The sequence below is a fragment of the Pandoraea commovens genome (genome assembly GCF_024704525.1).
GTDB classification, from domain to species: domain Bacteria; phylum Pseudomonadota; class Gammaproteobacteria; order Burkholderiales; family Burkholderiaceae; genus Pandoraea; species Pandoraea commovens.
In genome coordinates this window covers 4,311,901-4,540,977 of sequence record NZ_CP102780.1, presented here as the reverse complement: position 1 = coordinate 4,540,977, position 229,077 = coordinate 4,311,901, and the positions used below count along the sequence as shown (strand labels likewise).

At 63.3% G+C, this 229,077-nt stretch carries 202 protein-coding genes, 6 tRNA genes, 3 rRNA genes and 1 pseudogene (2 of these 212 cut by a window edge); 112 read left to right on the top strand and 100 right to left on the bottom strand.

The features are described 5' to 3' along the window. The 4 genes in view from NTU39_RS20440 to NTU39_RS20425 are tightly spaced (at most 28 nt apart) and all read left to right on the top strand, a layout consistent with a single transcriptional unit that may run on beyond the window. Positions 1–339, top strand: the 3' portion of a protein-coding gene (locus tag NTU39_RS20440) for an acetyl-CoA acetyltransferase (protein WP_150664274.1). The gene continues 828 nt to the left of window position 1, outside the view; 339 of the gene's 1,167 nt are visible here — the last part of the coding sequence; its start codon lies off the left edge, out of view; its stop codon occupies positions 337–339. A 28-nt stretch (positions 340–367) separates the two neighbouring features. Next, complete coding sequence (locus tag NTU39_RS20435) at positions 368–1,945, top strand: acyl-CoA synthetase (RefSeq protein WP_257958431.1); 1,578 nt, start codon at positions 368–370, stop codon at positions 1,943–1,945. After that, positions 1,942–2,478 (top strand): PPC domain-containing DNA-binding protein, encoded by a 537-nt coding sequence (locus tag NTU39_RS20430; RefSeq protein WP_246184549.1) that lies wholly within the window; start codon positions 1,942–1,944, stop codon positions 2,476–2,478. The genes NTU39_RS20435 and NTU39_RS20430 overlap by 4 nt, the downstream gene beginning before the upstream one ends. Next, the gene (locus NTU39_RS20425; protein ID WP_150664272.1) at positions 2,475–2,888 is read left to right on the top strand and encodes a PPC domain-containing DNA-binding protein; all 414 of its coding nucleotides are present in this window, start codon (positions 2,475–2,477) and stop codon (positions 2,886–2,888) included. Before NTU39_RS20430 ends, NTU39_RS20425 begins: the two co-directional genes overlap by 4 nt. An 86-nt stretch (positions 2,889–2,974) precedes the next feature. Here NTU39_RS20425 and alaC read toward each other — a convergent pair whose 3' ends face one another. Further along, positions 2,975–4,192 (bottom strand): alanine transaminase, encoded by a 1,218-nt coding sequence (gene alaC, locus NTU39_RS20420; protein WP_150664271.1) that lies wholly within the window; start codon positions 4,190–4,192, stop codon positions 2,975–2,977. A 255-nt stretch (positions 4,193–4,447) separates the two neighbouring features. Here alaC and NTU39_RS20415 point away from each other — a divergent pair, with 255 nt between their 5' ends. Next, entirely contained in the window at positions 4,448–4,777 is a 330-nt protein-coding gene (locus NTU39_RS20415) for a DMT family transporter (RefSeq protein WP_046293992.1), read from the top strand. A gap of 35 nt (positions 4,778–4,812) precedes the next feature. Here NTU39_RS20415 and rocD read toward each other — a convergent pair whose 3' ends face one another. Beyond that, complete coding sequence (gene rocD / locus NTU39_RS20410; protein ID WP_150664269.1) at positions 4,813–6,018, bottom strand: ornithine--oxo-acid transaminase; 1,206 nt, start codon at positions 6,016–6,018, stop codon at positions 4,813–4,815. 195 nt (positions 6,019–6,213) lie between these two features. On the opposite strand from rocD, the gene NTU39_RS20405 reads away from it, so the two are divergent. Continuing rightward, positions 6,214–6,290 (top strand) — tRNA-Arg (locus NTU39_RS20405). Positions 6,291–6,306: 16 nt separating this feature from the next. Here the strand turns inward: NTU39_RS20405 and NTU39_RS20400 are convergent. Beyond that, a complete protein-coding gene (locus NTU39_RS20400; RefSeq protein WP_150664268.1) occupies positions 6,307–7,320 on the bottom strand; it encodes a LysR family transcriptional regulator in 1,014 nt (337 codons plus the stop codon). Between the two features lie 122 nt (positions 7,321–7,442). Between NTU39_RS20400 and NTU39_RS20395 the strand changes: the two genes are divergently transcribed. Further along, positions 7,443–8,432, top strand: a complete 990-nt coding sequence (locus tag NTU39_RS20395) for an MBL fold metallo-hydrolase (RefSeq protein WP_150664267.1) — start codon at positions 7,443–7,445, stop codon at positions 8,430–8,432. 69 nt (positions 8,433–8,501) lie between these two features. Here the strand turns inward: NTU39_RS20395 and NTU39_RS20390 are convergent, their stop codons facing one another. Beyond that, positions 8,502–8,894: a GFA family protein gene (locus tag NTU39_RS20390; protein ID WP_373275325.1), complete on the bottom strand. Its 393-nt coding sequence runs from the start codon at positions 8,892–8,894 to the stop codon at positions 8,502–8,504. A 151-nt stretch (positions 8,895–9,045) separates the two neighbouring features. Here NTU39_RS20390 and NTU39_RS20385 point away from each other — a divergent pair, with 151 nt between their 5' ends. Beyond that, a complete protein-coding gene (locus NTU39_RS20385) occupies positions 9,046–9,504 on the top strand; it encodes a YaiI/YqxD family protein (protein ID WP_257958430.1) in 459 nt (152 codons plus the stop codon). Positions 9,505–9,510: 6 nt separating this feature from the next. On the opposite strand, the gene NTU39_RS20380 is transcribed toward NTU39_RS20385, so the two are convergent. Beyond that, positions 9,511–9,786, bottom strand: coding sequence for an ankyrin repeat domain-containing protein (locus NTU39_RS20380; RefSeq protein WP_257958429.1), 276 nt, complete (start codon positions 9,784–9,786; stop codon positions 9,511–9,513). After that, positions 9,783–10,655 carry a LysR family transcriptional regulator gene (locus NTU39_RS20375; protein ID WP_174984620.1) on the bottom strand — a complete coding sequence of 291 codons (873 nt, stop codon included), beginning with the start codon at positions 10,653–10,655 and terminating at the stop codon, positions 9,783–9,785. The genes NTU39_RS20380 and NTU39_RS20375 overlap by 4 nt, the downstream gene beginning before the upstream one ends. 318 nt (positions 10,656–10,973) lie before the next feature. Here NTU39_RS20375 and NTU39_RS20370 point away from each other — a divergent pair, with 318 nt between their 5' ends. The 3 genes from NTU39_RS20370 to NTU39_RS20360 are packed head-to-tail and all read left to right on the top strand — an operon-like array spanning position 10,974 to position 16,866. Then, positions 10,974–12,251, top strand: a complete 1,278-nt coding sequence (locus NTU39_RS20370; protein WP_150664263.1) for an efflux RND transporter periplasmic adaptor subunit — start codon at positions 10,974–10,976, stop codon at positions 12,249–12,251. Positions 12,252–12,256: 5 nt separating this feature from the next. Then, entirely contained in the window at positions 12,257–15,409 is a 3,153-nt protein-coding gene (locus NTU39_RS20365) for a multidrug efflux RND transporter permease subunit (protein ID WP_150664262.1), read from the top strand. Positions 15,410–15,426: 17 nt separating this feature from the next. Beyond that, on the top strand, positions 15,427–16,866 hold the full coding sequence (locus NTU39_RS20360; RefSeq protein ID WP_246184548.1) for an efflux transporter outer membrane subunit: 1,440 nt from the start codon (positions 15,427–15,429) through the stop codon (positions 16,864–16,866). Positions 16,867–16,986: 120 nt separating this feature from the next. On the opposite strand, the gene NTU39_RS20355 is transcribed toward NTU39_RS20360, so the two are convergent. Continuing rightward, positions 16,987–17,586 (bottom strand): nitroreductase family protein, encoded by a 600-nt coding sequence (locus NTU39_RS20355; protein ID WP_150664260.1) that lies wholly within the window; start codon positions 17,584–17,586, stop codon positions 16,987–16,989. Positions 17,587–17,788: 202 nt separating this feature from the next. Here NTU39_RS20355 and NTU39_RS20350 point away from each other — a divergent pair, with 202 nt between their 5' ends. Then, positions 17,789–18,742: a LysR family transcriptional regulator gene (locus NTU39_RS20350; RefSeq protein WP_150664259.1), complete on the top strand. Its 954-nt coding sequence runs from the start codon at positions 17,789–17,791 to the stop codon at positions 18,740–18,742. Here NTU39_RS20350 and NTU39_RS20345 read toward each other — a convergent pair. Beyond that, the gene (locus NTU39_RS20345; protein ID WP_257958428.1) at positions 18,642–19,817 is read right to left on the bottom strand and encodes an MFS transporter; all 1,176 of its coding nucleotides are present in this window, start codon (positions 19,815–19,817) and stop codon (positions 18,642–18,644) included. The genes NTU39_RS20350 and NTU39_RS20345 overlap by 101 nt on opposite strands. Positions 19,818–19,992: 175 nt before the next feature. Here NTU39_RS20345 and NTU39_RS20340 point away from each other — a divergent pair, with 175 nt between their 5' ends. The 3 genes from NTU39_RS20340 (at position 19,993) to NTU39_RS20330 (ending at position 22,358) form a co-directional block, all read left to right on the top strand. Beyond that, the gene (locus tag NTU39_RS20340; protein ID WP_150664257.1) at positions 19,993–20,886 is read left to right on the top strand and encodes a LysR family transcriptional regulator; all 894 of its coding nucleotides are present in this window, start codon (positions 19,993–19,995) and stop codon (positions 20,884–20,886) included. A gap of 148 nt (positions 20,887–21,034) precedes the next feature. Further along, entirely contained in the window at positions 21,035–21,802 is a 768-nt protein-coding gene (locus NTU39_RS20335) for an autoinducer binding domain-containing protein (protein ID WP_150664256.1), read from the top strand. A gap of 292 nt (positions 21,803–22,094) precedes the next feature. Next, positions 22,095–22,358, top strand: a complete 264-nt coding sequence (locus tag NTU39_RS20330) for a DUF4148 domain-containing protein (protein WP_039400593.1) — start codon at positions 22,095–22,097, stop codon at positions 22,356–22,358. Between the two features lie 300 nt (positions 22,359–22,658). Here the strand turns inward: NTU39_RS20330 and NTU39_RS20325 are convergent, their stop codons facing one another. Genes NTU39_RS20325 through NTU39_RS20305 form a run of 5 tightly spaced genes read right to left on the bottom strand, consistent with a single transcriptional unit; the run spans position 22,659 to position 27,860 of the window. After that, positions 22,659–24,155, bottom strand: coding sequence for an efflux transporter outer membrane subunit (locus tag NTU39_RS20325; RefSeq protein WP_257958427.1), 1,497 nt, complete (start codon positions 24,153–24,155; stop codon positions 22,659–22,661). Between the two features lie 17 nt (positions 24,156–24,172). Further along, complete coding sequence (locus NTU39_RS20320) at positions 24,173–25,150, bottom strand: efflux RND transporter periplasmic adaptor subunit (RefSeq protein WP_150664254.1); 978 nt, start codon at positions 25,148–25,150, stop codon at positions 24,173–24,175. Then, on the bottom strand, positions 25,147–25,356 hold the full coding sequence (locus NTU39_RS20315) for a DUF1656 domain-containing protein (RefSeq protein ID WP_039400588.1): 210 nt from the start codon (positions 25,354–25,356) through the stop codon (positions 25,147–25,149). Before NTU39_RS20315 ends, NTU39_RS20320 begins: the two co-directional genes overlap by 4 nt. Next, on the bottom strand, positions 25,353–27,371 hold the full coding sequence (locus tag NTU39_RS20310) for an FUSC family protein (RefSeq protein WP_257958425.1): 2,019 nt from the start codon (positions 27,369–27,371) through the stop codon (positions 25,353–25,355). Before NTU39_RS20310 ends, NTU39_RS20315 begins: the two co-directional genes overlap by 4 nt. A gap of 15 nt (positions 27,372–27,386) precedes the next feature. Then, a complete protein-coding gene (locus tag NTU39_RS20305; protein WP_150662332.1) occupies positions 27,387–27,860 on the bottom strand; it encodes a MarR family winged helix-turn-helix transcriptional regulator in 474 nt (157 codons plus the stop codon). A gap of 210 nt (positions 27,861–28,070) precedes the next feature. On the opposite strand from NTU39_RS20305, the gene NTU39_RS20300 reads away from it, so the two are divergent. The 8 genes from NTU39_RS20300 to NTU39_RS20265 all read left to right on the top strand — a co-directional run bounded on the left by NTU39_RS20300 (position 28,071) and on the right by NTU39_RS20265 (position 39,264). Then, positions 28,071–29,240 (top strand): acyl-CoA dehydrogenase family protein, encoded by a 1,170-nt coding sequence (locus NTU39_RS20300; protein WP_150664252.1) that lies wholly within the window; start codon positions 28,071–28,073, stop codon positions 29,238–29,240. Continuing rightward, positions 29,241–30,644, top strand: coding sequence for an MFS transporter (locus NTU39_RS20295; RefSeq protein WP_257958422.1), 1,404 nt, complete (start codon positions 29,241–29,243; stop codon positions 30,642–30,644). It abuts the gene before it with no gap. 355 nt (positions 30,645–30,999) lie between these two features. Further along, positions 31,000–33,477 (top strand): nitrite reductase large subunit NirB, encoded by a 2,478-nt coding sequence (gene nirB, locus NTU39_RS20290; protein ID WP_150664251.1) that lies wholly within the window; start codon positions 31,000–31,002, stop codon positions 33,475–33,477. 9 nt (positions 33,478–33,486) lie between these two features. Next, positions 33,487–33,852 carry a nitrite reductase small subunit NirD gene (nirD, locus tag NTU39_RS20285; RefSeq protein ID WP_150664250.1) on the top strand — a complete coding sequence of 122 codons (366 nt, stop codon included), beginning with the start codon at positions 33,487–33,489 and terminating at the stop codon, positions 33,850–33,852. 66 nt (positions 33,853–33,918) lie between these two features. Then, positions 33,919–36,618 (top strand): nitrate reductase, encoded by a 2,700-nt coding sequence (locus NTU39_RS20280; RefSeq protein ID WP_257958421.1) that lies wholly within the window; start codon positions 33,919–33,921, stop codon positions 36,616–36,618. 65 nt (positions 36,619–36,683) lie between these two features. Further along, positions 36,684–37,451, top strand: a complete 768-nt coding sequence (gene cobA, locus NTU39_RS20275) for a uroporphyrinogen-III C-methyltransferase (RefSeq protein ID WP_257958420.1) — start codon at positions 36,684–36,686, stop codon at positions 37,449–37,451. Between the two features lie 28 nt (positions 37,452–37,479). Continuing rightward, complete coding sequence (locus NTU39_RS20270) at positions 37,480–38,055, top strand: ANTAR domain-containing response regulator (protein WP_039404017.1); 576 nt, start codon at positions 37,480–37,482, stop codon at positions 38,053–38,055. A gap of 9 nt (positions 38,056–38,064) precedes the next feature. Further along, positions 38,065–39,264: a CmpA/NrtA family ABC transporter substrate-binding protein gene (locus tag NTU39_RS20265; protein WP_257958419.1), complete on the top strand. Its 1,200-nt coding sequence runs from the start codon at positions 38,065–38,067 to the stop codon at positions 39,262–39,264. A gap of 12 nt (positions 39,265–39,276) precedes the next feature. Here the strand turns inward: NTU39_RS20265 and NTU39_RS20260 are convergent, their stop codons facing one another. After that, positions 39,277–39,537: a hypothetical protein gene (locus NTU39_RS20260; protein WP_150664246.1), complete on the bottom strand. Its 261-nt coding sequence runs from the start codon at positions 39,535–39,537 to the stop codon at positions 39,277–39,279. Between the two features lie 277 nt (positions 39,538–39,814). Continuing rightward, complete coding sequence (locus NTU39_RS20255; protein ID WP_150576401.1) at positions 39,815–40,156, bottom strand: zinc ribbon domain-containing protein YjdM; 342 nt, start codon at positions 40,154–40,156, stop codon at positions 39,815–39,817. 631 nt (positions 40,157–40,787) lie between these two features. Here NTU39_RS20255 and NTU39_RS20250 point away from each other — a divergent pair. Then, a complete protein-coding gene (locus NTU39_RS20250; protein ID WP_150664239.1) occupies positions 40,788–41,195 on the top strand; it encodes a hypothetical protein in 408 nt (135 codons plus the stop codon). 107 nt (positions 41,196–41,302) lie between these two features. Here NTU39_RS20250 and NTU39_RS20245 read toward each other — a convergent pair whose 3' ends face one another. The 3 genes from NTU39_RS20245 to NTU39_RS20235 are packed head-to-tail and all read right to left on the bottom strand — an operon-like array spanning position 41,303 to position 42,988. After that, a complete protein-coding gene (locus tag NTU39_RS20245; RefSeq protein WP_150664238.1) occupies positions 41,303–41,821 on the bottom strand; it encodes a phage tail protein in 519 nt (172 codons plus the stop codon). 12 nt (positions 41,822–41,833) lie between these two features. Continuing rightward, entirely contained in the window at positions 41,834–42,367 is a 534-nt protein-coding gene (locus tag NTU39_RS20240) for a phage tail protein (protein WP_150664237.1), read from the bottom strand. Between the two features lie 9 nt (positions 42,368–42,376). After that, a complete protein-coding gene (locus NTU39_RS20235; RefSeq protein WP_257958418.1) occupies positions 42,377–42,988 on the bottom strand; it encodes a phage tail protein in 612 nt (203 codons plus the stop codon). 352 nt (positions 42,989–43,340) lie between these two features. Here NTU39_RS20235 and NTU39_RS20230 point away from each other — a divergent pair, with 352 nt between their 5' ends. Next, positions 43,341–48,743: an IPT/TIG domain-containing protein gene (locus NTU39_RS20230; protein WP_257958415.1), complete on the top strand. Its 5,403-nt coding sequence runs from the start codon at positions 43,341–43,343 to the stop codon at positions 48,741–48,743. A 63-nt stretch (positions 48,744–48,806) separates the two neighbouring features. Here the strand turns inward: NTU39_RS20230 and NTU39_RS20225 are convergent, their stop codons facing one another. Then, positions 48,807–49,307, bottom strand: coding sequence for a PaaI family thioesterase (locus NTU39_RS20225; protein ID WP_246184546.1), 501 nt, complete (start codon positions 49,305–49,307; stop codon positions 48,807–48,809). A 79-nt stretch (positions 49,308–49,386) separates the two neighbouring features. Between NTU39_RS20225 and NTU39_RS20220 the strand changes: the two genes are divergently transcribed. Both NTU39_RS20220 and NTU39_RS20215 read left to right on the top strand, forming a co-directional pair. Next, the gene (locus NTU39_RS20220) at positions 49,387–50,772 is read left to right on the top strand and encodes an aminotransferase-like domain-containing protein (RefSeq protein WP_257958414.1); all 1,386 of its coding nucleotides are present in this window, start codon (positions 49,387–49,389) and stop codon (positions 50,770–50,772) included. Positions 50,773–50,912: 140 nt separating this feature from the next. After that, positions 50,913–51,881, top strand: a complete 969-nt coding sequence (locus NTU39_RS20215; RefSeq protein ID WP_150664233.1) for a bifunctional helix-turn-helix transcriptional regulator/GNAT family N-acetyltransferase — start codon at positions 50,913–50,915, stop codon at positions 51,879–51,881. A gap of 45 nt (positions 51,882–51,926) precedes the next feature. Here NTU39_RS20215 and NTU39_RS20210 read toward each other — a convergent pair whose 3' ends face one another. From NTU39_RS20210 to NTU39_RS20200, 3 genes are all read right to left on the bottom strand, one after another. Continuing rightward, positions 51,927–52,739, bottom strand: coding sequence for a class I SAM-dependent methyltransferase (locus NTU39_RS20210; protein WP_257958412.1), 813 nt, complete (start codon positions 52,737–52,739; stop codon positions 51,927–51,929). A 169-nt stretch (positions 52,740–52,908) separates the two neighbouring features. After that, positions 52,909–52,985 (bottom strand) — tRNA-Met (locus tag NTU39_RS20205). A 125-nt stretch (positions 52,986–53,110) separates the two neighbouring features. Next, complete coding sequence (locus tag NTU39_RS20200) at positions 53,111–53,839, bottom strand: transporter (RefSeq protein ID WP_150664231.1); 729 nt, start codon at positions 53,837–53,839, stop codon at positions 53,111–53,113. 365 nt (positions 53,840–54,204) lie between these two features. On the opposite strand from NTU39_RS20200, the gene NTU39_RS20195 reads away from it, so the two are divergent. After that, complete coding sequence (locus NTU39_RS20195) at positions 54,205–54,663, top strand: metal-dependent hydrolase (protein ID WP_150664230.1); 459 nt, start codon at positions 54,205–54,207, stop codon at positions 54,661–54,663. Between the two features lie 90 nt (positions 54,664–54,753). On the opposite strand, the gene NTU39_RS20190 is transcribed toward NTU39_RS20195, so the two are convergent. Further along, positions 54,754–55,764 (bottom strand): serine/threonine protein kinase, encoded by a 1,011-nt coding sequence (locus NTU39_RS20190; protein ID WP_257958411.1) that lies wholly within the window; start codon positions 55,762–55,764, stop codon positions 54,754–54,756. Positions 55,765–56,365: 601 nt separating this feature from the next. Here NTU39_RS20190 and NTU39_RS20185 point away from each other — a divergent pair. The 5 genes from NTU39_RS20185 (at position 56,366) to rrf (ending at position 61,588) form a co-directional block, all read left to right on the top strand. After that, positions 56,366–57,898, top strand: a 16S ribosomal RNA gene (locus NTU39_RS20185). A gap of 64 nt (positions 57,899–57,962) precedes the next feature. Then, a tRNA-Ile gene (locus NTU39_RS20180) sits at positions 57,963–58,039 on the top strand. Positions 58,040–58,091: 52 nt separating this feature from the next. Next, a tRNA-Ala gene (locus tag NTU39_RS20175) sits at positions 58,092–58,167 on the top strand. 298 nt (positions 58,168–58,465) lie between these two features. Further along, positions 58,466–61,343: ribosomal RNA gene (locus NTU39_RS20170) — 23S ribosomal RNA — on the top strand. 132 nt (positions 61,344–61,475) lie between these two features. Next, positions 61,476–61,588 (top strand): 5S ribosomal RNA (gene rrf / locus NTU39_RS20165). Together the 16S, 23S and 5S rRNA genes with 2 tRNA genes alongside form the textbook arrangement of a ribosomal RNA operon. Before the next feature lie 187 nt (positions 61,589–61,775). Here the strand turns inward: rrf and aac(6') are convergent. The 12 genes and pseudogenes from aac(6') to NTU39_RS20100 form a co-directional block, all read right to left on the bottom strand. Then, the gene (gene aac(6'), locus NTU39_RS20160) at positions 61,776–62,243 is read right to left on the bottom strand and encodes an aminoglycoside 6'-N-acetyltransferase (protein WP_257958409.1); all 468 of its coding nucleotides are present in this window, start codon (positions 62,241–62,243) and stop codon (positions 61,776–61,778) included. Between the two features lie 130 nt (positions 62,244–62,373). Then, on the bottom strand, positions 62,374–62,973 hold the full coding sequence (locus tag NTU39_RS20155) for a peroxidase-related enzyme (RefSeq protein WP_257958408.1): 600 nt from the start codon (positions 62,971–62,973) through the stop codon (positions 62,374–62,376). After that, positions 62,970–64,966, bottom strand: a pseudogene (locus NTU39_RS20145) (acyl-CoA thioester hydrolase/BAAT C-terminal domain-containing protein). Before NTU39_RS20145 ends, NTU39_RS20155 begins: the two are co-directional and overlap by 4 nt. 14 nt (positions 64,967–64,980) lie before the next feature. Further along, entirely contained in the window at positions 64,981–66,558 is a 1,578-nt protein-coding gene (locus NTU39_RS20140; RefSeq protein WP_257958406.1) for an ABC transporter substrate-binding protein, read from the bottom strand. A gap of 69 nt (positions 66,559–66,627) precedes the next feature. Further along, a complete protein-coding gene (locus tag NTU39_RS20135) occupies positions 66,628–67,626 on the bottom strand; it encodes an ABC transporter ATP-binding protein (protein ID WP_257960114.1) in 999 nt (332 codons plus the stop codon). A 68-nt stretch (positions 67,627–67,694) separates the two neighbouring features. Next, on the bottom strand, positions 67,695–68,705 hold the full coding sequence (locus NTU39_RS20130; protein WP_246184703.1) for an ABC transporter ATP-binding protein: 1,011 nt from the start codon (positions 68,703–68,705) through the stop codon (positions 67,695–67,697). Between the two features lie 8 nt (positions 68,706–68,713). Next, entirely contained in the window at positions 68,714–69,658 is a 945-nt protein-coding gene (locus NTU39_RS20125; RefSeq protein WP_150665893.1) for an ABC transporter permease, read from the bottom strand. Beyond that, positions 69,658–70,632 (bottom strand): ABC transporter permease, encoded by a 975-nt coding sequence (locus NTU39_RS20120; RefSeq protein WP_039396445.1) that lies wholly within the window; start codon positions 70,630–70,632, stop codon positions 69,658–69,660. The genes NTU39_RS20125 and NTU39_RS20120 overlap by 1 nt, the downstream gene beginning before the upstream one ends. Continuing rightward, positions 70,629–72,137, bottom strand: coding sequence for a flavin-containing monooxygenase (locus tag NTU39_RS20115; RefSeq protein WP_257958404.1), 1,509 nt, complete (start codon positions 72,135–72,137; stop codon positions 70,629–70,631). Before NTU39_RS20115 ends, NTU39_RS20120 begins: the two co-directional genes overlap by 4 nt. Further along, positions 72,134–73,114: a LysR family transcriptional regulator gene (locus NTU39_RS20110; RefSeq protein WP_257958402.1), complete on the bottom strand. Its 981-nt coding sequence runs from the start codon at positions 73,112–73,114 to the stop codon at positions 72,134–72,136. Before NTU39_RS20110 ends, NTU39_RS20115 begins: the two co-directional genes overlap by 4 nt. Positions 73,115–73,496: 382 nt before the next feature. Then, positions 73,497–75,122, bottom strand: coding sequence for an exonuclease domain-containing protein (locus NTU39_RS20105; RefSeq protein ID WP_257958401.1), 1,626 nt, complete (start codon positions 75,120–75,122; stop codon positions 73,497–73,499). A 37-nt stretch (positions 75,123–75,159) separates the two neighbouring features. Beyond that, positions 75,160–75,639 (bottom strand): DUF2471 family protein, encoded by a 480-nt coding sequence (locus tag NTU39_RS20100; protein WP_257958400.1) that lies wholly within the window; start codon positions 75,637–75,639, stop codon positions 75,160–75,162. Between the two features lie 169 nt (positions 75,640–75,808). Between NTU39_RS20100 and NTU39_RS20095 the strand changes: the two genes are divergently transcribed. Continuing rightward, positions 75,809–76,513, top strand: coding sequence for a glutathione S-transferase C-terminal domain-containing protein (locus NTU39_RS20095; RefSeq protein WP_257958399.1), 705 nt, complete (start codon positions 75,809–75,811; stop codon positions 76,511–76,513). Between the two features lie 46 nt (positions 76,514–76,559). On the opposite strand, the gene NTU39_RS20090 is transcribed toward NTU39_RS20095, so the two are convergent. After that, positions 76,560–77,738, bottom strand: coding sequence for a GGDEF domain-containing protein (locus NTU39_RS20090; RefSeq protein WP_150665898.1), 1,179 nt, complete (start codon positions 77,736–77,738; stop codon positions 76,560–76,562). A 134-nt stretch (positions 77,739–77,872) separates the two neighbouring features. On the opposite strand from NTU39_RS20090, the gene NTU39_RS20085 reads away from it, so the two are divergent. Beyond that, positions 77,873–78,451 carry a DUF4019 domain-containing protein gene (locus NTU39_RS20085; protein WP_257958398.1) on the top strand — a complete coding sequence of 193 codons (579 nt, stop codon included), beginning with the start codon at positions 77,873–77,875 and terminating at the stop codon, positions 78,449–78,451. Positions 78,452–78,472: 21 nt separating this feature from the next. Here the strand turns inward: NTU39_RS20085 and NTU39_RS20080 are convergent, their stop codons facing one another. Further along, on the bottom strand, positions 78,473–79,111 hold the full coding sequence (locus NTU39_RS20080) for a GntR family transcriptional regulator (protein WP_150665900.1): 639 nt from the start codon (positions 79,109–79,111) through the stop codon (positions 78,473–78,475). Positions 79,112–79,923: 812 nt separating this feature from the next. Between NTU39_RS20080 and NTU39_RS20075 the strand changes: the two genes are divergently transcribed. Next, a complete protein-coding gene (locus NTU39_RS20075; RefSeq protein ID WP_150665901.1) occupies positions 79,924–81,009 on the top strand; it encodes an alpha/beta fold hydrolase in 1,086 nt (361 codons plus the stop codon). A gap of 24 nt (positions 81,010–81,033) precedes the next feature. Here NTU39_RS20075 and NTU39_RS20070 read toward each other — a convergent pair whose 3' ends face one another. After that, positions 81,034–81,615, bottom strand: coding sequence for a GNAT family N-acetyltransferase (locus tag NTU39_RS20070; protein WP_150665902.1), 582 nt, complete (start codon positions 81,613–81,615; stop codon positions 81,034–81,036). Further along, complete coding sequence (locus tag NTU39_RS20065) at positions 81,615–82,205, bottom strand: helix-turn-helix domain-containing protein (protein WP_257958397.1); 591 nt, start codon at positions 82,203–82,205, stop codon at positions 81,615–81,617. The genes NTU39_RS20070 and NTU39_RS20065 overlap by 1 nt, the downstream gene beginning before the upstream one ends. 83 nt (positions 82,206–82,288) lie before the next feature. Between NTU39_RS20065 and NTU39_RS20060 the strand changes: the two genes are divergently transcribed. From NTU39_RS20060 to NTU39_RS20035, 6 genes are all read left to right on the top strand, one after another. Beyond that, positions 82,289–82,807, top strand: coding sequence for a GNAT family N-acetyltransferase (locus tag NTU39_RS20060; RefSeq protein ID WP_257958396.1), 519 nt, complete (start codon positions 82,289–82,291; stop codon positions 82,805–82,807). Positions 82,808–83,370: 563 nt separating this feature from the next. Next, positions 83,371–86,325: a xanthine dehydrogenase family protein molybdopterin-binding subunit gene (locus tag NTU39_RS20055; protein WP_257960113.1), complete on the top strand. Its 2,955-nt coding sequence runs from the start codon at positions 83,371–83,373 to the stop codon at positions 86,323–86,325. Further along, the gene (locus tag NTU39_RS20050; protein WP_257958395.1) at positions 86,322–87,023 is read left to right on the top strand and encodes a (2Fe-2S)-binding protein; all 702 of its coding nucleotides are present in this window, start codon (positions 86,322–86,324) and stop codon (positions 87,021–87,023) included. Before NTU39_RS20055 ends, NTU39_RS20050 begins: the two co-directional genes overlap by 4 nt. A 160-nt stretch (positions 87,024–87,183) precedes the next feature. Next, positions 87,184–88,413 (top strand): c-type cytochrome, encoded by a 1,230-nt coding sequence (locus tag NTU39_RS20045; RefSeq protein ID WP_257960112.1) that lies wholly within the window; start codon positions 87,184–87,186, stop codon positions 88,411–88,413. A gap of 91 nt (positions 88,414–88,504) precedes the next feature. After that, a complete protein-coding gene (locus NTU39_RS20040) occupies positions 88,505–89,188 on the top strand; it encodes a helix-turn-helix transcriptional regulator (RefSeq protein ID WP_257958394.1) in 684 nt (227 codons plus the stop codon). 228 nt (positions 89,189–89,416) lie between these two features. Continuing rightward, positions 89,417–89,791 carry a VOC family protein gene (locus NTU39_RS20035; protein WP_039402439.1) on the top strand — a complete coding sequence of 125 codons (375 nt, stop codon included), beginning with the start codon at positions 89,417–89,419 and terminating at the stop codon, positions 89,789–89,791. Positions 89,792–89,899: 108 nt separating this feature from the next. Here the strand turns inward: NTU39_RS20035 and msrA (NTU39_RS20030) are convergent, their stop codons facing one another. The 3 genes from msrA (NTU39_RS20030) to msrB form a co-directional block, all read right to left on the bottom strand. Continuing rightward, positions 89,900–90,658 (bottom strand): peptide-methionine (S)-S-oxide reductase MsrA, encoded by a 759-nt coding sequence (gene msrA, locus NTU39_RS20030; protein WP_150665907.1) that lies wholly within the window; start codon positions 90,656–90,658, stop codon positions 89,900–89,902. Positions 90,659–90,703: 45 nt separating this feature from the next. After that, positions 90,704–92,551: a cytochrome c biogenesis protein DipZ gene (locus NTU39_RS20025; protein WP_257958393.1), complete on the bottom strand. Its 1,848-nt coding sequence runs from the start codon at positions 92,549–92,551 to the stop codon at positions 90,704–90,706. Between the two features lie 76 nt (positions 92,552–92,627). Then, positions 92,628–93,236 carry a peptide-methionine (R)-S-oxide reductase MsrB gene (gene msrB / locus NTU39_RS20020; RefSeq protein WP_217426184.1) on the bottom strand — a complete coding sequence of 203 codons (609 nt, stop codon included), beginning with the start codon at positions 93,234–93,236 and terminating at the stop codon, positions 92,628–92,630. Between the two features lie 245 nt (positions 93,237–93,481). Between msrB and NTU39_RS20015 the strand changes: the two genes are divergently transcribed. Together NTU39_RS20015 and NTU39_RS20010 are read left to right on the top strand one after the other, a co-directional pair. Continuing rightward, entirely contained in the window at positions 93,482–94,237 is a 756-nt protein-coding gene (locus tag NTU39_RS20015) for a response regulator transcription factor (protein WP_150665909.1), read from the top strand. Further along, complete coding sequence (locus NTU39_RS20010; protein WP_257958391.1) at positions 94,234–95,742, top strand: sensor histidine kinase; 1,509 nt, start codon at positions 94,234–94,236, stop codon at positions 95,740–95,742. The genes NTU39_RS20015 and NTU39_RS20010 overlap by 4 nt, the downstream gene beginning before the upstream one ends. Here NTU39_RS20010 and NTU39_RS20005 read toward each other — a convergent pair. The 11 genes from NTU39_RS20005 to NTU39_RS19955 all read right to left on the bottom strand — a co-directional run bounded on the left by NTU39_RS20005 (position 95,726) and on the right by NTU39_RS19955 (position 109,683). Beyond that, on the bottom strand, positions 95,726–96,877 hold the full coding sequence (locus tag NTU39_RS20005; RefSeq protein ID WP_257958389.1) for a hypothetical protein: 1,152 nt from the start codon (positions 96,875–96,877) through the stop codon (positions 95,726–95,728). The two genes, NTU39_RS20010 and NTU39_RS20005, sit on opposite strands and share 17 nt — an antisense overlap. A 157-nt stretch (positions 96,878–97,034) precedes the next feature. After that, the gene (locus NTU39_RS20000) at positions 97,035–98,414 is read right to left on the bottom strand and encodes a DASS family sodium-coupled anion symporter (RefSeq protein WP_257958388.1); all 1,380 of its coding nucleotides are present in this window, start codon (positions 98,412–98,414) and stop codon (positions 97,035–97,037) included. Between the two features lie 253 nt (positions 98,415–98,667). Further along, positions 98,668–100,038: an APC family permease gene (locus NTU39_RS19995; protein ID WP_150665913.1), complete on the bottom strand. Its 1,371-nt coding sequence runs from the start codon at positions 100,036–100,038 to the stop codon at positions 98,668–98,670. A 195-nt stretch (positions 100,039–100,233) separates the two neighbouring features. After that, entirely contained in the window at positions 100,234–101,706 is a 1,473-nt protein-coding gene (locus NTU39_RS19990; protein ID WP_150665914.1) for an NAD-dependent succinate-semialdehyde dehydrogenase, read from the bottom strand. 101 nt (positions 101,707–101,807) lie between these two features. Beyond that, positions 101,808–103,187, bottom strand: coding sequence for an aspartate aminotransferase family protein (locus NTU39_RS19985; RefSeq protein WP_257958387.1), 1,380 nt, complete (start codon positions 103,185–103,187; stop codon positions 101,808–101,810). A gap of 252 nt (positions 103,188–103,439) precedes the next feature. Then, positions 103,440–104,825, bottom strand: coding sequence for an aspartate aminotransferase family protein (locus NTU39_RS19980; RefSeq protein WP_257958386.1), 1,386 nt, complete (start codon positions 104,823–104,825; stop codon positions 103,440–103,442). Between the two features lie 95 nt (positions 104,826–104,920). After that, on the bottom strand, positions 104,921–106,396 hold the full coding sequence (locus NTU39_RS19975) for an NAD-dependent succinate-semialdehyde dehydrogenase (RefSeq protein ID WP_257958384.1): 1,476 nt from the start codon (positions 106,394–106,396) through the stop codon (positions 104,921–104,923). A gap of 155 nt (positions 106,397–106,551) precedes the next feature. Beyond that, positions 106,552–107,031 carry an Lrp/AsnC family transcriptional regulator gene (locus NTU39_RS19970; RefSeq protein WP_257958383.1) on the bottom strand — a complete coding sequence of 160 codons (480 nt, stop codon included), beginning with the start codon at positions 107,029–107,031 and terminating at the stop codon, positions 106,552–106,554. A gap of 56 nt (positions 107,032–107,087) precedes the next feature. Beyond that, the gene (gene doeB, locus NTU39_RS19965; protein WP_150665919.1) at positions 107,088–108,131 is read right to left on the bottom strand and encodes a N(2)-acetyl-L-2,4-diaminobutanoate deacetylase DoeB; all 1,044 of its coding nucleotides are present in this window, start codon (positions 108,129–108,131) and stop codon (positions 107,088–107,090) included. Between the two features lie 2 nt (positions 108,132–108,133). Beyond that, on the bottom strand, positions 108,134–109,078 hold the full coding sequence (locus NTU39_RS19960) for a 2-hydroxyacid dehydrogenase (RefSeq protein ID WP_257958381.1): 945 nt from the start codon (positions 109,076–109,078) through the stop codon (positions 108,134–108,136). Positions 109,079–109,089: 11 nt separating this feature from the next. Then, entirely contained in the window at positions 109,090–109,683 is a 594-nt protein-coding gene (locus NTU39_RS19955) for an amino acid synthesis family protein (RefSeq protein WP_150665921.1), read from the bottom strand. 221 nt (positions 109,684–109,904) lie between these two features. Here NTU39_RS19955 and NTU39_RS19950 point away from each other — a divergent pair, with 221 nt between their 5' ends. The 10 genes from NTU39_RS19950 (at position 109,905) to NTU39_RS19905 (ending at position 120,619) form a co-directional block, all read left to right on the top strand. After that, positions 109,905–111,788, top strand: a complete 1,884-nt coding sequence (locus NTU39_RS19950) for a helix-turn-helix domain-containing protein (RefSeq protein ID WP_150665922.1) — start codon at positions 109,905–109,907, stop codon at positions 111,786–111,788. Between the two features lie 119 nt (positions 111,789–111,907). Beyond that, on the top strand, positions 111,908–112,954 hold the full coding sequence (locus NTU39_RS19945; protein WP_308340599.1) for a flavin reductase: 1,047 nt from the start codon (positions 111,908–111,910) through the stop codon (positions 112,952–112,954). 15 nt (positions 112,955–112,969) lie between these two features. Beyond that, the gene (locus NTU39_RS19940; RefSeq protein ID WP_150665924.1) at positions 112,970–114,481 is read left to right on the top strand and encodes an aldehyde dehydrogenase; all 1,512 of its coding nucleotides are present in this window, start codon (positions 112,970–112,972) and stop codon (positions 114,479–114,481) included. Between the two features lie 36 nt (positions 114,482–114,517). After that, positions 114,518–115,660, top strand: coding sequence for an LLM class flavin-dependent oxidoreductase (locus NTU39_RS19935; protein ID WP_150610865.1), 1,143 nt, complete (start codon positions 114,518–114,520; stop codon positions 115,658–115,660). A gap of 18 nt (positions 115,661–115,678) precedes the next feature. Beyond that, on the top strand, positions 115,679–116,590 hold the full coding sequence (locus tag NTU39_RS19930) for an alpha/beta fold hydrolase (RefSeq protein ID WP_257958380.1): 912 nt from the start codon (positions 115,679–115,681) through the stop codon (positions 116,588–116,590). Beyond that, positions 116,587–116,964, top strand: a complete 378-nt coding sequence (locus tag NTU39_RS19925) for an NIPSNAP family protein (RefSeq protein ID WP_257958379.1) — start codon at positions 116,587–116,589, stop codon at positions 116,962–116,964. Before NTU39_RS19930 ends, NTU39_RS19925 begins: the two co-directional genes overlap by 4 nt. Beyond that, positions 116,957–118,003: a quaternary amine ABC transporter ATP-binding protein gene (locus NTU39_RS19920; RefSeq protein ID WP_150665927.1), complete on the top strand. Its 1,047-nt coding sequence runs from the start codon at positions 116,957–116,959 to the stop codon at positions 118,001–118,003. Before NTU39_RS19925 ends, NTU39_RS19920 begins: the two co-directional genes overlap by 8 nt. Continuing rightward, the gene (locus NTU39_RS19915; RefSeq protein WP_150665928.1) at positions 117,996–118,952 is read left to right on the top strand and encodes an ABC transporter permease; all 957 of its coding nucleotides are present in this window, start codon (positions 117,996–117,998) and stop codon (positions 118,950–118,952) included. Before NTU39_RS19920 ends, NTU39_RS19915 begins: the two co-directional genes overlap by 8 nt. A gap of 171 nt (positions 118,953–119,123) precedes the next feature. Beyond that, positions 119,124–120,146: a glycine betaine/L-proline ABC transporter substrate-binding protein ProX gene (gene proX / locus NTU39_RS19910; protein WP_257958378.1), complete on the top strand. Its 1,023-nt coding sequence runs from the start codon at positions 119,124–119,126 to the stop codon at positions 120,144–120,146. An 89-nt stretch (positions 120,147–120,235) separates the two neighbouring features. After that, a complete protein-coding gene (locus NTU39_RS19905) occupies positions 120,236–120,619 on the top strand; it encodes a carboxymuconolactone decarboxylase family protein (RefSeq protein WP_150665930.1) in 384 nt (127 codons plus the stop codon). Positions 120,620–120,760: 141 nt separating this feature from the next. On the opposite strand, the gene NTU39_RS19900 is transcribed toward NTU39_RS19905, so the two are convergent. Further along, a complete protein-coding gene (locus tag NTU39_RS19900; RefSeq protein ID WP_257958377.1) occupies positions 120,761–121,183 on the bottom strand; it encodes a VOC family protein in 423 nt (140 codons plus the stop codon). Between the two features lie 229 nt (positions 121,184–121,412). Between NTU39_RS19900 and NTU39_RS19895 the strand changes: the two genes are divergently transcribed. From NTU39_RS19895 to groL, 3 genes are all read left to right on the top strand, one after another. Continuing rightward, entirely contained in the window at positions 121,413–121,571 is a 159-nt protein-coding gene (locus tag NTU39_RS19895; protein ID WP_257958376.1) for a hypothetical protein, read from the top strand. Positions 121,572–121,831: 260 nt separating this feature from the next. Beyond that, a complete protein-coding gene (locus tag NTU39_RS19890; protein WP_039396568.1) occupies positions 121,832–122,122 on the top strand; it encodes a co-chaperone GroES in 291 nt (96 codons plus the stop codon). A gap of 49 nt (positions 122,123–122,171) precedes the next feature. After that, on the top strand, positions 122,172–123,818 hold the full coding sequence (gene groL, locus NTU39_RS19885) for a chaperonin GroEL (protein ID WP_150577223.1): 1,647 nt from the start codon (positions 122,172–122,174) through the stop codon (positions 123,816–123,818). Positions 123,819–123,984: 166 nt separating this feature from the next. On the opposite strand, the gene NTU39_RS19880 is transcribed toward groL, so the two are convergent. After that, complete coding sequence (locus tag NTU39_RS19880; protein ID WP_150665932.1) at positions 123,985–124,917, bottom strand: LysR substrate-binding domain-containing protein; 933 nt, start codon at positions 124,915–124,917, stop codon at positions 123,985–123,987. A 102-nt stretch (positions 124,918–125,019) separates the two neighbouring features. Between NTU39_RS19880 and NTU39_RS19875 the strand changes: the two genes are divergently transcribed. Both NTU39_RS19875 and NTU39_RS19870 read left to right on the top strand, forming a co-directional pair. Next, positions 125,020–126,231: an MFS transporter gene (locus NTU39_RS19875; protein WP_150665933.1), complete on the top strand. Its 1,212-nt coding sequence runs from the start codon at positions 125,020–125,022 to the stop codon at positions 126,229–126,231. 112 nt (positions 126,232–126,343) lie between these two features. After that, positions 126,344–127,566 (top strand): IS3 family transposase gene (locus tag NTU39_RS19870; RefSeq protein WP_257958372.1). Its coding sequence is split into 2 segments (ribosomal slippage): positions 126,344–126,709 and positions 126,712–127,566, totalling 1,221 coding nucleotides; the frame shifts between segments, so codons are not numbered across the junction. Positions 127,567–127,636: 70 nt separating this feature from the next. On the opposite strand, the gene NTU39_RS19865 is transcribed toward NTU39_RS19870, so the two are convergent. Next, entirely contained in the window at positions 127,637–128,188 is a 552-nt protein-coding gene (locus tag NTU39_RS19865; RefSeq protein WP_257958371.1) for a MarR family winged helix-turn-helix transcriptional regulator, read from the bottom strand. Positions 128,189–128,267: 79 nt separating this feature from the next. Between NTU39_RS19865 and NTU39_RS19860 the strand changes: the two genes are divergently transcribed. Then, the gene (locus NTU39_RS19860; RefSeq protein WP_257958370.1) at positions 128,268–129,146 is read left to right on the top strand and encodes an EamA family transporter; all 879 of its coding nucleotides are present in this window, start codon (positions 128,268–128,270) and stop codon (positions 129,144–129,146) included. Between the two features lie 65 nt (positions 129,147–129,211). Here NTU39_RS19860 and moaC read toward each other — a convergent pair whose 3' ends face one another. After that, positions 129,212–129,691 carry a cyclic pyranopterin monophosphate synthase MoaC gene (moaC, locus tag NTU39_RS19855; RefSeq protein WP_150665936.1) on the bottom strand — a complete coding sequence of 160 codons (480 nt, stop codon included), beginning with the start codon at positions 129,689–129,691 and terminating at the stop codon, positions 129,212–129,214. A 174-nt stretch (positions 129,692–129,865) separates the two neighbouring features. Between moaC and NTU39_RS19850 the strand changes: the two genes are divergently transcribed. After that, on the top strand, positions 129,866–131,458 hold the full coding sequence (locus tag NTU39_RS19850; RefSeq protein ID WP_246184705.1) for a M48 family metalloprotease: 1,593 nt from the start codon (positions 129,866–129,868) through the stop codon (positions 131,456–131,458). Between the two features lie 50 nt (positions 131,459–131,508). Here NTU39_RS19850 and NTU39_RS19845 read toward each other — a convergent pair whose 3' ends face one another. The 5 genes from NTU39_RS19845 to NTU39_RS19825 all read right to left on the bottom strand — a co-directional run bounded on the left by NTU39_RS19845 (position 131,509) and on the right by NTU39_RS19825 (position 135,054). Beyond that, the gene (locus tag NTU39_RS19845; RefSeq protein WP_257958369.1) at positions 131,509–132,150 is read right to left on the bottom strand and encodes a DUF2946 family protein; all 642 of its coding nucleotides are present in this window, start codon (positions 132,148–132,150) and stop codon (positions 131,509–131,511) included. Positions 132,151–132,193: 43 nt separating this feature from the next. Beyond that, complete coding sequence (locus tag NTU39_RS19840; protein ID WP_257958368.1) at positions 132,194–133,225, bottom strand: YheT family hydrolase; 1,032 nt, start codon at positions 133,223–133,225, stop codon at positions 132,194–132,196. 16 nt (positions 133,226–133,241) lie between these two features. Further along, on the bottom strand, positions 133,242–133,697 hold the full coding sequence (locus tag NTU39_RS19835; RefSeq protein WP_046292789.1) for a nuclear transport factor 2 family protein: 456 nt from the start codon (positions 133,695–133,697) through the stop codon (positions 133,242–133,244). Between the two features lie 57 nt (positions 133,698–133,754). Further along, on the bottom strand, positions 133,755–134,780 hold the full coding sequence (waaF, locus tag NTU39_RS19830; RefSeq protein ID WP_046292788.1) for a lipopolysaccharide heptosyltransferase II: 1,026 nt from the start codon (positions 134,778–134,780) through the stop codon (positions 133,755–133,757). 79 nt (positions 134,781–134,859) lie between these two features. Then, complete coding sequence (locus tag NTU39_RS19825) at positions 134,860–135,054, bottom strand: zinc-finger domain-containing protein (protein ID WP_039396595.1); 195 nt, start codon at positions 135,052–135,054, stop codon at positions 134,860–134,862. 454 nt (positions 135,055–135,508) lie between these two features. On the opposite strand from NTU39_RS19825, the gene NTU39_RS19820 reads away from it, so the two are divergent. The 5 genes from NTU39_RS19820 to fba all read left to right on the top strand — a co-directional run bounded on the left by NTU39_RS19820 (position 135,509) and on the right by fba (position 140,880). Further along, the gene (locus tag NTU39_RS19820) at positions 135,509–136,360 is read left to right on the top strand and encodes an AzlC family ABC transporter permease (protein ID WP_246184717.1); all 852 of its coding nucleotides are present in this window, start codon (positions 135,509–135,511) and stop codon (positions 136,358–136,360) included. After that, the gene (locus tag NTU39_RS19815) at positions 136,360–136,683 is read left to right on the top strand and encodes an AzlD domain-containing protein (RefSeq protein ID WP_046292787.1); all 324 of its coding nucleotides are present in this window, start codon (positions 136,360–136,362) and stop codon (positions 136,681–136,683) included. Before NTU39_RS19820 ends, NTU39_RS19815 begins: the two co-directional genes overlap by 1 nt. 86 nt (positions 136,684–136,769) lie before the next feature. Then, positions 136,770–137,975 (top strand): phosphoglycerate kinase, encoded by a 1,206-nt coding sequence (locus tag NTU39_RS19810; protein ID WP_257958366.1) that lies wholly within the window; start codon positions 136,770–136,772, stop codon positions 137,973–137,975. Between the two features lie 274 nt (positions 137,976–138,249). Further along, entirely contained in the window at positions 138,250–139,683 is a 1,434-nt protein-coding gene (pyk, locus tag NTU39_RS19805) for a pyruvate kinase (RefSeq protein ID WP_150665940.1), read from the top strand. Positions 139,684–139,815: 132 nt separating this feature from the next. Beyond that, on the top strand, positions 139,816–140,880 hold the full coding sequence (gene fba, locus NTU39_RS19800) for a class II fructose-bisphosphate aldolase (RefSeq protein WP_039396607.1): 1,065 nt from the start codon (positions 139,816–139,818) through the stop codon (positions 140,878–140,880). Between the two features lie 94 nt (positions 140,881–140,974). Here fba and NTU39_RS19795 read toward each other — a convergent pair whose 3' ends face one another. Beyond that, positions 140,975–141,577, bottom strand: a complete 603-nt coding sequence (locus NTU39_RS19795; protein WP_257958365.1) for a hypothetical protein — start codon at positions 141,575–141,577, stop codon at positions 140,975–140,977. A gap of 453 nt (positions 141,578–142,030) precedes the next feature. On the opposite strand from NTU39_RS19795, the gene NTU39_RS19790 reads away from it, so the two are divergent. From NTU39_RS19790 to NTU39_RS19770, 5 genes are all read left to right on the top strand, one after another. Continuing rightward, a complete protein-coding gene (locus tag NTU39_RS19790) occupies positions 142,031–143,491 on the top strand; it encodes a hypothetical protein (protein WP_257958364.1) in 1,461 nt (486 codons plus the stop codon). A gap of 157 nt (positions 143,492–143,648) precedes the next feature. Beyond that, positions 143,649–144,539, top strand: a complete 891-nt coding sequence (locus tag NTU39_RS19785; protein ID WP_039402467.1) for a phosphoribosylaminoimidazolesuccinocarboxamide synthase — start codon at positions 143,649–143,651, stop codon at positions 144,537–144,539. A 16-nt stretch (positions 144,540–144,555) separates the two neighbouring features. After that, a complete protein-coding gene (purE, locus tag NTU39_RS19780) occupies positions 144,556–145,062 on the top strand; it encodes a 5-(carboxyamino)imidazole ribonucleotide mutase (protein ID WP_257958363.1) in 507 nt (168 codons plus the stop codon). A 40-nt stretch (positions 145,063–145,102) separates the two neighbouring features. Continuing rightward, on the top strand, positions 145,103–146,296 hold the full coding sequence (locus NTU39_RS19775) for a 5-(carboxyamino)imidazole ribonucleotide synthase (protein WP_150665943.1): 1,194 nt from the start codon (positions 145,103–145,105) through the stop codon (positions 146,294–146,296). A gap of 93 nt (positions 146,297–146,389) precedes the next feature. Next, positions 146,390–147,412, top strand: coding sequence for an L-threonylcarbamoyladenylate synthase (locus tag NTU39_RS19770; RefSeq protein ID WP_150666119.1), 1,023 nt, complete (start codon positions 146,390–146,392; stop codon positions 147,410–147,412). A 15-nt stretch (positions 147,413–147,427) separates the two neighbouring features. Here NTU39_RS19770 and NTU39_RS19765 read toward each other — a convergent pair whose 3' ends face one another. Continuing rightward, on the bottom strand, positions 147,428–148,294 hold the full coding sequence (locus NTU39_RS19765; RefSeq protein ID WP_150665944.1) for a sterol desaturase family protein: 867 nt from the start codon (positions 148,292–148,294) through the stop codon (positions 147,428–147,430). A 262-nt stretch (positions 148,295–148,556) separates the two neighbouring features. Beyond that, positions 148,557–150,077 carry a D-alanyl-D-alanine carboxypeptidase/D-alanyl-D-alanine endopeptidase gene (gene dacB / locus NTU39_RS19760; RefSeq protein ID WP_150665945.1) on the bottom strand — a complete coding sequence of 507 codons (1,521 nt, stop codon included), beginning with the start codon at positions 150,075–150,077 and terminating at the stop codon, positions 148,557–148,559. A gap of 361 nt (positions 150,078–150,438) precedes the next feature. Here dacB and NTU39_RS19755 point away from each other — a divergent pair, with 361 nt between their 5' ends. Further along, on the top strand, positions 150,439–151,143 hold the full coding sequence (locus NTU39_RS19755) for a response regulator (protein WP_257958362.1): 705 nt from the start codon (positions 150,439–150,441) through the stop codon (positions 151,141–151,143). Then, positions 151,143–152,552, top strand: a complete 1,410-nt coding sequence (locus tag NTU39_RS19750) for an ATP-binding protein (RefSeq protein WP_150665947.1) — start codon at positions 151,143–151,145, stop codon at positions 152,550–152,552. Before NTU39_RS19755 ends, NTU39_RS19750 begins: the two co-directional genes overlap by 1 nt. Positions 152,553–152,639: 87 nt before the next feature. Here NTU39_RS19750 and NTU39_RS19745 read toward each other — a convergent pair whose 3' ends face one another. Further along, positions 152,640–153,083, bottom strand: a complete 444-nt coding sequence (locus NTU39_RS19745) for a hypothetical protein (RefSeq protein WP_257958361.1) — start codon at positions 153,081–153,083, stop codon at positions 152,640–152,642. A gap of 321 nt (positions 153,084–153,404) precedes the next feature. Here NTU39_RS19745 and NTU39_RS19740 point away from each other — a divergent pair, with 321 nt between their 5' ends. Both NTU39_RS19740 and NTU39_RS19735 read left to right on the top strand, forming a co-directional pair. Further along, the gene (locus NTU39_RS19740; protein ID WP_150665949.1) at positions 153,405–154,946 is read left to right on the top strand and encodes a DegQ family serine endoprotease; all 1,542 of its coding nucleotides are present in this window, start codon (positions 153,405–153,407) and stop codon (positions 154,944–154,946) included. A 129-nt stretch (positions 154,947–155,075) separates the two neighbouring features. Beyond that, complete coding sequence (locus tag NTU39_RS19735; RefSeq protein ID WP_150662261.1) at positions 155,076–155,525, top strand: carboxypeptidase-like regulatory domain-containing protein; 450 nt, start codon at positions 155,076–155,078, stop codon at positions 155,523–155,525. Between the two features lie 178 nt (positions 155,526–155,703). Here NTU39_RS19735 and NTU39_RS19730 read toward each other — a convergent pair whose 3' ends face one another. Next, complete coding sequence (locus NTU39_RS19730; RefSeq protein ID WP_150665950.1) at positions 155,704–156,738, bottom strand: XdhC family protein; 1,035 nt, start codon at positions 156,736–156,738, stop codon at positions 155,704–155,706. Between the two features lie 368 nt (positions 156,739–157,106). Here NTU39_RS19730 and NTU39_RS19725 point away from each other — a divergent pair, with 368 nt between their 5' ends. The 5 genes from NTU39_RS19725 to NTU39_RS19705 all read left to right on the top strand — a co-directional run bounded on the left by NTU39_RS19725 (position 157,107) and on the right by NTU39_RS19705 (position 160,282). After that, positions 157,107–157,724 carry an SRPBCC family protein gene (locus NTU39_RS19725; protein WP_257958360.1) on the top strand — a complete coding sequence of 206 codons (618 nt, stop codon included), beginning with the start codon at positions 157,107–157,109 and terminating at the stop codon, positions 157,722–157,724. Then, on the top strand, positions 157,714–158,232 hold the full coding sequence (locus tag NTU39_RS19720) for a winged helix-turn-helix domain-containing protein (RefSeq protein ID WP_308340598.1): 519 nt from the start codon (positions 157,714–157,716) through the stop codon (positions 158,230–158,232). The genes NTU39_RS19725 and NTU39_RS19720 overlap by 11 nt, the downstream gene beginning before the upstream one ends. 163 nt (positions 158,233–158,395) lie before the next feature. Beyond that, entirely contained in the window at positions 158,396–159,022 is a 627-nt protein-coding gene (locus NTU39_RS19715; RefSeq protein WP_150666120.1) for a cytochrome b/b6 domain-containing protein, read from the top strand. A 48-nt stretch (positions 159,023–159,070) separates the two neighbouring features. Continuing rightward, positions 159,071–159,889, top strand: a complete 819-nt coding sequence (locus NTU39_RS19710) for a molybdopterin-dependent oxidoreductase (RefSeq protein WP_257958359.1) — start codon at positions 159,071–159,073, stop codon at positions 159,887–159,889. A 108-nt stretch (positions 159,890–159,997) separates the two neighbouring features. Continuing rightward, positions 159,998–160,282, top strand: a complete 285-nt coding sequence (locus NTU39_RS19705) for a pentapeptide MXKDX repeat protein (protein WP_257958358.1) — start codon at positions 159,998–160,000, stop codon at positions 160,280–160,282. Positions 160,283–160,381: 99 nt separating this feature from the next. Here NTU39_RS19705 and modC read toward each other — a convergent pair whose 3' ends face one another. The 4 genes from modC to NTU39_RS19685 all read right to left on the bottom strand — a co-directional run bounded on the left by modC (position 160,382) and on the right by NTU39_RS19685 (position 164,014). Beyond that, entirely contained in the window at positions 160,382–161,488 is a 1,107-nt protein-coding gene (gene modC / locus NTU39_RS19700; RefSeq protein WP_257958357.1) for a molybdenum ABC transporter ATP-binding protein, read from the bottom strand. Then, positions 161,478–162,176: a molybdate ABC transporter permease subunit gene (modB, locus tag NTU39_RS19695; protein ID WP_039396645.1), complete on the bottom strand. Its 699-nt coding sequence runs from the start codon at positions 162,174–162,176 to the stop codon at positions 161,478–161,480. Before modB ends, modC begins: the two co-directional genes overlap by 11 nt. Positions 162,177–162,182: 6 nt before the next feature. Next, positions 162,183–163,004: a molybdate ABC transporter substrate-binding protein gene (gene modA / locus NTU39_RS19690; RefSeq protein WP_246184706.1), complete on the bottom strand. Its 822-nt coding sequence runs from the start codon at positions 163,002–163,004 to the stop codon at positions 162,183–162,185. A 353-nt stretch (positions 163,005–163,357) separates the two neighbouring features. Beyond that, on the bottom strand, positions 163,358–164,014 hold the full coding sequence (locus tag NTU39_RS19685; protein WP_150665955.1) for a TetR family transcriptional regulator: 657 nt from the start codon (positions 164,012–164,014) through the stop codon (positions 163,358–163,360). 489 nt (positions 164,015–164,503) lie between these two features. On the opposite strand from NTU39_RS19685, the gene NTU39_RS19680 reads away from it, so the two are divergent. The 8 genes from NTU39_RS19680 (at position 164,504) to NTU39_RS19645 (ending at position 173,717) form a co-directional block, all read left to right on the top strand. After that, positions 164,504–165,745, top strand: coding sequence for an efflux RND transporter periplasmic adaptor subunit (locus NTU39_RS19680; RefSeq protein WP_150665956.1), 1,242 nt, complete (start codon positions 164,504–164,506; stop codon positions 165,743–165,745). A gap of 15 nt (positions 165,746–165,760) precedes the next feature. After that, positions 165,761–168,940 (top strand): efflux RND transporter permease subunit, encoded by a 3,180-nt coding sequence (locus NTU39_RS19675; protein ID WP_150665957.1) that lies wholly within the window; start codon positions 165,761–165,763, stop codon positions 168,938–168,940. 3 nt (positions 168,941–168,943) lie between these two features. Further along, positions 168,944–170,425: an AdeC/AdeK/OprM family multidrug efflux complex outer membrane factor gene (gene adeC, locus NTU39_RS19670; protein ID WP_150577190.1), complete on the top strand. Its 1,482-nt coding sequence runs from the start codon at positions 168,944–168,946 to the stop codon at positions 170,423–170,425. 288 nt (positions 170,426–170,713) lie between these two features. Then, positions 170,714–170,971 carry an acyl-CoA-binding protein gene (locus NTU39_RS19665; protein ID WP_150665958.1) on the top strand — a complete coding sequence of 86 codons (258 nt, stop codon included), beginning with the start codon at positions 170,714–170,716 and terminating at the stop codon, positions 170,969–170,971. A 233-nt stretch (positions 170,972–171,204) separates the two neighbouring features. Next, positions 171,205–171,561: a hypothetical protein gene (locus NTU39_RS19660; protein WP_257958354.1), complete on the top strand. Its 357-nt coding sequence runs from the start codon at positions 171,205–171,207 to the stop codon at positions 171,559–171,561. An 11-nt stretch (positions 171,562–171,572) separates the two neighbouring features. Then, on the top strand, positions 171,573–172,535 hold the full coding sequence (locus tag NTU39_RS19655; RefSeq protein ID WP_174984999.1) for a PilW family protein: 963 nt from the start codon (positions 171,573–171,575) through the stop codon (positions 172,533–172,535). Continuing rightward, on the top strand, positions 172,514–173,155 hold the full coding sequence (locus NTU39_RS19650; protein ID WP_257958353.1) for a pilus assembly PilX family protein: 642 nt from the start codon (positions 172,514–172,516) through the stop codon (positions 173,153–173,155). Before NTU39_RS19655 ends, NTU39_RS19650 begins: the two co-directional genes overlap by 22 nt. A gap of 64 nt (positions 173,156–173,219) precedes the next feature. Continuing rightward, positions 173,220–173,717 carry a GspH/FimT family pseudopilin gene (locus tag NTU39_RS19645; protein WP_217426186.1) on the top strand — a complete coding sequence of 166 codons (498 nt, stop codon included), beginning with the start codon at positions 173,220–173,222 and terminating at the stop codon, positions 173,715–173,717. 34 nt (positions 173,718–173,751) lie between these two features. On the opposite strand, the gene NTU39_RS19640 is transcribed toward NTU39_RS19645, so the two are convergent. The 3 genes from NTU39_RS19640 to NTU39_RS19630 form a co-directional block, all read right to left on the bottom strand. After that, positions 173,752–174,288, bottom strand: a complete 537-nt coding sequence (locus tag NTU39_RS19640; RefSeq protein ID WP_174985002.1) for a DUF3318 domain-containing protein — start codon at positions 174,286–174,288, stop codon at positions 173,752–173,754. A 13-nt stretch (positions 174,289–174,301) separates the two neighbouring features. Continuing rightward, positions 174,302–174,685 carry a phage holin family protein gene (locus NTU39_RS19635; protein WP_046292761.1) on the bottom strand — a complete coding sequence of 128 codons (384 nt, stop codon included), beginning with the start codon at positions 174,683–174,685 and terminating at the stop codon, positions 174,302–174,304. Positions 174,686–174,802: 117 nt separating this feature from the next. Beyond that, entirely contained in the window at positions 174,803–175,111 is a 309-nt protein-coding gene (locus tag NTU39_RS19630; RefSeq protein WP_150665963.1) for an ElaB/YgaM/YqjD family protein, read from the bottom strand. 215 nt (positions 175,112–175,326) lie between these two features. On the opposite strand from NTU39_RS19630, the gene NTU39_RS19625 reads away from it, so the two are divergent. Then, positions 175,327–175,965 carry a peroxiredoxin gene (locus NTU39_RS19625; RefSeq protein ID WP_150577184.1) on the top strand — a complete coding sequence of 213 codons (639 nt, stop codon included), beginning with the start codon at positions 175,327–175,329 and terminating at the stop codon, positions 175,963–175,965. Positions 175,966–176,205: 240 nt separating this feature from the next. Here the strand turns inward: NTU39_RS19625 and NTU39_RS19620 are convergent, their stop codons facing one another. Continuing rightward, the gene (locus tag NTU39_RS19620; RefSeq protein ID WP_150665964.1) at positions 176,206–177,399 is read right to left on the bottom strand and encodes an acyl-CoA dehydrogenase; all 1,194 of its coding nucleotides are present in this window, start codon (positions 177,397–177,399) and stop codon (positions 176,206–176,208) included. A gap of 193 nt (positions 177,400–177,592) precedes the next feature. On the opposite strand from NTU39_RS19620, the gene NTU39_RS19615 reads away from it, so the two are divergent. After that, positions 177,593–178,441, top strand: a complete 849-nt coding sequence (locus NTU39_RS19615) for an IclR family transcriptional regulator (protein WP_224796617.1) — start codon at positions 177,593–177,595, stop codon at positions 178,439–178,441. Positions 178,442–179,187: 746 nt separating this feature from the next. Here the strand turns inward: NTU39_RS19615 and kynA are convergent. The 5 genes from kynA to NTU39_RS19590 all read right to left on the bottom strand — a co-directional run bounded on the left by kynA (position 179,188) and on the right by NTU39_RS19590 (position 183,451). Continuing rightward, entirely contained in the window at positions 179,188–180,168 is a 981-nt protein-coding gene (gene kynA, locus NTU39_RS19610; protein WP_257958351.1) for a tryptophan 2,3-dioxygenase, read from the bottom strand. A gap of 16 nt (positions 180,169–180,184) precedes the next feature. Next, positions 180,185–181,438, bottom strand: coding sequence for a kynureninase (gene kynU / locus NTU39_RS19605; RefSeq protein WP_150665965.1), 1,254 nt, complete (start codon positions 181,436–181,438; stop codon positions 180,185–180,187). Positions 181,439–181,505: 67 nt separating this feature from the next. Beyond that, on the bottom strand, positions 181,506–182,201 hold the full coding sequence (kynB, locus tag NTU39_RS19600; RefSeq protein WP_257958350.1) for an arylformamidase: 696 nt from the start codon (positions 182,199–182,201) through the stop codon (positions 181,506–181,508). Between the two features lie 252 nt (positions 182,202–182,453). Continuing rightward, positions 182,454–182,924 (bottom strand): MarR family winged helix-turn-helix transcriptional regulator, encoded by a 471-nt coding sequence (locus NTU39_RS19595; protein ID WP_150665967.1) that lies wholly within the window; start codon positions 182,922–182,924, stop codon positions 182,454–182,456. 8 nt (positions 182,925–182,932) lie between these two features. Then, positions 182,933–183,451 (bottom strand): flavin reductase family protein, encoded by a 519-nt coding sequence (locus tag NTU39_RS19590; RefSeq protein WP_257958349.1) that lies wholly within the window; start codon positions 183,449–183,451, stop codon positions 182,933–182,935. Between the two features lie 145 nt (positions 183,452–183,596). Here NTU39_RS19590 and NTU39_RS19585 point away from each other — a divergent pair, with 145 nt between their 5' ends. From NTU39_RS19585 to msrA (NTU39_RS19540), 10 genes are all read left to right on the top strand, one after another. Beyond that, positions 183,597–184,646 carry a 2,5-dihydroxypyridine 5,6-dioxygenase NicX family protein gene (locus NTU39_RS19585; RefSeq protein WP_257958348.1) on the top strand — a complete coding sequence of 350 codons (1,050 nt, stop codon included), beginning with the start codon at positions 183,597–183,599 and terminating at the stop codon, positions 184,644–184,646. Further along, the gene (locus NTU39_RS19580) at positions 184,643–185,470 is read left to right on the top strand and encodes an alpha/beta fold hydrolase (protein WP_257958346.1); all 828 of its coding nucleotides are present in this window, start codon (positions 184,643–184,645) and stop codon (positions 185,468–185,470) included. Before NTU39_RS19585 ends, NTU39_RS19580 begins: the two co-directional genes overlap by 4 nt. 21 nt (positions 185,471–185,491) lie before the next feature. Further along, a complete protein-coding gene (locus NTU39_RS19575) occupies positions 185,492–186,736 on the top strand; it encodes an acyl-CoA dehydrogenase family protein (RefSeq protein WP_150665971.1) in 1,245 nt (414 codons plus the stop codon). 113 nt (positions 186,737–186,849) lie between these two features. Then, positions 186,850–188,400: a class I adenylate-forming enzyme family protein gene (locus NTU39_RS19570; protein WP_257958345.1), complete on the top strand. Its 1,551-nt coding sequence runs from the start codon at positions 186,850–186,852 to the stop codon at positions 188,398–188,400. A gap of 245 nt (positions 188,401–188,645) precedes the next feature. Continuing rightward, positions 188,646–189,392: an IclR family transcriptional regulator gene (locus tag NTU39_RS19565; RefSeq protein WP_039396700.1), complete on the top strand. Its 747-nt coding sequence runs from the start codon at positions 188,646–188,648 to the stop codon at positions 189,390–189,392. Positions 189,393–189,431: 39 nt separating this feature from the next. Continuing rightward, positions 189,432–190,169 carry a transporter substrate-binding domain-containing protein gene (locus NTU39_RS19560; RefSeq protein ID WP_150665973.1) on the top strand — a complete coding sequence of 246 codons (738 nt, stop codon included), beginning with the start codon at positions 189,432–189,434 and terminating at the stop codon, positions 190,167–190,169. Positions 190,170–190,306: 137 nt separating this feature from the next. Next, a complete protein-coding gene (locus tag NTU39_RS19555) occupies positions 190,307–190,975 on the top strand; it encodes an amino acid ABC transporter permease (protein WP_039396703.1) in 669 nt (222 codons plus the stop codon). Beyond that, the gene (locus NTU39_RS19550; protein WP_039396706.1) at positions 190,972–191,754 is read left to right on the top strand and encodes an amino acid ABC transporter ATP-binding protein; all 783 of its coding nucleotides are present in this window, start codon (positions 190,972–190,974) and stop codon (positions 191,752–191,754) included. Before NTU39_RS19555 ends, NTU39_RS19550 begins: the two co-directional genes overlap by 4 nt. Before the next feature lie 96 nt (positions 191,755–191,850). Beyond that, positions 191,851–192,807 carry a formimidoylglutamase gene (gene hutG / locus NTU39_RS19545; protein ID WP_150665975.1) on the top strand — a complete coding sequence of 319 codons (957 nt, stop codon included), beginning with the start codon at positions 191,851–191,853 and terminating at the stop codon, positions 192,805–192,807. Between the two features lie 271 nt (positions 192,808–193,078). Continuing rightward, positions 193,079–193,651, top strand: coding sequence for a peptide-methionine (S)-S-oxide reductase MsrA (gene msrA / locus NTU39_RS19540; protein WP_150665976.1), 573 nt, complete (start codon positions 193,079–193,081; stop codon positions 193,649–193,651). Positions 193,652–193,674: 23 nt separating this feature from the next. On the opposite strand, the gene NTU39_RS19535 is transcribed toward msrA (NTU39_RS19540), so the two are convergent. The 3 genes from NTU39_RS19535 to NTU39_RS19525 form a co-directional block, all read right to left on the bottom strand. Beyond that, on the bottom strand, positions 193,675–194,727 hold the full coding sequence (locus NTU39_RS19535) for a hypothetical protein (RefSeq protein ID WP_257958343.1): 1,053 nt from the start codon (positions 194,725–194,727) through the stop codon (positions 193,675–193,677). 83 nt (positions 194,728–194,810) lie between these two features. Further along, complete coding sequence (locus NTU39_RS19530) at positions 194,811–195,728, bottom strand: hypothetical protein (RefSeq protein ID WP_257958341.1); 918 nt, start codon at positions 195,726–195,728, stop codon at positions 194,811–194,813. Between the two features lie 129 nt (positions 195,729–195,857). Continuing rightward, positions 195,858–196,208: a hypothetical protein gene (locus NTU39_RS19525; protein WP_150665979.1), complete on the bottom strand. Its 351-nt coding sequence runs from the start codon at positions 196,206–196,208 to the stop codon at positions 195,858–195,860. A 485-nt stretch (positions 196,209–196,693) separates the two neighbouring features. On the opposite strand from NTU39_RS19525, the gene NTU39_RS19520 reads away from it, so the two are divergent. Further along, positions 196,694–198,232, top strand: coding sequence for an MFS transporter (locus tag NTU39_RS19520; RefSeq protein ID WP_150666124.1), 1,539 nt, complete (start codon positions 196,694–196,696; stop codon positions 198,230–198,232). A gap of 190 nt (positions 198,233–198,422) precedes the next feature. Further along, a complete protein-coding gene (gene fabV, locus NTU39_RS19515; protein ID WP_257958340.1) occupies positions 198,423–199,616 on the top strand; it encodes an enoyl-ACP reductase FabV in 1,194 nt (397 codons plus the stop codon). Positions 199,617–199,683: 67 nt separating this feature from the next. Here fabV and NTU39_RS19510 read toward each other — a convergent pair whose 3' ends face one another. From NTU39_RS19510 to NTU39_RS19495, 4 genes are all read right to left on the bottom strand, one after another. Beyond that, on the bottom strand, positions 199,684–200,838 hold the full coding sequence (locus NTU39_RS19510; protein WP_257958339.1) for a DUF72 domain-containing protein: 1,155 nt from the start codon (positions 200,836–200,838) through the stop codon (positions 199,684–199,686). Next, on the bottom strand, positions 200,835–202,055 hold the full coding sequence (locus tag NTU39_RS19505; RefSeq protein WP_150665982.1) for a class I SAM-dependent methyltransferase: 1,221 nt from the start codon (positions 202,053–202,055) through the stop codon (positions 200,835–200,837). Before NTU39_RS19505 ends, NTU39_RS19510 begins: the two co-directional genes overlap by 4 nt. A gap of 115 nt (positions 202,056–202,170) precedes the next feature. Next, a complete protein-coding gene (gene pdxH, locus NTU39_RS19500) occupies positions 202,171–202,818 on the bottom strand; it encodes a pyridoxamine 5'-phosphate oxidase (protein WP_150665983.1) in 648 nt (215 codons plus the stop codon). A gap of 297 nt (positions 202,819–203,115) precedes the next feature. Beyond that, a complete protein-coding gene (locus NTU39_RS19495) occupies positions 203,116–205,224 on the bottom strand; it encodes an AsmA family protein (protein ID WP_257958338.1) in 2,109 nt (702 codons plus the stop codon). On the opposite strand from NTU39_RS19495, the gene tcdA reads away from it, so the two are divergent. Next, on the top strand, positions 205,223–206,059 hold the full coding sequence (tcdA, locus tag NTU39_RS19490) for a tRNA cyclic N6-threonylcarbamoyladenosine(37) synthase TcdA (RefSeq protein ID WP_150665984.1): 837 nt from the start codon (positions 205,223–205,225) through the stop codon (positions 206,057–206,059). The two genes, NTU39_RS19495 and tcdA, sit on opposite strands and share 2 nt — an antisense overlap. A gap of 255 nt (positions 206,060–206,314) precedes the next feature. On the opposite strand, the gene NTU39_RS19485 is transcribed toward tcdA, so the two are convergent. Continuing rightward, the gene (locus NTU39_RS19485) at positions 206,315–207,967 is read right to left on the bottom strand and encodes an AMP-binding protein (protein WP_150665985.1); all 1,653 of its coding nucleotides are present in this window, start codon (positions 207,965–207,967) and stop codon (positions 206,315–206,317) included. 409 nt (positions 207,968–208,376) lie between these two features. Here NTU39_RS19485 and NTU39_RS19480 point away from each other — a divergent pair. Both NTU39_RS19480 and NTU39_RS19475 read left to right on the top strand, forming a co-directional pair. Then, a tRNA-Arg gene (locus NTU39_RS19480) sits at positions 208,377–208,453 on the top strand. 148 nt (positions 208,454–208,601) lie between these two features. Next, positions 208,602–208,678, top strand: a tRNA-Arg gene (locus tag NTU39_RS19475). 123 nt (positions 208,679–208,801) lie between these two features. On the opposite strand, the gene NTU39_RS19470 is transcribed toward NTU39_RS19475, so the two are convergent. From NTU39_RS19470 to NTU39_RS19460, 3 genes are read right to left on the bottom strand one after another with little or no spacing between them, the layout of a single operon-like run. Continuing rightward, entirely contained in the window at positions 208,802–210,250 is a 1,449-nt protein-coding gene (locus NTU39_RS19470) for an efflux transporter outer membrane subunit (RefSeq protein WP_257958337.1), read from the bottom strand. Positions 210,251–210,256: 6 nt separating this feature from the next. Continuing rightward, a complete protein-coding gene (locus NTU39_RS19465; protein WP_257958334.1) occupies positions 210,257–211,843 on the bottom strand; it encodes a DHA2 family efflux MFS transporter permease subunit in 1,587 nt (528 codons plus the stop codon). Then, positions 211,836–213,116 (bottom strand): HlyD family secretion protein, encoded by a 1,281-nt coding sequence (locus tag NTU39_RS19460; protein ID WP_373275324.1) that lies wholly within the window; start codon positions 213,114–213,116, stop codon positions 211,836–211,838. The genes NTU39_RS19465 and NTU39_RS19460 overlap by 8 nt, the downstream gene beginning before the upstream one ends. A 102-nt stretch (positions 213,117–213,218) precedes the next feature. Between NTU39_RS19460 and NTU39_RS19455 the strand changes: the two genes are divergently transcribed. Further along, positions 213,219–213,980, top strand: coding sequence for a CerR family C-terminal domain-containing protein (locus NTU39_RS19455; protein WP_257958332.1), 762 nt, complete (start codon positions 213,219–213,221; stop codon positions 213,978–213,980). Positions 213,981–214,091: 111 nt separating this feature from the next. Here the strand turns inward: NTU39_RS19455 and NTU39_RS19450 are convergent, their stop codons facing one another. Both NTU39_RS19450 and NTU39_RS19445 read right to left on the bottom strand, forming a co-directional pair. Then, the gene (locus NTU39_RS19450) at positions 214,092–215,573 is read right to left on the bottom strand and encodes an amino acid permease (RefSeq protein WP_257958331.1); all 1,482 of its coding nucleotides are present in this window, start codon (positions 215,571–215,573) and stop codon (positions 214,092–214,094) included. Between the two features lie 95 nt (positions 215,574–215,668). After that, on the bottom strand, positions 215,669–216,763 hold the full coding sequence (locus NTU39_RS19445) for a porin (RefSeq protein ID WP_150665989.1): 1,095 nt from the start codon (positions 216,761–216,763) through the stop codon (positions 215,669–215,671). 268 nt (positions 216,764–217,031) lie between these two features. On the opposite strand from NTU39_RS19445, the gene NTU39_RS19440 reads away from it, so the two are divergent. The 3 genes from NTU39_RS19440 to NTU39_RS19430 all read left to right on the top strand — a co-directional run bounded on the left by NTU39_RS19440 (position 217,032) and on the right by NTU39_RS19430 (position 219,137). Further along, positions 217,032–217,505 (top strand): Lrp/AsnC family transcriptional regulator, encoded by a 474-nt coding sequence (locus tag NTU39_RS19440; protein ID WP_039396747.1) that lies wholly within the window; start codon positions 217,032–217,034, stop codon positions 217,503–217,505. 65 nt (positions 217,506–217,570) lie between these two features. After that, positions 217,571–218,758, top strand: coding sequence for an alpha-hydroxy acid oxidase (locus tag NTU39_RS19435; protein ID WP_150665990.1), 1,188 nt, complete (start codon positions 217,571–217,573; stop codon positions 218,756–218,758). Positions 218,759–218,906: 148 nt separating this feature from the next. Further along, complete coding sequence (locus NTU39_RS19430; RefSeq protein WP_246184710.1) at positions 218,907–219,137, top strand: type II toxin-antitoxin system HicB family antitoxin; 231 nt, start codon at positions 218,907–218,909, stop codon at positions 219,135–219,137. A gap of 41 nt (positions 219,138–219,178) precedes the next feature. On the opposite strand, the gene NTU39_RS19425 is transcribed toward NTU39_RS19430, so the two are convergent. Next, positions 219,179–219,607: a hypothetical protein gene (locus NTU39_RS19425; protein WP_039396756.1), complete on the bottom strand. Its 429-nt coding sequence runs from the start codon at positions 219,605–219,607 to the stop codon at positions 219,179–219,181. A gap of 119 nt (positions 219,608–219,726) precedes the next feature. Continuing rightward, positions 219,727–220,698 carry a LysR family transcriptional regulator gene (locus NTU39_RS19420; RefSeq protein WP_150665991.1) on the bottom strand — a complete coding sequence of 324 codons (972 nt, stop codon included), beginning with the start codon at positions 220,696–220,698 and terminating at the stop codon, positions 219,727–219,729. A 314-nt stretch (positions 220,699–221,012) separates the two neighbouring features. On the opposite strand from NTU39_RS19420, the gene NTU39_RS19415 reads away from it, so the two are divergent. The 3 genes from NTU39_RS19415 (at position 221,013) to NTU39_RS19405 (ending at position 224,888) form a co-directional block, all read left to right on the top strand. Next, complete coding sequence (locus tag NTU39_RS19415) at positions 221,013–222,326, top strand: MFS transporter (RefSeq protein ID WP_150665992.1); 1,314 nt, start codon at positions 221,013–221,015, stop codon at positions 222,324–222,326. A gap of 78 nt (positions 222,327–222,404) precedes the next feature. Further along, positions 222,405–223,199, top strand: coding sequence for a substrate-binding domain-containing protein (locus NTU39_RS19410; protein WP_150665993.1), 795 nt, complete (start codon positions 222,405–222,407; stop codon positions 223,197–223,199). 228 nt (positions 223,200–223,427) lie between these two features. Continuing rightward, positions 223,428–224,888 carry an amidase gene (locus tag NTU39_RS19405; protein ID WP_150665994.1) on the top strand — a complete coding sequence of 487 codons (1,461 nt, stop codon included), beginning with the start codon at positions 223,428–223,430 and terminating at the stop codon, positions 224,886–224,888. A 46-nt stretch (positions 224,889–224,934) separates the two neighbouring features. On the opposite strand, the gene NTU39_RS19400 is transcribed toward NTU39_RS19405, so the two are convergent. The 5 genes from NTU39_RS19400 to NTU39_RS19380 form a co-directional block, all read right to left on the bottom strand. Further along, complete coding sequence (locus NTU39_RS19400) at positions 224,935–225,177, bottom strand: DUF3820 family protein (RefSeq protein WP_150665995.1); 243 nt, start codon at positions 225,175–225,177, stop codon at positions 224,935–224,937. 15 nt (positions 225,178–225,192) lie between these two features. Then, positions 225,193–225,834, bottom strand: coding sequence for a LysE family translocator (locus NTU39_RS19395; protein WP_150665996.1), 642 nt, complete (start codon positions 225,832–225,834; stop codon positions 225,193–225,195). A gap of 208 nt (positions 225,835–226,042) precedes the next feature. Continuing rightward, a complete protein-coding gene (locus NTU39_RS19390; protein ID WP_257958330.1) occupies positions 226,043–227,011 on the bottom strand; it encodes an ABC transporter substrate-binding protein in 969 nt (322 codons plus the stop codon). Between the two features lie 59 nt (positions 227,012–227,070). Further along, positions 227,071–228,327, bottom strand: coding sequence for a c-type cytochrome (locus NTU39_RS19385; RefSeq protein ID WP_257958329.1), 1,257 nt, complete (start codon positions 228,325–228,327; stop codon positions 227,071–227,073). A gap of 72 nt (positions 228,328–228,399) precedes the next feature. Next, a protein-coding gene (locus tag NTU39_RS19380; protein ID WP_257958328.1) for an ABC transporter ATP-binding protein crosses the window boundary here: on the bottom strand, positions 228,400–229,077 show its 3' portion. The gene runs 198 nt beyond the window's last position; only the last 678 of its 876 coding nucleotides appear in the window; the start codon falls outside the window, past its right edge; the stop codon is at positions 228,400–228,402.

Sequence of the window (229,077 nt, the reverse complement as noted above, 5' to 3'; positions counted from 1 at the left end):
CTCAAGGATCTGTCGCTGGTCGAGACGCACGACTGCTTCACCATCGCCGAGCTCATCGAATACGAAGCGATGGGGCTGGCCAAGCCGGGGCAGGGCGCGAGTGTCCTCGCCGAAGGGTTGACGGAAAAGAACGGGCTGCTGCCGGTGAATCCGTCGGGCGGTCTGAAAGCGAAGGGGCATCCCGTGGGGGCTACCGGCGTCTCGATGCACGTCATGGCGGCCATGCAACTGACGGGTACGGCGGGCGACATGCAGATTCCCGATGCGAAGCTGGCGGGCGTCTTCAACATGGGCGGCGCGGCCGTGGCGAACTACGTGAGCATTCTCGAAGCGCGCTAAGCGTGCCGGGCCATCAAGGAGACGAGAAATGCTCAAGAAGGTTATGAACCTCGGCCGGCTGTTGGCCGACGTCGCACGCCGGCACCCGGACGAAGCCGGTCTGATCGTCGGCGACAACGTAGCGACGTGGGGCGAGATCGACGCCCGCGTGAACGCTGCCGTCGACGCGCTGCGCAAGCTCGGCGTGAAGAAGGGCGACAAGTTGCTCGTGCATTCGCGTAACAACTTGCCGATTTTCGAGAGCGCGTGGATTGCGTTTCGCCTCGGGGCCGTGTGGGTGCCGACGAACTTCCGCATCACCGCCCCCGAAGCGGCGTATCTGGGGCAGTCGAGCGGCGCTTGCGTGATGATTTACGACGCGGGTTTCGAAGGCCACGTCGATGCGGTACGGGCGGCGTCGCCCGCATTGCGACACGTCATCGCCCTCGGTGCGCCGCGTGCGGGCGAGCTGCATTACGAGACGCTCATTGCCGAACACATGGGCGCAGACGGGTACGAGGAGGAGGTGGAGTACGAAGATCCCTTGTGGTTCTTCTACACCTCGGGCACAACCGGCCATCCGAAGGCGGGCGTACTCTCGCATGGGCAGATGGCGTTCGTCGTCACCAACCATCTGGCCGATCTGATGCCCGGCATCACGTATCGCAGCCGCTCGATGGTCGTCGCCCCGCTCTCGCATGGCGCGGGCATTCATGCCATCGTCAACACGGCGCGCGGTGCGGCCAGCGTGTTGCTGCCGGGCGAGAAGATGGACGCGGAACAGGTCTGGCAGGCAATCGAGCGCCATCGGGTCGACAACATGTTCACGGTGCCGACCATCGTCAAGATGCTGGTGGAAGATCCGGCGGTGGACCGCTACGACCATAGCTCGCTGCGTTTCGTGATCTACGCGGGCGCGCCGATGTACCGCGCCGATCAGAAGTACGCGTTGCAGAAGCTGGGCCGCGTGCTGGTGCAGTACTACGGACTGGGCGAGGTGACGGGCAACATCACGGTGCTGCCGCCGTGGCTGCATAGCGATGACGACGATGCGCCCGATGCACGCGTCGGCACGTGCGGGGTGCCGCGCACCGGTATGGAGGTGGCGATTCTGGACGAGCAGGGGCAGCGTCAGCCGGCGTTCGCGTCGGGCGAAATCTGCGTGCGCGGTCCGGCCGTCTTCATGGGGTATCACAACAATCCGGACGCCAACGCCAAGGCGTTCAAGGACGACTGGTTCCACACCGGCGACCTGGGTCATGTGGATGCGCAGGGGTTCCTGTACATCACGGGCCGGGCCTCGGACATGTACATCTCGGGTGGCTCGAACGTCTACCCGCGCGAGATCGAGGAAGCGCTGCTCACGCATCCGTGCGTGTCGGAGTGCGCGGTGCTTGGCGTGCCCGACCCCAAGTGGGGCGAGAGCGGGCTCGCGGTGGTGGTCGCCCGGGAAGGCATGGCCGCTCAGGCCGATGAACTGCTCGGACATCTCGAAGCGCGTATTGCCCGCTACAAGTGGCCGCGTCGCTTCGTGTTCTGGAGTGCCATGCCCAAATCGGGCTACGGCAAGATCGTGAAGAAGCAAATCAAGACGATGCTCGAAGAGCAAGGAGACTATCGACTATGAAACCTGCGCTTTCACGGGTCTATCGACATGCTGGCGCCCCCACGTTACCCCGTGTGGAAGACTGCGTGTTGAGCGGGCAGCACGAACTGCGCGTGACGATCCGGACTGGTGCCAATCTCGGCGAGGCTTTGCGCGCGGCGTTATCCCGCTATGCGTACGGCGGCGGCGTCGGGCGTTTCTGTGCGGGGACCGCGCGAGGTCTGCGGTACCACATGATCGAGAACACGACGGATGCGGATCGTCCCTTCGGCTATGGTCAGCCGGTCGACGAGATGCGCGAAGTCGATCTGATCGGCGGCGCGATTACCGTGGGCCGAACGGCCGACGGCGCGACGCTGATGCACTGCCATGCGGGCTTTTCCGATCCGTCGGGCGAGTTGCATGGCGGGCATCTGATTCTCGATCACACGTGGGCCGGAGACGAGCCGGTGGTGATTCGTCTTTGTCTCTTTGCGCACGGCGGTTACGTGACGGGGGACGACGAGGAGACGCGGTTTCATCTGTTGCGTCCGGTGGCGGGAGAACTGTCATGAGTGTCGCGCTGGATGTTCCCGTCGCCATCGAGAATGGCACGTTGGGCAGGTTGGTGGTGGCACGTCTGAAGCCGAATCAGGATCTGACGGAAAGCATCGAAGCGCTGTGCGCCGAGCATTCGATTGCGCGCGCGATTGTGCGTGGTGCGGTCGGGAGTCTGATCGATGCGAGGCTGGCGTTTCGCGCTGGCGACGGCTGGCGCGAGCAGGTGGTGAACGGCCCAGGGGTGGAGATCCTCAATGTATTCGGCGAGGTGGATGCGCGTCCTGGGGCAGCGAGTGCCATGCCGATGCTGCACGGCATGGTGGCGGACACCGAAGGCCGCATGTTTGCGGGACGCTTCGTGCGCGGCGGCAATCTCTCGTTTATCACCATCGAGGTGACGTTGCAGGAGTGGTTGCCAGCCTGAGCGTGTAAGCGGTGGCAGAAAGCGAAAAGGGGGACGCATCCGATGCGTCCCCCTTTTTTCGTCGTACTCGACGGCTACCGTTATCGTTATGCGGTGACCGGCTGCACCAGCCCGTCTTCACGGAACATGTGCTTGATGCCGCGCACGGCCTGACGGATGCGCGACTCGTTTTCGATCAGCGCGAAGCGCACGTATTCGTCGCCATACTCGCCGAAGCCGATGCCCGGCGAGACCGACACCTTCGCCTGCGCGAGCAGCTTCTTGGCGAATTCGAGCGAACCGAGCGCACGGTACGGTTCGGGAATGCGTGCCCAGATGTACATCGACGCTTTCGGCAGATCGACCGCCCAGCCTGCTTCCGTCAGTCCTTTGTAGAGCACGTCGCGGCGGCGCTGGTACTGCTCTCGAATTTCCTCGACGCACGTCTGATCGCCTTCGAGTGCGGCGATGGCTGCGACCTGAACCGGCGTGAACGTGCCGTAGTCGTGATAGCTCTTGATGCGCGCGAGTGCCGCGACCAGTTCCGCGTTACCGACCATGAAGCCGATACGCCACCCGGCCATGTTGTAGCTCTTGGACAGCGTGAAGAATTCGACGGCGACGTCCTGCGCGCCGGGTACCTGCATGATGGACGGCGCTTTGTAGCCGTCATACACGATGTCGGCATAGGCCAGATCGTGCACCACGAGAATGTCGTGTTTGCGCGCGAGATCGACAACGCGCTCAAAGAATTCCAGCTCGACGCATTGCGCCGTAGGATTCGACGGGAAGCCGAGGATCACCATCTTGGGCTTCGGATGACTTTCGCGAATGCCGCGTTCAAGTTCGGTGAAGAAGTCGATACCGGGCGTCATCGGCACGGAGCGGATGTTCGCACCGGCGATCACTGCGCCGTAGATGTGAATCGGGTAGGACGGATTCGGCACGAGCACCGTGTCGCCCTGATCCAGCGTGGCGAGCATCAGGTGGGCGAGGCCTTCCTTCGAACCGATGGTGACGATGGCTTCGCGCTCGGGGTCGAGTTCGACGTCGTAGCGGTCCTTGTACCAGCGCGTAATGGCGCGACGCAGGCGCGGAATGCCGCGCGAGGTCGAGTAGCCGTGGGTATCGGGACGTTGTGCGACTTCGACGAGCTTATTGACGATATGCGGCGGCGTGGCCCCATCGGGGTTACCCATCGACAGATCGATGATGTCCTCGCCACGACGGCGCGCGGCCATCTTCAGTTCGGCGGTGATGTTGAAAACGTACGGGGGAAGACGATTGATGCGCGCAAAGCTGCGCGAGCCCTGAGAGCTGGACATGTTGAACCCTGGAACGTAAGCGCCCGGAACCGTCCGAGCGACGCCGGTGTGCTGGCCACACCGTGACGGCGACTGTAGCGCGGCGTCGGGCGCTTTGGCAAGACATTCTTGCAAGCGAATTTTGCAATGGGGGGGACGCGCCTTCGGCCACAGTGTGTTGCACAGGAGGACGCGCGACGTGAGCGGCGCTGAGCAAGTCCGTCGGTTAAGATGACCGGCCTTGAACCGGGCAGCGCGAAAGCGAAAGGAGTGTCGATGGCGTATGTGTACCTGTTGGTGGCAATCGTGGCGGAAGTGATTGCGACGTCGGCATTGAAGGCATCCGACGGATTCTCACGCGTCGGTCCGGTGGCGCTGGTCGTCGTCGGGTATGGCATTGCGTTTTACATGCTGTCGCTCACGCTGCGCACGATCCCGGTGGGCATCGCGTATGCAATGTGGTCGGGACTGGGTATCGTGCTCATCTCGATTGCGTCACGCGTGCTCTTCGGTCAGAAGCTCGACGCACCGGCATTGCTCGGTATGGCGCTCATCATCGCCGGGGTACTGGTAATGAATCTCTGGTCGAAGTCGTCGGCGCATTGAGGTCATTGATGCCATTGATGTCATTGAGACGTGGCTCAGCGATCCCCTTCGGCTTCGGCCAGCACCGCCTTGAGCGCGCCGATACAACTGTCGATTTCCGCACGTTCGATGACGAGTGGCGGCGCGAGACGCAGCACTGTCGAGCGAGTTTCCTTGGCGAGTACGCGCCGTCTTAGCATCCGCATCGAGAGGTCGTGCGCGTCGGCCCGAGCGGGATCGATTTCGATGCCAGCCCACAGGCCGCGTCCGCGCACTTCCCGAATCAGCGGCGAATGAATCGCGTGCAGGCGCGATAGCAGGTATTCGCCCATCTCCGCACTTCTGCCCGGTAGGTCTTCGTCGGCCATGACGTCGAGCGCTTCGAGCGCGACGGTGGCTGCAAGCGCGTTGCCACCGAACGTCGAGCCGTGGCTGCCCGGCTCGAACAGGTCGATGACGTCGCGTCGCGCGACGAAAGCGGACACGGGCAGCAAGCCGCCGCCAAGCGCTTTGCCGAGCATGATGCCGTCCGGCACGATGCCTTCGTGCTGATAGGCAAACCATCGGCCGGTGCGTCCCAGACCCGATTGAATTTCGTCGAGCAGCATGAGGACGTTCTGCTCGGTGCACAGTTGACGCAGTCCGCGAAGAAAGCCGTCGGGCGGCACGACGATGCCGCCTTCGCCCTGAATGGTTTCGAACAGGACGGCGCAGGTGTTGGGGGTGATGGCGGCGCGCACGGCGTCGATGTCGCCATACGGCACGCGGATGAAGCCGGGTGCGAACGGCCCGAAGTCGGCGCGATAGGCGGGTTCCGACGAGAAGCCGACGATGGTGGTGGTGCGCCCGTGGAAATTACCGTCGGCGACGATGATTTCGGCGCGCTCGGCGGGAATTCGCTTGACGCTGTAGCCCCAGCGACGCGCCGCCTTGATGGCGGTTTCGACGGCTTCCGCGCCGGTGTTCATGGGCAGGGCGCCGCCGAGCGTGGTGAGATCGCAGAGGCGTTCGAGAAAAGCGCCGAGGCGGTCGGTGTAGAAAGCGCGGGAGACGACGGCGAGGCGCTGCGCCTGTGCGGTGAGCGCGGCGACGAGACGCGGATGCGCGTGCCCGTGACTGACGGCGGAATAGGCGCTCATCATGTCGAGATAGCGATTGCCCTCGACGTCCCAGACCCAGACGCCCTTGGCATGCGAGAGCACGACGGGCAGGGGTGAGTAGTTGTGCGCACCAAAGCGTTGTTCGCGTTCGATCTCGTTCATGAGCGCGTTCCTCCACACCTGAAGTCTAGATGCGAACGAGATGGCACGCAAAGGGGACAACTCCCGAAGCGCCGCGCATGAAACTGGCCTGTACGTGCGCTATAATCGCCGATTACTCGGATGTGGCGCACGTTTCACGTGCACTCAGCCCCCCGAGTCTCTCCGGCAGCGATACTCGATCGCCGCCATCACGCACTGCCCATAGCTCAGTTGGATAGAGCATCGGCCTTCTAAGCCGACGGTCGGGGGTTCGAATCCCTCTGGGCAGGCCAGCAAATTTGACGTGCTTCAACTTGGCCGACGTCTGGCCTGTCGTGTATTCCCGGTACTGTCGTGGTCTGACGAGTCGGCCTTCGCGCGTATTGTGGCGATGTCGGCCCCCACGTGCCGTACAGCGCTTACAAACGCGTCCAGCGCTGGCGTTTGATTTGTCTCCGCGCGCGTCACAAGACCCACGGCTGGCATGGGCCATTCGCCCGGTGCGTTCAGGATGGCGATGACGCCGAGCCGCTGATATTGGACGGCAATCGGCCGGGGAAGAAACGCGAGCCAATCGGTGTCCTGCAGCATTTGCAGATTCGCAAGCACCGAGACACATTCCACCCTGGGTATCGGGACCGTCGTCAGATGGTCGGCGAAGAATTGCCGGATTGACGTCCGCAATGGTGCATCGCCGCCCGGGAATATCCAGTCGGCGGATGCAAGCATCGCCGGTGTGATCTTTTTACGCCGGGCCAGAGGATGGTGATGACGAGCGACGATACAAACGCTCTCCTCGAACAGCGCTTCCCGACAAAAATGGGTCGCTGCAGTCCCTTCGCCTAGTCGACAGACAACGCAGTCGAGCTTGCCCTGAGCCAATCCGCCGAGCATCCAGTCGATCGACCCTTCATGAAACTCCGCCACTACGCCGGGCGCATTCTTCGATAAGTGCGTCAGCACTTTGCTCAGAAAATCGGGAATCGCGACCGGCATGATGCCCACGCGAACTTTTCCGAGGGCACCGTTGGAGATCAGTTCAAGATCGCTGCCGAGCTTTTGCATCTCAGTCAACATGATCCGCGCACGATCGATAACGATCTGGGTCGCAGCGGTGGGCCTGAGTCCTCGTGGATGACGATCAAATAATCGTGTGCCGAACAGCGTCTCCAACTCGCGAAGCGATTTGCTCGCGGCAGGCTGCGTCATGTGAAGACGCGTGGCCGCACGGTGAATGCTGAGCGTATCCGCCAGTGCGACAAGCAATGCCAGATGTCGTGCCCTCAGGCGGGCGAGAAGATGTCGTTCTATGACTGGTGGCATGGAATACCCTGATATCGCGAAGTTATCAGTCCCCAAAAAGAAAGCATTACTGACGCGCGGAAGGGTCGTGCAATTCTACATGCGCAAATAGTTCGATAAATCAAACCAATCGGAGACCCCGTATGCAGAAGATGCTACGAAAATGTGGCGTGATCCTGGCGCTGCTGAGCGCAATAGGGAGTACCTCGGCGAGTGCTGAAACGATGCGCGTCACGCTTCTCGGCACCGGCACACCGATACTGAACATCAATCGCTTCGGGATCAGCGTGCTTGTGGAGGCGGGTACACAAAAGCTGCTGTTCGATGCCGGCCGGGGCGTAGCGATGCGCCTGCATCAGCGGCAGGTTCCATTGCGTGACATCTCCGCCGTCTTCATCAGTCTGTTGAACTCAGACCATATCACCGGGCTGCCCGACCTTTATGCCACCGCGCCGCTTCCGACCGATGACGGACGTCTCAAAACGCCGATGACCCTGTTTGGACCCGATGGCATCGACAACGTGGCGCGTGGCATCGAGCTGATGTTCAAGGACCAGAACCGGATGCGAATGCTGGAAGGCGAGGTGGTCGAGCCGGCGACGCATATCCACGCAAAGCGAGTCGAGCCTGGGATCGTCTATGAAAAGGATGGGGTGAAGGTCTCGGCCTTCCTGATCGAGCACGGTCATGTCAAACCGGATTTCGGTTACCGCATCGAATACGGCGGACACGCCGTTGTCATTACCGACGACACGACTTACTCCGAAAACCTTGTCGCACATTCGAAGCATGCCGACCTCATGGTTCAGAGCGTCGCCATTGGCAGTCGCGCACTCGAACGGGCCGCACCGGACTACGTCAATCACTTTTACGGATATCTCGCCAGCCCGGAGAGTGCGGGTCGCATTCTTTCGGAAGCCCAACCTAAGCTGGCGGTGTTTGCCCACATTTCACTTTACAGCCGTCCGGACATTCCGCGTGCCACCGTGGATGAGTTGCGTGAGCGCGTTCAGGCGGCCTATCGCGGGAATTTCGTCATTGGAGAGGACTTGATGACCTTTGATATCAATGACCACGGCGTCACACAAGCCCCGTATTCGCCAGAAGTCAGACAACAGGAGCCGCGGACCTGAGCGTGGGGCATGGCCGTGTTGGCTCAGGGGCCGAATGTCCGCGCTGCACGTTGTCGTCGTCGGGAGACCTTACGCCGCGGCGTAAGTCGGGCCGTCCCAGCCGTCGAGGTACTTCGGTAAGTCGTCGACGACATCCACCACGCGCTCCCGGTAAAACAGGTGCATTGTCGGCGCGAGTGCGGCGTCGAGCTTTCCGCCGGTCGCGCGGGCGGTGAGGGCGTTGGGCACCACGCGCATGCCCAGGCGATTGGTGCCGAAGACGACTTCGCCGCAGACGTCGCAGAACGTCTTCGTCATCTGCTTTTCCGGATGTTTGAACGTGCGTCCGGCCCGCTCGCCAACGCTGACCGCCTCAGACGCCCACGCCGTCGCGGAAAAGACCGACGTGCCGTAAAAGTCCCGGCATGACGAACAGTGGCAGTTCGCCCGCGCGGCGGGACTGCCATGCAAATCCAGGGACATACTTCCGCATAAACACGTGACATTCAGTGACATGAGTCTCTCGCTAAGCGTGCCGTTGGTCGGCGTCGCGCCAGAGTCTAGCATTGGCCATCACTGGGGACGGTCTCGCCTTGCCGTATCATGGCGGCCTCTCTCCCGGAAAAGTCCTGAAATGCAAGTCCTCGTCGACGCCGACGCCTGCCCCGCAGTCATCAAGGACATCCTGTTCCGCGCGGCCAAGCGTGAAGAAATGATGGTGACGCTGGTGGCGAACCAGTTTCTGCGCACGCCACCGTCGCCGTTCGTCAAATCGATCCAGGTGCCACCGGGGTTCGATGTGGCGGACGCGCGTATCGTTGAGATGGTCGAAGCCGGGGATCTGGTGATTACCGCCGATATTCCGCTCGCGGCGGCGGTCATCGAGAAGGGCGGGCGTGCGCTCGACCCGCGTGGGAGCTGGTTCACGCCGGAGAACATCAAAGAGCGCCTGTCCGTGCGCGACATGATGGACCAGTTGCGCTCCGCCGGGATCGAGACCGGCGGTCCCGCCCCGTTCAGTCCGCGCGACGGCAAGGCGTTTGCCGGTGAGCTGGACCGCTTTCTGGCACGTCAGCGTCAGTCACCTCGTTAGGCGTCGTCAGTCCTCTGCGCGAGGCATGCGCGCCTTCAACGCCACCAACATCTCCACGATATCGCTCGGCAGCTTCCGTTCGCGGGCGATGTCCACACAATCCCGGCCACGGTCGTCGGCAATCGCAGGGTCCGCACCTGCATCGATCAGCAGACGCAGCGTGGCGAGCCGTTGCAGTCGTGCGGCGTAGAACATCGGTGTCTCGCCGTGGGCGCGCAGATTGAGCAACGAGTGGCAATCCGCGATTCCGTAAGCCGTTGCTTGCCTGTCACGCAAACTCACGCTTGTGGCGCACTCGCACGCAGCAATTCGGCAAAACGTGCTTCGCACCAGCGCATGACATCGTTGGGTTCGCGACCGAACCGCCAGAGCATGCGTACCGGTAACTGAGGAAGACCGAGATCGTCGCAGCGAAGTTCATGAAGATCTTCGTATTCCGCAATATCGATCGGCAGCACCGCCCAGCCCAGCTTGTCCACAACCATGCTGGCGATGACGTAGGAGCTGTCCGCCCGCCAGATCGACGGACTCAGTTGCAACGGCGTAATGTCGTCCATTTGCAACAGAATCTGACGATATTTCGCGAGATCCCCGCGCGTGACCTGATCGCGATAGGCCAGCGGATGGTCGCCTGCCACGAACACGCCCTGCACGGCCGAGCCGATGTACTTGTGGCCGAGCGCCGACGAAATCGCGCCACGGTCGACGTGAAAGCCAATATCCGCGCGCTGCTTCTCCACGTACTCGGCGACTTCCGTCGAGGTGCCGTTGAGCAGCGTCAGTTCGAGGTAGGCGAACTGATAGGCGAGGTCGCGCACCAGTTCGCTGACGGCCTGATACGGCAACGCCTCGTCCAGCGCCAGCGACAACTGGGGCTGTTCGCCGAACGCCAGCGCGTTCGCCCGATGGTTCAGCCCCTCGGCCTGCCGCAGCAACTCCTTGGCTTCGAGCAGCATCACCTCGCCCTGATCGGTGAGGCGGGCGTTTCGGCGGCTGCGGTCGAATAGCTCAAATCCCAAATCCGCTTCGAGCAACGAAATCGCCGTGCTCACCGCCGACTGGGCTTTCCCCATACGACGGGCGGCAGCGGATATCGAGCCGTCCTCCGCTGCCGCCACAAAGTAGCGCAATTGTTCAATTGTCCAGTTCATCCATTCATTTTATAGATAGGTTCCAACTTTTTCTAACAACAATTTCGCGGGAGAATCGCGCAGCTCCAATATGAAACGCCAGATTGAAACGCCAACATAGGCTTGGCGGCAGACGACCGGATCTCCCGGTCCGGTGGTCTTGGGCATAGACCTCCTTCGCGCAACGCGTACCTGCCGCCCATGGTGTCTCCGGAGCGATGCGGGGCCCCCGGTCCTCCCCCATCGCTGGCTCACTTGCAGCCAGCCCGTCGCTCGACGCCGCGCACCGAACGCGGTTGCGACACCCTTGACCGGATGTCGTAAATCCAACGTGCTTACATGTCATCGAAAATCGATAACCGAACTCTCCGTACCCGTTTCGGAGTCCTGACGGGTGTTTCCGCCACTCTGATCGCCAGCGTGTTGCTTCTCGCCGCATGCTCTGGCCGTGACAAAAAGGAAGAAGCCGACGCCACACCGGAGGCCGTCGTGCGCACGGTCGAGCGTCGCGCCGAGCCGCTCACGACCGAGCAACCGGGCCGTCTCGAAGCGTTCCGCAGTGCCGACGTGCGCGCCCGTGCGGGCGGCGTCGTCATGGAACGTAAATATCAGGAAGGCCAGAAGGTCGCCAAGGGCGACGTGCTGTTCCGCATCGACCCGCAGCCGCTGTCCGCTGCGCTCGACGCCGCACGCGGTGCGCTCGCCAAGGCGCAAGCCGAACACGATTCCGCCAAAGACAAGATCGAGCGCTATCGTGGTCTCCTTGAGGAGCGTGCCATCAGCGCCCGTGAAGACGCCGAGTCCCGTGCCGCCGAAGCGCGTACGCGTGCCGAAGTGCTGGCCGCCCGCGCCGAAGTACGCAAAGCGGAACTCAACCTCGGCTATACGAGCGTCGTCTCGCCTATCGCGGGACGCGTGCGTCGTGCGGAAGTCACCGAAGGCGCGCTGGTCGGCCTCGACTCGCCCACACTGCTCACGCGGGTGGAACAGATCGATCCGATCTACGTGAACTTCTCGCAACCCGCCGCACAGGTCTACGCGATGACGCGCGACCTGCGGGCAGGCAAGCTGGAGCACGGCAACGAGGCGGCCGCTCCGCAGGTGCACGTCACGCTGCCGGATGGGCGCGAGTACACCTTGCCCGGCAAACTGCTCTTCACGGATCTGGCCGTCGACCCCGGCACGGACACTATCGCCATGCGCGCCTTGTTGCCGAACCCGGACGGCGTGCTGCTGCCCGGTGCGTTTGTACAAGTGCGCATGCAGGGCGCGGTGAACCCGAACGTGGTGCGTGTGCCGCGCGAAGCGCTCACGCGCACGACGGCGGGCGCCATCGTCCGTGTGGTCGGCGCCGACGGCAAAGTGCACGACCGCAAGGTCCATGCCGATGCCATCGAAGGTCATGACTGGCTGGTGACGGACGGTCTCAAGGGCGGCGAGCAGGTCATCGTTCAGAACCTGACGCAGTTCTCCGACGGCATGAAGGTCAAGACCAAGGTCGCAGGCAATGACACTAAAGATGCCAAGGACGTGAAGAACGCTGGCGAAGACACCGCCAAGTCCACCGACGCCAAGCCTCAGGGCAACGGCAGTCCGGCCTCCAATGCGGAGACGTAATCCAAATGGCTCGTTTCTTTATCGATCGCCCGGTTTTTGCCTGGGTGATCTCTCTGATGATTACGCTCGTCGGCCTGCTGGCCATTCGGGCGCTACCCGTCGCGCAGTACCCTGACATCGCTCCGCCGATGGTCAGCGTATACAGCAGCTACCCGGGCGCTTCGGCGAAGGTCGTCGAAGACTCGGTCACGGCCATCATCGAACGTCAGATGAACGGTGCGCCGGGGCTGATGTACACGTCGGCCACGAGCGGTAACGGTGAGTCGTCGGTCAACCTCACGTTCCGTCAGGGCACTAGTCTCGATCTGGCCGCCGTGGAAGTGCAGAACCGGCTGAAGACGGTTGAGTCACGCTTGCCGGAAGTCGTGCGCCGCTACGGCGTGAAGGTCGAACGTGCGGCCGACAACATCCACATGGTGGTGACACTGTCGTCGCGCAATCCGGCCATCGGCGAGTTCGATCTGGGTGAGTTGGCGGCGTCGCAGGTCGTCAACCAGCTCAAGCGCGTGCCTGGCGTCGGTCAGGTGCAGTTCTGGGGGACGGAGAAGGCCATTCGCATCTGGCCCGACCCGGCCAGACTCGTCGCGCTCGATCTCACCGCCTCGGACATCGTGTCCAAGGTGCGCGCCTACAACGCGCGTGTGACGGTCGGCGATCTCGGCGCTGGCTCGACGCCGACGTCCGCACCGATCAACGCTAACGTCGTCTCCGACACCACCTATTCGACGCCGGAGCAGTTCGCCAGCATTCCGTTGCGCGTGCGCGCCGACGGTTCGGCCATCCGGCTGGGTGACGTCGCGCGCGTGGAACTGGGTGCGTCGGACTACAACTATTCGTCGCGCGTCGACGGGCTTCCGGCCACCGCGATGGGTATCAAGCTCGCGGCAGGCTCGAACGCCGTCGAAGTGATGAAGGCCGTGCGCGCTGTGATGGACGAACAGGCAAAGCTGTTCCCGGCAGGCGTCGAATACCAGATGCCCTACGAGACGGCGTCGTTCGTGAAGGTGTCGATCCAGAAGGTCGTGAAGACGCTGCTCGAAGCCATCGTGCTCGTGTTCATCGTGATGTACCTGTTCATGCAGAACCTGCGTGCGACGCTGATCCCGACGCTCGTCGTGCCGGTGGCGTTGCTGGGTACGTTCGGTGTATTGCTGGGCCTCGGATACTCCGTCAACACACTCACGATGTTCGGCATGGTGCTGGCCATCGGCATTCTGGTGGACGATGCCATCGTCGTGGTGGAGAACACCGAGCGGATCATGGTCGAGGAGGGGTTATCCCCGTACGCGGCGACGGTCAAGGCGATGAAGCAGATCAGCGGCGCCATCATCGGCATTACGGTGGTGCTGGTGATGGTGTTCATTCCGATGGCGTTCTTCTCGGGCGCGGTGGGCAACATCTACCGGCAGTTCGCGGTCACGCTCGCGGTGTCGATCAGCTTCTCGGCATTCCTCGCACTCTCGTTGACACCGGCGCTGTGCGCAACGTTGCTGCGCCCGGTGGCGCACGACCACCACGAGAAGCGCGGCTTCTTCGGCTGGTTCAACCGTACCTTCGCGATGGGCACCGAGCGCTACACGCGCCGGGTCGACAAGACGCTGCGCCATCCGTGGCGCTCGATGCTGGTGTACGGCGCGATTCTGATCGCGGTGCCGCTGGCGTTCATGCGTCTGCCGTCGGCCTTCGTGCCTGAGGAAGACACCGGCAGCTTCATGGTGATGGCCTCCGAGCCGCAAGGCGCAACGTTGCCCGAGGCGATGACGGCACTCAAGCGCATCGAGAGCTATCTGATGCAGAACGAGCCGGTCAAGCACGTGTTCGTGTTGGGTGGCTGGAACGAATTCGGCGCGGGCCCCGGCGGCGGCATGTTGTACGTCACGCTCAAGGACTGGCACGAGCGCACGTCGAAGCATGACGGCGTGAACGCCATCGTCGAGCGCGTGAACGCGAAGTTCACCGGCCAGCCGGATCGCATGATGATCGCGATGAACAGCCCGGCGCTGCCGGAACTCGGTTCGTCGAACGGCTTCAATCTGCGCTTGCAGGATCGTGCAGGTGTCGGCACGGAAGTGTTTACCGCCGCGCGCGACGAGTTGCTGCAAAAGGCGGCCAAGGATCCCGTGCTCAAGAACGTGATCTTTGCCGGGCAGGGCGAGGTGCCGCAGATCGACATCGCGATCGACCGTCGCAAGATGGAAGCGCTCAAGGTCAACATGGACGACGTGAACACCACGCTCGCCACCATGTTCGGCTCGGAGTATGTCGGCGACTTCATGCTGGGTGCCGAGAATCGTCGCGTCGTCGTGCAGTCGGACGGGCGTCAGCGCGTGTCGCCGGAGGATATCGGCAATCTGCGCGTGCGAAATGCCAGTGGCGAGATGGTGCCGTTATCGTCGTTCGTCACGCTCAAGTGGAAGCTCGGCTCGCCGCAGTTAAAGCGCTATAACGGCTATCCGTCGTTCACGCTTCAGGGCGAATCGGCGCCGGGCAAGAGCAGCGGCGAAGCCATGGCGCGCATGGAGCAACTGATGTCGGAGATGCCTGCGGGCATCGGGCACGAGTGGAGCGGTCAGTCGCTTGAAGAGCGGGCGTCGGGCGCGCAGGCACCGATCCTGTTCGCGCTGTCGGTGCTCGTGGTGTTCCTCGCGCTCGCGGCGCTCTACGAGAGCTGGGCGATTCCGGCGGCGGTCATCATGGTGGTGCCGCTCGGCGTGATCGGCGCACTCGGTGCCGTGAGTCTGATGGGCATGCCCAACGACATCTATTTCAAGGTGGGCCTGATCGCGACCATCGGTCTGTCGGCGAAGAACGCCATTCTGATTGTGGAAGTGGCCAACGATCTCGCGAAGCAGGGCATGACATGGTTCGATGCGGCAGTGGAAGCCGCGCGACTGCGCTTGCGTCCGATCGTGATGACGTCGCTGGCGTTCGGCTTCGGCGTGGTGCCGCTGGCGATTGCGACCGGCCCGGCGTCGGGGGCGCAGCGCGCGATCGGTGTGGCCGTGCTGGGCGGGATCGTGACGGCCACGGTGCTGGCGATCTTCCTGGTGCCGTTGTTTTTCCTGCTGGTGGGCCGCTTCGTGCGCCGCTCGCATCCGGGTAAGGATGCGCCGCACGACGCGAATGATGCCGCACCGGCCGTAGAGGGGAAGGTATGACGATGTTTCGACCCCGCATGCGCGGGATAACTGTGGCGGGCGTGTGCTTGTTCGCGCTGCTGGCCGGATGCACGATGGCGCCGACTTATGAGCGTCCGGCTGCGCCGATGCCGACGACGTACGAAGCGCCGACAGGCAGCGGTGTGCATCTCGCACTCGCTGATCCCCTCTCCGCCGACGCCGATTGGGCCGAGGTCTTCACGGACGCGGACTTGCAGACGCTGATTCGCCGTGCGCTCGCACAGAATCGCGACTTGCGGCTGGCGTCGCTGCGCGTGCAGGAGGCGCGCGCGTTGTACGGCATCGAGTCGGCCAATCTGCTGCCGAGCGTTCAGGCAGGCGGGGCGTTCTCCCGTCAGCGATACTCCGGCTCGGCCGGGCAACCCGATGGCGCAAGCAATATGCCGGGCGGTTATGTCGCCAACGACGTGCGCGCGACGGTGGGCGTAAGTGCGTTCGAGCTGGACTTCTTCGGGCGCGTGCGCAGTCTGCGCGACGCCGCGCTTCAGGAGTATCTGTCGAGCGAGGAAGCACAACGCGCGGCGCAAGTGAGTCTGGTGGCGGAAGTGGCAACGTCCTATATCGGTCTGGTCGCCGCGAACGAGCAGATCGCTTACGCCCGCGATGTGCTGGCGGCGCGTGAGGACGGCATTCGCGTCATTCGTCTGCGCGCCGAGCGCGGACTGGTCGACGACCTCGACCTGAACACGGAGACGACGCAGGTCGAAGTGGCGCGGGCGGCGCTCGCTGAACGTGAACGTCAGCGCAGCGAGATCGTGCACGCGTTGCAGGTGCTCACTGGCGACGTCGGCGCGAAGCCTGCGGCGGCATCGTCGCTCGACGGTGCTTTCGTGGTGCCGGTCGCAGCGGGCTTGCCGTCGTCGCTGCTGATGCGGCGTCCCGACATTCGTCAGGCCGAAGCGAAGCTGCGCGGAGCTAATGCGAATATCGGTGCGGCGCGTGCAGCGTTCTTCCCGTCGGTCAGACTGACGACCGACATCGGTACCGCCAGCGCCAGCTTCTCCGATCTGTTCGGCGCAGGCACCGGCGTGTGGTCCTTCATGCCGCAGATCACCGTGCCGATCTTCAGCGGCGGGCGCAACATTCAGGGCCTCAATCTGGCGAACGTCCGCAAAGAGATGGCGGTTGTCTCGTACGAGCGCACGATCCAGACAGCGTTCGCGGAAGTCGACGATGCGCTCACAGCGCAGCAACTGCTCTCGCGTCAATATCAGGCACAAAAGCGTGTGTCCGATGGCGAACGCGAGCGGCTGCGGCTGGCCAAACGTCGTTATGTGAACGGCGTGGCGAGCTATCTCGAATTGCTCGACGCCCAGCGAAGCGAATTCCACGCGGCGCAGCAACTGATCGACGTGAAGCAACGGGTGCTCGTTAATCACGTGGCGCTGTATCGTGCGCTGGGTGGCGGATGGAAGCCGGAGAGTGATGCCTCGTGACGCGACCGTAACGTGATCGGCTAGGTTGCCGTCAAACAAAAACCCCGCCGGGTCTAGCGATCCGGCGGGGTTTTTTCATGCGTAGCCGTCAGCCACGTGGCGACGACAGGCGCAGGCGCGTTAGAACGCGAAGCGGCCTTCCGAAGCGATCTTCGCGATCGGCTCGCGCGGGCTCGGCACTTCGCGAGCGCGCAGGCCTTCGGGCAGTGCGTTCACGTCGCCGCCCGGACGGCCGATGGCGATGGCTGCTTCGATCTTGTACTTCGGCGACAGATCGAGTTCGTTGCGGATCTTGTCGTGTTCGATACCTGCCAGACCGTGCGTCGCCCAGCCCGAGAGCGAGGCTTGCAGTGCGAGGTAGCCCCACGCCGCACCGGCGTCGAAGCTGTGGGTCGGGGCCGGGACTTCCTTGTCGCTGCCCGGGGGCGTGAGCGTCGACTTCGAGATCACGAGGACGATGGCGGCGGCGTTCTTGGCCCACGTCTGGTTGAACTCATTGAGGAAGCCGACGAACTGGTCCCAATGCGGCGTGCCACGGCGGGCGAAGACAAAGCGCCACGGTTGCGCGTTGTAGGCCGACGGTGCCCAGCGGGCGGCTTCGAAGAACGACAACAGGGTGGCTTCGGGAATCGTTTCGTCCTTGAACGCACGGGGCGACCAGCGGGCCACGAATTGCGGGTCGATAGGATGATCGGCTTGGCGGGTGGTGATATCGGTCATGCGAATAGTCTCGTCGGCTAAAGTGCAATCAGTGCGGTCAGATACCTCTGATCGGGCCGCTAGGATACCCTGCGCGACGGGCGATCCCAACGAATATCGCCGCACGTGCATATGACTTGCGGTTATCTCGGCGGGCACGCCTTTGTCCTCGCCGTGGCTTCATCGTCTGTGCGACCGCCGTCCCGCGATATCATCGCCCTCCATGAACACCTTAAAGAACATGCGGATCTTCGTGCGCGTGGCCGACGTCGCGAGCTTTGCCGGTGCGGCGCGCGCGCTCGACATGACCACGCCTCAAGTGTCCAAGGCCATCTCCGAACTCGAAGCGCACCTGCGCACGCGGCTGCTGCATCGCACGACACGCAAGCTTGCCCTGACGGACGCAGGCAAGCGCTACCTTGAGCGTTGCCGCGACATCATCGCACTGGTCGATGTCTCGGAGGCCGAAGCCGGGGCCGCGAGCGCCGCACCCAGCGGAACGCTGCGTCTGCACGCGCCAGCCAGCTTCGGACAGGTGTTCGTGGTGCCCGCGCTGGCGCGCTTCCTTGAGCGGTATCCGGACGTCGAGGCTGACTTGCTGCTGTCGTCGCGCGTGCCCGATCTGCTGGAAGAGAACATCGACGTGTCGCTGCGGCTCGCCACGGCGCAGTTGCCCGATTCGGGGCTGGTGTCGGCGCGGATTTGCCGGATGGCGTCGGTGCTGTGCGCAGCCCCGCAGTATCTTGCCGCGCATGGTGCACCGCGCTCGCTGGACGAACTGGCGCAGCACACGCAGGTCCGCCTGAACGCACCGCATTACTCCGTCGATCACTGGCTTTTCGAAGGCCCGGACGGCGCGGTGAAGCTGCCGGTGCCCTCAGGGCGGCTGCGCGTGAACACGGCCGACTCGCTGGCGGCGGCACTCATCAGCGGCTGTGGCGTGGGGCCGGTGCCGTTGCTCTCGGCACTCTCGGCGCTGCGCAGCGGTTCGCTGGTGCGAGTGCTGCCCGATTACGAGTTGCAGGGGACGAATGTCTACGCGGTCTACGCGTCGCGGCTGTACCTCGACGCGAAGGTCAAGACATGGATCGAGTTTCTTCGGACATTTGTGGAGCAGGCGCTGTCTGCCCCAGACGCCGCAGCGATAGCGCAGCCACTGCGATCAGCAGGCCGATGACCAGCGACACCCAGAGGATGGCTGCGTCGCCCCAGTGTGCGCGAGCCACCGAGTAGCCCCAGGGGGCGACGGCCGAGACCGCGAACGCGGGGGTGAGCAAGGTGCCGAGCGCCCGCGCGTAGGCTTCGTGCGAGAACAGTTCGAGCGGGAGGCTGGCACGTAGCAGCGTCGCCAGTCCATTCAGTGCGCCATAGAAGAAGATGAAGACCCCGGCGGCAATGACGGACGACATCCCCGCCAATCCGAGCCCGAAGCACAGTGGCAGCCCGCAGCCGACCACCACGTTGAGATTCACCGCGCTCGACTGACGCGGCTGAAGCCACTCCAGTGTTCGTGCACACACCTGCCCCAGCCCCCAGAGCGCGGCGAGCCCGACCGGTAGCCCTTGCACGCTCAACAGCGACGTCAGGTGGGCCGCCAGCCCCGACGACAGGATCGAGACCAGCGCCATGATCGCGCCGTAGAGCAGGGCGGGCCGCCACGGCAACGGGGCGCGTGTCTTGCTGCTGGCGTCGGCGGCTGTTGCGCGCGGCGGCGTTGGCGGCAGGCTGCGCAGCAACGCCCACGCCAGCAGGCCGAACGCGCCATACACGAGCACCCCTGGTCGCCATCCCCATGTGTCTCCGAGCCAGTTGCCTACCGGCCAGAAGACGGTCGTGGCGAGGCCGCCGATCAGGGTGATCTGCGTCATCGGTCGGCGAGCGGTGGGCCCGTAGAGGGCGGCAAGCGTGGCGAAGGCGGCGTCGTACAACGACAGACGCATGCCCACGCCGAGCAGGCACCACGCGGCGTAGAACTGCGCGAGCGTGGTGCTCGTGGCCAGTGTGGCGCATCCGGCGGCGCAAATCAGGGTGCCGAGGCACATCACGCGGCGTCCCCCCATGCGTTCGAGCCAGCGGCCTGAAAGTGGCGACACGGCGGCCATCACCAGCATGGCGAGCGACGGACCGGCGAAGACCCAGGTCTGCGCCCAGCCGGTGTCGCGTGCGATGCGCCACGCAAAGGCGCCGGGCAGATAGAAGCTCACGCCCCAGTTGATGAGTTGTGCGAGGCCGAGCCGGAGAACGAGAGGCATGACGATATGGGGGCAAAAGGCCGGATTCAGGCCGGATTCAGGCGTCGTCGCGAAACGTCGACGAGGCTTTGGCGCGTTAGGACGCCCGGACCGACGCCACACTCTGCATGGTGCGCCTGCCGCATCTCTTGGTAAAGTCTTGGCATCTTATCCGGTTCATAAGGAAAACTTTGAGATGCGACGCCTGAATCTGGATCAGTTGCATACCTTCGCCGAAGTCGTTGACGCTGGCAGTTTCTCGGCGGCAGCGGTGCGTCTCGACCTGTCGCAACCGGCCGTCAGCCTTCAGGTGCGTCAACTGGAGCAACGCCTGAACGTGCGGCTCATAGAGCGGGTGGGTAAGCGGCTCAAGCCGACGTCGGCCGGGCTGACGTTGCTCGAACATGCGCGCCGCATCGATGCCGCCGTCGAAGAGGCGATGCAGGCGTTGTCGAGCCACGCGCGGGGTGTGGCCGGGGAAGTCGCTATCGGGACGGGGGCGACGGCCTGCATTCACCTGCTGCCGCCCATGCTGCGCGCGATGCGCAAGCGGCATCCGCAACTGGACATCCGGGTGAGCACGGGCAATACCGACGACGTTGTTGCAGCCGTCACGGAAAACCGGCTCGATATCGGCCTCGTGACGTTGCCCGCTGCGGGGCGCAGCCTGCACGTCACGCCGGTTTTGCGCGACGAGTTCGTCGCCATAGCACCGGCGAACGACAACACGTGGGGCGACGAAGTCACACCGCACACGTTGGCCGCCGCGCCTATGGTCGCATTCGAATCCGGCAGCAGCACCCGTCTGCTAATCGACGACTGGTTTCTGCAAGCCGGGTTGCGCATGCGTCCGGTCATGGCGCTGGGCAGCATCGAAGCCATCAAAGAGATGGTGGCGGCAGGACTCGGCTACAGCATCGTGCCGAAAATGTCGGTGAATGCCGTTCATCATCGACGCGGATTGCGTATATCGACACTCACACCGGAACTAACGAGAACGTTGGCGATTGTCGTCAGGCAGGATAAACCGCTCACGCCGGGATTGCGAAAAGTCCTGTCGGCATTGGAAGGGCTGGGCAGCGTGTTGTGAAATTCAATGAGAAAATGATTCGCACTCCACGTGAAAAAGTGTCGTTGTTTTATTGGGCAAAATTACTCCCCGCAAAACACAAGGCTCGGACTACAATGCGCGAATAACGGCATCCAAACCGGCAATTATTGAGAACGTGTAACTCGCAATGCATCACAACCTTTATCGATATGAGGGGCTGCTGGGAGCCCGCTCGGTCGAGGCGCTGGACGCCGAGTTTCAGAAGCTGACGCAAACGCTGGAATACGACGCGCTGTTTTATGCTCCGTTGTTGCCGCGTCGCGAGCGAGAAGCCGCCGCATTCCAGATGGAAGATCAGATCATTTCTGCGCAGGGCATGCCGAGCCGTCACATCTTCACGACGTTTCCGCCTGCCTGGATCGAGCGCTATCAGAGCGCGGGATATGCTGAAGTCGATCCTGTGCTGGTGGCGGCGAATCTGTCGCCACTGCCGATTCTCTGGCGCACGTTTCTCATGCAAAAGCGGCCGCATCCGATTTTTGCCGACGCGAGAGCGCATGGTCTGGCCAGCGGCGTATCGATCCCTATCTATGGCGCTGCGGGCGAGCGGGCGATCTTCAGCGCGGCGACTGCGAAATCGCCGGAAGAGTCGGCCGAACTCGAAGCGCGCATGGTCGGTGAAATCTATCTGACGGCGCTGTATTTCCATCAGGCGATTCAGCAACTCGACATGCAGTGGGTCGCCAGTCGTTGCACCGGCAAGCTCAGCCCGCGCGAGATCGAAAGTCTGTTGTGGGCGGCGCGCGGGAAGACTGCTTGGGAAATCGGATTGATTCTGAAGATCTCCGAGCACACCGTCACGTTTCACATCAATAACGCCAAGCGCAAACTTGGCGCGGTCAACCGGCATCAGGCGATTGCCGCCGCGATCAGCACCGGTCTGATTTCTCCCTGAAGTTATCCATTTCCAAACGAGTTCGTGAGCGCCAACTCCGGGCGTTCACGAAGCCGCTTTGCCTTGTGATTTCACATCTGTCGCCTTTGCCCATTGCGCGACATATTCCCGCCATTTTCGAGACATTCCTCCCCTAAATTCAGCGGATTTCACACCTTTTCCGAAACGGTGTGTTGTCGCTTTGAGGCTAGTTCAATTCCTAGGGAAAACTATAATTTACTCATGGCGAAAACTGATCGGTTAGCGGTTTTCGTCACTTTGAACGACATACGAACGATAAAAGGAGTTTTCCATGAAAAAGAACCTGCTGAGCGCCATTGCGCTGGTCAGCCTGACCGTAGCCGCTGGCTCGGCTTTCGCTGCCGATCAATCGACCGGTGTGACCCGTGAACATGTGCGCGCCGAACTGCAAGCCGCACGCGAACTCGGCCTGTCGCCGGTGACGGAATTCAACTTCCCGTACACCTTCGAGCAATCGGTTCAGTTGCAAAAGCGCACCGCCGAAATCGAAGCGGCGCAACACAGCGCTGCCCCGCAAGCCCCGGCAGTCAACTGAAGTCTCGATGTGTGGAAGAGGGACAGTCAGTCCCGAGATGTACTGAAGTGCTAAAGTTGCACCCGATTCGCCGACGGCCCGCCTGATTCGTTTGATCGCATCGACCGTTCGAGCATTACGCGTCCCGCCCGCGCCGCGCGAATCTTCCTCACGACGCCCTAGCGCGTCACTTGCCACAGCCCCGCCAGAGGACCTCGGTCCCGACGGGGCTTGTGTGTTTCTGGAGGCCCGGCAGCGTATCCGAGGTCATATCGTGCATATCGTGGGACAGGCGCCAGCGACTTCGTTTCAACGCGTGGATCAAAGCGTAGATGCGTCGGACGAATGAGATTCGGCCATGGCGGCCTTGTCCTTTGCGACGCTCGATTGCCATCCGCCGCCCAGCGCCAGGAACAGATTGACCTGATCCATGGCGACCTGCGTTTCGGACGCAGCGAGCGCTGCTTCGGCGCTCGCGTGCGTGCGCTCGGCGTCAAGGCTCGTGAGGTACGGCGCACGGCCCGCCTGATAGAGCTTGTGGTTCTGTTGCGCAGCGGCACGGGATTTGTCGCGCGCGTCGCGCAGCGCATCGTCGCGCTGCAATTCGCGGGTGTACGCCGAGAGCGAAGTCCGCGTTTCCTGAATCGCCTTGAGCACCACACCGTCGAAGTGCGCGAGCGCAGCGTTCGCGCCAGCCTCCATGCCCTTGATGTGCGAGCGCACGCCGTTGGTCGGCAGCGACCACGAGATCATCGGACCGACGGTCCATTGTTCGGTGCGTCCCTGACCGAAGTGTTCCAGCACGCCGTTCGCGCCAATCGATGCGCCGAAGCGAATCGTCGGATAAAGGTCCGCCGTCGCTACGCCGATCTTCGCCGTGGCCGATGCCAGTTCGCGCTCTGCCTGACGCACGTCCGGGCGGCGTTTAAGCAGCGCCGTGCCGTCGCCGACGGGCAGCGCCTGCGTGAGTTGCGGAATCCGACGGCATTGCGTGAGGCTCGCGTCGAGCGTGCCCGGCACCTTGCCGAGCATCACCGCCAGCCGGTCGTTGGCGGCTTCGTTCTGCGCCAGATAATGCGGGAGCCCGGCGCGCAACGTGTCGGCTTGCGCCTGCGCGCGCAGCAGATCGGTCGGCTGATCGCGTCCGGCGTCGACCAGCTTGCGAGTGATCGCGACGCTGCGTTCCTGCAACTTCAGTTGCTCGTTGGCAATGTCGTACTCGTGATTGGCCGCGCAGCTTTGCACGTACGCGCGAACGGTCTCGGCCGCCACGCTCACGCGAGCGACATCGAGCGCAGCCTGGCTCGCTTCGGCGGCGGCGAGTGCGGCTTCGTCCGCACGGGCGAGCTTGCCGAAGAAGTCGATCTGATAGGAGATGCCGAGCGTGGCGACGGCAATGTTCACCACCGGCAGCTTCTCTTCCTTGAGCAGACTTTCGCCCGAAATCTGTGCGCGGGCCGCTTCGGCCTGCACACCGCCCTGCGGCAGATTCTCGGACTCCACTTCGTGATACAGCGCAACGGCGCGCTGCACATTGGCCAGCGCCACGCGCACGTTCGTATTGGCGGCGAGCGCTTCTTTCACGAGTGCGTCGAGCTTCGGATCGTCGTACAGCTGCCACCAGTCATCCGGCACCGCTTCGATCGAGACGTCGCCCGGCTTCGAGACGTTCGCGAGTGCGCCGTTTGCCTCGGACGAACGCATGACGGAGTTCTCCGGCAGGTGATAGTCCGGCCCGACGGTCGTACATCCCGCGACGAGCGCGGCGGCAACTGCCACTGCGCTCAGCAGCAGGAGACGGGGCCGCGATACTTTCATGGCGGTCTTCGTCGCGCTCACTTGCGCACTCCCGCCGGTGCGTCGCTTCGCGTGACGGCGGCCATTGCCGTCGGTGCTGCATCGTCAGGCTGCGCTGCGTGTTCTGCGTGTTTCGGCTGCGCTTTGTCCTGACCTTCGACCACGGTCACCGTGGCGGTACGACCGGCGACGAGACGCATGTCGGCGGGCACGTCGTCGAGCGCGATACGCACCGGAATGCGTTGCGCGAGACGGACCCAGTTGAAGGTGGGGTTGATGTTCGGCAGCATCGACGCGCCGCTGGTGCGGTCGCGATCCTCGATACCGGCGACGATGCTCTGCACATGCCCGTGCAACACGTGACGCTCGCCCATCAGGCGAATTTCCACCTTGTCGCCGATATGGATGCCGCGCATCTTGGTTTCTTCGAAATAGCCTTCGACGTGCAGCGAGCCAGCGTCGACCATTGAGAGGACCGGACGGCCCGTCGTCACGTAGTCGCCCACGCGCGGCAGACGGTCGTTCAGGTAGCCATCGGCAGGCGCAACCACGCGGGTGCGTTCCAGGTTGAGCTTCGCAAGACGCACCGCGGCGTCGGCTTGCGCCACGGCCGCTTCACCGGATTCGACCTTGGCCTGACCGGCTTCGACGACTTCCTTGGCCACCACTTCCGTCAACTGATGATTACGTGCGTTCTCGCGACGTGCCTGCGCGAGCGTGGCGCGCTGTGCGGCGGCGGTCGCCTCGGCTTGCTGCAACGCGAGCGTGTAGCGATCACGGTCGATCACGAACAGCAGATCGCCACGGTGCACCGGCTGGTTGTCTTTGACCTCGACGTCGGTAATCAGACCGGAGACGTCGGGGGCGACCTGCACGATGTCGGCGCGAATACGACCATCGCGCGTCCACGGGGCGACCGTGTAGTAGTCCCAGAGGTGCAGCAGCACGTAGACCGCCACGCAGGAGACCGCGAGCGTCAGAACGACGGGACCGAGAGAGCGAAGTTTCAGTTTCATGGTTGGCAGGCGTGCGCGATGGCGACGATGCCGCCCAGCGCGATGATGTACACAGCAAGGTTGAATAAGGAGCGGTGCCAGACGAGTTTGTAAAAACCGATGCGCGCCAGCACGAAGCGCAGCGCTCCCGTCAGCACGAACGCCACGACCATCAGGGCCAGCAGCGTCGGCACGAATACACCGTAGATGTCGATCTCGCCGCTCATTGGGCACTCCGGGTCAAGGCTGTGGAGGTGGGGGACGCAGGCGGGAAGAGTGCGACGTGGATGTCCATGAGCGAGGCGCGCGCGCTGCGCGAGGCCTGATCGCTATGGGCCACCAGCGAGCGCACGGCGCCGAGCAGTTTGTCTCGCAGCGTGGCGTCGGGCTGGCTCACCTGTGCGTCGAGTCGCGACTGGTAGAAGCGCGCCACGTCGGACAGCGCGGCCTCGACGGCATTGCGTTGCGATGGATTCAGATTCGGCAATTCGCGTTGTAGAGCGAGCGCGGAGAGTTCGACGCGCACTTCGGTAAAACCGTCGCTCGACGTTTCGCTTTCGCTCGCCGCCAGACGCGGCACCAGTTGGCCGAGCCGGTCGAGCAGCCGTGCCCGCAGGCGGTTGTGTTCGCTCACCGAGCGGCCCATCGCATTCTTTGCGATGTCGCGCCAGCTCGAATGAATCAGTCGACGCATGGCGACGCGCGTGCCGAACGGGCGCGTCTGCAAGGTCCACAACAGTGCGAACAGAACCCCGGCCAGACCGGCGATGTTGTTGTTTAGAAAGCTTTGGAAGTCGGCGTTGTATCCGCCCTGAATCCCCACGAAAGTCGCCGTGTTCACCGCCACGAGCATGGCCACCATCGTGAAGCGCGGCTGTGGGATCAGTGTGCCGAGCAGCACGAACGGCACGGCAAAGAGCGCCACGAGCAGACCGAAGTCATGGGCGTTCGTCAGGATGAAGAACACGTACACGGCGGCGAACACCACGCACACGGCCGTCGCCCAGAAGAACGAGCGGATGAACGGTGCGGGCTCGTCCATCGCCGCGAAGAAGCAGCAGGCCACCGCGCCGAGCGACACGCCAGCCGCGCCGTCGTTCCAGCCCGTGTAGATCCACGCCATGCCCATCAGGAACGTGCAGAGTGCCGCCGAGATCGTCGAGAACAGCAGCAGGCCGTGGTCGTAGTGACGTGCACCGCCCAGTTCCCAGTGCGGGAAGGCGGGCGTCCATTCGGGGGCGCCTTCATGCTGTCCGAAGCGGCGTTGCAGCGAGGCGCAGTCCTGCCACAACTGCACGAGCGAGCGAAGACGGTCTTCCGTCGCGGACACGAGCGCGCCATACCAGTCCGATGCTTCACCGGCCGATTGTGGCGGCTTGAGCAGATGGGCGGGCGCGGGTGACGGTGCACCCCGGCGTAGCCACGCGACGATTTCGGCCATCTTGGCTTCGAGCGCTTCGGGCGCCCCGTTCGGATGCAAACGTAACGTCTGCACCAGTGACGCCACGGTCGAGAGTACCGGCATCATCATCGTCATGCGTCCGCGCAGTTCCTGTGCGTCGCGCACGCGCTCCGATGTATCGGCGTCATACGACAGTTGGCTGATCAGCTGATCGAGCGCCAGAATGTCGGCCGCCATGCGGTGACGGCTCATGTGGCGCGTAGCTTTACCTTCGGGGTCGGCCGACAGCATGTCGGTGGTCCAGCGCGCGGCGTCGGTGAGCCAGCGGGCCGAGCGGTCGTGCAGCACCTTCGCCACGCTCGTAGGCAGAATCACCGCGCCCACGACGCTGGCGCAGACGATGCCGAGAATGATCTCTTCCGAGCGCGCGATGGCAATGTCGAAAATGCCCGACGGAGTGTTCACGGCGGGCAGGGCGATGAGCGGCAGCGTGTACGACGCCAGCAAGAACACGTAACTGCGAGGCGAGCGATGCAGTAACGAGATATAGAGCAGCGTGCCGGTCCACAGACCGACGGCGGCCATCAGTAATTCGGGGGTGTTGACGAGCGCGGGCACGAACGCAATGGACGCCGCAGCACCCAGCAGCGTGCCGAGCACGCGGTACAGCGCCTTGGAGCGGGTTGCGCCCGTCAGCGGATGCGAGACGATGTAGACAGTGGCCATCGCCCAGTAGGGACGCGGCAGGCCGAGCGCGAGCGCGATGTAGAGCGCCAGCATCGAGGCGACGAACGCCTTGATCGAGAAAATCCAGTCGCGGGAGGAAGGCCAGGTAAGCACGGTCGACGTCTTTGACTACTTCTTGGGGAGTTCCATCGCGAGGATGGACCCGTCCGGGTCCGCCGCGCGGTTGAGCGTTTCGAACACGCGCAGCACGGCATCGAAATCTTCCCGGGGGATATTCGCGAACACCTTGGCACGCAACTGGCTGAGTTCGACTTCGAGCTTTTCGGCGAGCGTTTCACCCGCTTCGGTGAGCCGCAGCGCATTGGCGCGACGGTCGCTGGCGTCCACTTCGCGCACGACCAGACCGGCCGCGCACAACTGATCGAGCAGGCGCACGAGCGACGCGCCTTCGAGCCCGACGTACTCGGCCAGCTCGACCTGACGCACACCCTGGCCAAGACGGCGGATGAACAGCAGGGGGCCGGCGCTCGCCGCGGAGATGCCGTATTCGACAATCGCGCCCTGCGATAACTGGCGCCATTGTTTGCCCGCCAGCAGCAGATGGCTGGTGAAGACAAAGCGGAGCGATTCTAGGGAGGTCATGGCGAAAGATTATATGTTAACTAATAATTAGGATGCTAGCTAATAGGCTGTTGCGAAATCCGTGGGAATCGTGGGAAGCCTCGGGCAGCATCCTTGGCAGAGGCTGACGTGGCGTGCCTTTCGGCGATGTCGGCGGGTAAGATAGCGGCATCCGGCGCGCAGGCTTCACGCCCGTCGCCAAGTGTTACGACATATTTCAAGGGACGCCCAATGACATCCAAGGGACTGGATAGCGAATCGTTCGAGCTGCTGCTCGCTGCGGTCCAACGCTTCATCCGCGAGCGGCTTGTGCCCGCCGAGAACGACGTCGAGGAGCACGACGAAGTGCCCGCCGTCATCGTCGAAGAGATGAAAGAGATGGGACTGTTCGGCCTGTCGATTCCCGAGGAGTTCGGCGGGATCGGTCTGTCGATGGTGCAGGAAGTGCGCGTGGCCTATGAGTTCGGGCAGACGTCGCTGGCGTTCCGTTCGGTGTTCGGCACGAACGTCGGCATCGGCTCGCAGGGCATTCTGATGGACGGCACCGACGCGCAGAAGCGCGATCTGTTGCCGCGCGTGGCGAGTGGCGAACTGATCATGTCGTTCGCGCTGACCGAGCCGGACGTGGGATCGGACGCGGCTGCGCTCAAGACCCGCGCGGTGCGCGACGGCGACGTCTATGTGCTCGACGGCGTGAAGCGTTTCATCACCAACGCGCCGCGCGCCGGGGCGTTTACGCTGATGGCGCGTACCGGCGGCGAGGGCGCAGGCGGCATTTCGGCGTTCATCGTCCCCGCTGACACCCCGGGCCTGTCGCTGGGCAAGGCAGACAAGAAGATGGGGCAGCGCGGCACGAAGACCTGCGACGTCGTGCTGCAAGGCGCGCGCGTCCCGGCGGCGAACATCATCGGCGGCGAAGCCGGTAAGGGTTTCAAGACGGCCATGAAGGTACTCGACCGGGGGCGTCTGCACGTGGCGGCGCTCGCCTGCGGCATGGCGCAGCGCATTCTCGACGAGTCCGTGGCCTATGCCCGCGAGCGCAAGCAGTTCGGCGAGCGCATCGGCGACTTCCAGTTAGTGCAGGCGATGCTCGCCGACAGTCAGGCCGAACTCTACGCCGGGTGGTCGATGGTGCAGGACTGCGCCGCGCGATACGACGCGAAGCCCGTGGGCAAGCGCGACGCCGACGTCAGCACGCGGGCCTCGTGCGCCAAGCTGTTCTGCACGGAAATGGTCGGACGCGTGGCGGATCGCGGCGTGCAGGTCCACGGCGGGGCGGGCTACATCAATGAATACAAGGTCGAGCGCTTCTATCGCGACGTGCGTCTGCTGCGTCTGTACGAGGGCACCACGCAGATTCAGCAGCTCATCATTGGCCGCGCGTTGATGCAGAGGGACTGAGTGAGCCGACGCGCGCTGCCCTTTCTGGTGGCGTCGACGTTCTTCATGGAGAACCTCGATGCCACCATCATCACCACGTCGCTACCCGCCATGGCGACGGACTTCGGCGTCGCGCCGTCGCAACTGTCCATCGGTCTGTCGGCTTATCTCGTTGCACTCGCTGCGTTCATTCCGGCGAGCGGGTGGCTGGCGGACCGGCTCGGGCCGCGCCGCGTGTTCCCCGCCGCCATCGCGCTTTTCACGCTGGCGTCCGTGCTGTGCGCGATGAGCACAAGCCTCGGCATGTTCACCGCCTGCCGGGTGCTTCAGGGGCTGGCCGGGGCAATGATGGTGCCTGTCGGGAGACTCGTCGTGCTGCGCAATACCCCCAAGCCGGAACTGGTGCGTGCCATTGCAACGATCACATGGCCGGGCCTCGCCGCCCCCGTCCTCGGTCCCGCGCTTGGGGGCTTCATCTCGTCGACGTGGAGTTGGCACTGGATCTTTCTGATCAACGTGCCGCTGGGCCTCGCGGCATTCGCGGGCGCGTTGTGGTTGGTCGGCCCCTCGCCGGGCGAGCGCAAGCCGTTCGATCTGCCGGGCTTCGTGATGAGCGGCGTCGGTGCCAGCTTGCTGATGTTCGGCGTCGAGCTGGCAAGCCGCACGCCTGCCGACTGGCCGATGGTGATCGGTTGCCTCGCCATCGGATTGCTCTCGATGGGCTGGTCGATCCGGCACTTCCTGCACACGCCGCACCCGCTCATCAATCTGGCGGCCATGCGCGTACAGACGTTTGCCGTGACGGTGTGGGGCGGTTCGCTTTTTCGCATGACGATCGGCAGCGCGCCGTTTCTGCTGCCGCTCATGTTCCAACTGGCGTTCGGTCTGAGCGCGGTGACGTCCGGCCTGCTGATGCTCGCACTCTTCGCGGGCAATCTCGGCATCAAGCCCGCAACGACACCGATCCTTAAGCGCTTCGGCTTCCGTCGTGTGCTGCTCGGCAACGGTGTGCTTGTCGTGATCGGCTTTCTGATGTGCGCCGCGCTGTCGTCGACGACCCCGTTCTGGATCGTCGCGCTCGTGCTGCTGTTCGGGGGCATCTGCCGGTCGATGCAGTTCACCACGCTTGCCACGATGGCATTCGCCGACGTGCCACCTGCCGACATGAGCGGCGCTGCGACGCTGTCTTCCGCGCTTCAGCAGATGATGACGGGCATGGGCATCGCGCTTGGTGCGCTCATCCTCAAGTTCACGGAAGTGGCGGGTGTCGCACCGTTCAGCACCGCGAGTTTCCGTTGGACGTTCGTCGTCATGGCGGTGATTGCGTTACTCGCACTGATCGACGGCATGCGCCTGCCGCACGACGCTGGCGCGCAAGTCAGCGGACACAAATCGTCAGGTGCCAAACCGAAGGAAGCCAGTTGACGCACCGCGTGCAGGCATCAAGTTGGTGCGCGCGGGGCTGCGGCCCAGCGTCATGCACTGGTGCGGTGCAACAGATTTAACGTTTTTTAGCGCCACTTTCGGGCGTTTCCCATAGACAACTTCTGATCTTCTCCTTGCCCGGTAACGCTCGGCGGGCGATATCCCACGTGCTGGCACGCTTGTTGCGTTAGCGTTAGTGCCAGCGGCAAAGGCGTCGCCGGCAAAGAATTCAGGTGCGACGTCAGGCGGGACAGCCTGCGACGTACCCACAGGACAACGGCGTCCCTCTGTGCTTCGGCACGGATGGACGCCGTTTTGTTTTTCGGGCGCTGCAGGCGCTACAGGAGAAGACAGCATGCGCAAACCTCGTCTGGTCGTCATCGGCAACGGCATGGCCGGCATCCGCACGCTCGAAGAGCTGCTTGAGATTGCACCGAACCAATACGACATCACCGTGTTCGGCGCCGAGCCGCATCCGAACTACAACCGTATCCTGCTCTCGCCGGTGCTCGCTGGCGAACAGGCGTTCAAGGACATCGTGCTCAATCCGCTCGACTGGTATGCGGAGAAGGGCATCACGTTGCATCTGGGCCGCGAAGTCACGCAGATCGACCGTCGGAGCCGTGTGGTGCGCTGTGCCGACGGCACCGAAGCGCCTTACGACCGTCTGCTCATCGCGACCGGCTCCAGCCCGTTCATTCTGCCGGTGCCGGGCAAGGATCTCGATGGTGTGATCAGCTATCGCGACATCCGCGACACCGAAATCATGATCGAGACGGCCAAGGTGAAGCGTCACGCGGTCGTGATCGGCGGTGGACTGCTCGGTCTGGAGGCGGCCAACGGCCTGAAACTGCGCGGCATGGACGTCACGGTCGTGCATCTGGCCGACACGCTGCTCGAGCGTCAGTTGGACAGCACGGCGGGCAAGCTGCTGCAACAGTCGCTCGAAGCGCGCGGCCTCGCGTTCCGTCTGTCGCATCAGACGTCCGAGATTCTCGGCGACGACAACCGCTGCGTGCGCGCCGTGAAGTTCAGCAACGGCGACGAAATCGCGGCGGATCTCGTGGTGATGGCCGCAGGCATCCGCCCGAATACCACGCTGGCGGAAGCGGCCGGTTTGCACTGCGCACGCGGCATCGTGGTGTCGGACACGCTGCAAACCTACGATCCGCGCATCTACGCCGTGGGCGAATGCGTGAGCCATCGCGGCGTGGCGTACGGTCTCGTCGCGCCGTTGTTCGAGCAGGCCAAGGTCTGCGCGAATCACCTCGCGTTGATGGGCATCGGCAGCTATCGCGGCTCGGTGCTCTCCACGAAGCTCAAGGTCACGGGCATCGATCTGTTCTCGGCGGGCGACTTTCTGGGCGGCGAGGGCACGGAGGAAATCGTGCTGTCGGACCCGGCGAGCGGCGTCTACAAGAAGCTCGTGATTCGCGACGACAAGCTCGTCGGCGCCTGTCTGTATGGCGACACGGCGGACGGCGCGTGGTACTTCAAGCTGCTGCGCGAAGGGCGCACGCTGGGCGAGTTGCGCGAGCGCATCATGTTTGGCGAGTCGAGCGTGGGCGACGTCGGCACGCAAGGGCAGAACCGCGCGTCGGCCATGGCCGATACCGACGAGGTCTGCGGTTGCAACGGCGTTTGCAAGGGCACCATTGTTAAGGCCATCACCGAGAAGGGCCTGTTCACGCTCGACGAAGTGAAGAAGCACACCAAGGCCGCCAGTTCCTGCGGCTCGTGCGCAGGGCTGTGCGAACAGATTCTGATGAGCACGCTCGGTTCGACCTACGACGCCGCGCCGAAGGAGAAGGCCGTGTGCGGCTGCACCGACCTGTCGCACGCAGATGTGCGTCGTGCGGTGCGCGAGCATCGCCTGACCACGCACCGCGCCGCCTTCGACTTCCTCGAATGGCGCACGCCCAACGGCTGCGCAACGTGCCGTCCGGCGCTGAACTACTACATGCTCAGCACGTGGCCGAAGGAAGCGGTGGACGATCCGCAAAGCCGCTTCGTCAACGAACGCGTGCACGCCAACATCCAGAAGGACAACACGTTCTCCGTCATCCCGCAGATGAAGGGCGGTGTGACGAATGCGAGCGAACTGCGCCGCATTGCAGATGTGGCCGACAAGTATCAGATTCCGATGGTCAAGGTCACGGGCGGTCAGCGCATCGACTTGCTCGGCGTGAAGAAGGACGATCTGGTGAACGTGTGGCGCGATCTGGGTATGCCGTCGGGTCACGCTTACGGCAAGTCGATCCGCACGGTGAAGACGTGTGTGGGCAGCGAGTTCTGCCGCTTCGGCACGCAGAACAGCACGCAGATGGGCATCGATCTGGAGACGATGCTCGCGAACATGTGGTCGCCGCACAAGGTGAAGCTGGCCGTGTCGGGCTGCCCGCGCAACTGCGCCGAAGCCGGGATCAAGGACGTGGGCGTGATTGCCGTCGACTCGGGCTGGGAGCTGTATGTGGGCGGCAACGGCGGCATCAAGACGGAAGTGGCGCAGTTCCTCGTGAAGGTGAAGACGGCCGAGGAGGTCAAGGAGTACACCGGCGCGTTCCTTCAGTTGTATCGTGAGGAAGCCTACTACCTCGACCGAACGGTGCATTACCTCGATCGCGTGGGCCTCGATTACGTGAAGCAGCGCGTGGTGGCGGACGCCGCCAATCGTCGTGCCCTGTATGAGCGTCTGTTGTTCTCGCTCGACGGACTGCCCGACCCGTGGCAGGCGCGTATCAACGGCGCGCAAGCCAACGAGTACCGGCCGCTCACGGCGACGGCGCAGAGCGCAACGCCTGCCGACGTCGCGACCGAAACCACGACTGCCTGAGGAGATCCCATGACGACGTCATCCCAACCGATCTGGCTGCATGTCTGCGACGTAAATGCGATCCCGCGTCTGGGCACGCGTGTGCTGAACCACGCAAGCGGCAACATCGCACTGTTTCGCACCGAGAGCGACAACGTCTTCGCGCTGCGCGACAAGTGTCCGCACAAGGGCGGCGCGTTGTCGCTGGGCATCGTGCACGGCGAGAAGGTGACGTGTCCGCTGCACGCCTGGAACATCGATCTGACGACGGGCGAAGCCTGCGCACCGGACGTCGGTTGCGCACAGCGCTTCCCGGTGCGGATCGACGCGGGCGAGGTGTATCTGTCGATTGACGAGACGGTGAGCACTTCCGCGACCGAGACGGTAGCGGCCTGACGGTTGCCGCTTTTTCATCGGTTTGCGCAACACCCACGACACATACAAACAAGCGCCGGAGTCCCCATGACAACCCTCACGCAAACCACCTGCTGCTACTGCGGCGTCGGTTGCGGCATGCTCGTCGAGAGCGACGGCGAGCGCATCGTCGGTGTGCAGGGCGATCCGAACCACCCGGCGAACTACGGACGACTGTGCAGCAAAGGCATGACGCTGCCGCTGACAGCGCAGTCGCTCGCCGGACGCGTGCTGATGCCCGAGATGCGCGCCACGCGCGATGCCGAGCGCGTCCCCGCAACGTGGGACGCCGCGCTGGAAACGGTGGCGTCGCGCTTTGCCGACGTCATTCGCCGTCACGGACCGGACTCGGTGGCGTTCTACGTTTCGGGGCAGTTGCTGACCGAGGACTATTACGTCTTCAACAAGCTCGCGAAAGGGCTGGTGCGCACCAACAACATCGACACGAACTCGCGACTGTGCATGTCGAGCGCCGTGAGCGCGTACAAGATGGCGCTCGGTGCCGACGGCCCGCCCACGTGCTACGACGATCTCGAAGCCGCCCGCACTGTGATCTTCGCGGGCAGCAACATGGCGTATGCGCATCCGGTGCTGTTCCGGCGTCTGGAAGCGGCGAAGGCCGCCGATCCGTCGATTCGCTGGATCGTGGTCGATCCGCGCCGCACCGATACGGCGGCGATGGCGGACCTGCATCTGGCAATCGTGCCGGGTACGGATGTCGCCCTGTTTCACGGCATGCTGCACCACCTCATTTGGGAAGGGCGCATCGACCGTCGCTATATCGATGCGCACACGGAAGGGTTCGACGCCCTCAAGCAAGTGCTGCGCGCCTATCCACCGAAGCTCGTCGCGGATATCTGCGGCATCGAAGAGTCGGCGTTGCGTCAGGCGGCGGACTGGTTCGGGGAAAGCCCGGCGGCGCTCTCGCTGTATTGCATGGGACTGAATCAGTCGAGCCACGGCACGGAGAAGAACCTTGCGCTCATCCATCTGCATCTGGCAACGGGGCAGATCGGACGCGCCGGTGCCGGGCCGTTCTCGCTGACCGGTCAGCCCAACGCCATGGGCGGACGCGAAGTCGGCGGACTGGCCACCATGCTCGCCGCGCATCGCGATATCGGCAATGCGGCCCATCGGGCCGAAGTCGAACAGCTCTGGGGCGTGCAGGGACTCTCCGACACGCCGGGCCTGCCCGCTGTGGAGATGTTCGATGCGGTGCGCGACGGACGTATCAAAGCAATCTGGATCGCCTGTACGAACCCTGTGCATTCGATGCCGGACAGCGCACGCGTGCGCGAAGCGCTGGCAACGGCGGAGTTCGTCGTCGTGCAGGAAGCTTTTCATCAGACGGATACGGTGCCCTACGCGGATGTACTGCTGCCCGCCGCGAGTTGGGGCGAGAAGGCCGGTACCGTCACGAATTCCGAGCGCCGGATTTCGCGTGTGCGCGCGGCGATCCCCGCACCCGGCGATGCGCGCGCTGACTGGTGGATTGCGAGCGAAGTGGCGCGACGTCTCGCACCGAAGCTCGACGCGTCGCCCGAGCCGTTCGCGTTTTCGTCCATCGAGACGATCTTCAACGAACATCGCACGCTCACGCTCGGCCGCGATCTCGACATCGGCGGCATCGATTACGCCTTGCTGGAGCGTGACGGTCCGCAGCAGTGGCCGTATCCGGCGGGCGCAGCGCGCGGTGCGGCCCGGCGCTATGAGAACGGCGTGTTCGCGACCGGCGACGGCCGTGCGCGCTTTCACGCGTTCGAGTATCGGCCGGTGGCTGAGCCGATCAATGCACGGCATCCGCTGCGTCTGATTACGGGACGGTTGCGCGATCAGTGGCACGGCATGAGCCGCACAGGGCGCGTGGGGCAGTTGTTCGAGCATGCCCCTGAACCGGCGCTGACGATGCATCCTGCGGATGCGGCGCGTCGCAGCTTGCGGGCGGGCGACTTCGTGCGCCTGTCGAGCCGTCGCGGTGAACGGGTGCTGATCCTGACGGTGAGCGATGACGTGGCGTCGGGCACGGTGTTCGTCCCGATGCATTGGAGCGGTCAGTTTCTCGGTGGCGGTGGCGTGAACGACACCACGATCGGTACCGTCGACAAATACTCGAAGCAACCGGAATTGAAGCATGCAGCGGTGCGCGTCGAACCCGTGACGTTGCCGTGGCGCGTGGCGGCGGTGCGTCGTGGCGATGCGCTGCAATTGCACGCGACCGTGCAGCCGTTGCTCGCGGAGCGACGGTTCGCGACGGTGCGGCTGGAGGGCGACGACCGGCTGGTGGTGACGGCTGCCGACGCTGAACCGGATGCCGATTGGCTGGAGCGTCTGCATACGGCGTTGGCCCTGCCGCGAGACGAATCGCTGCTGGAGTATCGCGACGCGCGCCGTGCAATGACCAAGCGCGTTGCTTGGTGCAACACGCTCATCGACGGTGTGCTGGTCGCGGGCAGCGAGGCGGATATTGCGGGATCGACGACGTTGCTCGCACGCGTGAAAGGGGCGTCGCCGTGGACGCGCGCACGTCACGCGGTGTTCGTCGCCGATAGCGGGCCAGCGGTGCCGCGGGATCGCACCGTATGTCAGTGCAAGTCGGTGACGGCGTCGAGCATCGACGCAGCGATTGCCGCCGGGGCCGATGTCGCGCAACTGAAGGCGAAGCTTGGCTGCGGGACGGTTTGCGGTTCGTGCGTGCCGGAGTTGCAGCGCATGTGTGCGGCGTCAGCGGTGACGACGAATGCAGCTTAAGTGTCGTGAGCGACGAGCCTCCATGCACGACATCGAGGATGTAAAGGAATCAAGGGAGAACGATCATGAAGAACGGCAAAGTCACTCTGCTCAGCGCCGGACCTGGCGCGCTCGATCTGCTGACGTTGCGCGCGGCACGCGTGCTCGGCGAGGCGGACGTGTTGCTCGTGGACGATCTGGCCAATCCCGAGATCGCCACGCTCGCACCGCGGGCGCGCGTGATTGCCGTGGGCAAGCGCGGCGGTTGCCGCTCGACGCCGCAGGCGTTCATCGAACGGATGATGTGCCGCTTCGCGAAGCGCGGCGCGCATGTGGTGCGGGTCAAGGGCGGCGACGCGCTGATGTTCGGTCGCGCGGGCGAGGAAATGACGGCGTTGCGGCGTGCGGGCGTGCCGGTCGAGATCGTCAACGGCATCTCGTCGGCGTTCGCGGCGGCGGCCGGTCTGGGCATATCGCTCACGCACCGCGATCATTGCGCGGGCGTGACCTTCGTCACCGCGCACCGGCAGGACGGCAGTGCCCCGAACTGGTCGGCGCTCGCCGCGACGGGCACCACGCTGGCGATTTACATGGGACTGCATCGGGTGGAGGAGTTGAGCGCGACGTTGCTGGCGCATCTCGATGCAGACACACCGGCGGGCGCGGTGCAGTGGGCGGGCACACCGCAGGAGCGCCGCATGGTGACGACGCTGGGGCGACTGGCGGCCGACGTGCGCGCGCAAGGATTCGCCAGTCCGTCCATTCTGCTCGTCGGCGGAGCCGTGGGTGAGGCGTCGGTAGCGATGGGCGAGATGGGCGTAGTCGCTGAGGAAGTTGTCGCTCGTGCCGCCTGACGTTCCCGTCACCAAGAGCGAGCACGGCATGCTGCGCGTGCTGCTCGTGACCGACACCGACAAGCCGATTGGCGAGTTGCGGGCGGCGCTCGCGCGTCTGGGATGCGAGATGCTGGCCGAGGTCGCCAAGCCGCAGGCGTTGCCGCGCGTGGTGGAGAGCGAGCGGCCGGACGTGGTCATCATCGATACCGAGTCGCCGTCGCGCGACACGCTGGAGCAGTTGGCGGTCATGAATGCGGCCGCACCGCGTCCGGTGCTGATGTTTTCCGCCGACGGCAATCAGTCGCTCATTCGTGCGGCCGTCGACGCCGGGGTGACGGCGTATTCCGTCGAAGGGCTGGCAGCGGACCGTCTCGCACCGATTCTCGAAGTCGCGCTCGCGCGCTTCGCCCATGAGGAGAAGTTGCGCGCGCGACTGGCCAAGGCGGAAAGCGAACTGGCCGACCGCAAACTGATCGACCGCGCGAAGCGGCTGCTCATGGACCGGCGGCGGATTTCCGAGCAGGAGGCCTACGCCATCCTGCGCAAACGGGCGATGGATCAGGGCGAGAAGCTCGTCGAAGTGGCGCGCCAGCTCGTCTCGATTGCCGAATTACTGGGATAGACACTGCACATGTCGACGTCATCATGGTTGGCTTCCGATGGGCCATCGCCGGACCGGCAAGATCGAATTTCGGACGATGTGCCGGAGAAGCGTCATTTGCGTGTGGGGTTCGTCGCGCTGTCGGATGCTGCGCCGTTGGTCGTGGCAAAGCGTCTGGAGCTAGGGCACGAGCATGGACTTACGCTGGAACTGAGCCGGGAAGCGTCCTGGGCGGCGATCCGTGACAAGCTGCTCACCGGTGAGCTGGACGCGGCACATTCGCTTTACGGGCTGGTCTACGGCGTGCAGCTGGGCATTGGTGGGCCGCGCGAGGATATGGCCGTGCTCATGGTGCTTAACCGCAACGGACAGGCAGTGACGGTGACCCCGTCGCTAGCGGACGCGCTGGCTGAGACGGGCGATCTGCGTGAGGCATTGGTGTCGCTCGGCCACAAGCCGGTATTCGCACAGACGTTCCCGACAGGCACGCACGCGATGTTCATGAATTACTGGTTCGCTGCGCAGGGCATCGATCCGTTGCGCGACATTACCAGCATGGTGATTCCGCCCGCGCATATGGTCGCGGCGATGGAAGAGGGCGGGCTGGACGGTTTCTGCTGCGGCGAGCCGTGGCACGCGGTGGCGCAGGCGCGCGGGTTGGGCCGGACGGTCGCGGTGTCGAGCGATATCTGGCCGAATCACCCGGAAAAAGTGCTCGCCTGCCGACGGGACTTCGTCGCCCGTTATCCGAAGACGGCGCAAGCGCTGGTGCGCACGCTGCTGAGCGCGTGCCGGTGGCTGGACATGCCGGGGCACCGGGCGGAAGCGGCGGGCTGGCTGGCGGAGCCGGCGTGGGTGGGGGCGCCGCGCGATCTGATCGCGGCGCGCTTGCTGGGGGATTTCGGACGCTTGTCCGGTCGGCACGCGTTATTGCCGGTGAGCTTCTTTGACGGTGGCGTGGTGAATTACCCGCATCCGTCGGACGGGATGTGGTTCGTCTCGCAGTACCGTCGTTGGGGGATGGTGGGGGACGATGCGGTCATTCATGCCGCGCAAACGGCGGCGAAAGTGAATCAGACGGACCTGTTCGCGGCGGCGGCGCGCGCGGAGGCGGTGCCGGTGGTGTCGGAGGCTAGCGGCGAAGTGTTGTGCGATGGTCGCCGGTGGGATGCGGCGAGTGCTGCCGATCTGACGGCTTACATCGATGGATTCGCCATTCGGGCGCGCTGAGCGGTCGGCGTCTTACTGTGCGAAGACGTCGCAATCGACGCCGCCACGCGCAAGGCAGGCGCGCACGGCGCGTTCGCGGTGACGGTGATGCATGTTCAGGTGATAGACGAGTGCGAGCAGGACGACTTGTCGCGACACGTTGGCGAACACGGGTTCGAGCCCGGCTGCGCGGGCCAGTTCACGGCGCAGGACGGGGTGCAGACAGGCGAGGGCGAGGATCGCGAAAGATCCGGGCACTGCGAGAAACGCCGCTAAAGCAATCTTCTTTTTCATGGCCGTCGTGTGTGGTGAGGGCGTTGTGAGGACGCACCTGCTGGAGACGGTTGGGTTCTTAACGGAAACCGGCGCACCGATGTGCGCCGGTTTTTCCATTTTGGCGGGCGTCTCCTCCCGTCTCACTGCATCACAGCATGTGTGACAGTGTAGGGAGCCGCCTCATTTCGATAAACGCGCGAAAATGAAAGCCTCTCTTGCGTAAAGTGAGGGGAATCATGTCAGGGAAATACTGCGTCGAAGGGGCAAAGCGGTGCTGGCCCTGCGACGCGAGGCTTTACACCTTCTTCACGAACTCCGTTTTCAGGCTCATTGCACCGAAGCCATCGATTTTGCAGTCGATGTCGTGATCGCCGTCGACGAGGCGGATGTTCTTCACTTTGGTGCCGATCTTGATCGTGCCGCCGCCGCCTTTGAGCTTCAGGTCTTTGATGACTGTGACGGTGTCGCCGTTTTGCAGAATTGCGCCGGTGGCATCGCGATAGACGCGCTCCGTCGGCTCCGCCGCAGCTTCGGCCTGTGCAGACCATTCGTTGCCGCATTCCGGGCAGATGCACATCCCGCCGTCTTCATACGTGAATTCGGAGTTGCATTTCGGGCACGGGGGCAGAGCGCTCATTAGATATTTCCCTGAAGTAATGCGAAGGCAATAAGAGCGCGAGAGTATAACGGTGTCGGCCGGGGGATTCCTTGCGTTGGCTCAAGGGCGGGGGTGATCCTGAAGCGCGCGTACAAGTCCCATCGGCTAAAGAATGCCGATGGTAAGACGTTAAATGGCCTGTGTTCACTCTTTCCCACCAGATGTCATGCCTTCGACTTTGATGATCCATTCCACTAAGCCGGAGCGTCGCGTGAAGCCCGGTTTCAACTGGGCCGCGCTGCTTTTTGGATCTCTGTGGGCACTTTCGGAAGGGCTCGTGCGCCGAGGTGGGCGTTTGGTTGCCGTTGACTGCCTTGTTGGAGTTCTCTGGTCCATCGGATATCCGGCGACGATGTTGGCCGGGAGTGCCGTGTTTATCGTGAAGAACGTAGTTGTCGCTCGGTCCGGTGGGGCGTGGCTGCAACAACATCTCGCAGATCAGGGTTATCGCGCGATCTCGTAGCCTGTGCCGTTTTTTGGGGGGGCGCACACAGGCGTTGAAATCCCTAATGGCTCCCGGGCGTCACACCGGCGATACTGGTTTGGCCGATAATGGGCGCCACGCCCGCCATTCCCTGTCGTACGCCCCCTTAATTGCGCTGTCCCCGTCATGGCCGCCGAGATTCAGATTCCCATTCGTACGGAGTGCCCGCCCGGTGCCTGCACCTGCGAGCGGGAAACGCTCTTGCAGGGTGCGGGAAGCATCCCGCCCATTCTGAAGCTCACGCAAACCGAGGAAAAGAAGCTGATCGCTCGCATCGAGGCGATTTCCAGCTACAGCGATCTGAATCGCATGATCGGATTGATGCATGCTCAGCTCGGCATTCAGTTGCGCATCACGCCAAGCCCGAACGAGGTCAAAACCCTTCGCGGCATCATCATTCAATTGGACGCGCAACCCGGCTTGTGTCGGAAAACCCGCGCCAACATTCCTGCGGCCATTCGACGCTGCCTCGACGCCCGCCCCGAAATCGCCTTCGCTATTCTCGACTCGCACGATTTGCTTGGCGGGATTTGATGCCGCATCGATAAAAAAGCCCGTCGCTAACTGCCGACGGGCTTTCAATGGCGCACCGATATCTCTTATCTGTGGGGCGCTGGTTATTTGACCATTGTCGTCCGACCTCACGGACGCGGCGGGTATTCTCCACGCTCCAATGCGATGCAAAAATTCATCGGCAGGAACGGTTGCATATTGTTGTGTGCCGCGCCTGCGCCAACGGCACTCATCGTCTTTGGCGACAGCGACACGAGCGATGACGCAGAATCCTCCACGAAGGCGTTCGCGCCCGCCGAGATGAATCGGGCAGGCAACTTGTCGTCGCCGGTCACATTGCCCGGGCGCGTGTTGTTCGTATAAGCGGTGTGCGTATGCGACGGCATGTTCTCGTCAGTCAGCGTGACCGTCGTCGCGCCTTGAATCTTGCCCAAGTCACCCGCCGCATTCATCCCCTGCGCCACATATCCCCGGAGATCGGGAACGGCGAACGTGAGCCTGCCGTCACCACCGAAGCGATTGCCGATCACCGCGAACAACACCGGATAGGAACGTATTTGGAACAGCGAGCCGTCGCAAAATGCCCAGTAGGCAGGCGGGTAGTTGCACCCGAAGATGCGAATTTCACCAATGTAGTATTCGTCCATTTTTTGCTCTGGTCAGCCCTGCGACGGATAGATCCCGTCCACGGCGATGATGTAGTTCAGCGTCGCCGTGGGCATGAGGTTGTTGTGAGGCGTCGGTTCTGCGGTGCCCGACGGCTTGATGGCCTTCGGCGACAACGCGGCCTTGCCGCCCGGATTGCGCGCACCCGTGTCGTAGAAGTTGGCTGCGGTTTTGGCCAGCATGACGCCTTCGCCCGGCGTCGGCGTGGTGGCATCGCCGGTCGTCGCATAGACGTCATGCACGTGGCCCGGCACCTCGGTCGACTTGAGCGTGACCGTGGCGCTCCCGAGCTTTTGCCCCAGCACGCGATTGCTCAGCCCCAATCCCTGCCCCATGCCGATCGGCACCTGATTGCGCAGATCCGGCAACGCGAACCGGCTAACGCCGTCGCCGCCGTAGGTCGTTCCGATCAACGAGAACAAGACTTCAAAATCCGAAATGTTGACGAGCGTCCCATCGCAGATCATCCAGCCAACCGGGGCGTAGCTGCCCGCGAACAAGCGGATTTCTCCATAGTAAGGTGTCATGTCGAACTCCTAGCCGCGCGATGGGTAAATGCCGTTGATGCAGATCATGTAGCTCATGACCAGCGACGGTTGCATGTTGTTGTGGCCGACCGCGTCGGACGTTGTGCTACAGGCTTCAGGCGATTCCTTGACGAGCGTTTGCTCCGTCGGCGCGCCATACAACGCAGCGCCGTCAACCGTTTTTACATCGGCGACCACAGCGCTTTTCGCAAACAGCCGGTTCTTGTCGGTGCTGGCGATAGGCTGGGTTCCGCTGTCCGTCGCGGCCTGAAACGAATGGGTGTGAACGGGCGTTTGCGCCTGCGTTAGCGTGACGGTCTCTTCGCCACCGGGAACGCCTTGTGTGTAAGTCCCCGGCAGACGGTGCATTGCGACGCGCCCGCGCAAATCCGGCAGCTTGAAGGTGTTTCTGCCATCTCCCCCGTATTGAATCCCCAGGACCGAAAACAGCGCCTGATTGATATTGACGTTCATCAGTTGTCCTGCACATGGCGCCCAATCGCGCGGCGACATACCGAACGCAAACAACCTAATTTCCCCGAGATAAGCTTCCACTGGTTCTTCCTCGTTATGTGGCAGTGCCACGATTTTTTGATGAGTTGTTGGCGCGAATTGTGCCATCGAGATCCGGTGATTTAAATTGTTTTGGCAGTGCTATTTTTTAGTTTCATTATTTGAAACGGTCGTTTTAATTTTTCTCATGTGCCGAAAAATGAAGGGTGAAAGCGTCGGTGAAAACCCTTGATTCGCTGGCGCTGCGTTTGAATTTTGTAAGTACTCCTTGACACGCATTTTCATGTTTTTTACCCTTCCCACGCGTTCGCACGGTGTCGTGAGGTGTCGGTAACGATTAATAAAAAGTACCGAAATGTGTGATAAAGCGCTTTGGCGTTTTATTTGGCGATATCGAAGCGATTGGTAAAAATAACAATGTGACCCCTGGGCCTGTGCAGGTCAGGGGTTCGGGGAAAACATGTCTTCCAGCATTCGCTTGCGCCGCGCTGAGCCCGGCGCTCGTCCCGGGTTATCCACGCTTTGGCTTTTCTGGCTGAAGGTTTTGCTGGCGATTGTCGCGAGCGTCGGGGCGTCGTCTGCGATTGCTGCGCCGTGTACGTTCAACTGGAACGCGGCACCGGCGGGACAGTCCGTCTATACGATTACAACGGCCGACCCTAATTTGGGCGCTTGCGACCCTACGCGAGAAGGTCTTTACAGCACAGCGGGTGGTGACACGACGGCACTCGTGGCCGCAGACGGGTCAACCCTTCAGGCGGATCTTACTGTTGCGACAGCGGATTACCCGTTGATATTCACGCCGAGCCCGGCGACAACGAACACGAGCTGGACGTTCACGATGTATCAGGTGACCGGCGCAGCGAGCCCGGTCACGATCAATATCACGCGTCAACTCGGTGTCCCGCTACCTAGCAGCACCTCTCCCTCCAGCGGGCCGACGGGAGGGGGCAATACAGTTGTCATCACCGGGACGAACTTTGTCCAGGGGACTCAGGTTTTCTTCGACGTCAATGCGGCCACGAGTGTGACGGTGAACAGTCAGACTCAAATCACAGCCGTCGCACCAAGTCACGCCGCAGGCCCGGTCAGCGTGGGGGTGGCAAACAATGGCGGGTCGTCGGCAGGGAGCAATTTGTACACGTACGTCCCGCCACCGGCGGTGACAGGGGTTTCTCCGACGCAGGGTTCGACGGCCGGCGGCACGAGCGTGACGATCACCGGTACGAACCTCGCCGATGTCACAAGCGTTAGCTTCGGAGGATCGGCGGGCAGCATCACATCGAAAACGGCCACACAGATCGTCGCAACAGCGCCTGCGGCGAGTGCAGGTACCGTCGATATCACGGTGACCTCACCGGGCGGCACGAGTGCGATCAGTGGCGCCGATCAGTTCACTTACGTCAACGTGCCGACGGTGTCCAATGTCTCACCGAGTTCGGGGCCAATAGGTGGCGGCACGACGGTAGCGATTTCCGGCAGCAACTTTGTCGCTGGAAGCACAACGGTGAAATTCGGCGCGACGACGGCTTCGGGCGTGAGCGTCTCCAGCGCTTCGTCGCTGACGGCCATCGCACCGGCCGGTGCTGCGGGCACGGTCGACATCACCGTGACGACCGCTGCCGGGACCAGTGCTACGGCCGCGAGCGACCAGTACACCTATGTCGCCCCGCCCTCGCTCTCAGCCACTTCACCTTCGACAGGTCCAACGGCAGGGGGGACGTCCGTCACCATCACAGGCACCAATTTCACTTCGGGATCGACGGTGACCATCGGCGGGACAGCGGCCAGCTCAGTTACGTTCAATAGCGCGACGTCACTGACCGTGACCACACCTGCGCACGCGGCAGGCGCAGCGGACATCGTCGTGACAACGGCGGGAGGGTCCGTGACGCAGGTCGGCGGGTTCACGTTCATATCGCCCCCGGCAGTGTCGTCCGTCTCGCCCACGGAAGGGCCGACCGCCGGGAACACGGCGGTGACCCTCTCCGGGACGAACTTCACGGGCGCGTCGCAGGTGACGTTCGGTGGGACTTCGGCAAGTTTTGTCGTCGTCAACGCCACACAGATCAGCGCAACGGCACCGCCGCACTCCGTCGGCACCGTCGACATCCGCGTGACGACGCCCGGCGGCACGAGCGCTACCGGCCCCGGCGATCAATACACCTACACCGCAGTGCCGACGGTCACGTCGATTTCGCCGACGTCGGGCAGCGGCAGCGGGGGTACGAGCGTGACGATCACCGGTACCGGTTTCACCCCGTCGTCCACCGTGAAGTTCGGCACGACCAATGCCACGAACGTCTCTTACAACAGCAGCACGACGCTGACCGCCAATGCACCTGCGGGTACCGGCACGGTCGACGTGACCGTCTCGACGTCGGGGGGCACGAGCGCGACCAGCGCCAATGACAGGTTCACGTATATTGCTGCGCCGACGGTCACAGGTCTGTCGACGAACATCGGGTCGACTGCGGGCGGCACGTCCGTGACGGTGACGGGCACCGGGTTCACCGGGGCGACGGCCGTGAAGTTCGGCGCAACGACGGCGGGATTCTCCGTGAGCAGCGACACGTCGATCACGACCACGTCACCCGCCGGATCGGCCGGGGTGGTGGACGTCACCGTCACCGGTCCCGGGGGGACGAGCACCACAGGGGCGGTCGACCGCTTCACGTACATTGCGCCGCCGAGCGCTGCGTCGATATCGCTTAGCAACGTGCCGTTCAACAGTTCAGCCGTGCCCATTCCGGTCGATCTCTCGAATCACATCACGTCGGTGGCTGTTAGCACAGGGGCCGCCCACGGCACGGCCGCGGCGACGGGTACGACGCTGACTTACACACCGACGCCCGGTTACTCCGGAACGGATACGTTCACCTACACCATGACGAACGTGGCCGGGACATCGACCCCCGGGACCGTCACAGTCACGGTGCTGCCGTCGACATTTGCGTACACGCCATCGGCACCTGCTGCCGGTACGGTCGGCGTGGCTTACAGCACCACGTCGCTGGCGTCGGCATCGGGGGGATCGGGGACGTATAGCTATGTCGTGGTTTCAGGCGCTTTGCCGACCGGTCTGACGCTGAGTTCCAACGGTACGCTTTCCGGTACACCCGGCGCGACAGGCACCTTTAGCTTCTCGATCAAGGCGACCGACACCGTCACGACGACCAACCCGCCGGTCACCAGCAGCTTGCTGACCATGACGATCGGCGTACCGACGATCACGTTCACGCCGGTGGTCCTGGCGGATGCGACCGCCGCCGTCCCTTACTCGCAGACGGTTCAGGCAACTGGCGGCGCGATGCCTTATACGTATGTGATGACCGGGACATTGCCTACGGGCCTGAGTTTTAACCCGACCACGGGCACGATCAGCGGAACACCGACGCAGACATCGGCCGGCACTTCCGTGACGCTCTCGGCAACGGACGCCAACCATTTCTCGGCTTCGATCGGATACAGCTTGCGCGTGCTGGGGCCGAATCTGAACATCACAACCAGTTCGCTGGCCGTCGGGACGCTGGGCGTGGCTTATACCCAAGGCATCTCCGTTTCGGGCGCGAACGCGGGCTACACGGTGACGGCGACCGGGCTGCCGAACGGCTTGCAGCTCACGCAATCCGGCGGCAATTACTCCATCACGGGGACGCCAACCGCAGCGGGGGCATTCTCCGTCACGATCCGGCTCGATGACTCGACCACAGGCACCGGCGCACCGTTCTCCAGAACTGTCACGCTGCCCCTGAACGTCAACACGGGATCGATGACGCTGACGCCGAGCGCGCTACCCACGCCCATCGCCGGTCAGGCGTACACCCAGACGTTCACGGCGACGGGCGGTGTTGCACCTTATCGCTACACGGTCACCACCGGTGCGTTGCCCGCAGGGCTCACGCTCGACCCGGTCAGTGGCGTGTTGTCCGGCACGGCGACGTCGACCGGCACCAGCACGTTCACCGTCACGGTGAAGGATTCGAGTACCGGGCCGGGCACGCCGTTAAGCGCGCTGCAAAGCTACAACGTCAACATCACGGGCCAGGTCGCATCGGCCCCGGCCGTGCAGACGCAGACGCTCTCCAGCGCACCTGTTTCGTTCCGCGCGACGGCCAATGCCGTGGGTGGGCCGTTCACGCGCATTGCGATTGCGACGCCGCCTGCCAGCGGCACGGCTGTGGTCAACGGTGAGGACATCGTCTATACGCCGACGCCGAGCACCAACGGCGACGTGACGTTTGCCTACACGCTGACCAACGCGATCGGTACGTCCGCCCCGATTCCGGTGACGGTGACCGTGCGTGCCGTACCGGTGACGGCCGGACCGCAAGAGACGTCCGTCGCCGCTAACGGCACGGCGGACTTCGATATCACCACGGGTGCCACAGGCGGACCGTTCACTGGCGCGAATGTTGTGTCGATCTCGCCTGCGAATGCCGGGACGGCAACGATCGTCAGCACATCGGCAGCACCCGCCGCAGCGGGTGTCGCGCGTGCCGCCGTCGCCACGGGTAATAAGTACACGCTGCGCTTCGTACCGGCGGCGGCGTTCGCGGGTGTCGCCGTGATCACGTACACGGTGTCGAACGCCAACGCGACGTCGGCCCCGGGCACGGCGAAGGTGACGGTCGCGCCGCGTAAAGACCCGACGACCGACCCCGATGTGACCGGCCTCATCGGCGCACAGGTCGAGGCCGCTCGTCGTTTCGCCACGACGCAGATCGGCAACTACAACCAGCGTCTTGAAATGCTGCACGGTAAGGGACGTGCGCCGTCGAGCAATGGGTTGAACGTGGTATTACCGTCGGCGGATCGGGGTAACAGTCGTGACCCGGCGCGCTGCCAGGACGTCGTCGGCATTACGGATCGCGACGCCTGCCTGCGTGGAGAAGTGAGCCCGACGGCGATGAACAAGGCGAAGAGCCTCGACGTGCGCGACAAGTCGGACAAGACTGCGGGCACGAGCGGCACGAGCGGCATTGCCACGGGCGACGGTCCCGACCTGCCCGGCGAAGGCGAGAATGGCGACCAACGCTTCGCCTACTGGACGGCCGGTACGGTGGACTTCGGTTTCGCCAATACCGCCGCCCAGCGCTCTGGCTTCAAGTTCACGACCGGTGGTGTGACGATGGGCGCGGACTATCGCTTCTCCGACCAGTTCTCGCTGGGGGCAGGCGTCGGTTACGGACACGACTCGACCGACATCGGCAGTTCCGGCACGCGCAGTACGGGCGACAGCTACAGCGGTGCGTTGTACGCGAGCTATCGTCCGATTCCGGTGCTCTTCGTCGATGCCGTCGCAGGTTACGGCACGCTGAGCTTCGATTCGCGCCGCTGGGTCATCGACGCGAACGACTTCGCGCGCGGCAAGCGCAACGGGCAACAGTTCTTCGGCTCTTTGTCGGCGGGTTACGAGTACCGGACCGACGACTGGCTGTTCTCGCCGTACGGACGTCTGACGGCATCGCGCTCCACGCTCGATCAGTACAGCGAAACCGGTGCGGGGCTGAACGCGCTCACGTACTTCAAGCAGAACGTGAACACGCTCTCCGGCACACTGGGCGTGCGCGCAGGTTTCGCGAAAGCGACACGCATCGGGACGTTCTCGCCCTACATTCGCGTGGAGTTGCAGCACGACTTCAACGGTCAGAGTCTGGCGGGGCTGGCGTATGCGGATATCGCGTCGAGCGGGCCGGTGTACTTCGTGCCGGGCAGTCCGTACGGCAGCGACCGTGTGCAAGTCGGCGCGGGAACGAAACTGCGCACCGGTACGCTCATCTTCGGGCTGGATTACAGCGTAACGACGGGGATGGGCGGCTTGCAGCAAGGTTTCCGGTTGACGTTCACGGCACCGTTCTGACGGTCGTCGTCATTGGTTGAACAGGCCCGCCGGTCTCGTGATCGGCGGGCTTTTTACTTTTTGTCACCGCCCCTTCGCATGCTCGCCGCGCAGGGTCATGACGGCGCTGTCCACGCGTGCGACGACCTTGCCGTCCTCACGCAGGATGTCGCACTGATAGTGCGAGACGGTGCGCCCGCGATGCGTCGCCCACGCGCGTGCCAGCAGACATGCGTCCCACACCGGGCGCAAGAACGTCGCCTTCAGATCGATGCTCGTGAACGTCTCGCCTTCGCCCATGAGCGTCGAGTGCGCGGTGCCGATGGCCGCGTCTGCCAGCTCGCACAGCAGGCCGCCGTGTACGGTGCCTTGCTGGTTGCCGTGGATCTCAGGGTGAGTATTGAGTTCGATGACGGCGAGCGCCTCGCCGACTTCCACGATTCGAAAGCCGAGGAATTGCGAGATCGCCGTCGGGTAGCGCATGTGGAGGGATTCGTCTGCGTTGAGTGTGCCGTCAAGCATCCGCTGCAAGTAGGTCAGCACCGGGTATTGCGCGTCTTGGGGCATGTCGGTCGTCTGGGGCATGGCGGTCTCGTTTGACGTTTGCGATCTGCAGTGTCGCCGCCTAGAATCGGACAATCAAGAAATTGTCCTACGTACAGTCATGACCGATTCCCCCGTCTCCTCGCTTGTCCAACGCCTGTCGGACGATATCCGCAGCGGTGTGCTGTCGCCGGGTTCGGCACTGCCGACGCATCGAAAACTTGCGTCGCAGTACGGCATTGCAATTGCGTCCGCGACCAAGGTCTACGCGAAGCTGCGAGATCTGGGGCTGGTCGTCGGCGAGGTGGGGCGGGGGACGTTCGTGCGAGATCGTCCGATGCAACGCGAGTGGGACGTCGACGACGAGGCGCGGTTGAGTTCCAGCGCCGTGGATCTGTCGTTCAACCATCCGTCATGGCCGGATCAGAGCGAGTTGCTGCGCGCGACATTGCGTGAGCTGGCGACGGCTGGCGATCTCAGTGCGCTGATGCATCAGCAGCCGCCCGGCGGTCGGCAACATGAACGCGAGGCGGTGGCGGCGTATCTGCGTCGTGCGCGAGGGATCGACGTGACGGGGGAGTGCGTCTTTCTCGTCGGTGGCGCGCAACAAGGCCTCGACGTCGTGGTGCGAACGGCGTTGCGCCCGGGCGATGCTGTGGCCGTCGACGCGTTGACGTATCCGGGATTCAAGATGACGGCGTCGCTGGCAGGGCTGGCGTTGAAGCCCGTCGCGGCGGGGCATAGCGAGCATAGCGAGCGTAGTGTGCCAAGCGCGCGAAGCGGGCATGTGGTCCCCGATCTCGACGCGCTGGAAGCGGTGTGCCGTCGCCATGCCGTGCGGGCCATCTATACGATGCCGACGTTGCACAACCCGTTGGGTTGGGTGTTGAGCACGGCACAGCGTCGGCGATTGGTCGAGATTGCGCGACGTTACGATTGCCTGATCATTGAAGATGCGACTTATGCGTATCTCGTTGATAACGCGGGACCGTCCATCGTCACGCTCGCGCCCGAGCGTACGTTTTACGTGTCGAGTCTCTCGAAGAGCGTGGCGACGGGCTTGCGCTTCGGGTATGTCGTTGCGCCAGAGACGTATGCAGCGCAGGTCAAACGTGTGGTGCGGGCGTCGTACTGGAGTCTGTCGAGTGTGGTTACGGCCATCGCGACACGCTGGCTCGCGAGTGGTGACGTCGAGCGTCTGGAGGGACGTCAGCGCACGCAGGCGAAGTGGCGTCAGACGGTTGCCCGTGAGGCGTTGCGCGGCATGGAGGTGGTCGCGAATCCGTCGTCTTTGTTTCTCTGGCTGCCGCTGCCCGAAGGGTTGCGTATGGATCGGGTGGCGTCCGCGCTGGCTGCGCGCGGTATCGCTGTATCGAAGGCGCAGGCTTACGCGACCACGCGGCACGCGCCTCATGCCCTTCGGCTGGGATTGAGTTCAATGAGCGAGGCGCAGGTCGCACCTGTGCTCGCCGAGGTGCGTGAGGTCATTGAGCAGATGCCGTTTTGATGGGATTCGCCGGTTCTCCGGCATCGCAGGAATCGACGACCTTGCACAAGTTGCGAATCGCAACTATATTGGTTGCGTGACGCAACTTCTATGCGTCTCCGTCACGTCTGACGTCATTCGCCACTTGTGTGAGATGCCCTATGGACCTCGTCGATCTGCCCGGTAAGCCCCGCGAAGCGGAGATTCTTGAACTCCGCGATTTCTCTCGGAAACTGGTGCGTGAGCTTGGGTTCATGCGAACCACACTGGCCGACAGTGACCTCGCGCCTTCGGCCGTCCACGCCATCATCGAAATCGGCGCGACGCCCGGCATCAGCGCCAAGGACCTTGGCAATATTCTGCGCCTCGACAAATCGAACACGAGTCGGCAAGTGGCGAAGCTGGAGGCCAGCGGCCTCGTGCGGCGCGCGACAGCCAACGACGACGCGCGAACCTCCGAGCTCTCGCTGACCGAGGCCGGGCAGAAGCTGCGGCGCAAGATCGACCGCTTCGCGACGGATCAGGTGTCAAGTGCGTTGCGACGCATCGTGCCCGCAGATCAGGAGGCGCTGGTCCGCTCACTCGCGTTATATGCGGATGCGCTTGCCCAGGACAATTCGGCAAAACGGGTGGACGAGGCTGGGATCGATGCGCAGATTGCGGAGGGATATCAGCCCGGATGCATCGGCGATATCGCGAGCCTGCACGCTCGCTACTACGCAGAGCACTGGGGCTTCGGCGCTTACTTCGAGAAGAAAGTGGCGACGGGGCTGGCGGAGTTTGCCGGGGCGTTGCCTGCGGAGGGCAAGGCGCTATGGTTGTACGTCGAGAACGGACGCACGCTGGCCTCGCTCGCCATCGATGGAAATCTGGAGACGGGGGTCGCGCATTTGCGTTGGTTCATCGTGGACGACGTGCTGCGTGGCTCGGGGGTTGGACGGCGTCTCATGTCGGCGGCCATGGCGTATGTCGACGCGCGTTTCAATGAAACCTATCTGTGGACGTTCAAAGGGCTCGACGCGGCTCGTCATCTGTACGAATCGTTCGGTTTTCGTCTCGCCGAGGAAGCGGAAGGCGAGCAATGGGGAAGCCGCGTTGTAGAGCAACGGTTTGTTCGGCTGCGCGATTGATGGGCGCACGCGTGGGGCATGAGGCGTGCTCATACCTCATGCGGGCTATCCCGTCGCCACGATGACGTGCGCCTGAATCTTCCCACTGACGCGTCCGGCGCCATGACGCGCGGCAATGACCTTCGTTGCGAGGTCGGTCGCCATCGGAAGAGCCGAGGCATTTCGGGCTTCTATTTCGTTACGGAGCGGCGTGCCGTGGCAGTAGGCGGTGGCGGCGTCGCGGGCGGAAGCCGCGTGGCTGGTCTTGGCGTGCGTCTCGATCGAGATGTCAGTGAATCCGGCGCGTGTCAGATCGTCACGGATACGGTTGACGTCGTAATAGCCGTGCGGAGTACGCACGAGAAAACGCGGCGGGTCGTCGGAAAAAAGTGTGGCGAGTGCGTCGGTGACTTCGTTGGCGAAATCATTTTCCTCGATGCGATCCCAGACGCTGAAGACAAAACGCCCGCCCGGCTTTAGCACCCGTCGGGCTTGCGCATATCCCTGCGTGCGGTCGGGGAAAAACATCGCACCGAACTGGCAGACGACGACATCGAACGAGGCGGGATCGAACGGCAGGGCGAGCGCGTCGGCCTGACGCCATTCGAGCCGGTTATCGACAGGTTGCCGATTTGCGGCGTAGTCGAGCATCGGGCGGTTCAAATCGGTGACGATGTAGTGTGCATGGGCGTCGAGCTTCGGCGCGAGGGCGCGTGTCACTGCGCCGCTGCCCGCCGCCGTCTCAAGGACGGTTGCGGGATGTGACGCTGCGACAAGCGTGGCCGTGTCTGTCGCGTAGGCGTGGAAGATCAGTGGCACCATCAACGTGTCGTAGCACTGTGCGATGGTGCCGGAGAATCGCTTGTCATGGTCGGGCATGATGCGCTCCGCATGAAAACGTTGGCGATGGTGCCGTTTTCATTTTAGGCGGGCGACACGCGAATGGTAGGTTCGATCACCGATCGGGAGAGTCGTCGGCGGACGCCTGAAAATCGACGTCAGAATGACAACAGCTCGTTGATCTTGTGATCAACGAGCTTTTCGTATTTGGTTGCGGGGACAGGATTTGAACCTGTGACCTTCGGGTTATGAGCCCGACGAGCTGCCAGACTGCTCCACCCCGCGTCTGAGAAGAAGAATAATACGGGTATTCTGTGCATTGTGTCAAGCATTTGTGACATTAAATTTAAGGCGCTCCCGAATTTCATGCGCGAGGTGTGCGTTTTTTAAGCATCCCGCGCATTCGCCGCTCACCACCGAATCGTGACGCCCGCCTGTACGGAATGGCTCAGGGATGCGGGGTTCAGGCCGCGCTTGTAGCCAACGTCCAGATCGAGATCCTTCGTCGGGCTGTAGACGACGCCGACCAGTGCGTAGGCCGGTTTGGTCGATGTCGTGCTATCGGGATTGGTGGCCAGTCCGATGTCGCCGACGAGTCGGACCTCCTCCGTCACGCTGAAGAGCACGGCCGTCGACGCATTCCACAAGCTCGTGCGATTGCCCAGGCCGTTGTTGTTCCACGTGTAGCCGACGTTCGCGAGGAACGTCCAGCGATCGAGGTTGTACTGCATCAACAGATTCGCCCCGGTCGTCGCGCGGCCGTTGCCCAGGCCGCGGTCCTGACTGGCCGTCGGGAGTGTGATGAAAGGCTTGAAGCCGAGACTCCACTGTTCCCCTTCGAGGAAGCGCCATTTGGCTTGCAACTGGAGATCGGTGAAGCCGCTGGTCCAACCGTCGCCGTCGGGGTGCGTGCGCTGATAGGGGGCTTGAATGGCGACGTCGAGATTTGGCAGGACACCGTAGGTCAGCGTGTTGGTCCACTGCTGTTGACGCGAGGTCGGCTGCGTCAGCCATTCGCTGTTGAGTTCGAGCTGCCAGTTGCCCGTGTCTTGCGTACCGGTGTCGTCCGTGACGAGCGGGTTCGTCGCGTGTGCGGCCAGCGGCGCGAGTGTCGCGGCGAGGATCAGAAACTTCTTCATCGAAAACTCCGGCGGGGACCTGTTCTCTGTGTGCGGCGTCGTCTTGCTGTGAATCTGCGGCGGATTTGCGGTGAATCCGTCTGTCGATTTGCCGGACGCGCAATCGATTGTGTAATCGGTCGGCGGGATCGTACGGGCCGCATATGACACCGTCAATCGGATTGCAGTGAAAAAACGGCGAACGTGTCGTATTTGCCGATGTTTCCGGTTTGGGATGGCGAAGGCCTTGCGTGTTGGTTTTCGGTGTGGTGACGAACGGCGCAATCGTGAAAGTCACAGGCCGTGCGCGGTGGTAGACTTCGGCCCCTTTTCAGGCGCGGAATCGCATGCGATTTCGCGGGCCGTTACCTGTTCACTCGCCCTTTATGCAAGCCAGAAGTCATCTCATTTTCGGTGTCGCTGCCACGTGGCTGATGCATCGCACCGGTTGGGCTGCCAGCGTTCATGCGTGGCCGCTTACGCTCGTCGGCGCGTTGCTGCCCGACATCGATCATCCAAAGAGTATGTTGGGGCGTCGCATTGCCCCGGTGTCACTGGTGATCTCCGGGGTGTTCGGACATCGCGGCATGACGCACTCGCTTTTGCTGCCCGCGCTCGCCATCGCTGCATGTATTTATGGGTGGGGGCATGTGCCGCCGTGGATGCTCGCGTTATGTGCGGGATATCTCTCGCATCTGCTGGCCGACTGGTTGACGCCCTCCGGTGTGCCGCTCTGTTGGCCGCTTCGAACGCGCTTTCGGTCGCCACTCTATGTGACGACGGGGTCGAGTGCGGAGTGGTGCGTCGTGGCGGCGCTGGCGTTCGCGATGTGGCGGTGGTGGTAGTGCGCCCGGCGGCACGCGTTCGACGACGTCGTACGTCGGGCGTGGGTGCCGGGCGGCGTAGGTTGAGTGGTTCGACTCACCGAGCGACGGTTAGCGCCAGGTCAGCGGCGGTTCATCCATCAATGCGACTTGTTCGCGAAGCTCGAGGATTCGGTCCTGCCAATAACGTTGCGTGTTGAACCACGGAAATGCTGCGGGAAACGCGGGGTCGTCCCAGCGTCGGGCGAGCCAGGCGCTGTAGTGCAGCAGGCGCAACGTTCGCAAGGCTTCCGTCAGATGCAGTTCGCGGGGATTGAAGTCGGCGAAGTCTTCGTAGCCAGAGAGGACTTCGTCCAACTGACCGGTCATCTCCGCGCGCGTGCCGGAGAGCAGCATCCAGAGGTCCTGCATCGCCGGGGCCATGCAGGTGTCGTCGAAGTCGACGAAGTGCGGGCCCGTATCCGTCCACAGGACATTGCCGCCGTGGCAGTCGCCGTGCACCCGTAGCAGTTTGACGTCTCCCGCTCGCTCATAAGCGCGGGCGACGCTATCGAGCGCCAGGTCTACGATGGTGCGCCAGGCGTCGCGCAAGTCGGACGGGATGAAGTCGTTCGTCCACAAATAGTCGACGGGGGCGCGGCCGTAGGTGTCGATGTCCAGCGTGAGGCGGTGTTGGTACGGCTGCGTTGCGCCTTGGGCGTGGATGCGTCCGAGAAAGCGGCCGAGCCAGTTGAGCGTGTCAGGATCCTGAAGCTCAGGGGCGCGGCCGCCGCGTCGCGGAAAGAGGGCGAAGCGGAAACCGTCGAAGTGGTGCAGGGTCGCGCCGTGAATCTCAAGCGGGGCGACGACCGGGATTTCTTGATGCGCGAGCGTCAGGGTGAAGGCGTGCTCTTCGAGGATGGCGTCGTCGGTCCAGCGCTGCGGACGGTAGAACTTCGCGATCAGCGGCGGACCGTCTTCCATTCCCACCTGGTAGACGCGGTTCTCGTAGCTGTTGAGGGCGAGCAGACGCCCATCGCTATAACTCCCAAGTTGTTCCACGGCGGTAATGACCGTGTCGGGGAGCAGAGCGGCGAACGGGTGCTGGGGCGCGTCGGCGCCATGGGGGAGATCGGTGTTCATGCGCGCTATTGTGCCCAAAGGTGAGGGCGCGCGTGAGGGGGTGTCGAGTCGTCCCTATATATAGAGCGATGACGTATGCGATGCGCGACAGGCCGAGGAAAACGCGCCTTCGTAAAAATAGTTTCACAAAGGACTTGCGCTCGTTCGTGAACGTCATTAATATTCCGTCTCTCGCAACGACAGCGACGCAGCGAAAGCAGCGACGAGGTTGAAGCGACGGGCTGGAAAGCCCGGTGGTTAGTGGTTTTGGAGCTTGTGAGTCGCTACGGCGACGAACGAAGAAAGCGAAAAAAACTGTTGACGACGACGAGAAGCTGCGACATAATCTCACTTCTCTGCTGCTGATGCAGCGACGCAGAAAACGAAGCGACGGCGCGGTAATTAAGCGACGAAGTTAAGTCAGATGCGATTGATCTTTAAAAATTAAACAACCGATAAGTGTGGGCACTCGATGAATGGTGCGTCTGCTTCGGCAGATAAGCTTTAAATTTATTGAGGCTCACATAGTAATAGGTAAGTTAAGTAATTAACTTGTCAGCATACTTTGAGAGCGACCGGTTCTAGTGATTTATCACGAAAAACCGAAAACAGTAACAGGTTTAAACTGAAGAGTTTGATCCTGGCTCAGATTGAACGCTGGCGGCATGCCTTACACATGCAAGTCGAACGGCAGCACGGGTGCTTGCACCTGGTGGCGAGTGGCGAACGGGTGAGTAATATATCGGAACGTACCTTGTAGTGGGGGATAGCTCGGCGAAAGCCGGATTAATACCGCATACGCTCTGAGGAGGAAAGCGGGGGACCTTCGGGCCTCGCGCTACAAGAGCGGCCGATATCAGATTAGCTAGTTGGTGGGGTAAAAGCTTACCAAGGCGACGATCTGTAGCTGGTCTGAGAGGACGACCAGCCACACTGGGACTGAGACACGGCCCAGACTCCTACGGGAGGCAGCAGTGGGGAATTTTGGACAATGGGCGAAAGCCTGATCCAGCAATGCCGCGTGTGTGAAGAAGGCCTTCGGGTTGTAAAGCACTTTTGTCCGGAAAGAAATCCTCTGGGTTAATACCTCGGGGGGATGACGGTACCGGAAGAATAAGCACCGGCTAACTACGTGCCAGCAGCCGCGGTAATACGTAGGGTGCAAGCGTTAATCGGAATTACTGGGCGTAAAGCGTGCGCAGGCGGTTTTGTAAGACGGATGTGAAATCCCCGGGCTCAACCTGGGAACTGCATTCGTGACTGCAAGGCTAGAGTATGGCAGAGGGGGGTAGAATTCCACGTGTAGCAGTGAAATGCGTAGAGATGTGGAGGAATACCGATGGCGAAGGCAGCCCCCTGGGCCAATACTGACGCTCATGCACGAAAGCGTGGGGAGCAAACAGGATTAGATACCCTGGTAGTCCACGCCCTAAACGATGTCAACTAGTTGTTGGGGATTCATTTCCTTAGTAACGTAGCTAACGCGTGAAGTTGACCGCCTGGGGAGTACGGTCGCAAGATTAAAACTCAAAGGAATTGACGGGGACCCGCACAAGCGGTGGATGATGTGGATTAATTCGATGCAACGCGAAAAACCTTACCTACCCTTGACATGTACGGAAGTCTGCTGAGAGGCGGATGTGCTCGAAAGAGAACCGTAACACAGGTGCTGCATGGCTGTCGTCAGCTCGTGTCGTGAGATGTTGGGTTAAGTCCCGCAACGAGCGCAACCCTTGTCCTTAGTTGCTACGCAAGAGCACTCTAAGGAGACTGCCGGTGACAAACCGGAGGAAGGTGGGGATGACGTCAAGTCCTCATGGCCCTTATGGGTAGGGCTTCACACGTCATACAATGGTCGGTACAGAGGGCTGCCAAACCGCGAGGTGGAGCTAACCCCAGAAAACCGATCGTAGTCCGGATCGCAGTCTGCAACTCGACTGCGTGAAGCTGGAATCGCTAGTAATCGCGGATCAGCATGTCGCGGTGAATACGTTCCCGGGTCTTGTACACACCGCCCGTCACACCATGGGAGTGGGTTTTGCCAGAAGTAGGTAGCCTAACCGTAAGGAGGGCGCTTACCACGGCAGGATTCATGACTGGGGTGAAGTCGTAACAAGGTAGCCGTAGGGGAACCTGCGGCTGGATCACCTCCTTTCTAGAGCATGCACTGGAAGTTGAGTGTTCACGCTTATCGGTTGTTGACTGCGTAGATCTAAGTCGGGTCTATAGCTCAGTTGGTTAGAGCACCGTCTTGATAAGGCGGGGGTCGATGGTTCGAGTCCATCTAGACCCACCAAGCTTTTTAACCACTGTTCGATAGACTCAAGTGGTGGTAAGTCGGCTTGATTGGGGGATTAGCTCAGCTGGGAGAGCACCTGCTTTGCAAGCAGGGGGTCGTCGGTTCGATCCCGTCATCCTCCACCAAAAACCTTAGATCACATCGATGTCAGTCAAAAGCGCTTTACGTCTGTAGTAAATCCCCTGTGATGAATTACAAGCAAAGTGAATGCTTTTGAATGACAGCAATGTCATGCAGTTTATGTTCTTTAACAATTTGGAAGAAGAAGTAGTACAACGGAAGCGCGTTAGAGATGGCGCGTGGAAATTGTACGGGTTGTGATTGTATCAACCAGTATTTAAGTGATCGAAAGATGACTTGGAATACGGCACAACGCTAATACTCAACCTATGAAGAATGTGTCGAAAGACGCACTCGTTATAGGGTCAAGCGAATAAGTGCATGTGGTGGATGCCTTGGCGATTACAGGCGATGAAGGACGCGATAGCCTGCGAAAAGTTGTGGGGAGCTGGCAAATAAGCATTGATCCACAAATGTCCGAATGGGGAAACCCGGCCTTTTAGGTCATCCTAGACTGAATACATAGGTCTAGCGAAGCGAACGCGGCGAACTGAAACATCTAAGTAGCTGCAGGAAAAGAAATCAACCGAGATTCCCAAAGTAGTGGCGAGCGAAATGGGACCAGCCTTCAAGATTTAGCACCGGTGTTATCAAAACGGAATGGAAAGTCCGGCCATAGTGGGTGATAGCCCCGTATGAGAAAACCCTGGTGTGGAACTAAGCTTGAGAAAAGTAGGGCGGGACACGTGAAATCCTGTCTGAAGATGGGGGGACCATCCTCCAAGGCTAAATACTCGTAATCGACCGATAGTGAACCAGTACCGTGAGGGAAAGGCGAAAAGAACCCCGGGAGGGGAGTGAAATAGATCCTGAAACCGCATGCATACAAACAGTCGGAGCCTCGTAAGGGGTGACGGCGTACCTTTTGTATAATGGGTCAGCGACTTACATTCAGTGGCAAGCTTAACCGAATAGGGAAGGCGTAGCGAAAGCGAGTCCGAATAGGGCGTTCAGTCGCTGGGTGTAGACCCGAAACCAAGTGATCTATCCATGGCCAGGTTGAAGGTGCGGTAACACGTACTGGAGGACCGAACCCACTAACGTTGAAAAGTTAGGGGATGAGCTGTGGATAGGGGTGAAAGGCTAAACAAACTTGGAAATAGCTGGTTCTCTCCGAAAACTATTTAGGTAGTGCCTCGTGTATCACCTTCGGGGGTAGAGCACTGTCATGGTTGAGGGGTCCATTGCGGATTACCTCGCCATAGCAAACTCCGAATACCGAAGAGTGCAATCACGGGAGACAGACATCGGGTGCTAACGTCCGGTGTCAAGAGGGAAACAACCCAGACCGCCAGCTAAGGTCCCTAAATATTGCTAAGTGGGAAACGAAGTGGGAAGGCTAAAACAGTCAGGAGGTTGGCTTAGAAGCAGCCACCCTTTAAAGAAAGCGTAATAGCTCACTGATCGAGTCGTCCTGCGCGGAAGATGTAACGGGGCTAAGCAATATACCGAAGCTGCGGATGCGAGCTTGCTCGCATGGTAGGAGAGCGTTCTGTAAGCCTGTGAAGGTGTCTTGTAAAGGATGCTGGAGGTATCAGAAGTGCGAATGCTGACATGAGTAGCGATAAAGGGGGTGAAAGGCCCCCTCGCCGTAAGCCCAAGGTTTCCTACGCAACGTTCATCGGCGTAGGGTGAGTCGGCCCCTAAGGCGAGGCAGAGATGCGTAGCTGATGGGAAGCAGGTTAATATTCCTGCACCGTCGTATGATGCGATGGGGGGACGGATCGCGGAAGGTTGTCCGGGTGTTGGAAGTCCCGGTCCCTGCAGTGGAGAAGGCGCTTAGGCAAATCCGGGCGCGTAATTCAAGGCTGTGGGGCGAGCGAACTTGTTCGCGAAGCAATTGGAAGTGGTTCCAAGAAAAGCCTCTAAGCTTCAGTCATACGAGACCGTACCGCAAACCGACACAGGTGGGCGAGATGAGTATTCTAAGGCGCTTGAGAGAACTCGGGAGAAGGAACTCGGCAAATTGGTACCGTAACTTCGGGATAAGGTACGCCCTTGTAGCTTAACTGGCCTGCGCCAGAAGGGTGAAGGGGTTGCAATAAACTGGTGGCTGCGACTGTTTAATAAAAACACAGCACTCTGCAAACACGAAAGTGGACGTATAGGGTGTGACGCCTGCCCGGTGCCGGAAGATTAAATGATGGGGTGCAAGCTCTTGATTGAAGTCCCGGTAAACGGCGGCCGTAACTATAACGGTCCTAAGGTAGCGAAATTCCTTGTCGGGTAAGTTCCGACCTGCACGAATGGCGTAACGATGGCCACACTGTCTCCTCCCGAGACTCAGCGAAGTTGAAGTGTTTGTGATGATGCAATCTACCCGCGGCTAGACGGAAAGACCCCATGAACCTTTACTGTAGCTTTGCATTGGACTTTGAACCGGTCTGTGTAGGATAGGTGGGAGGCTTTGAAGCAGGAACGCTAGTTTCTGTGGAGCCGTCCTTGAAATACCACCCTGGCTTGTTTGAGGTTCTAACCTAGGTCCGTAATCCGGATCGGGGACAGTGCATGGTAGGCAGTTTGACTGGGGCGGTCTCCTCCCAAAGTGTAACGGAGGAGTACGAAGGTACGCTAGGTACGGTCGGAAATCGTGCTGATAGTGCAATGGCAAAAGCGTGCTTAACTGCGAGACTGACAAGTCGAGCAGGTGCGAAAGCAGGTCATAGTGATCCGGTGGTTCTGTATGGAAGGGCCATCGCTCAACGGATAAAAGGTACTCTGGGGATAACAGGCTGATACCGCCCAAGAGTTCATATCGACGGCGGTGTTTGGCACCTCGATGTCGGCTCATCTCATCCTGGGGCTGTAGCCGGTCCCAAGGGTATGGCTGTTCGCCATTTAAAGAGGTACGTGAGCTGGGTTTAAAACGTCGTGAGACAGTTTGGTCCCTATCTGCCGTGGGCGTTGGAAGTTTGAAGGGGGCTGCTCCTAGTACGAGAGGACCGGAGTGGACGAACCTCTGGTGTACCGGTTGTCACGCCAGTGGCATCGCCGGGTAGCTATGTTCGGAAGAGATAACCGCTGAAAGCATCTAAGCGGGAAACTCGCCTTAAGATGAGACTTCCCTAGGAACTCGATTCCTTTGAAGGGTCGTTCAAGACCAGGACGTTGATAGGTCAGGTGTGGAAGCGCAGTAATGCGTTAAGCTAACTGATACTAATTGCCCGTAAGGCTTGATCCTATAACCAGTGTGTTTTTCCTGGTGTGAGTATCGCAATGTGCCGATACAACTCACAACCCACAATAGTTGTTGTACTACGCTTCTTCCGAATTGGTTTTGTTGACCTCAGGTCAGCAGAACATACAAGTTAAGCCTGATGACCATAGCGAGTTGGAACCACCCCTTCCCATCCCGAACAGGACCGTGAAACGACTCCACGCCGATGATAGTGCGGATACCCGTGTGAAAGTAGGTAATCGTCAGGCTCCCCTTAAAAACCCCTTGCTACAAACGTAGCAAGGGGTTTTTGCTTTGCGTTGACGTATTTCATTGGCTGCTCGTGCGCCGAATTCGACGGGGCGTCCACCTAAACCGCGCTGAGATAGTCGCGCAAGAGGACGAGGATAGCGGCCTATTCTCTATTAATAATCGACGCAGTTCCCCGTAAGTCGGTCAATTGGGTTGGCAACGTTTCTTGTAGACCACGACCCGTTCCATTTCTGTGAACCCGAGTGCTTGGTGGATCGTATGGGCGTCGGTATTGTTGATGTCCGCATCGGACGCGAACTCCGCACATCCGTGTGACAGGCCCCATTGCTCGGTCGATGCGCACAAGACTCTTGCCACATCCTTACGGCGTGCAGAAGGAACGACATAGATACCCTCAAGGAAAACGACAGGGGATGTGTCGCAACCATTGACGTAGTCGTGCCGTATCGATGCCTCGGCGAATCCGACGGCGTCTCCCGCCGCTGATTCGGCGATGAGCACTAGATGTCGTTCCGGCTGCGACAAAATGCCCTTCGTTTCCTGCTCATGCTCCTCAGCAGTCGCTTGAGGCCATAGCTTTTCCCTCAGCGAACGCCAAGACGTCACGTCTTCCGAGGCGATCCTTTTGATGATGAACTGTGTGCGTGCCATCGCTTAAGTACCCGTTGATACAAACGACTAAGCGTACACCCACGAGCGACACCCTTTCGCCCAAAACAAAACGGGCTACCCATTGGGCAGCGCGTTTTTTATTTCGACGAAGAACTAACGTACCAGCGTCTTAAACCGCCGCTCCCGTCTCCGGGAACACCGGTTCGCCCAAATTCAGCATCAGACGGTTGGCCCACGCGAAGATGGCGATGGAGTGGATCAGGTCGAGAATCTCGGCATCGGTCAGGCCGACGTCGCGCAATGCCTGCAATTGGGCCGGACGTACATCGCCAGGCGTCTCTGTCAGCGCGATCGAGAACTGCGCAATCGCCTTTTCGCGATCCGTCGTCCCCGCAGTGCGCGGTTCGTCGAACACTTCACGGATGACGTCGTTACGTTTCGCCAACTGCTCGAATCGCTGTGCATGCACCGATGCGCAATAGACGCATCCATTGATACGCGAGACGACCGTCGTTGACAGCTCGCGCTCAGCGCGCGGCATACCGCCCGGCGCGTACATGATGGCGTTAAACGCCGCAGAACGTTGACGAAGGATCTCGGGTTGATGCACGAGGAAGAGGTAATAATCCGACGTCTTAGCCTTCGGATGACTCTCTTCCAGCACGGCTACCTGCTCTGGCGTCGCCTTATCGAGTTCGACCACGTCGAGCCATGCGTCCCAGTCCAGCGACTCGTTGGTAAATCCATGCGAACGGATGATCTCGCTCATGCCGTCACCTCCTGCGGAGCCAGTTGTTTGAGTGCTTGCAGTCCTGCAACCAGACGCGTCTGATACGACAGGAACGCAATCAGCTGCGCCAGCGCAACGACGGCCGGTGTCGTCAATCCCGCCGCCGGCAGCTTGTGAAGGGCTTCCTTATCCCCCGCTACCGGGTTCTCGATCAGCGTACGTGTGAACGTCAGAATCGCACGCAGACGTGCTTCCGCCACATCATCCGGCGATCCCGACTCTGCGGCCTTCAACTGCGCCGCATCGACATCATGCTTGCTCAACTCGGCGCGATAGTGTGCCGCGAGCGCAGGCGAGGGCGTCAAGCGGCTCGCGTACAGTCCGACGAGCAAGCGCTCCACGAGCGAGATGCCTTCGAGCGCCGGATCGAACAGCCCGTCGTAGCTACCCTGCGTGGCGACGGCCACCTTGTCGCGCGCATGACGCAGCGTATGCGTAGCCGTCCCCTGTGTCAGACCCGCGACGCGGTCGACGAGATCGTTAGCGATGTCGTATTGAGTGTTGACGGTCATGATTGTCCTTGTGAATGAGCGCGCTCGGCCACAGCCTGCGCGAGGAACGCTTGCACCGCGGCCCACGAACGCTCGTCGGCGATCGCATTGGCGTCCGGCTCGCCACCGCCGGTGCTGATCTTGCCTGAGACGGGATGGGCGTACACGAGCTGCGTGGTCGGTACGAACGGGAACACGATGGCGTGCCCCGCCCGGTCGAAATCGAGATGCTTGACGACATGCGGATGCGCATGCGCTGCGAGCCGCTCCGTCACCATCCGCGAATAGAGACTCGACGGCCACGAGCCATCGTCCTCTGCCGACAGCAACATCACCGGTCCGAGAATCTTCTCGACGGGGATGCGCGCCCGCTCGACGGCATCCGCATCGTCAAGCGCGGTCAGCATGGCCCTGGCGTGACGATGGGGTGGCGGGCCTTCGTCGAAGGGCGCCCACGACGCCGTCCGGTTGTTTTCCCAGATGTGCGGCAACGGCTTGCCGTCGAGCAGCCAGGTCGGACCTTCGCGACCGATGGCCGGATCGCAAGCGTTCTGCGCACTGTGGATCAGTGCGCTCGGCACATAACCGATAACAGCCGAAACCGCTTCGGGGAACGTCGCACCGAGCAATAGCACCAGCTCGCCACCCCGCGATTGCCCCGAGAGGGCGACGAAGTCATGGGCCGGGCGCACCGTCCGGCGCAACCAGTCCATACCCTGCTTGAAGTATTCGAGCGGCGTATTGGAGATGTAGTCGGGCAGCCCCGGTCCCTTGAAGTAACCGAGGGCGAATGCCGCATAACCATGCGACGCATACAACGCAGCGCGCGGCTCGTTGATCCCGCCACCGGACCCGTTGAGGATCATGACGGCAGGATGCGGCCCATCACCCGGCGGCAGATACAGCGTGCCGACGAGTCCGTCCTCGCGCACATCGCGTCGCGTCACGCCTTCGGCGGCGAGCCGTTGCGTGAACGATACCGACGAGTGCCGTGAGGTTTGCGCCTGCGCGGATTGTGCGTCGGCAGTGGAGGCAGCCGATGCCGGGGGAGATCCGTCCGCATGTTGCGCTGCCTCGCCCGAGGCCGACGTCGCGTGCGTAGAGCCCATCGACGCCGCGCCATCGACGTCGACTTCCTGCGCAACCACCGTCGTCACCAGCGGTGCGATGACAGGTTGCGGAAAGACGTCGCGACTCTTGCCGTCTTCCGGCACTTGCGACCAGACTAGGCCCATCGCGGACACGCCCTGATAGCTGCCGCTGACGGGGGCATTGCGCGATACGTCGACCGTGCCGTCGGCATCGGCCACGAACGTTGCCTGCGCATGCCACACCACGCCGCCCGCCCGCGCGGTGCGGGCGGTAAGCGTGACCTGAGCGCCGGGCGTCGCGCCGCGCACCACCAGGTGACGCGGCACGTCGATCAGCGCGTCAGCGGGCGTCGCCGTCAGCATGAGAGATGAGGTCATCGATGACGTCATAACGCGTCGACGCCTTACTTCGCGGCCTTGGTCACTTGCATCGCGACGGTGCGATCGCTCGTGAACGGCGTGACCTTCAGGCCCTTACGGGCAGCCCAGATGTTCTGGTAGTGGTACAGCGGGATCGTGCCGACGTCGTCCGTCTCGACCTTCACCGACTGACGCAGGATCGCTTCACGCTTGCCTTCGTCGAACTCGGCCGTCGAGGCGTCGAGCGCCTTGTCGATGGCCGGATTGCTGTAGTGACCCCAGTTCGAAGCGCCCAGACCCTTCTTTGCGTCGACCGTCGCCAGCACGTTCACGAGCGCGTAGCTCGCTTCGCCCGTGCCGTTACCCCATGCCAGCATCGTCATGGCGTACTCGTTCTTGTTCGCACGGCTCGAATACACGGCCCAGGGCACCACTTCCACTTGCGTCTTCACGCCGATACGCGTCCAGAACTGCGCCACGGCCTGCGCCGTCTCCGGCCCTTGCGGGTAGCGGTCGTTCGGCACGTGCATGGTCAGCTTGAATCCCTCCGGGAAACCCGCTTCGGCCAGCAGCTTCTTGGCTTGCGCGGCATCGAACGGAATGTCCTTCACGTCCGGGTTGTAGCCGAAGGTGTCCTTCGGCATCCACTGGTTGGCCACGCTGGCCGTGCCTTGCATGATGCGCGAGACGATCGCTTCGCGGCTGATGGCGAGCGACAGCGCGCGACGCACACGCACATCGAGCAACGGGTTCTTCGCGAGCGGCTTGCCAGCGTTATCGGTGATGTACTGGTTGGTACCTTCACGGAACGACGGTTGCAGCAGCATTACGCGCAGACCCGGATACGGGTACACCGTCACGTTCGGCGCTTTCTTCAGGCGCGGAATGTCCGACGCCGAGACCTTGTCTATCACGTCGACGTCACCGGCCAGCAGTGCGGCAGTACGTGCCGCACCATTGTTGATGTAGCGATAGTCGACCTTCTCCCACTCCGACTTACCGGCCCAGTAGTTGTCGTTGCGCACCATCTCCACGCGGTCGCCCGGCGTGTACGAGACGTATTTGAACGGGCCGGCGCCGACCATGGCGCGTCCTGCGTTGTAGTCGTCGGTGTTCGACTTCTCGCCCACGTGCTTGCTGACGATGTGCACCGACGCGAGATTGAGCGGCAGGTCCGGGTTCGGGATCTTGGTCTTGACGACCAGCGTGAGCGGGTCCGGTGCGCTCATCGTGTCGATGGTGCGCAGGTAGCCCGCGAAGGTCGCCACGCTGCCCGGCACGTTACGGGCGCGTTGGTACGAGTAGATGACGTCGGCGGCCGTGAACGGCTGACCGTCGTGCCACTTCACGTTCGGACGCAGCTTGAACTCCCACGTCTTCGAGTCGAGCGCTTTCCACGACACGGCGAGGCCCGGCTGGAGCTTGTTCCACTTGTTCTCGACGAGCAGATCCCAGAAATGCAGATCCACCGAGCGGTCACCCGCGTGGTTGTTCAACTGCGGGTCGAGCGACGAGAGCGGGTCGGCAAAGGCGATACGCAGCGTCGAATTGCTTTGCGCGGAGGCCGCTGCGCTCGTCACGAGCAGGGCAGCCGCCAGAGAGGACAACAAGAAGCGTTTCATTATCAATCGATCCTGGTCGTTGGTGATTCGTTAAAGAGAGCTTTCGGTGATCTGTCGGTGATCTGCGGGTCAGTTGTCGTTCAGATGACACGCACTGACGTGATTGATGGCCACCCCGCGCAGCGTCGGCACTTCCGTGCGGCAACGCGGCATGGCGTGCGGACATCGCGGATGAAAGTGACAGCCGCTCGGCGGCGCAATCGGGCTCGGGATTTCGCCGCGAATCGCGGAGAACGTCTTGTGGCGCACATCGATGCGCGGAATCTCGGCGAGCAGCGCCTGCGTGTACGGATGGTTCGGGCGGCGGAAGACTTCTTCGACCGGCGCGCTCTCGACGATGCGTCCGAGGTACATGATCACCACGCGATCCGAGAGATGCTCAACCACGCCGAGGTCATGGCTGATGAACACGTACGTAAGACGCAGTTGCTCGCGCAGGTCCATGAACAGATTCAGAATCTGCGCCTGAATCGAGACGTCGAGCGCGGCGACTGCTTCGTCGCACACGAGCAGATCGGGATTCACCGCCAACGCACGGGCGATGCCGATACGCTGACGCTGTCCGCCGCTGAACTGGTGTGGATAACGATGACGCAGCGCAGGATCGAGACCGGCGCGTTGCAGCTGCGCGCTCACGTAATCGTCGAACCCGGCGCGATCCGTCAGCCCATGCACGAGCGCGCCTTCGCCGACGATGCGGTCGATGCGCAGTCGCGGGTTCAGGCTCGCGTACGGATCCTGAAAGATCATCTGAATCTTCAGACGCGCATCGCGTTGCTCGTCCGCCGACAATGCTTCGGCGGGCCGTCCGTGAATCTTCACTTCGCCCGAAGACGGCTTGAGCAAGCCCGCGAGCATGCGTCCGAGCGTGGATTTGCCGCAGCCCGACTCGCCCACGAGGCCGACCACTTCACCGGGCTTGACGATGAGATCGACGTTATCGACCGCACGCACGACGGCAGGCGGATGCGCGAGACCGGCGCGCTCCAGCAGGCGTCCGGCAGGGCCGACGTGACGCTCACCGAAACGCTTGCTTACTCCGCGCAGCGCCACGATAGGCGCAGGCAGGGTGGCGCTGGGACTGACCGATTTGCCGAAACCGGCGGTGGCCGGCTGACTTTGCGGCAGCGGCGTGTTCATACCATCTCCTTTTGCAGCGCAGCGCCCGGGTGGAAGCAACGCACGAGGCGACCCGGCGACGTCTGCGTCATCTCGGGACGCTCGCCACAGACCGCCGTGGCGTAGGCGCAGCGCGACGCGAAGGCGCATCCCGCTGGCATGTTCATCAGGTTCGGCGTCATGCCGGGGATCTGCCGCAGACGCTGACCACGCTTGTTCAGACTCGGCAAGCTGCCGATGAGGCCTGCGGTGTACGGGTGTTGAGGTGCGTCGAGGACCGCGTCGACCGCGCCCTGTTCGACGATGCGTCCCGCGTACATCACGGCGAGCGTATCGGCCAGACCTGCTACGACCGACAGATCGTGTGTAATCCAGATGAGAGCGGTGCCGTTCTGACGCGCCAGCTTCTGCACTTCGGAGAGGATCTGCGCCTGAATCGTGACGTCGAGCGCCGTGGTCGGTTCGTCCGCAATGATCAGATCCGGACGGTGCAGCATGGCGATGGCAATCGCCACACGTTGGCGCATGCCGCCCGAGAGTTGATGCGGATACGCGCGCAGACGCTCGTCCGGGCTGGGAATGCCCATCATGCCGAGCGTGTCGCGTGCGAGATCGCGCGCCTGCGATTTAGACATCTTCTGATGCGCGCGCACCGCCTCGATCATCTGCACGTCGACGCGCAGCACGGGGTTGAGCGTCATCATCGGGTCCTGAAAGATCATCGCGATGCGATTGCCTTGCAGGTGACGCAATTCGGCGGCCGACATCTTCGTGAGGTCACGCCCCTGGAATAGCACTTCGCCGCCGACGATGCGGCCCGGTGCATCGACCAGTCCCATGATCGAGAAGCCGGTCACCGACTTGCCCGAGCCGGACTCGCCGACGAGCCCCATGATGTGACCCGGCGGCAGCGAGAACGAGACGTCGTCCACGGCGGGAAGCGTACCGGCGCGCGTGATGAATTGCGTGCGCAGGTTGCGCACTTCCAGCGTGAGCGGTGCGCTGGTGGACGAGGGGGAGGAAGTCACTGCGCCGCTCATTTCTGCAACCTTGGATTGAACACGTCGCGCAGGCGGTCGCCCACGAGATTGATGGCGACGACGGTGATCAGCAACGCCAGCCCCGGATACAAGCTGATCCAGTAGTCGCCGGAGAGCATCGTCTGATAGCCGTTGGCGATGAGCAGGCCGAGCGACGGCTCCGTCACCGGCACACCGAGTCCGAGGAACGACAGCGTGGCTTCGAGCGTGATGGCGCGCGCGACTTGCAACGAGCCGACGACGATCAGCGGCGGCAGGCAGTTCGGCAGGATGTGCCCGAGCACGATGCGCCAGTTCGGAATCGCCTGGCAACGCGCGGCTTCGACATACTCGCGACGTGACTCGACCAACGCCTGCCCGCGCGCAGTTCGCGCGAAGTAGGCCCATTCGAGGACGACGAGTGTGAGCACCACATTACCGATGCCCTTGCCCACGTACGCGAGGATCATCAGTGCGACGAGAATCGACGGGAACGACAGCAGCAGGTCGACCAGACGCATGATGAACGCGTCCACGCGACCGCCTGCATAGGCGGCGACCAGACCGAGGATCGTGCCGAGAATCCCGGCGACGAGTGCCGAGCCGATGCCTACGCCCAGGCTGATACGCAGCCCGTAGATGATGCCGGAGAGCAGGTCGCGTCCCTGACCGTCGGTGCCGAGCCAGTAGGTGTAGTGCGCGTCGACATTTTCCGAGCCCGGCGGCAGACGGTTGTCCAGCACGTTGAGCTGCCCCAGATCATACGGATTCTGCGGGGAGATCCACGGGGCGGTCAGCGCGGCGACGATCAGTACCACAAGCACGACGAGACCGAGCACAGCGCTCTTTGAGCGCAGCAGCTCGCGCAGCCCTTGCTGCCAAGGCGATTCGCGACGCACCGGCACCGGTTCGACTGTGAGCGCTGGCGTTGGCGCGTTATTGGGGGATGGGGTCAGCGACATCAGGCAGCGGCCTCCACGCGCACACGCGGATCGAGCCACTTGTAGAGCACGTCCACGATCAGGTTGAGCGATACGAACAGGCACACCACGACGATGAGATACGCCACGATCACAGGGCGGTCGAGCGCGTTGATGCTGTCGAGAATGAGCTTGCCCGCGCCGGGCCATGCGAACACGCTTTCCGTCACGACGGCGAAGGCGATGGTCGAACCGAATTCGAGACCCAGCACCGTCACCAGCGGAATCAGCGTATTACGCAGCACGTGCACGAGCACGACACGCAGCGGCGACAAGCCCTTGGCACGCGCGAATTTCACGTAGTCCTGCGGCAGCACTTCGGACACGCCGGCGCGCGTCAGACGCAACACCAGCGAAATCTTGAACAGCGCCAGATTGAGCGCAGGCAGGATCAGGTGACGAAGCCCGTCGACGGTGAGGAACGACCATTCCACGCCGAACAGGCGCGCCGTCTCGCCGCGACCGCTCGCAGGCAACACGCCCAGATGCACGGAGAAGAACATGATGAGCATCAGGCCGACCCAGAACGTCGGCAGCGAGAAGCCCACGATGCTGCCCGTCATCAGCAGTTTCGAGATCGGGTTGCGCGGGTAGAGACCGGCGAACAGGCCCAGCGGAATGCCGATGAACACCGCGAGGATGAGGGCGGCGAACGCGAGTTCGAGCGTTGCGGGCAGGCGTTGCAGAATCAGTTGGATAGCCGGGACGTTGTAGACGTAGCTATTGCCCAACTCGCCGTGCAGCGCACCGGCGATGAACGACAGGTACTGACGCCACAACGGCTGGTCGAGGCCGAGCTGCGCGATGATGCGGGCGCGGTCGATCTGGTCGACGTCCTGACCGATCAGGATGTCGATCGGATTGCCGATTGCGTGCAGACCGACGAACACGATCAGCGTCATCAGCCACACCACTAACACCGCTTGCAATACGCGGCGCAGAATCCATGCGGTCATGATGCGAGACGCTCCTTGTCGGCAGGCGCGGTAGCCGTATCAATCACTGCCGCCGGCGGCGGCGCAGGCGTCCATTCGTCGCCGTAGACTTCGGGCTCCTCATACGCCTCCATGTTGGCGTAGTGGTGCTCGACGTCCTCGCGATAGAACGTGCCCGCCAGTCCTTGTGCGAGACGCTTCGCGCCTTCGCTCACGGCCGGGATGTCGCCTGACAGCGCGCCGTGCGAGAGCGTCGCCGGTGCGCAGAAACAATGGATGCGCTCCAGACCCGGGCACGTGCCCGGCGTCTTCTCCTGAAACTCGAACGTCGGGCCGAGGTCCGGTGAATCCGACAGTTCGACGTCTTCATCACCCGCTGCGGGCGTGTAGCGGTCGCTCCACTTGCGCACGAACTTCGAGAAGGCGGCGAACTCGGGGCGACTGTCGATATCGATGCGGAACCCTGTAGCGAAGACGAGGAAGTCAAGCACGAACGTGCCCTTGGCCGTGCGTACGTGCAGTTCGTCGCCCACCGGGGTGACGTCGAGAATCGGTGCACCGAGGTTGAAGCGTGCGTTGTCGTGACGCGAGACGCGCAAGGTGCTGCCGCGCGGCGGCGGCACCTGCTGCACGTTGACGTAGTGACGGATGCGCCACTTCCAGTCGTCCGGCAGATTGACGTGTCCGTGCGTGAGGCCGGGATTGCCTGCGCCCTTGCCCTTGTTGACGCGCGGAATGTCCGCACGGCGAATCAGCATGTCGACGCTGGCGGCACCCGCTTCGAGCGCGGTGGCGGCGCTGTCCATGGCCGAGGCCCCGGCACCGATCACGCCGACGCGCTTGCCGCGCAACGCTGCGTAATCCATCACGTCGGACGAATGCGCGTAGAAGCGGCGCGGCAATTCGCGTGCGAACGCGGGGACGGTCGGGCCACCGAGGCCATCGCGTCCCGTGGCGAGCACCACGTGACGCGCGTAGACCTTGCGATCGCCTTCGGGTGACGTCACCGACAGCTCGACCAGACCGTCTTCACCACGCGGCGTGATGGCGGTAATGCGATGGTCGTTACGCACGTCGATGGCGAGTACGTCGCGGTACCAGCGCAGATAGTCCATCCATTGCAGACGCGGGATTTTGTCGAGAGCGTCCCAGGCGTCGATGCCGAACTGCGCTTCGAACCATGCGCGGAAGGTGAGCGCGGGCAAGCCGAGCGCCGGGCCGGTGAGCTGCTTGGGCGAGCGCAGGGTTTCCATGCGCGCGGTCGTGGCCCACGGACCTTCGAAGCCGCGCGGCGACTGATCGAAGATCACTGCGCCCACGCCGAGGTGCGTGAGCGATGTCGCGGCCGCCAGTCCGGCCATGCCGCCGCCGATGATGGCGACGTCGAGTACGGGCTGACTGTTGTACGAGCGCTCGGGTACCCAGCGTTTGGCAGGCAATTCGAGCCAGGCAAGATCCTGACGCAGACGCGCTTCGAGCGCGGACAGGCCGGTGGCGGAGGTCGGGGTGGTCGTGGACAGGGTCATGACGACTGAGCTTCCTTGGGAGCGGGCAAGTCGCCGTAGAGCGACTGCAAGACTTGAGCGTGTTCGGTGGCGGCGCGTTGTACGAAATCGGGCAACAGCGCACGGGCGGCGTCGGCCAGCGCATCGACGAGGGCGAGGGCGGCGGGGGACGGCGCACGGGCGTCGCGCGTGATGACGCCAAAGAAGAACGGGATGTCGGCGTCGATGGGGCGCACAGCGACGTCGGCCAGCGGCAGACCGTAGGCCGTCACCGGTTCGAGAACGGCCACGCCAAGGCCAGCGCGCACGGCGGTCATCGCATTGATCGACGCGTTCGTCTCAATGAGACCGGCCGGTGCGACACCCGCTTGTGAGAACGCCTGATCGAGGCGACGGCGCAGACGATACGGATTCTGCATGGTGATGATGCGACGCCCGGCGCACTCGGCCAGCGGAAGACGGTCATGACGGGCCAGCGGGTCGTCGCTGCGCACGGCTGCCACGCAGGCCGATTCGCCGATCCAGTGCACGACGATGCCGCGATGCTCCAGCGGCAGGCTGGTCACGCCGATATCGGCTGCACCGGTCAGCACGGCATGTACGACCTGCTCGGGCGACGTGCTGCGCATCTGAATCTGCTGGGCGTCGTGGGCGAGGCCGGGCAGCGCGAGCGCGGCGGGCAACAGCCCGGCGGCCAGCGCCGAGGTGGCGGCCACGTGCAACGGACGGGTCTGGCCGCGCGCGATCTCGTCGGCGCGGGCGCGAATCTGCTGCAAACCGGCGAGTACGTGCTCGACGTCTTCAAACAGGAGAAAGCCTTGTTCCGTGGGCGTGACGCGGGGGCCGCTGCGCGTGAACAGGGCGTAGCCGATCTCGGCTTCGAGCTCCTGAATCATGCGGGTGATGGCAGGCTGCGAGCGCCCGAGCAGACGCCCGGCTGCAGTGATGCTGCCGGTCGACATGACTGCCGCAAAGGCTTCGAGTTGGCGTAATTCCATCTGGCTCGGTGTGGGGACGAGAACGGGGCGCGTACCCCTACGCGCCCCATCTCCGGTCATCGACGACGCCAGGGCTGTCGATACCGCAACCTGTTGTATTCGGATTGCGTATTCTTCGACCTGCAGCATGCGTCTTGCAAATACTTAATATTTATATGCTCATGACCCGAAGTGGAAAGGAGGGTTTTGCCTAGGTGACGCAAGGGGGAAAAGAAATTGAGTGGGCCGGAAGGCCCTGGGAAGCGTCTCGCCGGGTGAGACGACAGCGTGTCGCTTCAGGCGATTGGGCATGCAGAACGTGGGGTTTTTCGTCTCATGGCCTAAGACGAGAGGTGCGTCGGACTTCCGGCGAGGATGCCGCGTATGCGACGCGTGGGGGGAGCTACCGGACGTCGAACGGCAGCCGAAGCTGGTCGGGATCTTCAGGACGCGGCTGACGGCGACGCAAAAGCGCCACACTTCGCGGTTTCTGGGGCGCGGCGTCGGGTTGCTCGACGTGGCTAAGACGAAACGCAGGTCGGGTGAGGTGCAGCACCGTCAATGCGGCGGGGGCCGTGGATTCTGCATCCCGTGAGGCAGCGAGACGTCGACCCAGCAAGCGGTAGATGTCGGGGTCGAAGCCGGTCGCGGCAGGCATGTTGTCGACCAGCGCGTCCAATGCATCGCGCGACGCAACGCTGCCCAGATACTGCCACCGGTCGATGACGTGATACTCGACGTTGTTGTCGCCATGCTCTTCGATGGCGATAGGGCCGTCGTAGGGCCACGTTTCGAGTCGCAGCGTCGCGAGAGCTTCGCGTGTGCGCGCTGTGTGGTCTGACAGCGGCGCGTCGCCCACGCACACGCCGTCGCAACGTTTGACCTGATAGCCGAAGCAAGGACGCCCCTTCGCGACCTTCTCCAACCCCAGTTGTGCGCAGCACAGACGATGTTCGTCGGCCAGCGCACGCAATGCGCTCTCTGCACCGTTGCGCGACGAGAACGTGCCGTACAGCGATTCGGCACCGGAAAAGTCCACCGTCTTTGCGCTCACGAGCTGCGGTGTGTCGCTTTCCTGCGTCAACTGCCAACTGTAAAGACTTGCGGAGCGGCGCAGCATCCGGTTGTGCACCGGTTGCAACTGTTTGACCAACTGCGATTCAAGCAACAGCGCACCGAGTTCTCCGACCGTGCGCCGCACTTCGACGCGCCGGATTTCCTGCGAGATGCGCAGATCCTTGGCGACCTGATGATCGCTGGAGAAGTGCGAACGCACGCGCGCACGGACGTCTACGCTCTTGCCGACGTATAACAGCGTGTCGCCTTCGCCATAGAAGAGATAGACGCCAGGACTGGCGGGCAGCGCGTCGATGGCTTCGTCCGGCAATTGCGGCGGCTGGCTCGACCGCTTCGTCACGCGTTGCACCGCTTGTCCGATCAGGTCGGGCGTATAGAGCGTGTGGAGTTTTTGCCAGAACTGCCAGAGCAGGTCGGCGTCGGCCAGAGCGCGGTGACGGCCTTGCGGTGCGAGGCCGAAGCGCGCGATCAGCGCGTCTAGCCCGTGCCGTGCGGCCGACGGAAACAGCAAGCGCGACAGACGCACCGTACACAGGACATCCGCCTGAAAACCGATACCTGCGCGGCGGAATTCGTTCTTGAGAAAGCCGTAATCGAAGCGGGCGTTGTGGGCGACGAACAGCTTGCCGTGCAGACGCTCGGCAAGCCCTTGCGCGAGCGTGTCGAACGAGGGCTGCCCGCGCACCATCTCGTTGGTGATGCCCGTCAGCTTCTGAATGAAGGGCGGGATCGGCTCGGCAGGATCGAGTAGCGTGCTCCACTGTTCGATGCCGTGGGGGCCGACTTCGACCACGCCGATTTCGGTGATGCGATCCTCAAGCGCATTGCCCCCGGTCGTCTCCAGATCGACGAAGACCATCGGTGCGGGCAGCGAACGGGCGAGCGCGTCCGGATCGATCCCTTCAGGCGGGATGAACACGGCATTGGCGTCTTCGACCACGTTCTCGAACACTTGCAGGACCTCGTTTCCGGTGCGTGCTATTCGCCGCTCAGGCCGGACACGCCGAACCACCGGCGGGGGCCGTGGACATCAGCGCCGACGCACCGGCCATGAACGACGAGGTATCAGCCTCGTCTGCCGCCGGTTCGTCGTCCGCGAGCGCGGTGAATGTGGCTACGATGGCGCGAAAGACGGCAGGCGCCGGGGCGTCAGGCCATTGCAGATCGACGGCCGCGTCGAGCGACGGCAACTCGCCATCGCGGCGCAGTGCTTCGTCGCCGGGCAGACGCAGCAGGCGTGCCAGCACCCACGGCTCGTGACGTGCCTGAAGTCCGATATCCGCTTCCGCTTCGTCGGCAATCGCGACCAGCGTACGCCAGTCGAGCGATATTGTGTCGATGTGGATGTCCCCAGGCACGACGGCCGTCAGACGTTGCTGCGCATAGCGCGCGGCGATCTCGCGGACGATGCCCACAAGGTCGCGTTCGGCGGCGCTCAGCGCCAGTTGATCCCAGTCGATGGTTTCCATGAGATGTTCCTCGATTGGAGGACATCATACTGTATAAAATCACAGTGTGCACAGCACGTATCCGGAGGGTGAACGCAGTGAAGACAGTGAGGGCTGGGGACAGGCTCGTCGCGGCGGTTCCGTCGTGTAATACTCTGCGCCATTCTTCTCGCACAGGAGCACGCCTCCGATGTTGACTCTGTACACCTTCGGCCCGGCATTCGGGCTGCCCGATGCAAGTCCGTTCGTCGTCAAGGCGGAGATGCTGCTCAAGCTCGCCGGGGTGCCGTACCGCACCGACCGTGGTGGCTTTCGGCGCGCGCCGAAGGGCAAGTTGCCCTATATCGAGGACGACGGCGAGATCATCGCGGACTCGACGCTGATCCGGTTGCACATCGAGCAGAAGTACGGGTTCGACTTCGACGCGAGTCTGACGCCCGAGCAGCGAGGTGCGGCGTGGATGTTCGAGAAGGCGCTCGAGGATCACTTCTACTGGTATGTCGTGCAGGCACGCTGGTGCGACGACGAGAACTTCGCCATCGGACCGGCGTCGTTCTTCCGTTCGATTCCGTGGCCGGTGCGTCCTGTCGCGCAGGCGGTGATCCGTCGCAAGATCCGCAACACGCTACATGGGCAGGGCACCGGGCGTTACAAGCCTGAGGAAGCGAGCCGGATATTGGCGCGGGGTTCGCAGGCGGCCGCGCAGATGCTGGGCGACAAGCCCTATTTCTTCGGCGACAAACCGTGTGGTGCCGACGCCACCGCGTTCGCCTTTATCTCAGGCGCGATGTCGCCGGCGTTCCGTATGCCGTTGCGCGATGAGATCGAGCACCATCCGAATCTGACGGCCTACGTCGCGCGTATGCGTGGTGAGTTTTTCCCTGAGCTTGCCTGAGCGGCACCTGAATGGGGCGGGGGCTGCATCGACGGACCCCGCGCCGTCAGCCCGCTTCGGACGCCGTCTCGTCGCTCGGCAGCACGTCGGATAGCACGAGATTGCGCCCGGAAATTTTCGCGGCGTAAAGCGCCCGGTCGGCGCGCATGCACAGGGCTTCGAGGCTTTCGCGTTCGAGCCAAGTCGCCACGCCGCCGCTCAGCGTGTAATGGCAGACCCCGAAGGGGCCCGCCACCAGATGACGGCTCGCCTGCGTGCGAAGCCGCTCCGCAATACGAATCGCTCCCGGTGTGTCGGTGCCAGGCAAGAGCACCGCGAACTCCTCGCCGCCGAGCCGTCCGAAGACGTCGCCCTCGCGCAGACTGTCGCGCACCAGCTTCACGAACTCGCGCAACACCGTGTCGCCACCCGCATGGCCGTGGGTGTCGTTGATCGACTTGAAGTGATCCAGATCGATGACGACGATGGACAGCGGCCAGCCGCGCGCCACCGCCCGCACCATCTCCTGACGCGCGAGCAGATCGAAGTGCTTGCGTGAGAGCGCGCCCGTCAGATAGTCGCGGTTGGCGGCTTCTTCGGCCGTGGCGAGCATCGCATCGTGAATCATCAGCACGGCGCCCATCGTCATCGCGGGCATCACGATGGTGCCGATGGTCAGCATGATGGTGTTGAACAGCGTCGGCGCGAACACGTCCGGACCGGGCGCGGGCGTCCATCCGAAGATCGCGCCCCGCACGATGTGTGCCACGGCAAACGCGGCTGCCATAGCGGCCGTCAGCCAGTAGTTATAACGATGACGGCGCGGTGGCACGTGACGCAGGATCATCACCGACACGGCAAGCAGCCAGATCGCGTGATACGCCGAGACGATCACCACGCGTAGCTGCGGATTGTCGATACCGTAGTAGAAGAAGAGGATTGCCGCCGCGAGTATGCCGAGCGAGGCTCCCAGCGCGTGCCAGTGCGGCCGCTGGCCGAGAAAGCGCGCGCATCCGGCGAAGTAGAGCAGCAAGCCGCCCGCCAGCGTCAGGTTCGCGACGGGGATCGACAGGAAATCGGGAACGACGCCGCGCAGTGCAAACAGCGGTAGCGCGACGAGAACGGCGACATTGGCGAGCGACCATTCCCGAACACCGGCCACGCGCGAGCGTAGCAGGGAACCCACGATCAGCAACATCATGAAGCTGAGCAGTGAGGTGATCGCGAGCAGGGACGTCGTCAACATGGCAATGGCCAATGCGTGGGGGCTGACATGTGTTGAGCATTGTAATGTACGCCGCGACGCGCGTTACATTCCATTAAGGGCGACGCCAGTAGAATGACCGGGTTAGTCATTTCTGCTTCGAGGAATTTTCGTCTATGCCGACGACCCGATTCAACGTATCCCGTCCTTCCCTCCTTTCCCTCGTTTCCCGCCACCGCGTGGTGATTCGCGCGACCGCGCTTGTCCTCGGTGTGGCCGCCGGACTTAGCGCAGTTTCGGTGCACGCGCAGCAGGAGCCGATGCGACGCCGTGCCGCGCAACCGCCGTTATTCTCCACGCCAGCGAGCGGTGCCGAGGCAGGCACCGCGCCGGCGGCCGACATCAATCGCGACGTGCGCCCGGCGCTCGAAGCGGCCAACCTGTGGTTGGGGCTTGCCGACATCAACCGTGGGCAACAGAGCTGGGATCAGGCCGCGCCGGTGTTTCAGCGGGCGATTTCGGCCGAGGACTGGACCGCGAATCTGCAAGCCGCCCGTGGGCCGTTGGGGAAAGTGAAGTCACGCAAGACGCTGGACGCGGTCTTTACCCGCACGCTGCCCGGGCAGCCGGATGGGGAGTACGTTGTGATTCAGTACGGGACGGTGTTCGAGCACAAAGCCGAAGCGCATGAGATGGTCACGATGGTCTTCGGTCTGGACGGTCGCTGGCGCGTCGCTGGCTATCTGGTGCGTTGAGTTCAGCGACTGAGCCACTACTCAGCGCGGCAGCGCTGGCTCGACGATGTCCATCGTCGTCTCGACGTGGGTGCGGGCGATCTGCTCGGCAAGCGCTTCGTCATGCGCGCGCAGGGCCGCGACCAGTTCGCGGTGCTGCTGATTGGTGGCGCGCAGTTGCTCGTCCGAGAACATGACGGGCACGCGCAGCGCCCAGTAATAGAACTGTGTACGTTCGTGAAACTGCGCGATCACGACGTTATCTGCCGCCTTCACGATCAGGTCGTGGAATTCCGTATTGAGACGATTGAGCGCCAGACGCGGCAGATTGGCCGTCGGCTCCATCTGTTCGATGAGGGCATCGAGCGCGTCGCACATCTCGGGCGAGATTTTGCGGGCCGCCAGCCGGGCGGTCTCGGATTCGATGGCGATGCGGCTCTCGAAGATGGCGCGCACGGGCAGATGATCGGCCCCCTGGACTTCCCAGCCGCGGTTGCGGGCGATAAAGCCTTCACCTTGCAGGATCAGCAACGCTTCGCGCACAGGCGTGCGGCCAACGCCCAGCAATTGAATCAGATCGTCCTCGATGAGGCGCTGCCCCGGCTTGAGCTCCGAAGCGAGAATCATTCCGCGGATCTTGCTCCGCACTTCACCGGTAATCAGGTTGCTGGGCGCTTTCATCTGATGCTTGTGTCTTCCCTAGAGCCGGCGCGTGCGCCGTGTACTTCGACTTCGGTGAGCGTTGCCGGTCTCGCCGGACCGCTCATGCATGAGGCTGCACGATGTAGGTGTCATGCATGCATCCGGGCGCGTCGTGCGCCCCGTCCCCCATGCCGCTGCGGATTTTACCGAGTTTCTTTCCGCACCCCGAAAACCATTCCCAAAAGGTCAAAGTCATGCCGGTTATGGGCGACAGGCATGAGGCCGGTCCGGTTTTGCACAATTCTTTTGGTTTCCGAAGCGAGGACTCGCTTATACGCACGTTTGAAGCGTCGGAAAAATACCATAACGCCAGACGTAGCGGGGGTTCGCGCTTACTCACTTGTGGTGTGAGCGCCCACCGTCATAGCGTTGCGGGTGCCGAAACATGCGAGGCGCAGTCGCTTTGGAAAATTGCTAAAGATGTGAAGCAAGCGCCTCGAATAACCCCTCAAAAATGATGGGTATTCGGCAGCCGGTTCGTCCGGGCTTCCGTCCGCGTTTGCCCGTTTTCGTCTGTATTTCCCAGCATGCGGGATTTGGCCGACGCCGCATGCGCTCGATCAGCGAGCAATGACGGCGATTTGTTTGTGAAAACGGGCAAATGAGAATAATTCAGGGGGATTGTTGGTGGAATCGGTGCAAACCCCGCCGAACATGCGGGTGCCCGATTGCCCTTGACCCCGCCTGTCGCACCACGCCAGCGCTGCCCTTCGGGAAATGGCGTCGCATGGCAGAATCGACGCAGCCGCATTCGTCTTCTTCGTTTTCCTGTCTCGTTGACTCATCGACTCATGCCCTCATCGCTTTCCCAGTGCATGCACCGCCTGTCGCGTCTGTCGCGATATGCCGTTGCGACCCTGCGCGCCGGTGCGCTCGTCAGTTTCGTTTCGCTCGTCGCAACGAGTGGGGCGAGTGCTGCGAGTCCGGACAGCAACGCCGGTCCCGCTTACGGTCCGGAATTGCAGGGCTTCGATTATCCGTATCCGGTCAATCGCTTCGACTTCACGTCGCAGCGCACGCCCCTGCACATGGCCTATCTCGACGTGAAGCCGTCGCAGCCGAATGGCCGGACCGTCGTGCTGCTGCATGGCAAGAACTTCTGCGCTGCGACCTGGCAGGAGACGATCGACACGCTGTCGGGCGCAGGCTATCGCGTCATCGCGCCGGATCAGATCGGCTTCTGCAAATCGAGCAAGCCCGCGCAGTACCAGTACAGCTTCCAGCAACTGGCGAACAATACGCATGCGTTGCTCGCGTCGCTAGGTATCAAGACAGCGACCATCGTCGGCCATTCCACCGGCGGCATGCTGGCTGCGCGCTACGCGCTGATGTACCCGGGCGAGACGCAGCAACTGGTGCTCGTCAATCCGATCGGTTTGGAAGACTGGAAAGCGCTGGGCGTGCCGTCGAAGACGGTAGACGAGTGGTTCGACCGCGAGTTGCGCACGAGCGCACCGGGCATCCGTCGCTATGAACAGGCGACGTACTACGCCGGGCAATGGAGCGAGCGCTACGAGCCGTGGGTGCAGATGCTCGCGGGCATGTATCGCGGCCCGGGCAAGCGCATCGTCGCATGGAATTCGGCGTTGCTCTACGACATGATCTATACGCAGCCGGTCGTGTACGAACTCGGACAGATTCGCGTGCCGACGTTGCTGATGATCGGAGACAAGGACACCACCGCCATCGGCAAGGATTTTTCGCCGCCCGAGGTGCAGGCGCGCATCGGGCACTACGCCGAGCTGGCCAAAACCACGCATGCCCGCATTCCCGGTTCCACGCTTGTCGAATTCCCCGATCTGGGGCACGCCCCGCAGATGCAAGACCCGGCGGCGTTCCACAAGGCACTGCTCGCCGGGCTGGCGGCGCTGCACTGATCGACGCGTAACTGGCGGGCGGCGTCAGAGGTGCTTGTAATAGAACGTAGTAGCGCAGAAGCCGCCGTCAGGCATGAGGGCGAACTTCGGCACGTCGCCCGCGCGCTGCCAGCCGCTGCGCTGGTAAAGACGCTCGGCATCGCCGCCGGTGACGGTGTCGAGCACCAACACGTGGCGCTCAAAGGCACGTGCGACGTCGTCCAACGCTGCCATCAGTTGCGCCGCCACGCCCTGGCGTCGTGCCGAACGGTGCACTAGCATCTTGGCGACGTCGGCGCGGTGCGGCTGATTCTCAGGCAGATCGAGGATCAGTTGCACCGTCCCCACGATGACGCCGTCGTCTTGCTCACCGGGCGCACCGTGTGCTTTGTGACGCGCCACGAGCAAGACCCGTTCTCCACGGTCGACGCTTGCGGCCACCTTGCGCCAGAACGCGGTCGCGCGCTCACGCGTGAGCGGCAACATGAAGCTCACCGACGCGCCGCCTTCGACGCAATCGATCAGCACGTCGGTCAGCGCATCGACGGCGGCCAGCGCCCGATTGCCATCGAGTCGTTCGATAACGAGACTTGCAGGAAGGGGGAGCGGGGCGGCGTCGTTGGACATCAGGGCGTTCTCCGGGGAGCGACGAACGGCAGCGTCACGAGCCCGACGAGATAGCGGGCGGTGGCTGACGTAGGGTTGTGAAAGCCGATCGGTTGATCGAGACGCATCGCAAGGCAATCGCCGGTATCGAGTCGCCACGTGGTGTCGCCGAGCGTGATTTCGATGGTGCCGTCGACGACCCAGATCTGCTGCCAGACTTCGTTGTCCCGCGCGCCGGTGTCGTAAGCGACACGCTCGCCCGGCGGGAACTGCACTTCCACGAACTGGAGCGGCGACGGTTGCGCTGGCGAAAGATTGCGTCTCACATAGCCGGAATCCGGATCGGTCCAAACCGGCTGGTCCGCATGACGGGCGAGCGGCGAGGGCGGCGCGTCGTCCTGCGACTGATCGTCGAAGAGCGATGCCAGCGTGACGTCGAGCGCAGTGGCGAGTTTGTCCAGCACGTTGGCGGTGGGGCTCGTTTGTGCACGCTCGATGAGCGAGATGCTTGAGCGACTCACGCCGCTGCGCTCAGCCAGCGTATCGAGGGAATAGCCGCGCTCGCTGCGCAGATCGCGCACCCGACGGGCAATGCGTTCGTTAATATCCATGCTGTCCAGTTTACTGGAAATTAATTTCTAGTAAAATGGATGTCACTTGATGCGTTGCCCACCTTGCTTGCAGGACCACTGACATGACTTCCCCGACGCCGCTCACGCCGCTGACAATACGCGACGCCCTCGATGCCGATCTTCCGGTGATTCGCGACATCTACAACGACGCCGTCGAGCACACGACGGCCATCTGGAACGAGATCCTGGTGGATCTGGACAATCGTCGTGAGTGGCTGGCTGCGCGTCTGAAGCGCGGGTATCCGGTGATCGTCGCCGAGCGCGACGGCAAGACGGTTGGCTATGCATCGTTCGGCGACTGGCGAGCGTTCGACGGCTATCGTCATACGGTCGAGCATTCGATCTATATCGACAAGAACGCGCGCGGCGGCGGCATCGGCGAGGCACTCATGCGTGCACTGATCGAGCGCGCCCGTGCCCTCGACGTCCACGTGATGATTGCAGCCATCGAAGCACAGAACGCGCCGTCGATTCGTCTGCACGAAAAGCTCGGCTTTCGGATGGTCGGCACCTTCAGCGAAGTGGGCACGAAGTTCGGCCGCTGGCTCGATCTGACGTGCATGGAATTGCGCATCGCCTGAGAAAAAAATCTGCACCGCACCATCGATTCAATGCCGCTGTGTCCCGTCGGATATAGCGGCATTTCTCATTGGGCATAGGCAACATCACGCCAAGCAAATATCGCCCGTACGCGCCCGTCGCACGGTGTTCCGTACGTTGCGAAGCGCAGGCGTTCTCATGCAGCGCGTCATGTCCAATCTTGTCAATCTCAGAGGTGGCGTGTAGCCTTGGAGCGTCCGGTGTCACTCATGAAGCGTGTTCTTATAGAACTTCACGAGCGCATCACGGCACGCGAATGTCACGCATTGTGAACATGCATCGTGGGTCAGCGGCGTCGTGTTTTTCGTCGTGACCGCGTGAATCGTTGCAGTGCCGTTTTGTCGTTCGGGAGTTGCAGGGCCGCAATCGTGATCGTGGCACGTCCCCCCAAAACAAGACGGACGGAACGCATATGCCGCGCCTGCCAAGAAAACACTGTCCGACAGCGGCTGTGTCGAGCGATGACGCTCGTCATGACGCTGCTTCCGCAACACCCCAAACACTCCCGAATTCCGCCAATCCCGAAGCGTCTGCTGGCTTCGCGATGACGCGTCGCGGCTTTCTCAAGGCGTCGGTCGTTGCGGGCATCTCCGTGTACATCGCGCCGATGGGAAGTCGCGCGTTCGCGGCGCTCTTCGAGGACAAGAACCTCACGCCTGTGGCGTGGGACGCCGCGAAGGGACAAGCCAAATTCCGTATCGACGGTACGGCCAAAGTCACCGGCAGCAAGATCTTCGCGCGTGACGTACGCGCACGCGACATGCCGGGCTGGCCCGCGCAGCAGGCGCATGCGTTCGTGCTGCGCACGACGCTCGCCGACCGTCCGTATCTCGGCTTCGATCTCTCGCGTCTGGACGACGGTCTGCAACCCGACCGCGTGGTGACGGCCGAGGATCTCGCCCGCGACGGCGTCGCGTTCCCCGAGTTCTACGGCGACGACATGCTGCTGCCTGTCGGCAAGACGCCCGCGTATCTCGGCCACGCGGTCGCGATCCTCATCTATCGCGACTTCGCGCGTTTTCGCTTCGCCAAAGACAAACTCAAGTTCCACGACGAAATCATTCGCTACGGCGACGTCACGGGGCCGCTGGAGCGCGACCCGTGGGGCAGCTTCCGCTACGTGCGCGTAGGCGGCAAGACCGCGTATGACGACGACGTCTACTCCAGTCTCAAGGACGCGCCGATCTTCCCGAGCATGATGCGCAAGCACTTGCCGGTGTGGCCCGACGGTAACGATCACGGCAAGCTCGACGAGCAGGGCATGGCGTACGCGGGCAAGATCGGCGAATCGCTCGCGCACCCGCCGGCGAACTGGCTGGTGATGTCGCGCGAGTACCGCACGCAGTCCGTCGACACGGCGGCGCTCGAACCCGATAACGCCAACTGCTGGTACGACGCCGCCACGCAAACGCTGCACATGGTGGTGCCCACGCAGTCGCCGTCCGAAGTCGCGGAGAACGCCGCAGCGATGGCCGCAAAGGGGCATTTCCCCGTGAAGCGGCTGATTGTCTATCCGTGCTACACGGTGGGCTACGGCTCGAAGGACCACTACAACATGCCGTTCTACGGGCTGGCCGCTGCGATGTACGGCGACGGCCTGCCGGTGCGCCTCGCCAACGATCGCTACGAGCAGTTCCAGACGTCGCTCAAGCGTCACGCTTTCACGATGCGCTATCGCATCGGCGTCGACAAAGAGAGCGGCATGCTGCAAGCGTTCACGGCCGACATGGAATGCAACGGCGGCGGACGCATGAACTTCTCGCCGTCGGTGGCGATGGTGGGCGCGACGGCGGCCCAGTCGATTTACTACTTCCCGCAGAGCGATCTGGCGAGCGTGGCGATTGCGTCGCGCGCCATCGACGCGGGGTCGGCGCGTGGCTACGGCACGTTGCAGTCGATGGCCGCGACCGAAATGATGATCGACGAGATGGCGGCGCAACTCGGCGTCGACCCGATCGACTTCCGTCTCAAGAATGCGCTGCGCTCGGGCATGAAAAACACGCAGGGCGCGATTCCTGCGGGCGCTGTGCGCGTGGACGAAGTGCTCGCCCGTGCGAAGACGCATCCCTTGTGGACACAGCGCGACAAGAAAAAGGCCGAGTACGAAGCGGCGCATCCAGGCCGTCGCTACGGCGTGGGTTTCGCTTGCGTGCAGAAGGACTTCGGCACGGGCGCGGAGACGTCGTTCGCGCGCGTGGAGTTCGACGAAACCGGCAAGATTTCGCTGCATCACACGGCGGCCGAAATTGGCACGGGTACGTCCACGTCGCAGGCCGTGGCCGTGGCGAAATGGCTCGGCATGCCCGCCACCGAGGTGCATATCGCCATCACCGACTGGCCCGAATTGCCGGTGGTGACCAGCGGCGATCCGTATCTGATGTCGCAGGCCGATCAGGACAAACTCGCGGCCAATCCGCGTTGGTCGCCGGGGTATGCGTCGCCGTCGAGCGCGACGAACTCGGCGTTCTACTTCACGCACAGCACGCGCGAAGCGGCGCGTCTGCTGTTCCTGCAAGGGCTGTGGCCAGCGGCGCTGTCGATCTGGCGTCGCGGACTGGGTGGCGGGCAGGCCGCGCCGCTCGTCGTGCGTGCGGAAGATGCTCGCTGGGTCGACGGCAAGCTCTCGGCCGCCGGACTCGAAGCGTTGCCGCTCGGCATGCTGGCGAAGACGGCCTATGAGCAGGGCTTTGTGACGGGCGCGACGGTGCACGTCTTCAACCGCTGGCAGTGGGCCGAAGCGGACTGGGATCTGGGGGATGGCGTGACGCAGCGTCTGCCGGTGGACGGTATCGCCCTGCGTTTCGGCAAGGGCGGGGCCAACCCGGCGGCTGCCGCTGCGCAGGCGCCTGCCACACAGGCTCCGGCTGCCAAGAGCGCGCATCGCAGCGCGCCCTTCGGAAATGCGCCAGCGAAGTCGGCGTCACCAAAGGGCGCGCCGCAGCCAAACGACGCAGCGGGGCAGCAAGTGGCCGCCCCCGTGCCCGCGACCGGCTATCGCACGATGGACCGCAAGCGCGTGTATTACCCGCCGGTGCAGCGCAACAATGCGGCCGTCACGTATTACAGCGCCGTGGGCACGCTGGTGGAGCTGTCGGTACACGAAGCGTCGGGCAAGGTCGAATTGCTCACGCACCACTCCATCATGGAGTGCGGCAATCAGATCTCGCCGCAACTCGTTTCAGGCCAGTTGCAGGGCGGTCTGGCAATGGGCATCGGTCATGCCCTTCACGAGTATCTGCCGTTGTATGAAGACGGCCCCGGCAATGGCACGTGGAACTTCAATCGCTATCACCTGCCGCGCGCGGTGGACGTCGCCGTGTGGACGCAGACAGGTGAAGTCCTGCCCCCGATCTCCGAGACGGACGTGCCCAAGGGCATAGCCGAAGTCGTGATGATCCCCGTGGTGGGTGCGATTGTGAACGGCCTCGCACACGCGATCGGCCATCGATTTACAGAGTTGCCGGTGACGCCGGAGAAAATCCAGGAGGTACTGGCATGACGGATACGAGTAGCGCACCGCAGGCCGCGTCGAATGCGAACGCGGATGCAGGTGCCCAAGCCCCAATGAACAACGCCAGCGCGGCGAGTGCCGCTGCCGCAGCGGCACCGGTCGCTCCCGTCGCATCGCCAGCGTCCGCCAACGGCAAGAAGCCGTGGGAGACGCTGCCCGTCACGGTCAAGGTCAACGTCGAGTCGCACGGCCCGATGGACGTGCCTGCCGGTCTCATGATGATCGACTTCCTGCACGAGACGCTGGGCCTGACCGGGTCGCGTCTGGGCTGCGGGCAGGGCATTTGCCACGCCTGCGTGGTGATCGTCGATCACGCCGACGGCACCAGCGAAACGGTGCGCACCTGCATTACCGGCGCGAACTATTTCGACGGCAAGACCGTACGTACGGTGGAAGGCCACGCGACGCGCGACACCGACGGCAAGGTCACGCTCGCCCCCATCCAGCAGGCATTCCTCGATCACTTCAGCTTTCAGTGCGGCTACTGCACGCCGGGCTTCGTGAACGCGGCAACGGTGCTGATCGAGCGACTCAAGCGCAACCCGATTGCGCGCGCCGATCTGGAAGCCGTGATCACCGAAGGGCTGAACGATCAGATCTGCCGGTGCACGGGCTATGTGCGCTATTACGAGGCCGTGCGCGACGTCGTGCTGAAGACGCCCGGTTGCATCAAGGACTCGAAGTGAGGGGCGCGAAATGAGGGAAACTGCCATGCACCTGACGCGGGTCGCCCGATGGAGCGTTCGCGCGGCGTGTCTCGCCGCCGTGATGCTCGTGAGCGCGTGCAACGACTCCACGACACCGAAGCCGCCCGAGCCGGGCCAGCCACCGCAGCCGAAGACGTCGATGGTGCCGTCGCTCGTGACGAGCGCGATGGCGGCAGACGCGCCTGCTGCGGCATCGGCGACGGCCGCCGCGACCACGCCCGCCACGACACCGGCCGCGCCGTCCGAGCTGATCGCTCGCGGCAAGTATCTGACGCGCGCGGCCGACTGCGCGGCGTGCCATACGAGTGCGGACGGTGCGCCGTTCGCCGGTGGTGTGCCGCTCAAGTCGCCGTTCGGCACGTTCTACGGCACGAACATCACACCGGACAAGACGAACGGCATCGGCGGCTGGACAGCCGAAGAGTTCTATCGCGCGCTGCACGACGGCGTCGCGCCGGACAAGGCCTTGTACCCGGCCATGCCATACACGTCCTACCGGCAGATGACGCGCGCGGACAGCGACGCCATCTACGCTTACCTGATGTCGGTGAAACCGGCCGCCGTGCCGAACCGCAAGCACGACCTTTCGTTCCCGTACAACGTCCGCATGGCCATGCGCGCTTGGGACTGGATGTTCCTCAAGGACACGCTGCCCGATGCGTCGAAAGGCCAGTCGGCGGACTGGCTGCGCGGGCGTTATCTCGCCAACGCGCTGGGCCACTGCGCGGAATGCCACACGCCGCGCGGCACGTTCGGTCAACTGGACAAAGCGAAGCCGCTCGGCGGCGCTGCGCTCGCGCGTATCGCGGCCCCCGATCTGACGCCTGAGGCGTTGGCCGCGCGCGGCTGGACGGTGAAGGATCTGCAAACGTTCTTCGGCACGGGCATTGCGCCGCAAGGCTCGGCGTTTGGCGAGATGTATCCGGTGGTGCATCTGAGCACGCAGTACCTGACGCCGGACGACCTTCGGTCGCTTTCGACGTATCTGCTCGGCGACGCGCCGCCCGCACCGAAGCCGCTGCCGGAGAGCCCCGACACGAGCAAGCTGATGGCGGGACGCAATATGTACCTGGCGGTGTGCGCCGGATGCCACGCGGCGGACGGCACCGGCAAGCCCCACGTGGCGGTCTCGATGCTGGGCAATTCGACCGTGCGTCAGAAGGATCCGCGTAATCTCATCGTCACGATTCTCGATGGCGTGGAAGCGCAGAAATTCCCGGGACTGGAAGCGATGCAGGACATGCCGGGCTTCGACAAACGTCTGACCGATGCGCAGATCTCCGAGCTGACCAACTACTTGCGCGTGGCCTACGGCGGGCAGGCAGGCGACGTGAACTCCGAGATCGTCAAACAACTGCGTCAGAAGTAATGCGGGCGGTGTAAGGCGGACGCCGCTCCGACGCACCGCACCGCACCGCGCGGCATCGCATCAAACGGGACATGGCGCATAATGACGCGCCATGTCCCGCACACAACGTCTCTTCTCCCTCATGCAATTGCTGCGCCGTCACCGCTATCCGGTGCCGGGGGCCGCGCTCGCCAGTTCGCTGGGCGTGAGCCTGCGCACGCTCTATCGCGACATCGCCGAATTGCAGTCGCAGGGCGCGCATATCGAGGGGGCGCCGGGGCTGGGGTACGTCCTCAAGCCGGGCTTCATGCTGCCGCCGCTGATGTTCTCGGAAGAGGAAATCGAAGCGATCGTGCTCGGCTCACGCTGGGTCGCCAAGCGCACCGATGGGGCGTTGGCGGATGCGGCGGCGAATGCGTTGGCGAAGATCGCGGCGGTGCTGCCGTCGGACCTGCGCACGTCGCTTGAGGCGTCGACATTGCTCATCGGACCGGGTGATCCGCTGCCGCCGATGATCGTCGATCTGACCGACATTCGCGAGGCCATTCGCGCCGAGCGCAAACTTCATCTGTCCTATCGCGACGAAGCCGGACGTCTGTCTGAGCGCGTTGTCTGGCCGTTCGCGCTGGGCTTCTTCGATCGCGTTCGCATGATCCTCGCGTGGTGCGAGCTGCGCGACGATTTCCGCAGCTTCCGCGCCGACCGCATCGAAGCCATGACCGTTGCCGACACCCGTTATCCGCGCGGACGCCGCACCTTGCTAAAGGCGTGGCGTGAGACGACCGGGAAGGGGTGAGTCGAACGACATTCTCAGGCGATCCGATGCCCCCCGAAGCATGAGAAAAATCCACCTTCGGATGCATCGAATTCACGTTTGAAATCGGCGTTCGACTGCTGACAAAATCTGACAGCATAGCTTCGTACGATGGCGTCCATGGCAGCGCGCAACGGTTTTCATTCTCGGAGTGACCGATGCCGTGCTGTCGATGAGAACGTCATTGATAACGAACGACAGGAGCTTGTCATGCTGCATCCGGATATGGTCAATTTGTATGTCGCGAGTCCCCCCGAAAGCGCAGGCTTCTACGCCGAGCTGTTCGGCATGGAGCCGGTCGAAGCGTCGCCGGGGTTTGCGTTGTTCACGCTGCCTACGGGCATGAAGCTGGGGTTGTGGGCGCGTTATTCGGTCGCACCGACGGTTATCGCGCCACCGGGCGGCAGCGAGGTGGTATTTCCTGTGCAATCCAAAGCACACGTCGATGCGACGTGGGAAGACTGGAGTGCACGCGGCATCACGATCCTGCAGGCACCGACGGACATGGACTTCGGCCGCACGTTCGTGGCATCGGACCCCGACGGTCATCGTCTGCGCGTGTACAAGCTGTCGGACGAGCGCTAACGGTTGGGGCGACGACTGCCGTGGTGAACTGGCTGCGGTGATATGCCGTGCCAGCGCATGGCCAGCGCGTAGCCGCTGTGATGACCGGCTATGCGCTGGATACTTCGATTACTTCGCCGACGCGGTCTTTACGAGCACGGGCGTATCGCGGTACTGCGTGGGGAAGACACGCTTGAGGTCCTTCACCTTCGGCAGATCGTTGATGACGATGTACGGATAGTTCGGGTGCTCCGTCAGAAAGTCCTGATGGTAGGTCTCGGCGGCATAGAAACCCGTGTACTTCTCCACTTTCGTCGCAATGGGTTTGCTGTAGGCGTGCGAGGCGTCAAGTTGCGCGATGTAGGCGGTTGCAACCTGACGTTGTGCGTCGGTCATCGGGAACACGGCCGAGCGGTATTGCGTGCCGCTGTCCGGACCCTGGCGGTTCACTTCCGTCGGGTTGTGAGCCACCGAGAAGTAGATTTGCAGCAGCTTGCCGTAAGACACCTGCTGCGGGTCGAACGTCACCTGCACCGACTCGGCGTGTCCGGTCGAGCCGCTGCTCACGGTTTCATAGTCGGCGGTCTTGGCGGTGCCCCCGGCGTAGCCGGACTCAGCCTTCGTCACGCCCTTCACGTGCTGGAAGACGCCTTGCACGCCCCAGAAGCAGCCGCCTGCGAAGACCGCCGTTTCGGTGCGTGCGCCGGTCGACGGCTCGTCGAGCTTTGGCGCGGCGATGACGACGGACGGCTCCGCGCCGCCGAAGGCGTACGCGCCGATTTGCCACGCGAATACCCCGGAGGCGACGGCGGCAGCGCCGAGCAATACGCGCCGCAGGCGCGATGCTGGCGACTTTTGACTGTGATGCTTCGAATTGGACTGGATCATTTCAAACTCCCGGCTGTAACCGAAATAACGGAGATGTTGGGTCGCTCAACCAAACGTGAATGCATAAGCCGATGCGCCCGGATCGAGAAACTCGATGGTGAACGTGCGGTCTTGCACGTCGCCCGTCTGGCGCACCAATTGATAAAGACGCTGAGAGGTCACGGTGCCCGTGCCGTCGGCAGCCACATCGGTGCCATGCGCGTTGCCGGGGGCCTGTCCGTCGACCGTCACACGAAAGCGCACGGGTTTGCCGTTGGTGTCCGGCCCGAGCACGAGGTGCAGATCGCGGGCATGGAAGCGATAGACGATGCGCGCACCGGCTTGCGTTGCCGTGGCCTGTTCCGGGCCCACATTCCAGCGTCCGGCAAGCCCCCAGTTGTTCAGCGACGGTGCGGTCGGCGCGCGATAGTCGCTGACGGCGTCCTTTACCGCACCGCCCGGCGACGTGAAGTTCTCGGCGCGTTCATAGCCGACATACGTCTCCGGTGAGCGCACGTCGCTCATGTCGGGCGCTTGCTGAACACCGGCGGCCTTCACATCGGCAATGCCGTCGGCAACTTGTTTCGCACCGGCTTCGCGCAGCAATTGCTGGATCACACGCTCGGACTCGGCGTAGTTGCCTTCGCCGAAGTGGTGGTAGCGCACGCGACCTTGTGCGTCGACGAAGTAATGTGCGGGCCAGTACTGGTTGTTGAAGCCGCGCCAGATGGCGTAGTTGTTGTCGATGGCGACCGGATAGTCGACACCCAGATCGTTCACCGCCTTCTTCACGTTGTTGATGTCGCGCTCGAAGGCGAATTCGGGGGCATGCACGCCGATGACGACCAACCCCTGATCGCGATACTTCTGCGCCCACGCCTTCACGTACGGCAAGGTGCGCAGGCAGTTGATGCACGAGTACGTCCAGAAGTCGACGAGGACGACCTTGCCGCGCAGTGCCTGTGCGGTGAGCGGCGGCGAGTTGAGCCATTGGACGGCACCGTCGAGCGAAGGCAACTGCCCTTCGACCGGCAGCGGTGCGGGTTCATTCGCAGCGGTGCGGACCATCGCATTGCTCGCGGCCATCATGGCCGAGCCGTTGGCGGCGTTGTTCGCATCGGCTTGCGGCGCTTGCGGTGCATTGCCGCTGTCGTTGCCATTGGCATTCCGGCGCGCGCCCAACTGATCGACCAGCCGCTGTTCGATGCCACCGGTCGAGGCCGTCGAGACCTGCGCCAGCACGCCCGTATCGAGGCCGAGGGCAATGGCAGCGACACCCGCGAGCATCAGACCGCCGAGCACGCGACGAATCCACTCGCCTGCGCCCAGCGAGCGCTTCATGGTGGCGAAGACGCGTCCGCCGACGAGCAGGGCCAGTGCGAGCGACGTGGCAGCACCTGCGGCGTACGCGACGAGCAGCAGCGTTGTGCCGACGCTCGCACCTTGCAGTGCGGCCCCCGTCAACACCAGACCGAGAATCGGACCGGCGCACGGTGCCCAGAGCAGGCCCGTAGCAATGCCGAGCAGGAACGACGCACCGGGACCGGTGCCCTTGGACTCGCCTGCGGTGGTGTCGTCGCCCTGTGCGGATTGCGTCAGACGGTTGCCCAGCGACACGAGCGGGTGCGTGAGACGTTCGGCCAGCTTCGGAAAGAGCAGCGTCGCACCGAACACGGCGACGAGGGCGAGCGCGAGCCAGCGGCCGTATTGGTTGGCCTGCACGACCCAGCTACCGCCGACGGCGGCCAGCGTGGCGACCAGCGCGAACATCAGCACCATGCCCGCGAGCATGGGCAGCACGCTGCGCGAGAACGACTGACCGGCACGCGAGAACACGAACGGCAGCACCGGCAAGATGCACGGGCTGACGATCGTCAGAATCCCACCGAGGTAGGCAAGGATGAGCAAAGTCATGGAGCGCTCCTTGAGCGGCGTCCGACGTGCGGACGCTGCGAGCTTTTATTAGGCGTTACGTCTTGGTGGGCCGATATCAGGCGGCTTGCGGATGAAACGTCATCGCAAGGCCATTCATGCAGTAGCGCAGGCCGGTCGGCTTGGGACCGTCGTCGAAGACGTGGCCCAGGTGGCCACCGCAACGGCTGCAATGAACCTCCGTGCGCACCATGCCGAAGCTGCGGTCGGTATGGGTGCCCACGGCCTTGTCGAGCGGCGTCCAGAAGCTCGGCCAGCCGGTGTGGCTGTCGAACTTGGTGCGCGACGAGAACAACGGCTGCGCGCAGCCCGCACAGGCGAAGGTGCCCGCACGGTGTTCGTCGTTGAGCGGGCTGGAATACGGCCGTTCGGTGCCTTCCTGACGCAGGATCTCGTATTGACCGGCGGTGAGGCGCTTACGCCATTCGGCGTCACTGAAGGCCACCTCGAAGTGTTCGGTGGCGTTGGCGCCTTCGGCCGCCACGGCCGGACGCACCAGGCGCGGCACCAGCCCGGCGGCTACGGCAGCGGCGGCGGCCGTCGCGCTCAGCAAAAACAGGCGACGCGCGGGTGTCGGGGCGGCGCTGGCCGCCACGGCACGTGCAGGCTGGGTCGCCGGTGTGGCGGGCTTCCGGGGCTTGGGCGGGTACAAATCGGACAATCTCATGACATCCTCCGGTCAGTAGGACGATCCGGCGCGGGCTGGCCCCGCCACGGCAAGCTGGGGAGCCTGATGCGTGCATTGGCGGTGGTACGGCACAGAGGGGATCCGTGCCGGATCGATGACTGAAGATTAGTCCCCCGGCGATGGCAAAGTCCTCACGTAAAATTAAACAATTCGTGATACCTCCAGGAGCGCGATCTGCGCACAATGGGGCCTTCAAGACTCACTTTCCGGGAGCTTCCCGTCCGATGGAATCGCCGCGCCGTGTCCTGCTCGTCGAAGACGACGTGCATATTGCCGACTTGCTCACGCTGCATTTGCGCGACGAGCGGTTTGAGGTCGTGCATTGCGCCGATGGCAACGAGGGCCTGCGGCGGCTGGCCGAAGGCGGCTGGGACGCCCTGATCCTCGATCTCATGCTGCCCGGCGTCGACGGGCTGGAAATCTGCCGCCAGGCGCGGCAGATGACCCGCTACACCCCCATCATCATCACCAGCGCCCGCTCCAGCGAGGTCCACCGGATTCTCGGGCTGGAACTGGGGGCAGACGACTACCTCGCCAAGCCCTTTTCCGTGCTGGAGCTGGTCGCGCGAGTCAAGGCGCTGATGCGCCGCGTGGATGCGCTCGCCCGCAATGCCCGCATGGAAGCAGGCAGTCTGGCGATTGCCGGGCTGTTCATCGACCCGATTGCGCGCGAGGCCACGCTCGGCGGCAAGCTGCTCGATCTCACGCCGCGCGAGTTCGATCTGCTGTACTTCTTCGCGCGTCAGCCCGGCAAAGTGTTCTCGCGCATGGATCTGCTCAACGCTGTGTGGGGCTATCAGCATGAAGGGTACGAACACACCGTGAACACGCACATCAACCGCTTGCGGGCCAAGATCGAAGCCGATCCCGCGCAGCCCACGCGCATCCTCACTGTCTGGGGACGCGGTTACAAGTTCGCGAACGACAGTGCGCCAGAGGGTTCGGGCACGGGTAGCGGCACCGACGCGGGAGTCGCATGATGCGTCGCTGGAATCTCTCCCTGACCCAACGCCTGTCGCTCGTGTTCGCCGTGCTGCTGATCGTGTGCAGCGGCACGTCGGCATGGATGCAGGTGCAGGCGAACCGCATGCACGAAGCCGAAGTGATTCAGGGGCTTTCGCGCGGGCTGGCCGAGCACATCGCCGCCAATGCACAGCTGATGGATGCGAACGGCATGAAGCCGGATGCCGTGCGACGTCTGTTCGGGCAACTGATGGTCGTGAATCCGAGCGTCGAGGTCTATCTGCTCGACGAGCAGGGACGCATCACCGGGCACGCAGCGCCGGAAGGGCGTGTGCGTCGCATGCAGGTCGATCTCGGACCGGTGCATCGTCTGATCGACGGCGAGGCGCTGCCGATCTACGGCGACGATCCGCGCAACGCCGACGTGCGCAAAGTCTTCAGCGCAGCACCTTTGCGCGTGGACGGGCGCGAGGTCGGTTACGTCTATGTCGTGCTGCTGGGCGAGGCGCATGACCGGTTCGCCGAACGCGGGGCGACGAGTGCTGCACTCAATACGGCGCTGTGGTCGATCGGTCTCGTGGCGGCACTCTGTCTGATCGCGGGTCTGGCGGCGTTTGCACTCATTACGCGCCCCCTGCGGCGACTGACGGAGACCGTGCGCGAATTCGACATCGACGCCGCACCGCCGCCGATGCCTGCCTTGTCGGCGGAAGCGCTGGCGGCGGAGCAGGCGCGTCCGAGCGACGAGATCACGGTGCTGGAGCGGGCGTTCCGTCAGATGGCCGAGCGTCTGGGCACGCAATGGCGCACGCTGACGCGTCAGGATCAGGAGCGGCGTGAACTCATCGCCAACATCTCTCACGATTTACGTACGCCGCTTTCGTCGCTGCACGGCTATCTGGAGACGCTTTCGCTCAAGGACGCGACGCTCACGCCCGACGAGCGGCGGCGCTATCTCGGCATTGCGCTCGATCAGAGTCGCAAGGTCGGTGCGCTGGCGCAGTCGTTGTTCGAGCTGGCGCGCCTTGAGCATGGGTTTGTGCAGCCGGAGCTGGAGCCGTTCTCCGTGACGGATCTGATACAGGACGTCTTCCAGAAATTCGAGCTGAGCGCCGAGTCGCGCGGCGTGGCACTGCGTGCGCAACTCGCGCCACAGATTCCGGCGGCGCGGGGCGATCTCGGTCTGATCGAGCGGGTCTTCACGAACTTGCTGGAAAATGCGCTGCGTTATACGCCGCCGGGCGGCGAGATCACCGTGGCGGTGGCACCGGCCGGTTCGGAAATCGAAGTTCGGGTGAGCGATACGGGGCCGGGGATTCCGGAGAGCGCGCGCGAGGGCTTGTTCGAGCGGCCGTTCACGGTCGGCGGGGCGCGCCGCGAGGGCGGACTGGGATTGCGGATCGTGCATCGCATCCTGCAACTGCACGACCGGCGCATCACGTTGGTGGATACGTCCGGTTCGTCCGGTTCGTCCGATCAGGCAGCGCAGGGCGCGACGTTCCGCTTTACTTTGCCGACGTAAGTTTGTCGCTGGCGGCGGGTGCGGTCGATTCGGCGGCCGCTGCCGGTGAGGCGGTAGGGGGCGCTGGGATAGCGGGCGTCGCCACCGTGGTATCGAAGTACGTCAGCTTTCGCACGAAGACATTCGCGAACGGATCGACTCTGTCGCCGGGCGCGGTAATGACGATGCGCACGATGTTGCCGTGGCTGTCGTACTTGTAGTGGTACTCGGAGACATGGCGCTCGCCGGTGGCCGCGTCGGTGCGGGTCACGCGGACGAGTTCGTGGCGCGGCGAGTACTCCGAGACCTCGTTGTCCCATGCGAGTGGCAGCCATTGGCCGTCGATGAAGGCCGCCGCGCCGTTATCGCGCACGATGCGTCCGCCATCGGGCTTGCGCTCCACGCTGGCGAACGTGCGATACGACACCATCTTCGGTGCCGGGCGCGCACGCCCGTCGGCGGTGATCACCTGACGCGCCTCGTTCGGCGCTTCCCACTGACGCGACAGCGCGAAGCATTCGTCGTCGAACTGACGCGCCTGAAGCGTGCCGGGTCGGCGATGGCGCAGGCTGTTCGAGCTGGACACCAGCGTGCGCGTCCATTCGAGATGCCCGTCTTCCTGACGCACCTGTTCCTTCCATGCGGGATGCCGCGTTGCGTGCACGATCCACTCGTCCGGCCCTTGCCAGTCGACACTGCTGCCGTTGATGCTGTGCAGGCGGCCATCGACGTCGTAGGTGTAGCGCCCGCGATCGGTGCTGGCGAGCAGGTGGCCTTGCGCGTCGAATTCCATCACGAAGCGATTGCCGTTATCGAGCGGGCCGACTTTACCGGTGACGCGGTCGTAGCTCGCGATGAATCGCGTTTCCTCGATCTTGCGAACGCCGGCGGGAATGCCGCCGAAGTTGCGCATGAGGTCGTCTTCTTCACGCAGCGAGGTTTGCACACACCACGGCAGTGGTGCTGCGGCCTGCGGTGTTTCGGTGGACGGGGCGGCGGGGGCGGCGCTCATCGGCGACGTCGTCGCAGCGCGGGGCGTCTGCGGGCTTGCCGGTGAGGCCGGGAGTGCGCCGGGTCGCGTGCCTGCACAACCGGCAAGCACTGCGGTGAGTGCGGCGAGTGCCAGAGCAGCGCGCACAGGACGTAAAGAAAGCATGGATTGGACAGTTCGGGCAGGTGAAGCAAACATCATCGCAACGGATTGCCGGAGGTATTTTTCCTAGATTGTACCGGCTCCGTGTGACGAGTCCGTTTGAGCGGCTGAGGGGAGGGGCACCAGAGGTCGACACAGGGTCGCCCCCCGGCTCACGTCATTAGCGCCAGAGCGTCCACGCGAAGCCCGTGATCACAAGGATGCAGACGATATTGATGACGAATCCTGCGCCGACCATCGAGCGTTGCGGCACGCAGCCGGTGCCGAACACGATGGCGTTGGGGGGCGTGGCCACCGGCAGCATGAAGGCGCACGACGCGCCGATGCCGATCACCATCGTCAGCAAGGCTTCGGGCATGCCCAGCGAGACCGAAATGGCGGCGAAGATCGGCACGAGAATCGCTGCGCTGGCGGTGTTGCTCGTCAGTTCGGTCAGGAAGATGATGAACGCCGCGGTGATCAGCAGGACCAAAAGGGTCGGGCTGGTGGCGAAGATGCTGGACACGGCGTTCGCCATGACGACGCTCGCGCCCGAGTCGCGTAAGACCACGCTGAGCGTGAGGCCACCGCCGAACAGCAGCAGCACGCCCCAGTCGGTGTGTTCCTGAATCTGTTTCCATGAGGCGACGCCGGTCGTCGCGATGAGGATGGCGGCAAGCAGGGCGATCAGCGTGTCGAGCTGCTTGACGCCGCCGAGCCACACCGAGAGCTGCTGGCTGAAGATCCAGGTCACGACCGTAAATCCGAAGATGCCGACGGCGGCGATGCGCTGGCCGCTCCACGTCATCGGCTCGACGTCGAGATCGACCTTCTGGTCCAGACGCGGGCGCAACACCAGATACATAGTGGCCATCATGAGCGGCAGCAGCACGGCGACCAAAGGCACACCGAATTTGGCCCAGGTCAGGAAGTCGATGCCCAGATGCGACGCGACCATGGCGTTGGGAACACTGCCGACGACAGTGCCCAGTCCGCCGATATTCGCGCTGTACGCAATGCCGAGCAGAAGGAAGGTGAACGTGCGGCGGTCGCGATTGGCGTCGAGTTGCGAGAGGATGCCCATGGCCAGCGGCAACATCATCGCGGTCGTCGACGTGTTGTTGACCCACATCGACAGCATGGCGGTGGTGAGGAACAGCATGATCGCCGCCCGATTCATGCGTCCGCCGGCGAGCTTCAGGAGCCGGTTCGCGAGGAAGCGGTCGAGACCCTGAATGCGCATGGCCGTGGCCAGCGCAAAGCCGCCGAAGAAAAGGAAAACGATCGGGTGGGCGAACGACGTCAACGCGGTGGGGACTTCGAGAATGCCGAGCAGCACGGCAAGGACCGGCACCATCAGTGCCGTGGCCGTCAGGTGGACGGCTTCGGACAGCCACAACACGGCGATGAAGATGGTGAGCGCGAGCCCGCGGTTGGTCCTGTCGTCAAACGGCAAGAAGGTAATGAGCGCCACCATCAGGATGGCATTGGCCAGCAGCACACAGGCGTCGCGGGCGGACATCGCCCATTGGCGGGTGACGGTTGCGGCAAGTTCGTTCATCTCCTGGTACCTCGGTATGCAATTGTTCTTCGTGGAGCTTCCCGTCGTAGCAAGCTACGTGGGGGCGACGCTGCGCACGATGGCCGGCGGACACACCGACAGTCGCGCGTCCGCCTTTGATGCCAGGAAATTGCAGGAGGTGCCTTAGGAAATCGCTCATACGCAATGTTGTGTGGTGGGAATGTTCACCCGCGCTTGGCACCATGCACATGACGGTGTCCGTCGCGTTCCCTAAGGAAAAGTTCGCCTGAGCTTACGCTGCGCGGGCGGCCCAGATCTTTTTTCGATTCAAGATGAGCGGGATTGCGCCGATCGCGATCCCGCCCATGCCGACGACGTTCGTCACCCAGTCGAACGTCGGCACGCTGTAGAGCGCAATAAAGAAAAGAAAAACACCGCTGACCACTGGCCAGATAACATGCGTCACGGCCACCCACGGGCCCTGTGTGAGCGTCTTGCGGTAGTACCATCCGCACGCCATCCCCGTCAGCCCCAGATAGAAGCAGATCTGAAAGCCGATCGCGGTGATCGAATCCTGAAGGATGACGTTGATGGTCGGCAGATACGACGACATCAGCAGCAACACCATCCCGGCGACCCAGATGAATAAGATGGCCACGTGTGGTGTCTGCCAGCGCGGATGCAACCGCGCGTAACGCTGGTGCAGCGCACCGTCGCGGCTCTTTGCAAAAAGGGTGCGCGTGAATTGCAGCACCTGCGTCTCGACCGTCCCCACCGTGCTTAGCAAAACTGCGACGATTGCCACGTAGCCCCACGTCGGCCCGAAGAGCTTTTCCGCAATCGCGAAAATGATGTTCGTGTTGTAGTGCTGGATTTCGGCATCGGATAGCCCCAGCAGCGCGATGACGATGAAGATCAGGAAGAACACCATCAGAAACACCATCGACCAGAACGCCGCACGTCCCGGCGTGCGATTCGAATCGCGGGTTTCTTCGCTGAGATTCATGGTGACGTCCCAGCCGTAGAAAAAGAAGATCGACACCAGCGCGCTATTGGCGAAGGCCTGTGGTGTGAAAGCTAGCGGGGAGAACCAGGACAGCGAGAACGCGTGCTGTGGCGCATGTGGGAAGACGAAGAAGCTCGCCACGATGATCGCAAACAGGATCACGCCTTCTACAATCGTCATCAATACCTGCACATGGCTCGTCAGCTTGATGCCCTTGACGACGACCACGCTCACGAAGGTGAGCCACGCCGCGGCGATGAGTGTCACGTCGTGGACGTTGTTCATCATGGGCCGGTCGAAGATGAGCAGCGTGGCATTCGCCGCCGGGATCATGGCCGACACCATGAACACGCAGCACAACACCAGCAGCGCCCAGCCCGCGAAGAAGCCCAGCGTGCGCCCGAATACCATGCTGACCCACGAGTAGGACGTCCCGGCGCTCGCCAGCGCCCGATTCATGTTGATGAATGCGTAGGCAATGCCGAACATGATCAGCCCGCACACCAGAATGCTCGCGGGCGACAGGGTACCTGCCGTGCCTATGATCGTGGATGTCGTGATCTCGATGCTGTATGCCGGTGCGGTACCGGCGATCCCCATGATCACGGACTCGGTGATCCCGAGCGAATCGGCGTTGAGCTTGACGGGCTGGTTCATCGGCGCACGACCCTCGGGACGGTGAGTGAGTGATCCGACTTTTACTCCGTGCGTAATAACCCGGCAAGTCAGGGGTTGCCCGAGAGACTCAGCGAGCGTCACCGCAATTCCGGCCGACGGATTTTCCCGTCCAAAGCTTCCCGTCGTAGCAAGCTACGCGGGGGCGACGCTGCGCACGATGGCCGGGTAGTGTCATCAATCCAGCCCGCCCTGGCAGATGTACTTGATGGACAGATAGTCGTCGAGCCCATACTTGGAGCCCTCACGTCCATAGCCGGAGGACTTCACGCCACCGAACGGCGCGGCTTCGCTCGAGACGGCGCCTTCGTTCATGCCGATGACACCGGCTTCGAGACGCCGTGCCACTCGCTCGGCACGGCGCATGTTCTGCGTGTAGAAGTAGGCGGCCAACCCGAACGGCGTGTCGTTGGCGCGTTGAATCACTTCATCCTCAGTGTCGAAACGGAACAGCGGTACCACCGGCCCAAAGGTCTCCTCGCGGCTGACGAGCATCTCGTCGTTCACATCGGCCAGCACGGTCGGTGCGAAGTAGTGCGGCCCGAGCGACGGCAGCGTCGTGCCACCGGTCAGCGTGCGGGCGCCATGCGAGCGCGCATCGTCGACATGACGACTGATCTTCTCCACGGCCCGACGATTGATCATCGGGCCGATTTGCGCCTGCGCGTCGCTGGCCGGTGCCACATGCAGCGCACTCACACGCTGAGACAGCAACTCAGCGAACCGGTCGTAGACACCTGCTTGCACATACACCCGATTCGGGCACACGCACGTTTGTCCGCCATTGCGGAACTTCGACGCCATCAGGCCCGTGACTGCCGCGTCGAGGTCGGCATCGTCGAACACGATGAACGGCGCATTCCCGCCGAGTTCGAGCGACAGCTTCTTGAGCGTGCCCGCCGATTCGCGTGCGAGATGTACCCCGACCGCAGTCGATCCGGTGAAGGTCACCTTGCGCACGCGTTCGTCGGCGAGCCAATCTGCCACGGCGTCAATGCCTTGTGCGCGCGACGCCGTGATCATGTTCAGCACGCCCGGCGGCACGCCGGCTTCGAGGGCCAGCGCCGCGAGGGCGAGCGCCGTGAGTGGCGTGTCTTCGGCGGGCTTGGCAACCACGGTGCAGCCCACGGCCAGCGCCGGGGCGATCTTGCGGGCGATCATCGCGAGCGGGAAATTCCAAGGCGTAATGGCGGCGACGACGCCAATGGGCTCCTTCACCGCCGACATGCGCTTGCCGGGCTGTTGTTGCGGAATCAGGTCGCCATAGACACGCGTCGCTTCCCCGGCGAACCAGTCGACGTACGACGCTCCATACGCCACTTCCCCACGCCCCTCTGCCAGCGGTTTGCCTTGCTCAAGCGAGATGATCCGGGCCAGATCGTCGGCGTTCGCAAGTATCAGTGCGTGCCAGCGCTTGAGCACTTCGGCGCGTTCTCGCGGCAGCTTGGCGCGCCACGCGGGCAGCGCACGGTAGGCGGCGTCGGTGGCGGCGCGGGCATCGGTGGCCGTACTGTCGGCAACGTCTGCCAGCAACGCATCGCTGGCAGGGTCGTGCACGGCGTAGCGACCGGCATCGCGGGCGTCGGTCCATTCGCCGTTGATCAGGTTCTGACGGCGCATCAAATCGGGGCGTGACAGGGAAAGCGACATTCGAATGAGTCTCCGGGAAAGCGGGGCAGAAGTTATCGGGCGCAGCCGTGGCGCATCAACTGATCCATCAGCAGATCCATCAGCAGATCCATCAGCGGACATCAAGCGCGCAAGGCGGCGCGCACATCGGCGGCGTCGAGTACTTCGTCGAGTGTCGTGCGCACGCGGGCGAAGAGTTCGGCGACGTCGTCCGCCGTGTAGCACAGGGCGGGCGCAAAGCCGAGAATGTTGTCGCCGAACGCGCGGAAGATCACACCGTTGCGATAGGCGGCAGCGCCGATCCGCTCGGGGAGCTTTAGCGACGCGTCGAAGCGCTGGCGTGTCGACTTGTCGGCCACGAGTTCGAGCGCACCGAGCAGGCCGCGATGACGGGCGTCGCCGACCAGCGGGTGGTCGAGGAAGGCATCCAGACCGTCGGCGAATGCCTTGGCCTGCGCCTGACCGTTCGCGAGCAAGCCGCCTTCGTCGTAGAGCTTCAGGCAGGCCAGACCGATGGCTGCACTGACCGGATGCGCCGAGTACGTCTGTCCGTGACCGACGGGCGTGCCGCGTGCGGCATCGGCCAGGGCTTGATAGATGGCGTCGGACATCAGCACGGCGCCCATCGGCGCATAACCGGCGGTCAGCCCCTTGGCCAGCGTCATGAGATCGGGAGATACGTCTTCCGCTTCGCAGGCGAACATCGGGCCGGTGCGACCGAATCCGGTGATGACTTCGTCGGCGACGAACAGAATGTCGAGCTTCTTGCAGGCGTCTCGCATGGCGCGCAGCCAGCCCTTGGGCGGCACGATCACGCCGCCGGAGCCTTGCACCGGTTCGCAGAAAAACGCGGCGACATGTTCGGCCCCCAACTCGCCGACCTTGGCTTCGAGCGCGGCGACCGACGCGGCAATGATGGCCTGCGGATCGTCGGGCGTGGCGCTGCGATAGGGATAGGGCGATGCGATGTGATGCTGTGTCGGCAGCGGCAGATCGAAGTTACGGTGAAACGCGGGCAGGGCGGTGAGGCCTGCGCCCGTCGACGACGAGCCGTGGTATCCACGCTCCAGCGCGATGAAATGCTTCTTCGACGGCTTGCCGATGGCGTTGTAGTAATGGGTGATGAAGCGCACGGCGGCGTCGACGGCGTCCGACCCGCCAAGCGTGAAATACACGTGCTGCAACGACGGCGGCGTGAGTTCCACGAGCTTCTGCGCCAGCTTGATGGCGGGGGTCGAAGCGAAGCCGAAATAGCCTGTGGCATAAGGTAGCCGGTTCAACTGCTCGGTGGCGGCCTTGACGATAGACGCCTGCCCGTAGCCGGTATTCACGCACCACAGTCCGGCAAAACCGTCGAGCAGCGCGTGTCCGTTGGCATCGTGCAGCCAGGCCCCGTTGCCGCTGGTGAGCACCGTCGCCCCTTGCGCCTCATGCGCGCGGTAGTCGGCTACAGGATGGATCAGGAACTGGCGATCGGCCTCAATCAGCGATTCGATGGACATGCGCGGTACCTCGGGAGGATGGGAGTGGAGAAGTGGCCCCTGAGTCCCCCCAGAACAGGCCACCGTGTCATCCCATTAAAGCTGCGCCGAAAAGAGAGGTCATCCTACGAACCGATGGAGAGGGCGCGCGATGTGTCCTGCGATGTGCACGGTATTGCGACGTGCGACGCGCGCCGGAGCGTTCCGGTTGCCCGCGCAGCAGGTCATCCGTGATCCATTGCGGCAATCATCCGCACGACCCGCCGATTTCGCTCAGCGCAGCACCTGCGCTGCCACGTCGTCGACCGCAGCGCGCGCAATGCTCACCATCTCGTCGACGTCCGCCCGCGTGGCGATCAGCGGCGGCGCGAAGCCCAGGATGTCGCCGTGCGGCATGGCACGCGCGACCATGCCGCGTGCGAGCGCAGCGGCCGAGATACGTGGGCCGATCTTCATGGCGGCATCGAACGGCTGCCGCGCTGCACCATCGGCCATGAATTCGACGGCGGCGAGCATGCCGACGTTGCGCACTTCCCCGACGAGCGGATGCGCGTCGAACGCGGCGTGCAGCTTCTCACCGAAGTATCGGCCAACGTCGGCGGCGTTCTGCGTCAGGTTCTCGCGCGTCAGAATATCGAGATTGGCGAGTGCGGCGGCCGCGCAGATCGGATGGCCCGAGTAGGTCCAGCCGTGTCCCATCGGGCCGTGCTCGCGGGCACCGCGCTCGATTACGTCCCAGACACGTTCACCGACGATCACGCCCGAGAGCGGGGCGTAGGCGCTGGTCAGACCCTTGGCAATCGTGATGAGATCGGGCGTCATGCCGTAGTGTTGCGAGCCCATCGGCGAGCCGAGACGGCCGAAGCCGCAAACCACTTCGTCGGCAATGAGCAGAATGTCGTGACGACGCAGCACGGCCTGGATGGCGTCCCAATATCCGGCAGGCGGCGTAATGATGCCGCCGGTGCCCATCACCGGCTCGCCGATGAAGGCCGCAATCGTGTCGGCCCCTTCGCGGGCGATGAGCTTTTCGAGTTCCTCGACGCAATGCGCGACGAATGCCTGCTCGCTCATTCCCTGAGGCGCTTTGCGGTACCAATGAGGACACACGGTGTGATGCACGCGCTCAACAGGCAGATCGAAATGCTGATGAAAACTCGGCAGACCCGTCAGGCTGCCGGTCACGATGCCCGAGCCGTGATAGCCGCGCTCGCGCGAGATGATCTTCTTCTTTTGCGGTCGGCCCAGCACGTTGTTGTAGTACCAGACGATCTTGACCTGCGTCTCGTTGGCGTCTGACCCGGAGAGCCCGTAATACACCTTCTTCATGCCCGCGGGCGACCAGTCGATGATGCGTTTGGACAGCTCGATGATGGCGTCCGTCGAATGCCCGACGTACGTGTGATAGTAGGCGAGCGAGGTGGCCTGCTTGTGGATGGCGTCGGCCACTTCGGTGCGACCGTAGCCGATGTTCACGCAGTAAAGGCCAGCGAAGGCGTCGAGATAGCGGCGGCCCTCGTGATCTTCAATGTGCATGCCTTGTGCGGTGCGGATGATCTTACCCGGCAGCGTGCCGCTTGCGTGATCGGCCGCGTGGGTGGACGGGTGCATGAAGTGCGCGCGATCCTGCGCGAACAATTGGTCGGTCGAAGCGGCCATGAGATGTCTCCTTGATGTCGATGAGGTGAAGCAATGAGGTGGATGGGGCGTGATTGCGTGATTGCGTCAATGCGTCGAGGACGACAAACGTGGCGTCAGGCGTGATGCACGGGGATGCCGAGATTGCCGAGGCAGAAGTACTTGGTCTCGGTGAACGGTTCGAAGCCGTCGAGGCTGCCCTCGCGCCCGAGCCCGGACGCCTTCATCCCGCCGAACGGCACCGGCGCGCCGGTGAATTTCACGCCGTTCACGCTGACCATGGCGAAGTCGAGCCGCCGGATCAGCGTGAAGATTTCGTCGACGCGACGCCCGCACACATAGGCGGCGAGGCCGTACTCGGTGTCGTTGGCCTTCGCGATGACATCGTCGAGTGAGTCGAACGCGCATACCGCCGAAATCGGGCCGAAGTTCTCTTCGTCGTAAATGCGCATACCGGGGGCGGCATCGGCCACCACGGTGGGACTGTAGAACCAGCCACCCAGCGCATGGGCTTCGCCGCCAACGGTGATCTGTGCGCCCTTGCGCCGGGCGTCTTCCACACGCCCGGCGGTCGCATCGAATGCCGCCTGATGCATGAGCGGACCCACGTCGACGTTTTCCGCGAAGGCAGGGCCGACGCGCAGTTTCGCTACGGCCTGCGTGTAGCGATCCACGAACGCACCGTAACGCGCGCGCGCGACGAAGATGCGGTTGGCGGCGCAGCAGTCTTGTCCGGACGTCTGAAACTTTGCAGCGACGGCGATACGCACGGCCTCGTCGAGATCCACGTCGTCGAGCACGATGAACGGGGCATTCCCGCCGAGTTCGAGCGCGAGCTTCTTCACGCCGCTGGCCGCGGCTGCCTGCGCGACCAACTGTCCGACGCGCGTCGAACCGGTGAAGCTCACGGCGCGTACGCGGGCGTCGCCCACGAGGGTTCGCATGGCCATATCGGGCTCGCCCAGCACCACATTGAACAGGCCCGGCGGCAGCCCGGCTTCATCGGCCAATTGCGCGAGCGCCAACGCGCTGAATGGCGTTTCATGGGCGGGCTTCACGACGACGGCGCAACCGGCAGCCAATGCCGCTGCCGCCTTGCGCGTAATCATCGCGAAGGGGAAATTCCAGGGCGTGATGAGTGCGGCGACGCCGACCGGTTCGCGCACGGTGCCCAGTTGGGCGCCGTCGATATGGGAGGTGATGGTGCGGCCATCGAGGCGGCAGGCCTCGTGGGCGTACCACGCGATGAAAGACGCGCCATAACCGATTTCCCCGCGCGCCTCGCGCAATGGCTTGCCCTGCTCGCGCGAGAGAAGGATGGCAAGGTCGTCGGCATGTCGTTCAATCAGCGCATGCCAGCGGAGCAGGGTGGCGCAGCGTTGTGCGGCGGGCGTCCAGCGCCATGTGGTGAAGGCCCGTTGGGCCGCGTCGACGGCAGCGCGAATCTGATCGCGCGTGAGCATCGGCACGTGGCCGAGCGTGGATTGATCGGCGGGATCGACAACGGCGATGGACGCGGCGTCCTCGCTATGCGTCCAACGGCCGTCGATGTAGCACAGCGATTTGAATAGCACCGGGTGGTCGAGCAGCATCGGCAATCTCCTGGCATGGCATTCGTTCGTCATGCAGAGATTGTCGGGGGCGCGAGGCCGATGTTTTTTCTGATCGGTGGGGGCGGACTGTGGCTTTTTTCTGAGTTGAAGCCGTCACGTAGAAAAATACCTGCACCCCCGATGGCGCGAGCGGATCAGTCCGGATCGACCCAGCCGGGAATGGCGTTGCCGTTGTCCTTGACGACTTTCGTGACGATGTACGTGAAGTAGCGCTCGATGCCGAAGTCGGCCATCAGCAGATCGTCGATGAAGCGCTGGTAATGGTCGATGTCGCGCGCGAGCACGTGCACGATGTAGTCGACGCCGCCGCCCGTGGCATGACATTGCACGACTTCGGGGGCTTCGCGAAGGTGGGCTTCGAAGCGATTCATGTCGTGCGCGGTGTGTCGCGCGAGTGTGATTTCTACGATGATGCGGCTAACTTGCACCACGCCGCTCCAGTCGACGTCGGCACGATAGCCGCGAATGACGCCTGCCGCCTCGAGTCGTTGCACGCGCTCCCACGTGGGCGATACCGACAAGTGAATCAGTTCGGCCAGACGCGACTTGGTAATGCGACCCTCACGGGCCAGCACCTGAAGAATTGCGATGTCGAAGCGGTCGAGTTTCACCATAGGCGCAGTGCTGGAAGGAACGGAGGGTCAGGTAAACCTTCAGGTCCTGCGGCGCGTCAGACCTGCACGTCGGCCAAGACACAAAGCATGTCGCCCATGCCGACGCGACCCGGGAAATGTCGGCCGATCAGCATACCATCGCGCGCCGCGCGGTACTCGACCGGGGCAGTGCCTGTGCGTGTCACGTCGTGAATGTGTGCGACGACATCGCCGCGCCGCACCATCGCACCGAGATCGTGACGCATCTCCAGCAGGCCGCCATGCTCACACGTCACGTAGCAGTCGTCGTCCGGCATGGAGAGCTGGACGACCGGCTTGTCGAGGGCGAGGACAGCGCCATCTCGCCGCGCGACATCGACATCCACGATACCCGCCTGCACCAGCACGCCGTAGACGCCGCGATGCGCAATCGCGACGCTTTTCGCGCTGGCCGTCCCACCGCCGCCGAGTTCTGTCGTCACGAACACTTTGCCCTGTGCTTCGGCGGCCGTGTCATAGAGCCCGTGCGGATCGGGGTCGCGCATGCGCAGGGAGTACGGGGCGCCGAATGCCTGCATTGCGGCGTCGGCGCGTGCCTGTTGCGCTACATCGGCCAGTTCGTGGATCGCCGCGAACGGCAGGAAATCGAGCGTGCGGCCGCCGGAATGAATATCGACCACGAGGTCCGCCAACGGTAGCAGGCAGCGCGAGAAATAATCGGCGATGCGCTCGGTGACGGTGCCGTCGGCGCGCCCCGGAAACGCACGATTGAGATTGCCGCCGTCGAGCGGCGACGTGCGCTTTCCCGCAAGCACCGCGGGCGCATTCATGAACGGCACGATGATGACGGTCCCGTTTACATCGGGCGCCTTTAATGCATTCGCCAGTCGTGACAAGGCAATCGGGCCTTCGTATTCGTCGCCATGATTCCCGCCGGTGAATAGCGCGACCGGGCCGTCGCCGCGACGAATCACGGTGATCGGAATCATGACGGCGCCCCAGGCACTGGCATCGGTCGAGTGAGGCACCTTCAGGAAGCCATGCTGAACGCCGTCCCGATGGAAGTCGACGGTGGGATAAACGCGCGGTGGCTGCGCTGGCGCATCGTGATTGCGGTGCATGCTCAATACCCCCGCGCCAGATCGACGTTGCCCGGAATGCGACCCGTCGCGCGGAAATCCCGGAGATTGGCGGCGATGACGGCCGCCGCCGTTTCGTGATCGGTCGGGGCGGAGATGTGCGGTAGCACGGTGACCGACGGGTGGTCCCAAAGCGTCGACGTCACCGGCAGCGGCTCTGCGTCGAAGACATCGAGCACGGCATGCGAGAGATGCCCCCGGTCGAGCGCCGCGATCAGGGCGTCGGTCACAACGACGGGACCTCGCGAGAAGTTGATGAGTGCGGCACCCGGCTTCATCAGATTCAGACGCCGGGCGTCGAGCATGCCGCGCGTCTGAGCCGTCAATGGGATCAGGCTCACGACGATGTCGCTCGCGGCGAGCATCGCTTCGAGTCCGTCGTCCCCCGCAAGGGTTTCGATGCCGTCGAGTGCCTTGGGCGAGCGGCTCCAGCCACGAACGGTGAACCCGGCATCGCGCAGCCTTGCGGCAGCCGCCTGACCGAGTTCACCGAGCCCGAGTAAGCCGACGCCCGTTTGCGAGGGCTTGCGATACGCCTGCTGCCGCCATTCGTGCCGCGCCTGCTGCTTCGCGTAACGCGGCATGTCGCGTTGCAGGTAGTAGGTCCAGGCGAGCACGGCCTCGGCCATCGTGCGAGACATTTCCGGATCGATCAGCCGCATGATCGGCGGGCTGCCCACCGGTAGCATGCTGACGAGCGATTCGACACCGGCCCAGAGACTCTGGATCCACAAAAGGCCGGGGAGATCGGCGAGGTCGGCCGGGTCCGGATTCGCGACGATGGCAACCGACACCTGTTCGCGCTGGACGGTCGAAAGCTCGGCGAGCGGCGCGACGATGTCGCCCGGCAGTGCCGCACGCAGGGCGTCCAGATAGGGACGCTGATACTCGGCGGACATCCGGCTAAGGAAGGCAATGACAGGCGGCATCGTGCGCTCGCTCAGGCAGTAGTCGCTGCGTCGTTCGCCATCTCTTCCATGTCCTGGAAGCGGTCGGCGATGCGCGGGTGTACACGACCGCCGTCTGCCGCCCCGATGGCCAGCAGAATTTCGTCGGCAGCCGGTGCGTCCGTCATCTGAAACGTGGCGGTGATGAAGTGCGAGCGTTTGCCGGTTTCCGACTTGTGGATCATCGGCACCGACACCAGCGCGCCGGGGCCGACGCGTGTGTTGGTGAAGGGCAGGAATGCCGTGCCGCTCACCGCGCTGCGAAACAGATTGCCGAAGCGCAGCGTGTGGATGATGGCGGAGGCGTGTTCGATCTCGCCGTTGGTGCCGACGACGGCGGCCTTGCCGTAGGCCTGGACACGATCGCCGGGCATTACTTCGACGAGACGTTGCGTCATGAGTGCGCCAAGTTCGGGCGCCAGACGAAGGATCTCGGGACGCAGGTTCTCTACGAAGCCAAGACCCGCCCACGGATTACGAATCACGGCGGCGACGACGACGGTCGTGACGGGGTCGGCGGCCGCCTTGCCGCCTTCACGGTAGGTCGTCTCGACAAAGGTGGCGATCTTGCGCAGCTCTTGTTTCACGGGTGTCTCCTGTTGCGGTGCAAAAACCCGCCGCGAGTGCGGCGTGGCGGTGTCGGGGAGGTGCGCTGACGAACTGAGGCGCGGGCGGCAAACATCGGAGTCTTGCCGATGTGACCCATGCTATTGCGCAGCGGGGGCCGGGTCTTCCCCCGGATCGTCGGAAGATCTTTTTTTTCTTCCGACGCTTTGGTGTAGATTTTCCGCAGGCAAGGAGACAGACAATGCCGGAACAACACCAGCGGCTCATGGCGTTGCGCCATGTCGCCAGTCAGATCAGCAACGACGAAGACATCGAGGCGCTGTTTCGCGACCTCGTGCGTTGCGCGGTGCAACAAGGCGGTTGGGATCTCGGCTCGGTGATGAGCATCGATCTCGCGCATGGCTACGGACTCGTGATTACGCGCTACGAGACGAGCATGCTGCCGCAGCACGTCGAAGACCGCTGGGAGCTTGCGACCAGTCCTTCGCTCATCGCGTTGCAGACGAACGAACCGGTCTACATTCGCGACGCGCTCGAGAGCACGCAATTCCCCGGCTATCGGCGTGAGGCGCACGAGCGCGGCTATCGCACGGTACTCGTGCTGCCCATGGCGTCGCGCGATACGCAAGGGCACCCGATGGTGCTGACCGTCGCCTCGCGCAAGGTACGCGACGTCGGCGACGACGATCTGACGTTCATGTCGACGGTCGTGCATCTCGGGGCGATCGCCGTCGAGCGGGCGCACCGTCAGCGCGCGCAGGTCATGGCGCACGAGCGACTGCAACGCACGCTCGAAGCGCAACGCACGCTCCTTGGCGACGTGCTTGCGGGCGGCTCGCTCGAGCAGTTGACGTCGTCGCTGGGCGAGTTGCTCGGTCGGCCTGTCCTCGTGATCGATTTCCTTGCGAATCAGTGGCACGCTTCGGCCTCGCCGGTACCGTCGCAAATGGACGATGCCGCCTGGACACGATGGCTTTCCGGCGCGCAGGGGCGAGAGCTCGGCGGCGCCGTGCGCGATGCACTCCAGCGCTACCGACAGTCGCGTCTCGACGTGCCGCTCGGGCGGCAGTCGGGCCAACCCACCGTCAGTGCGGCCATCGAGCCTCTGAGCGTCGACGACGATCTCGTCGGCGCATTGCTTACCTTCGGCGACGAAGCCCCGGGCGACCTTCAGCAATTGCTGCTGGAAAGCGCGCGCTTTGCATTGAGCGTCCAATTGATGCGCAGCGTCGTGCGGTTCCGTTTCGAGACGCGCACGCTGACCGAATTGTTCTTCGAAATCGTCGAACGCCGCTGGCGCGACGAGGACGATGCGCTGGGTCGCGCGCGCCGTCTCGGCGTGGCGCTGGATGCGCCGCTGCGCATGATGGTCGTCGACTATCCCGATCAACTCGGGCAAGCCGAGGTGGGACGGGCAGCAGGTCATTTGTCGCTGGAGAGCCATAGCACGGTGGAGTTGCTGGCGCGTCAGTTGAATGTGTCCCTGCATGTCGTGACGGTGGGAGGCGGGCTGGTGTGTCTGGTGCCGCAGGACAGCGCGTCCGACGATGCGGCGCTTACGCGTTTCGCCCGACGCATGAGCGAGGCGTTGGCGCGCTCGCTGGGGCGTGAGCCCATCGTGGTGATGAGCGACGTGTGCGACGGGCTAGAGCCGTTGGCGCGCGAGTGGGAGCGCTGCTGGCGCATGATTCGCGTGGCGCGCAAGTTTGGCCGCAGCGGGCCGCTCGATATGCCGGGGCTGGGACCGTTGCCCATGCTCATGGGCGCGGCGGACTCGTCCGACGTTCACGGCTTCGTCGATGGCACGATCGGCAAGCTGGTGGAGCACGACAAGCAGTCCGGATCCCCTTATCTGGAGACGCTGGCCGCCTATCTGCGCTCCGGTTGCCGCAGTCAGCCTTGCGCCGACGCCATGGGGCTGCACGTGACGACACTGCGTTATCGGCTCACACGCATTCAGGAACTCTTCGGCATCGACGTCGAAACGCCCGAGCGGCGATTCGCGGTGGAGCTTGCGATTCACTTGCATACGCTCACGCGAGGGGCGTCACCGACGGGATCCGCGGCATCGAAGGAATCGGCGTCTGCCGCGCGCGCTGGCGCTCGCGCGGCGGGGCATCCATGAAAACCCTGCCGCGCAATCGAGAGTAAATGATTTCACTTCTCCTGCGAATCGACGGAAGCTGACAAAAAAGTCCTCGCATATCGTTGACCTCAACGTAATGACGTTTCGAGGTGAACGACATGCAAGCTGTCGCCAAACAGCGCCAGACGGCAGACGCCGACGGCGCGACCGCTCCGGCTAACCCGGACGCTCAGTCCGCACCATCCGCACAATCTGCGATCGATCCGGTCGCGTTGCGCCGCGCACTTGGCACGTTCGTGACCGGCGTCACCGTCGTCACGACGCGCGACGACGAGGGTCGCCCGCGTGGCATGACGGCGAACTCCTTCACGTCCGTCTCGCTCGATCCGCCGTTGTTGCTGGTGTGTGTCGGCAAAGGGGCGGCGAGTTATCCGGTGTTTCAGGGTACTGAGCACTTCGCGGTCAATCTGCTGCATGACGGGCAGACCGATGTGTCGAACCTGTTCGCATCGAAGTCGGCGGAGAAGTTTGCCGCCGTGGGGCACGATGTGGTTCACACCGGCGCCCCCGTGCTCACCGACTGCCTGACGTGGTTCGACTGCACGGTGCACGACCGTGTCGACGCAGGCGATCACGCGATCCTGATCGGCCGGATTCAGGCGTTCGGCACGAGCCCGGCCGCACCGCTCGGCTTCTGCCGTGGTCGCTATGCCCACGTGAAGGACCCGCTGCCGCCGGGCTGGCTTTCGTCACACGACATGATCGTCGGCTATCTGATCGATGCCGACGGTAGCCTGCTGCTCGCGCAGGACGGCAAGGGCGGCTGGGTGCTGCCCAGCGCGCCACGGCGCCTGACCAACGGGCGTCTGCCGCTGGCCGGTGGGGGCGAACTGGCGCTGGTGCCGCACGACACTTTCCTCTACTCGGTGTTCGACACCGCCGAGAACGATCCCGGTTACCTGATGTACCGGGCACGTCTCGCGCAGCCGCTCTCGCAGGCCGAGTTGCCGCCGCAGTTCCGTTTCTTCCCGTTCGACCAATTGCCCTTTGACGACATCGCTTCGCGCGAGATTCGCTCGATGGTGCGCCGGTATGTGCGCGAGACCGCAGGCGGCCACTTCGGCATCTACATGGATTCACACGACGGCGGACGCATCGCGATGGTGAGCGACGCGCAGCCGTGGACCCAACTCTTCCAAGTCTGACCCTGGAGTCAATCGATGCATACGACGATTCAAACGCTGGAGGGCTCTCGCCAGCAGTTGTTTATTGACGGGCAGTTCACCGCGCCGCATAGCGCCGAGTACGTGCCGAGCTATGACCCGACGACTGGCCGTCAATGGTATGAATTCGCACAGGCCGACGCCGTCGATGTGGACCGCGCCGTGCGCTCCGCGCAGGCCGCGCTCGTCAATCCCGCATGGCGTCGCATGACGCAGACCGAGCGCGGCAAGCTGGTGCGCAAGCTCGGCGAACTGGTGCTGGCCAACGCCGATGCGCTCGCCGCCATCGAATGCCGCGACAACGGCAAGCTGCTCAAGGAAATGCGGGCGCAGATGCGCGCAATTCCCGACTCGTATCTGTATTTCGCGGGCATGGCCGACAAGCTGCAAGGCGACACCATTCCCGTCAACAAGCTCGACACGTTGAATTTCAACACGCGTGAGCCGATCGGCGTGGTGGGCATGATCATCCCGTGGAATTCGCCGCTGATGATGCTGACCGGCACGCTCGCTCCTTGTCTGGCGATCGGCAACACCATCGTGGTCAAACCTTCCGAACACGCGACGGCGTCCACGCTCGCGCTCGCGGAACTGGTGATCGAAGCCGGGATTCCGCCGGGCGTGGTGAATGTCGTGACGGGCGATGGTGTGACCACAGGCGACGCGCTGACGCGTCACCCGGGCATCGCCAAATACGTCTTCACCGGCAGTACGGTGACGGGCCGCAAGATCGCGGGCAATGCCGCACAAAACCTCGTGCCTTGCCAGATGGAGCTGGGCGGCAAGTCGCCGCACGTGGTGTTCGGGGACGTGGATATCGAGCGCGCCGTCAACGGCGTGGTGTCCGGCGTGTTCGCTGCGGCGGGCCAGACGTGTGTGGCCGGTTCGCGCTGCTTCGTCGAGGCGTCGGTGTACGACCGCTTCGTCGAGGCGCTGGTCGAGCGCACGCGCCGTGTGCGCGTAGGGCATCCGACGCATGAAGACACGGACATCGGCCCGCTGGCGTTGGCGTCGCAACTCGACAAGGTGGAGACCTACGTCGCCTCCGGCGTGCAGGAAGGCGCGCGCGTGGCGGCGGGCGGTCAGCGTCCGGCACGTGACGACCTCGCAGGCGGCTGGTACTACGAGCCGACCGTCATGACGCAGGCGCGCAACGAAATGCGCTTCATGCAGGAAGAGATCTTCGGCCCGGTCGTCGGTGTGATGCCGTTCTCCGACGAGGCCGAACTGATCTCGCTCGCCAACGCCACGGAATACGGCCTGGCGGCCGGTATCTGGACCCGCGACATTGACCGTGCGCTGCGCTTCGCGCGCGACGTGGAAGCAGGCACCGTCTGGATCAACACCTATCGCTCGGCCGCCTATATGTCGGCCAACGGCGGCACCAAACACAGCGGCTATGGACGTCGTGGCGGCTTCGAAGTGATGCGCGAGTTCTCGCGCCTGAAGAACGTCGTGATCGATTACTCCGGTGCGATGCAAGACCCGTTCGTGATCCGTCTGCGCTGATCTCACTACACGCCACACTCACTGGAGACACACCTCATGAAATTCTCCGTTTCGCTCAGCATGGAGCGCTTCTCGCCGCAGGACACGATGAGCGACGCCGTGCGCAACATGCTGCACCTCGCACGCATCGCCGACGAAGGCGGCTTCGAGACGCTGTGGACCGCCGAGCACCACACCATCGAATGCACCATCTCGCCGAATCCGTTCATCACGCTGACGTGGCTGTCGCAGCATACCGAGCAGATTCGTCTGGGCACGGCCACCATCGTTGCGCCGTATTGGTCGCCGATCCGCCTCGCGGGCGAAGCGGCGATGTGCGATCACCTGACCGGCGGGCGCCTCGAATTCGGTATCGCCCGTGGGGCCTATCAGTACGAGTTCGATCGCATGGCCGGCGGCATTCCGCAGCAAGAAGGCGTGGCGTATATGAAGGAGCTGGTGCCTGCGGTGAAGAAGCTGTGGGAGGGCGATTACGCGCACGAGGGGCACTACTGGAAATTCCCGCTCGCGACGTCGGTGCCGAAGCCGCTGCAACAGCCGCATCCGCCGATCTGGGTCGCGACACGTGACCCGGGCAGCTTCGACTGGGCCGTGGGGGTGGGCGCGAACATTCTGTCGACGCCGCTCGCGGCGCCTGTGTCGGAGGTGGCCGTGCTCGGCGAGAAATTCCGCAAGGCGGTGGCCGATCATCCGGAGCGTCCACGTCCTCGCTTCATGATGCTGCGTCGCACGTGCGTCTACGACCGTCCTCAAGACTGGGAAGTCGCAGTGCGTCACAGCGTGGACTTCGGCCGCACGTTCGAGAACCTGATGCAGAACATCGGCTCGGTGACCAACGGATTCCCGGAGGCGGTGCCGTATGAGGCCGTTGTCGGACGTGCCAACTACGATCCTGCGTCGATCCGCGAAAACCTGATGTTCGGCACGCCCGACGAGATCGTGCGCAAGCTCGAAGTGTATGAAGCGCAGGGCGTCGACCAGTTCTGTCTCGGCCTGTCGTTCAACCTGCCGTTCGAGTTGCAAGTGAAGACGCTGCGCCTGTTCATCGATGAGGTGATGCCGCACTTTGCTGCGCGCGAAGCTCGCCGCGCCAAGGAGGCTCAGGAAGCGCAGGCGTCGCAGGCAGCGCATTCGCACGCCGCCGAGCGCCCGGCGGCGTTGGCCTCGGCAGGCCGCTGACGCATGGACGCGCGCGCTATGACTCAACCTCCCGAGCATCCTGAACGACCTGAGCGTTCCGAAGCGTCTGAAGCGTCTGAAGCGACGGACGCCCCGCGTGAGCAGACATTGCAAGTGGGCGACGTCACGCTCGCCTATCGTCTGCTCGGGCGTGGCGCTCGTGCGCTCGTTTGCATTCACGGCGTGGGTTCGTATCAGGAAGCGTGGGACGACGTGGCTGCCGCACTGGCCGACGATTTCCGCATCCTGACCTTCGATCTGCGCGGCCACGGCCGCTCGTCGCGGGTGAAGGGGCGCTACGAAATCGACGACTTCGTGACGGACGTGCTGGCGCTGGCCGATCACGTGGGCTTCACCACCTTCGATCTGGCGGGCTTCTCGCTGGGCGGGTTGATTGCCCAGCGGCTTGCGCTGTTGCATCCGTCACGGCTGCGCCGTCTGGTGTTGCTCGCGACGGTGTCGGGGCGCACCCGCGAGGAGCGTGAGCGTGTGCTGGCACGGCTTGCCGCGCTGCAAAGCGGGGAGCGCGGCGCGCATTACGACGCATCGCTCTCACGTTGGCTGACTGAGGATTTTCAGGCGAAGCACCCGGCGCGGATCGCCTACTTGCGCGAGCGCAACGCCCAGAACGACCCGGATTGCTACGCGTCGGCGTATCGCGTGCTGGCGGAGACGGATTTCGGCGGGTTCATCGATCAGATTCGCATGCCGACGCTCATCGTCACCGGCGAAGACGATCAGGGTTCGAACCCGCGCATGGCCCAATTCATGCATGAGTGCATCGTCGGCTCACAGTTGGCCATCCTGCCGGGCATGCGGCATTCGATTCTGGTTGAAGCGTCAGGGCCGGTGGCGGATCTGATGCGGGATTTCCTTGCCGGTGACAGCGAGGAAGCGGGCGCCAGCGAAGGAGCAGGGAGCGGAGCATGATTGTCGAAGAGCGCATTTACTGTATCCGGAACGGCTGCATGAGTCAGTACCTGAATCTCGTGCGCACTGAGGGATTGGCCATCCAGCAACCCATTCTGGGGCATCTCGTCGGGTACTTCACGACCGATATCGGGCCGTTGAGTCAGGCGACGCATCTCTGGGCGTATCCCAGTCTGGACGAGCGGGCACGCCGCCGGGCGTCGCTCGCGCAGGACAAGCGTTGGCAGGCGTTCATTCCGCGTCTGTCCGAATTGATCGAACAGGCAGAGAACCGCATTCTGATACCGACCGATTTTTCCCCGCTCACGGCGTTCACGCCGCAGGCACCCCAGGCAACTGATGTAAAGGAATCATGGGAGAGAAGCCGTGACTGACCGACTGAGAATCGAAAACCTGTACAAGGTCTTCGCCGACAAGCCGGCGCGTGCGCTGGCCATGTTGCGCGATGGCAAACGCAAGTCCGACGTACTCGAAGCGCTGGGCCAGGTCGTGGGCCTGGACGACGTGTCGCTGACCGTGCCGTCCGGCGCCATCTACATGATCATGGGGCTCTCGGGCTCGGGGAAATCGACGCTTGCGCGCTGCATCAACCGGCTCAACGAGCCGTCCGATGGCCGGATTCTGCTCGACGGTGAAGACATCTGCGCCCTCGACGAACGCGGACTGCGCGAGGTGCGCCGCAATCGCATCTCGATGGTGTTCCAGCACTTCGCGCTGCTGCCGAATCGTCGTGTGATCGAAAACGTCGAGTTTGGCCTCAAGCTGCGCGGCATGCCGACGGCCGAGCGTCGCCGCCGGGCCGAGGAAGTGCTGAGCGTGGTGGGGCTGGCGCGTTGGGCCTATCACATGCCGCACGAACTGAGCGGCGGCATGCGTCAGCGGGTGGGCCTCGCCCGCGCGCTTGCGACCGAAGCCGACGTGCTGATCATGGACGAGGCCTTCAGTGCGCTCGATCCGCTGATCCGTACCGAGATGCAGGACGAGTTGCTGCGACTCCAGCATACGCTCAACAAGACCATTCTTTTCATCACCCACGACTTTCAGGAAGCGCTCAAGCTCGGCACGCGCATCGCGATCATGGCCGACGGTCGGCTCGTGCGCGAAGGCACACCGCAGCAGATCGTGCTGGAGCCGGGGAGCGACTACGTGGCGGCATTCACGCGCGACGTCGACCGTGCGCGGCTATTCGATGCCCGCTCGGTCATGAAGCCGCTCGATGCCGCGCGCGACCCCAATCAGCGAATCGTCTGCGTGCCATCGGACATGCGTCTGGTGGACATCGCCGCACGCGTGCGGTTTGACGAGCCGGTAGGCGTTACCGACGACGACGGCAAGTTGATCGGCGTTCTGGATGTGAATCAGCTACTTGCCCGGATCGGCACCGCTGCGGGCGCAGGAGACCATCATGCTTAATGCCGATCAACTCGCGGTATTCCCTATCGATCAATGGATTCAGGAAGGGGTGCAGTGGATGGCGATGCACATGCGTCCGCTGTTCCTGCTGATCAAATGGCCTGTCGAGCGGTTGCTGACCTTCAACGACAGTGTGATTCACGCCGCACCGTTTCCGGTACTGGTCGTGATCGCCTTCCTCATCTGCTGGCGATTGGCCAGCCTGAGCGTGGCGGTGTTCAGCGCGGTGGTGTTCGTGGCGATCGCTGTGCTCGGTGTCTGGAACGAGGCGATGACGACGCTCTCGCTGATCATGACGGCGATCTTTTTCTGTGCGCTCATCGGCATTCCGATCGGCATCTGGAGCGCGCGTAGCGAACGCGTCTGGCTGGTGGTGCGGCCGGTGCTCGACATCATGCAGACGACACCGACGTTCGTGTATCTCGTGCCGGTGGTGATGCTCTTCGGCGTGGGCAATGTGCCGGGTGAAGTCGCTGTGGTGACCGCTGCGATGCCGCCGCTGATCCGTTTCACGCATCTGGGGATTCGCATGGTCGAGCACGAAATCGTGGAGGCGGGGCTCGCATTCGGTGCGGACAAACGTCAGCTGCTGTGGGAGGTGCAGTTTCCCCTGGCGATTCCGACCATTCTCGGCGGTCTGAACCAGACGGTGCTGACCGCGATGGTGATGTCGGTCGTGGTGGCGATGATCGGCGCGGAAGGCCTCGGACTGGTGGTGCTGCAAGGACTGGGGCGTCTCGATGTGGGACGTGCGGCTGTTGGCGGCATCGCCATCGTGCTTCTGGCCATGATGCTCGATCGCTTCACGCAGAAGCTTGCGAGAACCCGGCCGCGCGACCAGCAGACATTCCGTGCCGTCATCTGGCGCTTGTTTCGCGGGGAGCCGAAGCGGCAAGGCAGCGCCGGTGTCGGGCCGACGACGCAGGCAGACGCGCGCGAAGCCCTCTGAGCACGAGCCTTGACCCTTTGAACCGCTGAAACCCGGTTTTGCAACAAATGGATGGCTGGCCCTGACGACGAGGTGTTGACGTCAGGGACCGGCACCCGTGCCCGCATGCGCACGTCAGGCGGGCCGATAACTCGACGATCCGATGGATCGAACAAGTCTTGGAGAGCAGCAATGAAAGGATTGGCAAAGGCATTCGCCTCGTTCACGCTTTCGCTCGTCGCGGCGGGCGCGTTGCACGCGCAGACGCTTCCTGGCACGGGAAAGACGATTCGCTACGCGCAGAGCGATAGCTTCGGCGGGAACTACGTCGTCGCGCAGATCGTCTCGAAGGCATTCAAGGGGCTGGGCTACGACGTCAAGCTCAGCACGATGAACACCACGCTGTTCTTCCAGGCGGTAGCGCAGGGCGATATCGATATCGCGACCGACGTGAACTTCCCGCAGCGCGAGCCGGGCTTTCGCGCCGTGGCGGCGCAGGCCATGGTGGTTGGCTCCGGCCTGATTTCGGGCGATGGCATCAACGGCTATCTCATCGACAAGAAGACTGCACTGCAATATCACATCACCAGTCTTGAGCAGATGAAGGACCCCAAAATCGCCGGACTCTTCGGCCGCGACGGCAAGGCCGAGTTGATCAGTTGCGACCCGGGCTGGAGCTGTGGCGATGTCGTCGATTATCAGATCGACAAGTTCGGCCTGAAGCAGACGGTCAAGGCAGTGCGCGGCAAGTATGAAGCGCTGATGGTCGAGGCGGTGACGAAGGTCAAACAGGGCAAGCCCGCATTCTTCTATGCGTGGAGTCCGTCGTGGGTGACGAACGCGCTCGTGCCGGGCGTGGATGTCGTGTGGCTGCCGACGCCGGCAGACGCGCTGCCGCCGAACGTCCCGAACAAGGGCTCGGCGCTCGTGAACAACGTGGAAGGGTGTGCGGGCGGTGCGAATCCGTGCCGCATGGCGATGGCGTCGTGGAACTGGGGTTCGGTAGCGAACAAGCAGTTCATCGCGGCAAATCCGGCCGTGAAGACGCTGATCGAGCAGATTCGCTTCCCGGGCAAGACGTGGTCGCAGTGGGAAGCCGTCATCAGCAAGGAGGGCGGTTCACCGGCGCTGATCACGAAACTGTCCGATGAGTGGATTGCTGCCAACAAGGCGCAGATGGATCAATGGGTGGCGACAGCGCTCAAGGCGCATTGAGGGATGGCTTGGCCGCTCACGCGGCCTGGCTTCTGCGGTCGTGAATCAGCGATCAGGAATCAGCAGTCAGACCATGAGGAGAGCGTTCGATGAGTTCGGAATTGTTTGAAAGAGGGCTGAAGACACGCCGCGAGGTGCTGGGTAGCGAGTACGTGGACAAGTCGATTGCGTCGGCCGATGCGTTCAATCGTCCGATGCAGGAACTGGTGACGGAGTACTGCTGGGGGGAGATATGGAATCGCCCCGGACTGGACCGGCGTACCCGCAGTCTGCTCAACCTTGGCATGCTCACCGTCATGAACCGTCCGCACGAACTGAAGTTGCACGTGCGCGGCGCGTTGACCAACGGTGTGACGAAGGAAGAAATCTCGGAGGTCTTCCTGCAAGCGGCGATCTACGCGGGGGTGCCTGCTGCGATCGATAGTTTCCGGGTGGCGCGCGAGGTATTCGATACCTTGGCCGCCGAAGCCTGAGCCGAGAGCTCGTCAGGGACCGGTGACGACGTCTGCCGACGTCGTCGCCGGGCGACACTGCCGGGTTCGCGTGGCTATTGCGTCGCTCAACTGACGGAACAACACGCTTCGGTCAGTTGAGCGACCGCATCACACCGGACCTCACCTCGACGGATAGACCATTCCCTGATTCGACGTTTGGAATCCTCCCAGACTGAATCCTCGTTGATTGCTGATCAGCCACGCGACTCCCCAACGGTCGTAGCACCACCCGGACCCGGTTGCCGATGCTCCGCCGCCATTGTTGAAGATGGCGTTTCGGTATCGCTCGGCGTCTTGGGGCGAGTCTGCTACAACCAAGAAGCGCGCGGTCACCGTCGGCTTGGCGTCCGGCGCGCCATTCAGGCCGACGAAGGAGTGCCCCAGTACGGTGAACTCGACCGTCGGCTCGTCATTTTCGCCGACGCCGGGAACAGGCGACGGGTTGCTCGTATCGATGCGACTGTTGGGGAAGGTGGCGGCATAAGACTCTGCGGCCTTGCGGGCATCGCCAATGAACCTTACACATGTGATGAGATTTGCCATGATTGCCTCCTGATGTGAGTCGAGACGTTGAATCATGAGTCGGCAGCCGTCGTGTGTGTTCGCTCGTCAGATTGAATTCCACGACCTGTATCCCCATCTGCATACGGATCGGCCCGATCCCAATTGGGGGCCGAGACGACCGGATGCAGACCTATCGTATTTCGCGCCCACACCATGGCAAACGAGAGTCCCAAAATGGGCTTGCCATCAAGCGTCGCCGTGGCGGCACGTGCGCACCAGAGTCGGCGACATCAGTCTGATCACGACGCAGTTCCGCGACCTCACGCTCCAGCGCCTTCAGCCGTTCGCACTCGTCGGTGCTCACGCCACCGCTTCCGCCTTGGTCAATCTGGTCGCGCTTGGCTGGGGTTGTCTTGTAGGTTGTTGATTAAAAAGGTTTGTCTTGGCCGTCGATCTGGCGAGTTCAAAGTTGAGTGAACGAAAATTCAGAACTCAACAAATCTCGTCATCGCGACCGTTAGGGATAAATCTCATCTCCGGGAAAACCCCGCGTCTTGAAATCGTAAAACCCCGTCCCTATAATTAGCACTCGTTGGCGCAGAGTGCTAACGCCATGAATTCACCAAATATGCAAATGTTTGCATATTTAGTTTTGACGATCTCACTGAGAGAAAAGAGGAGCTTGTAATGAACCTTCGTCCCTTGCATGACCGCGTTATTGTCAAGCGCCTGGACAACGAAACGAAGACGGCTTCGGGCATCGTGATCCCGGAAGCCGCCGCCGAAAAGCCGGACCAGGGCGAGATCCTGGCCGTCGGCCCGGGCAAGCGCGATGATCAAGGCAAGTTGATCGCACTCGACGTGAAGGTGGGCGACCGCGTTCTGTTCGGCAAGTACGCCGGCCAAGGCGTGAAGGTCGATGGCCAGGAACTGCTGGTCATGCGCGAAGAAGACATCATGGCCGTCGTGGCCGCCTAAGACTGTCTGCCCCCAGACATCTACGTAAAGAATCCAAGGAGTTAATGCAATGGCAGCTAAAGAAGTCGTTTTCGGCGATGCCGCTCGTTCCAAGATGGTTGAGGGTGTCAACATCCTCGCCAACGCCGTCAAGGTGACCCTGGGCCCGAAGGGCCGTAACGTCGTGCTCGAGCGCAGCTTCGGCGGCCCGACCGTGACCAAGGACGGTGTGTCGGTCGCCAAGGAAATCGAACTCAAGGACAAGCTCCAGAACATGGGCGCGCAAATGGTCAAGGAAGTGGCTTCCAAGACCAGCGACAACGCCGGCGACGGTACCACCACCGCAACGGTGCTGGCTCAGTCGATCGTTCGCGAAGGCATGAAGTACGTTGCCTCGGGCATGAACCCGATGGACCTGAAGCGCGGTATCGACAAGGCTGTCGCCGCTGCTATCGAAGAACTGCGCAAGATCAGCAAGCCCTGCACCACGAACAAGGAAATCGCTCAAGTCGGCTCGATCTCGGCCAACAGCGACACCTCGATCGGTGACTACATTGCCAAGGCAATGGACAAGGTCGGCAAGGAAGGCGTGATCACCGTCGAAGACGGCAAGTCGCTGCAAGACGAGCTGGACGTCGTCGAAGGTATGCAATTCGACCGCGGCTACCTCTCGCCGTACTTCATCAACACCCCGGAAAAGCAAGTCGCGATCCTGGAGAACCCGTTCGTCCTGCTGTTCGACAAGAAGGTGTCGAACATCCGTGACCTGCTGCCGGTGCTCGAGCAAGTCGCCAAGGCTGGCCGTCCGCTGCTGATCATCGCCGAAGACGTCGAGGGCGAAGCCCTGGCAACGCTGGTGGTCAACAACATCCGTGGCATCCTGAAGACCTGCGCCGTCAAGGCCCCGGGCTTCGGCGACCGCCGCAAGGCCATGCTGGAAGACATCGCCATCCTGACGGGCGGCCAGGTCATCGCCGAAGAAATCGGCCTGACGCTGGAAAAGGCCACGCTGGCTGAGCTGGGTCAAGCCAAGCGCATCGAAATCGGCAAGGAAAACACCATCATCATCGATGGCGCCGGTGAAGCTGTGAACATCGAAGCGCGCGTCAAGCAGATCCGCGCCCAGATCGAAGAAGCCACCAGCGACTACGACCGTGAAAAGCTGCAAGAGCGCGTGGCCAAGCTGGCCGGCGGTGTTGCCGTGATCAAGGTCGGTGCTGCGACCGAAGTCGAAATGAAGGAAAAGAAGGCACGCGTGGAAGACGCGCTGCACGCTACCCGCGCTGCTGTGGAAGAAGGCATCGTCCCGGGCGGCGGCGTTGCACTGCTGCGTGCTCGCGTGGCCGTGTCGGACCTCAAGGGTGCCAACGCTGACCAGGACGCCGGTATCAAGATCGTGCTGCGCGCGATGGAAGAGCCGCTGCGTCAGATCGTCACCAACGGTGGCGAAGAAGCCAGCGTCGTCGTGGCTAACGTTGTTGCAGGCAAGGGCAACTACGGCTACAACGCATCGTCGGGCGAGTACGGCGATCTGGTGGAAATGGGGGTTGTGGACCCGACCAAGGTCACCCGCACCGCACTGCAAAACGCCGCTTCGGTGTCGGGCCTGCTCCTGACGACCGACTGCGCCGTTGCCGAACTGCCGAAGGAAGATGCTCCGATGGCCGGCGGTATGGGCGACATGGGCGGTATGGGCGGCATGGGCATGGGCATGTAAGTCTCGCAAGAGACTGCATGACCGGGGTGCCGCAAGGTGCCCCGAATGCCCGGCCGTCGGGCTTCGCGCCAGGATCTCGATCCGGGTGTCGAAGCCCGCGCCTGAAACGGCAACGAACTCCTCGGAATTCGTTGCCGTTTTTTTATGCGCGCTTCAAATGTCCCGATCAGCGGGATTTGATCGGCGACGGCCGCAAAGGCACCGTGGCCGCAATCTCGTCCTGCATCCAGTCCCAGAAGGCGTGAATCGCCCGCTCGCGCGGATGGTTCTCCCGCCAGCTCACGTGGTACTCCAGACTCGGCGGAATCCGCACGTCGCCAATCTGCACCAACTCCCCTGACGCCAGCGTGTCGCGCACCAGCAAGCTACGCGCGGTGGCCACGCCATGTCCCGCCAGCGCTGCGCGCAACAGCAGCCCCGAATCGTCGAAGATCGGTCCGCGCGTCGGCTCATGCGGCGGCAATCCGGCGGCCACTTGCCAGTCACGCCATGATCGGTAGGCGAAGCGCAGCATCGGCAGCTTGGGCGTATCTGCCACCGTGAAGCCCGGCACGCTGGCGATCAGTTCGGGACTGCACACGGCGATCACGAAGTCGTCGAGCAATTTCCGGGTGACGAACCCCGGCGTTTCAACGCGTTGATGCCAGATGCCGACGTCGACGGAATAGGGGTCCGGGGCAGAGATGTCCGCGTGAATGCGCACGACCAGATCGATGCCCGAGTGAAGTTTGCTGAAGCGGTCGAGCCGGGGAATCAGCCATTGTGCGGCCAGATCGGTCATCACGCTGATTTCCAGACGGACGATGGCGGGCGTGGCGTCAGGCGTAATGCCCGCTTTGGCTTCGTTCATCGCCTCGTCCAGTTCCGTCATGCCGATGCGCACCCGCTCAGCCAGACGCGCCCCGACGCTCGTCGGAATCATCCGCGCGCCCACCCGCCGGAACAGCGCCGTGCCCAATTGCTGCTCCAGCGAACGCATATGGTGACTGACAGCACTGTGCGTCAAATTCAATTCCTCGGCGGCGCGGGTAAAGCTCCGGTGACGCACGGCTGCTTCAAGCGCACGCAGGGATTGGAGGGGAGGGAGGTGTTGGAACATGATGTCAAATTCTACTCACAATACGAGCACAAAGGTTTCGTTGGCTTCATGCCGCGCTTGCACCGACAATCGATACCCAAGCAATTCACTAGGGTTTACTCCATGTCGAAAGCACTTCGGATTTTCGTGCTGTTCGCCTGCGGATACTTCGTCTCATACGTGTACCGCGGTGTGAACATCGGGTTTGCGCCGTTCATGACGCGTGACCTCGGTCTCTCGTCTGCCGATCTCGGTTTGCTCACGAGCCTTTATTTCCTCGGTTTTGCCGGTGCGCAATTGCCAGCGGGCGTGCTGCTCGACAAGTTCGGGCCGCGCCGTGTGTCGTCGCTGGTGTTGCTGCTTGCGGCGGCCGGTGCGGCGCTGTTCGGTCTGGCGCACGGCGTTGGCGCGCTGATGGTCGGACGTCTGCTCATTGGCGTCGGTGTGTCGGTGTGTCTGGGCAGTGCATTCAAGGCGCTGGCGCAGTGGTTTCCGGTGGCGCGTCTGCCGTTGCTCAACGGTCTGGTGATGGCCGTGGGCGGCATGGGCGGTGTGGTCGTCGGCACGCCGCTGAACTGGTTGCTCGGTCTGACGGACTGGCGCGTGGTGTCGTTCGGACTGGCGGCGCTCACAGTGCTCATGTCCATCGCGCTGTGGTTCGGCGCGCCGGAGAAGCCCGGTTCGCATGCGCAGGGCGGTTTGTCGGAGGCGTTGCAAGGCGTGCGTCAGGTGTTCGGTAACACGATGTTCTGGAAGGTGACGTCGCTCTCGGGCCTCACGCAGGGCGTGTTCTACGCGATGCAGTCGCTGTGGATGGCGCCGTTCATGCGCGACGTCGAAGGGTTGTCGGCGGCGGAGGCGGCATCGCTCGTATCGGTCGTAGGGCTGGCGATGATGGCGGGCAGCGTGGTGTTCGGGGCGGCCGCTCGCTCGCTGGAGCGTCGGGGCGTGAGCGTGTTCGCTTTCTCCGGTGTCGGCATGGTGCTGTTCGTCGTGGTGCAGTTGCTGCTGATGCTGCGCACGCCGATTCCGCCGGTCTGGCTGTGGGCGGCTTACGGCATCTTCGGTGGCACGGGCATTCTGTCGTATGCCGTGCTCGCGGAGTACTTCCACGGTACGCTGATCGGACGCGTCAATACGTCGCTCACCCTCGTCATCTTCCTGCTGATCTTCCTGTGCCAGGTCGGCGTGGGCGCGGTACTCGGCGCGTACGCGGCGCACAGCCCGCAGGGTCACTTCTCGGCGTGGACGGTGCTGGTCGTGCTGCAAGTGGTCGGTGCGGTCTGGTACTTCTGGCCGCAGCGCCAGCGTGTCGGCAAGGTCGCGGCGGCCTGAGCGGGGGGCGATACGCTGCAACTGAAAAGGCTCGCCATCGCGAGCCTTTTTCTTGACGTTGACCCGTCCTGAAATAGGTTGTCACTTTTTCGATGCATTGAAGGAGTGGCAAATGGAGCAAGGGTTTAAGCGGACGCAGCGGGACTACAGCCTGGCTTTTAAGCTATCGGTGGTGGAGCAAGTCGAAAAGGGCGAGCTGACCTACAGGGAGGCGCAGCGGCGATACGGAATTCAGGGTCGCTCGACAGTACTGGTATGGTTACGCAAGCACGGCTTGCAGGATTGGGCCAATCCATCCGGGCGTGCTCAATCGGGTTCCACCATGTCAAAACAAGATTCAAAGCCGCTCACGCCGGAGCAGCGCATCAAGGAGTTGGAGACGCAATTGCGAGAAGCGCAGGAAAAGGCTGCGCTATTCGAGGCGGTGCTCGACGTGATGCGCAAGGACTACGGAATCACCGTAAAAAAGCCTTCGGGCAGGTCGTTGCGCAAAAGCGGATCGAAAAGCTAAGCGTTGAGCGAGCCTGCCGACACATGGGTATCAGCCGCCAGGCATATTACAAGCGCATCCAAAGTGAGGTGCGTCGCTGCTCACAGGCCGAGGCCGTGACAGCGCTGGTGCGCGATGTCCGGTTGCGTCAGCCCCGAATCGGGACCCGAAAATTGCACTATCTACTCGGACCAACGCTGGTCGAGCGAGGCATCAAGCTGGGGCGGGACCGAATGTTCGAGATGCTGCGCCGCGCGCGTCTGCTCGTAGTGGCCCACCGGGCGTACCACAAGACAACGCAAAGTCATCATCGCTTCCGGCGCCATCCGAATCTGCTTAAGCCGGGGCCGCAGCAGGTCGTGCCAACTGGCCCCGAACAGGTATGGGTGGCCGACATCACGTACTTACCGACGGCCGGTCCGTTTGTCTATTTGAGTCTCATCACGGACGCGTTTTCACGCAAGATTGTCGGTCATCACGTTCACGATAGCCTGCAAACTGAACAGGTCAGTCAGGCGCTCCAAAAAGCGCTGCGCAAACGCCGAAGTCGCCAACCACTGATACATCATTCTGATCGGGGCATCCAATACTGCTCGACCTACTATCAGGAGATCCACCGACGCCACGGCTTGCGCTGCTCGATGACTGACGACTACGACTGTTATCAGAACGCGCTGGCCGAACGGGTCAACGGCATCCTTAAAGACGAGTTCCTCTTGCAGCGTCCTGTTGATCTTGAGCAGGCTGCCAAGATGGTCGAGCAATCCGTGCACATCTACAACCACGAGCGGCCACATACTGCCCTGAAATACAAAACGCCCGATGCGGTGCATCGGGCGTTTTAACCTGAAATAACTGTCAACCTATTTCAGAACTTGACACGTCGAGACACCCTGACCACCCTGACTCACCGTCTCATTTCACGCCTTCCAGCACCTTCAGCCAGTCGCTTAGCCCAGACTCGACGTTAATGAGCGTAGCCTTGGTGAGCGGTGCGAGCATGCGGTGTTCGTTGGCCACGTGCGCTTCGACCGCACGCTCGATAAGGGCGAAGCCGTCGTCGGTTAGCTGGACGAGCGTGCTGCGCGCGTCGTCCGGATTCGGCACGCGCGCGATCCAGCCTCGGGCTTCGAGACGCTGCAATCGGTGTGTCATCGTGCCCGACGTCACCATCAGCGTGGAAAAGAGCGCCGTCGGCGCGAGCCGGTAAGGCGCGCCGGAGCGACGTAACGTCGCCAGCATGTCGAACTCCCACCCGCTCATATCGAACTCGGCGAACGTGGCGTCGAGCTGCTGCTGGACGAGCGCCGCGCACCGCTTGAGTCGGCCGATCACGCCCATGGGCGACACGTCCAGATCCGGGCGCTCGCGATGCCACTGCGCGAGGATGCTGTCGACCGCGTCGCTGCTCGTCGACGCTTTGCCCTGCGTCTCGTGCCCCGCCTTCCCCGTTGATCGCTTCGACATGTTGCTGATTCCTTTTATCTTGACATCAAGAGAAAAGGATACCAAACTTCAATTTATCTTGAATTGAAGATAAATTGCGATGACCCGAATTTCTGCACAGACGACAAGCACTGCGTGGCTGGATGTGCTCTTCACGGCGCTCGCCCCGATGATCTGGGGATCGACCTACATCGTGACGACGCAGGTGTTGCCCCCCGACCGGCCGTTCACGGCGGCGCTGATTCGCGTGCTGCCCTCGGGATTGCTGCTGTTGCTCTACGCGCGACGCTTGCCTGCGCGCGGCGATTGGGCGCGATTGCTGACGCTCTCCGCACTGAACATCGGTGCGTTTCAGGCGCTGCTGTTCGTCGCGGCGTACCGGTTGCCGGGCGGTCTGGCGGCGGTCGTCGGCGCGATTCAGCCGTTGCTGGTCATGGGGCTGGCGTGGGGTGTGGATCGGCGGGCGCCGCTGATGACGACGGTGTGGGCGGCGATTGCCGGTGTCGTCGGGATGGGGGTGTTACTGCTTTCGCCGGGGACGGTGTTCGAACCGGTCGGCATCGCGGCGGCGCTCGCTGGCGCGGCATGCATGGCGGCAGGCACTTATCTGACGCGTCGCTGGCGACTGAGCATGCCGGTGCTGGCGCTCACCGGCTGGCAACTGTTGCTGGGTGGCTTGATGCTGACGCCGGTGGCGTGGCTGGCCGACCCGCCGCTGCCGTCGCTCACGTGGTGGCAGACGGCTGGGTATGTCTATCTGTCGATGGCGGGGGCGTTGCTGGCGTATGCGTTGTGGTTTCGCGGCATCGCGCGTCTTGCGCCGGTGGCGGTGTCGTCACTGGGTTTGCTCAGTCCGTTGACGGCCGTCGTACTCGGCTGGGTGCTGCTCGGTCAGACCATCAAAGGACTGGCTTTCGTGGGACTTGCGATGGTCTTCGCGAGCATTCTGGCGGTGCAGTGGACGGCGTCGCGGACGTGATCGGCGCCGGATTTGCCGTCCGATTTTCGTGCGATATTGCGGCGGCGGTGTCGCCGATGCCGTGATTACTCCGCAGCCACCCAGTCACCCGACTTGCCGCCGTGCTTCTCCAGCACGCGAACGTCGGTCATCGTCATGCCGCGATCCACGGCCTTGCACATGTCGTAAATCGTCAGCAGACCGACCTGCACGGCGGTGAGGGCTTCCATCTCGACGCCGGTGCGCCCGATGGTCTCGACCTGCGCGCGGCAGTGCACGGCGTTCGCGCCGTCGTCGACGAGAAACTCGACCGTCACGCGCGTGAGGGCCAGCGGATGGCACAGCGGAATCAGATCGGCCGTGCGCTTGGCACCCTGAATGGCGGCGATGCGGGCGATGCCCAGCACGTCGCCTTTCTTGGCCGTGCCGGTGCGAATGAGTGCCAGCGTTTCCGGCTTCATGCGGATGGTGCCGCGCGCGACGGCGATGCGGTGCGTGCTGTCCTTGCCGCCGACGTCAACCATGTGGGCCTGTCCGGCGGTGTCGAAGTGGGTGAGTTCTGCCATGAGTCGATGCTGAGAAAGTGCGGGAAATCGGTCTGAAATCGTGCGCGATCGTGCGGTCCGCGCCCGTGAATTCGCCGCTGTTTTTATCGTTCGGGCGACGGTGCGGAACGTCCGCGTCTGGCTGCTATCATAGCAGCAGCCTCGAATGATCAGCGCCACGCTGCGCCCACGCCCATGACGTCCATGCCGACGCACGCCCGTCATCCCAATCCCCTCGATTCAAGCGCATACGGTGTCGCCCGTTGGCGGCGCATCGTCGCCGTCGTGATGCTGCCGGTGATGACGGCGACGACGTTCGCCACCGCCGTCATTCCGACGCAAGCGCTCGCGCAGGGCTTGCCCACGCTCGGTCAAAGTTCGGCTGCCGATCTTTCGCCCGCGATGGAGCGCAAGCTGGGGGAACGCGTGATGCGCGAGATCCGCGCCGATCCCGATTACGTCAACGATCTGCTGCTCTCCGACTACGTCAACGCGCTGGGCAGCAAGCTTGTCTCGGCCACCCGCAAGGTCGGCATCGACGCCAGCCAGAGCTTCGAGTTCTTCGTCGTGCGGGACGCCGCGATCAACGCCTTTTCGCTGCCCGGAGGCTTCATCGGCATCAACACCGGACTGATCGTCACCACGCGAACCGAGTCGGAACTCGCTTCTGTGGTCGGGCACGAGACGGGGCACGTCCTTCAGCATCACATCGCACGCATGCTCGGCCAGCAGGCGCAGAACTCGTGGATTGCGCTGGGCGGCCTGCTGCTCGGCCTGCTGGCCGGTATCGGCGCGCGCAGCTCGGATCTCGGGATGGGCATTGCCATGGGCGGGCAAGGGCTGGCCGTCGACCGGCAACTGCGGTTCTCGCGCGACGCGGAGCGCGAGGCCGATCGCGTCGGCTTCCAGTTATTGCAGGCCGCCGGTTTCGACACGTATGCAATGCCGACATTCTTCGAGCGTCTGCAACGCGCCGATTCGATCAACGAGGCCGGTGTGCCGGAATACGTGCGGACGCACCCGCTCACGACCGAGCGCATTGCCGACATGCTCAACCGCTCGCGCACTGCCGGTTATCGTCAGCCGGAGCAGTCGCCGGAATACGCGTTCGTGCGTGCGCGCTCGCTGGTCTTGCAGCAAAAGTCGGCGAGCGATTTTGCGGCCATTGCCGACGCGCAACGTACCGCGATCAGGACGCAGACCGCACCGAACGTGGCCGGGGCATGGTATGCGGTGGCGCTGGCTGAAGTGAAGCAGCGACGCTGGGAGCCCGCGCGCGACGCGCTTGAGCGCGCTCGCACGGCCTTCGGCGGCACAGGGCCGGGCACGCCGAGTCTGGCGGTGCTGGCGTCGGACATCGCAAGGCTGTCAGGCAAGCCGGACGAAGCGCTGCGTATCGCCACGCAGGCGCGCGCCGCGTTCCCGCTATCACAAGCATCGGACATGGCCTACGCGGACGCGCTCATCGCCAGCCAGCGCGTGCCCGAAGCCACGAAGTTCCTGCAATCGCAGGTCGAGCGCTATCGCAGCGAGCCGATCTGGTGGCGTGCATTGGCTGGTGCATGGGCCGCAGGCGGCAAACGGGCGCGTCAGCATGAAGCGCTCGCCGAACAATATGCGCTGCAAGGTCAGTGGATGGCGGCGGTGAGTCAGCTCAAGCTCGCGCGCGACGCCGGGGATGCCGATTTCTACGAGCTGTCGACCATCGACGCGAAACTGCACGAGTTCCAGCGCCGATACAAGGAAGATAAGGAAGACGAGAAGGAATTCAACAAGCAGTTCGGCTGACGGGCGCTGAGGGCGTCCCGTCGCGAAGTTTGTCCGCGCGTGGCCGAAAATCAGGCGGCCGGTGCCTGCGGATCCCGCTCGAAGCCATACGTCTGCGGCAACGTGCCCGCGTGAACGATGGACAGCGGCAGCGAGTCTTCATTGCGCCAATGCAGACGCACCGCAGCCTTCGCATCGGCGGTGTCGTCCGCCGTCTCCGCCACTTCGAACGCCTGCGCCAGATCCGACACCTGCGTGAGCAGATCGATGTCGTGATCGTGCAGCAGCGCCAGCGGCGCGCTCGCGTCCCCCACGCCCTTCGTCCCCACAAAGGCGACGCTGCCATCCTCGTCGAGCAGACAGGCCTGCGGCACGAACGCCTTGCCCAACTGATCTGTTAGTACAGGCGCGCCGCGTCCGTCGTTCGCTGCGGCATCCCACGTGAGGCGCACCACGAACGGTGCGTAAGCCAGCGAGACGTACACGCGTTGCGGGCCGTTCTGGAAGTACCAGCGACCCGCTTCGTCGCTGGCGTAATTGCGGGCGATGAACGCGATCAGCGCGGTGTGTCGAATCGGGTCGCCCGCCGTGCCTTCCGCCTGCGTCTGTTCGTCGCGCATGCGCCACTGGCCGCGACGATCGAGTGCGAGCCAGCCGTAGCAGTGCGGCACATTGGGCCATTTGGCCATCGCTTGTCGAACGATCTCATCCATTAGGTTGGGAGTCCTTAATGTATGTCGACGCCTTGCGAATACCTCACGCAGCGTTCGGCAAAAATTGACGGAAGTAGTCGACGACGGTGTGTGGCATCCACGTCAGCCCGCCCGGAAACGGCCCGCTCATGAAGCCGACGTGACCGCCATGCGCCGGTTGCAGCAGTTGGACGAAGCGGCCGACGTCGCCTTCACCGGGCAGGGCGCTGGCGGGTTGGAACGGGTCGTTGCGGGCGTTGATGACGAGCGTCGGGACTTCGATGGCGGGCAGAATCGGCTTGCTCGACGCCCGCGTGTAGTAGTCGAACGCGCTGTGATAGCCGTGCAGCGGCGCGGTGACCACGTGATCGAATTCGCCGAGATCGCGCGCGGCCATCATCAGATTGCGGTCATAAAGGCCGGGGTATTGATCGAGTTTGGCGAGCGCCTTCTTCTTGAGCGTGCCGAGGAAGTTGCGCGTGTACACCATGTTGAAGCCGTGCGAGAGCGCCAGACCGCCCGCACGCAGATCGAGCGGGGCGGAGATCGCGCAGGCCGCGCTGACGACTTGCGTCGCGTGCCCCTCGCGCTCGCCGAGCCAGCGCAGCAGCACATTGCCGCCGAGCGACACGCCCGCCGCGAAGATCGGGCCGGACGTGTGGGCGCGCAGGCGTTGCAGCATCCAGTCGATTTCGGTGCTGTCGCCGGAGTGATAGAAGCGCGGGCCGCGGTTCATGCGGCCGCTGCAGCTGCGAAAGTGGGGAATCACGCCGCGCCAGCCCTGCGCTTCGACCTCGCGCATCAGGGTGCGGGCGTAATGGCTGCCCGAACCCCCTTCCAGACCGTGGAACAGCACGACCAGCGGCGTTTCGACGAGACCGTCGGGGGCGGGCGGGGCTTTCTGGGAGGCGGGCGGCGCGACCAGCCAGTCGACGTCGACGAAATCGCCGTCGGGCGTGTCCCAGGTCTCACGACGGAACTCGACCGACGGGCGGCGGCCCAGCAGCGCAGGATAGATCGTCTGGCTGTGGCCGTCGGGCAGCCACCGGGGCGGCCGGTAATCCTGAGGCAGAAAGACGGCCGGGCGCGCTGTCATGCCAACACCGTACGGCTTAGTGCAGCCCGTCCGGACGCGCGTGCATCATCAGGCTGAATTGCTCGACGGCATGCGGCGGCAGGGGGCTTGAATGGATGTGGGCGAAGCGCCAGTCGCCTTGCTCGTGCACCAGCACGTAGGTCGTGTGGATGAGCTGGGCGGTCGTTTGCCCGGCGTCTTCCTTGCCCACGCGAATGGCCTCGGTCGCGGTGTGCACGACCGTGCCGACGGTGTCGTACTCGGTCGTGTCGAGCGAGTCGATCAGCACGACGCTCTGCGCGAACTGGGCGACGAGGCCGCTGCGGATCTGCTCCAGGCCGTCCCAGCGCGTGCCGTCGGCGCGAATGTAGCTGACGAAATCCTCGTTCGCCCAGAGCGTCATCGCGCGATCCGTCTGACCACGGCGCAGCGCGTCATAAAAGGCCGTGATGGTCTCACTGGCGGCATCGAACAGACGGACAAAACGTGGCATGAGGATTTACCGTTGAGTGTTACCGGGATCGAACCGAAAGCTTGCCGTGCGCGGCGCTCAGCGCTGCGTCAGCAGAATGTTGCGCAGATTCGCGAACACATGCTCGGGCATCAACTCGTTCAGGCAACGCGTGTGACCCAGCGGACATTCGCGGGCAAAACACGGGCTGCATTCCAATTGTAGCCACAGGATGTGCGCGTGCTCGGACAACGGCGGCGTGTGGCGCGGATCGGACGAACCGAACAAGGCGATCTGCGGGCGGCGCAGGGCGGCTGTCACGTGCATCAGGCCGGAATCGTTGCTCACCACGGCGTTCGCGCGTGCAAGCAGGGCGCAGGCTTCGGCCAGCGACGTCTGCCCGCAAAGATTGCGCACGAACGGCGCGTCGGCGGCGATTTGCTGGGCCAGCGCACCGTCCTTGCCCGAACCGAGCGCGACGATCTGCGCATACGGGAACGAGCGGCGCACCAATTGCGCGAGCTGGGCGAAGTGTCCCGGCGGCCAGCGCTTAGCCGGTCCGAACTCGGCGCCCGGGCAGAACACCACGAGCGGCACCCGCAGATCGAGGCCGAAGCGCGCGAATACGCGGGCCGATTCGTTCAGGTCGGCTTCGATGCGTGGCGTCGGCAGTGTCTCGGGCAGCTTGGCACCCGGGGCGAACGCGAGCGCAGCGTAATGCCGCACCATCGGCGGGCGCTCGTCTTTGCGCGGATTGGCGTGACGCACGTTGAGCAGGCCGTAGCGCTGCTCGCCCTTGTAGCCGATGCGCAGCGGAATGCGCGCCAGCCATGGAATCAGCGACGACTTCAGGGAATTCGGCAGCACATAGGCGGCGTCGTACCCCTCGTCGGCCAGCACGCTCGCGAGCCGGTAGCGCTCGAGCGGCTGCAACTTGCCGTGCGCGAGGTCGGTGGCGACGACGCGCGAAATCTCCGGCATGCGTTCAAGCACCGGGGCGACCCAGCCGGGCGCGATCGCGTCGATGGTCAGACGCGGATGCAGACGCTTGAGCAGGGTAAACAACGGCTGCGCCATCAGCGCGTCCCCAATCCAGTTGGGGGCGATCACCAAGGCTTTATGCATCGTGGCGGAGACTCAATTCGTTAAGCGTGGCGATGAAACGAGCCCGGCGGCCGGGCCGTTTCACGAGGAAGACGGACGATCAGTGACCCTTGATCACGGTGCCGGGCTTCAGGCGATAGCGCGTGCCGCAATAGGCACAGGCGGCTTCGCCATGGCTCACGTCGATGAACACGCGCGGGTGGCTGCTCCAGAACTGCATCTTCGGGTTCGGGCAGTGGACCGGGAGATCTTCAGCGCCGACTTCGACGACCGGCATTTGTTTGACTTCGCTCATGGGGTTCGGACCGTGGTGATATTCGATGAATTCGCGGTGTGCCGCGAATCCGAAGTTTCGAGGATTGCCCGGACGGTGTCGGTCACTGGGTGACGTCCGCCCGTTTACCAAAAGACGCTATTGTAAAGCAGCCGCCGCCCTTTGCGGACGGCTAGCCGCCCCGATGCCTATGGCAAGGTCCGCGTGGCGCGTATGCCACAGCGGCGGCGTTGCATCAGAAAAAACAGGCGAGTGACGGCTTTTCGCGTACTAAGTAACTATTTACCGTGGCTATAATGGCCTGACGTCCGCCGCCAATGATGAACATATTCACGAGACAATCCGGCAACCCTGGCGGGCGCCGTGACCGCTAGTGGTCATCTCGGGCGTGCCGGGCGCCGTCGGGACCGCTTCGCCCCGCAATGCCAGACACCGCGTCGCTCACCCCGGCGCTGCCCCCCAGCCGACCATGTCAATGTTTCGTTTGCCTGCCGCTGAACGTGAAGGGTTCGCGGCCGGTTTCCGCATTATTTCGCCGCTTTTGCCTGCCATCTTTTCGTGGGGTCTGGTGACAGGCGTCGCCATGAGTAAATCGGTGCTGACCGTGCCGCAAGCCATCGGCATGAGCCTGATGCTCTACGCGGGGTCGGCGCAACTGGCCTCGCTGCCGCTCTTCGCGGCCGGTATGCCGCTCTGGACGATTCTGCTGACGGTCGGCATCGTCAATCTACGCTTCGTGATTTTCAGCGCGGGCCTCCAGCCGCATTTCTCCTATTTGTCGTTGCCGCGTCGCATCGCGCTCGGTTACGTCAATGGCGATCTGGGCTTTGTGATGTTCATGAACCAGAACTTCGCGAACGGCTATGTGCCGGGCAAAGAGGGGACGTATTACGGCATTACGCTCTCCAACTGGGCGGTGTGGCACGTGTCGTCGATTCTCGGCATCGTGCTCGGGGCACTGGTGCCCGATAGTTGGGGATTGGGGTTCGCGGGCACGCTCGCACTCATTCCCATGATGGTTCACACGATCAACAGCCGCTCGACGATGCTGGCGGTGGCGCTCGCGTCGCTCATCGGGGTGCTCGCGTTCGATTTGCCGTATCGCCTCAATCTGGTGCTGGGTGTGCTCGGCGCGCTGGCCGCAGGCATGGTGTGCGACGAACTGGCGGCGCGCCATGCGAAGCGCCTTTCGCTCGCCAATCCGGTGCGGGTGCCTATTTCGACGGGGGACGACACAGCGGCAAATGCGCCGATGTCCTCGCAGATCGGTGAGCCGCAGCAGGACGCCGTCCATGAAGAACGCCGCACCTCGGGAGAGCGTCGCTGATGAGCACCTTCGAAATCTGGTTCGCCTTCGTCGCGATGACGGCCATCACCATCGTCACGCGCACCTTCTTCCTGCTCGCCGGCGAGCGTGTGACGCTACCCCAGCGTCTGCAACGTGCACTGCGCTACGCGCCAGCGGCGGCGCTTGCCGTCATCGTCGTGCCGGAGGTCGTGCTACTCGATCATCAGTTCGCCATGCATCTGGGTAATCACAAGCTCGCGGCGGCGGTGGCGGCCACCGGCTGGTTCATCTGGCGGCGCAACATGATCGAGATGATCGTGATCGGGATGGTCGTTTATACGCTGGGCCGACTGTTCCTGTAGGTGGAACGCCGGACCTGCAAAATGGGCATCGGGGCGGTCGGATCAGTTAAAATGCATGTTTTTCCCACCATTTATTCCGGATTCTCATGGCTTCCGTCGTACGTCTTTCCGATTTGATCGCCCAGGGCCGCCTCGCCGGCAAACGTGTCTTCATCCGCGCCGACATGAACGTGCCGCAAGACGATGAGGGCCGAATCACGGAAGACACGCGTATCCGCGCCTCGGTGCCGGCCATCCAGATGTCGCTCGACGCTGGCGCTGCCGTGATGGTCACCTCGCATCTGGGCCGTCCGACGGAAGGCGAATTCAAGCCCGCCGACTCGCTCGCCCCGGTGGCAAAGCGGCTGTCGGAATTGCTCGGCCGCGACGTGAAGCTGGTCTCCGACTGGGTCGACGGCGGTTTCGACCTGGCCCCGGGCTCGGTCGTGCTGCTCGAGAACTGCCGCGTCAACAAGGGCGAGAAGAAGGACAACGACGAACTGGCGCAGAAGATGGCCAAGCTGTGCGACGTCTATGTGAACGACGCATTCGGCACCGCCCACCGCGCTGAAGCCACAACGCACGGCATCGCCAAGTACGCCCCCGTCGCTTGCGCAGGCCCGCTGCTCGCCGCCGAACTCGAAGCGCTGGGCAAGGCGCTGAACGCACCGGCGCGTCCGCTCGTGGCTATCGTGGCTGGCTCGAAGGTGTCCACCAAGCTGACCATCCTCAAGACGCTGGCCGACAAGGTCGACCAGTTGATCGTTGGCGGCGGCATTGCCAACACGTTCATGCTGGCCGCAGGTCTGCCGATCGGTAAGTCGCTCGCCGAAGCCGATCTCGTCGAAGAAGCCAAGGCGATCATCGACGCCATGGCCGCGCGCGGTGCATCGGTGCCGATCCCGACGGACGTGGTGTGCGCGAAGGAGTTCAGCGCGAACGCCGAAGCGACGGTCAAGGCGTCGGCGGACGTGGCGGCCGACGACATGATTCTCGACATCGGCCCGCAAACGGCCGCCAAGCTGGCCGAGCAACTGGGCAGCGCGGGCACCGTCGTCTGGAACGGCCCGGTCGGCGTGTTCGAATTCGACCAGTTCGGTCACGGCACGGAAACCCTGGCGCGCGCCATCGCCGCAGCCAAGGGCTTCTCGATCGCCGGGGGCGGCGACACGCTCGCGGCTATCGCCAAGTACGGTATCGCCGATCAGGTCAGCTACATCTCGACCGGTGGCGGCGCTTTCCTCGAATTCCTCGAAGGCAAGACGCTTCCGGCCGTCGACGTGCTGGAACAACGCGCCGCCCAGTCGAACTGATCGGACGGATTGCGCGGAATGTGTGTTGGGTTTGCTCTGAAACGCGCAAACCCAGGTGGAGCGGGGCTTGCAGGGCACTCTGTTAGTCCGGAAAACATTCGCAGACGGCGGTTTTGATCGCTTTATTGCGAACGTTAGAGATCGAATCAAACGATTTCGTACGGACAATACAAACTTTTTGGTTAACCTGCGGCGGCCTAATTGCGTTACAAACCTCTAAGCGCCAGTAATGTCGAAAGCGCTGCTACCCAAAGAGGATGAAGAGATGGATGTAATGAACCGCTCCACCAAGATCGTCGCCACCATCGGTCCGGCATCGAGCACGCCGGAAGTGCTTTCGCGCATGATCGCCGCAGGCGTCGACGTCGTTCGCCTGAACTTCTCGCACGGCAAGGCGCAGGACCACATCGAGCGCGCCGAGATGGTGCGCGCGGCCGCTAAGGCGGCGGGCCGCGAAGTGGCCATCATGGCCGACCTGCAGGGTCCGAAGATTCGCGTCGGCAAGTTCGAGAACGGCAAGACCACGCTCGAAGCCGGCGCCAAGTTCATTCTGGACAGCGAGTGCGAACTCGGTAACGACGAGCGCGTCGGTCTGGACTACAAGGAACTGCCGCGCGACGTGCGCACGGGCGACGTGCTGCTGCTCAACGACGGCCTGATCGTGCTGATCGTCGACCGCGTGCTCGGCAGCGAGATCCACACGACCGTGAAGGTTGGCGGCGACCTGTCGAACAACAAGGGCATCAACCGCCAGGGCGGCGGGCTGACGGCACCGGCGCTCACGTCGAAGGACATGGAAGACATCAAGACCGCGATGGCGCTGGGCGCCGATTACGTCGCGGTCTCGTTCCCGAAGAACGCCACCGACATGGAAATGGCGCGGCGTCTGGCGAACGTGGCGGGCGAGCCGTACGGCATCAAGCCGCTGATGATCGCGAAGATCGAGCGTGCGGAAGCGATTCCGGCCCTCGAAGAGATTTTGGCGGCCTCGGACTGCATCATGGTCGCGCGTGGCGACCTGGCCATCGAAGTCGGTAATGCGGCCGTGCCCGCGCTGCAAAAGCGCATGATCAAGCTCGCGCGCGAAATGAATAAGACGACCATCACGGCCACGCAGATGATGGAGTCGATGATTCATAACCCGGTGCCGACCCGCGCCGAAGTGTCGGACGTCGCCAACGCGGTGCTCGACGGCACCGATGCGGTGATGCTGTCGGCAGAAAGCGCGGCGGGCAAGTATCCGGTCGAGACGATCGAGACGATGGCGGCGATTTGCGTCGAAGCCGAGCGCTCGGAAACGGTGGAACTCGATCGCGACTGGTTGAACCAAACTTTTACGCGCATCGACCAAACGATTGCGGCCGGTGCCCTGTTTACCGCGTATCATCTTGGCGCGAAAGCCATCGTGGCGCTGACCGAATCGGGCGCGACCGCGTTGTGGCTGTCCCGTCACAAGATCCATGTGCCGATTTTTGCGCTGACGTCCCAGATGAGCAGCCATCGCAAAATGGCACTGTATCGCAACGTCTACGCGATGCGCGCCGACGCCACGCATGACCGCGATCACGCGCTCAAGCAAGCCGAACAGCTGCTGCTTTCGCAGGGCGTTGTGAAGCGTGGCGACACGATCGTGCTGACGGTAGGCGAGCCGATGGGGCAACCCGGCGGCACCAACACGTTGAAGATCGTTCAGGTGGGCCAGGCATGACCAAGCGGGCCGCGCGAGTGCGGCGAGGCGGTGCGTACAGCACCTGCCGCGCCGGGCGCGAGCTGTCGTCATGTGGGGCGCCTCCGGATCGAAGAAAGATTTGCTTAGTTTTGTGATTCCAAGGAGAACATCATGCCCCTAGTCTCTATGCGACAGCTGCTCGACCACGCCGCCGAAAACGGCTATGGTCTGCCGGCCTTCAACGTCAACAATCTGGAACAGGTTTCCGCGATCATGGCTGCCGCCGACGAAGTTGGCGCGCCGGTCATCATGCAAGCCTCGGCAGGTGCCCGTAAGTACGCTGGCGAAGCGTTCCTGCGTCACCTGATCTCGGCGGCCGTGGAAGCCTACCCGCATATCCCGGTCGTGATGCACCAGGACCACGGCCAGTCGCCGGCGGTCTGCATGGCCGCGATCAAGAGCGGCTTCTCGAGCGTGATGATGGACGGTTCGCTCGAAGCGGACGGCAAGTCGGTCGCCAGCTACGAGTACAACGTCGAAGTGTCGCGCAAGGTGGTCGAGTTCTCGCACTACATCGGCGTGACGGTGGAAGCCGAGCTGGGCGTGCTGGGTTCGCTCGAAACGATGAAGGGCGACAAGGAAGACGGCCACGGCGCCGACGGCACGATGACCCGCGAGCAACTGCTGACCGACCCGGATCAGGCCGCCGACTTCGTGCATCAGACGCAATGCGACGCGCTGGCCATCGCCATCGGTACCTCGCACGGCGCTTACAAGTTCAGCCGCAAGCCGACGGGCGACATTCTCGCCATCGACCGCATCAAGGAAATCCACCGCCGCATTCCGAACACCCACCTGGTGATGCACGGTTCGTCGTCGGTGCCGCAGGAACTGCTCGCCGAGATCCGTGAATTCGGTGGCGACATGAAGGAAACGTACGGCGTGCCGGTCGAAGAGATCGTCGAAGGCATCAAGCACGGCGTGCGCAAGATCAACATCGATACCGACATCCGTCTGGCCATGACCGGCGCGATCCGTCGCTATCTGTTCGAAAACCCGAGCAAGTTCGACCCGCGCGACTACCTTAAGCCGGCTCGCGAAGCCGCCAAGCAGGTTTGCAAGGCGCGCTATCTGTCGTTCGGCTGCGAAGGTCAGGCTGGCAAGATCAAGACGGTCTCGCTCGACAAGATGGCCGAGAAGTACAAGAGCGGCGATCTCGCTCAGATCGTGAAGTAAATACGCGCATTGTCGCCGCGCCGGGTAACCCGGACGGCGAAATGCCCGACCTGCGAGGGGAGGACGCTGACGGACGTCGGACGCCCGCTACCGCTCAGGTCGCAGGCCCGGCTTTCGCCAGCACGCGCTGGAACAGAAGCCGGGCCTTTTCTTTTGGCATCTGCAACTGAAATTTGCCGCCCAGCTCGGAGCGGATGGTCGCGGTAATCATCTCCACGCCGTCGACAATCAGCGTCATCGGTTCGTTCATGTGCTGACGGGAGAAATCGCGCATGCGCGTGGTTGCGCTGTCGCGCAGACTCATCGTGATGATGACGTCCGTGTCCGTCGACCCGGATGATCCCATCGACCCATTGGCCGCCTGCGCCGGAAACTGTAATCCCAGCTGTTCGATGTCGCGCGCCGCGTAGAGAGCGAAGCGCGCGATGACATCGTCGTCTTCGGGCGCGGCGATGGCGATCAGCCGGGGGAGGACGGGTCGCTCGCTGGCGTCGGATGCGCTCCCGGCGGAAGCGACGCGGGGTGGCGCCGCCCGATGGACGGGGGCGTGCTGGGTCTGGGGTGTGGCCGTCGGCGCTGCCGTCTGCGCCAGCACGGGGGCGTTTGGCAGTGAGAGCAGGGCGACGGCAGCGATTATGACCGATGCGAAGCGTCCGAACACGCCTGCGCAGCTGCCTTCGTCAGGCCATCTCGCCATTCGTCCGATGCATGGCTGCCGGACAGTATGCGGTGTCGATGAGATCGTCATGGCAGCCCCCTCGGCCTCGTCAGGCCACTTTGGTCGGGTGAACGTTTCCATTGTAGGTAACATCCGGGCCGGTCGACGGACGTTACAGTGGCTCGTTGCACGGCCCACCCCTCCCGTCCCCCTCCCGTCCCCCTCCCCAACCCCGATGCAAAACGACAGGCACCCACCCGTTCCCGGAAGTTCGGAGAGATGACGCGTGGCAGTCTCCTGCCTCCCGTCAACCTGCCCGTTCCGGGCACCCCGGAGTTATCGATGCCGTTCAATCGCTTCCCTAAGACAATGACCTGGTGTTTTGGGATTTCGAGACCTGAAGCGTCTCCACCGCCCGCGCGCGCTCATGAGATGGCAAGCACGCTGACCGATGCCCGCCATCCTAATCCGTCGACGGCCGGGCCGAGCGGCGTGTCCCAAGCTCGTCAAGCGCCGTCCACGGCCGACTCGCCATCGCTGGAGATGCGCGTGACGATGGCGGCGGACTGGAAGCGTGCCACGTCGCACGATCTCCGGGACTCGGCCACATCCGGCCAAAGCACCGCCGTCGCGTCTCCGATCTCGCTTTGGGAGTACGACGACCCGGCGCCCGACTGGGCGGTGCCGCTGCGCGAGATGGCGCAAGCGTGGGTCGAGCGCTACGGCGTGAACACGGCGAAACTGATTCGCGTGGGAGGCGAGTGCACTCGCTTCGGCCTGCTGGAACTGGAGGGCTACCGTTTCATCGTGGGGCCGACGGCGACACCGGCCGAAGCGCGCAGCCTCACCCACATGCTCAAGATGAATCCGCAGATCGGCGCGATCTTCTGCGTCGAGCCGGGCACGATGCAGCGGCCATGTAACGGCGGTACATCTGACGGGGCGGGCTATCGGGAGCGTCCGATCGGCGATTACATCGCCAGCGTGACGCGCCGGGGCGGCCGCCGCAGCGCACCGGACTCGGGCGCGCACGCCAGCGAGAGCGCAGGTGAGAGGCTGTCCACCGCCGCCAGCCATCTCGACGGCGGGCTCTCGCACGTGCAGTTCATGGAGTTCACGGGCATGGAGCGCTTCGACACCCAGATCGACGGTGCCGCGCTCTGGCGCGCCGGTCAAGGCGTGGCGGATTTCATGCGGCAGCATCCGGGCAAGATCCCGCTTGTCTGCTCGGAGCGGGGCATCGCCCGTCCGTGCGCCGTGATTGCCAGCGCGGCGCTGCAATTGCGCGGCGGCGACGCCCGGCTGCGCAGCCTCCTCGCGCACGAAGTCGTCCGGCAGCGGGCCGAAGCCAGCGATCATCACATCAACGTGGCGGCGCGCAGCTTCGACCTGATTGCGGAATTGTCCCGGCTCACGACCATGCTGCGCGAGCCGGGAAGGGGCGACACGCGCAGCGAGCGCAAGGTACACATCCTCAGGCAGCAACTGATGGGAAAAGACCTTGGGGTCAAGATCGACTGGCAAAGCCGGGAGGGACGCCGCCGACTCGCCGACTATCTGGAAGCGAACTTCGAGAAGGTGTCGCCGTTGCTGGCGTCGGGTGGCTTGCCAGCCGGTACGGCCATGCTGTGGTTGCGTGACGAACTCGACGTGCTGAACGGCATCCGCTTTCTGTCGGCTGCGTACATCGATGGCCACACGGACCGGATCTCGCAGGAGGCCATCGCCGTCAACGACCCGAATGCCGTGAGGCTCGTGTCGTTCGACGACTACGGCCTCACCTGCGACAACAAGTATTACGACGTAAGTTCGGTGGCTGGCTGGTACCGGCATTGTCTGGGGGCGTCGAAGCTCCTCACGAACCCGGTCTCGCGTGCGCCGGTCGTGGCACTGCTGGTGCAGGCGTCCGAAAAGTCGCGGCTGGAAGCGCAGTTCCGCCGCTGGCCGGTCTAAGCCGCCGAAGGGCAAAGGCGGCGCGCGGCCCACGGAACATGAAGACGACGGCTCCATCGACTCGCCGGACCGACATCTTCGTGAAACGCCCCCCGACACGCGTATAATTACGCCTTTGCCCTTCCTGATATTGGGTCCCGCCGTGACTACCCCCGCTCTGAACGCCCTGTACGAATCCTCCCTCAAGAGCCTGCCGCTGCTCTCGCGCGGCAAAGTGCGCGATAACTACGCCGTCGGCGACGACAAGCTGCTGATCGTGACGACGGACCGCCTCTCGGCGTTCGACGTGATCATGGGCGAGCCGATTCCGGGCAAGGGCCGTGTGCTCAACCAGATGGCCAACTTCTGGTTCGACAAGCTCGCACACGTTGTGCCGAACCACCTGACGGGCGTGGCCCCGGAGACGGTCGTCTCCGCCGACGAAGCCGCGCAGGTCGCTGGCCGTGCGGTCGTGGTCAAGCGTCTGAAGCCGATCCTCGTCGAAGCCGTGGTGCGTGGCTATCTGGCTGGCAGCGGCTGGAAGGACTATCAGGCAACGGGCGCGGTGTGCGGCGTGAAGCTGCCCGCGGGTCTGCAAAACGCACAGCAACTCCCCGAACCGATCTTCACCCCGGCGGCCAAGGCCGAACTGGGCGAACACGACGAGAACATCAGCTTCGACGACATGGTCAGCCGCATCGGTCGCGAACTGGCCGAGCAGATCCGCGAGATCTCGATCCGTCTGTACAAGGAAGCCGCCGCTTACGCCGCTACGCGCGGCATCATCATCGCCGACACGAAGTTCGAATTCGGTCTGGATGACGACGGCAAGCTGCACCTGATGGACGAAGCCCTGACCGCCGATTCGTCGCGTTTCTGGCCCGCCGATTCGTACGCCGTGGGCAGCAACCCGCCGTCGTTCGACAAGCAGTTCGTGCGCGACTGGCTGGAAACGCAGCCGTGGGGCAAGACCCCGCCCGCACCGGCGCTGCCGACGGAAGTCGTCGAGAAGACGGCCGCCAAGTACCGCGAGGCGCTCGAGCGCCTGACCGGCCAGCAACTGGCCTGAGCGGGGCACTGAGACTATGAGCGACAAACAAGCCGTGGCCCCGCGCGTTGGCGTGGTAATGGGGTCCAACTCGGACTGGGAAGTGATGAAGAACGCGGCCGCCGTTCTGGCCGAGTTCGGTGTGCCTTACGAGGCGCAGGTCGTCTCGGCGCACCGCATGCCGGACGACATGTTCCGTTATGCCGAAGCCGCACGCGAGCGCGGTCTGGTCGCGATCATCGCCGGTGCCGGCGGTGCCGCGCACCTGCCGGGCATGATCGCCGCGAAGACGACCGTGCCGGTGCTGGGCGTGCCCGTGCCGAGCAAGTATCTGCGTGGCGAAGACTCGCTGCTGTCCATCGTGCAAATGCCCAAGGGCGTGCCCGTCGCCACCTTCGCCATCGGTGAAGCCGGTGCGGCCAACGCGGCGCTGTTCGCCGTCTCGATGCTGGCTGCCGACGACAAGACGCTCGCCGATAAGCTCGACGCGTTCCGTGCGAAGCAGACCGAAGCGGCGCGCGGCATGACGCTGCCCGCGCTGTAAAAGAAAAAACGTCCCCGCTACCGTCTGTTCCTAAACGTCGATGAATTCCGTCTCCGCTGCGCCCGTCCTTCCCGGCCAATGGCTGGGTATGCTGGGCGGCGGCCAACTCGGCCGCATGTTCTGTTTTGCCGCCCAGTCGATGGGTTACAAGGTCTGTGTGCTGGACCCGGACCCGCGTTGCCCGGCCGGTGCCGTGGCCGACCGTCTGATCGTGGCCGATTATCGTGACGAGACGGCACTCGCCGAGCTGGCCGCGCTGTGTCCGGCCGTGTCGACCGAGTTCGAGAACGTGCCGTCGCAGTCGCTCGATTTCCTCGCGCAAACCACGACCGTGAGCCCTGCCGGGCGCTGCGTCGCGATTGCGCAGGATCGTGTGGCGGAGAAGCGTTTCATCGAAAGCTGCGGTGTGCCCGTGGCCCCGCATCTGGTGATCGAGTCGAACGAGGCGCTCGCCGCCATCGGCGACGCGGCCATCGAGAGCGTGTTGCCGGGCATTCTGAAGACGGCGCGTCTGGGCTACGACGGCAAGGGGCAGGTGCGTGTGAACACGTCCGCTGAAGCCCGCGAAGCCTATGCGGCACTCGGCGGCGTGCCGTGCGTGCTGGAGAAGCGTCTGGCGCTGGCCTTCGAAGTGTCCGTGCTGAGTGCACGTGGCGCTGACGGCAAGGTCGCCACGTACCCGCTCGCCCAGAACGTCCACATCGACGGCATTCTCGCGACGACGACGGTGCCTGCTCCCGATGCGGCACCGGCGATTGCCGACGCCGCGCGTGCGGCGGCTGCGGCGATTGCGTCGCAAATGGATTACGTGGGTGTGCTGTGCGTCGAGTTCTTCATCCTGAAGGACGGTTCGTTGGTCGCGAACGAAATGGCGCCGCGCCCCCACAACAGCGGTCACTATACGATCGACGCTTGCGCTTCGAGCCAGTTCGAACAGCAAGTGCGCGCGATGGCCGGACTGCCGCTCGGCGAGACGCGTCAGCACTCGCCAGCCGTGATGCTCAACATCCTCGGTGACATCTGGTTCGACGGCCCGGCCAAAGACCAGCCGCGTACGCCCGCCTGGGCGGCGGTGGCGGCGCTGCCGTCCGCACGCGTGCATCTGTACGGTAAGGAAGACGCGCGCGTGGGCCGCAAGATGGGCCACATCACCTTCGCAGGCGCTACGCTCGACGAAGCCCGCAAGGCGTGCGTGAGCGCAGCGGCCAGCCTCGATATCCCGCTGGAAGACTAAGCGCGCGCGATGTCCACGCCCTCCACGCCCTCCACGCCCTCCACGCCCCAGACACCTCTGACGACGTCGCCGTCCGACGCTTCGCGCATTGTCATGCCGCCTGCGGCTGCCATCACGCAAGCGGCCGAGCAACTGGCGGCGGGCGAGTTGGTCGCGTTCCCGACGGAGACGGTCTACGGGCTTGGCGGCGACGCGGAGAATCCAGCGGCTGTGGCGTCGATCTACGCGGCGAAGGGGCGTCCGGCTAATCATCCGGTCATCGTGCACTTTTCGCCGGAAGGCGATCCCGGCTACTGGAGCGACGACGTCACGCCTGCCGCGCGCAAGCTGATGGACGCGTTCTGGCCCGGCCCTCTCACGCTCATTCTCAAACGCGCACCGCATATCCCGGACGCCGTCTCCGGCGGTCAGGATTCGGTCGGTTTGCGTGTGCCGTCGCATCCGGTGTCGCAGGCGTTGCTGCGCGAGTTCGCCCGGATCAAAGGCGGGCAGGGTGGTGTGGCAGGTCCGTCCGCCAACCGGTTCGGTCAGGTAAGTCCGACCGCCGCTCAGCACGTGCGTGACGAGTTCGCCGGATTGCCGGGCGTGACCGTTCATGTGCTCGATGGCGGAGAAGCGGCCGTCGGTATCGAGTCGACCATCGTGGATCTTTCGCGCGGATTCCCGGCGCTGCTGCGTCCGGGGCATATCACGCCGGAACAGATCGCCGAGGCGCTGGGCGAGATGCCGCGTCTGCCGGGGCAGGACAGCAATGCACCGCGCGCCTCAGGCACGCTCAAGGCGCATTACGCGCCGCGCACGCCGTTGTATCTGTGCGACGCCGGGCAGTTCGCGGCGGCGCTGGCCGTGCGTCCCGCAGGCGAACGTGTGGCCGTGGTGGCCTTTGCGCCGACACTCGCGACGCTTCCCGCCGATATCGCCGCCTCCACCGACATCGTGAAGCTTGTGCTGCCTGCCACGCCCGCCGGTCTGGCGACCGATCTGTACGCGATGCTGCGCCGCCTCGACCGCGCCAACGTCACGCACATTCTGTTCGAGCGTCTGCCGGACACGCCCGCCTGGGCGGCTGTCGGCGACCGCCTTGGCCGCGCCGCAGCGGCATTCGAACGCGCTTAGATCTCCTCTCCCGGCTTAGGTCGTCTTTCCCTCCGGCATCGGCGTCGTCTCACGTGCATGACGCCATTCCGGCGGCCCGAACAACGCCATCCACTTGTTTCTCCAGCCCGGCATCGTGGCGACGTCGTGCGCCATCGTGCGCCATTCGTGGAACGTCAATGTGATCGGGTTATGGGTGTGGATCTGATCGACGATGCCGTATTCGCACGGCTCGGCGTCGCTTTCTTCGACGTATGAGCCGAACATGCGGTCCCAGATCACCAGCACGCCTGCGTAATTCCGGTCGATGTAGCGCGGGTTGCGTGCGTGATGTGCACGATGGATCGACGGCGTATTGAGCACGTACTCCAGCCAGCCGAGCTTCGGAATTGCCTGCGTGTGCACGAAGAACTGGAACGCGAGGTTGAGCAGCACCACGCCGACGATCTGGATCGGGGTGAAGCCGATGAGCGCCATCGGCGTCCAGAACAACCACATGCCCGCCACCGGGTACATCAGGCTCTGCCGGAAGGCCGTCGACAGATTCAGCCGCTCGGACGAGTGATGCACGACGTGCGCCGCCCACAACCAGCGAACGCGGTGGCTGGCGCGGTGAAACACGTAGTAGAGAAAATCCTGAACGATGAAGAGCAGCACGAAGCCGACCCATCCGGCGGGCATCGTGTAGATACGGTGATGGTCGTAGAGCCACGCGTAGAACGGCACGATGAGCAGCCATGCGAGCTTGTCCGCGCCCTGATGCATGAGCGCGAGCGTCGCGTTGCTGATGGTGTCCTTCAGGCTGTACATGCCGGGACGGCGGCGTCGCCAGTACCACGCCTCGATGCCGATGCACAGCACGAAGACGGGCGCGAGCGCCAGCAGAATCAACTCGACGTTCATGACCTCGCGTCTCCTCACGATTGGGTCATCTGAACCGGTGTCCCTGCATCTCTTGACGTGCCAATTTACGTGACACGGCCGGTGCAGGTGACACCGATGGAACGTCTATTCTGACGCGAATCACCCTCGCTGGCGCTGCCGTTAGAGGGAAACGTCAAGTGCCGCGCCGGGCCTCGCTTCTGCGTCGATGCACGTCGAAAGCACAACGTAAGCGTGATGCAAGCCCGACGCCAGCTCCACTCAAGGGGCGCTCATGGGGCACTCATGGGGCATTTTCGTACACCCACGAAATCAGCGCGTCGTTGAACGGACGCGCGTTGCTGGCCTTCGGATCGTTGATCAGCGACACCACGACGTAAGTGCTGCCCGAGCGCGTCGCAACGTAGCCAGCTACCGCACCCACATCGTCGAGCGTGCCCGTCTTGATGTGCGCGTTGCCTGCCACGTCTCGATTGGTCAGACGATTGCGCATGGTGCCGTCGACGCCGACCGTCGGCATCGATTCGATGAGCACCTGCCCGGTCGGGCTATTGATGCCGTGTTGCAGCAGCCGCGCCAGTTCCGAAGCGCTGATGCGCTCCACACGTGACAGACCGGAGCCGTTCTCCACGACGAGGCCCGGCGTGGCGATATCGTTCTTCTCGAGCCAGCGGGTGAGCACTTCACGCGAACGGGCGATGCTGGCGGGCGTTTTGCCGTCGGCGGCGAACCCCAGCGTGAGGAACAACTGACGTGCCATCACGTTGTTGCTGAACTTGTTCATGTCGTGCACGACTTCGGCCAGCGTCTGACCGCGGTGCGTGACGAGCAGACGTGCACCCGGCGGGACAACACCCGTACGTACGTTGCCGGTGAACTGGCCGCCCGATGCCTGCCACAGCGCACGGAAGCCACCCAGGAAGAAGCGGTCGCGATCGGGTGCGGCGATGTTCCATCCCTTGTCCTCGCACGACGCAGGATACGTGCCCGAGAAGTGCGCCACATAGGCGCCGTCGGGTGTCGTGCTCAGTGTGGGATGAATCCGCGTGAGCCAGTCGCCGCAATTGCCTGCGGGCGTCGACGACATTTCGTTCGCCACCTGCAGGTTCGCGAGCGGAGGCAGCACGCCGACGTCCACGGTGCCGTTCGGATTGCCGGTGAAGCTGAAAGACATCGCCTTGAACGAGTACAGCAGCGGATCCGGCGCGACGTTGTAGGGACGGTCGGTGTCGCCGTCGATGGGCCCTTGCGCGCCGATGTCCGCGCTATAGGCCGAACGGTCGAGCACGATGTCACCGTTGATGTTCGTCACGCCCGCATTGCGCAGTTCGGTGACGAATTTCTCCATCTCTTCCGGCACCAGCTTCGGATCGCCCGTGCCCTTGAAGTAGAGATTGCCGTTGAGTGTACGACCGTCGGATGCACCGTCGGTGTACGCCTGCGTACGCCAGCGATAGTCGGGGCCGAGTGTGTCGAGCGCAGCAATCGTCGTGACGAGCTTCATCGTCGACGCGGGATTGCGCGGCACGTTCGGATTCACGGCGAGCAGCGGTGCAGGCACCGCGCCACGCGTTTGCAGCGGGTTGTCCACTTTCGCGACGATCACGCTCACGTGCGACGCGGGCACCTTGCTCGCCGCCAGCGCGCGGGCCAGCGGTTGCGGCAACGGTGTGGCATGCGGTGCCGTCACCGGCACCCTCGGCATTTTGCGCTTCGCCTGCTTTTCGGATTTTGCGTGCACGGGCACGCTTGCCAGCATGGCAATGGCCAGCACCGCGCCACAGGCGCGCGCTACGTTAGGCATTGGGGAAATGGCGGAGCGGGACGGAAGTGACGAGTGCGGGAGGGAGCTGAGGCGATGCGGTGCGTCGGACGCGTGACGAAGGCAATGCAAAGGGCGGCGGGGCAGGCGTAGCAAACGCATGACGGGCGGAGTTCTCCAGTGTTGCGCGCTGCGAAACCCCACAGCGCAGTGCGATGCGTGCCATTGTAAGTCCGACGTGCAACGAACTGTCGCTACAATGAGTCGAATTCCGGTGAGTGTCACTCGAAGGCAACATTGAGCGATCCCTCGCGACGCGCTTTGCGTCGTGCAAATCGATGGACGCCCAATGCTTGCGACCGATGTCGGACACCCCGGGCAAAGCCTCAACCGGTGCCAAACCATGCGAATTTTGTTGGTGGAAGACGATACGATGATCGCCACGGCCGTCATGAAAGGTCTGCGCCAGGACGGCTGGACCGTCGACCATGTCGGCGATGGGCAGCGCGCGCTCGACGCGCTCGCCGTGGAGTCGTACGACGCGCTGCTGCTCGATCTCGGTCTGCCGCGTCGCGACGGTATCGACGTGCTGCGCACGCTGCGCGGTCGTGGCCAGACGCTACCGGTGCTCATTGCCACCGCGCGCGATGCCGTGGCGGACCGCGTCAAGGGGCTGGACGCCGGTGCCGACGACTACCTCGTCAAACCCTTCGATCTCGACGAACTCGCGGCGCGGCTGCGCGCACTGGTGCGCCGTCAGGCCGGGCGCAGCGAGCCGTTGCTGCGTCATGGCGGCATTGTGCTCGACCCGGCAACGCGTCAGATCACCTGCGACGGCACGCCCGTCATGCTCTCGGCGCGCGAATATGCCGTGCTCGAAGCGTTGCTCAATCGCCCCGGCGCGGTGTTATCCAAGTCGCAGCTCGAAGAGCGCATTTACGGCTGGGGTGAGGAAGTCGCGAGCAACGCCGTCGAAGTCCACATTCACGGGTTGCGCAAGAAGCTCGGCGCGGATGCCATCCGCACGGTGCGTGGTGTCGGCTATATGATGCCCGCGCAGACGAACGAGTTCCCGAACGGTGGCATGTCGGCGCCGGAGGCGAACTGATGCGCTCGATTCGTCGCCGTCTGCTCTTCGGCTTGCTCATTACGCTGGCGATTGCGCTGGTGCTCGCAGGCATCGCCATCTTCCGTCAGGCCCGCACGGAAGCCAACGAGTTGTTCGACTTCCAGTTACAGCAGATGGCGTTGTCGCTGCCTGCCGAATCGTTCTCCAGCGTGCCGGGCGAGCACAACGACACGGAAGGTCTCGTCATCCAGATATGGAGCCAGAACGGCGTGGAGTTGTACTACTCGCACCCGCGCACCCCACTGCCGCCGCGTGCCGAACTCGGCTTCACCACCGTGCAGACCCCCGTCGGCGACTGGCGCGTCTACGCGGCGCGCGTGGGCGATAACGTCGTGCAACTGGCGCAGCCGATGGTGATCCGCGACTCACTCGCCGTGTCGATGGCGTTGCGCACGCTGCTGCCGCTGGTCGTGGCGATGCCGTTGCTCGGCTTGCTCGTGTGGATTGTCGTGGGACGCGGGTTGAGACCGCTGCGTCGTGTGACGAAGGCGCTCGATGCGCGTGCGCCGGGCGCATTGGAGGCGTTCCCCGAAGCCGGTTTGCCGGACGAAGTGCGTCCGCTGGTGCGTGCGCTTAACAGCTTGCTCGGCAGGCTCGACGACGCACTGGTCCAACAAAAGGCCTTCGTTGCAGACGCCGCACATGAGTTGCGTACGCCGCTCGCCGCTTTGCAGCTTCAGGTGCAGTTGCTCGAACGCGCGCACACCGATGCAGAGCGTGCCGAAGCCATGCGCGATTTGCGTGAGGGCGTGCGTCGTGCATCACACATGGTCGCGCAGTTGTTGACGCTGGCGCGCCAGGAACCGGATGCCGCGCGTGCGGCAACGGCGTTCACCGACTTGCCGTTGGCTCCGCTGTTGCAGGACGTCGTGGCGCACCATGCGGCGTTGGCCATCGCACGCGGCATCGATCTGGGGCTGGACGCCCCCGACGCGCTGGCGCAGATCAGTCGCGTGCGCGGCGACACGAACGCACTGCAAACGCTCTTCGGCAACCTCGTCGACAACGCGCTGAAATACACACCGCGCGGCGGGCACGTGGATGTGCGTCTGATCTCGGCAACGCCCTCTCCGGTGGTCGAGATCGAAGACACCGGCCCGGGCATTGCACCGGCCGAGCGCGAGCGCGTGTTCGATCGATTCTTCCGTGGCGGCGCGGCGGCGGCGGATGGCACGGTGCCGTCCGATGCGTCGGGCCAGTACCCGGCGGACGCGGCAAGCGAGCCGGACGCGCCGCGTGCGCAGGGCAGTGGTCTGGGTCTCGCCATCGTGCGAAACATCGCGCAGGCGCATGGCGCACAGGTGGAGTTGCTGGACGCTCGCAACGGTCACGGATTGCGCGTGCGCGTGAGCTTCGGCGGCGCGACCTCGGTGCCGCCTGCGCTGTGAACTCACGAGTAGCGCGGGTATCGTGGGCATCGCGTCTTGCGGTGCCAGCGCTCGTGCCGACACCGCGTTGACGACGGACTGCGCCGCTCATCCGCGCGTCACGCCCGTGACCTTGTCGTTTTCAATCGTGAGCGTGCGGCGATCCGGCCGGTGATCGCGCGTCGTCGGCATGGCACGGCCGTCCTGCATGCCGATGCGCCACGGACACCCTTGCAACATCGACTTCGCTTCCGTAAGCGACTTGCCGACGATGGCCTGATCGGTCGGCGAATCCTTCGAGCATTCGCCGTTCTGGCTTTGCATCTGCCCGGACATCGCCCCTTGCGCTGGCGTCGAGTCCGCCGGGCCCTGCGTGCCCACGCCATTACCCGAGGCGGCCTGCGCAGACATCGCCAGCGTCAGACAGAAAAACGTACCGGCTGCGCCGATCCAGCCTGACGCACGACGCGCATGGCGTACGCGGTGACGGGGCTGGGAGGGCTGGGCGGGCGTGGACGCTGCGGAGGTGCCCAACATATCGATCTTGCGCATCGTGATTCTCCTGTCGATGAAAAGGCGCGGCGCGAAATTGCACCACCCAGCCACCGTAGACAGCGGCACGCGACGTATGCAAGTCGAACGACGCGAGGTGCGCCTTCAAACGCCAGCAACCGTGACGCATAGCAATCGCTGGCGCTCCGAATCGTCTTCGATGAATGACATCGCGGCGTCGACGCCTTTTGCGTCGAATGGCTGCGTTGCCGTCTTAAAGTGCCCCGAATGTTTCTTCAAGTTTCGTCTTAAGGTTCTCTTAAGGGAGCCTCTCTACGATGACAGTCATGTTCAAACGTGGTCGTCGGTAAGGAGAGACTCATGCAGACTTCGAAGCTCACTCGTACGTTGGTTGCCGGTGCCGTGCTCGTCGCCCTGACGGGCGGCTATGTGGCCGGTCGTCAGCACTGGCAGACGCCTCTGACCTCGGAAATGGTCAGCGACGCGAGCGCTGCAAGTTCCCCGGCCGCGACGCCGGTCGCTGCGCAAAATACCCCGAACACCGCGCCCCGCATGCTGGTGCCGGACTTCTCGCAACTGGCGGAACAATACGGACCGGCCGTAGTCAACATTAGTGTGACGCACGATGGGAAACCTTCGGCGCAACGCGGCTCGGCTGCGAATCAGCTCCCGCCGGGCATGGATCCGAACGATCCGCTGTTCCAGTTCTTCCGCCACTTCTACGGCGCACCGGGTAACGACGGAGGCGACAGCGGTGGCGACGACAGCAGCAGCGGGCCGACGCGTAGCCTCGGCTCGGGCTTCATCGTGAGCCCGGACGGCTACATCCTCACCAACGCCCACGTCGTCGACGACGCGAGTCAGGTGACGGTGAAGCTCACCGACAAGCGCGAGTACAAAGCGAAGGTCGTGGGCAGCGACAAGGCGAGCGACGTTGCGTTGCTGAAGATTGCCGCCACGGATTTGCCGACGGTGAAGATCGGCGATCCGTCGAAGTCGAAGGCGGGTGAGTGGGTGGTCGCCATCGGTTCGCCGTACGGCTTCGACAACACTGTGACGGCGGGTATCGTTTCAGCGAAAGCGCGTGCGTTGCCCGACGAGAACTACACACCGTTCATCCAGACGGATGTGCCGGTCAACCCGGGCAACTCGGGCGGACCGCTGTTCAACCTGAACGGTGAGGTCATCGGCATTAACTCGATGATCTACTCGCGTACTGGCGGATTCCAGGGCTTGTCGTTTGCGATTCCGATCGACATGGCGATGAAGGTCAAGACGCAGCTTCAGCAGTACGGCAAGGTGAGTCGCGGTCGCATCGGTGTGGCGATTCAGGAAGTGAACCAGTCGCTGGCGAAGTCGTTCGGTCTGCCCAAGCCTACCGGGGCGTTGGTGTCGTCCATCGACAAGAGCGGCCCGGCGGCGAAGTCGGATCTGAAGCCGGGCGACGTGATTCTGGCCGTCAACGGCGCGACCATCGAAGATTCGGTGCAGTTGCCGGAGAAGATTGCAGATATGCGTCCGGGCCAGACGGCCACGCTCACCGTGTGGCGTAACGGCGCAAAGCAGGATGTGTCGGTGAAGATTGCCGCGCTCAACGACAAGAAGGACGTGGCGAGCACCGACGATTCGGCAACGCACGGTCGTCTGGGTCTGGCGGTTCGTGAACTGTCGCCGCAGGAGAAGAAGGCGGCGCAGGTGACGAACGGTCTGCTGGTCGCCCGCGCGGGTGGTCCGGCGGAGCAGGCCGGGGTGGAGGCGGGCGACATCATTCTGTCGCTCAACGGCACGCCGGTGACGAGCGCCGCGCAACTGAGCGAGAAGCTCAAGAAGGCAGGTAATAATGTCGCGTTGCTCGTGCAGCGCGACGGGCAACAGATTTTCATCCCGGTCGATCTCGGCTAAGCCATAGGGCAACAAGGGCAACACAGGCCCCGAGAACGACGCCAAGGGGTGCCACGCACTACCCGGATACCGACGGCTGCGCTGTCGGTACGAACCGCATCGCTTAAGTCATGCAAGGGGAGGTTGAACATGTGGCAACAACAATGGCAACGCTGGTCGGTGGCCGCCGCCACCGCCGCAGCACTGACGGGCAGTCTGGGCGGCATTTCCGTCGCCCACGCACAAGGCGGCACATTGCCGCCGACGATGCAGCAGGGCAACGTGACATACGTGTCCGGCGGCATCGACAGCGACGAATCGGGCACGTTCAAGCGTGAAGCGTCGCGCTGGCCGCTGTCCATCATGATGGCCGCACGCGGCAATGGCGCGAACGAATACATTGCCGACGCACAGGTGCAGATCATGCATGGCGGCACGACAGTGCTCGATACGCGCTCGAAAGGGCCTTACATGCTGGTGAAGTTGCCCGACGGCGACTACACCGTGAAGGTGACGTACGAGGGCAAGCCCATGACGAAGGATGTGAAGGTTTCCGCCAAGGGTCATGCCGTTGCATCGTTTCTGTGGCCGCACGAATGACGTGCCGATCAGTCGGGCGAATGTAGTGCCACGGATGTTTGACGCGTAAGTTGAAGTTACCCAGGCAGTACCAGGCAGTACCACTCTGCAACGAGTGAGCGAGTTGCGCCGCCATGTTCTTCATGGCGGCGCTTTTTTTTGCAGATTCGGAAAAGGTGGGGGGCGACGGGCGGAGCTCTCAGGCGGCGCTGCGGCACGCCGCTGCAGAGGGGGCGTCGTCGTCTGACGCGTCGGATGCATCGTCGGCACGCACGGCAAACGTCTGCGTGACGGCGATGCCGTTTTTGATCGCGGTCATCTCGGCAAGAATCGCCACGGCGATTTCGGCGGGCGTGCGCGCGCCGAGGTGCATGCCGACGGGGCCATGCAGCCGCTCGATTTCCGTCGTGCTCAGATCGAACAGCGAGAGCCGCTCGCGACGCCGTGCATTGTTCACACGCGACCCGATCGCACCGATGTAGAACGCTGGCGACTTGAGCGCTTCGAGCAGTGCCATGTCGTCGAGCTTCGGATCGTGCGTGAGCGTGAGCACGGCGCTGTGGGAATCGAGTTGCAGACGGACGATGAGATCGTCCGGCATCTCGCGCGAAAGTTCGGTGCCCTCGACCTGCCATTCGTCCGCATACTCGCTGCGCGGGTCGCAGACGATCACGTGATAGTCGAGCGCGCACGCCATGCTCGCCACATATTTCGAGAGCTGTCCCGCACCGATCACCACCAGACGATGGCGCGGCCCATGCGACGTGATCAGACGCTCGCCGTCGAATTCGACGGACGGCGTGTGATGTCCCGGCGCCATGCGGACTGCGCCGGTTTTCATGTCCAGTTCGCGCACGACCAGCCGGAATTTACCGATGCTGTCGAGCAGTTCGGGAATGCGCGACGTCTCACGCACGGGTTCGAGCACCAGTTGCAGCGTGCCGCCGCAGGGGAGCCCGAAGCGATGCGCTTCTTCTGCGGTCACGCCATAGCTGGTGATTTGGGGACGGTCCTGTGGCCAGTCGCCGTCGCGAATACGCGCGACGAGATCGTCTTCGACGCAGCCGCCGGACACGGAGCCGACGAGATGACCGTCTTCACGGATCGCAAGCATCGAGCCCACGGGACGCGGGGCGGAGCCCCAGGTGCGCACAACGGTGCCCAGCGTGACGAAAAAGCCTGCGCGGGTCCACTGTACGGCGGACTTCAGCACTTCCAGATCGACACTGTCCATAGCACTCTTCCTTCGCCAATACGCGAGCGGCCGACCGCTGGCCAGGGGACATTGGCTGCGATGGCTCCGATTTTGCGCCGCTCGATGTGATGCGGCGAAGTATATCGCGCCTTGGCTCGCGCTGTATTTCAGCCGATACTCCGGTCGGACGGGGTTCCGGCGGCGGCCGGCGTGCGGCGGGTCGGCATCGCCACCCCTCGGACGCAATGCCGCAGCCGTGATCTGACGAGCGGTAACTCGTGTCACAATAGTTTGATGTTCGAGACAACGCCGCAATGCCGCAATATCCGTACGTCGCCATGTTGCGATGCTGCCATGCCACCTGAAGGACCGACGTCCATCGGGCGCAGACGCTAAGGAGAGGGGCAATGGAACTACAGAACAGTCGGCAGTTACCCGTCGCGCGCGATGTCGCGTGGATTGCGCTGAACGACCCGGGCGTGTTGCAGGGATGCATTCCCGGATGCGAGTCGATCGAGCGCGTGGACGACACGACGTGGACCATCGCGATCGCGGCGACGCTTGGCCCCGTGGGCGGACGCTGGACCGGGCGCATCAAGCTGACCGATGTGATCGTGCCGACCTCGTACACACTGCGTTTCGACGGGATCGGTTCGTCGGCTGGCCACACACGCGGTCAGGCCACCGTCACGCTGCAACCGCAAGGACCGATGACCACATTATTGACTTACGACCTGAAAGCGCAGTTCGGCGGCGAGTACGCCAAGCTCGATACGCCACAGGTCGATGGCGCGGCCGCCGCGCTCGCCAACGAATTCTTCCGACGCCTGACGGCCGCTATCGCGCCGCACCACAAGCTGAACGATCCCATCGCCGCCGACGGCGAAGTGGCTGCCGCGCTGGCGACCGACGCCGCGATGCGTGACATGCCTGCGACTCGGGGCAAGCTCTCGCGCTGGTGGCCATGGGTCGTGGCGTTGCTGATCCTGATCTTTATCGTGATGTGGGGCAACCATGCCAGCTGAGCGCCGTCCGGGCAAATCCGCGCCGCCCGCTTCACTGTCACCGCAGGAAGACGCGCAGCGTGACTCGCTCGCGCGCGAGTTGCTGGCGACAGCCGAAGCGCTCGAAGCGGCTGGCAAGGAACCGGTGTCGCCGGGTGTGGCGGGGTACGACGTGCGCGTGCGCATACGTGACGGCGAAACGCCGGTGTTCGGCCCGGGGCGTCTCACGCTGCTGCGCGCCATCGATGCAACGGGGTCGATCTCGGCGGCGGCGCGTCGCATGAACATGTCGTACCGTCGCGCGTGGCTGCTCGTCGAAGCGATGAACCACGAGTTTCGCGAGCCGCTCGTCACACGTCACATCGGCGGTGTATCGGGCGGTGGCGCACAGTTGACACCATTCGCGCAGAACCTCGTCGCGCATTACGACACCCTCATCAAGGAAATTCGCTCGCTGCTCGACGCCCACGTACCAACCTTCGACGCGTATCTCAAAGACGGTCAGGCCGTCGATCCGGACGACGAGTGAACTGCCGCGCGCGGCAAGACCGCAACACCGTTTAGCGCCCGGTATTCCCACTCGCGCCGTTCATCACGAAAAAGTTAATTCTTCGTGAGGACTTCGTCACCGGCACGCGGCGACACTGACTCCATCGAATAACACTTCTGCGATGGAGACCGCGATGACCACGATGACGAAGTCCGTGCCCCCTGTGGCACAGCCTCCGGTGCGTCCCGCTACGGTTCAGCCGTGGTGGCTGCGCGTGACGCACTGGCTCAACGTGCTGGCCGTCGTCGTGATGGTCATGAGCGGCTGGCGCATCTACAACGCGTCGCCGATTTTCCCCTTCCGTTTCCCGAACGAGATCACGCTCGGCGGCTGGCTCGGCGGCGCATTGCAGTGGCACTTCGCCGCCATGTGGTTGCTGGTCGCCAACGGTCTGATTTATCTGACGACGAACGCTGCAAGCGGCCGCTTCTCGCGTCGCTTCTTCCCGCTGACGCCGCGTGGTGTGCTGCGCGATCTCTTCGCGGCACTGCGCGGTCGTCTGACGCACGAGGATCCCCGTCACTACAACCAGGTGCAACGCGCCGCTTATTTGTTCGCGGTGCTGGATCTGGTGTTGCTCGTCGCATCGGGACTTGCCGTCTGGAAGCCCGTGCAACTCGGTTGGCTGTGCACGCTGTTCGGCGGCTTTCAGGGCGCGCGTCTCGTTCACTTCATTGCGATGGCTGGCCTCGTGGGCTTCGTCGTCGTCCACGTGGCGATGGTGGCGTTGGTGCCCCGCACGCTGCGCACCATGATTACCGGACGCTGAACGGGGCTGTCCCCATTCAGCGCACGCCGACACCAAGGAAGCCTCGCCATGACGCCCGAACGCAAGTCCTCGATCCTGACGTCCGACGCCCCGGTCGTGCGCGACGGCGAGGCGATTCTTCACGAAGCCCGTGCGCTGATGACACGTCGCGTGTCCGAGCCGTCGCGCCGCGCGTTTCTCACACGGACGTTGTCGCTCGGCGGCGTGGCGTTGCTGTCCGGCTGTTCGCTCGACGACAACGCCAGTGTGGAGTCGGCGCTGACCAGGATCTCACGCTGGAACGATCGCGTGCAGGCCGCGCTGTTCCGAAAGAGCGTGCTGGCCCCGACGTTCCCGGCCTCGGCCATCACGCGTCCGTTTCCGTTCAACGCGTTCTACTCGATGGACGAAGCGCCCGTGGTGGACGAAGCCGAGTACCGGCTGGAGTTGTCCGGCCTGATCGCCGACAAAGCGCCGTGGCGGCTCGACGCCCTGCGTGACTTCGCTGCCCCGCGCGCTGCCGAACAGATTACGCGTCACGTGTGCGTGGAAGGGTGGAGCGCCATCGGACGCTGGGGCGGCGTGACGTTCGCAGACTTCCTGCGTCGCATCGGCGCGGACACCTCGGCGAAGTACGTCGGCTTCAAGTGTGCAGACGATTACTACACGAGCATCGACATGCCGACGGCGCTGCATCCGCAGACGCTGCTGGCGCTCACCTACGACGGCCAGACGCTGCCCCGGGAGTACGGCTTCCCCATGAAGCTACGCATCCCGACCAAGCTCGGCTACAAGAATCCCAAGCATATCCGCGCGATCTACGTGACGAACACGTACTCGGGCGGGTATTGGGAGGACCAGGGATACAACTGGTTCGGCGGCAGTTGATGCGATGGCCGGGGGCTCGATTCGCTTCCCGGCTGCGTACCGCTGCACGACTTACGGGACGGACAGGAAACGTCTCACTGGAAATTTCTCATTCTTGGAGCAAACGCAATGAAGACACGATATCTGGCAGTGATGGCAATGGGTCTGGCACTTGGCACGGGTGCCGCATTTGCACAGGACGCCATGGGCAAGGGCGATGCGATGGGCAAAGGCGATGCCATGGCCAAGCACGACGCCATGAGCAAGGGCGATGCCATGAAGAAGGGCGACGCGATGGGCAAGCACGACGCGATGAAGAAGGGCGACGCCATGGGCAAGAGCGACGCGATGGGCAAGGGCGACGCCATGAAGAAGGGCGATGCGATGGGCAAGGGCGACGCGATGAGCAAGTAATCGCTTCCCATAGCGAAAATAGTGACAAGGCGTCGCAGCGGGTTCCGTTGCGACGCCTTGTCCTTTATCGAAAGGCGCAAACGCGCCGCCAGCGCCACGTTAGCGTGTCAGCGCCACCGATTTGATGAGCAGGTACACCTCACGTCCCGGCGCGAGTTGCAGTTGATCCGCAGAGAAGCGTGTGATGCGCGCGCGAAGCACGGTATTTGCGGCGTCGCCGGAGAGTGTGGCGCCGACCTCGACCGAGTCGCCAAGGTCGCGAAGCGTTGAGACGCGTGCGCGAAGCACGTTAAGTACGCTTGTGTCGACAGGGACGGACGTCGCGACGGCCACATCGCGTTCGCGTACGAGAATGCGGCAGCCGTCTCCCGCTTCGCCACCCGCGCGGGGTACACGCAACCGGATCGTGTCGCTGCCGTTCACGGCGAGCTCCGTCAGACCGTATTGCGCGTCGTGCGCGACGATGCGCGTCTCCAGCACAATGCCCGGTGATTCGGCGATGCCGTCGAGAGCGTCGCGATGCAGATTGAGGACATCGGCCGGTGCGCCCTGCGAGATCGTGCGTCCTTCCTTGAACAGCACCACCTGATCGGCCAGTCGCATGACTTCGTCGAGCGAGTGCGTGACGTACAGCACGGGTAGCTTCAGTTCGTGACGAATGCGGTTCAGGTAGTCGAGGACCTCCAGACGCCTTGCATGGTCGAGCGAGGCCAGCGGCTCGTCCATGAGGAGCATGCGCGGGCACGACAGCAGCGCCCGGCCGATGCCCACACGCTGCTTTTCGCCGCCCGAGAGCGCGCCCGGACGACGGTCGAGCAAGTGACCGAGGTTCAGCACATCAACGACATGTTCGAGGGCGATTGCACCGCTACCTGCCGCAGCGACATCGCGACGTCGCAACCAGCGTCCGAAGAGCAGGTTCTGGCGTACGGTGAAGTGCGGCATCAAGCGTGCATCCTGGAACACGTAGCCGATGCGACGACGCCAGGTCGGCAGTGCGATACCGGCGGCGCTGTCGAAGAGCACGTCAGCGCCCACGACGATGCGTCCGGCGTCGGGTTTGAGCAGACCGGAGACGGCGTTGACCACCGTGCTCTTGCCACTGCCGGACGGGCCGAACAGGGCTGTTACGCCCATGCCTGCGGCGAACTCGGCGTCGAGTACGAAGCTGCCGAAGCGGTGTTGGAGACGAACTTCAACCGTCATGACCCATCGCCTTGCGGTTGCCGAAGCGAATCAGCACTTCGGAGAAGATGAGCGTGGCGACGGCCAGTACGACCGAAATCGCGCACATGCGCCAGACCATCGCGTCGCCATCGGGGACTTGCGTGGCCGTGTATATCGCCAGCGGCAGCGTCTGCGTCTGTCCGGGAATGTTCGAGACGAAGGTGATCGTCGCGCCGAACTCACCCAGGGCACGCGCAAAGGCCAGCACGAAGCCGTGCAGCACGCCAGTCGCGGTGAGCGGCAGCGTCACGGTGAGAAAGGTGAGCCAGGGGCCCGCACCGAGCGTCTGAGCGGCCTGCTCAAGCTTCGTGTCGGACGATTCCAGCGCTTGCCGGATCGCGCGCACGAGCAGCGGAAAGCCCATCACACCCGCCGCGAGTGCTGCGCCCGTCCAGCGAAAAGCGAAGGTGAAGTTGAACCACTCGCGCAGCAGCTTGCCGATGGCGCCTTGCGCACCGAACAGGACGAGCAGCGCGAAGCCCACGACCACCGGCGGCAGTACGAGCGGTAAATGCAGGATGGCATCGAGCAGCGCCTTGCCGGGGAAGTGCCGACGGGCGAGCAGCCAGGCGGCCGCGTAGGCGAAGGGCAGGCTGCAAAGCGTGCCCCACAAACCTACGCGCAGGCTAAGTTCGACGATGCCCCATTCTTCCGGGGTGAGGCCCATGTCGAATTACGGACGGCTGAAACCGAAACGCTGGAACGTGGCCTGAGCCGTCGGCGTTTGCAGGAATTTGAAGAACGGATCGGCGTCGGCGCGGTTGGCCTGCTTCGTCACGGCCACCGGGTAGACGATCGGTGCATGGCTGTCGGCCGGGAACGTCCCGGCGATGCGCACGCGCTTCTCGGCGTTGGCGTCCGTCTTGTAGACGATGCCGTACGGCGCTTCGCCACGGGCGACCAGCAGCAGCGCGTTGCGCACGTTGTCGGCGGCGGCCACCTTGCCCTGCACCTTCGACCAGATGCCGAGTTTCTCGAGCGCAGCCTTGCCATAGAGGCCAGCCGGTACGTGAGCGGGGTCCCCCATTGCAAGCTTGCCGTTGCCCAGCTTCGCGTCGAGATCCGTGCCCGACTTGAGGTCGACGTCACCCGAGGTCGTGGCGGGCGCGATCAGCACCAGTTCGTTGCCGAGCAGGTTGGTGCGGGTCTTCGTGTCGATCAGGTCGTGCTTTTGCGCGTAGTCCATCCAGTCCTGGTCGGCCGAGATGAAGACGTCGGCGGGCGCGCCTTTCTCGATCTGACGGGCGAGCGTCGAGCTTGCACCGTACACGAGCACCGGCTTCTTGCCCGTTTCCTTGGTGTAGGCGGCCGACAGGTCGTCGAGGGCATCCTTCATGCTGGCGGCAGCGAACACTTGCTGGGCTGCGGCGTGGCCAGCAAACAACAGGCTGGCGCCGACGGCGGCAACGCCGAGGGCGCGGCGCAGCATCGTGCCGGGGGTATTCGAGGCTTGGGACGTGTGGCTAACAGTGACAGTGGTTGCGACAGCTTTCACGAAAGTGGTCTCCAGCGTGTGGTGGCAAGGCGGACTCGGCGGGCGCGGAATTCGCCGCGCAGCCTTGAGTCGGCTCATGGATACGGTCGGGCAGCGAGGCCGGACCTTCGGCTGCGCGGGGTGCGCAACGCGTTGTGTAGGATTATATATAACGGTGCGGCGCTGTACAGCGATATGCCTCATCACGGCATTCGAATGGCGCAGGGCGCGGCAATGCCGCGTCGCGAAACGGAGAATTCGGGACAATGTGCACGTTCGCCGGACATGGCGAAAGCGAGGATCGGGCGCGACGTCTGCTAATTAATATATGTAGTAAATCGCGAAGGGCCGCGAGCGGGCCCCTTAGTCACATCTCAGACGGCTGCCGTCTGCCCGCCCGGGCGCAACATCGCCGGACTGGTGCGCAGCATGTCGAAGAAGCCGTCGACGACGGCGTCGCACTCGGCACCAAGATCGTAGTCCGGCAGGAAGAGCCAGTCCGACATCATGCCGACGACCAGTGCGTGCAGCATGATCGCCGCCCGCCGTGTGTCGAGCGCCGCAGGCAACTGACCGCGCTCGATGGCGCGTTCCATGTCACGCGTAATGCGCTGCTTGCCGTCCGCGCAGGCTTCGCGCTGACGCTCCAGCACCGAGAGCATCTCGTTCGTGTATTCACACTTGTGGAACAGAATGTCCAGCACGCGGCGGCGGCGCTCGTTGCGGGCGGTTTCCTTGAGCACCAGCTTACAAATCTCGTGCATGCGCTGCATCGGGTCGCCGTCTTCCGGCTCGGTACATTCCTCGTCGATCATGCGCTCCATCGGCAGACGGATGCGATCCGTCATGGCGTTGAAGAGGTCGATCTTGTTCTTGAAGTGCCAGTAAATGGCGCCGCGCGTGAGGCCGGCGGCTTCGGCGATGTCGGCCAGCGACGTGCGCGACACGCCTTTCTGCGCGAACACCGTCTCGGCGGTGTCTAGCAACAGATTGCGGGTCTCGATCGCTTCTTCTTTCGTTCTGCGGGCCATCGTCGTGTCACAGGGGCAGCGGAAATTTGTGAAATGTCATGTAAACCGCGCCGCACTATGGTGCGACGCAATGTGATTTACATACATTCATGAATGTATCTATAATAGCAGCCGCTTGCTCTATTGCACAGGGACCATTTAAGCTGCCTCCTCTAAGGGATAACTCCCTGACCGGAGAGAGCGAATTGATGAAGCCGCGCCGCCTGATTGGGGGTTAGGTGCGTGCGTCAAGGTCGCCTGATGTCCCGGAGCCTGTTCGACGATCTCACACGAGTGCCAGCGTGCGCGGCCTGTGCCGCGCCCGGGGACGTCTTGTTGGCCCGCCCGTCCCATCCGGCGGGCCTGTCTCCGATGGCCCGCTCAACCGGGCCTTTTGGTATTTGCCGCCCGCCTTTGTGCGACGGGATTGCGGACCGGCCTTCGCCGTCGCAATCGTCGCAACGTTATTCGTCATTTTGTTTGACCGCATTCCATTTATCGGGGGCGTATATGCACGTCAAGAGAAGTTCACTGGGGATGGTCACTGCCGTCGCACTCGCGGTATTGACCCTGGCCGCGTGCGGCAAGAAGCCGCAGCAGCCGCAGGCCATGGTGCCGGAAGTCGGCGTCGTGACACTGCAACCCCAGAGCGTCACGCTGACGACCGACCTGCCAGGCCGTACCGCGCCCTACCGCGTCGCCGACGTGCGTGCGCGCGTCGACGGGATCGTGCTCAAGCGCGATTTCACCGAAGGCGGTGACGTCAAGGCTGGCCAGCGTCTGTACAAGATCGATCCGGCAACGTATCAGGCCGCTTACGAGAATGCCAAGGCAACGCTCGCAAAGGCTGTGGCGAATCAGGCGTCGACCAAGCTGTTGGCCGATCGCTACAAGCAACTGGTCGCCGTCGAAGCCGTGTCGAAGCAGGACTACGACAATGCGGTCGCCGCTGCACTGCAAGCCGACGCCGATGTGCAAGCCGGTAAGGCTGCCGTCGATACGGCGAAGATCAACCTCGGCTACACCGACGTGCCGGCTCCGATCTCGGGCCGCACCGGTCTGTCGCAAGTGACCGAAGGCGCTTACGTGCAGTCCGGCGCCGCTACGCTCATGACGACCGTGCAGCAGATCGATCCGATGTACGTGGACGTGACGCAATCGGCCGCCGACGGCCTGCGTCTGCGTCGCGCGCTGGCCGACGGCAAGCTGCAAAGCGCCGGCAAGAACGCTGCCAAGGTCGAACTGACGCTGGAAGACGGCACGAAGTACCCGCTCGAAGGCAAGCTCCAGTTCTCGGACATCACCGTCGACCAGACGACCGGCTCGGTGACCGTGCGTGCCATCTTCCCGAACCCGAACCGCGAGTTGCTGCCCGGCATGTTCGTACACGCCAAGCTCCAGGAAGGCGTGAAGGACGGCGGTCTGCTGGTGCCGCAACAAGGCGTGACGCGCGACCAGAAGGGTCAGCCGACGGCACTCATCGTGAACAAGGAAGGCAAGATCGAACTGCGTCAGCTCGTGACCGACCGTGCGATCGGCGACAAGTGGCTGGTGAGCTCGGGTCTTGCCGCAGGCGATCAGGTGATCGTGTCGGGTCTTCAGAAGGCGCGCCCCGGTTCGCCTGCGAAGGCCGTGCCGGCACAGTTGCCGGGTGCTCAGGCGCAACAGCCGGCAGGTGCGAGCGCACCGGCCGCTGCCAGCGCTTCGGGTGCCTCGCAGGCCGACGCCGCCTCGAGCGCCAAAGCCCAATAACGCGGAGCCTTATTCATGGCAAAGTTTTTTATCGATCGCCCGATTTTTGCTTGGGTGATCGCCATTGTCATCATGCTGGCCGGTGCGCTTTCGATTCTGAAGCTGCCGGTCTCGCAGTACCCGCCGATCGCACCGCCGTCCGTGCAGATCACCGCGACCTATCCGGGCGCTTCGGCGCAGACCGTGCAGGATACGGTCACGCAGGTGATCGAGCAGCAGATGAACGGTATCGATCACCTTGAGTACATGTCGTCGACGTCCGACGGCTCGGGTACCGCCCAGATCACGCTGACGTTCGCTCAGGGCACGAACCCGGACATCGCCCAGGTGCAGGTGCAGAACAAACTGCAACTCGCCACGCCGCTGCTGCCGCAGCAGGTGCAACAGCAGGGTATCAAGGTGGCGAAAGCGACCAAGAACTTCCTGCTGGTGATCGGCGCGTATTCCGATGACGGCAATATGACCGACATCGACCTGGCGAACTACATTGCAGCCAACGTGCAGGATCCGATCAGCCGTGTGAACGGTGTGGGTCAGGTCCAGCTGTTCGGTTCGCAGTACGCCATGCGCGTGTGGGTCGATCCGCAGAAGCTCAACGGCTACAACCTGACGGTCATCGACGTCTCGAACGCCATTCAATCGCAGAACGTGCAGATCTCGGCCGGTGAGCTGGGTGGCGCGCCTGCGGTGAAGGGCCAGCAGCTCAATGCGACCGTGACGGCGCAAAGCCGTCTGCAAACGCCGGAGCAGTTCCGCAAGATTCTGCTCAAGGTCAATAAGGACGGCTCGCAAGTGCGTCTGGGTGACGTGGCGCGCATCGAGCTGGGCGGCGAGTCGTATCAGGTCGTGGCACGTTACAACGGCAAGCCGGCCGCCGGTCTGGCGATTACGCTGGCCACCGGTGCGAACGCGCTGCAGACGGCCACCGCCGTCAAGCAGGCGGTCACCGAACTCGAACCGTACTTCCCGCAGGGCATGAAGGTCGACTATCCGTACGACACCACGCCGTTCGTGAAGATCTCGATCGAGGAAGTGATCAAGACCCTCATCGAAGGTATCGTGCTCGTGTTCCTCGTGATGTATCTGTTCCTGCAGAACCTGCGGGCAACGATCATCCCGACGATCGCGGTGCCGGTGGTGCTGCTCGGTACGTTCGGCATCATGGGTGCGGCGGGCTTCTCCATCAACACGCTATCGATGTTCGGCCTTGTGCTCGCCATCGGTCTGCTCGTCGACGATGCCATTGTGGTGGTCGAAAACGTCGAGCGGGTGATGGCGGAAGAAGGGCTGAGTCCAAAAGAAGCGACGAAGAAAGCGATGGATCAGATCGTCGGTGCGCTGGTGGGTGTGGCGCTCGTGCTCTCGGCCGTGTTCGTGCCGATGGCATTCTTCGGCGGCTCGACCGGTGCTATCTATCGTCAGTTCTCGCTGACCATCGTGGCGGCCATGGCGTTGTCGGTGCTTGTGGCTATCGTGCTCACGCCGGCCATGTGCGCAACGATCCTCAAGCCGATCAAGAAGGGTGAGGTTCACGAGAAGCGCGGCTTCTTCGGCTGGTTCAACCGCAAGTTCGACAGCGGTTCGAAGGCCTATCAGGGTCAGGTGGAGCGCTTGCTCAAGCGCACCACGCCGCTCTTGATCGTCTACGTGGTGATCGTGGCGGTCGTCGGCTTCCTGTTCGTGCGTATGCCGACGGCGTTCTTGCCGGACGAAGACCAGGGTTACTTCTTCAACCTTGTGCAATTGCCGCCGGGTGCGACGCAGGAGCGTACGCTCGACGTCATGAAGCAGGTCGAGAAGCATTACCTCGAGAAGGAAAAGGACTCGGTTCGTTCGATCTTCACGGTGACGGGCTTCGGCTTTAACGGCCGTGGTCAGAACGTGGGTCTGGCGTTCACGATGATGAAGCCGTGGGAGGACCGTCAGGCATCCGACCTCAAGGTGCAGGCCGTGATTGCGCGTTCCTACCAGGCGTTCGCCAGCGTGAAGGACGCCATGATCTTCGCGATCAACCCGCCGTCGGTGCCGGAACTCGGTAACGCGGGCGGTATCGACTTCGAGTTGCAGGATCGTGCAGGTCTGGGTCACGACGCCCTGATGGCCGCCCGTAATCAGTTGCTGGGCATGGCGGCGAAGAACCCGAATCTGGCGAACATGCGCCCGAACGGTCTGGACGACACGCCGCAGTACAAGGTCGACGTCGACGAAGAAAAGGCCGCTGCACTGGGTCTGTCGATTGCCGACGTGTACCAGACGTTGTCGGCATCGTGGGGCTCGTCGTACGTGAACGACTTCATCGACCGCGGTCGTGTGAAGAAGGTGTACGTGATGGCGGAACCGAAGGACCGGATGCTGCCGCAGGACATCAACAAGCTCTTCGTGCGTAACAGCAGCGGGACGATGGTGCCGTTCTCGGCCTTCGCCACGGGCAAGTGGACGTACGGTTCGCCACGTCTGGAACGCTACAACGGTGTGCCTGCCGTGGAAATTCAGGGTATGCCGGCACCGGGCAAGTCGTCGGGCGACGCGATGAAGGCGGTGGAAGAAATCGCGAAGCAACTCCCGCCGGGTATCGGTCTGGAGTGGACGGGGCTGTCGTTCGAAGAGCGTATTTCGGGCTCGCAGGCACCGGCGCTGTATGCGATCTCCATCCTGATCGTGTTCTTGTGCCTGGCTGCCTTGTACGAAAGCTGGTCGATCCCGTTCTCGGTGATTCTGGTGGTGCCGCTGGGCGTGTTGGGTGCACTGCTGGCCGCCACGTTGCGCGGGTTGTCCAACGACGTGTACTTCCAGGTGGGTCTGCTCACTACCGTGGGTCTGTCGGCGAAGAACGCAATTCTGATCGTGGAATTCGCCAAGGATCTGCAAGAGCAGGGCCGCACGCTGATGGAAGCGACGATGGAAGCCGTGCGACTGCGTCTGCGACCGATTCTGATGACGTCGATGGCGTTCATTCTCGGTGTGCTGCCGCTGGCGATCTCCAACGGGGCCGGTTCGGCTTCGCAGCACGCCATCGGTACGGGCGTGATCGGCGGTATGCTCGCCGCGACGTTCCTCGCGATCTACTACGTGCCGGTCTTCTTCGTGTTGGTGCGTAAGCGCTTCGCCCATGAGGATCTGGACACGGTGGAACATCCGGAAGCGCGTCATGAGAACCCGGACGCAACCAACGGTCCCGCCAAGGAAGGAAACTGACCTATGAAGCACAAAGCATTGCCGATGGCCTTGGCGGCAGCGTTCCTGGCAGGCTGTACCCTCGCGCCGCACTATGAGCGGCCCGAGGCACCGGTCGCCACGTCGTTCCCCACGGGCCCGGCTTACAAGACGCCCGGCGCGGCGAACCAGAACGGCGCCGCCGACAGCAATGTCGTGGCTGCCGATCTGGGATGGCGAGATTTCTTCGCCGATCCGCGTCTGCAAAAGCTGATCGAGATCGCGTTGGAGAACAACCGCGATTTGCGTGTCTCGATGCTCAACGTCGAAGCCGCACGTGCGCAGTACCAGATCCAGCGCTCGGCGCTGCTGCCCTCGGTGGGGGCGGCAGGTCAGGCGTCGGTTCAGCGCTCGCCGGCGGATCTGTCGTCGTCGGGTCGCGCGGGTATCAGCCGCAGCTATCAGGTCGGCGTGGGTTTCACGTCATACGAACTCGATCTGTTCGGTCGCATCCAGAGCCTGAAGGATCAGGCGTTGGAATCGTACCTGGCGAGCGAGGACACGGCCAAGGCGGCGCATATCACGCTCGTCTCGGAAGTGGCGACGGCATACCTCACGTGGCTGGCCGATCAGGAGCTGCTCAAGCTCACGTCGGACACGCTCAAGAGCCAGCAATCGTCGTATAACCTGACCAAGCGCAGTTTCGACGTGGGCACGGCCTCCGGGCTGGACCTGCGTCAGGCGCAAACGCCGGTCGATACGGCGCGTGCGAACTTCGCGCAGTACACGCGTCAGGTGGCGCAGGACGAAAACGCGCTGGCGCTGCTTATCGGCCAGCCGTTGCCGGCCGATTTGCCGCCGGCACGTCCGCTCGACGGGCAGGGCCTGCTGGCCGATCTGCCTGCCGGGCTGCCGTCGGACTTGCTGCTGCGTCGCCCCGACGTGACGGCTGCCGAGCACACGCTCAAGGGCGCCAACGCGAACATCGGTGCAGCACGTGCGGCGTTCTTCCCGTCGATTTCGTTGACGGCGAATGCTGGTACGGCGAGTGCATCGCTGAGCAATCTGTTCAAGGGCGGGCAGGGCGCATGGTCGTTCGCACCGACCATCACGCTGCCGATTTTCGCGGGTGGGCAGAACATCGCCAACCTCGATCTGGCCAAGGTGCAGAAGCGCATCGAGATCGCCAACTACGAGAAGGCGATTCAGACGGCGTTCCGCGAAGTGTCGGACGGCCTGGCTGCACGTGGTACGTTGGACGATCAGATTGCGGCGCAGGAATCGCTCGTGAAGGCGAGCGACGAGAGCTACAAACTCTCGGACCTGCGCTACCGCAATGGCGTCGACAGCTATCTGAACGCATTGGTCGCGCAACGCTCGCTGTACTCGTCGCAGCAAACGCTGATCGCGACGCGTCTGGCGCGCTGGACCAACCTCGTCACGCTGTACAAGGCGATGGGCGGCGGTTGGGAAGAACGCTCGGCACCTGCGAACGCAGGCACGGCGTCGGCAGCCTCTGCGTCGTGATGTAAGGTTCGATGATCGAGAAAAAGCGCCCGGCCATGCCGGGCGTTTTTCTTTGAGGCGTCCGGTCCGTCGCGATCGTTTCGTAACAATCGACTCAGTTCCCGAGAGGTTTAGACGCGGGGTTCTACGCTGGCCCCTACCTTGCGTAGGCCATCGTCGCTATCCTTGTTCGCGTTGTATTCGCAACATCCCGAGCGTCGACGCATGTGCCGCATTTGATCCGGCGGATTTTGCCCGGTCGTCGCGCGGGTCACTTATACGCTGACTGTTTTTCCAGGGAGAGACACCATGAGCGATCTTCAAGCCCGCTTCGACGAGGCGGTAGCCCAATCCAAGACGCTGCCCGAACGCCCCGACAATCTGACGCTGCTGCGTATTTATGCGCTGTTCAAGCAAGGTACGGAAGGCGACGTTTCCGGCTCCCGCCCCGGTGCGATGGACTTCGTCGCCCGCGCTAAATTCGACGCCTGGGAAATGCTCAAGGGCAAGTCGAAGGAAGAAGTGCAGACGGCCTACGTCGAACTCATCGATTCCCTCAAGGCGTGATGACGATGCATGGCGCGTTGGCAGTGTGCGATGTGCCATAGGCGAGCATCGATGAGAAGAAAGACGGCGACCTCGGTCGCCGTTTTTTTTGCGCGGCGGATGTGACGTGTTTGAAGAGTGAGGTGGCGCATAACGGGGTGGGTTTTGCGGTGCTGTCCGATTGGTTGGGAGCGGGCGATGCGCGACGATGAACACGTCGTCAACTCGCCATCAACGAGCCAAGGAGCCACGCCATGCAACAGGATCGTCATCACATGCTGCAACGTATCGGGCATCACACGTCACGCGTTGTACGAGGCAATCGTGTGCGTGCATCGTCCCCACCCACACCACTCACACCACCGACGCCACCGACACGCCCGAGACCGCATTCGCCGCACGTGTGTTGTCGCCGCGCGATGCGAGGGGCGGCGCTGCTCGACGTCTTGTTCACGATGACCGCGCTCGTCGCCGGTGCGCAGGGCTTCGCACACTGGCAAGCGGCGGGCGGCGTGTCGTCGGCCTCAGGGGTTGTTGCGCACAACGTGGTCACAACCGCATTGCCGTCGCCTTCGATGCACGCCCTCATGGCTGTCGACCGTTTGCCATGACGACATCGCCAATGACTTGTCGTCTACCGTCGGGCAAGCGCCGCATACACGGCTTTACCCTGCTCGAATGGGTGATCGCCATGCCGCTGGGGCTGCTGATCGTGATGGCTGCGACCGCGATCTATCTCGCGGGCATTCGATTGTGGCGCGTGCAGGCGGAGCGATACGAGGTGAACGAGCGTGCTGCCTTCGCGCTGAATCAACTCACGCGTGCTGTCGGCATGGCCGGATATCGAAATTGGGATCCTTTGGAAGGCCCGATCCTCAACGCAGATCGATCTGTTCAACCCGGGCTAGGCGATTGGCCTTCACTGCGAGCCAGTGCGGAATGCGCCAGCACGGTCGACACTTGCCCGAAGCGTGGCTGGCAGGGCAGCACGATGCTGGAGGTGCAGTACCACGGTGCGGGCTTCGGAGACGAAAACGGCAATGGCAACGGCGCGGTACAGAACTGCGGCGGGGCCAGCGTCAGAGCGCGAAGCGATGGTGACGACCGTAACGTCAGTGCCTTCTACGTCGATAAAGGCGAAGACGGTGTCCCCTCGCTGTTCTGTCGGTACGGCGACCGGGGATACAAGATCACGACGCTGCGTCCTGCGCAGGTGCTGGTCATCGGTGTCGAGGCGATGTATATCCGGCTGGGCGTGCGTGCGGGGGGAGCCGGTCCATTGCGTTGGATGACACCGGTGAAGAACGCGCGACGCAAGCCTCCAAGCGCGCCGGCTGGGTCCGGTGGCTGGGAGAACGTGAGTGCTGTGGCATTTTCGCTAGTGTTGAGGGGGGCGCCGCGACGTGGGGGAAAACAGCGCGCGGGTCGGACCGTCGAAGTCTTCGATGCGGCGTCCGGTGGTCGTGAGTACAAGTGGCTGACCAATGCCGGAGACGTCCATTTGCATGTGTTCACGGTGGTGGCCTACCGGCGCAACGATGGCGGTATTCGCGAGGAGGCGAAATGGTTGGTGTCTTCATCGTGATGTGGCTCGCCGCCCTGATGGCGCTGGCGGTCTCAGGCATGCAACACCGTGAACTGGCAACCCGCTTCATCGCGTACACGAACGACAGGGTGTTCGCTTTCGGCGCAGCGCACGATGCACTCAGGGCCGCACGCGAGCGATTGGTCGGCGGAGCGGACGCACCGGATATTGCCGCAGCGTACGAGTTCGACGAGGGCGCGCATGGTGTCATCGGTGCGCGTTATCGAGACGGAAGTCGCGAGCCCAATCAAATGGCGGGCTGGGTCGGGATCGGCTGGAACGATGTGCGCGTCGTCTCCGTGAGCAGTGCACGCTACTTCATCGAGCGAATCGCGTTCACCGAGTATTTGCCGGACGCGCGCGAGGCGAAGGCGGCAAGGGCGTCGCTCGTACGCCGCTACCGCGTGAGTGCGATGGGATGCGGCAAGTTGCCCGGAACGCGGGTCTTCCTGCAAGCGACTTATGAGGTTCGCGCGTCTCGCGGACGCGCGGCGGCGGGAGGTGCTGCACGGATCTCGTTCTCGTCGCGCAGGTTGAACTGGCGCGAAGTCGCGACCTGGCACGACAGCGCGATAACGACGCAGGTGCCCGGTGCCAGACGCGAGCATTGCGATGCGTGATTGGAGCGGTGCGTCACGACAGCTCGGTAGGCGCGACGGGTTCGATAGGCATGTCGCGCGCCCGATGCGCGGCGTCACGCTGATCGAATGCCTGGTGGCGATGGCGGTGTTTGCTATTGCGCTGTTTGCTGTTGCGCCGTCGATAGAGGCGGTGCGGCGTCGTGTGGCGGTGGAGACGACGGCGCGCGCATTTCTGGCGACGATGCAAGCGGCGCGAGCTGAAGCATTGGGACGGCATCGGCGTATCGCAATCGCGCCGCACGACGGTGTGAGTCTGAACAGCGGTTGGGTGACGTTTGTCGACGAGAACCGAAATCACCGGCTGGATGCGGGCGAGACGCTATTGGGGCGTCATGCGCCGTTGCCGCCAGGCGTGAGCATTGAGGCGAGGTGGGGTTTGTATTACACGCAAGGGCTGGCATTCGCCGAAAGTGGCTTCATCCGGACCGAGGCACGCAAGTGGCTGTCGGGCACGGTGCGCATCGCAGGGCATGATCGACGCATCTGCATCACCATCAACGCCTACGGCCGCGCACGTGTCGCAAAGCATTGCGAAGCGTAGGCGGCCGTATGGGTGAGGGGCGCGAATGCTGGCGTTACATCAACGGCGGGGAACCGCGATCGTTGTCTTTGGCAGATGCAGGTGAAGTTGCGGGATTCGTCGACGTCGCGGCGTCTGTCGAAGCGTCGGTTGGTGTCGACGATCCTTTCGTCGATTCCTGCCAGAGCTTGATGCCTTGCCAGGCGAGCACGCCGAGGCTGCCCCACTTGAGTCCGCGACGGGCGATGCGTCCGACCGGCGTGTGCGAGAGGCCCGTCAGCGCAATCGACGCCACCGAGCTGACGAGCGGATAGCGTTCGAGCAGACCGCCGAGCTTAAGGCCGGAGTTGGCGAGGCCACCGAGGCCGCCGAGTCCGGAGAAGCGGGCGAGACCACCGGGCAACAGGTAGCGAACCCAGCGGAAGTTGCGCAGGCGTTCGCGCGTCACACGCGACGCCTGGATCAGCTCGGCACGCTCGACGGCAATGCGCGTGAGTACGATTTCCTTGCGGATCGCGAGGAGTTCGTGACGGGAGCGTCGCGACTGACGCGGGCGACGCGGTCGTTGAGGATGGTTCTGTTCCAGCGGCACGGGCGGGTCTCCTTCAGTCCGGACGCAGGGCGTCGCGGTCCTTTTCGAACTCGGCCAGTGTGGCTTCGAACGGCATCGGGGCATCGCGCAGAATGTTGCGCGCACGCATGGCGCACCAGCTCGCGAGCAAGAGATACACGACGAAGATGCCGGTCATGGCCTGGAGGCGATAGGTGTCCCAGAAAATGACGATGACCAGCGCGGTCAGCGACACGAGGGCGAGAACACCGAAGAGCATTGCGGCAAGACCGAGAAACGCAACGCCCATCAGGCGTTCCTTCTCTTCGGTCAATTCGATGCCGATGAGTTCGATGCGCGACTGAAGGATCTCGAGCAACGCACCGGCGAGGCGCCGCAGCGAAGGCCGCGGCGGGGTCGTGCGATCATTGTCGGTCATGGGCTGGACGGGGCGGCCCACCCGACCCGTCGCACCGGTCAGGCAGGCTCCGCCTTTGGCAGAGTAGGCGAGAAAGTGACTTGTGCTGGTCGCGCTGACTGCGCGTATTCAGCGAGCTTACTTGCGGTTGAGCAGCAGGCCGATCACCACGCCGATACCGGCGGCGATGCCCACGGCTTGCCACGGATGATCGTGCACGTAGTCGTCAGTTGCGCGAGCGGCCATCTTGCTCTTCTCAACCACGACGACCTGAACGTCCGACGCCTTTTCCTTGGCTTGCTTGAGCAGCGTGAGGGCCTTGTCGCTCAGTTCGGAGGCGCGCTCGCCGGTCGTGTTGGCAGCTTGCTTGAGCAGGTCTTCGGCGTCGGCCAGTACGGATTTGATATCGGTCATGAACTTCTCCTTGTTGATATGCACTTGCGACATAGTCGTTACCCGTTTCTGGGAGGAAAATGCGGGGGGATGTGCGGCTGATATGGGGGTTATCGTACCGCTTTCAACGCGTCGTTGCCAGAAAACAACAGACGGGCTGCGGTATATTTCCAGAAATCATTTGGAACAAATTTTTTATTCGTTCTGACTAAGCTTAGCATCCTTTAGTCTTGTTCCCACTGAGTGAAAGGTTCTCAAGGAGACTGTAAATGACATTGCGTTTGGGTGATATCGCTCCCGACTTCGAGCAGGATTCGTCGATCGGCACGATCAAGTTTCACGAATTCCTCGGCGATGGCTGGGGTGTCCTTTTCTCGCACCCGGCCGACTACACGCCGGTGTGCACGACCGAATTGGGTCTGACTGCAAAACTCAAGGGCGAGTTCGAAAAACGTAACGTGAAGGCCATCGCCTTGTCGGTGGACGATGCGGAGTCGCACAAGGGCTGGATCAGCGACATCAACGAAACGCAGAACACCACGGTCAATTTCCCGATCCTGGCAGACGGCGATCGTAAGGTTTCGCAGCTGTACGACATGATTCACCCGAACGCCAGCGAAACCGTGACGGTGCGCTCGCTGTTCGTGATCGATCCGAAAAAGAAGGTGCGCCTGATCATCACGTACCCGGCAAGCACGGGCCGCAACTTCGACGAGATTCTGCGCGTCATCGATTCGCTGCAACTGACCGACAATTACTCGGTCGCTACGCCGGGCAACTGGAAGGATGGCGAAGACGTGGTGATTGTGCCGTCGCTCAAGGACGAGGCCGTACTGAAGGAGAAATTCCCGAAGGGCTACAAGGCCGTGCGTCCGTATCTGCGCCTCACGCCGCAGCCGAACAAGTAATCGATAAGTAGTCGATAAGTAATCGATAAGTGATGGATGTGCGGTCGCATGACGATGCGCCGCACATGTCGCAGCAAGAAACGAAAAAGCCAGCTCGCATGAGCTGGCTTTTTTGTTGGGTACGCGCCGTCACTCGTTGGATTGACGGCCCGCGACATGCGGCTCGAGAAACGACGCGTACCTAACAACGTTGCAGAGAAGTAGGCGCGATTTCGCGCCCACTTCTCAAACTTCAGGGAATCAGAAGAACGCCTGAATACCCGTTTGTGCGCGACCCAGAATCAGGGCGTGGATGTCGTGCGTGCCTTCGTAGGTGTTGACCACTTCGAGGTTCACGAGATGGCGGGCGATGCCGAACTCGTCCGAGATACCGTTGCCGCCGAGCATGTCGCGGGCCAGACGCGCCACGTCGAGTGCCTTGCCGCACGAGTTGCGCTTCATGATCGAGGTGATCTCGACCGCCGCCGTGCCTTCGTCCTTCATGCGACCCAGACGCAGGCAGCCTTGCAGGCCCAGCGTGATTTCCGTCTGCATGTCGGCCAGCTTCTTCTGGATCAGCTGGTTGGCGGCGAGCGGGCGACCGAACTGCTGACGATCGAGCACATACTGACGTGCCATGTGCCAGCAGAACTCAGCGGCGCCCAGTGCGCCCCAGGCGATGCCGTAGCGGGCCGAGTTCAGGCACGTGAACGGCCCCTTCAGACCGGAGACGCCCGGCATCAGGTTCTCTTCCGGCACGAAGACCTGATCCATCACGATCTCGCCGGTGATGGACGCACGCAGGCCGACCTTGCCGTGAATCGCGGGGGCCGACAGACCCTTCCAGTCTTTTTCCAGAATGAAGCCGCGGATCTTCTCTTCGCCGCTCTCGTCGGCGAGCTTGCCCCAGACGACGAAGACATCGGCGATGGGCGAATTCGTGATCCACATCTTGCTGCCGCTCAGTTCATAACCACCGGCGACCTTCTTGGCGCGCGTGGTCATGCCCGCCGGGTCCGAACCGTGGTTCGGCTCGGTCAGACCGAAGCAGCCGATCCATTCGCCGCTGGCGAGCTTCGGCAGGTACTTCTGCTTCTGCGCTTCGCTGCCGAACTCATAGATCGGGACCATGACCAGCGACGACTGCACGGACATCATTGAGCGATAGCCCGAATCCACGCGCTCGACTTCGCGGGCGATCAGGCCGTAGGCCACATAGTTCAGACCGGGGCCGCCATATTGTTCGGGGATCGTCGGGCCGAGCAGACCGATCTCGCCCATCTCGCGAAAGATCGATGCGTCGGTGCGCTCGTGACGGAACGCTTCGAGCACACGCGGCGCGAGCTTGTCGTTCGCATACGCAGCGGCCGCGTCGCGAATCATGCGCTCGTCGGTGGTGAGCTGCGCGTCGAGCAACAGCGGATCTTCCCAGTGAAACTGTGCATTGCCTGCCATGACCCATCTCCTCCAATCAACTTGACGAAAGTTCCGCAATGCGGAACAATGTTATGAAATCGAAGTTAGTTTAACACTAAAATTTTTCGCCGGGCAACGGCCAGTGCATGCACTGGCCGAATCTGTTTGATCTTGTCCGATCCTGCTTGCCCGGTATGTTCAAAGTGACTGTGAAGTCGATGCGGAGTGCGCGATGGCTGTGATCAAAACGTCCCTGTCTGCCCTTACCGGTGCGCCGGCTCATGGTGTGTCGCCGTCGCACGACGAGCGCAAGTTCGTCACGGCGTTGGCACGAGGCCTCGAACTGCTGCGCGCCTTCGGGCCGGACGACATGCTGCTCGGCAACCGCGATTTCGCAGCGCGCACGGGCTTGCCGAAAGCGACGGTGAGCCGTCTGGCCTACACCCTCACCGAACTCGGCTACCTGCGTTACGACGTTGACCTGGGCAAATATGCACTGGACGCGGGCGTGCTGGCCCTCGGCTATGCCTTCCTGAACGGCACCGATATGCTGACGCTGGCGCGTCCTCATATGCGCGCGCTTGCCAAAGAAATGGGATGTTCGATCTCCCTCGGCTGTCGAGAGGGCGTGGACATGATGTATCTGGAGACGATTCGCAGCGACTCCGCGCATCTCACGCTGGGTCTGACGGCAGGCTCCCGCCTGTCGATGCTGACCAGTTCGATGGGGCGCGTCTACCTCGCGGCCATGACGCCGACCGAGCGCGAGACGATGCTCTCGGATCTGCACGATGCCTACGACGCCAATCCCGCCGCACTGCGCAATGTCGGCTGGGATGCCCTGCAATCGGGCGTCGACAAGGGGATCGAATCCTACAAGCGGGAAGGGCTCTGCTACTCGTTTCGCGAGTGGCATGAAGGCGTCAACGCCGTCGCCGTGCCACTTCGCGACATCCGGCAGAACCGTTGGCTCGCGATCAGTTGCAGCGGGCCGTCCTCCTCGATTCCGGATTCGGTGTTTCGGGATGAGATCGGACCCCGATTGAAACAGTTGGCCGCTCGGCTGAGTGGAAACGCTTAATCGGTCTGTGGTTAATCGGGTTGGGTGTCGCCCGCGGCGCTCCACTACCTTTTAAGTCGCACCGCGGGCGACACCCAACCCGATTCTTCACCGCTATCGATGCGACGACACCGAACGGTCGATCACCGCTCCGGGTTTCGGGAGGAGATCAAACCCCGATTGAAACAGTTGGCCGCTCGGCTGAGTGGAAACGCTTAATCGGTCTGTGGTTAATCGGCTTGGGTGTCGCCCGCGGCGCTCCACTACCTTTTAAGTCGCACCGCGGGCGACACCCAACCCGATTCTTCACCGCTATCGATGCGACGACACCGAACGGTCGATCACCGCTCCGGGTTTCGGGAGGAGATCAAACCCCGATTGAAACAATTGGCCGCTCGTCTGAGTGGAAACGCTTAATCGGTCTGTGGTTAATCGGGTTGGGTGTCGCCCGCGGCGCTCCACTACCTTTTAAGTCGCACCGCGGGCGACACCCAACCCGATTCTTCACCGCTATCGATGCGACGACACCGAACGGTCGATCACCGCACGGGGTTTTCGGACATCCGATGGCGGTGATTGTCCGGCCCCTGACGTAGCGACTTAAAAGGTTTTGGAGCGGAGTCAGGGGCCGGGCAAGCGCCGCTGCCCCGGGCATGTGACAAGGGTGCTAAGCGCATTCCAACGATCGGGTAAACGAACAAACGCCGCTGCCCGGGCATCGGGCAACGGCGCTCACTGAATCTAAGCGACCGGTTCCAACCAAAACTTCACAGCAACGTCCGCACGTGCCAAAGCTCGGGGAACAACACCACGTCGAGCATCTTGCGCAGATACGGCGCGCCATTGGTACCGCCGGTCCCTTGCTTGAAGCCGATGATGCGCTCAACCGTAGTCACATGACGGAAGCGCCACTGACGGAAAGCGTCCTCGAGATCGACCAGTTCTTCGGCCATCTCGTATAGCTCCCAGTGTTGCGACGGGTTGCGATACACCTCAAGCCACGCGGCTTCGACGGTCGTGTCGTGCGGCGTCGGCTTCGTCCAGTCACGCTCCAGACGCTCCGGTGCAATCGCAAAGCCGCGACGTGCGAGCAGACGCACCACTTCGTCATAAAACGACGGCGCGTTGAGCGCAGCTTCGACCTGCTGATACAGGTCCGGGCGATGCGAATGTGGCGCAAGCATCGCCGCATTCTTGTTGCCCAGCATGAACTCCAGAATGCGGTACTGATACGACTGGAAGCCCGACGAGCTACCCAGCGACGGACGCATCGACGAATACTCCGACGGCGTCATCGTCGCCAGCACGCTCCACGCCTGCACCAACTGCTCAAGAATGCGCGACACACGCGCCAGCATCTTGAACGCCGGTGGCAGTTCGTCGTTATGAACGGCTGTGCGCGCTGCCTGCAACTCGTACAGCGCGAGCTTCATCCACAGTTCACTCGTCTGATGCTGGATGATGAACAGCATCTCGTTGTGATCCGTCGAACGCGGATGCTGCGCATTCAGAATCGGATCGAGCGACAGGTAGTCGCCATAGCTCATGCTCTTCGAGAAATCGAGCTGCGCGTCGTGCCACTGCGTGGCGTTGGCAGACGTGCTGGCGGGCGTGGCGGACGTGGCGGACGCACCGCCAGTCGCTTCGCCTCCATGCCCGAACGGGCACCCGCCCTGAGCGGGCGAGGCGGATGAAGATGCGCTCGAGTCAGACGTCGGCGTCGTGGCCTTGGGGGACGGCTTGGTCATGCTGACAATTCCTCGCTCAGGTCACCGCGCCACGGCGGTGGAACTCGGGCTTGTCCCACGAACCGGTGCTCAGCACGTCGCGCAGAATCTCGACCGAATCCCACACGTCGGCAAAGCTCGTGTACAGCGGCGTCATGCCGAAACGCATGATGCGCGGCTCGCGGTAGTCGCCGATCACGCCGCGCGCAATCAGTGCCTGAATCACGGCGAAACCTTCCGGATGCTCGAAGCTCACCTGCGAACCACGCGACGCATGATCGCGCGGCGTCACCAGCGTCAGCGGGAATTCGGCGCAACGCTCTTCGACCAGCTTGATGAACAGGTCCGTCAGCGCGAGCGACTTGCGACGCAATGCGTCCATCGACGTCTGCGCAAAAATGTCCAGACCACATTGCACCAGCGACAGCGAGACGATTGGCTGCGTGCCGCACAGGTAACGGCCGATGCCGTCGTCCGGCGTGTACTCCGGCGTCATCGCGAACGGTGTGCGGTGGCCCCACCAGCCCGACAGCGGCTGCCAGAACGTGTCCTGATGCTTCTTGTTGACCCACACGAACGCAGGCGAACCCGGGCCGCCGTTCAGGTACTTGTACGTGCAACCCACCGCGTAATCGGCGTCAGCACCGTTCAGATCGACCGGCACCGCGCCCGCCGAGTGGCACAGATCCCACACCGCGAGCGCGCCGCTCGCATGAATCTCGGCCGTGCGCGCTTTCATGTCGTACATGGCGCCCGTGCGGTAGTTCACGTGCGTGAGCAGCACCACGGCGACGTCGTCGCCCAGCGCGCTTTGCAGTTCGTCCGGCGAGTCGATCAGACGCAGCGAGTAACCGTCGTCGAGCAGACGCGTCAGCCCCTGCACGATGTACAGATCCGTCGGGAAGTTGCTGCGCTCGGAGATCACGACGCGGCGCTTGGGCGAGCGCTGACGTTGTGCGTCGAGTGCGGCGGCCATCACCTTGAAGAGGTTGCTCGACGTGGTGTCCGTCACCACGACTTCGCCCTTGCCTGCACCGATGATCGGGGCAAGGTTGTCGCCGAGCGTGCGCGGCAGTGCGAACCAGTCGGCTTCGTTCCAGCTACGAATAAGGCCCACGCCCCATTCGCCGGTAATCACTTCCTGCGCACGCTTTGCCGACGCGATCGGACGCGCGCCCAGCGAGTTGCCGTCGAGATAGATCACATCCTTGGGCAGGTCGAATTGCGCGCGCAGCGGCGCAAGGGCATCGGCCGCGTCGAGGGCCAGACAATCGTTGCGAGAAGACGTCATGGTTTGCGTAGTTGAGTAATGAGTAAAAGCGTTGGATGAAAAAAGAAAACCGTGTGTGCCGCGATGCTCAGAGGGCGCGAAGCACTGCGCGCACCGGACTCGCATCGAGCCGCATGAACTTCAGCGGCAGCGCGATGAGTTCGTAATCGGCTGGCGCGATGGCGTCGAGCACCAGCCCTTCGAGGATCGCCATGCGATGCGCACGAATGCGGTGATGCGCGTCCATCGTCTTGCTCTGCTGCGGATCGAGCGAGGGCGTATCGATGCCCACGAGCTTCACGCCATGCGACGCCAGCAAATCGATCGTCTCCGGTGCGACGGCGCAAAACTCGCTGTCCCAGCGCGAGACGGGCGCTTGCGTGTAGGTGCGCAACAGCACGCGCGGCGGAACGTTGGCGAGGTGCGGCGCGACCATCTCTGGCGTGACGACCGGCGACGCCCCAATGCAATGGATCACGCGGCACGGCCCCAGATACGTCTGAAAGTCGACTTCGCCGATGCAAACGCCCGCGTCGTCGTAATGACGCGGCGCATCGGCATGCGCGCCAGTGTGCGGCGAGAGCGTGATGCGGCCCACGTTGACCGGGCAGCCGGGACCGATCTGCCAGACGGCTTCCTCGGTCAGCGGCGTGTCGCCGGGCCATACGGGCGTGTCTGCGGACAAGGGCGCGCTGATGTCCCACACACGGCGCTCGGTCGAGGTGGACACTTCTGCGGGGTTGGCCGCTGTATTCGGAGCTTCCGGAGCGTTCGAAACGTTCATACGCAAGCGCTTGATAAGGCGCGTTTTGTGGAGGAAGAAGTCCCAGATAGTGTAGGAAATTCTTCGCCGCAGGTGCTTGCGTATTCGAATGGCCGGGCAGGCTGAATTGAAATCAGGCAAACATTTATGCCGATTTCGTGGTGGATTATTTTAAGTTTTGCGAATTTGATCGAATTCGATGCGAGTTCGCCCAAATTCGTCGGCGGGGTAATACGGGGGGAGGAGGAGAGGGGCGGTGGACGGCGAAGGCGACTAGCGTCGATGTGTCATCTGGTGGATGAGCTCGCGCAGTGCCTCCTTGAGTTGTGCCGACTGCGTCTCGCCGAATCGCGCGAGCACGCTCGCCTCATGATGTCGCGCACCCGCCAGCAGCGGGGTGACGTGGGCGATGCCCGCGTCGGTGAGCGAGACCAGCGATTGCCGACGGTCAGTGGCGCTCTCGCCCCGAACGACGTCGCCCGACGCTTCGAGCCGATCGATGACCTTGGTGACGGTCGGCTGCTTGGCGAGCACGATGTCCGCCAGTTGATTGATGGTGCGCGCCTGCCCGTCGGACAGCGTGGCCAGCACACGCCACTCCAGCACGCCGAGATCGGCAGCGGCCACTTCTCGATGAAACTCGTCCGACACGAGCGCGCTCGCGCGGGCGAGCAGATACAGCAGATAGTCGTCGACGAACGGCGTGTCGGATGAGGTCGGGGTGGCTGGCCGCGCAGCGGACATGATGTGCCTCAGCCCAGCGACTGCGGCTTGTGGAAGCCACCGGCGTGGAAGATCAGGGGCATGCGCTCAGCAACATCCGTATGCACGCCGCAACGCTCCACTTCACCCACGAAGATGACGTGATCGCCTTCGTCGTAACGGCTGCGGTTGTGGCATTCGAACCAGGCGAGTGCGCCGTCCAGCACCGGCGTGCCCGACGCCGACAGCGTGTACGGCACGCCCGCGAACCGGTCGCCCTTCATCGTCGCGAAGCGCTTGCACAGATCGAGCTGGTCGGCAGCGAGCACGTTCACAGCGTAATGTGTGTTCTCACGGAACACGGGCATGCTGCCCGCACGCGTGGCAAGACTCCACAAGATGAGCGGCGGCGTGAGCGACACCGAATTGAACGAACTGGCGGTGATGCCGATGAGCGAGCCGTCGTCGGCCCGCGTGGTGATCACGGTGACACCGGTCGCAAATTGACCGAGCGCACTGCGAAAAGCTGCGCTGTCGAATTCAGGCGCCGAAGCGTGATTGGCGTTCACTTTCCCTGCACTCCCGTCCGGCTAATTTGATCGGGTTGATTTGTATGAATATTCATATACTATGGCACGAACAACAGATCGACAAGACGCGTGACGGCCAACGTTGCCCGGCAAGGGCGCAAGGGTCAGACGCTCAGGAGACGATATGCTGATCGAGCGAATCGAGCATAAGTGGATCGACGTATTTGCCGAGACCTTGCGGCGCTGCGACATACGACCCGGTGATGTGGTGGCGATTGTAGCTGAAACGCAATCCCGGCCTATCAATGTGGAATTGGCGCAGTTGGCCGTCGAGGCGCTTGGCGCAAGGCCGTTCCGGCTGGTGGTGCCCAGTGCGCGTGTCAGTGCACCCGTGCCGGTGCGCTCGACCGGAGCAAGCGACGCGCTGGGGCAACTGGCCCCCGTCGTGGCGGCCCTCAAGGCGGTGACGCTCGTCGTCGATTGCACCGTCGAAGGCCTGTTACATGCCCCCGAACTGCCCGAGATCCTGGGCGGCGGCGCGCGCGTGCTGATGGTGTCCAACGAACATCCCGAGATTCTGGAGCGCTGCGCCACAGACCCGGCGCTGGAGCCGAAAGTGCGCGCCGCGATCAAGCGTTTGCGCAGTGCAGCAGAAATGCATGTGACGTCCGCTGCCGGCACCGATTTGCGCATCGGACTTCGCGACGCGCGTGTGGGGGGCGTCTGGGGCTGGTGCGCCAAACCGGGGCAGGTCGCGCATTGGCCCGGGGGCCTCGCGCTGGCGTTTCCCGCCGCGCATAGCGTCAACGGCCAGCTCGTGCTCGCGCCGGGCGACATCAATCTCACCTTCAAACAATACTTGCGCGATCGCATCGCGCTCACCGTCGAGGACGACTATGTCGTGGCCATCGACGGAGAGGGTGTGGACGTTGATCTCATGCGCGATTACTTCGCCGCGTGGGGCGATCGCGAGGCGTATGCCGTGTCGCACGTCGGCTTCGGGCTGAACCCGCGCGCCCGCTGGGATGCACTCGCCTGCTACGACAAGCGCGACTGCAACGGCACGGAGCAGCGCGCCTTCGCAGGCAACTTCCTCTACTCGACGGGAGCCAACGAGGTGGCGGGCCGCCACACGCTGGGTCACTTCGATCTGCCGTTGCGTAAATGCACGATCGCCCTCGACGGCGACGTCGTTGTGCGTGACGGGCAACTGCAAGGCGAATTCGCATCATGACGTCGCACGCAAGGGCTGTGCCCGCCTACCGGGAGGCGGGCGACGGTCCACTCACGCTCGTCCTGCTGCATGGCATTGGCGGCAACCGTCACGTCTGGCCCGAGCAGTTCGACACGTTCGTCGCTGCCGGTTATCGGGTCGTGGCGTGGGACATGCCGGGTTACGGCGACAGCGCCATGCCCGCAGAACCAACGATGGCGGCGCTTGCCGATAGCCTTCGCGCGTTGCTCGATACATTGCATTCGACGTCGCCTGCATCGGAGGCGCCACGCTTTGTCCTCGTCGGACACAGCATGGGCGGCATGGTCGTGCAGGAATTGATGGCGCGCGGCGCACCCGCGACCCGCGACGTCGCTGGGCTCGTGCTGTGCGGCACGTCACCGGCTTTCGGCAAGCCTGACGGCGACTTCCAGCGCGAGTTCGTGCGTCAGCGCACTGCACCGCTCGACGCGGGTAAGACCCTGCGCGAGATGGCCGAAGCGATCGTGCCGGGCATGCTCGGCGAGCCCGATGACGCGACACGCGCGAGCGCACACGCACTGGCCGTCGACGCAATGGGCGCGCTCACACCGCCCGCCTATCGCGCCGCGTTGCAAGCACTCGTTGGCTTCGAGCAGCGCGCGGCACTTGCGCGTCTGAACGTGCCGGTGTTGCTGATCGCGGGCGAACACGACACCAATGCGCCGCCGAAAGTGATGGCGCGCATGGCCGAGTCGATTCCCGACGCCCACTACGTCTGCCTGCCCGGCGCAGGCCATCTCATGAATCTGACACACCCGGCTGCCTTCGACGCCGAGGTGCGCACCTTCCTCGCAACGCTCTAGAACAAACATCAGGAGACAACCGTGGCCTATCAGCCTCCCTCGATCGTCGGCGAGCACTTCCCGCTCACGGACAAGCAGCGGCGCCTGCTGGCGCTGGCAGAACAGGTCGGCCGTGAGTCGCTCGCCCCGCGCGCCGCGCGCTGGGACCGCGAAGCGTCGTTCCCGTTCGAGAACTACGACGACATGCGCGCCGCCGGTCTGCTGAAGTTGTGCATCCCGGAAGAAGACGGTGGGTTGGGCGCTGACTTCGCCACGTACATGATGGTGTCCGCCGAGCTGGGCCGCCATTGCGGCGCGACCGCGCTCACGTTCAACATGCATACGTGCTCGATGATGTGGACCGGCATTCTGTCGGACGATCTCGACATGACGCCCGAACAACGCGCTGAGCACGCGGGCTATCGCAAGCATCACTTCGAGCGCGTGATTCAGGACGGCGCGATCTACGCACAGCCGTTCTCCGAAGGCAGTGCGGCGGCCGCAGGCAAAGCGCCGTTCGGCACCACGGCGACGAAGGTCGACGGCGGCTGGATGATCAACGGTCGCAAGATCTTCGCATCGCTCTCCGGTGCGGCGAATTACTACGGCGTGCTGTGCACGGAAGACAAGCCCGAACTGTCGATGAAGGACACCTTCTACATCGCCGTGCCGGGCAACGCCCCGGGCGTGACCGTCACCGGCGACTGGGATCCGCTCGGCATGCGCGGCACCGTCTCGCGTACGCTGCTCTTCAAGGACGTGTTCGTCCCGGACGAACTGCAACTGATGCCGCGCGGCGTCTACTATCAGGCTGCGAGCCGCTGGCCGCATATGTTCATGACGCTTGCGCCGACCTATATGGGGATCGCGCAGGCCGCGTACGACTTCACCGTCAAATATCTGCGTGGCGAAGCCGAAGGCATGGGCGCGCCGGTCAAGCGTCGCATGTACCCGACCAAGCAGATCGCCGTCGCGCAGATGCACATCATGCTGGAGCAAACGCGCGCGCTGTTCCTGCGGGCTTTGCAGGACGGTCGAGCCGATCCGGGCAAGGAGGCCCGCCTGCGCGCGTATGCAGCGCAGTACACGATCATGGAGAATGCCAACGAGTTGTGCCGTCTCGCGATTCGCACGTGCGGCGGGCAGTCGATGCTCAAGACCTTGCCGCTCGAACGCATGTATCGCGATTCGCGTTGCGGCGCGCTGATGTTGCCGTGGACGGCCGAGCTGTGCCTCGATCGCATTGGCCGCGAAGCGTTGTACGAGCCGGGCGAGCGCGACGAGTAAGCCATCCCGGGGCGAGGCGATTGCGTCGCCCATTCGGAATGCAGTGGTTCAGCGAATCGGCGAGGTCGCCAGGTGGCGATTACCTCGCCGTCTCTCTTGTGACGGAGAAGAAGTTGACGCCTTTTGTAGAAGCGCTTGCCCGTCATGCGCGCGCCACGCCCAAACGGCTGGCGCTGCGCTGCGGTTTCGGTGACGAAGCTCTCACGACAGACTACGCCGCGCTGTGGCGACGCGTCGAGCGCGTCGGCGGCCATCTGCGCGAGACGTGGCGCATCGCCCCGGGCGACCGCGTTGCCTGTCTCGGTTTGAACGACGAATTGCAACTGGCGCTGCTGTTCGCCTGCGCGCGCGCCGGTGCCATCTTTCTGCCGTTGAACTTTCGGCTCGCCGTGCCTGAGCTGGCCGCCATCGTGCGTCATGCGGGCGTGCGCGTGCTGTGGTTCGACGCCGTCCATCGCGACGCAGCACGTCAGATTCGCGACCTGCTCGAACAGGACGCCATCACCGATCTGCCGCCGCCCGCCATCGCGCCCATCGACGGCCTGATTGCGGTACCGTCGGTCAAGCCGGTCGACTACCCGGACGTGTCGGCCGATGCGCCTGTGCTGCTCGCCTACACGTCGGGCACGACCGGCGAACCCAAGGGCGCATTGCACACGCAGGCCGGGCTGCTGGCCAATGCCGAAGCAAGCTGGTGGTCGCACGACATGCGTGCCGACGATCACATTCTTTCGACGCTGCCGATGTTTCACGTCGGCGGTCTGTGCATTCAGACGCTGCCCGCGCTGCTTTGCGGTGCAAGCGTCACCTTGCATCCGCGCTTCGATCCGGCGGCGTGGCTCGCCGACGTCGCACGGCATCGTCCGACGCTCTCGCTGATGGTGCCCGCCACCATGCGCGCCGTGCAGACGCACCCCGCGTGGGGCTCGAGCGATCTCTCGTCGTTGCGGGGTGTGATGGCGGGATCGAGCGTCGTGCCGATGTCCGCCATCGATGCCTTCCACGCGCGGGGTATTCCGCTCGGGCAGGTGTATGGCGCAACGGAGACGGGGCCGGTGTCCATCGCATTGCGCTTCGGCGAGGCGAAGGCGCACCCCGGTGCGGTGGGGCGTGCGTGTCCCGGCGTGGAAGTGCGTCTGGTCGACCCGGCGGGGCAGGACGTGTCACCCGGTGACGTCGGCGAAATTCTCGTGCGGGCACCGAACGTGATGCGCGAGTACTGGCGTGCGCCCGGTCACGTATCGTTCGCCGAAGGCTGGTTCCACTCCGGCGATCTGGCGCGCTTGCGCGTGGACGGTTGCTTCGAAGTCGTCGGCCGCAGCAAGGACATGATCATCTCGGGCGGCGAGAACATCTATCCCGCCGAAATCGAGAACGCGCTGGTCGATTGCCCGGGCGTGCTCGAAGCGTCGGTCGTCGGCGTGCCGGACGAACGCTGGGGCGAAGTGCCGGTCGCCGTGGTCGTGGCAACACCGCAAGCGGGTGCGACCCAGACCTCCGTACTCGACTTTCTCGGCACACGCATCGCGCGCTTCAAACTGCCGCGACGCGTCGTCATTTTTGAGAGCCTGCCCAAGAGCGCACTTGGGAAAGTGCAGAAACCGATTCTCATCGAGTGGCTATCGGATGCGCCGAATTCGCAAACGACTACCAAGAGTCGCTAATCAGAAGCTTTATTCAAATTTTGCTTAAAAGCGCCGGATGCCTTGTCACACAAAGGCTCCGGCGTTTTTTTACGATGAGCTTCCGCGATGCATAAGGGAAAGTCCCTATGCGTAATCTCCCAATTTGTTACCATCCGCTGAGAATCGCATTTTTTACTTTGGGAATTGCATCGCAAGATAGCGCCCATGTCGTCATCGGCGGCACAGCCTGCTGATTTTTTTGCTTTCTTTGGTTTTTGAAGACGATGGACACCACCGAAGCTCATTCGGTCTCCGAGCGCGTACTGCAAGTCCTTGTGACTGTGGCGCGTCATGGACGCCCGATCGCGGCACGCGAGATCGCCGCGCAAACGAGCCTGCCGCTCTCTACGGTTTACCGCCACCTCGTTCCGCTCAAGAAGTGGGGGCTGGTACAAGAGCACGCCCATGAGGCGCTCTACGAACCGGGTCCGGTCGGCGTGCAATTGGCGTGGGGTTTCGACCACAACTCGCATCTTGTGACTCAGGCACGTGAAGAGATCGACGCCCTCGTGCAGCGCACCGGGGAGACGGTCGGTCTGCTCGTCGCCGCCAACGGTCAGGTCGTCTGCCTCGACATGCATGAGAGCGAGCAATCGCTGCGTTGCTCGTTCGCGAAAGGCCGCGCGCACCCGCTGGTGCACGGCGCTTCGGCCAAGGCCTTGCTCTCCTTCCTGCCCCAGACCACCCGCGAGAATCTGATTGGCCGTCAACTGGCCGGCCAGCCGGTCGCGCAAGAGCGTCTTGCCGCGCAGATCGAAGAGATTCGCAAGCAACGGTATGCCGTGTCGGAGAGCGAAGTAGATTTCGGCGTCTGGGGTGTGTCGGCCCCGGTCTTTGCCGCGAAGGAACGTCTGGAGGGCACCATCACGCTGATGGCGCCGGCCGTACGTGTGGCGCAGCGCCACGAAGAGCTGATCCGCCTCACGGTGGCGGCAGCCGAGCGTATTTCGAATCGATTGCAGTACTTTTAACCGGTTTTTCCGAACCGAGACTACACGAAGGAGTACCAGATGAAATTGCGTCACATCCTGTTCACGATGGCGCTGGCCGTCACCTGCTCGAGCAAGGTCTTCGCTGCTGACGACGTGCTGCGTGTTGCCACCGACGCCACGTTCCCCCCGTTTGAATATGTGGAAAACGGCAAGCGCACCGGCTTCGACGTCGAAATGATCGAAGCGCTGGGCAAGGCCATGGGCAAGAAGGTCGAGTGGACGGATATCGACTTCAAGGGTCTGATCCCGGCCGTGCTGTCCAAGCGTGTCGACGTGGCGGCTTCGGCCATCTACATCACCGACGAACGCCTGAAGGCCGTGAACTTCACGCACCCGTACTACACCGGCGGTCTGGCCATCATGGTCAAGGCTGACAACACCAGCATCAAGGAACCGGCCGATCTGAACGGCAAGAAGGTCTCGGTGCAGGTCGGTACGAAGTCGGTGCAGTTCCTGACGGAAAACTACCCGAAGGTCTCGCGCGTGGAAGTCGAGAAGAACGACCAGATGTTCGAACTCGTGAAGATCGGCCGTGCCGACGCCGCTGTGACGGGCAAGCCGGCAGCGCTGCTGTACGCAAAGGCCAACCCGAGCGTCAAGGTGCTCGACAAGACTCTGACCGTCGAGCGTTATGGCTTCGCGCTGCGCAAGGACGACAAGGCGCTGACCGAAGAAATGAACAAGGCGCTGGAAAAGGTGCGTGCTGACGGCACCTACGCCGCGCTGGTGACGAAGTACTTCGGCAGCTCGAAGTAAGTCGCATCATTCGAGAGTTAGTCGCATCACGTATTACCTAAGCAATACCGGGCGGGCTGGCCGTCACCTGAGTTGGGGTGACGTCGCCCGCCCAAGTAATAAAGCAATAGCGCAGCAGAGCAACTGACGGAGTACGCATGGAACTCGATTTTTCGCCGGTGTGGGCAAACTGGACGGACCTGGCGCGTGGCGCGCTGGTGACCGTCGAAGTCACCGCCTGCGCCCTGGCCCTGGGCTGTGTCCTGGGTTTGCTGGTCGGCATGGGCCGACTCAATCCGGCCAACCGAATTCGCTACGGCATCTGTACCGCTTACGTCACGTTCATTCGTGGCACGCCGCTGCTGGTGCAGCTCTTCATCCTGTTCTTTGGTCTGCCTCAGTTCAATATTCTGCTGCCGGCGTTTGTGTGCGGCGTGCTGGGTCTGGGCATCTATAGCGGTGCTTACGTCTCGGAAATCGTGCGTGGCGCCATCCAGTCGATCGAGCGCGGTCAGATGGAAGCCGCCCGCTCGCTCGGCATGCCTTACGGTCAGGCCATGCGCTCGGTGATTCTGCCGCAGGCAGTGGTGCGCATGATCCCGCCGCTGGGCAACGAATTCATCGCACTGATCAAGAACTCCGCCCTTGTCTCGCTGCTCACGATTCATGACGTGATGCACGAAGGTCAGAAGATCATCAGCGTGTCGTATCGCTCGCTGGAAGTGTATCTGGCAATTGCCTTTGTTTATCTGATTCTGACCGGTGTCACGACGCTGTTGCTGCAGCGCGCCGAGAAGTCCCTGCGTGCCGGAGGTGCCGTGCAATGAGCGAAGTGAAGACAACCAACGGCGCCCCGATCCTCAAGATCGAAGGGCTGGGCAAGGCTTACGGCAGCCATCAGGTGCTCAAGGGCATCGACTTCGAAGTGCAGCCGCGTCAGGTCGTCGTGGTCATCGGCCCGAGCGGTTCGGGCAAGAGCACGTTCCTGCGTTGCTGCAACGGTTTGGAAACGGCCGAGCAGGGCACCATCGAGATCGTCGGCAAGAAGCTCGTCGATCACGGCAAGATGATGGGCGAGAACGCACTGAACCATCTGCGCACGGAAGTGGGCATGGTGTTCCAGTCGTTCAACCTGTTCCCGCATCTGACGGTGCTCGATAACGTGACGCTCGCACCGCGCAAGCTGCGCGGCATGAAGAGCGCCGACGCAGAAAAGCTCGCGCGTGAACTGCTCACCAAAGTGGGTCTCTCTGCGAAGGCGGACGTCTACCCGGGCACGCTGTCCGGTGGCCAGAAGCAGCGCGTGGCGATTGCCCGCGCGCTCGCCATGCAGCCGCAGGTCATGCTGTTCGACGAACCGACGTCGGCACTCGATCCGGAACTGGTCGGCGAAGTGCTGCAAGTCATGAAAGCGCTCGCGAACGACGGGATGACGATGCTCGTCGTCACGCACGAAATGGGCTTCGCCCGCGAAGTCGCCGACGTGGTGGTCGTGATGGATCAGGGCCGCATCATCGAAGCCGGCTCGCCGGAGCAGATTTTCACCGCGCCGCGCGAAGCGCGTACGCGTGAATTCCTGCAAGCGGTCATTTCGCGTTCGGCGTAAGACATTCGGTGGCACCGGCAGTACCGGTGCAAGTCGATGTCCCTCGACGCAAAGCGCAGAGTAATTCGGTAACGAGCAGGCAAGGCAGGAAAACGTATGACAATCGATCGAGCGGTCTGGCAAGGCCGTGTGGATACCGGCGAAACAGGCCACACACTGCGTTTGCATCAGGTGCTGCGCGACTACGATGCTTGCGAAGCATCGGAAGTGGCGGGCGGCGCAGTGGTGCTGGGTTTTTGCAGTGACGAAGGCGTGCGCCGTAATCATGGACGTCAGGGCGCAGTGGCCGGTCCGGACATGCTGCGCCGGGCACTGGCGAGCCTGCCCGTGCAGGGCACGCCGTCCGTGTTCGACGGCGGCAATATCGTGTGTGCCGACGAACGGCTCGAAGCGGCGCAAGCCGCGTTGGGCCACCGCGTCGCCGAAGTATTGGCGGCGGGCGCGCGTCCGGTGGTGCTGGGCGGCGGACACGAGATCGCTTACGGCACGTTCCTTGGCGTGGCGGAACACTACGGTGACCGTCTGCGCGACGAGCCGATTCTGATTCTCAACTTCGACGCCCACTTCGATCTGCGCGCACAGCCCACGGCCAGCTCCGGCACGCCGTTCTGGCAGATCTCGCAGTTGCTGGCGGGCCGTCAGGCGCCGTTCCACTATGCGTGTCTCGGTGTGAGCCGTTACAGCAACACCGACGCGCTGTTCGAGCGCGCCACCGCGTTGAACGTCGACTACTGGCTCGACTCGACGATGCTTGCGCACCGCCTGCCGGAAATGTGCGACCAGTTGGAGAAGAAGCTGGCGAAGGTGAGCCACGTCTATCTGACCATCGACATGGACGTGCTGCCCGGCGAGAAGGCCCCGGGCGTGTCGGCACCGGCAGCGCACGGTGTGGCGTTCGAAGTGGTGGAAGCGCTCATCGGCGTGGTGCGTCGTTCGGGCAAGCTGCGCGTGGCGGACATCGCCGAGTACAACCCGACGTACGACCGCGACGGCCTCACGGCACGTGTCGGTGCGCGTCTGCTGCACCCGCTGATCACACAGTTGCAGGGCTGAGCGACTGGGTTAAACGGGCAGTTGGGCGAACGGGCCAAGCGAGCGGGTTAAGTGCGGGCAAGCGAGCCGGGCAAGCGAACGAATGAGCGACGTAGGTGTGCTGCGCTACGCGCCGCGCAATGCCTAAGGTTATTTGCGCCGTTCGCGGGACTTCTGCGCGACAATAGGGCGGGCGATCGAGAGTTCGATCGCCCGCCCTATTTGTTTGGTGCACTGCGGCATGCCAGTCCGACGCAAGTGCGCGCAATCGCAGTCGACAAGCGAGGTCAAGATGACAGAGCAGACGAACTCCCCGAGCGATACCCGTACCGAAGTCGCCACGCTGGCCGGTGGCTGTTTCTGGTGTCTCGAAGCCTGCTATCAACAACTGGACGGCGTGAAGTCTGTCGTCTCGGGTTATGAAGGCGGCCATGTCGACAATCCCACGTACGAACAGGTGTGCGAAGGCGACACGGGCCACGCGGAAGTGGTGCAGGTGACCTACGACCCGGACGTCGTCACGTACGAAGAAATCCTGATCGTCTTCTTCCAGATCCACGACCCGACCACGCTCAACCGCCAGGGCAACGATGTCGGCACGCAATATCGCTCGGCGATCTTCTATCACAACGACGCACAGAAGACGGCGGCCGAACATCTCATTGCGGAGCTGATGGCGGAGATGACGTATCAGCATCCCATCGTCACCGAGGTTGTCGCGACGCAGACGTTCTGGCCCGCCGAGGCGTACCACCAGAACTACTTCCGCCAGCATCCCGACCAGGGCTACTGCGCCTACGTCGTTGCGCCGAAGCTCAAGAAATTCCGCGAGAAGTTCGCCCGCCGGTTGAAGTCGGCGGCGTAAGTCGCGAGACAACACGAAGTCGCTCACAGGATCGTGCAGTTGTAGAGCGGGTCGTGCTCACGCGACAGCGGATAAGGCGGATACGGAGGACGAGGCGGCGGACTACTGTTCGCTGCCTTACGACGCGCGCGCTGTGCGTCCGGCCCTGCCGAAAGCGGAATCCGGCCCCACGCACTGCCGCTACTGCTTCGTAAGGGCGGTGGTTCTTTGCCCTGCCGACATCGTTCGAGATGCCCGACGAAGGTGGTGATACGGTATTGCTGGTGCCGCGCATTTCTCAGACGTTGATCCAGTGGCACATCAGGCTTTGCCACGGCAGCCGCGATTGCCGCTGCCTCCGATTTGAAGGGGGCCTTGAGTTGTACGGATGACGGAAAGGCCGTGCGCCTCATGGCTTCAAGCGCTTGAAGGGCTTCATCCGCCTCAAACGAATTAACCCCCGCTGCGCCGTAATGGAAGTCGAGAATGCGTCGGTGGTCGCGCAGGACTTCCGCTGCGTGTGGGCTGTCGTTGTCGAGGTAGGACAGTTCACGCGCACCTGCCTCATGTAACGCGCTATCCGCCGGCGTATCGACGTCCGCAAGATCGGGTAGCTCGCTTCGCCCGATGGCCACGATCTGTGCGCCCACGTCATAACGTAGCGCTTCCAACGTGCCCGGCAGATATTGCGGCTCGTCACGGAGCAACGAGGGCAGTCCCAACGATTTCAACCTCGCTTCGAGCAACGCCGCGCCGCCCTCCGGATGCAGCGCCAGCGCGGTCGCAACCGAATGCCGAAGCTCCGCATTGCGCGCATAGCGTCGTGACGGACATCCCTCCTTGGGCGTGACTAACGCTGCGAGCACGTTGTGCATGTAGTCGTCCAAATGCACGCCCTGACACGGCGTTTCCGTCGGGATGGCCTGACTTTTCCTTGCCAACGACGCCGTGCGAATAGCGTGCCCTTCAGGAAGACGATTCCTGATGCTGGTGAACTGTGACGCCGGATGGGCGTTGCCGGGTGCCTCACCCGCCTGGATTTGCCAGTTCGACAATTGTGGCCAGTAACCCGGAAGCGGTTGTGACGGTGCGGGCATGAAGTCCTCTCTCAAAGTCTGTCGTTGCTGTCGTCACGCCATCGCCCCGGCGGGGCGCGGCGCTCGCGAGATCGTGCGAAGCATCAGAGAATGACGCAGGCGGGACCGGTTTGCATCGTGTCGAGCGGTGAGACGGGATACACGCGCAATCGGCTTGCCAGAATGGAACGGGAAGGGCGCTCGAGGCGTCGGCAACGCGTGAGGTGCGCAGTGAAATCCGAGAGATGTGTTTCGTCTTGCGCAGCGTTGATATAGCCCGTCGGAGGTAGCGCCGTGTGGCCTCGCATGCCCGCGGCCCGATAGTGGAAGTCGAGGATCGACGCATGGTCCTCTCTGACCAGCGGGGCGACGGGGTCACCTTTGCGAAGATGGGCCAACTCGCATTCGCCTGCAAAACGAAATGCTGCCGCCTTGCTGTAGGGGTCGGTCTGCGGGAGTTTGAATCGCCCAAGACGAATGGCGTTTGCCCCAACGTCATAACGCATCGCACCGAGCGTGCCGGGTAAATACTTCGGATCGTCGTCACGCAACAGCGAGGGGAACCCCAGCGCCTCAATTCGTTTAGCCACGCTCACCCCTTCGCCATCCGGGTGAAGTGCCAGCATTTCGGCAAGTTCTGCGCGAAGCGCAGCATTGCTCGCGAACGTTCGAGGCGCGCATTCGCCGCGGGGCGTGATGAACCCGGCGAGGGCATCCGCGAGGTATTTGTCGACCGGTGTCGGTTGGCATCCGAAAACGCGTCGAGTCGATTTGACGAATGCGTCGCCCTGATCCGCTGACGATTCCCTGTCGATGACCGGGGCAATGTCTCTGACCACCTGCGTTTCGATCGCGGTCGACGGGATGGCGGGGAAGTCGCCATTGGACGTGGCCGAAACAACGTTTCTGACCGCTTGTATCTCGATGGCGGTCGACGGGATGACGAACTCGGCGTTAGACGTGGCCGACGCAGCGTTTGCGCGGGCCTGCGCAAGCGAGGCCCCAAATGTGAGAAACGGCATGGTCAAAGCTCCCTGAGCGTGGATACATCGTGGAGGAAGATGTGACGGCACGAGGAGGAACCTCGTGACTTGTGCAAACGCCAACATTGCGTCGTGTCCGCCTGCGGACCCCTCAAGCGTCTACCGCATCTACCCGGCGACGCTTGCCGCGCCACCTGTCACCGAAGCAAACAGGATCAGACACGGTTCGCCCACGTCTGCCGCATGTCCATAGGCAGCGTCGAAGTGATCGAAGTAGAACGCTTCGGCCGGGCTGGGTACTTGCTGCGTGACGATGGCGAACTGGTGGTGATCGAAACGAATATCGAGATAGGTGAGGCTTGCGTAAAACCAGACGACATATCCGGCATACGGCAATGTCGCGGGAAGTTCCGGAAGTGCGGCCGTTGTCTGAGCCGCCTCCTGTGCGTCAGCCGATGTCTCGCCGCGTTGTGCGTTCAGCCAGCGTCGGTAATCTTCGCGCGCAGGGCGATGTTTCATGGGCGTATCTCCAGAAAAGTGACGACGACGCTTTCCGAAGCGTCGAGCGATGGTGCGGCCGTTGTTAAGGCGCGGTTTTGGCGAATGCGCCGGGAATTGACGCATTTGCTGCGGTGCGCGCCCGGTCAGGACACATCGATGATGCCCGCCAGCAGGTGGCGTGGGGTTGTGGGGCGTCCGAAAGGGGGATCGGACAACGCCCAGATTTGAAGGGGGGGCAGGGGGCAATGCGAGTCGTGAATCGGACTTTGGTTGAATTTATTGTTGATATTCGTTGAATTTATTTCGTCGTCAACTTTGCAACAGAAGAAGAGGCAGGGGATCGACGCAGAACAAGACATACCGGGGGCTTTCGGCCGGAAATGCGCGCCATGCATAACCGTTCATATATTCATTATTTTTCGCATAAAATGGCGGCTTCCCTCCATGAAGTCTTCAGGTAGTTTGCCGTGCGCCCCCTGCCTTTCCGCGATGCGTTGATGGCCATGATCGGCATTGCGCTCGTCAACATGCTGGTCGCCCTCGACCAGACCGTCGTCAGTACAGCACTTCCCTCCATCGTCGCCGAGCTCAAGGGTTTCGAATATTACGCCTGGATTGCGAGCATTTACTTGTTGGCTTCCGTCGTGACCGTGCCGGTATTTGGGCGGCTCGGCGATTACTTCGGTCGACGCAAGTTCGTCATCGCGTCAGTGCTGACGTTCACGTTCGCCTCGCTGCTTTGCGGCCTCGCCCCCAACATGCCGTTCCTCGTGTTCGCGCGCGGCCTGCAAGGCATTGGCGGCGGGATGATGGTCGGCACGGCGTTTGCGTCCGTTCCGGACCTCTTTCCGGACGCCCGTTCGCGCGTGCGCTGGCAGGTGGTGATCACTACGGCCTACGGCATCGGTACGGCGGCTGGCCCGTCGCTGGGCGGTCTGCTCTCCGAGCATTTCGGCTGGCGGTCCACCTTCTTCGTCAACCTGCCGGTGGGACTGGCGGCGCTCTACTTCGTATGGCGCTATCTGCCGAAATTCCCCCCAGCCCATAAGGGTGACGTTCGCGTCGACTGGCGTGGTGCGCTTTGGATCGCGGTGGTGCTGGGCGGCTTTCAGGTGTTTATCGAGAGCGTGCCCGAGCACGGCGCGTCACTCGTCAACCTCGCGCTGATCGCGGCTGTTGCTATCGGCTTTTGGGCGTTGCTGCGCACCGAACGGCGCGCGACGCATCCGATCGTGCCGCTCGACATGTTCAGGCACCCGCAGCTCGTGGTGCTGTTCACGCTTTCCGTACTGATCGGCTTTGTGATGTATTCGCTGATCTTCTTCGCGCCGCTGTTGTTGCAGGGTGGCTTCGGCCTCAGCCCGCAGGCCGCTGGGCTGATCGCGACGCCGATTGCGGCGTGCATTGCGCTGGGTAGCTTTATCAATACGCCGGTGGTCGTCCGTCTCGCTCGGCCGACGAACATGCTGGTCATCGGCTTTTGCCTGCTGGCGGTCGCTGCGGCGGGCGTGGGGCTGGCGCACAACACCACGCCGCACGGCCTGCTCGCGTTGGCGATGGCCTGCGCGGGCATCGGTATCGGTTTCATCCTGAACAACATGAACGTGTTCGGGCAGGAGATCGCCGGGCGCGAGCGCTTCGGCATCACGACCGCGCTGCTGCAATCGACGCGCATGGTCGGCGGCATGCTGGGCACGACCATCGTCGGTACGCTGGTCAATCACTGGTACGCGCGCGGTGTGGCGGGTGCCGTGACGAGCTACGACGGCACGCCCGCAGCCCACGCCGTGGCGCGCGCCCTCGATCCGCGCATCCTGATCGATCCGGCGTTGCGCGCGGATTTGCTGACGGACCTTCGTGCCATGGGCATCGACGGCCTGCCGCTGGTCGAAACGGCACGTCAGACGCTGGTGAACGCTGTGCACGCCGGTGTGCTGCTCACGGGCGTGGCCGCGATCGTGGCGGCCTTGCTGGTGCGCCGCATTCGTCAGATTCAGTTCCCCAAGCGGGTCGACCGTACGGTCGTCGTGGCACCGGAATAGCACCGGAATCATCCGAATATCGTTCGGCGCTGTCCGACCGGACATTGCCGAACGGCGGAAAGTGGCCGGAAATCACGCCGCAGGCCGGGCAAAAGCGGTCTCAAACTGCCGGGCCCGGCCCGACCTCGTTTACAATGCGCGGTGTTTGCCGGGTGAGCCGGCATCACCGAATTTTGTGAACGAGGTTTCCATGATCATCAAGCCACGCGTGCGCGGCTTCATCTGCGTCACCACCCATCCCGTCGGCTGCGAAGCCAACGTCAAGCAACAGATCGAGTACGTGAAGGCGCAAGGCCCGATCGCGAACGGCCCGAAGAAGGTGCTCGTGATCGGCGCGTCGACCGGCTACGGTCTGGCCGCACGGATTACCGCCGCTTTCGGCAGCAACGCCGACACGCTGGGCGTGTTCTTCGAGCGCGCGGGCAGCGAGACCAAGCCGGCCACGCCGGGCTGGTACAACACCGCCGCCTTCGACAAGTTCGCCACCGAAAAGGGCCTCTACGCGAAGAGCATCAACGGCGACGCCTTCTCCAAGGAAATCAAGGCCAAGACCATCGAGACGATCAAGAACGATCTCGGTCAGGTCGATCTGGTCGTGTATAGCCTGGCCGCGCCGCGCCGCACGCATCCGGAAACGGGGCAGGTGTTCAACTCGGTGCTCAAGCCGGTCGGCAAGTCGGTGACGCTGCGCGGCATCGATACGGACAAGGAAGTCGTGAAGGAGTCGGTGTTCGAACCGGCCTCGCAGGAAGAAATCGAGAACACGGTCGCCGTCATGGGCGGCGAAGACTGGCAGATGTGGATGGACGCGCTGGCTGAGGCCGGTGTGCTCGCCCCGGGCGCCAAGACGACTGCCTTTACGTATCTCGGCGAGAAGATCACGCACGACATCTACTGGAACGGCTCCATTGGCGCGGCCAAGAAGGATCTGGACGAGAAGGTGCTGGGCATTCGTGCGAAGCTTGCCCCGAGCGGTGGCGATGCGCGTGTTGCCGTGCTCAAGGCACTCGTCACGCAAGCCAGCTCGGCGATCCCGATGATGCCGCTGTATCTGTCGCTGCTGTTCAAGGTCATGAAGGCCAAGGGCACGCACGAAGGTTGCATCGAACAGATCTACGGTCTGTACAAGGACAGCCTGTACAACGCTTCGCCGCTGCTCGACGACGAAGGGCGCGTGCGCACCGACCAGAAGGAACTGTCGCCGGAAGTGCAGGGCGAAGTCTCGGCGCTGTGGGATAAGGTGACGAACGAGAATCTGTACGAACTGACGGACTTCGTGGGTTACAAGCACGAGTTCCTGCGTCTGTTCGGCTTCGAGATCGAAGGTGTGGACTACGACGCCGACGTGAATCCGGACGTCGCGATTCCGCACCTCGTCGCGTAAGCGCTTCAAGCACTTCAAGCACTTCGCGTTCGAATGACGATGGCCTGAGCCCGGCGTAACTGCCGGGTCAGGCCATTGTTGTTTCCGGCGTCTGCGACAACTCGGAAATGCGCTCGGCCAGCGCCTTGCACGACAACGGCGACGAGCCTTCGGCCTTGTTGTTGACAATGACGTAGACGGGGTGCCCGGCCATTGCATAGTGCGTGGCCAATGCGGCGAGCACGTCGCGCGTGGTCGGATCGGGATCGACGATTTTGTCGAACGGCGCGTACTTCGCTTTCGCCTGCTCGTACTTGTGGCCGCTGTTCAGATTCCAGCGCACGACAAGCGGCCCTGCACCCATCTCGTCAAGCAATGCCAGTGCAGCGGCCTGACGCTCCACATGCGGCATGCGCGCGTGCAGACCGATGCAGTAACGCACACCCAGTTGCCCCAGCGTGCGCATGAGACGCGGCGTCAGCAGTGCGCCGTCGCGAATCTCCAGTGCGTAGCACGGGCCGGGCGCCGTCGTTCCGTCGGGCAGCGCCTCGCCTTGCGGTAACGGCGGGAGGGCGGAGAAAAACGTCTCGAGGCGTTGAATCAACGTTGGGATGTCGCGAAGAAGCTCCGTCGGCAGCGGCGACACCTGAAACACCAGCACACCGGCCTTCGGACCCAGCCCCGCGAGACACGGTGCTACGAACTGTTCGGCGGCGATGCGCGCGTCGAGAAAACACGGATTCGCGCTGAGACCTTCGCCTTTTTCCCCTCGTACAACGGCATCTGTCACGACACTCGGCGCTTTGACCAGAAACCGAAAATCCTTCGGAACCTGCTCGGCGTACTTCTGGTACTCGACGATCGACATCGGCTTGTAGAACGACCGGTCGATGCCGACGCAACGCAGCACGGGATGGCTGGCGTAGGCGGTGAGTCCCTGACGCGAGAGTTTGGTGTCGCTGTAATCGTCGTCCCAGACGATGCCTTTCCAGCCCGGGAACGACCACGACGAAGTGCCAAGACGGATATTGCCGGGCAGTTGTTCGCCCAGCGTTTGCACTTCAGGGGGGAGGTTGGCCGCGCCGACGGCGTTACGAGACGGACGCCGCCCGCCCTCGGACGACCCCGCAGAGGCGCGGGCTGCGGGCGAGGTGGAAGCGGCAGACTTGCCGTCGACCTGCCCGGCACGTCCGCCTGGCGGCGGGTCGTCAGGCGGCGTGCCGAACAGATCGATCTGACTCATTGTTTGTTGCGATTCTCGTACATGTAACGGCGTGACCACGGAAGCTGCTTCGCCGATTGTCCTGCCTTGCGGCACACGACCTGATAGATCGAGACGTGATCGTGCTCGAACGCATAGGCGCATCCCGCAAGATACACGCGCCAGACACGGAAGCGTTCTTCCCCAGCCAGCTCGCGCAGACGCGGCGCGTTCGCTTCGAAGCGCTCCGACCACAGCGTAAGCGTTTGGGCGTAGTGACGGCGCAGACTTTCCACGTCGCTCGCCTCCAGTCCGCCGCGCTGCATCGACTCCAGCGCCAGGCTGATGTGCGGCAGCTCGCCGTTCGGGAACACGTACTTGTCGATGAACTCGCCGCCGCCCATCGCCGTCTCGCCGCTATCGGGATCCGTCGACGTGATGCCGTGGTTCATGGCGACGCCATCGTCCTTAAGCAGGGAAGCCATCTTCGCGAAGTAGTCCTTCAGATTCTTGCGCCCGACGTGCTCGAACATGCCCACGCTCGTGATCCGGTCGAACTGACCTTCCACGTCGCGGTAATCCTGAATGCGGATCTCGATCTTGTCTTCCAGACCGAGCTTTTTGACGCGCTCTGTCGCCAGTGCGAACTGATTTTCCGAGAGCGTCACGCCGAGACACTTCGCTCCGAACTTCTGTGCGGCGCGAATTACCAGTGCGCCCCAGCCACAGCCGATGTCGAGCAGTGTCTGGCCGGGTTGGAGTCCGATCTTCGTGAGGATGTGATCGATCTTCTTCTCTTGCGCCGTGTCGAGGTCTTCGTCGCCATTTTCGAAATAGGCACACGAATAGACCATGTTCTTGTCCAGCCAGAGCTGGTAGAACTCGTTCGACACGTCGTAGTGGAACTCGATCGAGCGCTTGTCGGACTTCTTGGTGTGATTGAAGTGACGCACGGCACGCTCAAGCGGACCGATGGTCGTCAGACTGCTGCCCGCGAGCGCGTAGCTCATGTCGATGACGTCGGCCAGTCGGCCTTCGACATCGATCTCACCCTTCACATACGCCTCGCCGAGATTGTCGAGGCTTGGACTCAGTAGACGCGTCATGGCCGCAGGGCCATTGATGCGCAACGTTACGCTGGGGTTGTCGAAGGCACCAAAATCGTAATGCTGACCGTTCCAAAGCGCGAGGCGTATGGGCAGGTTCGAAGAGGTCTTGACGCCGCTGACCCAGTTTTCGAGTTTTTTCTCCCACAACATGGATGTGCTCCAAGTGTCACCAAAAAAACTTTCATCCGTACCGTCGGCACGGTGACGTCTCCTCGTCAAACGGGCGGGCAGGCGTACCGCGTCGGCGTAGCCGACACAACAACGTTCAGGGGGACAGGCGCGCGACGCGCCACGCTCCATCGGCAAGCCGGAAAAATTTGATGCGATCGTGCAGGCGCGATTCGCGGCCCTGCCAGAACTCGATGGTTTCCGGCACGAGCCGGTATCCACCCCAGTGCGGCGGGCGCGGCGGGGCGTCGCCGAACTGGCGCCGGAACTCCGCTTCGCGTTGCTCGATGATGGTTCGGTCGGCGACTTCGGCGCTTTGCACCGAGGCCCAGGCGCCCAGGCGGGAACCCACCGGGCGCGAGTGGTAATAAGCGTCGCTTTCTTCTGCGCTCACTTTCTCGACGCGTCCCTCGATACGCACCTGACGCTCAAGCTCGATCCAGTGAAACAGCAGACAACCGTAAGGCGTAGCTGCCAGTTCCTGACCCTTGCGCGAATCGTAATTCGTGAAGAACGTGAACCCGCGTTCGTCGGCGCCCTTGATCAGCACGATCCGTGCATCGGGGCGGCCATCCGGCGTGACGGTGGCGAGCGTCATGGCATTCGGCTCGGCCAGTTGGGCGGCGAGCGCTTGCTCAAACCAGAGTCGGAATTGGTCGAACGGGCTGGACGCGACGTCGGTCTCCGAAAGTGAGCCGAGGGCGTAGTTTTTGCGCAGGTCCGCGAGAGAAAGCGTCTGGGTCACGACGATCGTAATCGGTCTGGTGCGTTGGGGGTTGCGACACAGTATAGCGAAGAGTTAGGGAAATTGCGCACGTGGCGATTTGTCGCATCGCGCGCGCAACGATCCGCCGAATGCCCCGTGGAACGGGCATCTCGCGCTATGTGCTTGATATTTAATGAGTGAAGTATTTCCGTCCGGGGCCGCACCCTGTCCCGAAAATCACCCCGAAAGGCGGCGGCAAATCCATCACGTTGGCATGGGCATTGCTTCGCATTGTGTGTGCCGTTGGCCGTGCGACGCCCATGCAACGCGAATCGGTCAGGGCTTCTCGCTGAGGGTAGCGGCCGACGGTGACGACTGCGGGGCGCGCCCCCGGCCACCGGGCTTACCGCCGGAGGCGTTGCCCGATCCGGTGCCGGTGCCGGTGCCATTGGCGTCGGGCACCGATTTGACGTTGGCGGGGTTGCGGCTCGGCGGATGTTGCAGCTTGGCCAGCAGTTCGCCGCAAGGGCTGTCCTTGCCGGGGCCGAGTTCGAGCAACGGAATGAGCGCGGTGTACGGGGCGAGCACGCCCAGCGCAATCGCGCCGCCCGCGCGGGCCACCAGTGTCGGCACGTTCACTCCCACGTCCGGATGCTTGAAGGTGCCGCGCACATACAGCGGCGAGCGCAACGACAGCAGGCCGAAGTGCTTCGGCTCGGGCCGGATCGTCAGGTTGAAGTGTTCTCGCTTGAGGTCGACCTGACCCGTCACCCCAATGCTCGTATCGTCGGTGTCGATCACGAAGGTGCGGGCGTCCATCAGGCCGTCGCGCACGGCAAAGTCGGCGGCGGCGCAGCGCATTTCGATCTGCTTGTCGCCGAAGAGCTTCGTCAGCACGATGTTGCCGACGTTAAGCCCCATGTATTGCAGCAGCAGCTTGCTGACCGAGCCTCGGTCGATGAGCGTCTTGATCTCGCCGTTCGACGAACCCGCCAGCGCCGCAATCGAGTTGCCGGTGGCGGTCAGTGCCGCGTCGCCGTTCACTTCGCCGACACTCGTCTTCATCAGATCGACATCGGGCAGCAACTGCTTCATCTTCAGATGGCGCAGCGAGACCTGCGAATCCACCTTCATCGGTTCGGCCTGTCCGTTGAGGACGAGCGTCGATGTGATGCGCCCGCCTGCTACGCCGAATTCCAGCGGACGTAGCGAGAGCACGCCGTCGTCCAGCACGAGGTGCGTGACGAGGTTGTCGATCGGCAGGCTCTTGTCCTTGATGATCTTGCGGCCGGTGAATTGCACGTCCGCGTCGATGGCGCGCCAGCGGTCCGTCTTGAACGGATCGACCGGCAGCACCTTGTCGGACGGCGGTGCTTTCGGCTTGCCCGACAGGTCGCTGCCGCCCGACGGATTCTGTCCGCCGATGGCTGGCCCCAGATCGACCAGACGCAATTGATTCGACACGACCGCGCCTTGCAGAATGTTGCGCGGCTGGCGTTGACGGAACACGAGCGTGCCCGAGAGATCGCTCTGGCCGACCTTGCCCTGGAAGCGCTCGTAGCGCCAGACACCCGCCGTGTGCAGCAGGTGCCCGTTGGTCTCGTAGGACGGCGTCTCCGGCAGCAGCACGCCGGTGATCGGATACAGGTCGGCCATGGTCGGCCCGGCCAGACGTAGATGCATGTCGAGCGCCGAGAGGGTGGCCGGATTCGTGAACGTGCCCTTGGCAGCAATCTGCGTGCGGCCGATGCGCACGCTCGCGTCGAGCGGATAGGGCTCGCCCGAGTCTTCGAGCGAGAGGACGTCGCCACCTCGGGCCTTACCGGTGACAGCGACCTTGCGGAACGTGCCTTTCAGGGCGACGCCGATGCCGTACGGCGCCTGACCGTCGATGGTCGCGATGTTGGCCGTCAGATCGAGTTGTTGCGGCACGAGGTTGGCGCGTACTACGCCGTCTTCGAGGATCAGACGTCCGATGCGGAATTTCCATGGCGATGGCTGGCCGTCGCCCTTCGTGAAGGTCCAGTTATTGCGCCCGTCCGCCAACTGCTCGACGACGACCTTCGGCGCGGACAGCGCCACTTCGGGGAGGACGACGCGCTTGTCGAGCAGCGGCAGCCACTCCAGCGAGAACGTGAGTCGGCCGACGGAGACCATGTTCGGCTCCTGACTCCACGCAACGTTGCCTAACACGATATCATTCGCGATCAGGCGAGGCCGTGGTAGCCAGCGCCCCAAACCCGGGGCCTGCGCATTCGGGGCCAGCCAGTGCAGCGAGAGGTCGCCCCGGATGGCAAACGGGCGGCCCGTCGCGGTGCTCACCTCCCGGTTAATAAAGGGCCGGGCGTAGTTCCAGTCAAACCACGTGATGAACGCCGCGAATGCCAGCACGATGGCGACTATCGTGATCGCCAGCCATTTCAAGGACGTTACCCATCGCATCATGAACAGTACCCCGTCGATCGTTGTAGCTCCGGTGCCTGCCACGCCATCGGAGAAGGATTATGACGCGAACCGCCGTTTCGGCGGCCTCGCGCGCTTGTACGGTGACGACGGTCTCGCGCGTCTGCGTGAAGCCCACGTGGCCGTCATCGGTATCGGCGGCGTTGGCTCGTGGGTGGCCGAAGCGCTGGCGCGCAGCGCCGTGGGCCGACTCACGCTTATCGATCTCGATAACGTCGCCGAAAGCAATACCAATCGTCAGGTGCACGCACTCGACGGCAACTACGGCAAACCGAAAGTTGCCGCGATGGCCGAACGGATCATGGCCATCAATCCTGGTTGCCAGCTTACGCTCGTCGAGGACTTCGTCGAACTGGAAAATCTCGACGCCATGTTGGGCGGCGGCTTCGACTGGGTAGTCGACGCCATCGACAGCGTTCGGGTGAAGACGGCGCTCATCGCATGGTGCGTGGCGCATAAGCAGCGTCTGATCACCGTAGGCGGTGCGGGCGGTCAGATCGATCCGACACGGATTCGCATCGACGATCTCGCCCGCACGATCCAGGACCCGCTGCTTGCGAAAGTGCGTGCGCAATTACGCAAGCAACATGGATTTGTCCGTGGTCCGAAAGCCAAGTTCAACGTGCCGGCCGTGTACTCGGACGAGCCGTTGCAATATCCGGACGCCGTGTGCGCGCCGGGCGAAACACCCGATGCTGCTGCGGGACCGCAGGGCCTGAATTGCGCCGGTTTCGGTTCGAGCATGTGTGTCACAGCGACGTTTGGCATGGCAGCCGCAGCTCACGTTTTAAAGCTGGTGACGAAGGTCGGACGTTGAAATAGGCTCGGTGCGGGCACTCACGTGCCCGAGATTTTCCCAAGCCCCGCGCGTGGCGTCTGTAACCAAAAGTTACGAAACGGTGCCGGGCGATGGATGACCGCTGACTGGCTTGTAGGAAATACCTCTCGATCAGTCTCTCGATATCCAAAACAACAACGGCCGGAGAATCTCCGGCCGTTGTTGTTCGTAGCACGTTGTTTCGTTGTGCATAACGAATCAACGTGAATGCGGCACTGCCGCAATGAAAGCGTCTTAACGCAACTCGCGACGCAGCACCTTACCGACGGGCGTCTTCGGCAGTTCGGTTCGGAACTCGATGACGTGCGGCACCTTGTAGTTCGTCAGATGCTGACGGCAGAAGTCGATGATGGCCTTCTCCGACAGGTCCTGCGACTTCTTGACGATCACCGCCTTGACTGCTTCACCGGTCCGCTCGCTCGGCACCCCCACGACCGCCGATTCCAGCACGCCCGGGCACATCGCGAGCACGCTTTCGACTTCGTTCGGATAGACGTTGAAGCCCGACACGATGATCATGTCCTTCTTGCGATCGGTAATGCGCACGTAGCCTTGTTCGTCGATCGTGCCGATGTCGCCGGTGCGTAGCCAGCCGTCCGGCGTAATGGTCTTGGCCGTCTCGTCGGGGCGATGCCAGTAGCCCTTCATCACTTGCGGGCCGCGCACACAGATCTCGCCTTCCTGGCCGAAGCCCAGCGCTTCGTTCGCATCGTTGCGAATGCTGACTTCGGTCGATGAAATCGGCAGACCGATGGAACCGTTGAACTCGCTGCCGAGCGGGTTGATACACACGGCGGGCGATGTCTCCGTCAACCCGTACGCTTCGATCAGCGGGTGCCCGGTGACCTTCTGCCAACGTTCGGCCACCGCGCGCTGCACGGCCGCGCCACCGCCCAGTGCGCATTTGAGCGCGGTGAAGTCGAGCTGATCGAACCCCGGCGTGTTGAGCAAACCGTTGAAGAGCGTATTCACGCCCGTCATGAACGTGAACTTCCACTTGCCCAATTCCTTCACGAAGCCGGGCATGTCGCGCGGGTTGGTGATGAGCAGATTGAGTGCGCCGAGCTGGAGGAACACCAGGCAGTTCGCCGTCAGACAGAAGATGTGATACAGCGGCAACGCCGTGACGATGATCTCCTTGCCTTCTTCAAGACCCGAGCCGATCCACGCGCGTGCCTGCAACATGTTGGCGATCATGTTGTAGTGCGTGAGCATCGCGCCCTTGGCCACACCTGTCGTGCCGCCGGTGTACTGGAGGAAGGCGATGTCGTCGTGACCGAGCTGCGCTTCGTTCAACTTGGCGCGTGCGCCTTGTGCCATGGCGGTGCGAAAGGGCACGGCGTGCGGAATGTTCCACTCGGGCACCATCTTCTTCACGTGACGCACGACGTAGTTCACGATCCAGCGCTTAGGCGCGGGCACCATATCGCCGATGGCCGTGGTAATGACGTGCTTGACCGGCGTATTCGGCAACGCCTTTTGCAACGTGGCGGCGAAGTTCTCGATCACGAGGATCGCGCCGCAATCCGCGTCCTTCAATTGATGTTCAAGTTCACCCGCCGTATAGAGCGGGTTGACGTTCACGACGACCATGCCCGCGCGCAGGATGCCGAACACGGCGACCGGATACTGGAGCAGGTTCGGCGACATGATGGCCACGCGCGACCCGCGTTGCAATCCGGGCAGGCTTTGCAGATACGCGGCGAAATCGCGTGACTTGCGCTCGAGGTCGGCGAACGTCAGCGTGACACCGAGATTGGTGAACGACGGACGATTCGCGAACTTCTGGCAGCTTTGCAGGAACACATCGTTCAGCGAACGATACGTGTTGACGTCGATCTCGGCCGGTACGCCGGGCGGATAGCTTTTGAGCCAGACTTTATCCATGAGCGCCTCCTTGGACTGGTTTTTATCGCATCTGGCGCGCCGGGGGAAGTACCAGTGAAAAAGTACAGGGCGACCGATGCATCGTTTCATCGCATGTCGTGTGGGGGTGCGAGCGGGGCGTCTCCTTGCCCGATTCTGCCTCGCGTGCGCAGCGGGTGCGCCATTCGATGCGTTGCAAAAAGCCGTAGCATACCGTGCCGTCTCCGGCGCGAGCACATGGAAAGCCCTGATTTGATGCGGGTTTGCGTGGAGTAATTGTTCTAGCGGCAAAGGCTTGCCAGTGAGGGGGATTCCGCGCTAATCCCGCATGAATTGCCCGATGCGGCGAGAAAACTGGGGATATGACAAAAGAATTGCAAAAAACACTTGCGTGGTGAGTTGGTTTCTTACATAATTCTGTTCTCACAGCGCGGCTGTAGCTCAGTTGGATAGAGTACTTGGCTACGAACCAAGGGGTCGTGGGTTCGAATCCTGCCAGCCGCGCCATCAATTTCGAGGGTCTCCTCACGGGGAGACCCTTAGTTTTTCGGGAGAGTCCTTCCGTTGATACACCGAGTGTCATGCACCGGTCAGTATCGATGAAAGGCAAGCCGACAGCAGCAGGATCGTCTGATCGGTGTCTCGTGCAGTAAGTGCGGCTGTAGCTCAGTTGGATAGAGTACTTGGCTACGAACCAAGGGGTCGTGGGTTCGAATCCTGCCAGCCGCGCCAACTCAGTTGGCAAAAACGCTCCAGAGGCGAAAGCTTCTGGAGCGTTTTTCGTTTACGTTTCGTTTTCCACATCCGCAGCGTGTGACGGCATCCCCATCGCGAATGCCGTCACTGCAACGACGATCAGCTCGTCGTTTGTCCCACCTGCCAACCCAATCCCAGCGCCTTTTGCAACGTCACGAACGACTTGAGCAGTTGTGCGTCGCCTGCAATCCGGTCCTGCTCGGCGGAAAAGCGTGTGCGTTCGGCGTCGAGCCAGTCGAGCGTGCTTGCCGTGCCCGCGCGGTAACGCTGGCGTGTGAGCGTTGCCGCACGCGTGGCCGATGCTTCCACACTGCGCAAACGGTAGACGTTCTCGCGCTGATGGCCGTAGCGCGCAAGCGCAACGTCGGCGTCGCGCAATGCTGTGAGCACCGCGCTTTCATACTTGGCCTGTGCCTGATCGCGCCCCGCCTTTGCACCGTCCACGCCCGCTTGCACGCGTCCGAAGTCGAGCACGTTCCATTGCAAGCGCGGCAGCGTCATCCAACTGAAGTTGTCCTTGCGCACGAGATGTCCCGGATCGAACGCGGAATATCCGAGTTCGCCCATGATCGAGAGCTTCGGAAACCAATTGGCGGTCTGCACACCGATCTGCGCGTTCTGTGAGGCGAGACGCCGCTCGGCCGCACGAATGTCCGGACGCGCCTGCAACAACGCCGACGGATCGCCGATGGCCACCTTCGCGGGAACGCTGGGCAACGCCTTGGGCGACTTGAGCGTGTCGTCCAGCGAGCCCGGTGCACGCCCCGTCAGGAGCGCCAATTGATCGAGCGATTCGATGACGTCGGCTTCCAGCGGCAGCACGCGCGATTGCGTCTGTTCCACCTGCGTGAAGAGTCGTTCGACATCCAACTCCGAGGCGACACCGCCTGCACGACGCTGACGCGTGAGTTCGAGCATCTCGCCTTCGAGTTGGGCCGAGTCGCGCACCAGCGCAAGCCGGGCCTGCTGATCGCGCAGCGCGACGTAGTTCTGCGCGACTTCCGCCGCCAGTTGCACGTGCGCGTCGGCGAGGTCTTCCGACGCGGCGTCGGCATCGGCGCTCGCGGCTTCCACTGCGCGACGCGTGCCGCCGAACAGATCGATCTCCCAACTGGCGTCGAAACCGGCGACGTAAAGGTCGAGCGGTCCGCGTCCGCTACCACCGCCGTTGCCGGTCAGCATGCCGAGATCCGGCGAGCGCGTGCGTAGCATGGCAGCATCGACGGTGGCCTTCGGCAGCAAGTCCGCCTGATGGCTGCGCAGACTGGCGCGCGACTGACGCACCTTTGCCTGCGCTGCGCGGATATCGGGGCTATGGGCGATGGCGTCGTCGATCAGTGCGGTGAGTTGCGGATCGTCGAGCGCTGTCCACCAGCGAGCCACACCGGGCGCGTGCGCTTCGACACCTTCGCCCGCGTGAGCGAATGTCGCGCCGGTGCGCAGCGCGTCGCGTGCCACTTCGGGGGCACCGCGATAGTCGGGGCCGACGGTGCAGCCTGCGACGAGAAAGGCGGCCGCCACGGCCAGCGTTCTGAGATGAAAAGTCATGATCGTTCAATGCCCGCCGGAGCTGAAACCGGCCGGTTGCTTGAGCATCAGGGCGAGCGGCACGCAGAGCAGCAGCGCGATCCCCAGTGCATAAAAAGTCTCGGAAAACGTGATGACGCTGGCCTGTCTGGCGATCTCCGCCGCGAGTTGCGCTGTCGCCTGCAATTGCGCGTGAACCATGTCGCCCGTCTGCGCAAAAAAGCCCGCTGCATTGGCCGAGAGATGCTCCTGTCCCATCGGATTATTGGCGGTGAGCGACTCGCGCAGAATGGCGTCGTGATAGTCCGTGCGGCGATCAATCAGCGTGCCCAGCAGCGCGAGGCCGACCGAGCCGCCGAGGTTGCGGGCCATGTTGTAGAGCCCTGCGGCGTCACCGGCGTCCTCTGCAGCCACTGCCGCCATCGACGCCTGATTGAGCGGCATCATCGCGAGCATCTGTCCGACGCCGCGCAGCAATTGCGACAACGTGAAATCGTGCCCCACGCTTTGTGCCGTCAGATCGATGTCGAGCATGCAACTCGCGAAGAAGCAGAGCAGCCCGAGAATCACCAGCAGACGGATGTCCACGCGACTGATCAGGCGCGGCAAGAACGGCATCATCAAGAACGCAGGCAACCCGGAGAGCAGCATGATGTTCCCGGACTGCTGCGCGTTGTACCCCGCAATCGTGGCGAGGAACTGCGGCAACAGATACGACACACCATAAAGCCCTGCGCCAACGGTGAACACGATGTAGATCACGCTCGCGTAGTTCTTGTTGCCTAGCAGCGCGAGTTTGACGATGGGCTTCTCGGCGGTGAACTGCGCCACGAGCATCATGCCGATGCCGATGACTGAGAACACCGACAGCCAGATGATCATGTGCGAATCGAACCAGCGCTCGCGCTGTCCTTCTTCGAGCACGACGGTGAGCGTACTCAGTCCGATGGTCAGCCCCACGATGCCCAGCCAGTCCGCCTTGAGGAAAGCCTGCAAGTTGCTCGGTTCGCGCTTGAGGCCGAGGCCGAGCAACGTCACGATGGCAGCGGAGAGCGGCAGGTTCAGAAAGAAGCACCAACGCCAGTTCGCATTCTCGGTGAGCCAGCCGCCCACCACGGGGCCGAGCAGCGGGCCGAGCAACACGATCAGGCCGAACATCGCCATGCCCACGCTCATCTGATGCCGGGGCAGGCGCGTGCGAATGATCATCTGCGCCGTCGGAATCATCGCGCCGCCTGCGAAGCCCTGACCGATACGGCCGACCACCATCTCGGTCAGGCTGCTCGATGCACCGCACATCATCGAGAACAGCGTGAAGAAGACGGCGTTGAGCATCAGAAAGCGACGCAATCCGAGCACGCGTGTGAGCCACGCGGCGAGCGGAATCATGACGATTTCGGACATCAGATAGCCCGTGGAAATCCACGTGCCCTCGGTGCCCGACGCGCCGATCTGCCCCTGAATCTGCGGCAGTGCCGAGTTGGTAATCGAAATGTCGAGCGTGGCGAGCAGCGCACCGAGCGCCCCGGCGGCGACGGCGATCCAGTCCGACGCGCTAGCGTTGGCCGGTTTGGCTGCTGCGCTAGCGAGGCCAGCCGCACCGGTGTTAGCCACGTTGGACCCCGTTGGCCGGTGCCGTACTGGCGTTCGACGGCATGTTCATCGCAGGGCCGACGCCTGAGCCGAGCGGCGCGCTGAGCGACACGCTGGTCGGTGTTGCCGCGGTCTTTTGGGTCGTTGCGTGCGTGTCGACGTCTGCCGTCACCGACAGCCCCGGCAGCAGCACGGCGCGCAGCGATTCCGGTGCATCGAGGCGGATGCGCACCGGTACGCGCTGCACGATCTTCGTGAAGTTACCGGTGGCGTTCTGCGTGGGCAGCAGCGCGAACTGCGAGCCGGTGCCCGGGGAGACGGAATCGACCACGCCGTGGATCGGCTCGCCAGGCAGCGCGTCGACGTGAATCGTCACGGGCTGACCGGGGCGCATATGACCGACCTGCGTTTCCTTGAAGTTCGCCGTCAGATAGACGTTCTGCACCGGAACGACCGTCAGCAGACGGGTGCCGGGCTGTGCGAACTGGCCCACGCGAACGGCGCGGTCGCCGACGCGTCCGGCCAGCGTGCTCTTGACCACGGTATCGGCGAGATCGAGTTCGGCCTTGCGTGCGCTGGCCTGTGCCACGGCCAGTTGAGCCTTGGCCTGCGCCAGCGCTGCGGTCAGCGTATCGGTTTGACGTTCGGTCGACTGAAGGCTGGCTTCGTTGCTCTTGAGCGAGGCGTCGGCGCGGGTGCTGGTGTTGCGCAGCTCGGCCAGACGTTCGTCCGTCTCCGCACCTGTCGCCACGAGCGGGGCGTAGCGCTTGACCTGACCGGCGGAGTAGGCGGCGTTCGCCTTTGCGCTATCGAGTTCGGCGCGGGCCTGCGCAATGGTCGCAGCGTGCTGCGAAAGCTCGGCCTGCGCGCGGGCGACATCGGCCTCACGCGCCACAACGGTCGCTGTTGCTTCGTCGTAAGCGGCCTGATACTGACGCCCGTCCAGCCGTACGAGCGGTTGTCCGACCGCCACCGTTTCGTTGTCGCGCACCAACACTTCGGTAACGTAGCCGCCCACCTTCGGCGCGACGGTCATGCTGTCTGCTTGCAGATAGGCGTCATCGGTAGATTCAATGAAGCGACCCACCAGCCACCAGTGCGCGGCCCAGCCCAGCCCCGCAACGACGCCCAGCGCAAGCGCACCCAGCAGCAGCTTCTTGCGACGCGGATTAGCCGTGGCCTTCGTCTGGCCGGGCTTTCCGGCGCTTTCCATCGCTTTGGCGGCGGGGGCGTCTGCCGGACGCTCCAACGTGTGGACCGGTTCCGACGGTTTGACCTGTGTTGCGGTATTCATGGGAAATTCCCCAAATTATTCCAATTGGCAGAATTATTCCAGTTGATCGATTTATGTCAAGTGTTATATTTTTGACGAAAGTTTTTGGAAGCAAGGAGAGTCATGACAGGGACATCACGTGCCGGGCGCGTTCGCATGCAGAGCACAGCCGCGCGCCCGCGGCATGCGGTCGATACCGGCTATCAGCGTGGCGAGGAAACGCGTGCGCGCATCATCCTCGCGGCGATCAAGTGTTTCGGCGAGTTCGGCTTTGCCGGGGCGTCCACGCGCGACATCGCGAACGTGGCAGGCGTGAATGCGCCTGCGCTTCAGTACTACTTCGACAACAAGGAAGGGGTGTACAAGGCGTGCGTCGAGTACATCCTGGGGCTGGTGCTCAGGCAGATGGGCGAGGCAATCGAGTCGGCTGAGCGCGTGATGGCCGATCCCGACGCCACGGACAAGCAGCTCATCGACGCCTTTTGCGAGCTACAGAATCGCAAGGCGGGCTTCATGGAAGAAGTGCCGGAGATCGAGGGCTGGAACATGTTCATGGCGCGCGAGCAGGCGGGTCTCGGGCCGGAAGCGGGATTCAAGGTGTTTCACGACCGCTTTTCGCGCCGTCTGGCGTCGGTTGGCGCGAACATTGTGACGCGGCTCGCTGGCGTTGCGCCCGACGACGAGGCTATGCGGATACGCGCCGTGTGTATCAGCACGCTCGGGATGGCGTTTCGCGTGATGCGCCGTTCCGTCGACAGCTCGATGGGATGGGACTCGGAGCCGAATCCGGAGCGCAACCGGATGGTGCGCGAAGCCGTGCTGGAGCAGACGCGTTACTTGCTGGAGCGCACGGTGCGCCAGCGCAAGGCGGCCGCGAAGTCGTGAGGGTCTGAACGACGCTTCACGCTCCGATGCGTGAATCTGTGAGTGGATCGGAAAAGAGGCGGAGCCTCCATGGGTGCCCCGCCTCTTTTCATCTCTGCGTGCGGTGAGCGCTTACGATTGCGTCGCCGTGCGCGCCTGCGGCTCCCCGTCGCGCTTGCGATACCACAGGAAGTAGATCAGCAGCACGGCGGCCACGAACGGCACCCCGAAGATCATCGTCATGCGGAACACGCCGGTCAGGAGCGTCGTGATCATGATGGCGGCCATGAGTGCGGCCCCCAGCAGCGTGAGCCACGGAAAGCCCCACATACGAAACGCCAGCGGCGGGTGGTTCTCGCGTCGCCATGCGCGACGGAAGAAGAAGTGCGTGACGAAGATCATCATCCACGTGAGCATCGCGCCGAACATCGAGATCGCCATCATGAACGTGAACGACGACTCGGGATACAGGAAGTTCACGAGTGTGGCGAGCGCAATGCCGACCGTCGAGAGCAGCAGGGCGGCCAGCGGCACGCCGCGCTTGTTCACTTCACCGAAGCGGGCGGGCGCATAACCGGCGCGCGAGAGCGAGAACATCATGCGAGTCGTGATGTAGAGCTGGCTGTTCATCGATGAGAGCGCCGCGATCAGTACCACGAAGTTGATCACGCCTGCTGCACCCGGAATGTTGATGGCCTGCATGACCTTCACGAACGGGCTTTCGTCTTGCCCGGCGGCGGTCCACGGCACGATGGCGAGCATCAGCGCGAGCGTGAGCAGATAGAACAGCACGAGGCGCACGACCGTCGAGCGGAAGGCGCGCGTCACGGCACGCTCCGGGTTCTCGGCTTCACCGGCGGCTACGGCGATCATCTCGATGGACAGATAGCTGAAGATCGAAATGATGACGGCCACCCACATGCCCCAGAGTCCCTTCGGGAAGAACCCGCCGTGCGCGGTGTAGTTCGCGAATCCGGCGGGCGAATGCGCGCCGTCGGCCACGGAACCCGGTGCAATGAACACCACGTAAGCGCCGATCAGAATGAATACGACGATGGCCGTGATCTTGATGAGCGAGAAGCCGTACTCAATCGTGCCGAACAGATTCACCGACATGGCGTTCACGAGTACGAGTGCGGCGGAGAAACCCGCGACCCAATACCAGCCCGGCACTTGCGGGAACCAGTACTTCATGTAGACGGCGATGGCGCTGACCTCGGTGCCCACGGCCAGCACGATGCACGACCAGTAGGCATAACGCACGAGAAAGCCCGCCCACGGCCCGATGTAATGCTCCGCGTACGCGCCGAACGAGCCCGACGTCGGATGCGCGACGGTCATCTCGGCAAGGCATCCCATGAGCATGAGCGCGATGAGCGCACCGATGGCATAGGAGATCAGCACGCTCGGCCCGGCGAAGCCGATGGCGAAACCGCTGCCGAGAAAGAGTCCGGTGCCGATGGCGCCGCCAATGGCGATCATGGCCATCTGGCTGGCGGTGAGGGAGCGTCGCAAGCCTTGTTCGCGGCGCGTGATGTGCGAGAAATCGCGCTTGCCGGACGAAGGTGACGAAGCCGACGATGAAGACGATGGGGGCTGGGGAGTACGCGTCATGACACACCTTTCACTACAAAAGTTGAAGCGTGCTGCGGGAAGGGGGGAGGGGGGCGCGAGCCCGTCCAAAACAGAACGACGCTCGCGCCTGCCGCTTAGAAGATGTGGCGGATACCCGTGCCTACACCGACTTGCGTCGAGTTACCCGGCAGTTCGACGCGTGCTGCGCCGCTGACCTTGTTGTAATCGACCGTGCCATAGAGTTGCGTGCGCTTGGACAGCGCGTACTCGGCGAGCAGCACGTACGTATAGCGACGACCTGAACCGGCATCGCCCGCCTGGGCGTTGATGTTCTTGATGTCGTCGAAGTACGCGGCGCCGGTGATGGCGAGGTTCGGCATGGCCTGAATGGTCGTGCCGAGGTAGAACGTCGTGTCCTTGCGCGGGTTGTCGTTCAGGTTGCCCGTCGTGACTGTGTGCGCCGGATCGTTGAGCGTGCCGTCGAGCCAGCCGCTGCGATCGCGTCCGCCCATGTAGCCCACGAACACCTTGGCGATGGAGACGCTGTAAATTCCGCCGAGGCCCCACATCTGCTGCACGCGCTTGGCTGCGTCGCGCGCTTGCTGATACACCCCGGCGACCTGGAACGGGCCCATCGCGTAGGCGGCGCGTGCGCCCCAGTAGTTGCTGGCGGCCATCGTGCCCGCCGTGTTGCCGAAGCCGTAGGTTGCGCCGACCGACAGGCCGCCGAACGTACCGGCGTAGCTCACCGCGTTATCCACACGACCGCGCGTGATGTTGTACATCCACGAGTTGTTCGCGTAGTTGCCGATGGTGAGCGGGTCGAAGTCGCCATAGACGTTGAACGCCTCGGTGGCCTGACGCCCGATCTTGATCGTGCCGTACTGGTTTTGCAGGCCGACGAACGCGTAGCGGTCGAACAGACGCGGACCGTTGGCGAGCGTGCCGTTTTGCGGGTTGATACCCGACTCCAGCTGGAAGATCGCCTTCATGCCGCCGCCGAGGTCTTCCGTGCCCTTGAAGCCGAAGCGGCTATTGGTCACGGCACCGTTGGCGACTTGCCACAGGGCGTCGTTGTTGGCGTTCGAGTTGGTCTGATAGCGCACGCTCTGGTCGACGATCCCGTACAGGGTGACGTTGCCCGAGCTTTGTGCTGCGGCGGTGGTGCTGAAGGCGAGGCCGCAAGCGGCCGAGAGGATGGCCAGACTGGCCGGAATTGCAGACTTCATGGGTCTCCTGGTGACGCCTTGTAGACGTTTTATGAATGCTCTTTAAAACGATCCGCCGTTCCTTCCGATATAGGAGACAGCGGATTCTTCTCGGCACGACGACTGCAATATCTGAAAGCACCCGACAGGAAATGTCTCGCCCTTCCGGCGCGGGGCCGAGGGCTATCATATCAACGCAAAAATTGAATTTGCTTGCTATTTCTATCAAGCAACTGGCGGTAAATCGAAGGATCTGCCAGAATCCTGGGAAACTTGATGGATTCTGCCGATGAACCTCGACCTTGCCGATCTGCGCATCCTCCGCCATCTCGAACTCAATGGCCGCATTTCCAACCAGGAACTGGCGGATGCCGTCGGCCTGTCGCCGTCGGCATGCCTGCGCCGGGTGAAATTGCTGGAGGATCGGGGAGTGATTTCCGGATACCGCTGCATCGTGGACGCACAGCATATCGGGCTGGAGTTCGAAGCGCTAGTGCAAATCACGCTGCGTCCGGACGTCGATCAGTGGCACGAAAAGTTTCTGGCGGCGGTGCAGAACTGGCCCGAAGTGGTCACTGCGCGCATCGTCACCGGATCGGCAAATTACATCTTGACGGTAAGAGCGCGCAACCTCGCGCATTACTCCGACTTTATCGTCAATGAGCTGTACCGCGCGCCGGCCGTTATGTCGATTCAATCGAACATTGTCCTAAAGACAATCAAGAATACGCAATCGCTTGTCGACCTCGTGAAGCAGAAATAAAAAATCTAGAACATATTAACTATTCTCAAAGTACGAGAGAGAATTCTTAAAAGAAGAGACGCAGCATGGCAGTGATTACCACCATCGAGGACTTGCGAGTTCTCGCGCAACGGCGCGTACCGCGCATGTTTTACGAGTATGTCGATTCCGGCTCGTGGACCGAGTCCACGTATCGGGCCAACGCCGACGATTTCGGTGGTATCGGTTTCCGTCAGCGGGTGGCGGTCAACATCGAGCATCGCAGCACGCGCACGACGATGCTCGGCCAGCCGGTGGCGATGCCTGTCGGGCTGGCCCCTACGGGCATGACGGGGATGCAGCATGCCGACGGGGAGATTCTGGCGGCGCGCGCGGCGGAAGCCTTCGGTGTGCCGTTCACGCTCTCGACCGTGTCGATCTGTTCCATCGAGGACGTGGCGGCACACACGAAAGCGCCGTTCTGGTTTCAGCTGTATGTCATGCGCGATCGCGACTTCATCGAGCGTCTGATCGACCGGGCGAAAGCGGCCGGATGTTCGGCGCTGATGGTGACGATGGATCTGCAAATCAGCGGCCAGCGCCACAAGGACATCAAGAACGGGCTGTCGGCCCCGCCGAAACTCACGCTGCCGAACATCGCCAACATGATGACCAAGCCGCGCTGGTGCATGGGGATGTTGGGTACGCGTCGTCGCACGTTCGGCAATATCGTCGGGCACGCGAAGGGAGTGGACGACATCGGTTCGCTGGCCGCCTGGTCTGCGGCGCAGTTCGATCCGTGTCTGTCGTGGGACGACGTCGAGTGGATCAAGAAGCGCTGGGGCGGCAAGCTGGTGCTCAAGGGGGTGCTCGATCCGGAGGATGCGCGCGCGGCACGCGACACCGGGGCGGACGCCATTGTGGTGAGCAATCACGGCGGACGACAACTGGACGGTGCGATCTCGTCGATCCGCGCGTTGCCGGACATCGTGGCGGCGGTGGGTCGCGATACGGAAGTCTGGCTCGACGGCGGTATCCGGTCGGGGCAGGACGTGATCAAGGCGATGGCGCTGGGCGCGAAGGGCACGCTGATCGGGCGTCCGTTCCTGTATGGTCTGGGCGCGATGGGGGAGGCCGGTGTGCGTCGCGCGCTGGAGGTGATTGCGAAGGAGATGGACGTGACGATGGCGCTCACAGGTCGCACGACCGTTGACCGTCTGGACCCGTCGATGCTGATCCCGGGCAGCTACCCTACGGGCATCGGCCCGTACTTGGCGGAGCCGGGTGGCCGCTAACACCGCCAACACCCGCGTCAATCAGAAAAGCCGCAGCTACCCGCTGCGGCTTTTTTCGTTTCCGTAGGGCCATTCCGATAAATCGACAACCACGCACCCTGGCAGCCGACGCTCAGGGATGATGTGCAGCAAATATTCGAGGCGCACCATGTTGACCTATCCCATCACGCTTAAGCGAGATACCAATGGCACGTTGCTGGTAACGTTCCCGGACGTGCCTGAAGCGATCACGGTCGGCGAGACCGAAGAGGACGCGCGTGAACAGGCGCTCGAAGCGCTTGAGGCGGCATTGGCGTTCTACTTCGCACAGAAGACACCGATTCCGTGGCCGTCGCGTCCGAAGCGGGGGCAGGCAACGATTACGCTGTCGACGCCTTGAAGTTCGGGCGGTCTGAGGTCAGACACGCCCGACCGCCTGCATCAATGATGATGCTTGCGATGACCGCGACGCTTGCCGCGGTAGTGATCGTCGTCGTACGAGCTGGAGCGGGACATATTGCCGCCGAGCGCCGCACCGGCACCGCCGCCGACGGCCGCGCCGATCAGGCCGCCCGAGCGTCCGCCCATGGCATTGCCTGCGGCCGTGCCCGCGCCGCCACCCAGGGCGCCGCCGAGGATTGCGCCCGTGCGCTCGCGGCGGTTCGACGTGATCGCGCCTCCTGCGCCACCGCCGACCGCACCGCCCAGCACCGCACCGGTGCTACCACCCAGCGCGCCGCCCACGGCTGCGCCTGCCACGCCGCCCAGCGCACCGCCGAGGGCATTGTTCATATCGCTGGCGCTCGCCGTCAGAGAAGTCGTTGCAGCCAGCGTGGCCATCGCCACGATCGGAAAAATTCGCTTGAACATGAGTCTTGATGAGAATTCGGATTATCGCGACGCAAGTATAAAGAGACCCCGCCGCGCCGCCGTCTCCCCAATGTTTCACTTCTCGTAAGACGGGTAACAAAGTGTTTCGGTGCGTGCAATCAGGTCACATCGACGCTACCGCCGCTCTCGGTGCCGTCGACATCAGACGTCTCCGTTGTGCCCGCGCGCCGTCGTGACGCGACCTTCATTTCTGCCACGAAGCGGTATAACTGCGCCGCCGCAGGCGAGAGCGGACGCGCCTTGCTGCGAATCATCCCCATGCGGCGCGTCACCACCGGATCGATCAGCGGCACACTCGTAAGCAGCGGATGGCCGCTGCCCGGCATCGCCATCGTCGGCACCGCCGCGACCCCGAGGCCTGCTTCCACCAGCCCGATCATCGTCGTGACGTGCTGCGTCTCGCAAATGCTCGGCGGACGTTGCGGCAACCCGGTCAGCGCCTGATCGAGCAACAGCCGGTTGCCCGACGCCTTGCCGACGGTGATGTAGTCGTATTCGTATAGCTCGCGCCACGTCACCCGCTTCTTGCCCGCCAGCGGATGATCGCGACGGCACGCCGCCACGTACCGTTCCTGCAACAGCAGCTTGAACTCGATGTTCGGCTCCTGACTGCCGATGAAATTCAGCCCGAAATCGGCATCGCCGTTCACCACGGCCGCCAGCACTTCGTTGGCGCTCGCATCAAGCACCGAGACACGAATGCGCGGGAACGCCCGGTGATAACGCGAGATCACTTGCGGCATGAAGTAGTAAGCGGCCGACGGCACACAGGCAATCGTCACGTGCCCGAGACTCGACGATGCGACGTCGCGAATCCCCAGCAGTGCATTGTCGAGATCGTCGAGGATCCGCTCCGCATCGCGGGCGAAAGCGCGACCGACGTTGGTCAGCGCCACGCGACGCGTACTGCGCTCGAACAGTTTGACGCCCAGCGCCTCTTCTAACTTATCGATGCGACGCGACAACGCGGGCTGGGAGAGATGAATCGATTCGGCCGCGCGTCGAAAGCTCGCGAGTTGCGCGACCGCGCGAAAGGCCTGCAGATCGTTCAGATCGAAGTTGATCGCCATGACATGGGGGAGTGAATGCCGTACAAGCACACGGCGGACCCTGAAACCCTTGATGGCAAGGGGCGGCGGGCAGCGACCGGTGCGGCGCAGAGTGTAACGTGTTACCGCTCGGTAGGTGCATAAGCATCCTGCCATTGATAGCGTGTGCGCATCAATCTTTCCAAAAAATGCAATTCACAAGCGCGGAACTTCCGGCGCACCATTAGCGGCTTCATCAAGCGTCCGTGACGGCTCGACACGTCCCTGGCAGAGACGCAGTGCGACGATTAATCTCGGTCCGACCCCCCGGGCCGCAGGCAACACGGAGACAGCGCATGTCACAGCGCCCCCAAGACGCGGTTTCGCGTCGCCCCTCGAAAGTCGGCGCGGTCATTCGCGTCACCGCCGGTAACTTCCTCGAACAATTCGATTTCTTCCTGTTCGGTTTCTACGCCACCCAGATTTCCCGCGTCTTCTTCCCGACGGACAGCGAGTTTGCGTCGCTCATGCTGACCTTCGCCGTCTTCGGCGCAGGCTTCCTGATGCGTCCGCTCGGCGCCATCGTGCTGGGCGCTTACATCGATAACGTCGGTCGTCGCAAAGGGCTGGTCACGACACTGGCCATCATGGCGAGCGGCACGATCCTCATTGCCTTCGTGCCCGGTTACGAAACCATCGGTCTCGCTGCCCCCGTGCTGGTGCTGATCGGCCGGTTGCTGCAAGGCTTCTCGGCCGGTGCCGAACTCGGTGGCGTGTCCGTGTATCTCGCGGAAATCGCCACCCCAGGCCGCAAGGGCTTCTACACGAGCTGGCAGTCGGCCAGCCAGCAGGTCGCCATCGTCGTCTCGGCGGCGCTCGGCTTCACGTTGTCGCTCACGCTCACCGCGCAGCAGATCGCGGCATGGGGCTGGCGTCTGCCGTTCCTCGTGGGCTGCATGATCGTGCCGGTGATCTTCGCGCTGCGCCGCTCGCTTCAGGAAAGCGACGAGTTCAAGGCACGCAAGCGTCACCCGTCGGTCGGCGAAGTGTTCCGCTCGATGGCGGCGAACCTTGGCGTCGTGATCGGCGGCACCATGCTCGTGGCGCTGACCACGACGGCGTTCTACCTCATCACCGTCTACGCCCCGACGTTTGGCAAGAGCGTGCTGCACCTGTCGAGCGCCGACGCGCTGCTCGTCACGCTGTGCGTTGGCGTGTCGAACTTCATCTGGCTGCCGATCGGCGGCACGCTGTCGGACCGTATCGGCCGTCGTCCGGTGTTGCTGCTGTTCGCCGGTCTCACGCTGCTGACGGCTTACCCGGTGCTGTCGTTCCTCGTGCAGGCCCCGAGCTTCACGCGCATGCTGGTCGCGCTGCTGTGGCTCTCGTTCCTGTACGGCATGTACAACGGGGCGATGATCCCGGCGCTGACCGAAGTCATGCCGCCTGACGTGCGTGTCGCTGGCTTCTCGCTCGCGTATAGCCTTGCGACGGCGCTCTTCGGCGGTTTCACGCCTGCCCTGTCGACGTATCTGATTCACGCGACGGGCGACAAGGCCGCACCGGGCTACTGGATGAGCTTCGCTGCGCTGTGCGCCATCTGCGCGACGCTCGCGCTCTATCGTGGTCGCAGCAGCAGGCAGAACCCCGCCGGAGTCGCGGCTGGTTGATATCCCCCGATACCGGACGCCGCAAAACGACGGCGTCCGCGTCATCCCAATTCACAATAACGAGAGACAGGTCACACCATGAAAGGCATTTCGACGCGACGTTTGCTGAGCGCACTGAGCGTGGGCATCGTCCTGACGGCGGCGCTGGGCGCAACACCGGCGAGCGCAGAAAATCTGAACGTGATGAATTCCGGCGGCTTCACGGCGGCGTACAAGCTGCTGTTGCCAAAGTTTGAAGCTGCCAGTGGCGATCACGTCGACACGGCGTGGGGCCCGTCGATGGGCAAGGCGCCCGAGGCGATCCCGAACCGGCTGGCGCGCGGCGAATCGGCCGACGTCGTGATCATGGTCGGTTACGCGCTCGACGACCTGATCAAGGCGGGCAAAGTGCGTGCGGACTCGCGCGTCGATCTGGCCGACTCGCGCATCGGCGTCGTGGTCAAAGCGGGTGACGTCGTGCCCGACGTCAGCACGCCGGAGAAGCTGAAGGCGGCGCTGCTGGCGGCCAAATCGGTCGCGTACTCGGACAGCGCAAGCGGCGTGTACGTCGAGCGCGAACTGTTCAAGAAGCTGGGCATTGCCGAGCAGATGCAAGGCAAGGCGGTGATGGTGCAAAAGACGCCGGTGGCCGAAAAGGTCGCCGCCGGCGATTACGCACTGGGTCTGCAACAGGTCAGCGAATTGCTGCCGGTCAAGGGCATCGCCTTCGCGGGCAAGATTCCCGAGTCGCTGCAATCGGTCACGCGTTTCGCCGGGGGGGTGCCCGTGAGCGCACCGCATCCGGAAGAAGGTAAGAAGCTGCTGACGTATATGGCGGCACCGTCCGTGGCCAAAGATGTTGAGTCGACCGGTCTTGATCCGCTGACGCACTGATTCGGCGGTTGTTTCGCAGGAAAGCCAACGCGGCCCGATGAACGTCGGGCCGCGTTTTTTTGTGCCTCGCAACGTCGGTGCGGATGAGCAAATCTAGATAGCGAATATGTGAAATAATTTTTTCGCTTCGGTATCGGGCCGGGATTGGCCGACAATGACGCATCAGATAAAGACGTCGCACCGGACGACGTCGATACCATCGAATTCATCGATAGCGAGGAGAGAGACATGGCCGCAGTGCCAAACCTGAACGACATCGTCGCGCTCGACGCGCTGGCGCTGTCCGACGCCATTCACCGTCGTCGCGTGTCCTGCCGCGAGGTGATGCAGGCGTATCTCGCGCACATCGCGCAGTACAACCCCGAGGTCAACGCCATCGTGTCGTTGCGCGACGCGCAGACGTTGCTGGCCGAAGCCGACGCACGCGACCGTCAACTGGCCAGCGGCGAGTCGCTCGGCTGGATGCACGGCATGCCGCATGCGGTGAAGGACATCGCGTCGTGCGCCGGATTGCCCACGCGCAAGGGGTCGCCGTTGACATCCGACGCGCCGGACACGCAGGACAGCATCAGTGTGTCGCGCATTCGCGCGGCCGGGGCCATCTTCATCGGCAAGACGAACGTCTCCGAGTTCGGACTCGGTTCGCACAGCTACAACCCTGTTTTCGGCACCACGGGCAACGCCTATGCCCCCACGCGCATTGCCGGTGGCAGCAGCGGCGGCGCGGGCAGCGCGCTGGCGCTGCGCTTGTTGCCGGTGGCCGACGGAAGCGACTTCATGGGCTCGCTACGCAACCCGGCGGCGTTCGGCAACGTCTACGGATTCCGGCCGTCGCAAGGCCGAGTGCCGTACGGTCCGGCACCGGAAGTCTTCGTGCAGCAAATGAGCACCGAAGGACCGATGGGACGCACGGTCGCCGACGTCGCGCAACTGCTCGACACGCAGTCCGGCTACGACCAACGCAGCCCGCTGTCGATTGCGAACGGCGCATCCCGCTTCGCCGGTGCCTTGCAGCGTGACGTCAAGGGACTCAAGCTCGGCTGGCTCGGTGACTACGGTGGCTATCTGCCGATGGAAGACGGTGTGATGGCGCTGTGCGAGGCGTCGCTGAAGGATTTCAGCGCGATGGGATGCGAGGTCGAGGCGTGCGCGCCCGACTTTGCGCCTGACCGGCTTTGGCAGACGTGGCTCACGCTGCGTCACTGGATGGTGAACGGCTCACTCGGTGAGATGTACGCCGATCCGGCGCGTCGCGACAAGCTCAAGCCGGAAGCGCGATGGGAAGTGGAAGGCGGTGCGTCACTGCGCGCGACCGACGTCTTCCGTGCATCCGTCGACCGCAGCGAATGGTACCGGTCGCTGGCGCGTCTGTTCGAGCGTTACGACTTCCTGCTGCTGCCGTCGGCGCAGGTGTTCCCGTTCGACACGCAGACGCACTGGCCTTCCGAGGTTGCGGGCAAGTCGATGGACACCTATCACCGCTGGATGGAGGTCGTGATCGGGCCGACGCTCGCAGGCTTGCCCGCGATCAGCGTGCCGGTCGGGTTCGATGCACGCGGGCTGCCGATGGGCTTGCAGATTATCGGACCGGCGCAGGCCGATCTTGCGGTGCTGCAACTCGCGCATGCGCACGAGCAGCAGACGCAGTGGGTGCAACGTCGTTTGCCGCCGATGCTGGCGGGGCGCTGACACGTCGCGCAGCCCCGATCTGCGCAAAACCACGCAGGCAAACGTCTTACTTAGGACGCGACGCCTGCGCGCGTGCCCGCAGCGGCTTGAGTAAGTCACCGAGCGCGTTGTGGTCGATCTCGTGCATCAGCGCGAGCAGACGGCCGATCTCGTTGGGGGGAAAGCCTTCGCGGGCGAACCAACTGAGGTAGTTGCCCGGCAGGTCGGCGATCATCGTGCCCTTGTGCTTGCCGTAGGGCATGGGCGTGGTTACGAGGCGCATCAGCGCGTCGGCGTCGAAATTAAGCATGAGCGCAGGTATAGCTCAAACCCGCGACGTCAGCAACTGCCACCCTGCCGCACCGAAAACGACGGCCAGACAGCCATCGAGCCAGCGGCGGATTCTGAGGTACACGCGCCGCGCGGTTTGGGTCGAGAACAACATCGCGTAGCCGCAAAAGATCATCAGCCCGAGCACCGCGCAGCCGGGCACGACGGCCACCGGCATGCTCCCGTCCGGTCCCGACGACAACGCGACCACAGACATCCACCCCAGTACCGCCTTCGGATTGGTGAGATGGAACAGCGTGCCACGCACATAGAGGCGCTTGAGGGACAACACCCCGTTGGCGTCCGTGGGTACGAACGTCGCTGCCTTTGACGGACGCAGCGCCGCACGCCCCGACTTGAACGCCAGCCACAACAGATACGCACCGCCGAAGAGCTTGAGCGCGACGAGGAACTGCGCGTAGGCAAGCAGCGTCGCCGAGATCCCGAGCATGGCGACCGTCGCCCAGAACAACGAGCCGGACATGACGCCCAGTGCGAACGTGAGCGCCGGACGGCGTCCATGGTTGGCGGCGATGGACATAATCGCGAGATTGCTCGGCCCGGGACTTGCGGCGTTGACGAAGTACGCCGTGAAGGCGACCAGAAGATGGGCGGAGAGCGCGGTGCTGACGATCATGGCGGACCTTATGGACCTTATGGACCTTATGAACATTAGGCCCGATGACCGATACCCGATGTGGGGCAAGCCGACGGGCACTCTGACGGGGAATCGTCAGAGTGTCGGGTCGCACCCCGCCTCGCGCCATAGACAGTTCGCGTGATTTCTACCGAGCCAGTTGTCGATGCGGCTGCCCTACGCCCGTGCGCTTAAGCGTTCCGCCTCGTTACACCTTGACGGAGAAGCGCCGGTCGAAGGTCGGCCGGACGTCGAGCGGCTGACGCAGCAATCCGACCTGCGCGTAGAAGTCCGCCGTGCGTTGTTGCTCGGCGACGAGTGCGTCGTCGATGTTGCGCCATTTCGTCGCGCGCCGCGAGAACTGGAGTTTCGCCGCTTCGACGGGAATGCCGATGATGCGCGCCATCGCGGCTGAGTACGCGTCCACGTGCTGGTACGACCAGACTTGCGCGCGCACGACTCGGGCCAGAAAGTCGCGCAGCACTTCCTGTTTGGTGGCGATAGCGGCGTCTGTTGCGGCGAGATAGCTCAGCCCCGACCAGAGCCCTCGACCGTTCACGAGCACGCGCGCACGCCCCGTTGTTTCCGCCACCGCCGTATAAGGCTCCCACGTGGCCCAGGCGTCGACCGAGCCACTTGCCAGTGCGGTGACCGTATCGGCGGGCGGGAGGAAGCGGAAATTGACGTCGCCCGGCGCGAGCCCTGCTGCCGTGATCGCCTTGAGCGTGACGAAGTGCCCGATGGAGCCGCGCGTCGTGCCGATGTTCTTGCCCTTGAGGTCGGCGGCGGTGCGCAGCGTCGCGTCGGGGCGCACGAGCACGGCGGTGCCGAAAGCGTCCGAGCGATTGGCACCGATGATTTTGATGGCCGCACCGGCGGAAAGCGCGAAGATCACCGGCGCGTCGCCGATCGGTCCGCAATCGACGGCACCGGCGTTGAGCGCTTCGGCCAGCGGCGCGGCGGCGGGGAACTCCGTCCATTGGATGTCGTACGGCAACTGCTTCAGTTCGTCGGCCGCTTCGAGCAGCGCGCGCAGTCCGCCTTTCTGGTCGCCCGCCTTGAGGACAGGGCGTCCCGATTGAGCGAACGCGGTGCCCGGCAGCGCAATCGTGGTCAGCGCACCAGCGGCGCTGGAAGTCGTGACGTACTGCAGGAAACGGCGTCGGGAAATCGTCATGATGAAGGCCTGTGATGGATCGGAAGGGTCTTGAGGTTGAGGTGTTGTGGCCGTGCGTGTCAGTGCACGAAGCCGCCTTTGACGAAGCGCACCGGGTCGCTATCCATCTCGCGGAGCGTGGCGGTGAGCGGGTCGCGTGCAGACGATTTGTCGCCGTCTTGCAGCGAGGTCGACGTCGTGCACATCAGGCCGCCGTCGGCCCAGCCGCGACGTCCTGCCGGGGCGAGCGCGCGCAGCCAGCCGTCGCGATCCGCCAGCCACTCCGTGCCCGCCAGACCCGATGCCGATGCGCCTGCGATCTGTGCGAAGACGTGCCACGCTTCGCTCGCATCGGCGACACAGTCCGCACGGGCACCGAACAGCGGCGTGACGTTGCCGGGTGCGCGCTGTGTCGTCACCGTGGCCACGGTAGCCACCTTGCGTACGGACGCGGCCGCCATCCCCGTCGCCTGAACATCGTCTCGCCGGATCAGCAGCGTGAGGAATCGCGGGTCTTCGAAAGGCGGGGGATGGGCTGCGTCGACTGCCACTACGCGAACGCGCTGATTGCCGCGCCATGCGTCCAGCGTGCGGTCGGGACGTCCCGCGCATTTCACGGCGACCGATGGCAGCGCAATCGGCACGGGCCAGCTACCTCCGGCGGCCACGCCTGCGGACGCGGACAACACGCGCATGTAATCGAGGGCGGCCCACACTTCGCGGTCGCTCAGTCGACCGACGAAACCCGGCATGGTGACGCCGTGATCGTCGCGCATGCCGTACAGCACGTGCCAGAACAGCTCCCCGTCGGCGCGACGGCTCAGCAGCGCACTCGCCATCGTGGGCGGCCAGCGTCTGAGCGTTGCAGCGAGGGGCCCCTCACCGCGTCCATCCGCGCCGTGGCAGGCGGCGCATTGCGCCGAATAGATACGTGCGCCGCGCGCGATGCTGTCGACGGTGAAGCCCGTCGGACTCGTATGAAAGCTGGTCGGCACGGCGGCCGTCAGCCACAACTGAGGCGATGGCCACGGCGCGAAGACGAGCGCACCGATGGCCGCCACCGTCAGCCAACGCCACGCACGTCGCCAACACACGGCGAGCAGCAGGCAGACGACGGCGAATGCGATAGCCGCGAGCATCCACGCGAACTGTCGGGCGAGCGCCACGTCGATGACGAGGTTCTCGCCCGCAATGCGCTGCGCCCACGGCCACGCGGGCGCGCCGTGCGAATCGTCGGTGATGCCGAGCGCATAGAGCGCGCTCAGCCACGTCGATTGCACGAACTGCAAGGCTTGCAGCAACGCATTGAGCCAGAGATGGGAAGGCGGCGAGGTCATCGGTGCAGAGGCGACTTCAACGACATCGCAGTACGGCGAACCAATAGGCTAACGACAGCACCCAATTCAGAATTACCAGCTTGCATCGAGCCCCAGATGTCGGAGCGCTTCGTGGCGCAGTTCGGTGATGCGGGCGTCGCCGCGATGACGCGGGTAGGGCAGATCCACATGCAGCTCCGCCACGATCTTCGCCGGGCGCGGGCTGAACACGATCACGCGTTGCGCGAGGAACAGTGCCTCCTCCACGTCGTGCGTGACGAGCAGCGCAGAGAACCCTGCGCGCTGCCACAACTCGACCAGTTCGCTTTGCATCGCCAGCCGCGTGAGCGAATCGAGCTTGCCGAGCGGTTCGTCGAGCACCAGCAGACGCGGGTCGTTCACGAGCGCACGGGCGAGCGCGACCCGTTGCGCCATGCCGCCCGAGAGTTGATGTGGGAAGGCGTCGGCGAACTCGGAGAGGCCCACGCGCGCGAGCGCCGCATCGACACGATGACGTTCCTTCCTGAGCACGCCGCGCGCTTGCAGACCGAGCGCCACGTTGTCGCGCACAGTTCGCCAGGGGTAGAGTGTCGGGTCCTGAAACACCACGATGCGCGACGGATCGGGGCGCGTGATGGCCGCGCCGTCCTGCGAGATGGCGCCGCGCGTGGCCGTCTCCAGACCAGCGACAAGGCGCAGCAACGTGGACTTGCCGCATCCGCTCGGGCCGAGCAGCGCGACGAACTCACCGGTCGCGACTTTCAGATCGAC

What these genes read in the sequence shown, in the direction of transcription:
- hutG (WP_150665975.1), top strand. Translation starts at nt 191,851, where the DNA reads ATGACAATCGATCGAGCGGTCTGGCAAGGCCGTGTGGATACCGGCGAA.
- NTU39_RS20090 (WP_150665898.1), bottom strand. Translation starts at nt 77,738, where the DNA reads ATGTTGACGACGTCCCTGCTCGCGATCACCTCACTGCTCAGCTTCATG.
- alaC (WP_150664271.1), bottom strand. Translation starts at nt 4,192, where the DNA reads ATGTCCAGCTCTCAGGGCTCGCGCAGCTTTGCGCGCATCAATCGTCTT.
- NTU39_RS20340 (WP_150664257.1), top strand. Translation starts at nt 19,993, where the DNA reads ATGCGACGCCTGAATCTGGATCAGTTGCATACCTTCGCCGAAGTCGTT.
- kynA (WP_257958351.1), bottom strand. Translation starts at nt 180,168, where the DNA reads ATGACCAAGCCGTCCCCCAAGGCCACGACGCCGACGTCTGACTCGAGC.
- NTU39_RS19435 (WP_150665990.1), top strand. Translation starts at nt 217,571, where the DNA reads ATGGCAGTGATTACCACCATCGAGGACTTGCGAGTTCTCGCGCAACGG.
- nirD (WP_150664250.1), top strand. Translation starts at nt 33,487, where the DNA reads ATGACGACGTCATCCCAACCGATCTGGCTGCATGTCTGCGACGTAAAT.
- NTU39_RS20065 (WP_257958397.1), bottom strand. Translation starts at nt 82,205, where the DNA reads ATGGATATTAACGAACGCATTGCCCGTCGGGTGCGCGATCTGCGCAGC.
- NTU39_RS19720 (WP_308340598.1), top strand. Translation starts at nt 157,714, where the DNA reads ATGCCAGCTGAGCGCCGTCCGGGCAAATCCGCGCCGCCCGCTTCACTG.
- NTU39_RS20355 (WP_150664260.1), bottom strand. Translation starts at nt 17,586, where the DNA reads ATGACCGATATCACCACCCGCCAAGCCGATCATCCTATCGACCCGCAA.
- NTU39_RS20045 (WP_257960112.1), top strand. Translation starts at nt 87,184, where the DNA reads ATGGTGCCGTCGCTCGTGACGAGCGCGATGGCGGCAGACGCGCCTGCT.
- NTU39_RS20300 (WP_150664252.1), top strand. Translation starts at nt 28,071, where the DNA reads ATGACATCCAAGGGACTGGATAGCGAATCGTTCGAGCTGCTGCTCGCT.
- NTU39_RS19450 (WP_257958331.1), bottom strand. Translation starts at nt 215,573, where the DNA reads ATGACGCGTACTCCCCAGCCCCCATCGTCTTCATCGTCGGCTTCGTCA.
- NTU39_RS19420 (WP_150665991.1), bottom strand. Translation starts at nt 220,698, where the DNA reads ATGGCGATCAACTTCGATCTGAACGATCTGCAGGCCTTTCGCGCGGTC.
- NTU39_RS20055 (WP_257960113.1), top strand. Translation starts at nt 83,371, where the DNA reads ATGACGCGTCGCGGCTTTCTCAAGGCGTCGGTCGTTGCGGGCATCTCC.
- NTU39_RS20245 (WP_150664238.1), bottom strand. Translation starts at nt 41,821, where the DNA reads ATGGACGAATACTACATTGGTGAAATTCGCATCTTCGGGTGCAACTAC.
- NTU39_RS19445 (WP_150665989.1), bottom strand. Translation starts at nt 216,763, where the DNA reads ATGAAGTCTGCAATTCCGGCCAGTCTGGCCATCCTCTCGGCCGCTTGC.
- NTU39_RS19990 (WP_150665914.1), bottom strand. Translation starts at nt 101,706, where the DNA reads ATGTCGCTTTCCCTGTCACGCCCCGATTTGATGCGCCGTCAGAACCTG.
- NTU39_RS19745 (WP_257958361.1), bottom strand. Translation starts at nt 153,083, where the DNA reads ATGCGCAAGATCGATATGTTGGGCACCTCCGCAGCGTCCACGCCCGCC.
- NTU39_RS19535 (WP_257958343.1), bottom strand. Translation starts at nt 194,727, where the DNA reads ATGCCCGCACCGTCACAACCGCTTCCGGGTTACTGGCCACAATTGTCG.
- doeB (WP_150665919.1), bottom strand. Translation starts at nt 108,131, where the DNA reads ATGCACCGCAATCACGATGCGCCAGCGCAGCCACCGCGCGTTTATCCC.
- nirB (WP_150664251.1), top strand. Translation starts at nt 31,000, where the DNA reads ATGCGCAAACCTCGTCTGGTCGTCATCGGCAACGGCATGGCCGGCATC.
- NTU39_RS19935 (WP_150610865.1), top strand. Translation starts at nt 114,518, where the DNA reads ATGAAATTCTCCGTTTCGCTCAGCATGGAGCGCTTCTCGCCGCAGGAC.
- NTU39_RS19775 (WP_150665943.1), top strand. Translation starts at nt 145,103, where the DNA reads ATGAATTCCGTCTCCGCTGCGCCCGTCCTTCCCGGCCAATGGCTGGGT.
- NTU39_RS19520 (WP_150666124.1), top strand. Translation starts at nt 196,694, where the DNA reads ATGATCGGCATTGCGCTCGTCAACATGCTGGTCGCCCTCGACCAGACC.
- NTU39_RS19620 (WP_150665964.1), bottom strand. Translation starts at nt 177,399, where the DNA reads ATGGCAGGCAATGCACAGTTTCACTGGGAAGATCCGCTGTTGCTCGAC.
- NTU39_RS20345 (WP_257958428.1), bottom strand. Translation starts at nt 19,817, where the DNA reads ATGCCTCTCGTTCTCCGGCTCGGCCTCGCACAACTCATCAACTGGGGC.
- NTU39_RS20050 (WP_257958395.1), top strand. Translation starts at nt 86,322, where the DNA reads ATGACGGATACGAGTAGCGCACCGCAGGCCGCGTCGAATGCGAACGCG.
- tcdA (WP_150665984.1), top strand. Translation starts at nt 205,223, where the DNA reads ATGAACAGTACCCCGTCGATCGTTGTAGCTCCGGTGCCTGCCACGCCA.
- NTU39_RS19840 (WP_257958368.1), bottom strand. Translation starts at nt 133,225, where the DNA reads ATGACAGCGCGCCCGGCCGTCTTTCTGCCTCAGGATTACCGGCCGCCC.
- NTU39_RS19925 (WP_257958379.1), top strand. Translation starts at nt 116,587, where the DNA reads ATGATTGTCGAAGAGCGCATTTACTGTATCCGGAACGGCTGCATGAGT.
- NTU39_RS20230 (WP_257958415.1), top strand. Translation starts at nt 43,341, where the DNA reads ATGTCTTCCAGCATTCGCTTGCGCCGCGCTGAGCCCGGCGCTCGTCCC.
- NTU39_RS20085 (WP_257958398.1), top strand. Translation starts at nt 77,873, where the DNA reads ATGCCGACGACCCGATTCAACGTATCCCGTCCTTCCCTCCTTTCCCTC.
- NTU39_RS20215 (WP_150664233.1), top strand. Translation starts at nt 50,913, where the DNA reads ATGGACCTCGTCGATCTGCCCGGTAAGCCCCGCGAAGCGGAGATTCTT.
- NTU39_RS19630 (WP_150665963.1), bottom strand. Translation starts at nt 175,111, where the DNA reads ATGTCGCAAGTGCATATCAACAAGGAGAAGTTCATGACCGATATCAAA.
- NTU39_RS19395 (WP_150665996.1), bottom strand. Translation starts at nt 225,834, where the DNA reads ATGATCGTCAGCACCGCGCTCTCCGCCCATCTTCTGGTCGCCTTCACG.
- NTU39_RS20370 (WP_150664263.1), top strand. Translation starts at nt 10,974, where the DNA reads ATGTCATCGAAAATCGATAACCGAACTCTCCGTACCCGTTTCGGAGTC.
- NTU39_RS19595 (WP_150665967.1), bottom strand. Translation starts at nt 182,924, where the DNA reads ATGTCCGCTGCGCGGCCAGCCACCCCGACCTCATCCGACACGCCGTTC.
- NTU39_RS20015 (WP_150665909.1), top strand. Translation starts at nt 93,482, where the DNA reads ATGGAATCGCCGCGCCGTGTCCTGCTCGTCGAAGACGACGTGCATATT.
- NTU39_RS20220 (WP_257958414.1), top strand. Translation starts at nt 49,387, where the DNA reads ATGACCGATTCCCCCGTCTCCTCGCTTGTCCAACGCCTGTCGGACGAT.
- NTU39_RS20320 (WP_150664254.1), bottom strand. Translation starts at nt 25,150, where the DNA reads ATGAAACTGAAACTTCGCTCTCTCGGTCCCGTCGTTCTGACGCTCGCG.
- NTU39_RS19835 (WP_046292789.1), bottom strand. Translation starts at nt 133,697, where the DNA reads ATGCCACGTTTTGTCCGTCTGTTCGATGCCGCCAGTGAGACCATCACG.
- NTU39_RS19980 (WP_257958386.1), bottom strand. Translation starts at nt 104,825, where the DNA reads ATGGCCGCTTCGACCGACCAATTGTTCGCGCAGGATCGCGCGCACTTC.
- NTU39_RS20280 (WP_257958421.1), top strand. Translation starts at nt 33,919, where the DNA reads ATGACAACCCTCACGCAAACCACCTGCTGCTACTGCGGCGTCGGTTGC.
- NTU39_RS20200 (WP_150664231.1), bottom strand. Translation starts at nt 53,839, where the DNA reads ATGAAGAAGTTTCTGATCCTCGCCGCGACACTCGCGCCGCTGGCCGCA.
- NTU39_RS20250 (WP_150664239.1), top strand. Translation starts at nt 40,788, where the DNA reads ATGGCCGCCGAGATTCAGATTCCCATTCGTACGGAGTGCCCGCCCGGT.
- NTU39_RS19880 (WP_150665932.1), bottom strand. Translation starts at nt 124,917, where the DNA reads ATGTTCCAACACCTCCCTCCCCTCCAATCCCTGCGTGCGCTTGAAGCA.
- dacB (WP_150665945.1), bottom strand. Translation starts at nt 150,077, where the DNA reads ATGCCTAACGTAGCGCGCGCCTGTGGCGCGGTGCTGGCCATTGCCATG.
- NTU39_RS20070 (WP_150665902.1), bottom strand. Translation starts at nt 81,615, where the DNA reads ATGTCCAACGACGCCGCCCCGCTCCCCCTTCCTGCAAGTCTCGTTATC.
- NTU39_RS20390 (WP_373275325.1), bottom strand. Translation starts at nt 8,894, where the DNA reads ATGTCCCTGGATTTGCATGGCAGTCCCGCCGCGCGGGCGAACTGCCAC.
- NTU39_RS19415 (WP_150665992.1), top strand. Translation starts at nt 221,013, where the DNA reads ATGTCACAGCGCCCCCAAGACGCGGTTTCGCGTCGCCCCTCGAAAGTC.
- NTU39_RS19660 (WP_257958354.1), top strand. Translation starts at nt 171,205, where the DNA reads ATGCAACAGGATCGTCATCACATGCTGCAACGTATCGGGCATCACACG.
- fba (WP_039396607.1), top strand. Translation starts at nt 139,816, where the DNA reads ATGCCCCTAGTCTCTATGCGACAGCTGCTCGACCACGCCGCCGAAAAC.
- NTU39_RS19625 (WP_150577184.1), top strand. Translation starts at nt 175,327, where the DNA reads ATGACATTGCGTTTGGGTGATATCGCTCCCGACTTCGAGCAGGATTCG.
- proX (WP_257958378.1), top strand. Translation starts at nt 119,124, where the DNA reads ATGAAAGGATTGGCAAAGGCATTCGCCTCGTTCACGCTTTCGCTCGTC.
- NTU39_RS20395 (WP_150664267.1), top strand. Translation starts at nt 7,443, where the DNA reads ATGCAGAAGATGCTACGAAAATGTGGCGTGATCCTGGCGCTGCTGAGC.
- pyk (WP_150665940.1), top strand. Translation starts at nt 138,250, where the DNA reads ATGAACCGCTCCACCAAGATCGTCGCCACCATCGGTCCGGCATCGAGC.
- NTU39_RS19755 (WP_257958362.1), top strand. Translation starts at nt 150,439, where the DNA reads ATGCGAATTTTGTTGGTGGAAGACGATACGATGATCGCCACGGCCGTC.
- NTU39_RS19455 (WP_257958332.1), top strand. Translation starts at nt 213,219, where the DNA reads ATGACAGGGACATCACGTGCCGGGCGCGTTCGCATGCAGAGCACAGCC.
- NTU39_RS19765 (WP_150665944.1), bottom strand. Translation starts at nt 148,294, where the DNA reads ATGAACGTCGAGTTGATTCTGCTGGCGCTCGCGCCCGTCTTCGTGCTG.
- NTU39_RS20195 (WP_150664230.1), top strand. Translation starts at nt 54,205, where the DNA reads ATGCAAGCCAGAAGTCATCTCATTTTCGGTGTCGCTGCCACGTGGCTG.
- adeC (WP_150577190.1), top strand. Translation starts at nt 168,944, where the DNA reads ATGAAGCACAAAGCATTGCCGATGGCCTTGGCGGCAGCGTTCCTGGCA.
- NTU39_RS20325 (WP_257958427.1), bottom strand. Translation starts at nt 24,155, where the DNA reads ATGAAAGTATCGCGGCCCCGTCTCCTGCTGCTGAGCGCAGTGGCAGTT.
- NTU39_RS19740 (WP_150665949.1), top strand. Translation starts at nt 153,405, where the DNA reads ATGCAGACTTCGAAGCTCACTCGTACGTTGGTTGCCGGTGCCGTGCTC.
- modB (WP_039396645.1), bottom strand. Translation starts at nt 162,176, where the DNA reads ATGGGCCTCACCCCGGAAGAATGGGGCATCGTCGAACTTAGCCTGCGC.
- NTU39_RS19530 (WP_257958341.1), bottom strand. Translation starts at nt 195,728, where the DNA reads ATGCCGTTTCTCACATTTGGGGCCTCGCTTGCGCAGGCCCGCGCAAAC.
- NTU39_RS19825 (WP_039396595.1), bottom strand. Translation starts at nt 135,054, where the DNA reads ATGAGCGAAGTCAAACAAATGCCGGTCGTCGAAGTCGGCGCTGAAGAT.
- fabV (WP_257958340.1), top strand. Translation starts at nt 198,423, where the DNA reads ATGATCATCAAGCCACGCGTGCGCGGCTTCATCTGCGTCACCACCCAT.
- NTU39_RS20260 (WP_150664246.1), bottom strand. Translation starts at nt 39,537, where the DNA reads ATGAAAAAGAAGATTGCTTTAGCGGCGTTTCTCGCAGTGCCCGGATCT.
- NTU39_RS19510 (WP_257958339.1), bottom strand. Translation starts at nt 200,838, where the DNA reads ATGAGTCAGATCGATCTGTTCGGCACGCCGCCTGACGACCCGCCGCCA.
- NTU39_RS20210 (WP_257958412.1), bottom strand. Translation starts at nt 52,739, where the DNA reads ATGCCCGACCATGACAAGCGATTCTCCGGCACCATCGCACAGTGCTAC.
- NTU39_RS20000 (WP_257958388.1), bottom strand. Translation starts at nt 98,414, where the DNA reads ATGAACGAACTTGCCGCAACCGTCACCCGCCAATGGGCGATGTCCGCC.
- NTU39_RS19585 (WP_257958348.1), top strand. Translation starts at nt 183,597, where the DNA reads ATGCTGATCGAGCGAATCGAGCATAAGTGGATCGACGTATTTGCCGAG.
- NTU39_RS20155 (WP_257958408.1), bottom strand. Translation starts at nt 62,973, where the DNA reads ATGAGCGAGATCATCCGTTCGCATGGATTTACCAACGAGTCGCTGGAC.
- NTU39_RS19550 (WP_039396706.1), top strand. Translation starts at nt 190,972, where the DNA reads ATGAGCGAAGTGAAGACAACCAACGGCGCCCCGATCCTCAAGATCGAA.
- NTU39_RS19905 (WP_150665930.1), top strand. Translation starts at nt 120,236, where the DNA reads ATGAGTTCGGAATTGTTTGAAAGAGGGCTGAAGACACGCCGCGAGGTG.
- NTU39_RS20415 (WP_046293992.1), top strand. Translation starts at nt 4,448, where the DNA reads ATGGCGTATGTGTACCTGTTGGTGGCAATCGTGGCGGAAGTGATTGCG.
- NTU39_RS19970 (WP_257958383.1), bottom strand. Translation starts at nt 107,031, where the DNA reads ATGGTGAAACTCGACCGCTTCGACATCGCAATTCTTCAGGTGCTGGCC.
- NTU39_RS20435 (WP_257958431.1), top strand. Translation starts at nt 368, where the DNA reads ATGCTCAAGAAGGTTATGAACCTCGGCCGGCTGTTGGCCGACGTCGCA.
- NTU39_RS20375 (WP_174984620.1), bottom strand. Translation starts at nt 10,655, where the DNA reads ATGAACTGGACAATTGAACAATTGCGCTACTTTGTGGCGGCAGCGGAG.
- msrA (WP_150665976.1), top strand. Translation starts at nt 193,079, where the DNA reads ATGACAGAGCAGACGAACTCCCCGAGCGATACCCGTACCGAAGTCGCC.
- NTU39_RS19645 (WP_217426186.1), top strand. Translation starts at nt 173,220, where the DNA reads ATGCGCGGCGTCACGCTGATCGAATGCCTGGTGGCGATGGCGGTGTTT.
- NTU39_RS20095 (WP_257958399.1), top strand. Translation starts at nt 75,809, where the DNA reads ATGTTGACTCTGTACACCTTCGGCCCGGCATTCGGGCTGCCCGATGCA.
- NTU39_RS19900 (WP_257958377.1), bottom strand. Translation starts at nt 121,183, where the DNA reads ATGGCAAATCTCATCACATGTGTAAGGTTCATTGGCGATGCCCGCAAG.
- NTU39_RS20360 (WP_246184548.1), top strand. Translation starts at nt 15,427, where the DNA reads ATGCGCGGGATAACTGTGGCGGGCGTGTGCTTGTTCGCGCTGCTGGCC.
- NTU39_RS20115 (WP_257958404.1), bottom strand. Translation starts at nt 72,137, where the DNA reads ATGACCCTGTCCACGACCACCCCGACCTCCGCCACCGGCCTGTCCGCG.
- NTU39_RS19665 (WP_150665958.1), top strand. Translation starts at nt 170,714, where the DNA reads ATGAGCGATCTTCAAGCCCGCTTCGACGAGGCGGTAGCCCAATCCAAG.
- NTU39_RS20385 (WP_257958430.1), top strand. Translation starts at nt 9,046, where the DNA reads ATGCAAGTCCTCGTCGACGCCGACGCCTGCCCCGCAGTCATCAAGGAC.
- NTU39_RS19655 (WP_174984999.1), top strand. Translation starts at nt 171,573, where the DNA reads ATGACTTGTCGTCTACCGTCGGGCAAGCGCCGCATACACGGCTTTACC.
- NTU39_RS19425 (WP_039396756.1), bottom strand. Translation starts at nt 219,607, where the DNA reads ATGTTCAAGCGAATTTTTCCGATCGTGGCGATGGCCACGCTGGCTGCA.
- NTU39_RS20335 (WP_150664256.1), top strand. Translation starts at nt 21,035, where the DNA reads ATGCATCACAACCTTTATCGATATGAGGGGCTGCTGGGAGCCCGCTCG.
- NTU39_RS19560 (WP_150665973.1), top strand. Translation starts at nt 189,432, where the DNA reads ATGAAATTGCGTCACATCCTGTTCACGATGGCGCTGGCCGTCACCTGC.
- rocD (WP_150664269.1), bottom strand. Translation starts at nt 6,018, where the DNA reads ATGAACGAGATCGAACGCGAACAACGCTTTGGTGCGCACAACTACTCA.
- NTU39_RS20305 (WP_150662332.1), bottom strand. Translation starts at nt 27,860, where the DNA reads ATGACCTCCCTAGAATCGCTCCGCTTTGTCTTCACCAGCCATCTGCTG.
- NTU39_RS19715 (WP_150666120.1), top strand. Translation starts at nt 158,396, where the DNA reads ATGACGAAGTCCGTGCCCCCTGTGGCACAGCCTCCGGTGCGTCCCGCT.
- NTU39_RS19985 (WP_257958387.1), bottom strand. Translation starts at nt 103,187, where the DNA reads ATGTCCATCGAATCGCTGATTGAGGCCGATCGCCAGTTCCTGATCCAT.
- NTU39_RS20235 (WP_257958418.1), bottom strand. Translation starts at nt 42,988, where the DNA reads ATGGCACAATTCGCGCCAACAACTCATCAAAAAATCGTGGCACTGCCA.
- NTU39_RS19405 (WP_150665994.1), top strand. Translation starts at nt 223,428, where the DNA reads ATGGCCGCAGTGCCAAACCTGAACGACATCGTCGCGCTCGACGCGCTG.
- NTU39_RS19795 (WP_257958365.1), bottom strand. Translation starts at nt 141,577, where the DNA reads ATGGCGAGATGGCCTGACGAAGGCAGCTGCGCAGGCGTGTTCGGACGC.
- NTU39_RS19735 (WP_150662261.1), top strand. Translation starts at nt 155,076, where the DNA reads ATGTGGCAACAACAATGGCAACGCTGGTCGGTGGCCGCCGCCACCGCC.
- msrA (WP_150665907.1), bottom strand. Translation starts at nt 90,658, where the DNA reads ATGATCCAGTCCAATTCGAAGCATCACAGTCAAAAGTCGCCAGCATCG.
- NTU39_RS19580 (WP_257958346.1), top strand. Translation starts at nt 184,643, where the DNA reads ATGACGTCGCACGCAAGGGCTGTGCCCGCCTACCGGGAGGCGGGCGAC.
- NTU39_RS19865 (WP_257958371.1), bottom strand. Translation starts at nt 128,188, where the DNA reads ATGTCGAAGCGATCAACGGGGAAGGCGGGGCACGAGACGCAGGGCAAA.
- NTU39_RS20080 (WP_150665900.1), bottom strand. Translation starts at nt 79,111, where the DNA reads ATGAAAGCGCCCAGCAACCTGATTACCGGTGAAGTGCGGAGCAAGATC.
- NTU39_RS19810 (WP_257958366.1), top strand. Translation starts at nt 136,770, where the DNA reads ATGGCTTCCGTCGTACGTCTTTCCGATTTGATCGCCCAGGGCCGCCTC.
- NTU39_RS19850 (WP_246184705.1), top strand. Translation starts at nt 129,866, where the DNA reads ATGACGTCCATGCCGACGCACGCCCGTCATCCCAATCCCCTCGATTCA.
- NTU39_RS20060 (WP_257958396.1), top strand. Translation starts at nt 82,289, where the DNA reads ATGACTTCCCCGACGCCGCTCACGCCGCTGACAATACGCGACGCCCTC.
- modC (WP_257958357.1), bottom strand. Translation starts at nt 161,488, where the DNA reads ATGACGGTTGAAGTTCGTCTCCAACACCGCTTCGGCAGCTTCGTACTC.
- NTU39_RS20425 (WP_150664272.1), top strand. Translation starts at nt 2,475, where the DNA reads ATGAGTGTCGCGCTGGATGTTCCCGTCGCCATCGAGAATGGCACGTTG.
- NTU39_RS19995 (WP_150665913.1), bottom strand. Translation starts at nt 100,038, where the DNA reads ATGAACCAGCCCGTCAAGCTCAACGCCGATTCGCTCGGGATCACCGAG.
- NTU39_RS19410 (WP_150665993.1), top strand. Translation starts at nt 222,405, where the DNA reads ATGAAAGGCATTTCGACGCGACGTTTGCTGAGCGCACTGAGCGTGGGC.
- NTU39_RS19650 (WP_257958353.1), top strand. Translation starts at nt 172,514, where the DNA reads ATGGTTGGTGTCTTCATCGTGATGTGGCTCGCCGCCCTGATGGCGCTG.
- NTU39_RS19385 (WP_257958329.1), bottom strand. Translation starts at nt 228,327, where the DNA reads ATGACCTCGCCGCCTTCCCATCTCTGGCTCAATGCGTTGCTGCAAGCC.
- NTU39_RS20315 (WP_039400588.1), bottom strand. Translation starts at nt 25,356, where the DNA reads ATGAGCGGCGAGATCGACATCTACGGTGTATTCGTGCCGACGCTGCTG.
- NTU39_RS20075 (WP_150665901.1), top strand. Translation starts at nt 79,924, where the DNA reads ATGCCCTCATCGCTTTCCCAGTGCATGCACCGCCTGTCGCGTCTGTCG.
- NTU39_RS19950 (WP_150665922.1), top strand. Translation starts at nt 109,905, where the DNA reads ATGCCGGAACAACACCAGCGGCTCATGGCGTTGCGCCATGTCGCCAGT.
- NTU39_RS20270 (WP_039404017.1), top strand. Translation starts at nt 37,480, where the DNA reads ATGCTGCGCGTGCTGCTCGTGACCGACACCGACAAGCCGATTGGCGAG.
- NTU39_RS19635 (WP_046292761.1), bottom strand. Translation starts at nt 174,685, where the DNA reads ATGACCGACAATGATCGCACGACCCCGCCGCGGCCTTCGCTGCGGCGC.
- NTU39_RS19940 (WP_150665924.1), top strand. Translation starts at nt 112,970, where the DNA reads ATGCATACGACGATTCAAACGCTGGAGGGCTCTCGCCAGCAGTTGTTT.
- NTU39_RS19820 (WP_246184717.1), top strand. Translation starts at nt 135,509, where the DNA reads ATGTTTCGTTTGCCTGCCGCTGAACGTGAAGGGTTCGCGGCCGGTTTC.
- NTU39_RS20120 (WP_039396445.1), bottom strand. Translation starts at nt 70,632, where the DNA reads ATGACCGCATGGATTCTGCGCCGCGTATTGCAAGCGGTGTTAGTGGTG.
- NTU39_RS20350 (WP_150664259.1), top strand. Translation starts at nt 17,789, where the DNA reads ATGAACACCTTAAAGAACATGCGGATCTTCGTGCGCGTGGCCGACGTC.
- NTU39_RS19675 (WP_150665957.1), top strand. Translation starts at nt 165,761, where the DNA reads ATGGCAAAGTTTTTTATCGATCGCCCGATTTTTGCTTGGGTGATCGCC.
- NTU39_RS19555 (WP_039396703.1), top strand. Translation starts at nt 190,307, where the DNA reads ATGGAACTCGATTTTTCGCCGGTGTGGGCAAACTGGACGGACCTGGCG.
- NTU39_RS19875 (WP_150665933.1), top strand. Translation starts at nt 125,020, where the DNA reads ATGTCGAAAGCACTTCGGATTTTCGTGCTGTTCGCCTGCGGATACTTC.
- NTU39_RS19890 (WP_039396568.1), top strand. Translation starts at nt 121,832, where the DNA reads ATGAACCTTCGTCCCTTGCATGACCGCGTTATTGTCAAGCGCCTGGAC.
- NTU39_RS19730 (WP_150665950.1), bottom strand. Translation starts at nt 156,738, where the DNA reads ATGGACAGTGTCGATCTGGAAGTGCTGAAGTCCGCCGTACAGTGGACC.
- NTU39_RS20225 (WP_246184546.1), bottom strand. Translation starts at nt 49,307, where the DNA reads ATGCCCCAGACGACCGACATGCCCCAAGACGCGCAATACCCGGTGCTG.
- NTU39_RS20190 (WP_257958411.1), bottom strand. Translation starts at nt 55,764, where the DNA reads ATGAACACCGATCTCCCCCATGGCGCCGACGCGCCCCAGCACCCGTTC.
- NTU39_RS19680 (WP_150665956.1), top strand. Translation starts at nt 164,504, where the DNA reads ATGCACGTCAAGAGAAGTTCACTGGGGATGGTCACTGCCGTCGCACTC.
- NTU39_RS19470 (WP_257958337.1), bottom strand. Translation starts at nt 210,250, where the DNA reads ATGACTTTTCATCTCAGAACGCTGGCCGTGGCGGCCGCCTTTCTCGTC.
- kynB (WP_257958350.1), bottom strand. Translation starts at nt 182,201, where the DNA reads ATGAACGTTTCGAACGCTCCGGAAGCTCCGAATACAGCGGCCAACCCC.
- NTU39_RS19750 (WP_150665947.1), top strand. Translation starts at nt 151,143, where the DNA reads ATGCGCTCGATTCGTCGCCGTCTGCTCTTCGGCTTGCTCATTACGCTG.
- NTU39_RS20330 (WP_039400593.1), top strand. Translation starts at nt 22,095, where the DNA reads ATGAAAAAGAACCTGCTGAGCGCCATTGCGCTGGTCAGCCTGACCGTA.
- NTU39_RS20100 (WP_257958400.1), bottom strand. Translation starts at nt 75,639, where the DNA reads ATGGAAACCATCGACTGGGATCAACTGGCGCTGAGCGCCGCCGAACGC.
- NTU39_RS19505 (WP_150665982.1), bottom strand. Translation starts at nt 202,055, where the DNA reads ATGTTGTGGGAGAAAAAACTCGAAAACTGGGTCAGCGGCGTCAAGACC.
- NTU39_RS19615 (WP_224796617.1), top strand. Translation starts at nt 177,593, where the DNA reads ATGGCTGTGATCAAAACGTCCCTGTCTGCCCTTACCGGTGCGCCGGCT.
- NTU39_RS19975 (WP_257958384.1), bottom strand. Translation starts at nt 106,396, where the DNA reads ATGCTGCTCGACCACCCGGTGCTATTCAAATCGCTGTGCTACATCGAC.
- NTU39_RS19845 (WP_257958369.1), bottom strand. Translation starts at nt 132,150, where the DNA reads ATGGATGAGATCGTTCGACAAGCGATGGCCAAATGGCCCAATGTGCCG.
- NTU39_RS19525 (WP_150665979.1), bottom strand. Translation starts at nt 196,208, where the DNA reads ATGAAACATCGCCCTGCGCGCGAAGATTACCGACGCTGGCTGAACGCA.
- cobA (WP_257958420.1), top strand. Translation starts at nt 36,684, where the DNA reads ATGAAGAACGGCAAAGTCACTCTGCTCAGCGCCGGACCTGGCGCGCTC.
- NTU39_RS19565 (WP_039396700.1), top strand. Translation starts at nt 188,646, where the DNA reads ATGGACACCACCGAAGCTCATTCGGTCTCCGAGCGCGTACTGCAAGTC.
- NTU39_RS20365 (WP_150664262.1), top strand. Translation starts at nt 12,257, where the DNA reads ATGGCTCGTTTCTTTATCGATCGCCCGGTTTTTGCCTGGGTGATCTCT.
- NTU39_RS19915 (WP_150665928.1), top strand. Translation starts at nt 117,996, where the DNA reads ATGCTTAATGCCGATCAACTCGCGGTATTCCCTATCGATCAATGGATT.
- waaF (WP_046292788.1), bottom strand. Translation starts at nt 134,780, where the DNA reads ATGCATAAAGCCTTGGTGATCGCCCCCAACTGGATTGGGGACGCGCTG.
- msrB (WP_217426184.1), bottom strand. Translation starts at nt 93,236, where the DNA reads ATGAGATTGTCCGATTTGTACCCGCCCAAGCCCCGGAAGCCCGCCACA.
- NTU39_RS19705 (WP_257958358.1), top strand. Translation starts at nt 159,998, where the DNA reads ATGAAGACACGATATCTGGCAGTGATGGCAATGGGTCTGGCACTTGGC.
- NTU39_RS19960 (WP_257958381.1), bottom strand. Translation starts at nt 109,078, where the DNA reads ATGCCGCCTGTCATTGCCTTCCTTAGCCGGATGTCCGCCGAGTATCAG.
- NTU39_RS20140 (WP_257958406.1), bottom strand. Translation starts at nt 66,558, where the DNA reads ATGAAACGCTTCTTGTTGTCCTCTCTGGCGGCTGCCCTGCTCGTGACG.
- NTU39_RS19430 (WP_246184710.1), top strand. Translation starts at nt 218,907, where the DNA reads ATGTTGACCTATCCCATCACGCTTAAGCGAGATACCAATGGCACGTTG.
- NTU39_RS19725 (WP_257958360.1), top strand. Translation starts at nt 157,107, where the DNA reads ATGGAACTACAGAACAGTCGGCAGTTACCCGTCGCGCGCGATGTCGCG.
- NTU39_RS20010 (WP_257958391.1), top strand. Translation starts at nt 94,234, where the DNA reads ATGATGCGTCGCTGGAATCTCTCCCTGACCCAACGCCTGTCGCTCGTG.
- NTU39_RS19930 (WP_257958380.1), top strand. Translation starts at nt 115,679, where the DNA reads ATGACTCAACCTCCCGAGCATCCTGAACGACCTGAGCGTTCCGAAGCG.
- NTU39_RS19685 (WP_150665955.1), bottom strand. Translation starts at nt 164,014, where the DNA reads ATGGCCCGCAGAACGAAAGAAGAAGCGATCGAGACCCGCAATCTGTTG.
- NTU39_RS20400 (WP_150664268.1), bottom strand. Translation starts at nt 7,320, where the DNA reads ATGCCACCAGTCATAGAACGACATCTTCTCGCCCGCCTGAGGGCACGA.
- NTU39_RS19710 (WP_257958359.1), top strand. Translation starts at nt 159,071, where the DNA reads ATGACGCCCGAACGCAAGTCCTCGATCCTGACGTCCGACGCCCCGGTC.
- NTU39_RS19485 (WP_150665985.1), bottom strand. Translation starts at nt 207,967, where the DNA reads ATGGATAAAGTCTGGCTCAAAAGCTATCCGCCCGGCGTACCGGCCGAG.
- NTU39_RS19400 (WP_150665995.1), bottom strand. Translation starts at nt 225,177, where the DNA reads ATGCTTAATTTCGACGCCGACGCGCTGATGCGCCTCGTAACCACGCCC.
- NTU39_RS20265 (WP_257958419.1), top strand. Translation starts at nt 38,065, where the DNA reads ATGTCGACGTCATCATGGTTGGCTTCCGATGGGCCATCGCCGGACCGG.
- NTU39_RS20255 (WP_150576401.1), bottom strand. Translation starts at nt 40,156, where the DNA reads ATGAGCGCTCTGCCCCCGTGCCCGAAATGCAACTCCGAATTCACGTAT.
- NTU39_RS20430 (WP_246184549.1), top strand. Translation starts at nt 1,942, where the DNA reads ATGAAACCTGCGCTTTCACGGGTCTATCGACATGCTGGCGCCCCCACG.
- NTU39_RS20005 (WP_257958389.1), bottom strand. Translation starts at nt 96,877, where the DNA reads ATGCTTTCTTTACGTCCTGTGCGCGCTGCTCTGGCACTCGCCGCACTC.
- NTU39_RS19390 (WP_257958330.1), bottom strand. Translation starts at nt 227,011, where the DNA reads ATGACGATTTCCCGACGCCGTTTCCTGCAGTACGTCACGACTTCCAGC.
- NTU39_RS19460 (WP_373275324.1), bottom strand. Translation starts at nt 213,116, where the DNA reads ATGAATACCGCAACACAGGTCAAACCGTCGGAACCGGTCCACACGTTG.
- NTU39_RS20125 (WP_150665893.1), bottom strand. Translation starts at nt 69,658, where the DNA reads ATGTCGCTGACCCCATCCCCCAATAACGCGCCAACGCCAGCGCTCACA.
- groL (WP_150577223.1), top strand. Translation starts at nt 122,172, where the DNA reads ATGGCAGCTAAAGAAGTCGTTTTCGGCGATGCCGCTCGTTCCAAGATG.
- kynU (WP_150665965.1), bottom strand. Translation starts at nt 181,438, where the DNA reads ATGACGTCTTCTCGCAACGATTGTCTGGCCCTCGACGCGGCCGATGCC.
- NTU39_RS19495 (WP_257958338.1), bottom strand. Translation starts at nt 205,224, where the DNA reads ATGATGCGATGGGTAACGTCCTTGAAATGGCTGGCGATCACGATAGTC.
- NTU39_RS19770 (WP_150666119.1), top strand. Translation starts at nt 146,390, where the DNA reads ATGCCGCCTGCGGCTGCCATCACGCAAGCGGCCGAGCAACTGGCGGCG.
- NTU39_RS20035 (WP_039402439.1), top strand. Translation starts at nt 89,417, where the DNA reads ATGCTGCATCCGGATATGGTCAATTTGTATGTCGCGAGTCCCCCCGAA.
- purE (WP_257958363.1), top strand. Translation starts at nt 144,556, where the DNA reads ATGAGCGACAAACAAGCCGTGGCCCCGCGCGTTGGCGTGGTAATGGGG.
- NTU39_RS20110 (WP_257958402.1), bottom strand. Translation starts at nt 73,114, where the DNA reads ATGGAATTACGCCAACTCGAAGCCTTTGCGGCAGTCATGTCGACCGGC.
- moaC (WP_150665936.1), bottom strand. Translation starts at nt 129,691, where the DNA reads ATGGCAGAACTCACCCACTTCGACACCGCCGGACAGGCCCACATGGTT.
- NTU39_RS19945 (WP_308340599.1), top strand. Translation starts at nt 111,908, where the DNA reads ATGCAAGCTGTCGCCAAACAGCGCCAGACGGCAGACGCCGACGGCGCG.
- NTU39_RS19860 (WP_257958370.1), top strand. Translation starts at nt 128,268, where the DNA reads ATGACCCGAATTTCTGCACAGACGACAAGCACTGCGTGGCTGGATGTG.
- NTU39_RS20240 (WP_150664237.1), bottom strand. Translation starts at nt 42,367, where the DNA reads ATGACACCTTACTATGGAGAAATCCGCTTGTTCGCGGGCAGCTACGCC.
- NTU39_RS19440 (WP_039396747.1), top strand. Translation starts at nt 217,032, where the DNA reads ATGAACCTCGACCTTGCCGATCTGCGCATCCTCCGCCATCTCGAACTC.
- NTU39_RS20025 (WP_257958393.1), bottom strand. Translation starts at nt 92,551, where the DNA reads ATGACTTTGCTCATCCTTGCCTACCTCGGTGGGATTCTGACGATCGTC.
- NTU39_RS20040 (WP_257958394.1), top strand. Translation starts at nt 88,505, where the DNA reads ATGTCCCGCACACAACGTCTCTTCTCCCTCATGCAATTGCTGCGCCGT.
- NTU39_RS19815 (WP_046292787.1), top strand. Translation starts at nt 136,360, where the DNA reads ATGAGCACCTTCGAAATCTGGTTCGCCTTCGTCGCGATGACGGCCATC.